Genomic DNA, 230686 nt, shown 5'->3' with positions numbered 1-230686 from the left:
CGACCTCTCCGTGGGCTCCATTCTGGCGGTGTGCGCAATGACCGCAGCGTACGTGATCAAGGGTGATAACTTCACCACCGTAGACCCGAACGCCTGGGGCGGCATGAGCTGGCTGATCGGCCTGGGGATATGTCTGGCCATGGGCACGGCGATTGGCTTCCTGCACGGCCTGGGCGTCACCCGCCTGCGCCTGCCGCCGTTCATCGTCACCCTCGGCGGGATGACCATCTGGCGCGGCCTGACGCTGGTGATTAACGACGGCGCGCCGATCGCCGGTTTCGATCAGGGCTACCGCTGGTGGGGGCGCGGGGAGCTGCTCGGCATCTCCATTCCGATCTGGATCTTTGCCATCGTCGCCGTCGGCGGCTATCTGGCGCTGCACAAAACCCGCTGGGGCCGCTTCGTCTACGCCATCGGTGGCAACCCGGAGGCGGCGCGCCTGGCGGGGGTCAACGTCAAGCGCGTGCTGGTCAGCGTCTACGTGCTGATCGGCTGTCTGGCGGGTCTGGCGGGCTTCATCCTGAGCGCGCGTCTGGGAAGCGCCGAGGCGGTGGCCGGGATCTCCTTTGAACTGCGCGTCATCGCCTCGGTGGTGATCGGCGGTACCTCGCTGATGGGCGGCTACGGGCGCATCGGCGGCACCATTATCGGCTCCATCATAATGGGTATTCTGATTAACGGCCTGGTGCTGATGAACGTCTCGGCCTACTACCAGCAGATTATCACCGGATTAATTATCGTTCTGGCGGTGGCGTTTGACACCTACGCCAAGAGCCGTCGCGGCGCACTGTGAGGATCACGATGAAAGAGGTTCGTATTGGATTAATTGGCACCGGGTATATCGGCAAGGCGCACGCTATCGCCTATGCCCAGGCCCCGACGGTGTTCAACCTGCGTGGCAGGCTGATGCGCGAGATGGTGGCGGAAGTCACGCCGGAGCTGGCGGCAGAGCGCGCGCGGGCGTTTGGCTTCAACCGCTCCACGGGCGACTGGCGGGCGCTGGTGGCCGACCCGGCCATTGACGTGGTGGATATTTGCTCACCTAACCACCTGCATAAGGAGATAGCGCTGGAGGCGATCCGCCACGGCAAGCACGTCTACTCGGAGAAGCCGCTGGCGCTTAACGCCCACGACGCGCGCGAGATGGTCGACGCCGCGAAGCGGGCCGGTGTGAAAACGCTGGTGGGGTTCAACTACATGAAGAACCCGACGGCGCAGCTGGCGAAGGAGATTATTGCCCGCGGCGAGATTGGCGAAGTGATCCACTTCTACGGCACCCACAACGAAGACTATATGGCCGACCCGCGCGTCCCCATTCACTGGCACTGCTTTAAAGAGACCGCCGGGCTGGGCGCACTGGGCGACCTCGCGGCGCATATCGTCAATATGGCCCAATACCTGGTGGGGGATATCGAGCAGGTCTGCGGCGATCTGAAGATCGTGGTCCCTGAACGCCCGGCGAAGGCCGGATCGTCAGAGATGATTGCCGTCGAAAACGAGGACCAGGCCCACGCGATGGTGCGTTTTGCGGGCGGTGCGCAGGGCGTGATTGAAACCTCCCGCGTTGCCTGCGGCCGCAAGATGGGGCTGTCGTACGTCATCACCGGGACGAAAGGCGCCATCAGCTTCACCCAGGAGCGCATGGCGGAGCTGAAGCTTTATCTGCATGACGATCCGGTGAACCGTCAGGGGTTCCGTACGCTGCTCGTCGGCCCGGCGCACCCGGAATACGCCGCGTTCTGCATGGGTGCGGGCCACGGGATTGGCTTTAACGATCAAAAAACGGTGGAGGTGCGCGACCTGGTGGACGGGATTGCCGCCGACGCGCCGATGTGGCCGGACTTCGAAGAGGGCTGGAAGGTGTCGCGCGTGCTGGACGCGATTGCGCTCTCGCACCGGGAAGGCCGCTGGCTGAACGTGAACGACATTGTCTGATGAGGTATCAACGTGGAAAAGCAGTTTGATGTGATATGCATGGGCCGCGTGGCGGTAGACCTCTACAGCCAGCAGATTGGTGCCCGTCTGGAGGACGCGTCGAGCTTCGCCAAATATCTCGGCGGGTCATCGGGTAACGTGGCGTACGGCACCGCGCGTCAGGGTTTACGCTCGTCGATGCTGGCGCGCGTCGGCGATGAACATATGGGCCGCTTCCTACGCGAAGAGCTCAACCAGGTGGGCTGCGATACCAGCCATCTGATTACCGATAAACAACGCCTCACGGCGCTGGTGCTACTCGGCATTAAAGACCGGGACACCTTTCCACTGATTTTTTATCGCGATAACTGCGCGGACATGGCGATTACCGCCAGCGATGTGGACGAAAGCTACATTGCCTCCGCACGTTGTCTTGCCATCACCGGGACTCACCTTTCTCATCCGCAGACTCGCGAGGCGGTGCTGACGGCGCTGGGCTATGCCCGCCGTCACGGCGTGCGCACGGTGCTGGACATCGACTACCGTCCGGTGCTGTGGGGGCTCACCTCCTTAGGCGACGGCGAAACGCGCTTTATCGCCGCCGATAAGGTCACCCGCGAGCTGCAGGAGGTGCTGCACCTCTTCGACGTCATTGTCGGCACCGAAGAGGAGTTTCACATTGCGGGCGGCAGCACGGATACCCTGCAGGCGCTGGGGCAGGTGCGCGCCGTCAGTGACGCAGCGCTGGTCTGCAAACGCGGCGCGCTCGGCTGCTCGGTCTACACCGACGCCATTCCGCCCCGGCTGGACGACGGCCTGACGGTCACCGGCGTGCGCGTGGAGGTGTTGAACGTCCTCGGCGCGGGGGACGCGTTTATGTCCGGCCTGCTGCGCGGCTACCTGAACGACGAGGGCTGGGAGCAGGCGTGCCGCTACGCCAACGCCTGCGGCGCGCTGGTGGTCTCGCGCCACGGCTGCGCCCCGGCGATGCCGAGCAAAATCGAGCTGGATGACTATCTTTCCCGCGCCGCGAACGTGCCGCGCCCGGATCTCGACCCGCGTCTTAACCATCTGCACCGGGTGACCACCCGCCGCCGCGAATGGCCGGAGCTGTGCGTGATGGCCTTCGATCACCGCAGCCAGCTTGAGGATATGGCGATGCAGTGCGGCGCGTCGCTTAAGCGCATTCCGGCGCTGAAGCAGCTGATCCTTCAGGCCAGCCGCGAGGCGGCGAGCCGCGCCGGGCTGGAGGGCAAAGCCGGTCTGCTGTGCGACGGCACCTTTGGTCAGGACGCGCTGAACGCGATCACCGGGGAAGGGTGGTGGATTGGTCGCCCCATCGAGCTGCCGGGCTCCCGGCCGCTGGAGATGGAGCACGGCAACATCGGCACCCAGCTTATCAGCTGGCCGCAGGAGCACGTGGTGAAGTGTCTGGTCTTCTTCCATCCGGAAGATGCCCACGGCCTGCGCCTGGAACAGGAGCAGAAAATTGCCGAGGTGTACCACGCCTGCTGCCGGTCCGGGCACGAGCTGCTGCTGGAGGTGATCCTGCCTGCGACCATGCCGCGCAGCGACGAGCTCTACCTACGCGCCATCTCCCGCTTCTACAACCTGGGCATCTACCCGGACTGGTGGAAGTTGCCGCCGCTTTCCGCCGACGGCTGGACGGCGCTGAGCGAGATTATCGACCGCCGGGACCCGCACTGCCGCGGGGTGGTGATCCTCGGCCTGGACGCCCCGGCAGAACAGCTGCGCGCCGGCTTCAAAGCCGCAGCGGGGCAGCCGCTGGTAAAAGGCTTCGCCGTGGGGCGCACGCTGTTTGGCGATGCCTCCCGCGCGTGGCTGAAGCACGATATTGACGATGCGCAGCTGGTGGCGCGCATTCGGGACAACTACCTGCAGCTTATCGCCTGGTGGCGCGAGCGCGGACACGCATAATGGAGACGACAATGAGTGTGCAATTAGGCATTAACCCGCTGACGTGGACGAACGACGATCTGCCTTCCCTCGGCGCGGAGACGTCGCTGGAGACCTGCCTGAGCGAAGGTAAAGAGGCCGGTTTTGCCGGCTTCGAGCTGGGCAATAAATTCCCGCGCGAAGCGCGCCTGCTCGGCCCCATCCTGCAACGCCACGACCTGCAGCTGGTCTCCGGCTGGTACTCCGGCCGCCTGCTGGAGCGCAGCGTGGAGGAGGAGATCGCCGCCGTGCAGTCCCACCTGACGCTGCTGCGCGAGCTGGGAGCGAAGGTGCTGGTCTTTGCAGAGGTCAGCGGCTGCATTCACGGCGAGCAGCAGACCCCGGTGTATCTGCGCCCGCGCTTCCCGCATGAGCGCTGGAAGGAGTACGGCGAGAAGCTCACCGAATTTGCCTGCTACACCCAGCAGCAGGGGGTGCAGATTGCCTACCATCACCATATGGGCACGGTGATTGAGTCCGCCGAGGACGTGGACAACCTGATGGCCCACACCGGCGACGAGGTTGGACTGCTGCTGGATACCGGCCACCTGACCTTTGCCGGGGCCGATCCGCTGGCGGTAGCGCAGCGCTGGGCGTCGCGCATCAACCACGTTCACTGCAAAGACGTGCGCGCCGACGTGCTGGCGGACGTCAAAAACCGCAAAACCAGCTTCCTCGATGCGGTGCTGAGCGGCGTGTTTACCGTGCCGGGCGACGGCTGCGTCGATTACCCGCCGATTATGCGGCTGCTGAAGGCGCAGGATTATCACGGCTGGCTGGTAGTCGAGGCGGAGCAGGATCCGGCGATTGCCCATCCGCTGACCTACGCCCGTCTGGGGTACAACAACCTGAGCCGCCTGGCGCGCGACGCCGGACTGATTTGAGGAGGGGACATGTCACGTCTGTTATCACGCTGGCAACAGCCGAACACGGAGGGGCGAACCCAGTCCGTTACGCCGGAAAGCGCGGGGTGGGGCTACGTCGGGTTTGAGGCGTATGAGCTGCATGAGGGGCAGACGCTGACGCTGCCCGCCGTCAGCGAAGAGCGCTGTCTGGTGCTGGTCGCCGGGCGCGCCTCTATCACCACTCCTTCCGCGCAGTTTAACGATATCGGCGAGCGGATGAGCCCCTTCGAGCGCATCAAACCGTGGGCGGTGTACGTCACTCCGCAGGAAACGGTGCAGGTGAAGGCGCTGACGAAGCTTGAGCTGGCGGTCTGCGCCGCGCCGGGCAAGGGCACGTATCCGACGCGGCTGATAGCCCCGCAGGACATCGACGCCGAGGCGCGCGGCAAGGGCCACAACCAGCGCTACGTGCACAACATTCTGCCAGAAGACAAACCGGCTGACAGCCTGCTGGTGGTGGAGGTATGGACTAACGAGGGCTGCACCAGCTCGTACCCGAGCCACAAGCACGATACGGATAACTCGCCTCAGGAGACGTATCTGGAGGAGACCTACTACCATCGCCTCAATCCGGAGCAGGGGTTCTGCATGCAGCGGGTCTACACCGACGACAGAACGCTGGATGAGTGTATGGCGGTCTACAATCGCGACGTGGTGATGGTGCCGAAGGGATATCACCCGGTGGCGACGATGGCCGGGTATGACAGTTACTACCTTAACGTGATGGCCGGCCCGGTGCGCAAATGGATGTTTACGTGGGAAAAGGACCACGCGTGGATTAATCGTGATTATCCCGCGGATGGTGGGGGCTGAGACGGCCTTTTTTGTCGGGTGGCGCTGCACTTACCCGACCTACGAAATCGTAGGCCCGTGCAAGCGTAGCGCCGCCGGGCGAATTGTCCTCAGTGCATCCGCCTCGCCTGCTCAATCGTCCGGGCGATGGCCTCCGGTTGGCTTACCATCGACACGTGGCTCGCCGCCACCTCGGCCGTTTTCGCATGGATCGTCTTCGCCATGGCGCGCTCAAGCTCCGGGTTGATCATTCGGTCATTCTTGCTGACCACAAACCAGCTTGGTTTATCATGCCACGCCGCGTGGGTGACCTTTTCACCAAACGCATCGGCCTTAATTGGCCCCTGCGTGGCCGCGATAGCGTTTTGTTCTTCTGGCTTCACATCCGGCGCGAAGTCCTTCCTGACGGCTCCTGTCGGCAGGTATAAATAACCGTCTGCCGTTTTGGTGATGCCCGCGCTGCCCGGCGGTGCAGGGTAGCTTCCTGCCAAATCTGCCGTCGACTGGCCTGAATCCGGCGCGAACGCCGCCACATACACCAGCGATTTCACCCGCGCATCGTTGCCCGCCTCGCTAATCACAGTGCCGCCCCAGGAGTGGCCCACCAGCACCACGTCGCCTTGCGCCCGGGAGATGGCCCGTTTTGTGGCCGCAACGTCGTCCCTGAGAGAGGTGAGCGGGAGCTGGACGGCAATCACCTCATCGTGCTGCTTCTGCAGCAGGGCGATCACCTTATTCCAGCTGCTGCCGTCGGCAAACGCGCCGTGCACCAGCACAACGCTGGTTTTACTCTGTGCAAAGGCGCTGGCGGAAAGGGCCAGCAGGCCCGCCGTCACTACAGACAGTGCTTTCATCTTCAGACTCCTTAAAAATGGTGGACCGCCGCGTGGGGCGGAACGATGAATTCAATGGTTTTGTGATCGAGCGGCTTGTGCGTCGGGTCGGCCAGGATAATCGTTACCTTGTGCTTGCCGGCGGGCAGTCCCACCAGGATCACCGGCTCGCCGCTGGCGTCAGCCCAGTGCCACGGCGCGCCGTCCACCACCACGTGAATGTGTCCGATACGCGGGGTCACCTTGAGCGCCTCGGGGCCGAACACCGGTTCGATGCGCAGGTTTTCGGCCCGGTACTGAATAAACACCGCGCCTTTGCTCAGCGGGCCAGCGAGCGGGGGATCGACGATCAGCCTGGCGGGCGGCTGCGGGTGTTCCAGCGGCGCAACGGCGGCAGGGCCGTTAACGTCGGCGGCGCTGAGGCCGCTCAGGGGGGCAGCGCAGACGGAAGACGTCAGGGCGAGCACAGGAAGTAACAGATGCTTGCGAATCATTTCGGTATCTCCTCGTGGGTAATGTCACGAGAGACAGCAGACCATTTTTATGTATCGCGTCTGTTTGCTTATGCGGGATTTTTGTATCGACGCGTAAGCCTGGTGGGAGAGATACAGTGCGATACATTCTGCCCGGGCACAGCAGGACGTTTGCTGGCATGGTGTCTCCAGGCGCATCCATCGGGTGCGGAAACTAACCGGAGAAAACATGATGAATAGTCAAAAAGTCGCTTTGGTTTTCGGCGGGGCGCGTGGTATTGGCGCGGCTATTGCGGCGCGGCTGGCGAAGGAAGGGTATCGCGTTGCCGTGACGTGGGTATCAGGCCCGGATCGGGCTAATGCGCTTGTCTCATCCATTGCTGATGCGGGCGGGCAGGCGCTGGCAATTAACGCGGATAGCGCGGATGCTGCCGCTATACAGGCTGCGGTTGATACCACAGTTAGACATTACGGCAGGCTGGATGTCGCCGTAGTGAACGCAGGCGTACTGCGGCTGGGGATGCTTGAGGAATACTCGCTGGAAGATCTGGATGCCACGCTGTCGGTGAACGTGCGCGGCGTTTTCCTCTCCATTCAGGCGGCGGTAAAAGGGATGGCGGAAGGCGGAAGAGTGATCACCATTGGCAGCAACACCGCAGTGCGGACCGGGCATGCGGGAAGCAGCGTTTACGCAATGAGTAAAGCCGCGGTGGCTGCGATGGTGCAGAACCTGGCGCTGGATCTGGCACCTAAGCGGATCACTATTAACAATATCCAGCCCGGCCCCATCGCCACGGATATGACGGCCGGAATGGCGGAGCAGATCGTGGCGCATATCCCTTTGCAGCGCATCGGGCAGCCGGACGAGATCGCATCGCTTGCCGCATGGCTTGCTGGCGAGGAGTCCGGATATATGACGGGGGCGAGCCTGACAATTGACGGTGGCTTTGTGCTCTAGTCGCTCAGGGCTGGGAGGCCCTGTTGCTGTTGCGATCTCAACATACTTACGGCCAGGCCCGCGATAATTAACGTCAGGCTCATCGAAAACCACAATGTGCCCGTAATACCCAGCGTTTTATTCAGCCATGCAAAGGCAAACGGAGAAGCTGCGGCCATCAGCTGCCCCGGGATGAGAAGCATTCCTGTACGGCTGGCGTAACGTTCCGCGCTGAACAGCTCCAGCGGCAGGGTCGCTTTGATAATGGTTACCAGCCCGTTAATTGCGCCATAGCCCAGCACAAATCCGGCGGCACACCAGACAAACAGGGTGCTGCTCAGCCCGATGAGAAAACAAAGCGGCATGGCAATGGCAGTAAAAAGCGTAAGTTTTAAAGGGGTTAAGCGTGCTCCCGCCAGTACCTCCATAAAGCGCGCGCCCGTCTGGCCGATCCCCCACAGCATGCCGACCGCGACCGGCAGGCCGAAACTGGCGATAAACTCGGGGAGGTGGGTAGAGGTCCCGCTTGAGACAAAGGTAATGAGCGCAATAAAGGTCGCATACAGCCAGCCGTTACGCCTGTCTTGGGGCGAGACCGGCGCGCTCGCTTTTGGCTTCACCGCAAAGCGCTGACGCGGGAAGTGGCGAAGAAGCAGGGCGCTCAGTAATCCGGACAGGGCGTAGACCTTCAGCGCGTCCTGCCATGCCATCACATTGAGTAAAGCCTCTCCCAGCGGCCAGAAGACGGCGGACGCCAGCCCGCCCATCAGCGTAATACGTGAGATGGTCCCGCGTGCCTGCTGGCCGTACAGGTTAACCAGCGCGGCGAACAGTGCGTCATACAGCGACAGGCGCATCCCGAGGCCGCACAGTAGCCAGGCGCAGTACCAGCCAGACAGCGTCCGGGTATACGCCATACCGGCGCAGCTTGCAGCAATCAGCAGCGTTCCGCCCATCACCACCCTCTGTCCGCCAAAACGTGCCAGCAGACGGGCGACGTAAGGGGAGACCGCCGCCATCACCAGCATCGCCAGCGTCAGGCCGAGGTAAATCTGCGGTGCTGACCAACCCCGATCGGCTGAAATCGCCCGCGCAAAGGTGCCGGGCATATAAAATGAGATCCCCCAGTTGAGGAGTTGATGACATCCGGCAGTGAGGGCAAGGCGACGAGGCAGGGCAGGTGTTTCCATTGTTTTTCATTCCGTTATGCAGTTGTCCTGAGCATAGCGAGCGCGGTATTGTGCTGGCAGGCCTGCAACCTTATGCGCTGTATAAGAGAAACTTTGAATGACGACGCTTAACCTCGGCTATCTCGCGACGTTCCGCCTGGCGATCCAGCGCGGCAGCTTTTCGGCGGCGGCGGATCTGCTGGGCATTTCCCAGCCCGCGGTCAGCCTGCAAATACGCCAGCTGGAGCAGTTTCTGCAAACGCGGCTGGTGGAACGTACCGGACGGGGCATTAAGGCCACGGCGGCCGGAGAGGCATTGCTGGCGCACGGGGAGCGCATTCAGCAGGTCGTGGACGAAACCCTCCTGTCCGTGAGCGCGTTCAGCCACGATGTCAGCGGGACCATTACCCTTGGCACGGGGGCGACGGCCTGCATCCATCTTCTGCCACCCCTGCTGGAACAGCTGCGCCGCGACTATCCGCTCCTGCGGGTGGGCGTAACAACGGGCAACACCCTCGATATCGTCAGGGCCATCGAAGAGAACCGTCTTGATATGGGGCTGGTGACGCTGCCGGTGAGCGGCAGAGCGCTGGACGTTATGCCGGTGATGGACGAGGAGTTTGTTTTTATCGCGGCGCAGGAGCAGCAGGATGCTTTCCGGGAATTAACCCCACAGGCGCTCCATGCTCAGCCGCTGATTGTCTTTGAGTCAGGCAGCAGTACGCGGGCGCTGATTGATGGCTGGTTTGCGGCCAATGGGTTAGCGATCGCGCCGGTGATGCAGCTTGGCAGCATTGAGGCGATTAAGCGTATGGTTCGCGTGGGGCTGGGCTACAGTATCGTTCCGCGAATGGCGGTTGAGCATGACGCTGACCGTGAAGGGCTCTGCGTCATGTCGCTCACGCCCATGCTGCAGCGGCAGCTGGCCATCGTGATGCGGCAGGATAAGATCCTCAGCAAAGGGATTGCCGGGATTATTCGGCTGGTGCAAGACACTGCGGCGGGCTAGCGGTCAGCGGCGTCGACGTTCAGGCTGGACTGCTGTGACTGGGTTTTGTCCTGATGGTGATACCAGGCGCCGATGGAAGAGTAAACGAAGCGGCCAAAGAAAAACAGAAAGCTGATGAGCAGTATGATGCGGGTCATTCGGGTGTTAAAACGGTGTCGTTTGCGCATACGCGTGGCCTGACTCACTCTCTTTTTTCCTGGGCATGCCCTTTTGGGCGACGGGGATATTAAGGCACAGCGGAAAGAGAGGGTCAATTCCGTCATGTGTAAATAACCGTCAACGTATACATTAATTATTGTTATTGAAATTAATAATTGCATTTACCATATTGATAATATGAAGAAAATTATTTCAAAAAAACGCTATGCAAGGCTTATTTGCGTAAAATAGTTTGATTTATGTCAACGGATTCCCGGCCCTGATATTTAAAATCCCTCCTCCATACCGTTCGCCCTGCATGTAGCCGGGCGGCGCCAGGTCAGGTTGGATGCCTGTCTTTATTTTCCCTCTGGAGAAAAAGGGGTTTAACCGGGCATCTATGAACATTTTCGCTTTCCTGAAAAACAATAAACACCGCTGGTGGGCATTGCCGCTTATTTTACCGGTGGTTTTACTTCCCGTACTGAGCGTGGCGAATACGTTCACGCAGCTGGGTGACGGGATAGTGGCACTTTATTATTTACCGCTCTCGTTTTTGCTTTCGCTGATGATGTTTTTTGGTCCTGGAGCTCTTCCCGGGATCGTGTTGTCGCTGTTTATCCGCTATTACCCGTCGGTCGGGATGTTTGAAACCGTCGCCGGCGTGCTCCATTTTATTGTCCCTTTAGTGCTGAGCTGGGGCGGCTACCGGGTGTTTGCGCCCAGACGCAATATGACGGCGTACGGCGACGTACGGCTGATGGCGCAGCGCATCTTCTGGCAGGCCTTCTGTCCCGCGACGCTGTTTCTGGTGCTGTTCCAGTTTGCGGTGTATCTGGGCGTATATGAGAGCCGCCAGAGCCTGGCGGGGCTTAACCCCCTCAATATTCGCACGCTGATCAACTATCAGGCCTTGCTGGTCAGCGGCCTGACGGGCGTGCCGTTAAGTTATCTGCTGATCCGCCTGATTCGTCATCCGCGCTATCTCAAAAGCCTCATCTCGCAGATCCGTACCCAGATAGACAAAAAGGTGACGCTCGCTGAGTTTCTGATTTGGGCCATTGCGCTTGGCGGGCTGCTTTCGCTGCTGCTGCTCCCGATGAATGAAAACAGTTCGATTTTCACCACTAACTACACCCTGTCGCTGCTGATGCCGGTGATGCTCTGGGGCGCGATGCGTTTTGGCTATAAGCTGATTTCGATTATCTGGATCCCGATCCTGCTGGTCTCTATTCGCTATTTTTACCGCTATATCCCTGTGAACCAGGGGTACGACATTCAGCTGGCGATCACCTCTTCCAGCTATCTGGTCTTCTCGTTTGTGGTGATTTACATGTCGATGCTGGCGACCCGGCAGCGAGCGGTGAACAAACGCGCCCGCAGGCTGGCGCTGCTCGACCCGGTCCTGCATATGCCTAACCTGCGGGCGCTCTCGCGCGCTCTGGCGAAAAACCCGTGGTCGGCGCTCTGTTTACTCCGCGTTCCGGAGCTGGAAATCCTGGGCCGTAACTATGGCGTGTTACTGCGTATTCAGTACAAACAGCAGCTGGCGCAATGGATTAATGGCACGCTCCAGCCCAATGAGCAGGTCTATCACCTGACGGGCTGTGACATGGCGGTTCGCCTTAACGCCGAATCGCACCAGCAGCGGATTGAAACCCTGGACGAGCACATCAAGCAGTTTCGCTTTGTCTGGGACGGCATGCCGCTGCAGCCGCAGGTGGGCGTGAGCTATTGCTATGTGCGTTCGCCAGTTAACCACCTCTATCTGGTGCTGGGTGAGCTGGGCGTGGTTGCCGATCTGTCGCTCTCCTCTAACCACCCGGAAAATCTTCAGCAGCGCGGAGCCGTGCATATGCAGCGCAGCCTGAAGGATAAAGTCGCGGTGATGAGTCGCCTGCAGCGTGCGCTGGATAACAACGCATTCACGCTGCTCGTTCAGCCCGTGCGCGGCCTGCGTGGTGATAGCTATCACGAGGTCCTGCTGCGGATGACAGACGCAAACGGACTGTTGATCTCCCCTGAACAATTTCTGCCGATAGCCCAGGAGTTTGGCCTCTCTTCGCGGGTGGATTTGTGGGTGCTGGAGCATACGCTGCGCTTCCTTGCCGCGCATCGCGAACGGCTGCCCGGCCAGCGCTTTGCCATTAATCTGGCCCCTTCAACGGTGTGTCGGGTGCAGTTCCCGCTTGAGGTGAGCCGCCTGCTGGTGAAATATGCCATTGAGCCGTGGCAGCTGATCTTTGAAGTCACGGAGTGCAGCACCTTCTGCAACGCGGAGCAGGGGCTCCACATTCTCCGGCAGCTGCAGAAAATGGGGGTGCGCATTGCGATTGATGATTTCGGCACCGGGTATGCGAGCTACGCGCGGCTGAAAAGCGTGGATGCGGACATTCTCAAAATAGACGGCGACTTCATCCGCAATATCGTCAACAACAGTCTGGATTACCAGATTGTGGCGTCTATCTGCCATCTGGCGCGCATGAAGAAGATGCTGGTGGTGGCGGAATATGTCGAGACCGAAGAGATACGTAGCGCGGTTCACGCGCTAGGTATCGATTATGTGCAGGGCTATCTGATTGGCAGACCGGCACCGCTTGAGTCACTGCTGGAAGCAGAGGCGTCCACCGCGGACGCCTGAGCCGTTACGCGGCGACGTCGGCGCTCTCTTCCTCGATTTTGAGCATCCAGCCGGTGACCGCTTCCCAGTACTGCTGCTCTTTTTCCAGGTCCAGCAGGACCAGGGCGTTCTGGCTAAACCAGTCGTGCGGGAAGCTCAGCGTCCAGTGGTGATCGTCGGTTTTCAGCTTCAGCGTCGGCGGCGTGGTGGTCGCCTGCCGCTGATTATTCAGCAGCACGCCCAGACGCAGAAGCTGAATTAACGGCAGGAACTGCTTTTTCTTAAACAGCGTGAAGCGCGGCAGATCGTCGAGCTTGATGGCTTTGCGGTGATAGCGCACCAGGGTTGCCATCATGGTTTGCTGCTCCTGGTTGAAGCCGGGCAGATCGCTGTTTTGCAGAATATAGGCCGAGTGGCGGTGCATCCCGCTGTGGTTGATGTTCAGCCCCACTTCGTGCAGCATCGCGGCCCATTTCAGCAGAGCGGCAAGCTGCGGGTGCGCGAGCTTGGGATTCTGCTCCTGCCACTGTTCGTACATCTGCACCGTGGTTTCCAGCACGCGCTTCGCCTGCTCGCGGTCGATGTTGTACTGGTTGGCCAGGCTCTGGGCGGTGCGGCTGCGAATATCCTGATGACGGAAGCGGCCTTCCATCTCATACAGCACCCCCTCACGCAGCGCGCCGTCGGAGAGGCGCAGCTCTTTAATCGCCAGCGCGTCGAATACGCCGCAGAGAATAGCCAGACCCGGCACGAAGACTGCCTTACGCTCGTCGGAAAGCCCCGGCAGGCTTAAGGCGTCAAAACTTTTATGCTTCAGCACCTCTTCAGTCAGCAGGGTCAGGCGTTCAGGCGTGATAAAGCCGTCTTTTTCACCCATCGCCAGCAGCACCTCATGCGCCGCCTTGATGGTGCCCGACGCGCCCAGCGCCACGTTCCAGCCCTGAATGCGGTACTGCCAGGCCAGGTTTTCCAGCTTCTGGATCGCAGCCATTTTCGCCCGCTGGAAGTTCTCGCGGGTGATGGTGCCGCCCGGGAAGTACATCTGCGCGAAGCTGACGCAGCCCATACGGCGGCTCTCAACCAGGCGAGGCTCAAAATCTTCGCCGATCACCAGCTCCGTTGAGCCACCGCCGATGTCGATCACCAGCTTGCGGCCTTTTTCCGGCTGGGTGTGTTCAACGCCCATGAAAATCAGACGCGCTTCCTCATTACCGGAGATGATCTCAATCGGGTAGGGGATCACTTTTTCGGCCCGCTTGAGGAACTCCGGCGCGTTCAGCGCCTGGCGCAGAGTGTGGGTGCCCACGATGCACACGCTGGAGGGCGAGAAGCCCTGCAGGCGTTCAGCAAACAGCGACAGGCAGTTCAGGCCGCGCTCCATCGCCTCTTCGCTGAGCATGCTGCGCTCATCAAGCCCATCCGCCAGGTGTACGCGCTGCTTCAGACGACCGATGATCTGCAGCGCGCCATCCACCTCACGGGCGATGACCATGTGAAAACTGTTAGAGCCAAGATCGACCGCGGCGAATTCCTGCGGGCGTGGGGTCTTATCATTTATCGGCATAGGTTAATCGGGTTGCTCGAGTGATTTGATATAGTCGTAAATCGCCAGCTGTGACCGCACTTTACGGCGATTGCCGCGCGGTACGTAGCGGTTACTGAGTTCTTTGTCGATATAGCGCGCTTTTACCGTATCGCTGAACAGGATCTCGATAATGTCGAGGATACGCTGTTTCAGACGCGGATCCAGCAGCGGGGTTGCGACTTCAATTCGATAGTCAATATTGCGCGTCATCCAGTCTGCCGAAGAGAGATAGACCTGTTTATCGCCCGCATTATCGAAAATATAGACCCGATCGTGCTCCAGGTAGCGGTCAACAATGCTGATAACGCGAATATTGTCGCTAATGCCTTCCAGTTCGGGGATAAGCGAGCACATGCCGCGGATCAGCAGGTTAACCGGCACGCCGGAGCTGGACGCTGCATACAGCCTGTCCACCAGTCCTTTGTCGACCAGGTTGTTAAGCTTCAGCGTGATGCCGGACGACAAGCCTTTCTGGGCATTAGCGATCTCTTTATCGATCATATCGTACAGCAGGCGGCGCGAGTTCTGCGGGGAGACCAGCAGATAATCGAAGCTTACCGGGCGGTACGGGTTTTCGATAAAGTTAAAGACCCGGCGCACCTCGTTAGTGATGCGGGCATCTGCGGTTAAGAGCGAGTAGTCGGTATAAATCCGTGCGGTTTTTTCGTTAAAGTTCCCGGTGCCGATGTGGGCATAACGCACCACGTCGTCGCCCTCTTTGCGCGAAATCAGGAACAGCTTGGCGTGAATTTTCAGCCCCGGCGCGGAGAAGATCACGTGCACGCCCGCTTCCGTCAGACGGCGCGCCCAGTGAATGTTTGCCTCTTCGTCGAAGCGCGCCTGCAGCTCAACCACCACGGTCACTTTTTTGCCGTTGTGCGCCGCGTGGATCATCGCGTCGATGATGCGGGAATCTTTTGCCACGCGGTAGATGTTGATTTTGATCGCCAGCACGCTCGGGTCGAAGGAGGCCTGACGCAGCAGCTCCAGCACGTGCTCAAACGTGTGATACGGATAGTAGAGCAGCACGTCGCGCTCGCGAATGGCGTCGAACCCGTTGCGGAACTTATCGAACCACAGATGGCGCAGTCGCGGCAGCGGCTTGTTCACCAGATTGGCTTTGCCGACGTTCGGGAAGCCAATAAAGTCTTTAAAGTTGTGGTAACGGCCACCCGGCACGATGGAGTCATAGCGCGAAATGGTCAGTTTCTCGCGCAGCATCTCCACCATGGCGTCCGGCATATCGCGCTGATAGACAAAGCGCACCGGCTCGGCCGTCAGGCGCTGTTTCAGGCTGGAGGACATTAGCTCCATCAGGCTGGCTTCCATCTCGTGCACCAGGTCATATTCGGCGTCACGGGTCATCTTCATCGAGTAGGCGTTTAAGGCATCGTAATCGAAGAAGCCTTTGAAGATGTCGTCCAGACAGTAGCGCAGGATGTTATCCAGCAGGATCATCGGCTTGCGTCTGCGCGGGGTCTCCGGCGGCAGGTTCACAAAGCGCGGAACCTTATCGGACGGGATCTCCAGCAGGGCGTAACGGATGGATTCACCGCGAATAATTTCCACCGCCAGGTAGGTGTAGTCATCCTTGAGGAACTGTACCAGGTCGGTTTCGCGGTTGATGAGAATCGGGGTAATGTGCTGGCGCAGGTAGTGTTTAAAGTAGTGACGCAGCCAGCTTTGTTGGTTAACGGAAAGCTGACGTTCGTTAATCAGGAAGATTTGATTGCGCGCCATCTCCAGCAGCAGTTCGTTATACAGGCCGTCAAATTCCTGATCGGCTTTCAACACGCGGGACTGGATTTTGCCCAGCAGATGCCGCGAGTGCGAGTTTAAGCCCTGTTCTTCGCTGATGATGATCCGTCTTTTCAGCTCGGCAAAGCGAACCTTGTAGAACTCATCCAGGTTGTTGGAATAAATGCCTAAAAAACGCATGCGTTCGATCAGCGGGTTACTTTTGTCTGCCGCTTCCTGGAGTACACGTTCGTTAAATGCTAACCAGCTTAGCTCTTTCTCGATATATAACTTTTCCTGACCCATTACAGCTCACACTCCAGTTCAATCACAGGACGTGGTAAATCCGTCTCGTCCTTATTATGGCGAGCATTTCCACGATATGTCCAACAGTGCCAGAAAAGTATGACAGTTATTTTTTTTGTTGGGGATTTTAGCGGGTTGGGGGAGGGAATATCGGGTAATGCAATGTACAGGTCGGGTAAGCGCAGCAGCGCCACCCGACATAACAGACTACTCTTCCGCCGCATAGCCCTGCGGGGGTAACTTCACGCCGTCCAGCCATGCCGCGCCGTCGCGCATCTCCAGACGCCCGTCGACAAACCAGCTCACCACCAGCGGGTAAATGGCATGTTCCTGGGCCTGCACGCGCTCGGTCACGTCTTCTTCGCTGTCGCCGTCAAAGACCGGGACTTTCGCCTGCAGGATAACCGGGCCGCCGTCCAGCTCGTCGGTGACGAAATGGACAGAAGTGCCGTGCTCCTCGTCGCCGTTTTCCAGCACCTGACGATGGGTGTGCAGGCCGGGATATTTTGGCAGCAGGGAAGGGTGAATATTCAGCAGACGACCGGCGAAGTGTTCGACGAAGGCCGGGCTCAGAATACGCATATAGCCCGCCAGCACGACCACGTCTGGCGCGTAGGCATCAATCTCATGCACCAGCTCGCGGTCAAAGGCTTCACGCCCGGCGAACTGGCTGGCTTCCAGCGCGTGCGCAGGAATGTTCGCTTCCCGCGCGCGCTCAAGGCCGAACGCGTCGGCCTTGTTGCTGAAAACTGCCCGAATGGTGCCATTGATTTTCTTCTGTTTGCAGGCGTCTATGATTGCCTGCAAATTGCTTCCGTTGCCGGAAATGAGCACCACGATGTTTTTCATTCAATGACCACACGCTGTTCGGAATCGGAGGCTTTAATCGTACCGATTTTCCACGCGTTTTCACCTTTCTCTGTCAGCAGCTTAACCGCTTTATCCGCTTCGCTTGCCGGCAGGGCGATAACCATGCCCACACCGCAGTTAAAGGTGCGGTACATTTCGTGAGAGCTCACGTTGCCTGCGGTCTGCAGCCAGTTAAAGACGGCCGGCCACTGCCATGAGGATTCGTCGATCACCGCCTGGGTGTTGTCCGGCAGGACGCGCGGGATGTTTTCCCAGAAGCCGCCGCCGGTCAGGTGAGCGATAGCGTGCACGTCAACGTTCTCGATAAGCTCGAGCACGTTCTTCACGTAGATGCGGGTTGGGGCCAGCAGGTGGTCAGCCAGCGGTTTGCCGTCCAGCTCGGTGGTCAGCGGGTCGCAGCCGCTCACTTCGAGGATTTTACGTACCAGAGAGTAACCGTTAGAGTGCGGGCCGCTGGAGGCCAGCGCGATCAGCACATCGCCATCGGCCACTTTGCTGCCGTCGATAATTTCTGATTTTTCTACTACGCCGACGCAGAAGCCCGCGACGTCATAATCTTCGCCGTGGTACATGCCCGGCATTTCAGCGGTTTCACCGCCTACCAGCGCACAGCCGGACTGCAGACAGCCTTCGGCGATACCGTTAATGACGCTGGCTGCGGTATCCACATCCAGTTTGCCGGTCGCGTAGTAATCGAGGAAGAACAGCGGCTCTGCGCCCTGAACCACCAGGTCGTTCACACACATCGCGACCAGATCGATACCGATCGTGTCGTGACGTTTTAAATCCATCGCCAGGCGCAGCTTGGTGCCTACACCGTCAGTACCCGAGACCAGAACAGGTTCACGATATTTTTGCGGCAGCGCGCACAGTGCGCCGAATCCACCCAGACCACCCATCACTTCCGGGCGGCGGGTTTTCTTCACCACACCTTTGATTCGGTCAACCAGCGCATTACCTGCGTCAATATCAACACCGGCATCTTTGTAGCTGAGAGAAGTTTTGTTGGTCACGGCTTAAATCCCCACGCGATTGCATAGCTAGTAAGAAAAATCGGCGCAATTCTAACAGTCCAGGCAAACGTTTGCGAGCCTATTCTGGACGTGAGGATCTTTTTTTCTGCATAGCCTGTAAATGCAGCCAAACTTGACTCCGTTCACGAAAATGAAACCGGTTTCGGAGAACTGCTTGCAACGGATATCCCCTTTGCACATCATCGAAATGAAACCGGTTTCTGTAATTGTTTTTGCAGAAAATAACGCAGAATGAGGGAAAGCGAATGTCAGGATTTAAAGCAGATTTTCTGTGGGGTGGGGCCGTGGCGGCACACCAGCTTGAGGGCGGCTGGAAAGAGGGCGGCAAGGGCGTAAGCGTGGCCGACGTGATGACCGCGGGCGCGCACGGCGTGCCGCGTGAAATCACCAACGGCGTTCTGGAGGGGAAAAACTACCCTAACCATGAGGCCATCGATTTCTACCACCGCTATAAAGAAGACATCAAAGTCTTTGCCGAGATGGGGTTCAAATGCTTCCGTACCTCCATCGCCTGGACGCGCATCTTCCCGAAAGGCGACGAGCTTGAGCCGAACGAGGAGGGCCTGAAATTCTATGACGATCTGTTCGACGAATGCCTGAAGTACGGCATTGAACCGGTTATTACGCTTTCCCACTTTGAGATGCCTTTCCACCTGGTCACAGAATACGGCGGCTGGCGCAACCGTAAGCTGATTGACTTCTTTGTCCGCTTTGCGAAGGTCGTTTTCGAGCGCTACCAGCATAAAGTGAAGTACTGGATGACCTTTAACGAGATCAACAACCAGGCCAACTTCCACGAAGACTTTGCGCCGTTCACCAACTCCGGGCTGAAATATGCGCCGGGTGAAGACCGCGAGCCGGTGATGTTCCAGGCCGCGCACTACGAGCTGGTGGCCAGCGCCCTGGCGGTGAAGGCGGGGCGCGAGATTAACCCGTCGCTGCAGATCGGCTGCATGATTGCCATGTGTCCCATCTATCCGCTGACCTGCGCGCCGGACGACATGATGATGGCGATGAACGCCATGCACCGCCGCTACTGGTTCACCGACGTGCACGTGCGCGGCAAGTATCCTCAGCATCTGCTCAACTACTTTGAACGTCGCGGCTTCGCGCTGGATATCACCCAAGAGGACAAAGCGGCGCTGACGCAGGGCTGCGTTGATTACATTGGCTTCAGCTACTATATGTCCTTCGCCACCAAGGCAACGGCGGATAACCCGCAGTTGGACTACGACGAGAGCAAGAGCCTGGTCTCCAACCCTTACGTGCAGAAATCCGACTGGGGCTGGCAGATTGACCCGGTGGGATTGCGCTACTCCCTGAACTGGTTCTGGGATCACTACCAGCTCCCGCTGTTTATCGTTGAGAACGGCTTTGGTGCAATCGACGTGCAGGAGAGCGACGGCACGGTGAACGACCAGTACCGCATTGATTACCTGGCCGCCCACATCCGCGAGATGAAAAAAGCGGTGGTAGAGGACGGCGTGGATCTGATGGGCTACACCCCGTGGGGCTGTATTGACCTGGTGTCTGCCGGTACGGGCGAAATGAAAAAACGCTACGGCTTTATCTTTGTGGATAAAGATAATGAAGGTAACGGCACGCTGAACCGCAGTAAGAAGAAATCGTTCGACTGGTATAAGCAGGTGATCGCGAGCAACGGCGATAACCTGTAATTGTCGGGTGGCGCTAACGCTTACCCGACCTACAATACACGTAGGCCCGCGTAAGCGTAGCGCCACCGGGCAGAACCTCGCACTTAAGCCGGAGACCTGTCTCCGGTTTTTTGTCTTTGCTTGATCCCTGTCAAGCAACATGGGTATGGCGCAATCCGAAAAAAGCGGTATAATCCCGCGATTTTTTTGCGGATGCCACCTCAGAGGAGAAAGAGAATGAAGATTGTGGAAGTGAAACACCCACTCGTTAAACACAAGTTGGGCCTGATGCGTGAGCATGACATCAGCACGAAGCGTTTTCGCGAACTGGCTTCTGAAGTGGGCAGCCTGCTGACCTACGAAGCGACCTCTGATCTGGAAACAGAAAAAGTGACCATCGAAGGCTGGAACGGCCCGGTGCAGGTTGAGCAGATCAAAGGTAAGAAAATTACCGTCGTGCCTATCCTGCGTGCCGGTCTTGGTATGATGGAAGGCGTACTGGAGCACGTCCCAAGCGCGCGCATCAGCGTGGTCGGTATCTACCGTAACGAAGAGACGCTGGAGCCGGTACCTTATTTCCAGAAGCTGGTCTCTAACATCGACGAGCGTATGGCGCTGGTGGTTGACCCAATGCTGGCGACCGGCGGTTCAATGATCGCCACCATCGACCTGCTGAAAAAAGCGGGCTGCAGCAGCATTAAGGTGCTGGTTCTGGTGGCTGCACCGGAAGGGATCGCGGCGCTGGAAAAAGCGCACCCGGACGTTGAGCTGTATACCGCCTCTATCGACCAGGGGCTGAACGAGCACGGGTACATCATCCCGGGGCTCGGCGATGCCGGCGATAAGATCTTTGGTACGAAATAATCGAATAACGATAAATAAGCCGACTTTGATAGTCGGCTTTTTTTTGAATAAAACACCAACAACGATACTACACAGAGGAAAACACTATGACGCGCCGTGCTATCGGGGTGAGTGAAAGACCGCCGCTTTTACAGACTATCCCGCTTAGTTTGCAGCACCTGTTCGCCATGTTTGGCGCAACCGTGCTGGTGCCAATCCTGTTTCACATTAACCCGGCTACCGTACTGCTGTTCAACGGCGTCGGTACGCTGCTGTACCTCTTTATCTGTAAAGGCAAAATCCCGGCGTATCTCGGGTCGAGCTTTGCTTTTATCTCGCCGGTATTATTGTTGCTGCCGCTGGGTTATGAGGTCGCGCTGGGCGGCTTTATCATGTGCGGCGTGCTGTTCTGCATCGTTTCCTTCATCGTGAAGAAAGCGGGTACCGGCTGGCTGGACGTGATGTTCCCGCCTGCGGCGATGGGCGCTATCGTTGCGGTCATCGGTCTGGAACTGGCGGGCGTGGCGGCGAACATGGCCGGCCTGCTGCCTGCGGACGGCCAGTCGCCGGATTCCAAAACCATCATTATCTCGCTGGTAACCCTGGGCGTGACGGTGTTTGGCTCCGTGCTGTTCCGCGGCTTTATGGCGATTATCCCGATCCTGATCGGCGTGCTGGCGGGCTATGCGCTCTCCTTCGTCATGGGCGTGGTGGATACCACCCCGATTGCTCAGGCACCCTGGTTCGCGCTGCCAACCATCTACACCCCGCGCTTTGAATGGTTTGCTATTTTCACCATTCTGCCTGCCGCGCTGGTGGTGATTGCCGAGCACGTTGGCCACCTGGTGGTGACGGCGAACATCATTAAGCGCGACCTGATCCGCGACCCGGGGCTGCACCGCTCCATGTTTGCCAACGGTTTCTCGACTATCATCTCCGGATTCTTCGGTTCCACGCCAAACACCACCTACGGCGAAAACATCGGCGTGATGGCGATTACCCGCGTCTACAGCACCTGGGTTATCGGCGGCGCGGCGATCATCGCCATTCTGCTCTCCTGCGTGGGCAAGCTGGCGGCAGCGATCCAAATTATCCCGGTTCCGGTGATGGGCGGCGTTTCCCTGCTGCTGTACGGGGTGATCGGCGCGTCCGGTATTCGCGTGCTGATTGAATCCAAAGTGGATTACAGCAAAGCGCAAAACCTGATCCTGACCTCCGTCATCCTGATCATCGGCGTGAGCGGTGCGAAGGTGCATATTGGCGCGGCCGAGCTGAAGGGCATGGCGCTGGCGACCATCGTCGGTGTGGGCCTGAGCCTGATTTTCAAGCTGATCTCGGTGATCCGCCCGGAAGAGGTGGTGCTGGACGCTGACGAAAGCGAAAAAGCGCCACATTGATCCTTTAACCGGGTGGACGATCCGCCCGGTTCTCTCCCGGCTGGTTCCGTGTTAAACTCATCGCCGATTTTATGTAAGATCTCTGGTTGAGGTATTTCTGAACGGACCGGCACAGCTCTCTCTGCCACTTTATCTCCCTGACGACGAAACTTTCGCGAGTTTCTGGCCGGGTGATAACCCCTCTTTACTGGCTGCACTGCAAAACGTGCTGCGCCAGGATCACAGCGGATACATTTATATCTGGTCACGCGAAGGCGCGGGGCGCAGCCACCTGCTGCATGCCGCCTGCGCGGAGCTTTCGGCGCGCGGTGACGCGGTAGGCTACGTGCCGCTGGATAAACGTACCTGGTTCGTGCCTGAGGTGCTGGAGGGAATGGAACATCTCTCGCTGGTCTGCATCGATAATATCGAATGCGTGGCGGGGGACGAGCCGTGGGAAATGGCGATTTTCAACCTCTACAACCGCATTCTGGAGTCGGGAAAAACCCGGCTGCTGATCACCGGCGATCGACCGCCGCGACAGCTCAATCTTGGGCTGCCGGATCTGGCGTCTCGTCTGGATTGGGGGCAAATCTACAAGCTCCAGCCGCTGTCGGATGAAGATAAGCTTCAGGCGTTACAGCTGCGCGCAAAGCAGCGCGGCTTTGAGCTGCCGGAAGACGTGGGCCGTTTCCTGCTCAAGCGTCTGGACCGCGAAATGCGCACCCTGTTTGATACGCTCGATCAGCTCGATCGCGCCTCGATTACCGCCCAGCGCAAGCTGACCATTCCGTTTGTGAAAGATATTCTCAAGCTGTAGTTATGCCGGGTGGCGGCTACGCCTTACCCGGCCTACATATGGCACCCGTAGGCCCGCGCCACCGGGCTAAAGATCCCCCAGCAAGTGCTCCACCAAAAGTGGAATCGGTCTTCCCGACGCCACGCTCCTGCCATTCTCGCGCCACAGCGCCGTGCCGCTGATGTCCAGATGCGCCCACGGGATCGTCGGCGGGCAGAAATGGTGCAGCAGCCACGCCGCCGAGGCGCTGATCGCCGCGTTGTTGGTCGGGGTGTTGCACAGATCGGCGATGGCGCTGTCGGTCTGCTTTTTCAGCCGCGCATCTAAAGGCAGGGACCACACTTCGTCGCCGCTCTGCTTACCCGCCCGCGTCAGCGCGGCGCGCAGCGCTTCATCCTGCGTCATTAGCCCGCTCAGCTCATACCCCAGCGCCTTCACCACCGCACCGGTTAAGGTTGCCATATCAATGATATAGCGCGCCTGCGGATGGCGCTGGCTGGCCCAGGCGATGGTGTCGGCCAGCACCAGTCGGCCTTCGGCATCGGTGTTGTTGATTTCAACGGTAGTGCCGTTGCAGGCGGTCGCCACCGTGCCGGGCTGCATGGCGTCCGGGCCTATGGCGTTTTCCGCCAGCGCCAGTACGCCCATGATGCGCACGGGCAGCGCCAGCTCTGCGGCGGTCAGCATCAGCCCCAGCACGTTGGCCGCGCCGCACATGTCGTATTTCATCGTGTACATGCCCGCGCCTTCCTTCAGCCACAGGCCGCCGGTATCGAAGGTGATGCCTTTACCCACGTAGCAGCGCACCGGGCCGTCAGACACGCCGTCGTAATGAATCGCCAGCAGACGCGGTGGACAGGTCGCCCCTTTGCCGACGGCGTTAAGCAGCCCCAGCCCCTGCTCAACGATTTGCTTTTCATCCAACACTTCACAGCGCAGGGTGGGGAAGGTAGCGCAGAGTTTTTGCGCCTCTTCGACGACAAACTGCGGCGTGCAGCGGTCGGACGGGATATCCGCCAGGCGTCGCGCCGCGACCATACCGTGGGCGATAGCCTGCTGCTGGCGGAAAATAACCGCCAGTCGGTCCTGCTGTTCTGGTAAACAGAGCGCGGTGATGCGCTGAAGACGGACCTCGTCACTGGTTTTCTTCAACTGCAAATCGCTTAGCCTGTGCGCCTGATTAAAGAGAAAGCGCAGAACCTGCGCCAGGACGACGTCGTCGATATTTGTTACGTCCAGCACGATGTCTGCGCTGACGGGAGAGGCAATCAGCGGTCGCAGGGCGGCAAGCAGGCTTTCAGTAAGTGCGTCATACCAGAGCGCGTCCGGCAGCAGAGTGATGCGGGCAAACGGCGCGCAGCCAAAGCGGGTGTCAGCTATGCTGGCAGAATTGCGCATTTCCGCGACAAGCGCCGTTTCGGGCAAGTGCGTACAGGAGGTGGAGGCAATCAAATGGCATTGCGGAGCCGCGTCAGAAAGCGCGGTGATAAACTGATATTCAATCATCATGACTCCTCAATCGGCGCACGGATCCGCGCGGCATAGGCCTGCATCCACTCATCGTCTACCGCGTGATAGTGCGTTTTCTCCCGCAGGCGCTCGGTACGATAAACGGTGAGAGGCTGACGGGCCGTCGCCACCACGAACGAGAAGGTTTTGATGTTGGTGGCGGCACCAAATTCGCCCCTGTTATTCATGCATACCACGGAGAGATCGCCCGCGCGGCCGAAGCGCGACATCAGCTTGTCCTCCAGCTCGAACACCACTGAATCTGCCGCCTGCTGGGGAGACATCCCTTGCGCCATGCGGCGGACGATTTCGTAGCTGGTGCAGCCTTTCATCAGATCTTCACCGACGCCCGTGGCGGTGGCCGCGCCGGTTTCGCTGTCGCAGTAGAACCCAGAGCCGATAATCGGCGAATCCCCAATGCGGCCGCGTTTTTTCATAAACAGGCCGCTGGTGGAAGTGGCGACGCTCATCGAGCCCTGTTTATCGAGGCCGATAATGCCGACGGTGTCGTGCCCGTCGTACGGGCTCAAGCCTTTATCCAGCGTCTCGCGGCAGCGCTTACGGTAGTGCTGCATGGCCCGGTCGGTGAGCATGGTTTTGTCGGCAAAGCCCTGGCTTAGCGCCCATTCCCGTGCGCCCTGGCCGACCAGCAGGCTGTTGTAGCGCTGGCGGCTGAGCGCGTGCGCCACGCGCACCGGGTTGGCGATATCCACCAGATTCCCCACGGCACCGAATGCCAGCGTGTCGCCGTCCATGTAGGCCGCGTCCAGCTCGACCTCGCCGTTTTCGGTAGGCAGCCCGCCGTAGCCGACGGATTTATAAAACGGAAAGTCTTCGACGGCGGCGACGGCATCAACCACCGCCGGCGCGACCGGTTTTCCCGCCGCCAGCGCAGACGCGGATTCCGTCACGCCTTCAAGCGCCATTCGCCAGGTGGCGATAATTCCCCACATGCTTTACTCCTGTTTTGCAAGGGTGGTGTCGGTGTGCGTAACGGTGGCAATTTCCGCCGCGCGGTACTGTTTGTCCACGATACGCATGAAAGGAAGGTACAGCATGGCGCCAATCAGCAGGTTAATCAGCTGCATCACGCTGCCGCTCAGGTGTCCTGTGACGATAAAGCCGCTGATCACCGGCGGCAGCGTCCAGGGAATAAACACCCCGGTGGTGACGGCGACCGCGCCAACCTTCATCGCCGCATACTGCACGGTAACCAGCACCAGCGGTACCAGGTTGAACGGGATGAGCATGATCGGGTTCATGATCACCGGCAGGCCAAACAGAATCGGTTCGTTGATGTTAAACACCGAAGCCCCGGCGCCGAGGCGCGCCACTTCGCGCATGTTTTTGCTGCGGGCGAAAATCAGCATCGCTATCACCAGCGACAGCGTGGCACCCGCGCCGCCCATCCAGATCATGTCAAAAAACTGCTCGGTGATGATGTGCGGCGGCGTTGCCCCGGCCTGAATGGCAGTGATGTTGTCGGTCTGGTTCTCCATCCACAGCGGGCGAATAATGCCGTTTATCATCGAGCCGGAGTTAATGCCCACGGACCACAGAATGGTGATGCTGAAGACGGTCATCAGCGCGCCAAAGTATGAGGTGCCGTAGTGGCGTACCGGCGTGGTAACGACTTCATAAATAAACTGATGAATCGTGTGGTAGTGGGTGTTTTCGAAGACGATGCGGATACCCAGCACCAGAATCATCACCAGCAGGGCGGGGATCAGCGCCGCGAACGACTCCTGCACCGCAGGCGGTACGCCGTCGGGCATTTTTATGACCAGATTTTTGCGCTTCAGCCAGCAGAACAGCTCCGTCCACAGCAGGGAACCGATCATCGCCACGAACAGACCTTTGCTGCCAATCCACTCCACCGGAATGACGGTGATACCGCCGTTTACTGCCACCTTGATAAACGGCGTCAGGATCAGAAACGCGACCAGCGCCAGAATGCCGCAGGAGATGCGGTCCTCGCCATAATGTTCGGCCAGGCGGTAGGCCACGAGGAAGCTGATAAACAGCGACATGGTGGAGAAGACCGCGTTGAACGGGATTTCAATAATGGCGCTCCAGCTCTCACCAAAGGCCTGAGACATAAACTGCTGATAGGCTTGATTCGGGAACGACGAGATCACCAGCAGAATAGAGCCAACGATGATAAACGGCATGAATGACACGTAGGCGCCGCGAATGGCCCCGAGATGACGTTGCTGGGCCGTTTTGGCCGCCAGCGGCATCAGTTTTGCTTCAAGAAATCCCAGAACATTGTTCATTGTGAACTCCGTACAAGATTGAGGGGTGTTGTTTATGTTATGTCTGTGGATTATCAGTGAAGCACGGCGAGCGAAAGGTGAAATCGGTCACAAAGCAACCGCCTTTGTAATATAAATCTCACATGATTAGTTAATGGAGTTGTTGCGATGGAAATTAAGCTACACGCCAACGCCACCACCACGCCGCGTATCCGCCGCTATCTACAGCAGTCAGATAAAAGCGACAGAGAGCTGGCCGTTGAGCTGGGGATCTCGGTCACGACCGTCAGGCGCTGGCGCAACCGAGATCGGGTTTCGGATAATCACACCACGCCAAAAGTGATACACAAAGCGCTGAGACAGGAGCAGGTTGCGCTGGTCAATGCCCTGCGCGATATCTCAGGGGCGCCGCTGGATGAACTGCTGAAGATGGTTAACGACGTGCTGGGGATCCCCGTTTCAAGGGCAACGCTCAATCGCTATCTCAAACCGGCACCCGCGAAACATAAGGGGAGTTCACTGCAGGGGAAAAAAGCGCTGAAGGCCGGCATCCTGCCGCATACGCTGATGCTGCATCATCTGCCTTTGTCGCTGCATATGGACGATGGGGGAGAACAGCATCTGCTCTGGGCGCGTGAACCGGTAAGCGGCTGGTGCTATGCCCGGCTCTACGCAGGTCTTTCGCCCCGGTTGCTTACTACCTGGACGCAGGCGCTGCTGGAGGCCTGTCCCGCTGATATACAATCTATTGAGACTTTTGGCTTTGAGCCGACACAGCCTGTAAAAGATGTGGCTGTAAAAACGCATCCCCAAAAACAAAATGCGCTTCAGGTGGCAGTGCCATTACGCGATATTATTCCGCGCGTGAATGATGAACCTGCCGGAGAGGTATTAATCGCGCTGTGCGAGTTTTATAACCGGGGCAAAACGCAGAAAAAGCTGGGAGAAAGTACGCCGCAGGCGTTTCTGGAAGCGCTGCGGCGTAAGGACTAGAGGATGTCGAGCACATCTTCCGGCGGGCGGCCAATGCGCGCCTTGCCGTTCGCCACCACAATCGGACGCTCAATCAGCTTTGGATTGTCGACCATCGCCTGTACCTGCTCAGCCTCGGTAAGACGGCTGTCATCCAGATTAAGCGATTTATACAGATCCTCTTTCTGACGCATCAGTTCGCGCGCGCTGCCCATCCCCAGCATGTGCAGCAGTTCGCGGATTGTCTGCGCGTCCGGCGGCGTCTCCAGATACAGCACCACCTCCGGGTCGATGCCGTTAGACTTCAGCAGGCTGAGCGTGTCGCGGCTCTTGGAGCAGCGAGGGTTATGGTAAATTTTTACCGCGTCTGTCATGACTTCTCCTTTATTACATCTTCTCGTACGGCTTAAAGCGCTGTTGCAGGCCGCGCAGCTGGTCGATGCGCGCGTCGTAGCGGGCCTGCTGCAGGCTGCCGAGCTTCACCTGCGAGCTGGCGCTGCTGAGCAGGGAAATCGCCTGATCGAGGCGACCCGCCAGGGCCAGCCCTTCAGCACGCGCCGCCAGCTCCTGATCGCGGTTACCCAACTGACCCTGGGCTTGGGCGAGCAGCTCCCAGCCGTTCTGGTCGTCTTTATTGTTAAAGGTATAGCGGTTCAGAATGGTCACGGCCTGCGCAGGCTGACCGCCCTGTAAGTAAGCGTTCGCCAGGTTAAGCTGCAGCACCGGGTTGGTCCGTACGTCTTTCGCCCCTTTCAGGCGGTTAATCGCATCGGTGGCTTTCTTCTGTCCCAGATCGATATCCGTCGAGAGATCGAGATACCACGGGTTATTGGGGTCGGCTGCCAGCAGCGGCTGCAGCGCTTTACGCGCCTCGTCATATTTGCTGGCTTCCATCGCCTGCAGCGCCTGACCATACTGCGCGGCATTTTTTTCCCGCACGTTGCCTTTCGCCAGGGTATCCAGCAGATCGCTGGTGAGCTGGTTACGCCCGGAGTTGTACATGCCGAGCGTTCTTACCTTAGCCATGTAGAAGTCCTGCGACGACTGCACGACCACCGGGCGCATCTGGTTGGCACGGTTGCGCGCATCCGATAAACGGCTTTCCGGTAACGGGTGGGTAAGCAAAATTTCCGGTGGACGGGATGAATAACGCGCCTGGTCGAGCAGTTTTTCCAGGAAGCTCGGCATCGCCTGCGGGTCAAAGCCGGAGCGCTGTAAAACCTGGATGCCGATGCGGTCTGCCTCCTGCTCGTTTTGCTGGGTGAAGCTGATCATCCCCTGGCGCGTTCCCGCCAGCGTACCGGTCAGGGCCGCCATCCCGGCCTGTGGGCTGGCCATCGCAAGCAGAATAGAGCCCAGTGCGCCCACCCAGGTGAGCGGGGCGTTACGCTTCTGGTCTTCCATCGCACGCGCCAGGTGGCGCTGGGTGACGTGCGAAATTTCGTGCGCCATCACCGAGGCCAGCTGGCTTTCGTTGTCAGAGTAACGGAATAACGCCGAATGCAGCACCACGTTACCGCCAAAGAAGGCGAAGGCGTTGATTTCGTCGTTATTGATTAAATAGAAGTGGAAGGGGGTTTTTACCGAGTCGGCGTGCGAAACCAGACGCATCCCCAGCCCGTTAATGTACTGCACCAGCAAAGGGTCGTTGATCAGCGGGGCGCTACCGCGCAGCTGGCGCACATAGTAATCACCCATCTGCATCTCTTGCCCGATAGAGAGCGTGCTTCCTGCCGTGGTGCCCATGTCCGGCAATGAATCGGACGAGTCAGCGAAAGCGGGCAACACCTGACCGACCGTCACTGCGGCAATCAGTGTTGCAACCAGTGTTTTTCTCAACTGCCTGAACATAACCACTGTCCTGTATGTTGGAGGTGCTAATTTGACCGATGAACCGGCATATCGTTCATCTCTGCTGCCCTGCGAGTGTAGCCGTGTTACCGCATGAAGAAAATCCCATTCATCAGGCTTTTGCGGATTGTGACAGGGATACAAAAAGCGAAAGTCTTTTTTGTGACAATTAGATACAATTCATCGTCTCACTCCCGCCAATCGATTCAGGGAAGGGTTGTATGCTCGAAATGTTAATGCAGTGGTATCGGCGTCGGTTCAGTGACCCGGAAGCCATTGCTTTGCTGGTTATTCTGGTTGCCGGGTTCGGTATTCTGTTCTTCTTCAGCGGTCTTCTCGCCCCCCTGCTGGTGGCGATTGTGCTGGCGTACCTGCTGGAGTGGCCAACAGCGCGCCTGGAACATATCGGCTGTTCACGCCGCTGGGCAACGAGTATCGTGCTGGTGCTGTTTGTCGGCATTCTTATGTTGATGGCATTCGTGGTGATGCCGGTTGCCTGGCAGCAGGGGATCTACCTGATCCGCGATATGCCCGGCATGTTGAATAAACTCTCTGATTTCGCCGCCACGCTGCCGCGTCGTTATCCCGCGCTGATGGACGCCGGGATTATTGATGCGATGGCCGAAAACATGCGCGCCCGCATCATGACGATGGGCGACTCGGTGGTGAAATACTCTCTGGCCTCGCTGGTGGGGCTGCTGACGCTGGCAGTTTACCTTGTGCTTGTGCCGTTAATGGTGTTCTTCCTGGTCAAAGACAAAGAGCAAATGCTTAACGCAGTCCGCCGCGTGCTGCCGCGCAATCGCGGTCTGGCCGGGCAGGTCTGGGAAGAGATGAACCAGCAGATCACCAACTACATTCGCGGCAAGGTGCTGGAGATGATAGTGGTCGGGGTCGCGACCTGGATTGGCTTCCTGATCTTTGGCCTGAACTACTCGCTGCTGCTGGCGGTGCTGGTCGGATTTTCGGTTTTGATCCCCTACATCGGCGCGTTTGTGGTGACCATTCCGGTGGTGGGCGTTGCGCTGTTCCAGTTTGGCCTGGGCACGGAGTTCTGGAGCTGCTTTGCGGTATACCTCATCATTCAGGCGCTGGACGGTAACCTGCTGGTGCCGGTGCTGTTCTCCGAGGCGGTGAACCTGCATCCGCTGGTGATTATCTTATCCGTGGTGATTTTCGGCGGGCTGTGGGGGTTCTGGGGCGTGTTCTTTGCTATTCCGCTGGCGACGCTGATTAAAGCGGTGGTGCATGCGTGGCCGGATGTGCCGGCGATGGAAGAGAAGTAGTTTTTGTGCGGGCTGATGCCCTCACCCCGGCCCTCTCCCACGGGGAGAGGGGGAAAACACTCAAAACGGCAACCTGAGTTGTAATGCCGATCAGTTAAGGATCGGTTGACCGATCCAGTGGCTGTGTAAGAATCCGGAAATGCTCACCCGTTTCCGGATTTTTTTATGCACATTGGACAGGCTCTTGATCTGGTATCCCGTTACGATTCTCTGCGTAACCCTCTGACTTCTCTGGGCGACTGTCTTGACCCGGAACTGATTTCCCGCTGCCTTGAAAAATCCGGCACCGTCACGTTACGCAAACGGCGCCTTCCTCTGGAAATGATGGTCTGGTGCATTATCGGTATGGCCCTTGAGCGCAAGGAGCCGCTTCATCAGATAGTTAACCGGCTGGATATCATGTTACCCGGCAATCGTCCGTTCGTTGCCCCCAGCGCCGTGATCCAGGCCCGTCAGCGGCTGGGAAGCGAAGCCGTCCGCCGCGTGTTCACGCAAACAGCGCAGCTCTGGCATAACGCCACGCCGCATCCGCACTGGTGCGGCCTGACCCTGCTGGCCATCGATGGTGTGTTCTGGCGAACACCGGACACGCCGGAAAACGACAGCGCCTTTCCCCGCCAGACGCATGGCGGAAACCCGGCACTCTACCCGCAGGTAAAAATGGTCTGCCAGATGGAGCTGACCAGCCATCTGTTGACGGCAGCGGCCTTCGGCACGATGAAAAACAGTGAAAATGAGCTCGCGGAGCAACTGATAGAGCAGACCGGCGATAACACCCTGACGTTAATGGATAAAGGCTATTACTCGCTGGGGTTGCTGAATGCGTGGAGCCAGGCGGGAGAACACCGTCACTGGATGCTCCCTCTCAGAAAGGGAGCACAGTATGAAGAGGTCAGAAAGCTGGGTAAAGGCGACTATCTGGTGAAGCTGAAAACCAGCCCACAGGCACGAAAAAAATGGCCGGGTCTGGGAGATGAGATGACAGCCCGCCTGCTGACCGTGACGCGCAAAGGGAAAGTCAGCCATCTGCTGACGTCGATGACGGACGCCATGCGCTATCCCGGAGGAGAAATGGCAGACCTGTACAGCCATCGCTGGGAAATAGAGCTGGGGTACAGGGAGATAAAACAAACGATGCAACTGAGCAGGCTGACGCTGAGAAGTAAAAAGCCGGAGCTTGTGGAGCAGGAGTTATGGGGCGTGTTACTGGCGTATAATCTGGTGCGATATCAGATGATTAAAATGGCGGGCCATCTGAAAGGATACTGGCCGAATCAGCTGAGCTTCTCAGAATCATGCGGCATGGTCATGAGAATGCTGATGACGCTGCAGGGCGCTTCACCAGGGCGTATCCCGGAGCTGATGCGTGATCTTGAAAGCATGGCGCAACTGGTAAAGTTGCCGACAAGAAGGGAAAGGGCCTTCCCGAGGGTGGTAAAGGAAAGGCCCTGGAGATACCCCACAGCCCCGAAAAAAAGCCAGTCAGTTGCTTAACTGACTGGCATTACAACCTGAGTTGCCGTTTTGCTGTTTATCAGGCGCTTGCTTTCAGCCAGTTCAACACCACGTCGTGGTGGTTGCTGGTTTTGAAGTCGTCAAATACATGTTCAACTTTACCGTCAGCGTCAATCAGGAAGCTGATGCGGTGAATGCCGTCGTAGGTTTTACCCATAAAGGTCTTTTCACCCCAGACGCCGAACTGCTCGCATACCTGGTGGTCTTCGTCGGAAAGCAGCGTGAAGTTCAGCAGCTCCTTTTCCGCAAATCGTGACAGCTTTTCTGGTTTATCCGTGCTGATTCCCAGCACTTCCACGCCGACTTTCTTCAACTCGTCCATGTTGTCGCGTAAGCCGCAGGCCTGTACGGTGCAGCCGGGGGTCATGGCTTTCGGGTAGAAATAGACCAGAACACGCTGTCCCTGGAAGTCGGTCAAATTTACTTGCTCGCCGTCTTGATCCGGTAAGCTAAATTTCGGTGCGATGTCACCGGCTTTCAGTGGATTCATTACTCAACTCCATCCTGTTCGTGCTGCGAATAATTGACGACGCTTATACTGCCCTGCGCGTTTAATTCTGTACAGAGGGCTTTGAACGCTTGCTCGATATTTGACGCATCCTGTGAGGCAGGGCTGTGAGCGGTAATTTGAATAAACAGCGTGGGAACGGCGCTCTCGTCGCCCGGCTGCGTGCGGGAGACGAGCTCGGCAATGTTCATCTGATGGCTGTCGAACAGCGCGGTAAAGCGCTCAATCAGATGTGGAGAATCAGGGACTTCAACCTGCACCCAGACGGTCGCAGGCATGGCCGGACGCGGGCGCGCGGTAGTGCGCTTCATGACGATCAGCAAATCCAACTCCGCGCCTTTCAGCGGCAGGGTGGATTCAATAAGGGTAATGGCATTCCATGTTCCGGACAGCAGCATGATAAACGTGAACTCTTCGCCGAGCATCGCAAGGCGGCTGTCTTCGATATTACAGCCGCAGCTGCTCACGTGACGGGTGATGGTGTTCACGATACCCGGCCTGTCGGCACCCAGCGCAGTGATAACCAGGTAATGTTGTGATGAGGTTGTCAAACCTGTTCTTCCTTTGCATGGTTAAGTCTTCCTAAGGAAAGCATAAAAAAAACGTGCATACAACCGCCAGAGGGCCTCAGGTCGCTTGCTTTTATTACAGTTCCAAACGTACCATTGAGACTCTTGTTCGCACAGAGGATGGCTCATGTTCACGGGAAGTATTGTCGCGCTTGTTACACCGATGGATGAAAAAGGTAATGTCTGCCGGTCCAGCATGAAGAAGCTGATTGATTACCATGTCGCCAATGGAACCTCGGCGATCGTTTCGGTAGGGACTACCGGTGAATCTGCAACGCTGAGCCACGAAGAGCACGGCGATGTGGTTATGCTGACCCTGGAACTGGCTGACGGACGTATTCCGGTCATTGCGGGGACAGGCGCTAATGCAACCGCAGAAGCGATCAGCCTGACCAAACGTTTTAACGACAGCGGCATCGTGGGCTGTCTGACGGTAACCCCTTACTACAACCGTCCTACTCAGGAAGGTTTGTTCCAGCACTTCAAAGCCATCGCTGAACATACTGACTTGCCACAAATTCTGTATAATGTGCCGTCCCGTACCGGTTGCGATATGCTGCCGGAAACCGTTGGTCGTCTCTCGGAAGTAAAAAATATTATCGGTATTAAAGAGGCGACAGGGAACTTAAGCCGCGTTCATCAGATCAAAGAGCTGGTTTCAGACGACTTTATCCTGTTGAGTGGTGATGATGCGACCTCGCTGGACTTTATGCAGCTCGGTGGCCATGGCGTGATCTCCGTAACGGCAAACGTTGCGGCGCGCGATATGGCTGAAATGTGCAAACTGGCCGCAGCCGGTCACTATGATGAAGCGCGCGTCATTAATCAGCGTCTGATGCCGCTGCACAATAAATTATTTGTCGAACCCAATCCGATCCCAGTGAAATGGGCGTGTAAGGAGTTGGGGCTTGTAGCATCCGATACGCTGCGTTTGCCTATGACACCGATTACCGACCAAGGTCGCGATATCGTCAGGGCAGCGCTGAAGCATGCCGGTTTGCTGTAAAGTTTAGGGAGATTTGATGGCTTATTCAGTACAGAAGTCGCGCCTGGCGAAGGTTGCGAGTGTTTCGCTTGTTATGCTGCTCGCTGCCTGTAGTTCAGACTCGCGCTACAAGCGCCAGGTGAGCGGTGATGAATCCTATCTGGATGCGACCCCGCTTGCTGAACTTCATGCACCGGCTGGTATGATCCTGCCGATTCAAAACGGCGATTATAATATCCCCGTGACCAACGGCAGTGGTCTGGTCGGTAAAGCGCTTGATATTCGTCCGCCAGCTCAGCCTCTGGCGCTGGTGAGCGGTGCGCGTACCCAGTTTACCGGTGATACGGCCTCTCTGCTGGTTGAAAGCGCGCGCGGAAGCAATCTGTGGCCACAGGTGGTCAGCGTTATTCAGGCGAAGAACTACACCATTGATAAACGTGATGACGCCAGCCAGACGTTAACCACCGACTGGATCGAGTGGAACCGTCTTGATGAAGATCAGCAGTACCGTGGACGCTATCAGGTCTCCGTGAAACCACAGGGTTACCAGCAGGCTGTTAACGTTAAGCTGTTGAACCTGGAGCAGGCGGGTAAACCGGTTGCGGATGCCGCCTCTATGCAGCGTTACAGCACTGAAATGCTGAACGTGATTGCCGCAGGTCTGGATAAGACCGCTACCGATGCCGCCAACGCCGCGCAGAACCGTAACGGCGTCACTTACGACGTTCAGAGCGGCGCGGATGATACCGGCCTGCCAATGCTGGTGGTGCGTGCACCGTTTAACCAGACCTGGCAGCGTCTGCCGGCGACGTTGGAAAAAGTGGGCATGAAAGTGACCGACAGCACCCGTTCAACCGGTAGCATGACGGCGACCTATAAGCCGCTGTCCGACAGCGCGTGGCAGGAGCTGGGCGCCAAAGATCCTCAGCTTGCTTCCGGTGACTACAAGATTCAGGTAGGCGACCTTGATAACCGCAGCAGTCTGCAGTTTATCGATCCAAAAGGTCACACGCTGACCCAGGCGCAGAACGATGCGCTGGTTGCTGTGTTCCAGGCTGCATTCAGCAAATAAATACGAGGGCGGGTTAATCCCGCCCTTTTTATTTTCGTGCTACGCAAACGTGTGCGTGGCATAATATACCCGGTTTTGAACACAAATTATCACACCAGGAGTAATGAAGATGCAGAAGCAAGCTGAGTTGTATCGTGGCAAAGCGAAGACCGTATACAGCACGGAGAACCCGGATCTGTTGGTGCTCGAGTTCCGCAATGATACGTCAGCAGGGGATGGCGCACGCATTGAGCAGTTCGATCGTAAAGGCATGGTGAACAACAAGTTCAACCACTTCATTATGACCAAACTGGCCGAAGCGGGTATCCCAACCCAGATGGAAGCGTTGCTGTCCGATACGGAATGTCTGGTGAAAAAACTGGATATGGTTCCGGTTGAGTGCGTGATTCGTAACCGTGCGGCAGGCTCCCTGGTGAAGCGTCTGGGCATTGAAGAAGGTATCGAACTGAATCCACCGCTGTTCGACCTGTTCCTGAAAAACGATGCCATGCACGATCCGATGGTCAACGAATCCTACTGCGAAACCTTCGGCTGGGTGAGCAAAGAGAACCTGGCGCGCATGCAGGAACTGACCTACAAAGCCAACGACGTGCTGAAAAAGCTGTTTGATGACGCGGGCCTGATCCTCGTCGACTTCAAGCTGGAGTTTGGTCTGTTCAAAGGTGAAGTGGTGCTGGGTGATGAGTTCTCCCCGGACGGCAGCCGCCTGTGGGATAAAGAAACCCTGGATAAAATGGACAAAGACCGTTTCCGTCAGAGCCTGGGTGGCCTGATTGAAGCGTACGAAGCGGTTGCTCACCGTTTAGGCGTTAAGCTCGACTAAGTCCCTCTGTTGCCAAAGGATGTTCGCATCCTTTGGCGTCTTACCTTTGTTTCCTATGGTAATCTTGCCGTTAACCGCCTACGATCATAGCTATTATTAATGGAATAGTTCGAGGTGGTTATGCGCTGGCAAGGGCGTCGTGAAAGTGACAATGTAGAAGACAGACGCGGTGATGGCGGCGGCGGTCCTTCAATGGGCGGGCCCGGCTTCCGCTTACCCAGCGGCAAGGGCGGTATCATCCTGCTGATTGTGGTGCTGGTCGCGGGCTATTACGGCGTCGATCTCACCGGTCTGATGACCGGTCAACCGCTGCAACAGCAGCAACAATCTCCGCGCTCCATCAGCCCGAATGAAGATGAAGCGGCCAAATTTACCTCCGTTATTCTCGCCACAACTGAAGACACATGGAGTCAGCAGTTTGAGAAGATGGGGCGCACCTATCAGCAGCCGAAGCTGGTGATGTACCGGGGCGCAACCCGCACCGGATGCGGTACCGGGCAATCTGTGATGGGGCCGTTCTACTGCCCGGCAGACGGCACCGTTTATATCGATCTCTCTTTTTACGATGACATGAAACGCAAGCTTGGCGCTGACGGTGATTTTGCCCAGGGCTACGTTATCGCGCATGAAGTCGGCCATCACGTGCAAAAGCTGCTGGGGATTGAGCCCAAAGTGCGCCAGCTTCAGCAGAATGCGTCTCAGGCTGAAGTGAACCGCCTTTCCGTCAAAATGGAACTGCAGGCGGACTGTTTTGCGGGCGTCTGGGGCCACAGCATGCAGCAGCAGGGCGTGCTGGAATCCGGCGATCTAGAAGAGGCATTAAATGCGGCTGAGGCTATCGGCGACGACCGTTTACAGCAGCAGAGCCAGGGTCATGTCGTGCCGGACAGCTTCACTCACGGTACGTCGCAGCAGCGCTACAGCTGGTTCAAGCGCGGCTTTGACAGCGGCGATCCGGCCCAGTGTAATACCTTCGGCAAAGCCATGTGATGGTGTCGTTTGAACATCTGACGCGCGAGCTTGAGCGTACCGGGCACCGCCGTCTGGTGGTGCTCACGGGTGATGAACAGTGGACGTTCAGCCAGGCGGCTGGCCTGCGTGATGCCTTGCCGGGAGACTGGCTGTGGCTGGATGACAATCCCTCTAAAGCCGTTAGCGGACTGCTGGGACGCGAATACCTTCACGCCGTTTTTGACGCGCGTGCCGGGTTTGACGTTTCAGCCTTTGCCGCGCTCAGCGGGACGCTGCGCGCCGGTAGCCTGCTGGTGCTGCTGGTGCCCCCGCTCTCAGAGTGGGCCGACAGGCCCGACGGCGATTCCGTACGCTGGAGCGACAGCGCGGAGCCAATCGCCACCCCGCATTTCGTTCACCATTTTTGCCGGACGCTTGCCGCCGATGCGGATGCCATCGTCTGGCAACAGCATCGTCCTCTCTCTCTTCCCGCTGCGCCGGATCTTCCCGCCTGGCAGCCTGCCAGCGGCGAGCCGCAGCGCGAGCAGGCGGAGATCCTCGACGCGCTTCTGGCCATGCCTTCGGGCGTCGCTGCCGTGACGGCACCGCGCGGACGCGGAAAGTCAGCCCTGGCGGGGATGCTGCTCAACGGCATCCACGGAAATGCAGTGGTGACGGCACCGGCAAAAGGGGCAACGGATGTTATTGCGCGCTTCGCCGGCGAGCGTTTTCACTTTATGGCCCCGGATGCGCTGCTGGCCTCCGCGACAGAAGCCGACTGGCTGATTGTTGATGAAGCCGCCGCCATCCCTGGCCCGCTGCTGGACAAGCTGGTGGCGCGTTTTCCCCGCGTACTGCTGACCACCACGGTCCAGGGTTATGAAGGCACGGGCAGGGGGTTTCTGCTCAAGTTCTGCGCCCGGTTCAGCGGGCTGCGGCGCTATACCTTATCCACCCCCATTCGCTGGGCAGCCGGGTGTCCGCTTGAGCGGATAGTGGGGAATACGCTGCTGTTTGACGATGCACTTATTGACCGCAAGCCGGAAGGTGACGTGCGTTTACGAACGCTGGAGCCGCGGATGTGGGAGAGCGACCCGGCACGCGTGGCAAGCGTGTATGAACTGCTGTGTGCCGCGCACTACCGGACGTCTCCGCTCGATTTACGTCGGATGATGGACGCACCCGGCCAGCACTTTGCGGTTGCACACGCGGGTGTGGATATCGCTGGCGCGCTCTGGCTGGTGGAAGAGGGGGGATTGCCTCCTGAGCTGAGCCGCGCGGTGTGGGCGGGCTTTCGTCGTCCACGCGGGAACCTTGTGGCGCAGTCGCTGGCGGCGCACGGCGGATCGCCACTCGCGGCGACGCTGAAGGGGCGACGGATTAGCCGCATTGCGGTACATCCCCACCGTCAACGGGAAGGCATTGGCGAGCGGCTTATTCGCAGCGCCAGCGGTGAAGATTATCTCTCGGTCAGTTTTGGCTATACCGACGAGCTGTGGCGTTTCTGGCAGCAGTGCGGCTTTGTGCTGGTGCGAATGGGCAGCCATCGGGAAGCCAGCAGCGGGTGCTACACGGCGATGGCCATACTGCCGCAGAGCGAGGCCGGGCACCGGCTGTGCGCTCAGGAACATCAGCGCTTGTGTCGCGATATGCGCGTCCTGTCGGCCCGGAACGGCGAAAAGATCCCGGTAAGCGATGCCTGGGAAGCTACCCTTAATAGTGACGATTGGCTGGAGCTGGCGGGGTTTGCCTTTGCGCACCGGGCGTTTTCAACCTCGGTTGCCGCGCTGACGCGGCTGGTGTTAACCACAGACATGCCGCTCCCGGCTCTGCGCGGGAAAATCGAGGGAAAGACGGACGAGACGGGGCGAAAAGCGTTGCTGGCTAAGCTGCGGAGTGAAGCTGCGCAAGCGCTTGAGAGTCTTGACTATTCCCGCTGCCAGCGGTTGAAAGCAGACATTTTGCAATGGCAATTTTTTCAATGACTTCTTCAGTAAAGTGGCATGGTCATTACCCCGCAGAGGCGTAAAATCCTGCTCATCAATTAAGGAGACCGCCATGAAACACGACCATTTTGTTGTTCAAAGCCCTGACAAACCGGCTAAACAGTTACTGCTCCTGTTTCATGGTGTGGGCGATAATGCCGTTAACATGGGGCAGATTGGCCGCTGGTTTGCCCCCGTTTTCCCGGAAGCGCTAATTGTCAGCATCGGCGGCGTGGAGCCGTGCGGCCCGAACGGACGGCAGTGGTTCCCGGTTCAGGGCGTGACGGAAGAGAACCGTCAGGCACGCATTGATGCCATTATGCCCACGTTTATCGACATCGTACGCTACTGGCAGCAGCAGAGCGGCGTAGGCGCTGACGCAACGGCGCTGATTGGTTTCTCTCAGGGGTCAATCATGTCGCTGGAAAGCGTAAAAGCGCAGCCCGGTCTGGCTTCACGCGTGATCGCGTTTAACGGGCGCTACGCGACGCTACCGACCAGCGCGACCACGCAGACCACTATCCATCTTATTCACGGCGGCGAAGACCGGGTGATTGAGCTTTCGCATGCGGTGGCAGCCCAGGAAGCGCTGGTGCGCGAAGGCGGGGATGTGACGCTGGATATTGTTGACGGTCTGGGCCACGCGATTGACGACCGCAGTATGCAGTTTGCGCTCGACCATCTGCGTTATACCGTGCCGAAACACTATTTTGATGAAGCGCTCAGCGGCGGCAAGCCGAATGATGATGATATTGTTGAATTTATATAAACATTTATCCCCTTACCCTAACCCTCTCCCCTAAGGGGAGAGGGAACATGGCCCCCCTCGCCCCTCTGGGGAGAGGGGCCGGGGGTGAGGGGATTACTTCTTCTGGTCTTTCTTCGGCCAGTCGTCGTCATCGTCCCACTTGTCGTTAAAATCCCGGTGCGGCGGAAGATCCGGTTTGTTGGCGAGAAATTTTTTGTGGTCAACGCGCTTAAGGTCTTTAATCACGTTAAGCAGTACGCCTACCAGAAACACCAGAACCAGAATCCACCAGTACTTTGCAAGCCAATCCATTCGCTATTCCTCTCTGAGCGTTCGTCAGGCGACGAGTTGCTCCATAATACGTTGATACATGCGGGCCAGCAGTTGTAAATCGGCAGCGTTCACACACTCGTTGATTTTGTGAATCGTCGCGTTAACCGGACCCAGTTCGACAACCTGTGCACCCATGCGGGCGATAAAGCGTCCGTCTGAGGTGCCGCCCGTCGTCAGCAGCTGCGGCTTAATTTCATTATAGTGCTCGATGGCGTTCACTACCGCATCCACCAGCTTGCCGCGCTGCGTCAGGAACGGCTGGCCGGAAAGCCACCAGTCGACGGTGTAGCGCAGGTTGTATTTTTCCAGCAGAGCGACAACGCGGGCTTTGATCGTCTCGTCGGTCAGTTCGGTGCTGAAGCGGAAGTTGAACTGGACGAAGAAGTCCCCCGGGATCACGTTGTTGCTGCCGGTCCCGGCCTTAACGTTAGCAATCTGCATGCTGGTCGGCGGGAAGAACTCGTTGCCTTTATCCCACTCGATGCCCACCAGTTCGTTCAGCATTGGCGCGGCGCGGTGGACCGGGTTATCGGCCAGATGTGGATAAGCCACGTGCCCCTGAACGCCGTGAATGGTCAGGTTACAGGTCAGCGAGCCGCGGCGACCGTTTTTGACGACATCACCCACCACTTCGGTACTGGATGGCTCGCCGACCAGACAGTAGTCGAGACGCTCGTTACGCGCCATCAGCGCCTCAACGACCTTTACGGTACCGTTATGGGCGCTGGCTTCTTCATCGGAGGTGATCAAAAACGCGAGACGGTTTTTGTGGTTCGGATGCTGAGCCACAAAGCGCTCTGCCGCCACCACCATCGCCGCCAGCGAGCCTTTCATGTCCGCCGCACCGCGACCGAAGAGCATGCCATCGCGGATGGTTGGCTCAAACGGCGGGTTAATCCAGCGATCTGCGTCACCCGCGGGAACGACGTCAGTGTGCCCGGCAAAGGCCAGCGTTTCGCCCTGGCCACGCCACGCCCAGAAGTTCTGGGTATCGCCAAAATCCATGCGCTCAACGGTAAAACCGATGGCACGCAGGCGCTCAATCATTAATGCCTGACAACCTGCGTCGTCCGGGCTAAGGGAAGGACGGCGAATAAGCTGTTGAGTCAGCTCAATGACCGGGCATGACATACACTACACCTCAACGAAAAAGTCAGAATAAAGGGTTTCACTGAAACCCAGCAGCATAGGCTGACCTGGCTTGCAGAGCAATGGGCGTTTGATAATTGCTGGCATATCGAGCATCAGCTTTGCCGCGCTGTCGGCATCAACGATGCTGGCGCGCACGGATTCGTCCAGCTTACGCCAGGTGGTGCCGCGGGTGTTCAGCAGCGCTTCCCATCCCAGTTCGTTAATGGCGGTATGCAGAAATTGTGCATCAAGCCCGTCGGCACGGTAATCGTGGAAGCGGTACTCCACGTGGTTTGCTTCCAGCCAGCGGCGCGCTTTTTTGATGGTGTCGCAATTTTTAATGCCGTACATCACAACCATGTTGAATCCTTTTGCTCTTATGGCGATTAAATGTTCAATAAATTCGAAGATATATCCTTAAGTGGAATATAACACATTCAGGAATTGTCTGGATTTACGCTTCATCTTAATTCAACTCACACTTGTACGCTGAATATTCTTTCACCCTTTAAGCATAGATGTCCATAGGGTTTAAATTCCCCATAAACTCAGCGAGTAAAATAGAACTCACCCGTTCGTAGGGTTATTTCAAAATATTGCTGCCCATCACACAAAATTTAAGGTTCTCCGTTCATATTTATCATAAATCCCCGGCAGTGGCGGGGTACAATCGCAGCGATTGGTTAAATAGTCTTCACAATGATGATACGTTTTCGTAGAATGCGCATAATAATAAGAGAGGTTGTTATGATTGAACGTGAACTGGGGAACTGGAAAGATTTTATCGAAGGCATGCTTCGTAAATGACATTCAGTAAGAATTGCAAGAGCACTAAAATAAGTAAAATAACCATAGTGTGAATTAATCACACAATAAAAAGGCGGCCGATAAAGCCGCCTTTTTTATGGCTGCGGGTTATTCCTGTCGCTCCCGGAGCGGGAAGCGACGACGCACCAGCACAAAGAACAGCGGAACAAAATAAATCGCCAGGATGGTGGCCGAAATCATCCCCCCCATGACGCCGGTACCCACCGCATGCTGGCTGCTTGAGCCTGCACCCGTGCTGGTTGCCATCGGCAGTACGCCAAAAATAAACGCCAGCGAGGTCATCAGGATCGGACGCAAGCGCTGACGGCAGGCGTGCAGCGTGGCGGCCATCAGCTCGTGGCCTTTAGCATTCATCTCGTTGGCAAATTCTACGATCAGAATGGCGTTTTTCGCCGATAAGCCGATCACCGTGAGTAGCCCCACCTGGAAGTAAACGTCGTTCTCCAGGCCGCGCATCCAGGTCGCCAGCAGTGCACCGATAACCCCAAGCGGCACCACCAGCATGACCGAGAACGGAACCGACCAGCTCTCATACAGCGCGGCAAGGCAGAGGAAGACCACCAGCAGAGAAAGCGCATAAAGCGCGGGCGCCTGTGCCCCGGAGAGGCGCTCCTGGTAAGACATGGCCGTCCATTCCAGACCAAAACCAGCGGGCAGCTGCTGCACCAGTTTTTCCATGGTGTCCATGGCGGTACCGGTGCTGACGCCCGGCGCGGCTTCCCCGACGATTTCAACTGCCGAATAGCCGTTGTAGCGCTCCAGGCGCGGCGAACCGCTCTCCCAGCGCGACGTGGCAAAGGCGGAGAAGGGTACCATCCCGCCAGAATTATTACGTACAAACCAGCGGTTAATGTCATCCGGCAACATGCGGAAAGGCGCGGCTGCCTGGACATACACTTTTTTCACGCGGCCGCGATCCATAAAGTCATTTACGTAGCTTGAGCCCCACGCGGTTTGCAGGGTGTCGTTGATATCGTCGATCGAGACGCCCAGCGCCTGCGCCTTACGCTGGTCTATATCCACCTGAAGCTGCGGGCTGTCGTCAAGACCGTTGTGACGAACGCGGGTCAGGCCGGGATCTTTCCCTGCAAGTTCTAACAGCTTGTCGCGCGCAGCCATCAGCGCCGAGTGGCCCGCGCCGGCGTGATCCTGCAGCTCCATATCAAACCCGGCGGAACTGCCCAGGCCGCTGATCGCGGGCGGACTGCTGGCAAAAACGCGTGCCTCTTTAATGCCCGCAAAAGCTTTGGTTGCCCGTTCAATGATGGCGAACGAGGTTCCCGTTCTGGCGTCGCGTTCGTCCCAGTCTTTCAGGCGGACAAACATGCGGGCGACGTTCTGCCCATTCCCGCCCGGGCCGGAGCCGACGGTAGAGAAGACCGAGACAACGTTATCTTTCTCTTTGGTGAAGAAGTACTGCTCAACGTTCTGAACCACCTTCAACGTCTGCTGTTGCGTTGAGCCGCTCGGGAGCTGCACCGAGGTGATGAACATCCCCCGGTCCTCCTGAGGCAGGAACGAGGTGGGAAGATGCAGAAACAGCCACACCATGCCGCCCAGCAGCACAACGTAAATCATCATCCAGCGCAGGCTGCGGTGCAGCACTTTACCGACGGCAGATTCATACCGCTCGGCATTGCGGTTGAACATACGGTTAAACCAGCCGAAGAACCCTTTCTGTCCGTGATGTTCCCCTTTGTGCAGCGGCTTAAGGAGGGTGGCACAGAGCGCGGGGGTGAGGATCAGCGCCACCAGCACGGAGAGCACCATCGCCGAGACGATGGTAATTGAGAACTGACGGTAAATCGCCCCGGTTGTACCGCCAAAGAAGGCCATCGGGATAAAGACCGCCGACAGCACCATCGCGATACCGACTAACGCCCCCTGAATTTGCCCCATGGATTTGCGTGTGGCCTGACGCGGGGAAAGCCCCTCTTCGCTCATGATGCGCTCGACGTTTTCCACGACCACGATGGCATCGTCCACCAGCAGGCCAATCGCCAGCACCATGGCAAACATCGTCAGGGTGTTGATGCTGTAGCCGAACGCGTAGAGCACCGCAAAAGTACCCAGCAGCACTACCGGGACGGCAATGGTGGGGATCAGCGTGGCGCGGAAGTTTTGCAGGAACAGGTACATGACCAGGAACACCAGCGCAATCGCTTCCAGCAGGGTTTTCACCACATCCTCAATCGAGGCTTTAACGAAGGAGGTGGTTTCATAGGCGACTTTGTACTCCAGCCCGTGCGGGAAATACTGCGACAGCTCATCCAGACGGTCCAGCACCAGCTTCGCCGTCGCCATTTCGTTCGCGCCGGAGGCCAGCTTGATCCCAAGACCGGAGGCCGGATTGCCGTTAAAGCGGCTCAGGTAATCGTATTTCTCCGCACCCATTTCCACCTTAGCGACATCGCCCAGGCGCACCTCTGAACCGTCCTGATTCACGCGAAGGGTGATGTTGCGGAACTGGTCCGGCGTCTGAAGCAGGGATTGTGAATTGATGGTGGCATTCAGGGCCTGTTTATCAACCGAAGGCGTGCCTCCCAGCTGCCCCACGGCAATTTGGGCGTTCTGGGCTTTGATGGCGTCCGTCACGTCGGTTGCGGTCATCTGATAGCTGTTCAGCTTGTTAGGATCGAGCCAGATACGCATTGAGTACTGTGAACCGTAGGCGTCGATATCCCCTACGCCGTTAATACGGCTGAGCGGGTCCTGAATATTACTGGCGACGTAGTCCGCAATGTCCTGTTTATCCATTGAGCCATCGGTGGAGACAAACGCGATAGTCAGAATGTTGGTATCACCGGTTTTACGCACGGTAACCCCCTGGTTTTGCACCGCCTGGGGCAGCTTACGCATGGCCGACTGCAGCTGGTTTTGTACCTGCTGCACCGCTTCGTCCGGGTCGGTGCCCGCCTCAAAGCTCAGGGTGACCGTGGCCTGTCCCGTGGCGCTGCTTTGGGAGGACATGTACATCAGATTATCCAGACCCGTCATGTTCTGCTCGATAACCTGCGTCACGGTGTTTTCCAGCGTTTGTGCGGAAGCGCCGGGATAGTTGGCGGTGACACGCACGTTAGGCGGTGCCAGATCGGGATATTGCTCAACGGGAAGAGAAGTAATCGCCAGGACGCCTGTCAGACACAACAGGATGGCAAGCACCCAGGCAAAAATGGGGCGATCGATGAAAAAATTCGCCATGGAAAAGTGACCTCGTTTTGCTGCACGTCATTATTGTTTATTGCCCGCATCACTTTAGCGGCAAGGCCCAGGCCAAACGTGGAGAAATAAAGGAGATAATGTAAATTATCATGCGCTTTTCCCGGCGCTTCCCCCTTTACCGTTATTTACCTGTTAACGGCGCGGGTGCGGGGAACGTCACGCTGACCTGCGTGCCGCCGTTTTGCGGCTGCGAGAAGTGCAGCATTCCGCCGAGCCGTTGCGCGCGTTCTCGCATAATGTTCAGCCCGTAGTGTCCCGGCGGTTCGCTGGCCTCGCCAATTCCGATGCCGTTGTCACGAATGCTGACGTTGTGCGTGCCGTCCACGGCGGTTACGCAGCTGACGGTGATCTCGCTGGCCTGCGCGTGCTTAATCGCATTCAGGACGGCCTCCCGCACGATCTGCAGCAAATGCACCTGCTTCTGCGCGTCAAGCGCCAGCGAGGAGAGGCGGCAGTCGAGGTACAGCTTCGCCTGCGTTTGGCTCTGCAGGGCATCGAGGGACTCCTGAAGCGCCGCGGGTAAATTCGCATGGTTTAGCGTCAGGCGGAAGGTGGTCAGCAGCTCGCGCAGCTGCTGCCAGGCGTTGTTCAGTTCGCGGGAGAAGTCGGTGATGATGGTCTGCGCGGGGGCATTTTCCGCCGGCACGGCGTGTTTAAGCAGCGTGAGCTGGATCCGCAGATAGGAGAGTACCTGCGCCAGCGAGTCATGCAGCTCGCGGGCGATGGTGGCGCGCTCCTCCATCAGCAGCAGCTGCTGGTAGTGTTTCTGCGCCTGGTTAAAGTACAGCCCGCGCCCGAGCATGGTCGCGACACTTCTCATCAGCGGAAGAGGAACGCTGCCCGTCTCGCTTTGCCAGCGCAGCTCGCCGTAAAGGGTGTCCTGCATCAGCACCGGCAGGGTTTGCAGAGAAATGCCGCTCACCTCTGTCCCTTCACACAGCCGCCAGTCGTCGCTGGTGCGTAGCTCCAGGTAATTCATCTGCGTGTATTCATGGACAATCTGTAAAATATGCCGGAAGCACAGGCTGTCAATCTGTCCGGTATTCAGCGCCTGAGAGCATTTGAACAGCATGTCGAGCTGCTGGTGGGCTTCATGCAAATGCCGCGTCTTTTCCGCGACGGAGGCTTCGAGCGACCGATAGAGAGTATGTAGCTCGCCCGACATATGGTTGAAGGCGCGGGAAAGCTGGCCCAGCTCGTTGGGCAGCGCGGTGTCCGGCGCCGGGGTGGTAAATTCCCCTCGCTCAATCCGTTCACTGGCGGCTACCAGGTTGTTCAGTGGCAACACCACCTGGCGGCGGATGCGCCGCAGGGTAAACAGCGTCAGCAGCAGGATCCCGAGCGCGCCAGCCAGAGAGAGAAGGGTCACCGTCTGGATTTTATTTTCGGTGTAGTGCTGGAGGGCGAGAACAAAGGCATCAATGCGGCCGACAAAATCCTCAATGTTAGCGTCATACCATGCGCTGTCGCCGCGGGCGATGTGCTTATCTATTTCCCGCCAGGCCACATGAAGCTGCTGATAGCGCGCCTTGACGTTTTCCGGGACGTACCAGCGGTTCAGCTTCTCCAGGGAAGGCGCGCTTAACGTCTGCTGCCAGTTCTCAAGATGCGCCTTAAGGGAGGGGCTGTTGCGCTGCATCTCGTAGCCGAGGCGGTAGCTCTGCATGCGCAGCGAACCCGCAATGTTAATGGCTTCGGCGTCACGCTGGCTGCTGGCAAGCGTCAGCAGCGCGACGGTGCTGGTCAGCACGGACAGGGCAATGATCGAAAAGAAAGCCCAGGCAAGGCTTCCGGAAACGGGGCGTTTAACGGTCACGGAACGGATCTCTGAATAAAATGGCTCTGCCACAGGTTACGGGCAGTTGTACATTGCCTGATAACGCGGTAGTGAGCAAATAGCTTATTCATACTAAAAATAAGGTTATTGATCCAAAAGCCGCTTTGGGGATTAACATGAAATCTGACGAGAAGAGACGCGCCGTCTTAACCGACGGGCGACAAAGCGGGCTTCACGGCGTAGTATAAACAGACTCATTTTGCCGTGGAGCCCGTATGTCCCTGAACATTACCGTTATCAAAGACAAAATCCTCTCTGAAAATTACTTTGTCCTGCGGAATATCACTTACGATTTAACCCGTAAGAACGGTGACGTGATTCGCCACAAACGCGAAGTCTACGACCGGGGCAATGGCGCAACCATTCTGCTGTATAACCGTGAAAAGCAAAGCGTGGTGCTGATTCGCCAGTTTCGGGTCGCGACCTGGGTCAACGGCAACGCGGACGGGCGTCTGATTGAAACCTGCGCCGGCCTGCTTGATGACGATGAGCCGGAAGTCTGCATCCGCAAGGAGGCCGTCGAGGAGACCGGTTTTGAAGTGGGCGCGGTGCAAAAAGTCTTTGAGCTTTTCATGTCACCTGGCGGCGTGACCGAGCTGGTCCATTTCTTCATTGCGGAGTACACCGATGCCCAGCGCACGCATCGCGGTGGCGGCGTGGAGGATGAAGATATTGAAGTGCTGGAAATGCCTTTCGCTCAGGCCGTTGAGATGGTGAAAAGCGGCGAGATCCGCGATGGTAAAGCGGTGATCCTGTTGCAATATCTGCAAACCAGCGGGTTAATGAACCCCAAACCGATGTCGCAATAGCCTGCATTTCAGATAAATCTATCCGATAAATCCGATTGAGCCCGCCCGCCCTGGGCACGAAGATACGCCCCAGATTGACCTTTTCGTTTCCGGGGCTGTGCCATTCATGCGCTACTGCGTTTTGCTTCTCTTCTTTTTCTGCGTGCTACCCGTGCCTCTGGTGTGGGCGGCACCTGCGCAGCAGTCTTTCTCAGACTGGCAGGTCACCTGCAATAACCAGAATTTTTGTGTTGCCCGGAATACGGGGGAACATCGCGGTCTGGTTATGACGCTGAGCCGTAGCGCCGGCGCGAAAACGGACGCCAGCCTGCGCATCGATCTCGGCGGGCTTTCGGCCCCGCCGGTAAAAGAGCCGGACATCGCCCCGCGCCTTCTGCTCGACAACGTTCCGCTAAAACTCAATTCACAGCACTGGCAGTTAACGCCCTGGCATCTCAAGACCGACGATACGGGTACCCTCAACGCGTTTCTGAAAACTATTCAGGAAGGGCAGGCGCTGACCCTGCGCGGGGGGAAGCAGACGATTTCGCTGGTCGGGCTGAAGGCGGCGCTGCTGTTTATTGACGCCCAGCAGAAGCGCGTTGGCAGCGAAACGGCATGGATTAAAAAAGGGGATAGCCCGCCTCTGAGCGTGCCTCCTGCACCAGCATTAAAAAAGGTGGCCGTGGTGAACCCGACGCCGACGCCGCTGACGCATAGCGAGCTGAACGATCTGCTGGATTATGGAACCTGGCGGATGAACAACAGCCAGTGCTCGCTGGATCCTAACCGCCGTGAAGTACGCGTCACCGCATTAACCGACGACAAAGCGCTGTTAATCGTCAGCTGTGAGGCAGGAGCCTATAACACGGTCGATCTGGCGTGGCTGGTATCACGTAAAAAACCGTTCACTGCCCGCAGCGTCAGGTTACGTCTGCCGTTTACCCCCTCCAGCCAGAGCAGCGACATGGAGCTGATGAACGCCAGCTTTGATGAAAAAACGCGCGAGCTGACGACGCTGGCGCTGGGACGCGGTATCGGGGACTGCGGGATCCAGACGCGCTGGCGTTTTGACGGCCAGCGCTTCCGCCTGGTGCGCTATGCGGAAGAGCCAAGCTGCGATAACTGGAATGGGCCAGACGCCTGGCCCACGCTGTGGATCACACGCTAGTTTTACCGGGTGGCGACTTACAAAACCTCGAACCGCAGGCCGGGTAAGCGACAGCGCCACCCGGCAACGAAGAACGCACTACAGCACGCTCAGCGCCTTCTCCACCACGTTCTCAACGGTAAAGCCGAAGTACGGGAAGAGCTTGTCGGCAGGTGCCGATTCACCGTAACCCCGCATGCCAACAATCGCTCCTTTTAGCCCCACGTACTTATACCAGTAGTCGGCAATACCCGCTTCCACCGCCACGCGTGCCGCTACGTTGGACGGCAGCACCGATTCCCGATACGCCTCATCCTGGGCGTCAAAGATATCCGTTGAAGGCAGGGACACCACGCGCACCGCGTGGCCTTCGGCGGTCAGTTTCTCCGCTGCTTTCACCGTAATTTCCACCTCGGAACCGGTGGCAATCAGGATCACGTCCGGCTTGCCGCCGCTGTCTTTCAGGATGTACCCGCCACGGGCGATGTTTTTAACCTGCTCCGGGGTGCGCTCGATCTGCGCCAGGTTCTGGCGCGACAGGATCAGCGCTGTAGGCCCGTTGTGGCGCTCAACCGCCAGCTTCCAGCCCACCGCCGCTTCCACCTGGTCGCACGGACGCCAGGTACTGAAGTTTGGCGTTAAGCGCAGGCTCGCCAGCTGTTCCACCGCCTGGTGCGTCGGGCCATCTTCCCCCAGGCCGATGGAGTCGTGGGTGTAGACCATGATCTGCCGGGCCTTCATCAGCGCCGCCATGCGCGCCGCGTTTCGGGCGTACTCGACGAACATCAGGAAGGTGGCGGTGTAGGGCACGAAGCCGCCGTGATGGGCGATGCCGTTTGCAATCGCGGTCATGCCAAACTCGCGCACGCCGTAGTGGATGTAGTTCCCGGCAATATCCTCTTTCAGCGATTTCGAGCCGGACCAGATGGTCAGGTTACTTGGTGCAAGATCCGCCGAGCCGCCGAGCAGCTCAGGCAGGATTGGGCCAATGGCGTTGAGGGTATTTTGCGACGCCTTACGGGTGGCGATTTTCGCCGGGTTGGACTGCAGATTTTCAATCAGCGCCTGGGTTTTATCGTCCCAGTCCTCCGGCAAGCCGCCGCTCATGCGGCGGGAAAACTCTGCCGCCAGCTCCGGGTGCGCTTTTTTGTAGGCGGCAAATTTTTCGTTCCACGCCTGCTGGGCTTTTTCACCCGCTTCGCGGGCATCCCAGGCTCTGTAGATCTCTTTCGGGATCTCAAATGGCGGATACTTCCAGCCCAGCTTCTGGCGGGTTAAGGCCACTTCCTCTTCGCCCAGCGCCGCGCCGTGCGCCTCTTCCTTGCCCGCTTTGTTCGGCGAGCCGAAGCCGATGGTGGTGCGACAGATAATCAGGGACGGTTTGTCCTTCACGCTCTGCGCTTCCTGAATCGCTTTTTTCACCGCCTCAGGATCGTGGCCGTCGATCTCATGCACCACGTGCCAGTGATAGGCCTCAAAGCGTTTCGCCGTGTCGTCGGTAAACCAGCCCTCGGTTTCCCCGTCGATGGAGATGCCGTTGTGGTCGTAGAAGCCAATCAGCTTCCCGAGCCCCAGCGTGCCCGCCAGCGAGCAGACCTCGTGGGAGATCCCCTCCATCAGGCAGCCGTCACCCATAAAGACATACGTGTAGTGGTCGACAATCTGATGGTCCGGCTGGTTAAACTGCGCCGCCAGCGTGCGCTCGGCAATCGCAAGACCGACGGCATTCGCCAGACCCTGACCCAGCGGGCCGGTGGTGGTTTCCACGCCCGGGGTATAGCCGATCTCCGGATGGCCCGGCGTTTTAGAGTGCAGCTGGCGGAAGTTTTTCAGCTCTTCCAGCGGCAGATCGTAGCCGGAAAGGTGCAGCAGGCTGTAGAGCAGCATCGAGGCGTGGCCGTTGGAGAGAATAAAACGGTCGCGGTCGTACCAGGTTGGGTCTGTGGGGTTGTGCTTCAGAAAGTCGTTCCACAGCACTTCGGCAATATCGGCCATCCCCATCGGGGCGCCAGGGTGGCCGGAATTGGCTTTTTGTACGGCATCCATGCTGAGGGCGCGAATGGCGTTGGCAAGCTCTTTACGGGACATAGTTCACTCCGTGGCAAGGTTAAAGTTTGGCGGCGAGAAGATCTTCAAGTTTGCGCTGGTCGACGGCGAACTGGCGGATGCCGTCAGCCAGTTTTTCCACGGCCATAGGGTCCTGATTGTGCTCCCAGCGGAACTCCGCTTCGGTCATGGCTTTCGGTTTTGGCAGTACGGTAGAGGTCGGCACCAGTTTGCGGATCACCGTTTCGTCGCTCTCCTGCAGCTTTTTCAGCAAATCGGGGGAGATGGTCAGACGGTCACAGCCTGCGAGCGCGAGGATCTGCTCGGTGCGGCGGAAGCTGGCGCCCATCACGATGGTTTCGTAGCGGTGCTGCTTGTAATAATCGTAGATATTACGCACCGACTTCACGCCAGGGTCTTCCTCAACCACGTACGGATCCATCGGCTGTTTCGCCTGATACCAGTCGTAGATGCGCCCGACAAACGGCGAGATCAGAAACACGCCCGCTTCAGCACAGGCGCGCGCCTGGGCAAACGAGAACAGCAGCGTCAGGTTGCAGTGGATCCCCTCTTTTTCCAGAACCTCCGCCGCGCGAATGCCTTCCCATGTGGACGCGAGCTTGATCAGAATGCGCGACTTATCGATCCCCTGTTCCTGGTAGAGTTCCACCAGGCGGCGCGCTTTGTGAATACTCTTTTCCTGATCGAATGAGAGGCGGGCATCCACTTCGGTCGACACGCGCCCCGGAATGCTTTTCAGAATTTCCGCACCAAAATTAACCGCCAGCTTGTCGCTGGCTTCAGCAACCTGCTGTTCCTGCGTTTTCCCGCGCTGTTTACCGTAGGCAATCGCGTCATCAATCAGATGGTTAAAGTGGGCAAGCCCTGCCGCTTTCAGAAGCAGCGAAGGGTTGGTGGTCGCGTCCTCCGGCTGATAGTGGCGAATCGACTCGATATCGCCGCTGTCTGCAACCACGGTGGTGAATTGTTTGATGCCGTCTAGCTGGTTCATAAATCATTACTCCTTGGAAATAAAAGAGTTAGATGAGTGCGTTAGTTCACACTTCTGAGAAAATCATGATGGACTTAACAAAAAAGCATAGCAGACGGGGCAGGCATTGCTTTTGAGACGGGTAACATGGCTGTTATAAATTGATAACAATTTTTAATGTGTGATGGTGAGAGTTTGGCAGCCTTCAAAGTTTATGCGCTGTCCTGAGGCGATACTAGGCGGCACACCAGGGTGTGCATCAGGATCGCTTACGTCACCCTTTTGATCGATACGTGAAAGGAAAAATAAGATGGATGAGCAGTTGAAACAGAGTGCCCTCGATTTTCACGAGTTCCCTGTCCCCGGTAAAATTCAGGTTTCCCCAACCAAGCCGCTGGCGACGCAGCGCGATCTGGCGCTGGCCTACTCGCCGGGCGTGGCGGCACCGTGTCTGGAAATCGAAAAAGACCCGCTTGCGGCCTACAAATACACCGCGCGCGGTAACCTTGTCGCCGTTATCTCTAACGGGACGGCGGTGCTGGGCCTGGGCAACATTGGTGCACTGGCCGGTAAACCGGTGATGGAAGGGAAGGGCGTACTGTTCAAGAAATTTGCCGGTATCGACGTGTTCGATATCGAAGTGGACGAACTCGATCCCGATAAATTCATCAACGTGGTAGCCGCGCTGGAGCCGACCTTCGGCGGGATCAACCTGGAAGACATCAAAGCGCCGGAATGTTTCTATATCGAGCAGAAGCTGCGCGAGCGTATGAACATTCCCGTGTTCCATGACGACCAGCACGGGACCGCGATTATCAGCACCGCCGCCATTCTGAACGGCCTGCGCGTGGTCGAGAAAAATCTCTCCGATGTGCGCATGGTGGTTTCTGGCGCAGGCGCCGCGGCCATCGCCTGTATGAACCTGCTGGTGGCGCTGGGCATGCAGAAACACAACATTGTGGTCTGCGACTCCAAGGGCGTTATCTACAAAGACCGTGAGCCGAACATGGCGGAAACCAAGGCGGCGTACGCGGTAGAAGACGACGGCAAGCGCACGCTTGAGGACGTGATCGACGGCGCGGATATCTTCCTCGGTTGCTCCGGTCCGAAAGTGCTGACCCAGGAGATGGTGAAGAAGATGGCGCGTGCGCCAATGATCCTGGCCCTGGCGAACCCTGAGCCGGAAATCCTGCCGCCGCTGGCGAAAGCGGTGCGTGAAGACGCCATTATCTGTACCGGCCGTTCGGACTACCCGAACCAGGTCAACAACGTGCTCTGCTTCCCGTTCATCTTCCGCGGCGCGCTGGACGTTGGCGCGACGGCGATCAATGAAGAGATGAAGCTTGCCGCCGTTCACGCCATCGCCGAGCTGGCCCACGCCGAGCAGAGCGAAGTGGTCGCCTCCGCGTACGGGGATCAGGATCTAAGCTTTGGCCCGGACTACATCATTCCAAAACCGTTCGACCCGCGTTTGATTGTCAAAATTGCGCCAGCCGTTGCCAAAGCGGCGATGGACTCCGGCGTGGCAACGCGTCCGATTCAGGATTTCGACGCTTACGTCGATAAGCTCACCGAGTTTGTCTATAAAACCAACCTGTTCATGAAGCCGATCTTCTCTCAGGCCCGCGCAGACGCGAAGCGCGTGGTGCTGGCGGAAGGTGAAGAGGCGCGCGTGCTGCACGCTACCCAGGAGCTGATCACCTTAGGGCTGGCGAAGCCGATCCTGATCGGTCGTCCGAGCGTGATCGAGATGCGGATCCAGAAGCTGGGCCTGCAGATTAAGCCGGGCGTGGACTTCGAGATCGTGAACAACGAATCCGATCCGCGCTTCAAAGAGTACTGGAGCGAATACTACGCGATCATGAAGCGCCGGGGGATCACCCAGGAGCAGGCGCAGAAAGCCGTTATCAGCAACACGACGGTGATCGGCGCGATCATGGTCCATCGCGGCGAGGCGGATGCGCTGATCTGCGGCACCATCGGCGATTACCACGAGCACTTTAGCGTGGTGCAGGAGATCTTCGGCTATCGCGACGGCGTCCACACCGCCGGGGCGATGAACGCGCTGCTGCTGCCGAGCGGCAACACCTTTATTGCTGATACCTACGTTAACGACGATCCGTCCCCGGACGAGCTGGCGGAGATCACCGTGATGGCGGCGGAAACGGTGCGTCGCTTTGGTATCGAGCCGAAGGTAGCGCTGCTGTCGCACTCTAACTTCGGTTCGTCCAAATCGGCGGCGGCGTGCAAAATGCGCCAGACGCTGGAGCTGGTGCGCGAGCGCGCGCCGGAGCTGATGATTGACGGGGAGATGCACGGCGATGCCGCGCTGGTGGAAAGCATTCGTAACGAACGTATGCCGGACAGCCCGCTTAAGGGGTCGGCGAACATACTGATTATGCCGAACGTGGAAGCGGCGCGTATCAGCTACAACCTGCTGCGTGTCTCCAGCTCTGAAGGGGTGACCGTAGGACCGGTGCTGATGGGCGTGGCGAAACCGGTGCATGTGTTAACGCCGATTGCCTCCGTGCGCCGCATCGTGAACATGGTGGCGCTGGCTGTGGTTGAGGCGCAGACGCAGCCGCTGTAAGCCTTGTGAGTCGGGTGGCGCGTTCGCTTACCCGACCTACAGGTTGAGTAGGCCGGATAAGCGCAGCGCCATCCGGCAGTTAAACCCAGTCGCGTACTTTAAGGAACTCACACAAGGCAGCCTCCGGGCTGCCTTCTTTTGGCTCGTAGCAGTACTCCCAGCGCACCAGCGGCGGCATCGACATCAGAATCGACTCCGTGCGTCCGCCGGTCTGCAGGCCGAACAGCGTCCCGCGATCCCACACCAGGTTGAACTCCACGTAGCGCCCGCGGCGGTAAAGCTGGAATTCACGCTCGCGCACGCCGTAGTCGGTGTTTTTACGGCGTTCGACGATGGGCATATAGGCATCGGTAAAGCCTTCGCCCACCGCGCGCATAAAGCTGAACGCGGTGTCAAAATCAGGCACGTTGAGATCGTCAAAGAACAGCCCGCCAATGCCGCGCTGCTCATCGCGGTGCTTCAGGTAAAAGTAGTCGTCGCACCACTTTTTAAATTTCGGGTAGACGTCTTCGCCAAACGGCAGGCAAAGATCCCGCGCGGTGGTGTGCCAGTGCACGGCGTCCTCTTCGAAGCCGTAGTAGGGCGTGAGGTCGAAACCGCCGCCAAACCACCAGACCGGATCGGCCCCTGGCTTCTCCGCAATGAAAAAACGCACGTTAGCGTGGCTGGTGGGCACAAACGGGTTATGCGGATGCACCACCAGCGAAACGCCCATCGCTTCGAAGCTGCGGCCCGCCAGCTCAGGGCGATGCGCGGTAGCGGAGGCGGGCATGGCGTCGCCGTGAACGTGGGAGAAATTTACGCCCGCCTGTTCAAAAATACCGCCGTTTCGCAGCACGCGGCTGCGCCCGCCGCCGCCGGCTTCGCGCTGCCAGCTATCTTCCTGAAATTCACCGCCGTCTGCGGCGGCCAGTTTCTGGCAGATCGCATCCTGCAGCTGCAGCAGGAAGGTTTTTACCAGTTGAGCATTGGGTTTCATCAACGTTTCCTGGAGTGCGCTTTTTGGTTATCGAACCAGTTGAAGTAACTGATAATGCCGGAGGCGATGGCGTTGGCGATCTTCTGGCGAAACGCCGTGGTGCCGAGCAGTCGTTCTTCTTCCGGGTTGGTAATAAAGGACGTTTCCACCAGCACGGACGGGATGGACGGTGACTTCAGCACCACAAACGCCGCCTGTTCGGTGCTTTTACTGTGCAGGCGGTGCACCGGCTTAATCCGTTTGAGAATATGCGAGCCGAGCGTTAGGCTGTTTTTGATGGTGTCCGTTTGCACGAGATCGAACAACACCTGCTGCAACAGATGATCTTTGTCAGTGGCCTTCTTACCAGCCACTTCATCCGCCCGGTTTTCACGATCGGAAAGGTACTTCGCCATGGCGCTACTGGCGCCACGGTTGGAGAGGGCAAATACCGACGCGCCCGCGGCGGAAGGGTTGGTAAAGCCGTCCGCGTGAATGGACATAAACAGATCCGCACCGTGCTGGTGGGCGATCTCGACGCGGTCGTACAGCGGAATGAACGTGTCGCCCGTGCGCGTCAGGCGGGCGTCAATGCCGTTGCTGCGTAAAATCGATCGCACATTTTTTGCAATCGCCAGCACGACGTGTTTTTCTTTCGAACCGTTTTTGCCAATGGCACCGGTATCAATCCCGCCGTGGCCCGGATCGAGCATCACCAGACGCTTTGCGCCCGGCTTTTTGGTTTTTGGCTTACTGTGTCCGTTACTGGTTTTGAGCGTGCTCTCGTCTTTTGCCTGAGCCTGCTTTGCGATGCCCGTTAACGTTAAGGCCGCCAGCCCCGCTTTGAGAACCTGACGACGCGATGTGAGTGCTTTTAATGGTTTGAATGTGCTCATGCGGCCTGAATACTAAAAAAAGGGGTCCTGGTGTTATATCGTATCGTGTTTCCCGTTACGACAGTCCTTATTGAGAATTGTTTTACTTTTCATTTCAATACGTGACAAAGTGACATTATGCCAAATTTTGGCGAGATTTTCCCCGGTTATTGGCTAAACGCCCCGTTCACGCCATAATCACTGTTTTTAAACCCGAAAAGGCGGTTAATACCATGGAGATACGCGTTTTTCGCCAGGAAGATTTCGAAGAGGTGATCACCCTTTGGGAGCGCTGCGATCTGCTGCGTCCGTGGAACGATCCGGAAATGGATATCGAACGTAAGCTGAATCACGACGTTAGCCTGTTCCTGGTCGCGGAAGTGAACGGCGAGGTCGTCGGTACCGTGATGGGCGGCTACGATGGCCATCGCGGCTCGGCCTATTATCTGGGCGTCCACCCGGAATACCGGGCGCGCGGCATCGCCAACGCGCTGCTTAATCGGCTTGAGAAGAAGCTGATCGCCCGCGGCTGTCCGAAAATTCAGATCATGGTGCGGGAAGATAACGACGTGGTGCTGGGCATGTATGAACGTCTGGGCTATGAGCACGCTGACGTGCTGAGCTTAGGTAAGCGTCTAATCGAAGATGAAGAGTACTGAGATCCACCCGGCTGACTTTGATGCACAGGGCCGCGTCAGGCTGCCGTTTTTATTCTGGTGCGTTTTGCTCCTGCAGGCCCGCACCTGGGTGCTGTTTGTGATGGCCGGCGCCTCGCGCGGGCAGGGCGATACGCTGCTGAATCTCTTTTATCCCGATCACGATGCTTTCTGGCTCGGCTTACTGCCGGGCGTACCGGCGGTGGTGGCTTTTTTATGCAGCGGTCGGCGGCACGTAATCCCGCGTCTGTGGCGCGCCCTTCGCTGGCTGCTGATCCTCGCCCAGATCGCGCTGCTGTTCTGGCAACCCGTGCTCTGGTGGTTGGGTGAACCGCTTTCGGGTATTGGCATCGCGCTGGTGGTGGCGGATATCGTGGCGCTGCTGTGGCTGCTGACGAATCCCCGATTACGCGCCTGTTTTACGCAAGAGTCAGATTAGCGCGGCACTTTTTGCCGATGCCGCACTCCAACAAGCGTTGATTTAATTAGAAAGGACGTTTCAATGAAATCGCTGCGTTTACTTTTATGCGCTCTCCCGCTGGCGTTGACCGGCTGTTCCACGCTCTCTTCTATTAACTGGTCCGCCGCGTATCCGTGGAACTGGTTTGGCTCTTCCATCGAAGTCACCGAGCAGGGCGTAGGAAAAATCACCGCGTCGACCGCGCTCAATCAGGACGCTATTCAGGATGCCCTGAGCAGCGACTACCGCCTGCGTAGCGGGATGAAAACCGAGAATGGCAACATTGTGCGTTACTTTGAAGCGCTGAAGGGTGACAAGCTGGCGCTGGTAATTAACGGTGATAAAGGGACGGTGAACCGCATTGCGGTGCTGGACGATGCTATCCCGACCGCCAGCGGCGTAAAGGTCGGCACCCCGTTTAGCGATCTTTATAAACAGGCCTTTGGCAACTGCAGCAGCGCCCCTTCAGACGATGGCGTTGCGGTGGAATGTAAGGCGGAAGGCAGCCAGCACATCAGCTATGTCTTCACCGGAACCTGGAGCGGCCCGGAAGGATTGATGCCGTCTGACGACACGCTGAAGAGCTGGAAAGTGAGCAAAATAGTCTGGAAGCAGTAATTTGCGCCTGAACAAACCGCCTCGCTGAAATCCGGGTATAATAGCCGCCATCAATGCCACGCTGACGTGGCATCTTTATTTCAGGAGGAGCGATGTCTCAGGTTCAGAGTGGCATTTTGCCAGAACATTGCCGCGCGGCGATTTGGATTGAAGCCAATGTAAAAGGGGACGTGGATGCCCTGCGTGCGGCCAGTAAAGCGTTTGTGGACAAGCTGGCGACCTTCCAGGCCAAATTCCCCGACGCCCACCTCGGTGCCGTTGTTGCCTTCGGCAATAACGTCTGGCGTCAGCTGAGCGGCGGCGAAGGGGCGGAAGAGCTGAAAGACTTTATCCCTTACGGCAAAGGTCTGGCACCAGCTACCCAGTATGACGTGCTGATCCACATTCTCTCCCTGCGTCATGACGTGAACTTCTCCGTTGCGCAGGCGGCGGTCGCGGCCTTTGGCGACAGTATTGAGGTGCAGGAAGAGGTTCACGGCTTCCGCTGGGTGGAGGAGCGCGATCTGAGCGGCTTCGTTGACGGCACCGAAAACCCGGCCGGTGAAGAGGTTCGTCGCGACGTGGCGGTGATTAAAGACGGCGTAGACGCGGGCGGCAGCTATGTGTTCGTCCAGCGCTGGGAGCACAACCTCAAGCAGCTTAACCGCATGAGCGTGCACGACCAGGAGATGATGATTGGTCGTACTAAAGAAGCCAACGAAGAGATTGACGGCGACGAGCGTCCGGTGACCTCTCACCTGAGCCGCGTTGACCTCAAAGAGGACGGTAAAGGGCTGAAGATTGTTCGCCAGAGCCTGCCGTACGGCACCGCAAGCGGCACGCACGGCCTCTACTTCTGCGCCTACTGCGCGCGCCTGCACAACATTGAGCAGCAACTGCTGAGCATGTTCGGTGATACCGACGGCAAGCGCGACGCCATGCTGCGCTTCACCAAACCGGTGACCGGCGGCTACTACTTTGCGCCGTCCGTTGAGCGACTGCTGGCGCTGTAACACCCCTCACCCTGACCCTCTCCCCACAGGGGAGAGGGGATTATTGCCTTATTCCCTTTTCTGCTTGTAAATCACCAAACGGTATATAAAACCGTTACTCCTTTCATCCCCGTTATAAATATTATGACTATAAGATAGTCATCACATTTATAAGGGTGCGCAATGGCCGTTACTGTACTGAAAAAAGGAACTCTGGCGCTGGCAGGTATACTGCTGGTGGCCCAGGCGCAGGCGACCGAGCTGCTGAACAGCTCGTATGACGTTTCCCGCGAGCTGTTTGCCGCCCTTAACCCACCGTTTGAGCAGCAGTGGGCGAAAGACAATAACGGCGATAAGCTGACCGTCAAGCAGTCCCACGCCGGCTCGTCCAAGCAGGCGCTGGCGATTTTGCAGGGGCTGAAAGCGGACGTCGTGACCTATAACCAGGTGACTGACGTGCAGATCCTGCACGACAAGGGCAAGCTGCTCCCGGCTGACTGGCAGAGCCGCCTGCCGAACAACAGCTCGCCGTTCTACTCCACCATGGGCTTCCTGGTGCGTAAGGGTAATCCAAAAAACATCCACGACTGGAGCGACCTGGTGCGTTCCGACGTGAAGCTGATTTTCCCGAACCCAAAAACCTCCGGTAACGCACGCTACACCTATTTAGCTGCGTGGGGCGCGGCGGACAAGGCTGACGGCAACGACAAAGCCAAAACCGAGCAGTTCATGACCCAGTTCCTGAAAAACGTCGAAGTGTTCGATACCGGCGGCCGCGGTGCGACCACCACCTTCGCCGAACGCGGTCTGGGTGACGTGCTGATCAGCTTTGAATCCGAAGTGAACAACATTCGCAAGCAGTACGAAGCGCAGGGCTTCGAGGTGGTTATCCCGAAAACCAACATCCTGGCCGAGTTCCCGGTAGCGTGGGTGGATAAAAACGTGCAGGCGAACGGCACCGAGAAAGCGGCAAAAGCCTATCTCAACTACCTGTACAGCCCGCAGGCGCAGACCATCATTACCGATTACTACTACCGCGTGAACAACCCGGACGTCATGAACAAACTGAAAGACAAATTCCCGCAGACCGCGCTGTTCCGCGTGGAAGATCATTTCGGCTCCTGGCCTGAGGTGATGAAAACGCACTTTGCCAGCGGTGGTGAGTTAGACAAATTGCTGGCGGCGGGGCGTAAGTAATGTTTGCAGTCTCGACAAAACGCGTGCTGCCGGGCTTTACCTTAAGCCTGGGGACCAGCCTGCTGTTCGTCTGCCTGATCCTGCTGTTGCCGCTCAGCGCGCTGGTGATGCAGCTTGCTCAGATGAGCTGGGCGCAGTACTGGGAGGTCATCACCAACCCGCAGGTGGTGGCGGCCTATAAGGTGACGCTGCTGTCGGCGTTTGTCGCCTCCATTTTTAACGGCGTGTTTGGCCTGCTGATGGCGTGGATCTTAACCCGCTATCGCTTCCCGGGCCGCACGCTGCTTGATGCACTGATGGATCTGCCGTTTGCGCTGCCGACGGCGGTCGCGGGCTTAACCCTCGCGTCGCTCTTCTCCGTGAACGGACTGTACGGCGAGTGGCTGGCGAAGTTTGATATCAAAGTGACCTATACCTGGCTTGGGATCGCGGTGGCGATGGCCTTTACCAGCATCCCGTTTGTGGTCCGTACCGTGCAGCCGGTGCTGGAAGAGCTGGGTCCGGAATATGAAGAAGCGGCTGAAACGCTGGGCGCCACGCGCTGGCAGAGCTTCCGTAAAGTGGTTCTGCCGGAGCTTTCTCCGGCGCTGATGGCGGGCGTCGCGCTGTCGTTTACCCGCAGCCTGGGTGAGTTCGGCGCGGTGATTTTTATCGCCGGGAACATCGCCTGGAAAACGGAAGTTACTTCGCTGATGATTTTCATCCGTCTGCAGGAGTTTGATTACCCGGCGGCGAGCGCGATTGCCTCGGTGATCCTGGCGGCCTCGCTGCTGCTGCTGTACTCGATTAACACTCTGCAAAGTCGCTTTGGTCGACGTGTGGTAGGTCACTGATGGCGGAAGTTACGCAATTGAAGCGATACGATGCGCCCCGCATCAACTGGGGTAAATGGTTTCTGATTGGCGTGGGCGTGCTGGTGTCTGCCCTCATTCTCGTCGTCCCGACGGTTTATATCTTCGTTCAGGCGTTCAGCAAGGGCCTGATGCCCGCGCTGGAGAACCTGGCGGACCCGGATATGCTGCATGCCATCTGGCTGACGGTGCTGATTGCGTTGATCACGGTACCGGTGAACCTGGTATTCGGTACCCTGCTGGCCTGGCTGGTGACGCGCTTTAACTTCCCAGGACGTCAGATGCTGCTGACGCTGCTGGATATTCCCTTTGCCGTGTCGCCGGTGGTGGCGGGTCTGGTGTACCTGCTCTTTTACGGCTCCAACGGTCCGCTGGGCGGCTGGCTGGATGCGCATAACCTGCAGATCATGTTCGCCTGGCCGGGCATGGTGCTGGTGACCATCTTCGTGACCTGTCCGTTTGTGGTGCGTGAGCTGGTGCCGGTGATGTTAAGCCAGGGCAGCAACGAAGATGAAGCAGCGGTGCTGCTGGGCGCGTCAGGCTGGCAGATGTTCCGTCGCGTCACGCTGCCGAACATTCGCTGGGCGCTGCTTTACGGCGTGGTGCTGACCAACGCCCGCGCGATCGGTGAGTTCGGTGCCGTTTCCGTTGTTTCCGGCTCCATCCGTGGTGAGACCCTGTCGCTGCCGCTCCAGATTGAACTGCTGCAGCAGGACTACAACACCATCGGCTCGTTTACTGCCGCAGCGTTGCTGACGCTGATGGCCATTTTGACCCTGTTTTTGAAGAGTGTGGTGCAGTGGCGTTTAGAAAATCAGGAAAAACGTCAGCATCAGGAGGGAAATCATGAGCATTGAGATTGCCAATATTAAGAAGTCTTTTGGTCGCACCCAGGTGCTGAATGATATCTCGCTGGATATCCCTTCCGGACAAATGGTAGCGCTGCTGGGGCCGTCTGGCTCGGGCAAAACCACGCTGCTGCGTATTATCGCCGGGCTTGAGCATCAGACCAGCGGGCATATCCGCTTCCACGGCACCGACGTGAGCCGCCTGCACGCCCGCGATCGTAAAGTGGGCTTTGTGTTTCAGCACTACGCTCTCTTCCGCCACATGACCGTGTTCGACAACATCGCCTTTGGCCTGACCGTGTTGCCGCGTCGCGAGCGCCCGGATGCGGCAACCATTAAAGCGAAAGTGACCAAACTGCTGGAGATGGTGCAGCTGGCTCACCTGGCGGACCGTTTCCCGGCCCAGCTTTCCGGTGGGCAGAAACAGCGCGTGGCGCTGGCGCGCGCGCTTGCCGTTGAGCCTCAAATTTTGCTGTTGGATGAGCCGTTTGGCGCGCTGGATGCGCAGGTGCGTAAAGAGCTGCGCCGCTGGCTGCGCCAGCTGCATGAAGAGCTGAAGTTCACCAGCGTCTTCGTGACCCACGACCAGGAAGAGGCGATGGAAGTTGCGGACCGCGTGGTGGTCATGAGCCAGGGCAACATTGAGCAGGTTGACGAGCCGGAGCAGCTCTGGCGCGAGCCGGCGACCCGCTTCGTGCTGGAGTTTATGGGCGAGGTAAACCGTCTGCAGGGCACCATTCGCGGTGGGCAGTTCCACGTCGGCGCGCACCGCTGGCCGCTGGGCTACACCTCCGCGCATCAGGGGCCGGTCGATCTGTTCCTGCGCCCATGGGAGGTGGACGTCAGCCGCCGAACCAGCCTGGATTCACCGCTGCCGGTTCAGGTGCTGGAAGCTAGCCCTAAAGGTCACTACACCCAATTGGTGGTACAGCCGCTGGGCTGGTATACCGAGCCGCTGACCGTGGTTATGCGCGACGATGTGCCGCCGCACCGGGGAGAGCGCCTGTTTGTCGGGCTGCAGCATGCCCGGATTTATCACGGTAACGAGCGGATTGAGACGCGCGAGGATATTGCTCTGGCGGAGTCAGCCTGATAGGTTAGGATTACGTAGTTTTGCCGGGTGGCGCTGCGCTTACCCGGCCTACAATATGACGTCTGTAGGCCCGGTAAGCGAAGCGCCACCGGGCTTTTTATTGGACAGCGATCATGAAAACATTAGAAAACACCATCGGCAACACGCCTCTGGTCAAGCTTCAGCGTATGGGGCCAGACAACGGCAGTGAAATCTGGGTCAAACTCGAAGGCAATAACCCGGCGGGGTCGGTAAAAGACCGCGCGGCGCTGTCGATGATTGTCCAGGCCGAAAAACGCGGTGAAATTAAGCCCGGCGACGTGCTGATTGAAGCCACCAGCGGCAACACCGGCATCGCCCTGGCGATGATTGCGGCGCTGAAAGGCTACCGCATGAAGCTGCTGATGCCGGACAACATGAGCCAGGAGCGCCGCGCCGCGATGCGTGCCTACGGGGCCGAGCTGATTCTGGTGACCAAAGAGCAGGGGATGGAAGGCGCGCGCGACTTAGCGTTAGAAATGGCCGGGCGCGGCGAAGGTAAGCTGCTCGACCAGTTCAACAACCCGGACAACCCGTACGCGCACTACACCACTACCGGGCCGGAAATTTGGCAGCAAACCGACGGACGCATCACCCATTTTGTCTCCAGCATGGGCACCACCGGCACCATTACCGGCGTGTCGCGTTTTCTGCGCGAGCAGGCGAAAGCTGTCACCATCGTTGGCCTGCAGCCGGAAGAGGGGAGCAGCATTCCGGGCATTCGCCGCTGGCCTGCGGAGTATATGCCCGGCATCTTTAATGCGCAGCTTGTGGACCAGGTGCTGGATCTTCACCAGCGCGAGGCGGAAAATACCATGCGTGAGCTGGCCGTGCGCGAAGGTATCTTCTGCGGCGTTAGCTCGGGCGGCGCGGTAGCGGGTGCGATTCGGGTAGCACAGGCAAACCCGGGTGCCGTAGTGGTGGCGATTATTTGCGATCGCGGCGATCGCTATCTGTCTACCGGCGTCTTTGGTGAAGAAAGTTATTCGCAGGGGGCGGGGATTTAAGCATCATGGAGATGATTCTATTCCGGGATAATACCCGGGCGCAGCAAACCGACATTGTCGCCGTGCAGTCGCAGGTGGTTTACGGCAGCGTGGGGAACAGCATTGCGGTTCCGAATATTCGTACCCACAGGCTGAACGTTACCGCCGTGCCGACGGTACTGTTCAGCAACACGCCGCACTATGACACGTTTTATGGTGGAGTGATCCCCGACGAGTGGTTCAGCGGCTACCTGAAGGCGCTGGAAGAGCGAGAGATCCTGCGCGAGCTTAAGGCGGTCACCACCGGCTATATGGGCAGTTCCAGCCAGATCGTACTGCTGGCGCAGTGGCTGAAGGCGGTCAAAGCGCAGCATCCTGACCTGCTGGTGCTGGTCGATCCGGTTATCGGCGATATCGACAGCGGGATGTACGTGAAGCCGGATATCCCGCAAGCGTATCGGGAGCACCTGCTGCCACTGGCGCAGGGGATCACGCCAAACGTCTATGAGCTCGAAGTGTTGAGCGGCAAACCGTGCCGTACGCCGGAAAGCGCCATCGCGGCGGCGCAGGGACTGCTCTCTGACAGCCTGAAATGGGTGGCGATCACAAGCGCGCCGGTCGCAGACGACCCGGAAAACATCCATGTGGTGCTGGTGACGAATGAAGGCGTGACCGTCAGCGCGCACCCGCGCGTAGAAACCGATCTGAAAGGGACGGGCGACCTGTTCTGTTCAGAGTTGGTGAGCGGCATTGTAGAGGGGAAAACCGTTGCCGATGCCATTCGCATGGCCGGCGATCGGGTGACTGACGTGATGCTTTATACCCAGTCGAAAGGCTATGACGAGCTTATCCTCCCTGCATAAACAAAAATGGCGCCCGAAGGCGCCATTTTTCTGTGCGGCAAGAATTACTTCTTGATGCGGATAACCGGGGTTTCACCCACGGTGACGCTGCCAGACAGTTTGATCAGTTCTTTGATTTCGTCCATGTTGGAGATAACAACCGGCGTCAGGGTAGACTTGGCTTTTTCTTCCAGCAGTGGCAGATCGAATTCAATCACCGGGTCGCCAACTTTAACACGCTGGCCTTCTTCCGCGATACGTTTGAAGCCTTCGCCTTTCAGTTCAACGGTGTCGATACCGAAGTGAACGAACAGTTCGATACCGCTATCTGATTCGATAGAGAACGCATGGTTGGTTTCAAAAATTTTACCGATGGTGCCGTCAACTGGAGCAACCATTTTGTTGCCAGTTGGTTTGATAGCAATGCCATCACCAACGATTTTCTCAGCAAACACTACATCCGGCACGTCTTCGATGTTGACGATCTCGCCGGAGAGCGGAGCAACAATCTCAATAGTTCCGGAGTCTTTCTTATCATCAGAAACCAGAGATTTCAGTTTATCGAACAAACCCATGATCTTCTCCTAAGCAGTAATTTGGGCCGCATCTCGTGGATTAGCAGATTGTTTTTTCTTCAATGAACTTGTTAACCAGCGTCATTAACTCGTCCGTTGTCGGTTGAGCAAGAGCCTGCTCTGCTAACACCTTCGCATCTTCGAAGTTCGTGTTACGGATAATCTTCTTAATGCGCGGGATGGAAATGGCGCTCATAGAGAATTCGTCCAGACCCATACCCAGCAACAGAAGTGTAGCACGTTCGTCGCCTGCAAGCTCACCACACATGCCAGTCCATTTACCTTCTGCATGAGAAGCATCAATAACTTGCTTGATCAAGTTCAGTACGGACGGTGACATTGGCTGGTAGAGATGTGAAATCATATCATTACCACGGTCAACTGCCAGGGTGTACTGCGTTAAATCATTGGTGCCGATACTAAAGAAATCAACTTCTTTGGCTAAATGACGCGCAATAGTCGCCGCAGCAGGTGTTTCCACCATCACGCCGATCTCAATTGACTCGTCAAACGCTTTACCTTCGTCACGCAGTTCCTGTTTGTAGATTTCGATCTCTTTCTTCAGTGCACGCACTTCTTCAACAGAGATGATCATCGGGAACATGATGCGCAGTTTACCGAAAGCGGAGGCACGCAGGATTGCGCGAACCTGGTCACGCAGGATCTCTTTACGATCCATCGCGATACGAATCGCACGCCAGCCCAGGAATGGGTTCTCTTCTTTCGGGAAGTTCATGTACGGCAGCTCTTTGTCGCCACCGATGTCCATGGTACGGACGATAACCGCCTGAGAGCCACACGCTTCAGCCACGGCTTTATAAGCAGCAAACTGCTCTTCTTCCGTTGGCAGCGCGTCGCGGTCCATGAACAGGAATTCTGTACGATAGAGACCTACGCCTTCCGCACCGTTGCGCTCAGCGCCATCAACGTCGCGGACGGTACCGATGTTTGCGCACACTTCTACCTGATGGCCGTCCAGGGTGATGGCTGGCAGGTCTTTCAGCTTAGCGAGTTCCGCTTTTTCAGTCGCAACCTGCTCCTGAACCGCGCGCAGTTTTTCGATCTCTTCGTTAGTTGGGTTGACGTAAACCAGATTGTTTACGGCATCCAGAATCAGATAATCGCCGTTTTTCACCTGAGAGGTGACGCTACCGGTACCCACGATGGCAGGCAGTTCCAGGGAGCGCGCCATGATAGAGGTGTGGGAGGTACGGCCACCCGCGTCGGTGATGAAACCGAGGACCTTTTTCAGGTTCAGCTGTGCGGTTTCAGACGGGGTGAGGTCAGCGGCAACCAGGATCACTTCATCCTGAATCGCGCTCAGGTCGATGATGGCCAGGCCCAGGATGTTGCGCAGCAGGCGCTTACCGATGTCACGTACGTCAGCCGCACGCTCTTTCAGGTATTCATCATCCAGTTCTTCCAGGGCAGTTGCCTGACCTTCGATAACTTCATGCGCAGCCGCGTCGGCCGTCATGCCTTTATCTTTAATCAGGGCTATGATTTCCTGCTCCAGCTCCTCATCTTCGAGCAGCATGATGTGCCCTTCGAAGATGGCTTCTTTTTCTTCACCGAAAGTTTCGCCAGCTTTAGTTTTGATTGCTTCCAGTTGCGCAGATGCCTTGGCACGACCGCTCAGAAAACGTTCAACTTCCTGATCAACCTTGTCGGCAGAAATTTTTTTCCGGTCGATGACGATCTCGTCTTCTTTCAGCAGCAGTGCTTTGCCGAAAGCGATACCCGGGGATGCTAAAATGCCTGAAATCATAACCCTACCTTACTTGTGACTGATATTTAAAAGAACCCGGAAACTTACTCGAGCTCAGCCATCAGTTTTACCAGATGCTCAACTGCTTTCTGCTCGTCTTCACCTTCAGCAGAGATGGTGACAACGGTGCCCTGAGTCAGGCCCAGAGTCTGCAGTTTAAACAGGCTTTTTGCGCTGGCGCTTTTGCCGTTGGAAGTCACAGTGATTTCAGAAGTGAAGCCTTTCGCTTCTTTAACAAACTGAGCAGCAGGGCGGGTGTGCAGACCGTTCGGAGCGGTAATGGTAACTTCTTGCTGGAACATTGTATTTCCCCAACTTATAGGTTTAGTGTTGTGGAACTAAAGTCTAGCCTGGCGACTGAACTTTAGCCTGTATTGTTAGCGCTGACGTTTCGATCGTCATTAAACATTATGCAGCGAAAGCAAGACTTGAACCAAATCATAAAATCGATTCAGCAAGGCTATTTCGTTCACTGATTAATTTCACGCATCAAAATAATTGCTGGTTTAAATACCAGACCCTACGGGGTGAAGCAATGCCAGGAGGGGCAAAAGTTTGAAGCAGGCCACAAAAAAGCACCTGAAAAGGTGCTTTTTTACGCGTTATTAACATGCTGGCACTACTGTTGCAGCTCTTTTTCGGTAAACAGATCGGCAAACAGTGCGGTGCTCAAGTAACGCTCACCCGAGGATGGAAGGATAACCACAATATTCTTATTGGTAAAGGCTTCATCTTCCTGAAGTTTGAGCGCCGCCGCAACGGCCGCACCGGAAGAGATACCCGCCAGAATGCCTTCTTCATCCATCAGGCGACGCGCGGTAGAGATGGCTTCTTCGTTAGTGATGGTGACGACTTTATCGATCAGCTTCAGATCCAGGTTGCCCGGAATGAAGCCTGCGCCAATGCCCTGGATTTTATGCGGGCCTGGCTTGAGCTCTTCACCCGCCAGTGCCTGGGTGATAACCGGTGAGTCGGTTGGCTCAACGGCAACGGTGATCAGGTCTTTTTTACCCTTTGTGCCTTTAATATAGCGAGACACGCCGGTCAGCGTTCCGCCGGTACCCACGCCGGAGATAAATACATCAACCTGGCCGTCGGTATCTTCCCAGATTTCCGGGCCGGTGGTCTTCTCGTGAATTTCCGGGTTAGCCGGGTTGCTGAACTGCTGCAGCAGCAGGTATTTCGCCGGATCGCTGGCCACAATCTCTTCCGCTTTCTGAATGGCACCCTTCATGCCCTTCGCGCCTTCGGTCAGGACCAGGTTCGCGCCCAGCGCTTTGAGCAGCTTGCGACGTTCAATGCTCATGGTTTCCGGCATGGTCAGCGTCAGCTTGTAGCCACGCGCGGCGGCAACATAGGCCAGAGCGATACCGGTGTTACCGCTGGTCGGTTCCACCAGCTCAACGCCAGGCTTCAGCACGCCACGTTTTTCAGCATCCCAAATCATGTTTGCACCGATACGGCATTTTACGCTGAAGCTCGGGTTGCGTGATTCGACCTTCGCCAGAATGCGTCCATTACCGATACGGTTCAGTCGAACCAGGGGCGTATGACCGATAGTCAGCGAGTTGTCTTCATAAATCTTACTCATGGCCTGTCCTTAACTGTATGAAATTGGGATACCGACCCAGCATACCTGCTAAGCAGGTAGGGGGAAGTAAGGAATTCGCATATCTATATACTGCAAGGAAATAATGGGGATCAGTATGGAATAAGGGGCGGCATAAGCCACCCCTGCTTTACACATTTTTGCATTAATTCCATAACGCGTGCTTAGCACGGTAGCAGTCCACCCACATCGCCGTCGCGCCGCAAACCGCAACCGGCATGATGAACAGGTTAAGGAAGGGAATCATGGTGAACAGGCTGGTCAGCGCGCCGAACTGCATATTGGCGACCTTCCGGGTGCGCAGGGTAGTGCGCATCGCTTTAAACGGCACCTTGTGGTTATCAAACGGATAGTCGCAGTACTGGATGGCGAGCATCCAGGCGCTGAACAGGAACCACAGCACCGGCGCAACCGTCTGGCCAATGCCGGGGACAAAGTAGAGGGCAAGCAGCACAACCGCGCGGGGGAGGTACCAGGCAAATTTCTGCCACTCGCGCTTCATAATGCGCGGGATATCTTTCACGATCCCCAGTACGCCCGTGTCCGGCGGCGTCGCGCCGGTAAGCCGCGCCTCCAGCTGTTCCGCCAGCAGGCCGTTAAACGGCGCGGCTATCCAGTTCGCAATCGTTGAGAAGAAATAGCCGAACACCAGCAGCACAGAGATGACCGCCACCGGCCAGAGCAGATAGTTCAGCCACTGCAGCCAGTCCGGTACGTAGCTCATCAGCGACGGGATCCAGCTTTCGAGCTTTGTGAACAGCCACCAGAACGCGCCGCCCATCAGAATAATGTTGATCAGCAGCGGCAGAATGACGAAGCGTCGGATACCCGGCAGTGAAACCAGTTTCCAGCCCTGTGAAAAATACCAGACGCCGCTGCGCGGGGGAGAAGACGATGTTGAAACCATAACCAGGCTGTACTCCTTTTTTCACAACCAGTGGAATTGCCCGCCTATATTATCCACTTGCGGACCAATGACCAGTTCGGAAATGTTCGAAAAACCAGCAAAAAGCACGATTTACTTCATCTTTATGCTGTGAATGCTCTGCACACACTTGCACTTGACGTAAACGGCAAATACTCTTAGTGAGTAAATGTTTGCCGTGGTGGCAAGGTGTTAGAACAACAGAGAATATAATGATGCAGGATTTGCGTCTGATATTAATCATTGTTGGCGCGATCGCCATAATCGCTTTACTGGTACATGGTTTCTGGACCAGCCGTAAAGAGCGTTCCTCGATGTTTCGCGATCGCCCACTGAAGCGCATGAAGTCCAGTCGTGACGACGATGACACTGAAGATGACATCGACGGCAGCGACGACGACGGCGTGGGTGAAGTTCGTGTTCATCGGGTCAATACTGCGCCCGGCGCGGCTCATGGGGAGCATGAAGCCCCCCGCGCTCCGCAGCACCAGTATCAACCGCCGTATGCCTCTGCCCAGCCGCGTCAGCCAGCGCCGCAGCCGGTGGAAGAACCTGTGCGTCAGGCGCCGCAAGCGCCTGTGCAACAGCAGCCCGCTGCGCCACAGCCGGTTCAAAACCAGCCGGTGCAGCAGCCCGTCCAGCAGCAGCCCGCTCAGCCGGTACAACAGCCGCAGCAGCCTGTTCATGTGCAGCCTGCGCCGCAGCCCGCTCCGGCTCCGCACGTTGAGCCAGAGCCGGTCGTCGAGCCAGAACCGGTTGTCGAAAAGCCACAGCGCAAAGAAGCGGTGATCATCATGAACGTGGCCGCGCATCACGGCAGCCATCTCAACGGTGACGTTCTGCTTAACAGTATTCAACAGGCAGGCTTCAAGTTTGGCGATATGAACATTTTCCATCGCCATCTGAGCCCAGACGGAAGCGGCCCGGCGCTGTTCAGCCTGGCTAACATGGTTAACCCTGGCACCTTCGATCCGGAAATGACCGGTGATTTCGTGACCCCGGGCGTCACTATCTTTATGCAGGTGCCGTCCTACGGCGACGAGTTGCAAAACTTTAAGCTGATGCTGCAGTCCGCTCAGCATATTGCTGATGAAGTGGGTGGTGTGGTGCTCGACGATCAGCGTCGAATGATGACCCCGCAGAAGCTGCGCGAGTATCAGGACCGCATCCGCGAAGTTAAGGAAGCCAACGCGTAATCGTCGCGTTTACGTCAACTCCTCCTCAACCCCCGCCTGTCGGGGGTTTTTTCTCATTGATGGTGCGATATGGACTCAATCGAACAACAACTCACTGAACTGCGAACCACGCTTCGCCATCATGAATATCTCTATCATGTTATGGACGCTCCGGAAGTACCGGATGCGGAGTACGACCGGCTGATGCGCGAGCTGCGCGAGCTGGAGGCGCAGCATCCGGAGCTGATTACGCCGGATTCTCCCACACAGCGCGTCGGTGCTGAGCCGCTGGGGGCTTTCAGCCAGGTGCGTCATGAAGTGCCAATGCTGTCACTGGATAACGTCTTCGATGAAGAGAGCTTCCTCGCGTTTAACAAGCGCGTGCAGGATCGCCTGAAAAGCAGCGATTCCCTCACCTGGTGCTGCGAGCTGAAGCTTGACGGCCTGGCGGTCAGCCTTCTCTATGAAAACGGCGTGCTGGAGCGCGCCGCCACGCGTGGCGACGGTACGACGGGTGAAGACATCACCACCAACGTGCGTACCATCCGCGCGATCCCGCTGAAATTACAGGGTGACAACATTCCTGCACGTCTGGAAGTGCGTGGGGAAGTATTCCTGCCTCAGGCGGGCTTCGAAAAAATCAATGAAGAAGCGCGTCGCACCGGCGGGAAAGTGTTTGCTAACCCGCGTAACGCGGCGGCAGGCTCTCTGCGCCAGCTTGACCCACGCATCACCGCGAAGCGACCGCTTACTTTCTTCTGCTACGGTGTGGGTATTCTGGAGGGAGGTGAGCTGCCGGATACGCACCTCGGGCGTCTGCTGCAGTTTAAAGCCTGGGGCCTGCCGGTGAGCAACCGCGTTCAGCTCTGCGATTCGCCGGAAGCGGTACTGGCGTTCTACCACAAAGTGGAAGAGGACCGCCCGACGCTCGGTTTTGATATTGATGGCGTTGTCATCAAGGTGAATTCGCTGGCGCTGCAGGAGCAGTTGGGCTTTGTGGCGCGCGCGCCGCGCTGGGCGGTGGCGTTTAAATTCCCTGCCCAGGAGCAGATGACCTTCGTTCGCGACGTAGAGTTCCAGGTGGGCCGTACGGGCGCGATTACTCCAGTCGCACGACTGGAGCCGGTGCAGGTCGCGGGCGTGCTGGTGAGTAATGCTACGCTGCATAACGCCGATGAAATCGAACGCCTGGGCCTGCGCATTGGTGACAAAGTGGTGATTCGCCGCGCGGGGGATGTTATCCCGCAGGTGGTCAACGTCGTAGAGTCAGAACGTCCTGACGATACGCGCGAGGTCGTCTTCCCGACCCACTGCCCGGTATGCGGCTCTGACGTTGAGCGTGTGGAAGGCGAAGCGGTGGCCCGCTGTACGGGCGGCCTGATCTGTGGCGCGCAGCGTAAAGAGTCCCTGAAGCACTTCGTCTCCCGTCGGGCGATGGACGTCGACGGCATGGGCGACAAGATTATCGATCAGCTGGTTGAGAAAGAGTATGTCCATACGCCAGCGGACCTCTTCAGGCTGACGGCGGGCAAACTGACCGGCCTGGATCGCATGGGGCCGAAGTCAGCCCAGAACGTGGTTAACGCGCTGGAAGCGGCGAAAGAGACGACCTTCGCCCGTTTCCTTTACGCGCTGGGCATTCGTGAAGTTGGCGAAGCGACGGCGGCAGGTTTAGCCGCGTACTTTGGTACGCTGGAGGCGCTGGAAAAGGCAAGCATCGACGAGTTGCAGAAAGTGCCGGACGTTGGCATCGTCGTCGCCACGCACGTCTTTAACTTCTTTGCCGAAGAGAGCAACCGCGAGGTCATCGGCCAGTTGCTGGAAGAGGGCATTAAATGGCCCGCGCCAGTGGTGGTCAATGCCGAAGAAATTGATAGTCCATTTGCCGGTAAAACCGTGGTGCTAACCGGTAGCCTGAGTCAGCTTTCTCGCGATGATGCGAAAGCGCGTCTGGTGGCGCTGGGGGCCAAAGTGGCGGGCAGTGTGTCGAAGAAAACCGACCTGGTGATCGCCGGTGAAGCGGCGGGTTCGAAGCTGGCGAAAGCCCAGGAGCTCGGCATTGCGGTGATCGACGAAGCGGAAATGATGCGTCTGTTAGGAGAGTAACGTGGAGAAAGAGCAGCTCGTTGAGATTGCCAATACGGAGATGCCGTTCGGTAAATACAAGGGCCGCAGGCTGATTGATTTGCCGGAGGAGTATCTGCTGTGGTTTGCCCGCAAGGATGAATTTCCTGTAGGGCGATTGGGCGAGCTGATGGCTATCACGCTACTGATTAAAACCGAGGGGCTGACCCAGCTGGTTCAGCCCCTGAAACGTCCTTAAGCCTTCGCGGCGCGGGTCTCCTCCTGCGCCAGTTTTTCTGTCTGGCGCTTGTAGCGACGCGCCAGCACCGCACAGACCATCAGCTGGATCTGGTGGAAAATCATCAGCGGCAGCACCATCATTCCGATCACCGAGGTGGGGAACAGAATGTTCGCCATCGGGATACCGTTCGCCAGGCTCTTTTTCGAACCGCAGAACACAATCGTAATTTCATCCGCTTTGTTGAAGCCGCACCTGCGTGCCACAAAGACGTTTACCGCAATAACAATCGCCAGCAGAACGAGGCTGACCACCACGATAAACAGCAGCGAGCCGGCGCCCACCTTGTGCCAGATGCCATTTACCACCGCTTCGCTAAAGGCGGAGTAAACCACCAGCAGAATCGAGGTCTGGTCGGTTTTTGAAATCCATTTTTTATGCTTCGCCACAAACGCGCCGGTCCACGGTCGGGAAAGATGCCCCAGCACAAACGGCAACAGCAGCTGCAGGCAGATTTTGCCGACCTGCTCCAGGTTACCTTCCGCACCGTGCATGTTCATCAGCAGGCCCACCAGCAGCGGGGAGACGAAAATCCCTAACAGGCTGGAGGCGGATGCCGAGCAGACCGCGGCCGCAACGTTCCCTCCGGCAAGAGAGGTAAAGGCAATGGCGGACTGCACGGTAGCCGGGAGAATACAGAGATACAGGAAACCGGTGTAGAGCGCCGGGTCGACGTTAACCGGTGCCCACCATGCAAACAGCACCCCAAGGATCGGGAACAAAATGAACGTGCTGCACATCACCCAGAGGTGCAGTCGCCAGTGGCTACCGCCAGCGATAATTGCTTCGCGGGAGAGTTTTGCGCCGTGCATAAAGAACAGCAGCGCGATAGCGGCCGTCGTTAGTCCCTCAAAAAACGGCACAAAACCGCCGCGAGCGGGGAAGAACGAGGCCAGTAAAACGGTGGCCACCAGGGTGAGCGTAAACGGATCAAGAATACGAAATAGTTTCATAATGACTCCTGAAAACAGATGTCGCTATTGTGCTTTTTTCCATTTGAGAAATAAAATTGATTTATTGCATCCATTCATGAATTAAATAGATGAATTATTCCCTGCGTCAGCTTCGCATTTTCGTTACCGTCGCCCACGCCCGCAGCTTCAGTCGGGCAGGGGAGATGATTGGCCTGAGCCAGTCGGCGGTCAGCCACAGCGTGAAAGAGCTGGAAAATCAGACCGGCGTTAGGTTGCTTGATCGCACCACGCGCGAAGTGGTGTTAACCGAAGCAGGGCAGCAGCTGGCCCTGCGCCTTGAACGGCTGCTGGATGAGCTGAACAGCACGCTCAGAGACGTGGGGAGGCTGGGGCAGCAGCTGTCGGGCACCGTGCGGGTTGCGGCCAGCCAGACGATATCCGCGCATCTTATCCCGCAGTGTATTGCCGAGGGAAGCCACCGCTATCCGGACATTGATTTTGTCCTGCATGACCGGCCGCAGCAGTGGGTGCTGGAGAGCATCCGTCAGGGAGATGTGGATTTTGGTATTGTTATCGATCCCGGTCAGGTGAGCGATCTGGCGTGCGAAAGCGTACTTTCTGAGCCCTTTTTGCTGCTCTGCCGTGACGACGACCCGCTGGCAACGTTGCCGGAGGTCAGCTGGCAGTACCTGACGGGCGCGAACCTGGTTTTACAGGATTATGCCTCGGGCAGCCGCCCGCTGATTGATTCCGCGCTGGTGAATCAGGGCGTTAAGGCAACGATCGTACAGGAGATTGGTCACCCGGCGACGCTGTTTCCGATGGTGGAAGCCGGCATTGGCATCAGCGTGTTGCCCGCCCTGGCGCTTCCCCTGCCGCAGGGAAGCCGCCTGGCCGTCAAGCGATTAACGCCGGTTGTCGAGCGAAAGCTGATGCTGGTGCGGCGAAAAAATCGTTCACTCTCGGGGGCGGCGCAGGCTATCTGGGAAGTGGTGCGTATCCAGGCACAACGATTAACCGAAGCCCGCATACGCGACCCACTGTTTAACGCATCAGACGATTAGATGTAGATATCAATCTGATGATTGTCTGACGGGCTGTTCACCCCTTCCACTTTGCCCAGCTTTTGATCCTGCTTCTTCTGAGCTTCTTCGGCCTGCTGGCGCTGCAGCGCCGCGAGCTGCGCCTGCAGCACTTTGATCTGGGTCTGAATCAGTTCCTGCTGCTTCTTCTTCTCATCCGTACTGCCGGGGCTGTTTGCCAGCTCTTTTAACTGCTGTGTCAGCTTTTTGATCTTGTCGGTAATGCGGCTGATTTGCGCCGCGATATCGTTACTGCCGGAAGCGCCGCTCCCGCCGCTGCTGGTTTGAATGGGTTGGGTTGAAGCCTGAATGGTCGTCATACTTTTTCCTCGCGCTATAAAACAGAGGTATCGGCACCGATGGGATTAGCTTGAGCAAAACTGCCATATCTGGCAGGGGGTTGCATTAATACACAATCAGTATTGATGGTGCGATAAAAGTGTATTGGAGATGACCTGCAGGCTGCGGATATAAGACATAAGTCATGCGATCCCTGCTATCGCGATCTTAATCCTCAAGGAGCCTCTATGACCCTCTCGAATAACCCGTGGTACTGTGCTGACATCATTCGCACCGCTAAGCCAAACTTCACCCCTCGCGTGGCGTTTATTCTCGGCTCCGGCCTGGGCGCGCTCGCCGACCAGATAGACGACGCCGTTTCCCTGAGCTACGAAAAGCTGCCTGGCTTCCCGGTGAGCACCGTGCACGGACATGCCGGCGAGCTGGTGCTTGGGCATCTGGCCGGGGTGCCTGTCGCCTGCATGAAGGGGCGAGGGCACTTCTATGAAGGCCGAGGAATGACCGTCATGACCGATGCGATCCGCACCTTTAAGCTGCTGGGGTGCGAGCTACTGTTTAGCACCAATGCGGCGGGCTCACTACGCCCGGAGGTTCAGCCAGGAAGTCTGGTTGCCCTGAGCGACCATATCAACACCATGCCGGGCACGCCGATGGTGGGGCTGAACGATGAGCGCTTTGGCGATCGTTTCTTCTCTCTGGCCAATGCTTACGACGCGGATTACCGTGCCGTTCTGCAAACCGTGGCAGCGAAAGAAGGCTTCCCGCTGCACGAAGGAGTGTTTGTCTCTTATCCCGGCCCGAACTTCGAGACGGCGGCCGAGATCCGCATGATGCAGATTATCGGCGGCGATGTGGTGGGGATGTCCGTGGTGCCTGAAGTGATTTCCGCACGCCATTGCGGCCTGAAGGTGGTGGCCGTTTCTGCTATTACCAATCTCGCCGAAGGTCTGGGAGAGGTAAAACTCTCGCATGAGCAAACCCTTGCTGCCGCCGAGCTCTCCCGCCAGAACTTTATCAATCTTATCTGCGGTTTTCTTCGCCATATTGCCTGAATAAAACAATAAAGTGGCCCGCCAGGGCCACACTGCGATAAGGAATGGGTTATGAACATCACGACTCGCTTAAAGATGATGTCCTTTATGCAATATTTTATCTGGGGGAGCTGGCTGGTTACCCTCGGCGCTTACATGATTAATACCCTACACTTTACCGGCTCTGACGTGGGCATGGTGTACAGCTCCAAAGGACTTGCCGCGATCGTTATGCCTTCGCTGGTGGGGATTATTGCCGACAAGTGGCTGCGGGCAGACCGCGCATACGTCATTTGCCACTTCGTCTGCGCCGTCGCGCTCTGCTATGCCGCGCAGGTCAATGAGCCAGGGCTGATGTTCTGGGTCATGCTGGTGAATGCGATGGCCTTCATGCCCACGATTGCGCTGTCGAACACCATTTCCTACTCCTGTCTTGAACAGGCAGGGCTGGATACGGTGAGCCATTTTCCGCGAGTGCGGGTGTATGGCACCGTGGGCTTTATAACGGCGATGTGGGCCATAAGCCTCATGGGCGCGGAGTTAAGCAACATACAGCTCTATATTGCGGCTGGTGCGTCTCTGCTGCTGGCACTCTATTCTCTGACCCTGCCGGCCATTCCGGTTGTGAAGTCGAAAACGTCTCCGTCTCTGGCAAGCAAGCTGGGCCTCAATGCGTTTATCCTGTTTAAACAGCCCCGCATGGCGGTGTTCTTTTTATTTGCCATGCTGCTCGGCGCCGTGCTGCAGATAACCAACACGTTTGGCAGCCCCTTCCTGCATGATTTTGCGCGTAATCCGGCGTATGCAGATAGCTTTATCGTCAAATATCCGTCCATTCTGCTCTCCGTTTCGCAAATGTCAGAGGTATTCTTCATCCTGACCATTCCGTACTTCCTCGGACGATTTGGCATTAAAGCCGTCATGCTGATGAGCATGGTGGCCTGGATGCTGCGGTTTGGCCTGTTTGCCTTTGGCGATCCGTCCGCAACGGGCTTTGCGCTGCTCATGCTCTCAATGATTGTCTACGGCTGTGCGTTCGACTTCTTCAACATTTCCGGCTCGGTGTTTGTTGAACAGGAGGTCAGCGCCGATATCCGCGCCAGCGCGCAAGGGTTGTTTATGACGACCGTTAACGGTATCGGGGCGTATTTCGGTTCGGTATTGAGTGGTGCGGCGGTTGATTATTTCTCGGTTGAAGGAGTGAAGGACTGGCAGACGATCTGGCTGGTGTTTGCGGCCTATGCTCTGGTGCTCGCGGTGGTCTTTTACTTCAGCTTTAACTATCGCCACGCCAGTAAAAACAGCGAGATGCGCACAGTTGCGCACTAAATTTTCCCTCCGGACGCTGAAAGGCTTTAAGGTAGGCGCATAAGTGTTATCGCCAGGATATGTTTTGATGGAACGCGTCTATCGAACCGATCTCAAGCTGCTGCGCTATTTTCTGGCCGTGGCGGAGGAACTACATTTTGGACGGGCTGCGGCCCGTCTCAACATGTCCCAGCCGCCGTTAAGCCTGCACATTAAAGAGCTGGAAAGTCAGCTGGGCACGTTACTGTTTATTCGCCACTCGCGGAGCGTCGCGTTGACGCATGCCGGTAAAGTGCTGATGGAAGAGTCACGCCGGCTGCTCGCCAGCGCAAACCAGGCTCTGGCTCGCGTCGAGCAAATTGGCCGGGGGGAAGCAGGGCGCATCGAGCTGGGGATTGTCGGAACCGCCATGTGGAGTGAGGTGCGCACGGTGATGCGCGCTTTCCTGAAAGAGCATCCGAACGTTGATGTCGTTTTTCGCGAAAAATCGCCGGTAATGCAGATGGCGCTGCTTGAGCGCCGGGAGCTGGATGTCGGGATCTGGCGAATGGCAACGGAACCTACCGCGGGTTTTACCAGCCTGCGGTTGCGTGAAGCGGCTTTTCTGGTGGCGATGCCGGAAGATCACCGCCTGGTCAGCGAATCATCCGTTGCGCTTACAGAATTGCAGGATGAGTATTTTGTCACGATGCCTTCAGCACATTCTGACTGGGCATTTTTACATCGCGTTTGCCAGCAAGCCGGGTTTTCGCCGATGATCGTGCGTGAAGCCGTTGAGCCGCAAACGGTACTGGCGATGATCAGCATGGGAATGGGGATTACGCTTACTGCCGACAGCTACGCGCAAATGCAGTGGCCGGGCGTGGTATTCCGCCCGTTACGGGAGCGTATACCGGCAGATTTGTATGTAGTGTATGACGAGAAGCAGGCGACGCCTGCGGTGAAGACGTTAATTGCGGCGTTGAAGATGTAAAGTGCAGATAGCAAAAAAGCGCCTTTAGGGCGCTTTTTTACATTGGTGGGTCGTGCAGGATTCGAACCTGCGACCAATTGATTAAAAGTCAACTGCTCTACCAACTGAGCTAACGACCCGAAATGGTGGGCGATGACGGGCTCGAACCGCCGACCCCCTCCGTGTAAAGGAGATGCTCTACCAACTGAGCTAATCGCCCATTTCGGAACTGCTGCGATAAGGTGAGAATGGTGGGCGATGACGGGCTCGAACCGCCGACCCCCTCCGTGTAAAGGAGATGCTCTACCAACTGAGCTAATCGCCCAATCTCAATTCTTATCTACACTGCGAGTCTACCGAAGTAGATGGTGGGTGATGACGGGCTCGAACCGCCGACCCCCTCCGTGTAAAGGAGATGCTCTACCAACTGAGCTAATCACCCCCGCTGTGTGGAGTCGCATTATAGGGAGAGTTGAAAATGAGTCAACGCATTTTCTAAAGTTTTTATTCGTTCGTCGTAAAATTAAACAAAACGATCGCAAAACGGGCGGTGGCGCATGATTTCTAAACAAAAACAGTAAACTCCGCCACGATAAAGGGATCGACATTGAGGAATCCCCCCACAGTGATAGAATATTGCCCATCGTTTTTTCCCCGGGATTTGCCGATTGCCGGCATCTTTATAACGTAAGGCCATTTCATGAAAATCAAAACTCGCTTCGCGCCGAGCCCGACAGGCTATCTGCACGTCGGTGGTGCTCGTACTGCTCTCTACTCCTGGCTTTTTGCACGCCACAACAAAGGTGAGTTCGTGCTGCGTATAGAAGACACCGATCTTGAGCGCTCCACGCCGGAAGCAATTGAAGCCATTATGGATGGGATGAACTGGCTGAACCTGGAGTGGGATGAAGGCCCGTATTTCCAGACTAAACGTTTTGACCGCTATAACGCTGTTATTGATGAGATGCTGGTCGCGGGCACGGCGTATAAATGCTACTGCTCCAAAGAGCGTCTGGATGCGCTGCGCGAAGAGCAGATGGCGAACGGTGAAAAACCGCGTTATGACGGCCGCTGCCGCCACGACCATAGCGAGCATGCTGCTGATGAACCGTGCGTGGTGCGTTTTGCTAACCCGCAGGATGGCTCGGTGATTTTCGACGACCAGATCCGTGGCCCGATCGAATTCAGCAACCAGGAGCTGGACGATCTGATCATTCGTCGCACCGACGGTTCTCCAACCTATAACTTCTGCGTAGTGGTTGATGACTGGGATATGGAAATTACCCACGTTGTCCGTGGTGAAGACCATATCAACAATACCCCACGCCAGATCAACATCCTGAAAGCGCTGAATGCGCCTGTGCCTGTCTATGCGCACGTCTCTATGATCAACGGCGACGATGGTAAAAAACTGTCTAAACGTCACGGTGCGGTCAGCGTCATGCAGTATCGCGACGACGGTTATCTGCCGGAAGCGCTGCTGAACTATCTGGTGCGCCTGGGCTGGGCCCACGGTGACCAGGAGATCTTCAGCCGTGAAGAGATGATCGAACTGTTCTCTCTGAGCTCTGTGAGCAAATCAGCGAGCGCATTTAATACCGACAAGCTGCTGTGGCTGAACCACCACTACATCAATACCATGCCGCCGGAATATGTGGCGACGTATCTGCAGTGGCACATTGAGCAGGCAAATATTGATACCCGCACCGGCCCTGAGCTGGCGGACCTGGTGAAACTGCTCGGCGAGCGCTGCAAAACGCTGAAAGAAATTGCCGAAAGCTGCCGCTACTTCTATGAAGAGTTTGACGAGTTCGACGCGGACGCCGCGAAGAAGCACCTCCGCCCGGTAGCTCGTCAGCCGCTGGAAGTGGTGCGTGACAAGCTGGCTGCGCTCACCGAGTGGACCGCTGAGAATGTGCATCACGCCATTCAGGCGACCGCAGACGAGCTGGAAGTTGGCATGGGCAAAGTCGGTATGCCGCTACGCGTCGCGGTGACCGGTGCGGGCCAGTCTCCAGCGCTGGACGTGACTGTCCATGCCATCGGGAAATCACGCAGCGTGGCGCGCATCAACAAGGCGCTGGATTTTATTGCAGAACGTGAAAATCAGCAGTAATAAAGTCTTATAAGAAAAAACGGCAGGGTATCCTGCCGTTTTTTTTGCCTTTCATTCAGCAATACCCAGACGAGCAAGAAAACCGCGTATGCCTTCGCGCTTCAGTAAGGTATCCAGACGCTTTTGCTCAAGCTCAGTCATACTCTCCAGCGTTTCAATAATGCCCGGACGCAGATTTGAAGTATGTTCACCGTAAGAGGAGGTCACCTCAGCCAGATGATAAACCGCCTGACGGTTACGGATAGCCGGGAGGCTCATAATATGTTCCTTCACGCGCGCATCAACGTGAATGAGCCGCGCCCGACCGCCTTTTACGCCATTGAGCCCTTCGGTTTTCCACCCCTGCTGGCGTATCCAGCGATTTACCGTTTGTCTGGCAACTCCCAAATTCTCCGCCAGCTCTTCTGTGGTCATTTTGCTACGTAGTCTTTTCATATTAATTCTGGTCGCGAATCCCTAAACGTTGCAACAAACCGGTAATCCCTTCCCGCAATAGCAGCGATGTCATCTGCTTCTGCTCTTCCGGCGTCATTTCATTGGCCAGCGTCAGGAGTAGGGTATGAAGCGAACCGTCAGTGCTGATGCCGTCAGGCATAGCGGATGCTTCCGTTGCCCTGCGTGCGCTGCGGATAAAGTCACGCACTTTTTCGTTCACATGCACCAGTCGCGCTTTACCCCCCTGGACGCCGGGCTTAGGTGACGTTATCCAACCCTCTTTACGTACCCATTTATTGATGGTCTGTCGGCTATAGCCAGTGAGGAGGGCTAACTCTTCCGGCGTCATTCGTTCCTTGATCATGCAATTTCCTGAATATTCGTAGGGTTAATTAATGGCTCATTTTATAGCACCGTTTTACATGAAAACGTGACAGGCTTAACTCATGACTGCGAGCAGGCTCGCAAAGTGATTCATTTGCATGATTTTTCGGCGATTGAATAGCTGGAATTGATTTTGCCGTTGACACTCCGCGGCGGAATTCATATTATGCCGCCCGTCAACATGACAGCTTTACGATGGGGCTATAGCTCAGCTGGGAGAGCGCCTGCATGGCATGCAGGAGGTCAGCGGTTCGATCCCGCTTAGCTCCACCAAACTCTGAACCCAACAGAGTGCGGTTAGTAAAGTCACATGTGGGGCTATAGCTCAGCTGGGAGAGCGCTTGCATGGCATGCAAGAGGTCAGCGGTTCGATCCCGCTTAGCTCCACCAAAATTTTAAACCCTCGTCAAAAGACGAGGGTTTTTTTTATCTGTTTGTAAAACCCCTCACCGCTTTTTGTTATCAAAAAGAAGGTATTCCTGTACCTGACCTCAATCGACATCAATAAACCAGTCTATAAATAGACTTCAACTTGATTCGTGCAATTAATAAACCTATTATCCATCCGGTCAATAAAATGAACGGATAATAATGTCATCATCTTAATGAATAGAAAAACGTACAATAATGTAAAGATATTTATAATTGCCCTGACAATATGTCTGATTGCGGTACCTTTTTCCCGTTACCTCTCTCCCCGCGCAATGGTAAATGGTCACGATGTTTATTTAGCGTGGCTCCCCCTGAGCGTAATGCTGGCGGTAATACTGTTATTTGGTCGCCGGGCCGTTCTTCCCATTTTGTTAGGTTTTAGTGTCACTAATTTATTTTACGTTAATTTAGTGCCGCTACAATATTCAGTATTACTGTTTTGTCAGACCTTTTCGCTGTTCGCGGCATGTGGCCTTCTGCGCCTCATGCTGGGCAGGCGCTGGCGCTTCTGCATCCCGAACAAGCATGTCGGGTTACGTATATTCTGGCTCGGTTTTATCGTTCCCGTCGGCATTAAGCTGTCGATGTATTTAGCTGGCTATTTCTTTGATTTCCCGGTAACTATCTCCACCTTCTTCGGCGAAGGAACGGTAATTTATAACGTCGTGGATATTCAAAGCCTGATTTGCGCGGCGCTGATTTTTACCATGATGTTCTATTACCCGCTAAGAATGATAATTAATCCCCGCTATGCCATAACCTTCTGGCGGCGAAGCGTGAAGCCCGTGTTTTTCCACAAGAATTCATTATATATATTTGTCTGGCTGATGCTTTTAGGCTTCGTCCTGGCCGTTTTATGTGGGCCTTTTGAATCACCTGTTATTGCGGGCTATTTAATGCCGCTGATTTTTATTCTTTTTACCTTAGCGATAAGCCGCCTGACCTACGCGCTTATCTCACTGCTGTGGGCTGCTTCAGCGCTTCTGCTGTTGACCTACAACTATAACTTCCTGAACGGGGTGGAAACAGGCCATTCGCTCTCCTTTATTCTGTCCGTGCTGATCTCTTTTGCCATCTGCTTGCTTTACATGTCGCGGATTTACCAGCGCAGCGAGTGGCTGAAGCGGGGGTGGCAGGGCAGGGCGCTCACCGATCCGCTAACCGGTTTACCCAATATTCGTGCCCTGGAAGAGCATCTTGAGATGCATCCGGAGGCCAAGGTTTGCATGTTGCGCATGGATAACCTGGAATTTTTGAGCCGCCACTACGGGATCCTCATGCGGGTCCATTGCAAACGAACGATCGCCACGTCGCTGCAGCCGCTTCTGCAAAAGAATGAGATGCTCTTCCAGTTACCCGGAAGCGAGCTGGTGGTGGTATTGCTGGGGCCGGAAATTGCAGAGCGTCTCCAGCATATGGTTGATCGGCTGAACAGCCGTAAGATTTTCTGGAACAACACCGGGCTGGATATTGAGTTTGGTGCATCCTGGGGGATGGTAGAAAACGGTGAAAATTTGCATCACACGCTGGGGCAACTGAGCTGGCTGGCCGAGCAATCTTGCGCAGGGCACAACGTGCTTGCGCTGACGAATAGCCTGGAGGCAGCATCGGGACAAACAACGGAGCGTGTTCTGATGTTAGCGCGTATTAAGCATGCTCTGGAGACAGATCGGTTCCATTTATACGTGCAGCCGATTCAGAAGGCAGACGGTAGCGGCTACTATGAAATTCTGACGCGCATGGAGAGTGAAGGGGAGATCATCACCCCGGATCGCTTTATTCCGTTGGTTGCCCAGTTCAACCTCAGCCACCGGTTTGATATGTGCGTTATGGAAAAATTACTGCAGTGGCTGCGCGATCACCCTGCGACGCAGGCTGGCGCCCGTTTCTCCGTCAATCTGATGCCGCTCACGCTGATGCAACAGGAGGTGGCGACCGAGATTTGTACGCTGTTTGAGCGCTACGGCGTTGCGCCTCAGACCGTGGTGATTGAGATCACTGAAGAGCAGGCCTTCTCAAATTCCGGCTGCAGCATCAGCAATATTCAACAACTGCGGGATTATGGTTTCCGGATTGCCATTGATGATTTTGGCACCGGTTATGCCAACTACGAGCGTCTCAGACGTCTGCAGGCAGATATCATTAAAATTGACGGCTGCTTTGTTAAAGATATTTGCACTGATGATATGGATGCGATGATCGTCCAGTCGATGTGTAATCTGGCGAAAACGAAATCGCTGTGCATTGTTGCGGAATATGTAGAAACACCGGCGCAGCGGGAGATGCTGCTTCGCTTCGGCGTGGATTATCTGCAGGGCTATCTGATAGGCAAACCCAAACCGCTGAAAGAATTGCGGGCATAAAAAAACCGGGAGCCAGACTCCCGGTTTTTGTTTTAACAGTAAACGTTACAGTACCAGTGCTGCGATAGAAGCAGACAGAACGCTCACCAGGGTGGAGCCGTAAACCAGTTTCAGGCCAAAGCGAGAAACTACGTTACCTTGTTCTTCATTCAGGCCTTTAATCGCACCGGCGATAATGCCGATGGACGAGAAGTTGGCGAAGGAGACCAGGAATACGGACAGAATACCCACCGCACGTGGAGAGAGCGTGCCGGCAATTTTCTGCAGATCCATCATCGCAACGAATTCGTTTGAAACCAGCTTGGTCGCCATGATACTGCCCACCTGCAGCGCTTCGTGAGCCGGAACACCCATCACCCAGGCAAATGGATAGAAGATGTAGCCCAGAATGCCCTGGAAGGAGATACCCAGCACCGCAGCGAACAGGGCGTTCAGTGCAGCAATCAGCGCAATGAAGCCGATCAGCATGGCGGCAACGATAATCGCCACTTTGAAACCGGCCAGAATGTACTCACCCAGCATTTCGAAGAAGCTCTGACCTTCATGCAGGTTAGACATCTGAATGTTCTCTTCGCTGGCGTCAACACGGTACGGGTTGATCAGCGACAGAACGATAAAGGTGCTGAACATGTTCAGAACCAGCGCTGCAACAACATATTTTGGCTCCAGCATGGTCATATACGCGCCCACGATAGACATGGAAACGGTAGACATTGCGGTTGCCGCCATGGTGTACATGCGGTTACGGGACATTTTGCCGAGGATATCTTTATACGCGATGAAGTTCTCAGACTGACCGAGGATCAGGGAGCTTACGGCGTTGAAAGATTCCAGCTTACCCATGCCGTTCACTTTGGATAACAGGAAACCAATTCCTCGAATAACGAACGGCAGAACGCGGATGTGCTGCAGAATACCGATGAGCGCGGAGATGAAGACGATTGGGCACAGTACCTTCAGGAAGAAGAACGCCAGACCTTCGTCGTTCATTTTACCGAAGACAAAGTTTGTCCCTTCGTTGGCGAATCCGAGCAGTTTTTCGAACATTTCGGAGAAGCCTTTCACGAAGCCGAGGCCTACGTTGGAGTTCAGGAAGAACCACGCAAGTAAAACTTCAATGACCAGCAGTTGGACAACATAACGAATACGAATTTTTTTGCGGTCTGTGCTGACCAGCAATGCGAGTGCAGTAACGACAACAAGTGCCAGGACAAAATGAAGGACGCGGTCCATATTTGCTCCAAATATGAGGCAGGTTTAATTTTCGTGCACATTCTATGTAACAAGCGAAAAGAAAACGAGATCAAGGACACACTATAGTTACATCCTGTGACGAGTCTCAAAAATAGTGATCCACAATACATTTTTGTTATGTTAGGTAAATGAGTGAAAAGTTAAGTTTGTGTGCTACGCTTCACAAATGACTGCGCATTTTCACATTCTGTGATGTCGCACCACCTGCCCATCTATCGTTCTTAGCTATCAGAGAAATCATTTCAAACCATTCAAATGATCTTGATAATCATTCTCATTTTGATAGCATTAAACATAGCAAAGGCTATATTTCCAGAGGCAGATAATGACAAACAGTCGCGTAGAGGGTAGCAGTGGCAGAGCAGCGCGCAAGTTGCGGTTCGCATTAATGGGGCCTGCGTTCATTGCTGCCATCGGCTATATCGATCCGGGTAATTTTGCGACCAATATTCAGGCCGGGGCCAGCTTCGGCTATAAGCTGCTGTGGGTGGTCGTCTGGGCTAACCTGATGGCGATGCTGATCCAGATGCTCTCTGCAAAGCTGGGGATTGCCACGGGTAAAAACCTGGCGGAGCAAATCCGCGACCACTATCCGCGTCCAGCGGTCTGGCTCTACTGGGTTCAGGCAGAAATCATCGCCATGGCAACCGACCTCGCTGAGTTTATCGGCGCGGCGATCGGCTTTAAGCTAATTCTGGGTGTGTCACTGTTACAAGGGGCGGTACTGACCGGGATTGCTACGTTCCTGATCCTGATGCTGCAGCGTCGAGGGCAAAAGCCGCTGGAGAAGGTCATTGGTGGTCTGCTGCTGTTTGTCGCTGCGGCGTACATCGTTGAGCTGATTTTCTCACAGCCGAACCTGGCGCAGCTCGCGAAAGGCATGGTGATCCCAGGCCTGCCCACCTCGGAAGCGGTGTTCCTGGCCGCCGGGGTGTTGGGGGCGACCATCATGCCGCATGTCATTTATTTACACTCCTCGCTGACCCAACATCTTCATGGTGGGACGCGCAAAGAGCGTTATTCGGCAACCAAATGGGATGTGGCAATCGCCATGACCATCGCGGGTTTTGTGAATCTGGCGATGATGGCCACCGCCGCCGCCGCTTTCCACTTTAACGGCCATACCGGTATTGCCGATCTCGATCAGGCCTATCTCACGCTGGAGCCGTTACTGAGCCATGCTGCTGCAACGATATTTGGTCTGAGCCTGGTCGCTGCCGGCCTCTCTTCCACGGTGGTAGGTACGCTGGCAGGGCAGGTGGTGATGCAGGGTTTTGTGCGCTTCCATATTCCACTATGGGTGCGTCGTTTTGTCACCATGCTGCCGTCATTTGTTGTGATTCTGATGGGGCTCGATCCAACGCGAATTCTGGTGATGAGCCAGGTGCTGCTGAGCTTTGGTATTGCGCTGGCGCTGGTGCCGCTGCTGATTTTCACCAGCAATAAAACGTTGATGGGCGATTTGGTTAACACGACGCTGGTGAAACGAACCGGTTGGGCGATTGTGGTGGTAGTCGTAGCGCTAAACTTATGGCTGTTGATTGGCACAGCGCTGGGGCTATAAAAGAAAAAGGAGCCGGGAGGCTCCTTTTTGCATTAATGACGACCGTGGCCGTGACCACCGTGTCCTTTTCCGCCGTGACCCCAGCCGCCGCGGCGGTCGTCACGATCGTTCCAGCCTTCGCGGTAGCCGCGTTCATAGGCGTTATTTTTATACCAGCCGCGATGCAGGCCGTTATCATGCCTGCGCCAGCGGTCACCACGCCATTCATAATGACGGTTCCAGTAGTCACGGTCGCGCCAGTAGCCACCGTCCCAGTATCTGCCGTAGTCGTCACGATCGCCAATTTGTAATTTTACTGATGGCAACAGGGTGATTTCGCCCGCAGTGGCGATGAGCGGGGCTGAAGCCAGTAATACCGCTGCAAGAATCAGTGACCTGAACATACTCTTTCTCCTTCACGATCGGGGCCTTCGTGGGGCCTGTTAACGCAATATTACGAGTTGGTAAAGCCTCGTTTCATCGCCTCAACTCCGAATTGCTGAGGGAGAGCACTTTTTGCTAAAAGTGGTTTTATTTTGAGCTGTTCAGGATTTCGTTAATACGCGTCAGCTCTTCTGCGGAAAAATGGCGGTTTTTCAGCATGCCCACGGCGTCATCGATCTGAGCCGCTTTACTTGCCCCAATCAGCACCGAGGTCACTTCCTCATGGCGTAACACCCAGGCCAGCGCCATCTGGGAGAGTTTCTGGCCGCGGCTTTCCGCCAGGGCGTTTAGCTTGCGTACCTTCTCCAGCTTCTCTTCGGTGATCTGATCCGGGTTAAGGAATTGACTGCCGCTTGCCGCACGGGAATCGGCGGGAATACCGTTAAGATACCGGTTGGTCAACTGTCCGCCTGCCAGCGGCGAGAAGGGAATACAGCCGACCCCTTTTTCCTGCAGAACATCCAGCAAACCCTGTTCCGGCGCACGTTCGAACATCGAGTATTTCGGCTGGTGAATCAGGCAGGGCGTGCCCAGATCGTTCAGGATATCAATCGCTCTACGCGCCAGTTCGGCGGGGTAGTTGGATAACCCGACATACAGAGCTTTGCCCTGGCGCACCAGATGGTCAAGCGCTTTCATGGTTTCCTGCAACGGCGTTTCAGGATCGGGACGGTGATGATAGAAGATATCGACATACTCCAGCCCCATGCGCTTCAGGCTTTGATCCAGGCTTGCCAGCAGATATTTGCGCGATCCCCAGTCGCCGTAAGGGCCGTCCCACATGGTATATCCCGCTTTCGTGGAGACGATTAGCTCGTCGCGCCAGGGCAGGAAATCCTCCTGCAAAATACGGCCGAAATTACGCTCGGCGGACCCCGGCGGGGGACCATAGTTATTGGCAAGGTCGAAATGCGTAATACCCACATCGAATGCGCGCTGTAAAAGTTGACGGCTGTTTTCGAGAAGCGTGGCGTCACCAAAATTGTGCCACAGCCCGAGCGAGACGGCAGGGAACCTGAGCCCGCTACGCCCGCAGCGGCGATACTCCATTGTCTGGTAACGACTTTTGTCCGGCTGATAACCCATTTTTATGACCCCTCGCGCTGCAGAGAAAAAGTAGTGTATACGTTTACATTAACGTGAAAAAAAGCAGCATAGCGCAGCCTTTTTTGTAAAGCATTCTTTCCATACCCTTCTTACCGCCAATTCTGGACAGCCATCACGCTTATTTAATACTCAAGGTGAGGTCAACATCAGAAGGATACCTGTTTATGCGTACCCCGTACTGCGTCGCCGATTACCTGCTGGACCGTCTTACAGATTGTGGAGCCGATCATCTGTTTGGCGTGCCGGGCGACTATAACCTGCAGTTTCTCGACCACGTGATAGACAGCCCGGATATCTGCTGGGTGGGCTGTGCCAACGAATTAAACGCCTCTTATGCCGCTGACGGATATGCCCGCTGTAAGGGCTTCGCGGCGCTGCTGACGACGTTTGGCGTAGGAGAGTTAAGTGCCATGAACGGCATTGCGGGCAGCTATGCCGAGCACGTTCCGGTACTGCATATCGTTGGGGCGCCGGGCACGGCTTCTCAGCAAAGAGGCGAGCTGCTGCACCATACGCTGGGCGATGGTGAGTTCCGTCATTTTTACCATATGAGCGAACCGATCACCGTTGCACAGGCGATCCTGACTGAACAAAACGCCTGTTATGAAATTGACCGGGTACTGACGACCATGCTCCGGGAACGTCGCCCCGGCTATCTGATGTTACCTGCCGATGTGGCAAAAAAAGCCGCCACGCCGCCTGTAAACGCTCTCACGCTTCGGCATGCCCATGCCGATAGCGCCTGCCTGAAAGCGTTCCGGGATGCCGCGGAGAATAAACTGGCTGCCAGCAAACGTACCGCGCTGTTAGCGGATTTCCTTGTTCTGCGCCATGGGCTGAAGCATGCGCTACAGAAGTGGGTGAAGGACGTACCGATGGCACACGCCACCATGCTGATGGGCAAAGGCATATTCGACGAACGTCACGCCGGCTTTTACGGCACTTACAGCGGTTCGGCAAGCGCCGGCCCGGTAAAAGAGGCGATAGAGGGGGCGGACACGGTGCTGTGCATCGGCACGCGATTTACCGATACCCTGACGGCTGGCTTCACCCATCAGTTAACCCCGTCGCAAACGATAGAGGTTCAGCCTCATGCTTCACGCGTCGGTGATATCTGGTTTACCGGCATCCCAATGCTTCAGGCAATTGAAACGCTGGTGGAGCTGTGCAAACAGCATGTTCACGAGAAGCCAGCTCCCTTGTCCCATAGCGCGATGAACTTCCCTCAACCGGAGGGATCGCTTACCCAGGAGAATTTCTGGAAAACGCTGCAAACGTTTATTCGCCCGGGAGATATCATCCTTGCCGATCAGGGGACCTCGGCCTTCGGCGCGATTGACCTGCGTTTGCCTGCCGATGTGAATTTTATCGTCCAGCCGCTGTGGGGCTCGATCGGCTACACCCTTGCCGCGGCGTTCGGCGCGCAAACGGCTTGCCCGAACCGGCGCGTGATTGTGCTGACGGGTGATGGCGCGGCGCAGCTGACCATTCAGGAGCTCGGGTCAATGTTGCGTGATAAACAGCACCCCATCATTCTGGTGCTCAACAACGAAGGGTACACGGTTGAAAGGGCAATTCACGGGCCGGAACAGCGTTACAACGACATTGCGCTATGGAACTGGACGCAAATCCCGCAGGCCCTGAGCCTCGATCCTCAGGCTCAGTGCTGGCGGGTCAGTGAAGCGGAGCAACTGGCGGACGTTCTGGAGAAAGTGGCGCACCACGAGCGGCTCTCGCTGATTGAGGTGATGCTACCAAAAGCGGACATCCCGCCGCTGCTGGGAGCGATTACCAAAGCGCTGGAAGCGCGCAATAGCGCCTGATTACTTGTCGTTTCGCCAGGCCATCATCATCGGTTTGCCCGCCAGCAGGAGCCAGGCGGGCAACATCACGATGCAGAGCAGCGGGAAAAGCGTTGAATCCGGCACCACGACCGCCGCCATAAACAGGCTTAGCCACGCATCACGCGTCACCACCAGTACCAGCCCCAGAATAGAGCAGGAGACGGTAATCGCCGCTGGAACCGCATCGACATGCTCGTGCAGCATCAGCCCCAGTGCCACACCGACAAACACCGCCGGGAAGATGCGTCCACCGCGGAAACCGCAGGCTGCAGCGACGACCAGCGCCGCCAGCTTGATGACGGCAAACAGCAGGTAATCGGAAACGCTAAATACCTGGCTGAAGGCGAGCTGCTGCATCTCATCCAGACCTTTGAACAGCGTCACCGTCCCGCCAATCGAGCCTAATATTCCGAGGATTAATCCCCCTGTACCCAGAATCAGCACCGGATGTTTGAGCTTATGCACCAGCCGGTGCAGGCGCGGAAGACACCATACCGCCACCATCCCCAGCGCGATGGCTATTGCGACGACGATGGCGCCGCTGAAAATATCCGCTATCTGCATCTCTCCGTAGTGGGGCAGAGAGAGGGAAAAATGGGGATGGAAAAACAGGCTGGTCGTCAGCGCGCCGGCGGCTGCAGCCATCAGCGGAGCAAAAAGTTTATCCCAGAGTGGGGCATCATCATTGCTGGTGAGCGTCTGTGAAAAAATCAGAGCGGCAGCAACAGGCGTGCCGAAAAGCGCTCCGATGGTGCCAGCGGAGGCGAGGATGGTCCAGTCCAGCGCGCCGACGCGCGGTAGAATGCGTGAGCCAAGGTAAACCGCCAGACCTATATTCACCGCCATAATAGGATGCTCGGGGCCCAGACTGACGCCGCCCGCCAGGCCCACGATCAACGCGACGATCAGCCCCGGCAGTGCAGAGGGCTGAATCGGAGCGCCAATCAGCGGTTCCAGCGCCGGGTCCGGTCCGGCATGACCGGGACTGAAACGGATCACCAGGCCCACCGCAATGCCGGTTAACGTCAGCATTACAATGATCCACGCCGAAGAATCAGCGGTGACCCCCAGCTTTGCCGGAAGCGCCGTCCATAACAGGGTTTGCAGCACCGACGCGACTTTCATCACGACAATAAGTACCAGGCTTGAGGCCACGCCGATGATCAGCGCAGGAATGGCCAGCAACAGCATGGTTCTGGCTCGCGGGTGGAGCATGATGATTTCCTTGTACAAAAGGTATTACGTTACTTTGCACATTAAGCCTTCTGGCAATAGTGCAAAAGGTGCTGAAACGGTAAAGTTATTCTGTGACGAAGATCGATAATCCACGGGCATTCACCTTCCGGTCGTTGTTGTTATCACGCCTTGAATTTACAGTGTCCCAAAGATTTATTCTGACTTTAGCGGAGCAGTAGAAGAATGACAAAGTATGCTTTGGTAGGCGATGTGGGCGGCACGAACGCGCGTCTCGCATTATGCGATGTAAGTAGCGGTGAAATTTCCCGGGCGAAAACCTACTCAGGGCTGGATTACCCAAGCCTTGAGGCCGTTGTTCGCGTCTATCTGGAAGAGCATCAGGCGAGCGTCGAAGACGGTTGCATCGCCATTGCCTGCCCGATAACCGACGACTGGGTCGCAATGACCAACCATACCTGGGCCTTCTCCATCGCAGAGATGAAAAAAAACCTCGGGTTTGCGCATCTGGAAATCATCAATGACTTCACCGCGGTGTCCATGGCGATCCCGATGCTAAAGCCGGAGCACCTGATCCAGTTTGGCGGTGCTGAGCCGGTCGAGGGCAAGCCGATTGCGGTTTACGGTGCCGGTACCGGCCTGGGCGTGTCGCACCTGGTGCATGTTGCTCAGCGCTGGGTGAGCCTGCCGGGTGAAGGCGGCCACGTAGACTTTGCGCCAAACAGCGAAGAAGAGGGCATTATCCTCGAAGAGTTACGCGCGGAGATCGGCCACGTTTCCGCCGAGCGCGTCCTTTCAGGGCCGGGGCTGGTGAACCTGTACCGGGCGATTGTGAAATCGGATGGTCGTCTGCCGGAAAATCTGCAGCCGAAGGACGTCACCGAACGCGCGCTGGCGGACAGCTGCATTGACTGCCGCCGCGCTCTGTCGCTGTTCTGCGTGATCATGGGACGTTTCGGCGGCAACCTGGCGCTGACGCTGGGCACTTTCGGCGGGGTCTATATTGCGGGCGGGATTGTGCCGCGCTTCCTCGACTTCTTTAAAGCCTCCGGCTTCCGCGGCGGGTTTGAAGATAAAGGGCGTTTCAGAAGCTACGTGCAGGACATTCCTGTTTATCTCATCGTGCATGATAACCCAGGCCTGCTGGGTTCGGGTGCCCATCTGCGTCAGGTTCTCGGTCAAATCCTCTGACGCATCATTACCCTCTCCTGCGGGAGAGGGTTCTTTTGTTACAGGTGCATCAGCTGGCGGAACTCTTTCACTTTGCTGCGGCTCACCGGCACCTGAAAATCCAGATCTTTGAGACGCAAAATATAGGTGTTGTTAAACCACGGTTCGATCTCGCGGATCTTGTTTAAATTGACGCAGAACGAACGGTGGCAGCGGAAAAAGTGGGCCGCTGGCAGCTTGCTGCAAAACTCGGTGATGTTCATCGCCATGACATACGATTCCCGCCGCGTATAGACAAACGTCATCTTTTCGTGCGCTTCGGCGTAGTAGATATCGTTGACCGGGGTCACGATGATGCGCTCATCTTTGACCAGATTAATGGTGTCGTTTTCGCGTACCGCGGGGCTGGCGCTGGCGGGGGCGGTCTGCTGCTGCCATGCGGCCTCCAGCTTTTGCAGCATGCTGACAATCCGCGACTCCTGGTAAGGTTTCAGAATATAGTCAAACGCCTCCAGCTCGAAAGCTTCTACGGCGTGCTCTTTCCAGGCGGTAACGAACACAATAAACGGCTTATGGGCAAACTGATTGATGTTTTGCGCCAGCAGTACGCCATCCAGCGAGGGAATATTGATATCGAGAAAAATCGCGTCGACCCGGTTGTGCTGCAAAAACTTCAGCACGTCCAGACCGTCATCAAACGTACCCACAATCTCCATCTGGCTGTGGGTTTTGATAAGCCAGCTGAGCTCCTGTTGAGCCAGGAATTCATCTTCTACGATGATAACTTTCATATTACTCGCCCTGAGGTAACAGTGATGTCGCCGCATGAACAGGGGAGCGTTCATTCGGGACGTAAAAAGCGATTTCAGTGCCTGGTTCAAGACGGTGAATATGCAGCCCGTCGCCGTAGAGAAGCTTGACCCTGTGGTGTACGTTCAATAGCCCGATTTTATTCCCTGGCATTTCGTTAGACTCCACGCGCTCAATGACTTTTGGGTCAATCCCGTGGCCGGTATCGCGTACGGCAATACGCACCCGGTTTCCGCTTTCAGTGATGCTGATGGTGACCACCCCTTTGCCTTTACAGGGCTGAATACCGTGAACAATCGCGTTTTCGACCAGCGGCTGGATCAGCAGGCTCGGGATCACGCAGTTGACCTCTTCATCAATATCAAAAATCACCGTGAGCTTGTCGCCGAAGCGCGCCTGCTCAATCGCAATGTAGTCTTTGATCTGATACAGCTCTTTTTTGATGTCGATCTGCTCGTCATCTTTTAGTTCGATGTTGTAGCGCAGATAGCGCGACAGGTTAAAAATCAGCTGGCGCGCGGTGTCCGGATTCAAACGAATGGAAGAGGAGATGGCATTCAGCGCGTTAAACAGGAAATGGGGATTAATTTTGCTCTGAAGCGCGCGCAGCTCTGCCTTATTTGCCATCTCGCGCAGCTGTTCTGCCCGGGAGACCTCAAGCTGGGTAGAAATAATCTGCGACAGGCCAATGGCCATCTCCTGCAGCGTGGAGGTGATCTGATGCGCGTGGCAGTAATAAATTTTCAGCGTGCCCGTCACAACGCCTTTCTCCCACAGCGGGATCACCAGCATCGAGTGAATCTCCGGCGTTCGGTGAGCTTCATCATTGTTTTTAATAATGATTTTGCCGTAGTTAATCGCCTGTCTGGTGGTCGGACTAATGGTGTCATCGCTGTCGCGATAGTTGTGTTCCCCAACGCCAACGTAGGCCAGCACGTGGTCGATATTGGTGATGGCGACGGCGTCAGCGTGAATGTCGTGGCGGATAATCTCGCAGACCTGGCGCAGCGACTCCGCGTTAACGTGACGAAAGAGCGGCAGCGTTTTGTTGGCGATGTCCAGCGCCAGCTTGGCCTGACGGGCGGCGCTGGCCTCTTTCTCCCCTTCAACGCTCTGCACCAGCAGCACGATAAAACCGATGCAGACGCTGCCCAGGATCATGGGAATACCGATTTTTGAAACGATATCCAGCCCCAGCGCGGTGGTGGGGGCCCAGACGACGACCAGAATCATGGTCAGCGTTTCGCAGACCATGCCCGCGACGATCCCGGCGCGCCAGCGCTGTTTTTTCGGGATCTTGCGGCTTATCCAGCCCGATAGCACCCCGGCGATAATGCTGGTGATAAAGCACGGCACTGCCGTTACGCCACCGATATCAATCAGGTAGCGATGGGTCCCGGCAATCACGCCGGTGATGATACCCACCCACGGGCCAAACAAAATTCCGCCGGACATGACGGCGATAATGCGCACGTTAACCAGCGAACCCTCTACCGGCACCCCGGACCAGGTGCTGAACAGGGCGAACAGCGAAAAGATGGCGGTTACGGCCAACAGCTCTTTCGGCGAGTGTGCGGATTTATGCAACAGCTCGCGAAACAGGCGAATGCGAATAAGGAAGAACAGGCAAATCAGCATTAATGCCGCACGGTCAAAAACCGCCAGCAGCATAGTGAATATCTCGTGCACGGAGCAGACCTGGGAAAACGGGAAAAAACCATGATAAAAAACCTGAGGCGTATTGACCAGCTATCCGTCGGGTTTATCAAATGAGGAAAAACCATAATTTACAAAGGGGATTGCCTGGTAAGGATTGATGCGACCCGATTTGTTCTCAGCGCCATATCGGCAGGTAACTGTTTTGATATCATTGTGTTAAATAACGGCTAACAGAAAGCCGATATCAGAACCATGCTTTCAATTTCAGGCGTTGCCGTGTTCCGGTTTTCACGCGCGCGCTTTTTTTTCATTTCCCCCTCGACAGCATGATTTTTTTCAGGTTATTTTCTAAGCACGCCACATCGGTGGCAGCGTCGCTCGGACGGTCCGGGCGCTAACGTTAATCTGAGGAATCTATGGCTGAATTCAGTCCTGAACGCCGTTTTACGCGTATCGATCGTCTCCCCCCTTATGTTTTCAATATCACTGCTGAACTGAAGATGGCTGCGCGTCGGCGCGGCGAAGATATTATCGATTTCAGCATGGGTAACCCTGACGGCCCAACGCCGCCACATATCGTTGAAAAGCTTTGCACGGTTGCCCAGCGCCCGGATACGCACGGCTACTCAACCTCTCGCGGTATTCCCAGGTTACGTCGCGCGATCTCGCGCTGGTATCAGGATCGCTATCAGGTTGATATTGATCCTGAAAGTGAAGCGATTGTCACCATCGGCTCGAAAGAGGGGCTGGCACACCTGATGCTGGCCACGCTGGATCATGGCGATACGGTGTTGGTGCCTAATCCAAGCTATCCGATCCATATCTACGGCGCGGTGATTGCCGGGGCGCAGGTCCGCTCCGTGCCGCTGGTGGAAGGTGTCGATTTCTTTAACGAGCTGGAACGTGCCATTCGCGAAAGCTATCCGAAACCTAAAATGATGATCCTGGGTTTCCCGTCGAACCCAACGGCCCAGTGCGTGGAGCTCGATTTCTTCGAGAAAGTTGTCGCGCTGGCCAAGCGTTATGACGTGCTGGTGGTTCACGATTTAGCCTACGCTGACATCGTCTATGACGGCTGGAAAGCCCCGTCGATTATGCAGGTTCCGGGCGCGCGTGATGTGGCGGTAGAGTTCTTTACCCTGTCGAAAAGCTACAACATGGCGGGCTGGCGTATTGGCTTTATGGTGGGTAACAAAACGCTGGTAAGTGCACTGGCGCGAATCAAGAGTTACCACGATTACGGTACCTTCACGCCGCTGCAGGTTGCCGCTATTGCCGCTCTGGAGGGCGATCAGCAGTGCGTTCACGACATTGCTGCTCAGTATAAACGTCGCCGCGACGTACTCGTAAAAGGGTTACATGAGGCCGGCTGGATGGTGGAGATGCCGAAAGCGTCCATGTACGTCTGGGCGAAAATTCCTGAACCGTACGCGGCGATGGGATCGCTGGAGTTTGCTAAAAAACTACTGCAGGATGCGAAGGTGTGTGTGTCACCGGGCATTGGCTTTGGTGATTACGGCGACACCCATGTGCGATTTGCCCTGATTGAAAACAGCGACCGTATTCGTCAGGCGGTGAGGGGCATCAAAAGTATGTTCCGGGCCGACGGTCTTCTCACCTCAAAGAGCGTCGCAGAACACCCCGCATCGTCATGACATAAAAAAACAGGAGCCAAATGGCTCCTGTTTTTTTGACTGCATGTTCTTCACTAGATCATCAGGGCAAAGGTTCCGGCCCAGACTAAAACGATCACCGAAATGCCCATAAAGAAATATTTCACGTTTCATCGCTCCGCGTATCTTGTGGTACGCACTTAAAAACAGAGTCCAACTGATTATAGAGAGCTGAAATCCGGCCAAATCAGAAATGAGAATTTTCCCGTTATGCCGCCGACTCCAGCTCAGAATTCTGTGCTTTCCTGTAGCCAGACGGCGCTAATGTACGCCTAAAAATGAGGGGTGGCAAGAGGGATTTTTTTAAATAATTTCCGTCACTTACGAGTGTCGTGGAACGGCGACAGTTTGATTTCACGACGCAATAAATTCACTTTGGGCGACGCTATGAAAGGCGGTTTAGCCGTGGGATGACAGGTGATTGAAAAGGTTAGTTTCTTAGCGAAACTAACCTTACTGGAAGGCTTAAATATAGAGCGAGGCTTCGCCGAGAGGGCGCGTTTTGAAACGGCGATGCATCCAGAGGTACTGCTCAGGCGCGCGCATAATTTCTGTTTCGATGACCTTATTGATAAACGCTGCCGCTTCACACTCGTTTTCCGGATAGTTAGCCATTTCTGGGGAGATGTGCAGACGGTAGCCTGACTTATCCGCTTTTCTCACCATTGTCACGGTCAGCATGGAGGCACCTGACAAACGCGAAATGACAAAAGTACCGTTGGTCGTCGCCACGTCTTTTACGGCAAAGAAGGGAGCAAAGCTGCTACCTTTACGTCCGTAATCCTGATCGGGTGCAAACCAGACGGCTTCACCTTTCTTCAGAGCACCAACCATACCGCGCAGGTTATTACGGCTGATCATCGCTTTGTTGGAGCGCATACGTCCGCGCGTTTGCACCCACTCCATCAGCGCACTGTTGTGCGGTCTGTAGGTTGCCATCATGGGCTGACAAAGCCCCATCACGCGGCCGCCCAGCTCCAGCGACATAAAGTGAACGCCAACGACCATCACGCCGCGTTTTTGCATCTGCGCGCGTTTAAGGTTATCCAGTCCTTCCACGTCAAACCACTTGCGCACGCGCTCATCCGGCCAGAACCAGGCCATGCCGGTTTCAAGCAACGCCATGCCGATAGACTTGAAGTTTTCAGCGATGAGTTTCTCCCGCTCTTCAGCATTGTACTGAGGGAAGCAAAGCTCAAGATTTTTACGCGCGATGGATTCGCGACGCTTCAGGAAATAGCGGGAGGCGCTACCCAGTTTAGACCCCAGCAAACGCAGCGCAGGGTAGGGGAGCTGAACCAGCAGCCAGAGAACGCCAAGACCAAACCATGTAAACCAGTAACGCGGGTGTAAAAACGCACGTTGAAATTTGGATTGAGACAAAATAGTAAAACCTATATGAAGCCTGTAAAGGTAGCGCAGAGTTTGCGATACGACGTGCCAATAAGACCGTTCTTCAAGGTGATGGTTGCAGGCTTTACCGAACTTTACGGCGTTGCCTGGCCACTGCTGATTTGGGCGGGCGGCGTAATGTAGCACCGTTATACGTTATGTGCTATTACTCGTTTTTGATTAAAAAAGCGACAGTCAGGGAGGTGCTTGATTTTACAGTTTTTATATTCTCTGCTGTGAAAGCGTCAGTCTGCATGTGTTGGCGATGGAAACATCTCAAAATGGGGGGCTGAATGAATAAAAAGCGTCGCGGGTTAAGTTGTGGCAGGTCACTTAGTTAAGAAAATTATTTAACACTCCAGGTAAATTAATAAGAAAATTCCCTGCGAAATTTCTTAGGTGTTATTCATGCAATCAATAAAATCGTGTATTTACATTATTTCTTAACGTCTTCATTTTATCGAGGCACAATAACGTTTGCCTGTGTGTTTATTGTTTTTGACTTCATTGTTATGATGCAGGTCAAGACAGGGCGTTTTTATGAGAGTTTATCTGCCTGCGATCGTTTATTCGATATGAATATTCGTTTTATAGTCCAGAAGTAGCGTCTTTTTCTGAGTTGACCAGCCATTTCGCAATAATATTTTAGTGGAAAATTCTTAAGAAATTTCTTGATTCGGATAAATGATCTGTGCATTTGATTTTGCGCCGATCATTATTCTATTATTGCGCATCAAGAACGATACCGTGAAGTTTTCATAGCAAAACAAAGAGGGACGATGAGATGGCTGACAGTTTTCAGAATGAGGTGCCTAAGGCACGTATTAACCTGAAGCTTGACCTGCATACTGGCGGAGCAAGTAAGAAAATGGAATTACCCTTGAAATTGCTTGTTACGGGTGATTTCAGCAACGGGCAGGAATCTGCGTCAATATCCGAGCGTGAAAAAGTTAATATTAACAAAAATAATTTTGACAGTGTCCTTTCCGAATATTCCCCAAAAGTTAATCTGACCGTTAAAAATACGCTCTCTGACGATGGTGGTGAAGACAACATTCAGCTGACTTTCCAGAGCATGAAAGATTTTACGCCGGAGCAGGTTGCTGCCCAGATACCGCAGTTGAAGGCGATGCTGGCGATGCGCAACTTGCTTCGCGATCTGAAGGCCAACCTGTTGGATAACCAGACTTTCCGAAAAGAGCTGGAAAAAATCGTTCTTGACCAGTCGCTTAGCGCTGAGTTGCGAAATGAGCTATCAGCTCTGGCACCAAAAAAACCTTAACCATCAAGCTGTTTTAACGGATTAATCAAGGAATGCTCATGTCTGTACAAAATAATATTGCTGACGGTGAAAGCGTGGTGCTGGAACGTCCTGTTGCGGGTGGGGTTTACGCTTCCCTGTTTGAGAAAATCAATCTGAGTCCTGTCTCTGAGCTGAGCGCGTTGGATATCTGGCAAGATGCCCAGGCGATGTCAGATGCGACCGCGGATGAGCGTCTGACTGCAGGTATGCAGGTCTTTCTGGAATGTCTGACCAAAGCAGGCTCGAAGGTCGAAAAACTGGATAAGAGCCTGATTGATCATCATATCGCTGAGCTCGATTATCAGATCAGCCGCCAGCTGGACGCTGTCATGCACCATGATGAGTTTCAGGCGGTTGAAAGCCTGTGGCGCGGTGTGAAGTCGCTGGTGGATAAAACCGATTTTCGCCAGAACGTGAAAATTGAGTTGCTGAGTATGTCTAAAGAAGACCTGCGTCAGGACTTTGAAGACTGTCCAGAAGTCATTCAGAGTGGTCTGTATAAACATACCTACATCGACGAATATGACACCCCGGGCGGCGAGCCCATTGCGGCACTGATTTCCGCTTACGAGTTCGACGCTTCAGCGCAGGATGTCGCTCTCCTGCGCAACATTTCCAAGGTCTCTGCTGCGGCACATATGCCGTTTATCGGCTCGGCAGGCCCGAAATTCTTCCTCAAGGAGTCCATGGAAGACGTCGCGGCGATTAAAGATATTGGTAACTATTTTGACCGCGCGGAGTACATCAAGTGGAAATCGTTCCGCGATACTGACGATGCCCGCTACATCGGCCTGGTGATGCCGCGCGTACTAGGACGCTTACCGTATGGTCCGGATACCGTTCCGGTTCGCAGCTTCAATTATGTCGAAGAGGTCAAAGGTCCGGATCACGACAAATATCTGTGGACCAACGCATCGTTTGCCTTCGCGTCCAACATGGTACGCAGCTTTATCAATAATGGCTGGTGCGTACAGATTCGTGGGCCACAGGCTGGCGGTGCGGTTCAGGACCTGCCGATCCATCTGTACGATCTCGGTACCGGCAATCAGGTGAAAATCCCAAGCGAGGTGATGATCCCGGAAACCCGTGAATTCGAATTCGCGAATCTGGGCTTCATTCCTTTGTCCTACTACAAAAACCGCGACTACGCCTGCTTCTTCTCGGCTAACTCCACGCAGAAACCGGCACTGTATGACACCGCAGATGCAACGGCGAACAGCCGCATCAACGCCCGTCTTCCGTACATCTTCCTGCTGTCGCGTATCGCTCACTACCTGAAGCTGATTCAGCGTGAAAACATCGGTACTACCAAGGATCGCCGACTGCTGGAGCTGGAGCTGAATACCTGGGTCCGCAGCCTGGTGACCGAAATGACCGACCCGGGCGACGAACTGCAGGCGTCTCATCCACTGCGTGATGCGAAAGTGGTGGTGGAAGATATTGAGGACAACCCAGGCTTCTTCCGCGTGAAATTGTACGCTATTCCGCACTTCCAGGTAGAAGGCATGGACGTGAACCTGTCGCTGGTTTCCCAGATGCCGAAAGCGAAATCGTAAAAACGGGCAGGAAGCCGATGAAAACGGAACAACCGTTATGGGGCAGAGGCATAATGGTCTCTCCCCAGCACTTTCAGCAACAGGCCGCGTATGCGGCCTGGTCTGCCGAATGTATTGCCCGGCTGGGGCTTACCTCGCCGTGGGGGGTCATTGACGCCACTTTCGAACCGGAATCTCTCAGGCTTGGACGTCTGCAGGCCCGTCATCTGCATGTCCGTTTTCAGGACGGTACGCTGATTGATACAGACAATGCTGATGCTTTGCCGCCGGTGCTGTCGCTTGAAAGCGAATCGCAGGCGGTGACGGTCGTGCTGGCTCTTCCGCTGCTGCGGGCAAACGGCGGCAACTGCCTGAAATCCGATGAAGTGGCCGAGCGCCCGGTGAGATATCGCCAGCGCTGGCGGGATGTGCGCAATACTTTTGGGGAAGATACCCGCCAGATTGCGGTGATGCAGCCGGAACTGACTTTGCGTTTTGCCCACCAGAACAACAGTGATTACCTGACCTGTCCGATCGCCCGACTGCAGCAAGACTCGCAGGGCATATGGCAACTCGATGAGACGTTTCTCCCCCCGCTGTTGACCCTGCAGGGCAGCCGCTGGCTGGTTACCCAGCTTGAACAATTGATGACCCAGCTGCGGGCGCGCCTGAGCCGTCTGATGGCAATGCGGCGTGAAAGCAATGAGCGTATGGCGGACTTTGCCGTGGCAGATGTATCGCTGTTCTGGCTGCTCAACGCGCTAAACAGCGCTGAGCCCGTGCTTGGCCAGTTCCAGCGTAACCCGCAAAGTCCGCCGGAACGTCTGTATCCGGAACTTTCTCGCCTGGCGGGGAGCCTGCTGACCTTCTCTCTGGAGCATCAGGTGAACGCCATACCGGTCTGGCATCATGAGCAACTGAACGCGGTGTTTCCGCCGCTGTTTGATTTGCTTGGCGATTTGCTTGAGGCCAGCCTGCCGTCCCGCGTGGTGTCTTTGGCACTTGATTATGATCCGCGACTGCACTTCTGGCAGGCTCGGCTGCATGATCCACGACTGCGCGAAGGGGCTGATTACTATCTTTCTGTGCGTTCACCGATCCCGGTGGCGCAACTGCAGGAACAGTTTCCGCGCCAGTGTAAGGTGGGCAGTCCTGACCATGTGCGTGGGATCGTCAACTCTTCCCGCGTGGGCGTGCCGTTGACGCCGCTGCGCCATGTGCCAGCCGCCATTCCACTGCGCCTGGAAAATCAGTATTTCAGTCTCGATCTCTCCCATCCTCTTGCAGCGGACATGCTCCAGAGTGGGACATGCATGTTTTACGTCCCGGGCATGCTTGGCGAGCCAGAACTTGAACTCTTCGCGGTGCTGAGAACATGAGTGAGCGTAAACGCGGCACCGCCGTGTCTGTTGATATTGATGCTTTGCTGCAGAACACCTGGCTTCAGGTCATTAGCCTCCGCCATGGCCCGCAGTTTCAGGAAGGTGAAGGTCGGCTCTTATGGGAACGCTGTATCGCTGATGTGGAGCGAGTTCAGCGTGAACTGAAAGCGAGCGAGCTGGATGAGACCAGCTGTGAGCATATCCTCACTGCACAATGTGCATTGCTTGATGAGGCGGTCAAAGGTCGCGGTGTGGAGGATGATGCCTGTGTTCAGTGGTATGACATACCGCTGCAGGGGCATTTTCTCGGCACGATGGATGCCGGTGACACCCTGTGTGACAGGATGCGCGATGTGCTGCGTGATCCAGCACCGGACAATGCCGTACTGACCTGCTTCCAGCGGGTAATGATGCTCGGTTTTCTGGGCAATTTTCGTGCGCTAAACGACCCGGAACGCCAGAAGCTGGTCAGCGCACTCAGTGAACATGTTACGCCGTTCAGCTGCCCACAAAATCACCCTGTGCTGGCAGAGAGCCGTGCCGGGCGAGGAATGGGGGGATGGCTGGGATCATGGCCCGTGCGTATTGCCCTGTGCGTGGTTGTTCTCGCCGCGCTCTGGTGGGGGCTGGATCGCTGGCTCGATCAGATGCTGCTGTCCCTGTTGCCGGGAGCCATAAAATGAGTCCTGCACAACAGCGTGGACTGGCATTGTGGGCTGCCCTGCTGAGTGCTGCGGTCTGTCTTGGTTTCCTGCCGGTATCCCGGCTGGTTTCAGTGCTCGTTCTAATGGCAATGTTCGGGCTTATCATCGCGTTCTGGTATATCGCCAGACCTCGTGCTGAGCACAACGCCACCCTGCATCTGGATGACCTTCCGGAAGCCACTTACCGTCAACCCGTGGTGCTGGTCTGTGGCGATCTGCCGCTGGCATGTATGCAACAGTCACCGGTACTGACCGTCACGCAGGGATGCTGGATCCGCGTTGAGGGCCATCAGGATCTGGAACAGGTTGCCCGTCAGGTACTGCAGCAGCGCCCGGACTGGGGGCGTCAGCTGTCGGTGATGGTCTGTGTCTGCCCGCAAAAGCATGCTGACAGCGAGGGGCTTACCAGCCGACTGCTGGCTTTGCGCTGGCAAATTAGCCAATTACGCAAAGAAATCGGACATTCTGTACCACTGATTCTGAATGGTCAGATTGGTAGTGAGATGTCGGCTGACATGCTCTGGCAGGCCGCTCTTCCGGGTGAAGGAAGGACCGTCTGGCGTGAGTCGAACGCGCCTTGTTCTATCGCAGCGTGGGTCAATACCGGCGGTGCGCCTGCGATGCAGCAGCAGGTGCTGATGAACAGCCTGACGAGCTGGTTCCATCAGCATGTCCAGGCGGTATTTATGGACGAAAACCCTGATGTTCCTGCCATCGCACCTGCAGCGGTGCTGTGGGGAATGGGGCCAATTCTTGCAGGAAGCCTCGCCTCATCGGCCTGGACGGCGTGGTTGTCGCGCCATACCGCTTTGCAGCAGGTGAGCGGCTGGCAGCCGGTAGGGACGGACAGCACGGTTTTCTCACCCTTCCCGGATTTCATCCTGCCGCTGCTGCCGGAGGGACGCGGGCTCACGCCACGAGCCCGCACCTGGCGCTGTGCCCTTGGTCTTTTCACCCTGGCGGCCATCGCCGCGCTGCTCAGCAGTGGCTGGAACAATCGCCAGTTGCTGCATCGCGTGGGCTTCGATATTGCCCGTTACGACAGCCTCTCCATGGATGACTACGGTCCGAAGGCTCGCGCCGTTGCGGTCCTCCGCGAGGATGCGGCGCTGCTGGATGACTATGCACGTAACGGCGTACCTACCCGGCTGGGGCTGGGGCTTTATCAGGGGGAACGTTTACGGATGCCGGTACTGGACGCGATCCGCTCGTATGTGCCGCCACCTCCGCCACCCAAACCGCAGCCGAAGCCCAAACCAGTACCGAAAATTGTGCGCCTCGACAGCATGTCATTGTTCGATTCCGGCAAGTTCGTGCTGAAAGCGGGCTCCACCAAAATGCTGGTGAATTCACTGGTAGGTATTAAAGCAAAACCGGGCTGGCTGATTGTCGTGTCCGGCCATACCGATAACACCGGCAATCCGCAGCTAAACCAGACGCTATCTCTGAAACGTGCCGAGGCGGTACGCAACTGGATGCGTGACACCGGCGACGTGCCGGAAAGCTGTTTTGCGGTGCAGGGCTATGGTGAAAGTCGCCCTGTCGCAACCAATGACACTCCGGAAGGCCGTGCGCTCAACCGTCGTGTCGAAATCAGTCTGGTACCGCAGGCGAACGCCTGTCAGATACCCGGCAAACACCCGGCGCCATCGCAGGATGATGGCGCATCACAATTAAATGGAGAGTAATTCCATGGCAATTCCTGTTTATCTTTGGCTGAAAGACGACGGCGGCGCGGACATCAAAGGGTCTGTAGACGTTCAGGACCGCGAAGGCAGCATCGAAGTGGTCGCACAGGAGCATAACCTGTACATCCCAACCGATAACAACACCGGCAAGCTGACCGGCACGCGTATCCACACGCCGTTCCTGTTCACTAAAGAAATCGATTCCTCCAGCCCGTATCTGTACAAGGCGGTGACCACCGGTCAGACCCTGAAATCTGCTGAATTCAAGTGGTACAAAATCAACGATGCGGGCCAGGAAGTGGAGTATTTCAACACCAAACTGGAAAACGTGAAGGTGGTGAAAGTGAATCCTGAAATGTATGACATCAAGGATCCTTCCAAAGAGAAGCACAACCACCTTGAACGCATTGAACTGCGTTACGAAAAAATCACCTGGACCTACAAAGACGGCAACATCATTCATTCCGATTCCTGGAACGAACGCGCCACGGCGTAATCCTGATGCGGGCAGGTTTTCCTGTCCGCAGTTTTTTGCTGAGTGCCTGAGATGCGGGTATTCAGCAAAGAAAAAACAATCTGCCTGCCTGACCTTATGCGCTTTGGTGAACAGCGAAGGGCGGTAGCGTGTCCAGGAACCGACAAAGAGAGAATCTCATGGAAAATCCAGCCATCCTGTTACGTCGTCTGAACCCTTACTGTGCCCGAGCGATGGAAGGTGCAGCTTCGCTCTGCCAGACCCGCGCGCATGCCGAAATTCTGCCGGAGCACTGGCTGCTGAAGCTGCTGGAGCAGGGCGAAGGTGACCTGACGGTGCTGGCGCGTCGCTACGAATGGGATATGGACAGCATCTGGCAGGATTTGCTCGGCTGGCTCGATAAACAGCCTCGTTCTGTTCGCCACCGGCCTCAGTTGTCTGACGACATTCAGGCTCTGATGCAGCAGGCCTGGCTACACGCATCACTCAACGAAGAGGAGCAGATTCGCAGCGTCCATCTGCTGATGGCCCTGGTGGAAAAACCGAAGCTGGCACGCTGTAACGGCCTTTGGCCGTTGTTAACGCTTGGTCAGAGCCAGCTGGAGCGCCTGCGGCCTTTGCTGGATGCGCAATCGGATGAGCGTCTGGAAATACAGCATGAAGCTGAACTGGCGCAGAGCCTCGGTGGCGAGGTGGAGTTTGTCGGGCGTCCGGCTGGAGTGGAAATGAAAGAGGGAGAACTGAGCCCTGCGCTACAGAACGCGCTGGACAAATTCACCCTTGATGTCACCGCAAAGGCAAAGGAAGGGAAGATCGATCCGGTGTTCGGCCGCGATACGGAAATCCGCCAGATGGTCGATATCCTCTCCCGTCGCCGCAAAAATAACCCGATCCTGGTCGGTGAGCCGGGCGTGGGGAAAACCGCACTGGTTGAAGGACTGGCGTTGCGTATCGCCGAGGGTAATGTACCGGAATCCCTCAAAACGGTCAGTTTACGTACCCTTGACCTGGGCCTGCTGCAGGCGGGGGCGGGCGTGAAAGGCGAGTTCGAACAGCGGCTGAAAAACGTCATTGATGCGGTGCAGCAGTCACCGTCCCCGGTTCTGCTGTTTATCGACGAAGCCCACACCATCATCGGCGCCGGCAACCAGGCGGGAGGCGCTGATGCGGCCAACCTGCTGAAACCGGCGCTGGCGCGCGGCGAACTGCGTACCATTGCGGCCACCACCTGGTCTGAATACAAACAATACTTCGAGCGCGACGCCGCGCTGGAGCGCCGTTTCCAGATGATAAAAGTGGATGAACCAGACGATGACGCCGCCTGCCTGATGCTCCGTGGTCTTAAATCCCGCTACGCCGAACACCACAATGTGCATATCACCGACGATGCGGTTCGTGCGGCAGTTACCCTTTCACGCCGCTATCTGACCGGACGCCAGCTTCCTGATAAAGCGGTCGATATGCTGGACACCGCCGCCGCCCGCGTCCGTATGGGTCTCGACACCTTACCGGAACAGCTAACCCGCCTTCGCGCGAGTATCTCTGCGCTCGATATGGAGAAGCAGGCGCTGCTCGAAGATATCGCCATTGGCAATCAGTGTCATGCCGGGCGCCTGAGCGAAATTGAGCAGGAAGAGGTGCGCCAGAGAGTGACGCTCGACGAACTGGAAACCCAGTACGGTCAGGAATTGAAGCTGACCGGACAGTTGCTCGAAAGCCGTAAGGATATCTCACGTCAGAGCGAAACTCAGCAGCTGCATCGGGAGCTTAACGAGATGCAGCACAGCAACCCGCTGCTCTCCCTGGATGTGGACGTGCGCACCGTTGCCAACGTGATTGCTGACTGGACAGGCGTGCCGTTGTCATCACTGATGAAGGATGAACAGACCGAGCTGCTGGCCCTCGAAAATGAAATCGGTAAGCGTGTGGTTGGGCAGGATGTGGCGCTCGAAGCCATTGCTCAGCGTCTGCGTGCGGCAAAAACCGGCCTCACGTCCGAGAACGGCCCGCAGGGCGTATTCCTGCTGGTGGGGCCGAGCGGGGTGGGTAAAACCGAAACCGCGCTGGCGCTGGCCGATGTCATGTATGGCGGTGAGAAGTCGCTTATTACCATCAACCTCTCCGAGTACCAGGAGCCGCACACGGTTTCCCAACTGAAGGGCTCGCCGCCGGGCTACGTGGGCTACGGCCAGGGCGGTATCCTCACCGAAGCGGTGCGCAAACGTCCGTACAGCGTGGTGCTGCTTGATGAGGTGGAAAAAGCGCACCGCGACGTGATGAACCTGTTTTATCAGGTATTTGACCGGGGCTTTATGCGCGACGGCGAAGGGCGTGAGATTGACTTTCGCAACACCGTCATCCTGATGACATCTAACCTCGGCAGCGACCATTTGATGCAGCTGCTGGATGAAAACCCGGTAGCCACCGAAGCAGACCTGCACGAACTGCTGCGTCCGATCCTGCGCGATCATTTTCAGCCCGCGTTGCTCGCCCGCTTCCAGACGGTGATTTACCGTCCGCTGGCTGAAGCTGCCATGCGTACCATCGTGGAAATGAAACTGTCACAGGTCAGCAAGCGCTTGCATCGTCACTACGGCCTGGCCACGCAGATTGATGAGAGCCTGTATGACGCCCTGACCTCAGCCTGCCTGCTTCCGGACACCGGCGCACGCAACGTCGATAGCCTGCTGAATCAACAGATTCTGCCGGTGCTGAGCCAGCAGCTGCTGAGCTGCATGGCCGCAAAACAGAAGCCGCACTCGTTACGCCTTGGCTGGGAAGATGAAGAAGGGATCGGCCTTGAGTTTGACTGGAATCAGGGAGGCAACGCATGAGTACTAACCCCCCGCTCAGATACAGCCACAACCATCACCTGCTCGTGGTAAAGGGGTGTGATGCTGAACCCGACGTGCTGGCCTTTTCAGGCGACGAAGCCCTGAGCAGACCGTTCAGCTACCGTATTGAGTTCACCAGCCGCGACCACGGCATCAGCAAAGAGATGATGCTGATGAAGCCCGGCTCGTTGACGCTGCAGGCCCCGGTTGACCAGGGTTACGGCATCAAAATCCAGCAGCCGCTGCGGGTGATTCAGGGAATGGTGACCGGTTTTGAACGCCTTGGCACCTCAAAAGATGAAACGCTTTACGCCCTGACGCTCCGGCCGCGCCTGGCGCTGCTCGACCGTTCGCACCAGAATGCGATTTACCAGGATATGTCGGTCCCGCAAATCGTGGAAAAAATCCTGCGCGAGCGTCACGGCATGCGCGGCCAGGATTTTCTGTTCTCGCTCACGAAAGAGTACCCGCGCCGCGAGCAGGTGATGCAGTACGGCGAGAATGACCTGCACTTCATTACCCGCCTGCTGAGTGAGGTCGGCATCTGGTTCCGCTTCACCACCGACACGCGGCTGAACATCGACGTGGTGGAGTTCTACGACGGTCAGCAGGGGTACGAGAAAGGCCTGACCCTGCCGTCGGTGCCGCCGTCAGGCCAGCATTCGCAGGGTGTGGACTCGGTGTGGGGGATGGAATGTCATCACAGCGTGGTGCAGAAGCAGGTCAGCACCCGGGACTACAACTACCGTCAGGCCACGGAGGATATGAATACGCTGGTTGACGTCACCCGGGGCGACGCGACCACGTACGGGGAAGCGTACCACTATGCCGACAATTATCTGACGCCGGGCAGCGCGTATGAGCGTCATCCGGCGCCCGAGTCCGGTGCGTTTTATGCCCGCATCCGGCATGAGCGCTACCTGAACGGCCAGACGCAGACCCGGGCCTTCACCAGTAGCCCGGCGCTCTGTCCGGGAATGCTGCTGAAAGTCACTGGCGGGTATGAAGTGGCGGAGGTGTTTGCGCATGGCGTGGTCATCACGGCGATGCAGACCCACGCGCGGCGGGATGAAGATTTTAGCCTTCGTTTTGACGGCATTCCGGACAGCCCGGATTTCAGCTTCCGCCCCGAGCCGGGGGCTCGCCCGGTGATGGCCGGGACGCTGCCGGCCCGCGTCACCAGTACCACCGAAAATGACACCTACGGCCATATTGATAAGGACGGCCGCTACCGCGTCAGCATGCTGTTCGACCGGGACAGCTGGGAGACGGGGTTCGAGAGCCTGTGGGTCCGCCAGTCACGCCCCTATGCCGGGGACACCTATGGCCTGCACCTGCCGCTGCTGGCGGGCATCGAGGTGGCGATTGGCTTTGAGGGCGGCAACCCAGACCGGCCGTACATCTCAGGCGTGCTGCACGATTCGGCCCATGGCGACCACGTCACCATCCGCAACTACAAACGCAACGTCCTGCGCACGCCGGCGAACAACAAAATCCGCCTCGATGACGAGCGCGGGAAAGAGCATATCAAGGTCAGCACGGAGTACGGCGGCAAGAGCCAGCTGAATCTGGGTCACCTGGTCGACAGCGAAAAACAGCAGCGCGGTGAGGGGTTTGAGCTCAGGACGGACAGTTGGGGCGCCATCCGTGCGCAGAAAGGGATCTTTATCAGTACTGATGGGCAGACAAAGGCGCAGGGGCAGATGCTGGACATGCAGCCAGCCATTAGTCTGCTTAAAGGGGCGCTGAATCAGGTAACTGGATGGGGAACTATTACGCAGACTCACCACAATATTACGCCTGACCCTGAGCCATTAAAAGTATTGGTTTCAGGTGCCAGTGAGTGTAAAGAGCCTGCGCTGCTGCTGTCTTCACCGAAAGGTATTGCCGCCGTTACGCCGGAAACAGCCCTGATGTACAGCGGGAAAGGGTTGTACCTGCAGAGCCTGGGGGAAGTCAATATTACCGCAGCACAGTGTTATTCGGTGAACGCGAGCCAGGCAGTCTCACTGCTGGCCCAACAGGAAGGAATGCGGCTGGTATCCGCCAAAGGTTCACTGGAGATTGAGTCACATAGTGATGCGCTATCGCTGACTTCCCTGAAAGATGTCACCGTTCAGTCAACACAGGGACACCTGCAGTTGACGGCTAAAAATGGTATTACTCTGGGCTGTGGCGGGGCTTATATTCGTCTTACGCCACAGGGAGAGGTGCATATTCACGGGCCGGGATTAATCAGTCTTAAAGGCCTGCACGATTTGCAGGGGCCCGCCAGCGAGGATTTTCCTCTGCCAGAACTGCCAGCATCAGTATGCAAAGAGTGCCTTAAAAAAGCTCAGCAACTGGCGCAGGGTTTTGTACCCAGGGAGGCATAAATGACTGTGCAATGGATTGAAGAAGTCGCTGTTACCTGCCGGACTTCCGGAACTGATTATCTTGATATTATCGTTGATCAGGCTGGGCTGGATTTCAGCGTTATTCCGGCGCTGAATGCACTGTCGGTGGAGTGGCAGTCTCTTTATCACGGGCTTCCGGAAGCGTTTATCGTCGATGATGCTCCGCTGGTTGCACGCATTAGCCTTGATGACCTCCAGCAATTGCAGTGGCTGAAGGACATGAGTCAGCAGGTTGCCGTTCAGGCTCCGTTGCTGCTGTTGTGTTCACATTGGTCTTTTTCTGCGCTGACTGGCTGGCTCATACAGTGCATGGATATTCTGCAGGAGGGACGGAGCGGAATTTTACGGTTTTACGATACGCGGATTTTCCCTGTGCTTTTTACACACGTTCTCAGTGAGGAACAGCAAAAGTCTTTGTTGCGCCCTGTGCTGTTCTGGGCATGGCAGGATATGGATGGTAATGCCAGAGGTATAAAAGGTAGCGGTACGCCCCAGATCCGCGACGAAAAACCTAACAAAATCGACCTCAGCGATCGCCAGCTTGAGCATCTGATGTGTGTATGTGATGTCGTGACCCTTCTGTCGCACCGTGCGCCGCCAGCGGGCAGGTATGCATCACAACAAGTACTTTTTTCTGATTGTTACCAGGGCATGGTGGAGGCAACCAACCAAGGCATTATTCTGGATGAAGCACGCGAGGCCTGGGTCATGAAAAAGTGGCTTCCCTTACAAGTAAGGGACTGATGGTGAAAAGAAATCGTTTTATCCCCGTCACATACTCCCTTTGTAGATGTTTTTCATACAAGGAAAGCCAGATGAAACATCCATTCTTAAGCCCGCTACTGGCGGGCCTGCTGCTGTTAACCGGTTGCTCTCAGCCTGCCGCTCAGGCCGGAGGCGGTGGTGGTGGCACCATTGACGCCATCAACCACACCAAATGGGCGATAAACCACTTCAGCGTGGATAACCAGTCGGGTATCGACATTATTGGCCCGTTTCAGGGGGGCGGTGGCGGCTGCTGCTACAGCGTGCCCGCCCGCTGGACGCCGGGTATGACGGTGCGTATTGACTGGGAAACAGGGGTGGGGGATATGGATGGATTTCCCGGTTATCAGGACCGAGCAAAATATCTAGCATGGGCTAAGAAAATGAGAGCTCAGAATCGTCAGCACAGCAAAACCGTCCCGGTTCCCGACTATAACGGCCAGGATGTCTGCGGCATCACGGTGCACTTTCTGCCCTGTGATGACGTGAAGGTGACGACCAGTTGCTACACCTACGGCAGTCCGTCCTACCCGATAAAAGAGCCCATCAGGATGAAGGAGCCCAAAGTATGTCCGAAATAACGGAAACCGATTTAGCCCGGGTGCCGCCGCCATTTTCTCTTTAGTCCCGCCTCTGTAAGGAAAGCCAGATGAAACATCCATTCTTAAGCCCGCTGCTGGCGGGCCTGCTGCTGTTAACCGGGTGCTCTCAGCCTGCTGCCCAGGCCGGAGGCGGTGGTGGTGGCACCATTAAAGCCATCAACCACACCAAATGGGCAATTAACCACTTCAGCGTGGATAACCAGTCGGGTATTGACATTATTGGCCCGTTCCAGGGAGGCGGTGGTGGCTGCTGCTACAGCGTGCCCGCCCGGTGGACGCCGGGTATGACGGTGCGTATTGACTGGGAAAGTGGGGAGGCATCCACTGAAGGCTTTCCTGGATTTGCCGATTCAAAAAAATATAGGGAGTGGAGGGACAAAATGAAAGAGAACGATAGGCAGCACAGCAAAACCGTCCCGGTTCCCGACTATAACGGCCAGGATGTCTGCGGTATCACCGTGCATTTTTTGCCCTGTGATGACGTGAAGGTGACGACCAGTTGCTGGTCACCTAGAAATGCCAATTACCCGATAAAAGAGCCCATCAGGATGAAGGAGCCCAAAGTATGTCCGAAATAACGGAAACCGATTTAGCCTGGGTGCCGCCGTTTTCTCTTTAGTCCCGCCTCTGTAAGGAAAGTCAGATGAAACGTTCACTGTTAAGCCCGCTGCTGGCGGGCCTGCTGCTGTTAACCGGTTGCTCCCAGCCTGCTGCTCAGGCCGGGGGCGGTGGTGGTGGCACCATTAAAGCCATCAACCACACCAAATGGGCGATTAACCACTTCAGCGTGGATAACCAGTCGGGGATCGACATTATTGGCCCGTTCCAGGGGGGAGGTGGCGGCTGCTGCTACAGCGTACCTGCCCGCTGGACGCCGGGCATGACGGTGCGTATTGACTGGGAAAGTGGGGAGGGAGGCTCAAAAGGCTTTCCCGGGTTTGCTGATACAGAAAAATATCTTGCCTGGGAAAAAAAAATGAAGGCCCAGAACCGTCAGCACAGCAAAACCGTCCCGGTTCCCGACTATAACGGCCAGGATGTCTGCGGTATTACCGTGCACTTTTTGCCCTGTGATGACGTGAAGGTGACGACCAGTTGCTGGTCACCTAGAAATGCCAATTACCCGATAAAAGAGCCCATCAGGATGAAGGAGCCCAAAGTATGTCCGAGATAAAGGAAACCGATTTAGCCTGGGTGCCGCCGCCGTTCCCGGCCCAGGGACGCCTGCCAACGCAGGCGCTGCAGGTCGGGCAGAGCTGCCATCAGCAGAACAGCGCCGAGCGGCTCTACCGCCAGGAATTGTGTCTGGCGGCCGGACGACGCGTGGAGCCGCCGTGCTGCAAGACGCTGCATATCAGCCTGTTTTTCGACGGTACGGGGAATAACCTGAACAATGACCTGCTGCTGTCTGACCCGAAGCATCCGACCAATATCGCGCGGTTGTTTCGTGCCACTATTGGAACCGGTACGGCTGGCGGGGTACCGACTGACGGGCAGGCAACACTGTTAGATGGTGCAGAAGACGGTGATGGGAAATATTTTAAGTTCTACATGCCCGGTGTGGGCACCCCGTTCCCTGAAGTGAACGACCCGGACTATTCAACCATGGGACTGGTGGGCGCAACTAAGGGGGAAGAGCGTATTAACTGGGCGCTGCTGCGCATTATTGATGTACTGAAATTTTCCGCTACTGAAAAATGGTTAACCACCGCAGAGAGCCGACAGTCCATTAGCAAAATGGGCACCAGCTGGAACCGGCTGTGGTTTGGCGGCAGTCACAACCGTTATGAAGAGTTCAGTCGTTTACTCAATGAGTTAGCCCCGCAACTGAAACCGCTGCTCACGCAACCGGAGCCGGGTAAGCCTAAGGTGTTAGGCATCAAACTGTATGTTTACGGGTTTTCCCGCGGTGCTGCCGCTGCGCGTACGTTTGTACGCTGGCTGAGCGAGCTGCTTCCCCCTCCAAAGGCTGAGGGCGACAAACCCCCGCAGTGCCTGCAGATTGGCGAGATGCAGTTACCCATCAGCGTGGAGTTTCTCGGGCTGCTGGATACCGTAGCTTCCGTCGGGGTGGCGCACGTGGTGCCGATTGCTGAGGGGCATATGTCCTGGGCGGATGACACGATGGAGCTGCCGGACGATAAAACCTATGGCGGTCTGATAAAAAAATGCGTGCATCTGGTGTCTGGACATGAGCAGCGTCTCTGCTTCCCACTGGATTCGGTGCGTCGGGGTAACGGCAAATACCCGCCCTATGCCACAGAGGTGGTTTACCCGGGGATGCACTCGGATTTAGGGGGCGGTTATCCGCCGGGGGATCAGGGGAAGGCGAATGGTGAGCATGATGGATTGTTACTATCTCAGATTATTTTACAGGATCTATATTCCTCTGCTTTCGAGATTGGAGCCCCTTTAAAAGTACCACAGGATGTATTACCAGAATCATCTACAGATAATTGGCGAATCATGCCTATTGATGTGATTTCTCAATTTTTAGTTTCTGATGTGCTTATCAAACGCTTCAACGCCTGGCGCGAACTCACCCTGAATCTGACCACGCCAGAAAAAATCACGCCCGAAGAGGCCTCCCAATACCAACCACCGCGTGCCAGCGGCAGTCTGGAAACCGTCGTTGAAAACCAGATTGCGTGGATCACCGCCTGGCGTATCGAACGCTATGCCAGAGGTTCGATGCTGAAAACGCCATTCTACCAGCGCGCCACGAATACCGAAGCGCTGCCTGCCGCGCGCAAGGCGGCAGAAGAAGCACGGGATGAGAAACAGCAAGAGGTGCTTAAAACGCGTCAGGACCAGATAGCAAAACAGTCAGCCGACAAGATGGATGAGCTTGTGCTCTGGCCGGGCATCAAGGATTTTGACCCGGATATGGCGCAGACCCAGCTGTTTGAAGCGGCGAAGGAGTTCGGTAAGGATTACCACGACGGCTACCGTATCCCGGAGAACCTGGCGCAGGCGGTGCTGGATACCGTGCTGCAGCCGATGATTTTCGTTCTCAATACCGATGATGAACCCCAGGAATACCGGCGAATAAAGGCTGACGGAGACGCGCGGGTGGCCATCCTTTTCCCTGCCGCCGGTGAGGCCAGTAATGCGGAACAGCCTGCAGGGCTGGTCAGGGCGTTATTCGACGACCAGGTGCACGACTCGCGTGCCTGGTTTATGCACGCTGCGCTGGGTACGCGCGAGATGTGGGGCGGCTACTTCCGCTACCGGATGATTTATTTCAGCGACAAATGTAATAAGTCCCTGTCACCGTTGGTGGTCGCCGGGGATCTTATCGGGTTTGCCACCCTGACCACGGGTGTTGTGCTGAGCTTCAAACAAAAGAGCCTGACCGGAAAGCTGGCGGGGCTGGCCGCGACAGGCGCTGTACGATCGCTGCAGGTTGAGGTGTTGGACAGGATAACTCGTGAACCCGTGCCGGAACTGCCGGGCGGGGAACAGCTGCGGGCATTTACCCGGGAGCCGGGCGTGGTGGTTACACAGCGAAAAGCGCTGGTGGCTGAACAACAGCTGGCGCGGGCGCAGGCAGCGATCCCGGCCAGCTGGCTTGAGGATGTCCTGACGGTGACTGGATAAAGCTGAGTAAGGAGGGCCGATGAGTAAAGTCATCCGCAAAGGAGATAGTCTGCGGGAATATGGTGGCAAGGTATTAGGAGGGCACTACCAGTGTTTTGGTCAGGGATTTGCCTGTAAGGGAGATCCGGTTCGCTGTAACAAACACGGCATGACGACCATCGCGGAAGGTAGCACATTGACCATGGTTGATGGACAGCCCGTTGCGCTGCATGGTCACCACTGTGCCTGCGGCTGTACGCTGGTCAGCTCGTTTCCTGACTGCGGTATTGAACAGTGAGGCCCGTTCCTGATTATCCGGCGTACAAAACGGCGTGTCCGCCAGGTACCGCAAGGTGGCTGTCGGCCACGGCTCTGCTGGTGTTGATCGGCGGCGGTGCTGGCGGACTGCTGCCCTCTGCCGAGGGTAAAAGCTCGCTGGTAGCTACCGGTATTCTGGTGGCATTGCTGCTGTCGGGCACTGGCTGGCTTGTGCGGCTTCTGTACTACCGCGTCAGCGTGCATAACGCCGCTTTCTACTATCAGCTGGTGGCATATGAACAGCAGCAGTGGTGGGCGGCGCACCGACAGCCGCTCTGGTTAAAAGAAGGGCTGTTGCTGGGGCCTGCAGGTACGCGCTCAGTTGACTGGCTGCGAGTGCTTAACCGTGAACAACGCCCTCCGGAGGAAAAAAAAGAAGGCGGTGGCAGTGCACTGAGACTGCCACAAATTTCAGTTATGGATCCCACCGTTCGTGAAAAGCGGCTGGCGGAACTGCTGGTTATTGAGTGGCAAAAGCAGCGTGGTGAAAAAATACTTACTCCACCGCTGCGTTGCTACTGGCAGGGGGCCGACATCACCTGGCAGGCATTTCGCGCACAGATGGCGCTCGCTTTCCCGGATATTGCACTGCCAGCCCGGCCTGAGCCCTGGCAAGGGGAAGCCAGCCTGGCTGAAATTGCGGGCGAGCTTGCCGGAGCCAAACCTGATGACACGATACTGATCGGCGGGTGTCAGGTCATTGCGGCGCAGTCAGGCACAGAACGTCCCGCCGGAGAATCTGCGGCACTGTGGCTGGCCGGACTTAATGGCCCGGTACAACTGACGCGTGGTGAAACGTTTTCACCAGAACAAGGCGACATATTGCTCACCGTGTTCGCCCGTGCACTGGAACAGAGCGAGTTGGATGAGCCACCGGAGGCCTGTACGCTGTTTTCCCGACCCGGCCTTGAGGTGCTGGCGAATAATGGATGGGATGTCAGCCAGCATCTGCAGGACGCCAACTGGGGGGAAATTGGCGATATGGAAACTCTGATTGTTTTATCCCTGGCGGCAATCTATGCCGCGCACCACCAACAACCGTGCGGCTGGATTGCACGCGACCCGATGAACACTCTCGCAACTGGAATAGTAAAACCTGATGGACAACGTCAATAAGCCTGCTGCCATTTCTGTGGCAGCCACGGCAACTGTCTGTATTGCTGTGACCACTTTACTGGTACTACTGGGCGGAGTGGCATGGTGGCTGTGGGCGACCGAACGGTCAACGGAATGGGACACGCTGCGTCCGCTTATTGTCTCTGGCTTTATTGTCTGGGGAGTTGCGCTCAGCATGCTGGTACTGGGGTTTATGGCCTTCCGGTTATTGATTAAGGATAAGGTTAGCCCGTCGTCATCCCGCAAACGTGCGTCTGCAAAGGTTACGGGCCACGAAGTGACTTACCGACTGCTGAAGACACACCTCCGATCGCGCTATAACCTCTTCTGGCGCTACAAGATTCGCCTGTTGTTGATTACCGGTGATGACGCCGCGATTGAACAGCTTGTTCCAGGCCTGCAACAGCAGCAGTGGCTTGAAGGCAACCGTACCGTACTGATTTACGGCGGAAGCCTGGCCTCTGAGCCTGACCGAGAGAAATACACCGCGCTGCGTAAACTGCGCCGCGGGCGCCCGCTGGACGGGATTGTTCGCGTATTGCCGCAGTCACTTACTCTGACCCCACAAATCAGCGATAACGATTTACGCGGTCTGGAAAAAATCAGCGAACTGCTGCGTTATTCCGCGCCGGTCTGGTTATGGCAACTGCGTGACAGTAAATGGTCGCAGGCTAAGCGCATTGAACAGCCGGTCGGGGCCAGTTTCCCGCTGGGAGCCAAAGCCGACGACATTACCCGCCAGCTTGAACTGATGCTGCCGACCCTGCGGACGCAGGGGGTGAGTCAGGTCGCAGAAAACAACCGCCACGATTTTCTGCTGCGTCTGGGCCAGCATCTCAAAGACGGCGGTATTGCCCGCTGGGTTCAGCAACTGATGCCATGGCTCTCCGACGCTCAGCAACGCGTTCCGCTGCGTGGCCTGATGTTCAGCCTGCCGGAGAATAAAACTGCCGATACCACAGCGAGGGCAGCCAGTGCGGCATCTGCCGACGCGCAGAAATATGTTCCGGAGTCACAACGCCATGCTCTGGCTTTGCCGGAGACATGGCAGGGTATCGTTGACGACTGCACTCGCGTTCGTGGCCGCCGTGTCGGCATGGCATGGGAACGGACGCTCGCCTGGACGCTGTCGGCCATCATCGGTCTTTGGGGGGCGGGGCTGTTGGTCTCGTTTATGCTGAACTATGGACAAATTACCTCTGTAGCAGGAAAAGCCCGCAATCTGGTTGAACATCCTTCCGTATCCGACTATCAACTGACGGCACTTCATGACCTGCGAAATGACGCCGGCCGCATGTTGCACAATATTCAGGAGGGCACGCCCTGGTATCAGCGCTTCGGCCTCGACCATAATCAGCAGCTGCTCACTGCAATGCTGCCCTGGTACGGCGTGGCGAACAACCGGCTAATACGCGACCCGGCAAATGCTGCCCTGGCGCAAAAGCTAACAGCCCTGGTCAATTCAGCGCCAAACAGCGACCAGCGGGCCCAGCTGGCGAAACCGGGCTATGACCAGCTGAAAGCCTGGCTAATGATGGCCCGTCCGGATAAAGCCGACGGTGCATTTTACGCGCAAGCGATGAAAACCGTACAGCCGACGCGTATGGGGATCTCCACCAGTCTGTGGCAAAGCCTGTCGCCGGATTTATGGGCCTTCTACATCTCTGAACTGCCAAAGCAGCCACAGTGGAAAATCACCCCTGAGGCGCAGCTGGTCAGCCAGAGCCGTCAGGTGCTATTGCAGCAGATTGGCCGCCGCAACGCAGAAAGCACGCTGTATGAAAACATGCTCAAATCCGTACGCCGTAACTTTGCCGATGTGTCTCTGGAGGACATGACCAGCGGTACCGATGCCCGTCGCCTGTTCACCACCGAGGAAGTGGTGCCGGGCATGTTCACCCGTCAGGCATGGGAAGGGGGGATTCAGCAGGCCATTGAGAAGGCGGCAACGTCGCGCAAGGATGAAATCGACTGGGTGCTGAGTGAATCCCGCAAAGCCGTATCGGCGGACCTCTCCCCGGAGGCGCTCAAAGCGCGCCTGACAGAGCGTTATTTCACTGACTTTGCCGGCAGCTGGCTGAGCTTCCTTAACAGCCTGCGCTGGAACCCGGCAAACAATATTGCGGACGTTACCGACCAGCTGACGCTGATGAGCGATGTCCGCCAGTCTCCGCTGATTGCCCTGATGAACACCCTCGCCTGGCAGGGGCAGGCCGGTGAGCAAAGCGAAGGCCTTTCAGACTCAATCATCAAATCGGCTAAAGACCTCGTAGGCGGAAAAGACAAACCCGCGATTGACCAGTCAGCGTCAGGCCCACAGGGACCACTGGATGAAACCTTCGGCCCGCTGCTTCAGCTTCTGGGTAAAAACAACGGCAGTAACGTCATGTCGGCTGACAACTCTCTGAGCCTGCAGACCTATCTGACTCGTATCACCCGCGTGCGTCTGCGCCTGCAGCAGGTGGCCAGCGCCTCAGACCCGCAGGAGATGATGCAGACCCTGGCGCAAACCGTTTTCCAGGGCAAAAGCGTGGACCTGACCGACACCCAGCAGTACGGCAGCCTCATTTCGGCAAGCCTTGGCGAAGAGTGGAGCGGATTTGGCAGCACGATGTTTGTGCAGCCGTTGACCCAGGCCTGGGAGACCGTGCTCCAGCCGTCGGCAGCAAGTCTGAATGACAAATGGAGTCGCTCAGTTGTGGCTAACTGGCACACGGCATTTGACGGGCGCTTCCCGTTCGCCGCGAGCAAGAGCGATGCCTCCTTGCCAATGCTGGCCGAATTTATACGTAAGGACAGCGGGCGTATTGAACGCTTCCTGACGACTGAACTCAGCGGTGTGTTGCACAAAGAGGGCAGTCAGTGGGTACCGGATAAGGTTAACAGCCAGGGGCTGAACTTTAACCCAACGTTCCTGCGGGCGATTAATCAACTGAGCGAGCTGTCAGACATTCTGTTTACCGATGGCAGTCAGGGTATTAGTTTCGAGCTGCAGGCACGCCCGGCACCGCAGGTAGTGGAAACTCAGTTGTCCATTGATGGGCAAAAGCTGCACTACTTTAACCAGATGGCCGACTGGCAGTCCTTCCGCTGGCCGGGAGACACTTACAAACCAGGGACAATGCTGACCTGGACCACGGTCAACGCTGGTGCGCGTCTGTTTGGGGATTACAGCGGGACGTGGGGCTTTATTCGCTGGCTGGATCAGGGCAAGCGGCAGCAGCTTGACCGTAGTCAGTGGATGGTGAGTTTCACCGCCTCCGATGGCCGCACCCTGCAGTGGGTAATGCGCTCACAGCTGGGCAGCGGGCCGCTGGCATTACTGGCACTGCACGGCTTCACGCTGCCGGATCAGATCTTCAGTGTCGACAGCGCGGCCACGGCTCAGGCGCTGATGGTCAACACGGAAAACAGTGACATGGACGGAATTGAATAATGAGCAGTCTGCAGAATCTGGTTGCCGCCTGTCAGGCGGACGAAACACAATTGCGAAAGCAGGCGCAGGCCCGCGCGGAATGCTGGCAGCCCTGGCTTGCCCCGGTCAGCGATACCAGTCCTGCTGGAGAAGATCCGGGATATGACGATGATTTCCAGCGTATCAGAGAGGAGGTGAATAAACTCTCAGGAATTGATACCGGGCTGATTTGTACGCTTGCCGAAAAGCTGCTGACTACCACCGCCAAAGATATCCGTGTTGCCACCTATTATTGCTGGGCGCGATTGCACCAGGATGGAGAAACCGGCTTTGCCGAAGGGCTTGAACTGCTTGTGGGGTTGCTGCAGCGCTATGGAACGAAGCTTCATCCGCAGCGCGAGCGAAGCCGTAAACCTGCGCTTGAGTGGCTGGCAGGCTCTCGTCTGCTCGATAGCCTCTCCCTCTGGCCGGAAGTGGCGTGCAGCGATGCTCAGCGCACTGCGGGGGCGCTGCTGCTCATCTGCGACAGTCTGGAGACAGAGCCGGAAACGTCGCGGCCGGAACTGAATGCGCTGTACAGCGCGCTGGAATCCCGCCTGATGAAGGCCGGTGGCGTGGATGCTTTGGTTCCTCAGAATGCCAGTAACACGTCTCAGCCCCAGGCCTCATCCCACGCGACAGAACATGATGTGCCTGTCCTGAGCCGCATTTCGTCCGGTCAGGATTTATTGACTCAGGCCCGTACCCTGGCAGGGTATTTGCGTGAACAACCGGATGGATGGCTTCCCGCACACCGGCTAATGAAAAGCCTGCGACATGACACGCTGAGTGCTATTCCAGCGCCGGATGCCGAAGGGAAAACGCGCATCGAGCCGCCGCGGGCTGACCAGCGGGCCATGCTCAAACGCCTGTACCTGCAGCAGAGTTGGCTGGAGATACTGGAGCACGCGGACAGTACCTTCTCGCGCGGCGCCAACCACCTCTGGCTGGATTTGCAGTGGTATATCCATCAGGCCCTGATGAAGTTGGGCCAGGAAGTGCTGGCCGATATCATCATCGCCGACCTGAAAGGGCTGCTGCGTCGCCTCACCGGGCTTGAAACGCTGGCCTTTAATGACGGAACGCCGTTTGCCGATGAGGTCACGCTGAACTGGATAAATCAGAGCGTGCTGGACGATGTGTCGGGCTGGCGTGATGAGAGAGTCAGTACTGCCAGTGGGACGGACAACGATATTCTGGCCCTTGAGCCGGAAGCGCTTGAGAGAGCGGACACGGAAGGGCTGGATGCCGCACTTCACTGGCTGCAGACCCGCCCGGGCACTGACACTACAAAAGACAAATGGCTGCTGCGCCTGCTGATGGCTCGCGTGGCAGAGCAGAAGGGCAAAAATGAACTGGCCCTGCATCTGCTTGGGGAACTCGATGGTGCTGCACAGTCCATCACCCTCACGCAGTGGACCCCAGCGCTGCTGTTTGAAGTCAAATCGCGCCGTCTTCGACTGCTGCGCATGAAAGCCACCCGCAGCGAAACCGATAAGTCACGGCTTCAGCCTGAGATGGAACAACTTCTGGCTGGCCTGATTGCGCTCGATCCGGCAAGCAGTGCGGTGCTTTGCGGGTAAAACACCTGGCCTACCTTTAAAATTCATATATTCAGGTTTTTATGGACGATTTAACCCTGCGTTATTTTGACGCTGAAATGCGCTACCTGCTTGAAGCCGGAGAAGAATTTGCCCGCGCTCACCCCGAGCAGGCGGCAATGCTCAATCTTGATAAAGCCGGCGCGCGCGACCCGTACGTGGAACGCCTTTTTGAAGGCTTTGCCTTCATGATGGGGCGGCTTCGCGAAAAGCTCGATGACGACCTGCCTGAACTGACAGAAGGGCTGGTCAGCCTGCTGTGGCCGCATTACCTGCGCACCATCCCGTCGATGTCGGTGGTGGAGTTCACACCCGACTGGCGTGAGATGAAAGAGCAGATGCGCATCGTCAAAGGTTTCGAAGTGAACTCGCGGCCGATCGGTGAGAAGGGCACGCGCTGCCGGTACACCACAACTAAAGAGATCACCCTTCTGCCGCTGTCGCTGGAGCACGCCCGCCTGTCGACTGACCCGAACGGGCGTTCGGTCATCAGCCTGAGGTTTAACTGCAGCCATCTTGCCGACTGGAGTCGTGTCGATCTCAGCCAGATCCCGCTCTACTTCAACGCTGATGCACCGCTGGCCTGCGCCATGCACGAAGCCTTTACCATGAACACTGCGTGCCTCTGGCTGCGGATGCCCGGGGACGTGGACAGAAGACCGCTCGACGGGTATTTCAGCGCGCTGGGATTTGGCGATGATGACGACCTGTGGCCGAAGGGCAGCAGCAGCTTTAGCGGCTATCAACTGCTGCTGGAGTACTTTACCTTCCGCGAGAAATTCATGTTCACCGGCCTGCGTGGTCTGGAGAGCGTCGTCTTCCCGGCTGAGCTTCCCTGGTTTGAAATTGACGTGGTGCTGGCGGAGCGCTGGGAGCATGATTTCAGCTTCACCGAAAAGCATCTTCGGCTGAACTGCGTGCCCGTGATCAATCTGTTCCCACTCGAATCCGATCCGCTGACGCTAAATTCATTGCAGACTGAATACCTGCTGCGGCCGATGCGCGTGCAGGATGGTCATACCGAGATTTACGCGGTCGATTCGGTGATGTCATCCAGCCAGCATACCTACGTGCCGTTCTCGAGCTTCCGCCATAAAGGTGGAATGATGCGCCATGAAGCGCCGGAATATTATTATCACACCCGCGTGCGGCGCGGTCCGTCAGGGCTACACAATACCTGGCTTATCCTGGGTGGCGAAGCCTTTGACAACCACACCGTCCCGGAAGATGAAAGTCTGTCCCTGACGCTCACCGGCACCAACGGCCAGCTACCGCGACGGGCGCTGCAAAGTACCGTGCTCGATACGGTGATGAAAACCACCTCGGCCAGCATCGTCGTGCGCAACCTGTGCGCGCCAACGCTGCCCTGTTATCCACCGGCACAGGATCGTTTCCACTGGCGCGTGCTGAGCCATCTCGGCAGCGGGTTTCTGTCGATGATGGATAATGCCGACGTGCTGCGGGGTACCCTGGCGCTGTACGAGTGGACGGACAGTGAGATGAACCGCCGTCGCCTGGAAGCCATCATCGACGTGAAGCACGGTGAAACCGAACGATTTGAGCAGGGCTACCTGGTCCGCGGCGTCCAGATTGAAGTGACGCTGGACAGCCACGGTTTTGCCGGACGCGGCGACATCTGCCTGTTCGGCGAGATGCTGAGCCGCTTCTTCGCGCTCTACACTGACATCTACCTGTTTAACCGCCTGATTATTATCCTGCAACCGACCGGAGAGCGCCTGGAATGGCAAGAGAAACACAACCGCCGCATTCCCGGCTGACGCCACGGCTGGAGGCCGATCTTCACCGCATTAACTTTTACCGTTTATGTCAGCTGCTGGAGAAGCGTAATCCTGGAAGGCCGCTGATGGGCTCAACCAGTCATCCCGCCGATGACCCGGTACGTTTTGCGCCGCATCCGGGGATGGGGTTTCCGGTCAGCGAACTGAAGTCCGTTGAATATGACGAAGACAATGGCGGTAAGCCTCCGGTTATCCGCACAACCTTTATGGGCATGTACGGCGTCGACTCACCCTTACCGACGGCCTATCTCGATGACATCACCCAGCGCCGGGAAGGGCATGAGGCGCTGCAGGGCTTTCTGGATATTTTCAGCCATCGCATCCTGACGCAGTTTTACCGCATCTGGCGTAAATACTCCTACCCGGCCACGTTTGAGCCCGGCGGAACCGACAGCATTTCACAGTCGTTATTGGGTCTGGTGGGGCTGGGAATACCGGGTACGGCAAATCATATTGCCACGCCAGTGTCGCGTTTTCTGGCACTGCTGGGAGTGCTGCAGCAGCCGGGCAAAACCCAGGAAGGGATGCAGGCACTGGTGAGTCTGCTGGCTCCCGATACATCCGTGCAGGTGAGTCCGTATTGTCTCCGATCTGTAGAGATCGACAGGCCGCTGGGTTTTTACGGTGACGAAGATTTTCTGCTGGATGGTAATACGCCGCTGGGTGACGAAGCGATGGATGCCGGTAGCCAACTGCTGGTTGCTCTCGCAACGGATAATGAACGGGAAGCGCAGGGCTGGAAGCCGGATGGCCAGTTGTACCAGGATTTTCTGGTTATGCTGCGGGTGTATCTGGGCTGGCGGTTCAAGGCCAGAATCACCCTGACCACTTCAGTCCGACTGCTGGCCGTACCACCGCTGGGTGAAAACCCTTTCTGGCTGGGAATGAACGGCGTGCTGGGCGCCGAAGATAATAGCCATCCTGATGATATTCCTGAAACCTTTACGACAGAGCTGGGCTATTACAGCGGGCTGGAGCCCGCGAAACCACAACAAGGAAACCGACGTGTTACGTACAAGTTTAACTAAGACCACGCGCTGGTTGATGCCTCTGATGGCGCTCGCTCTGACAGGTTGCGGCGTGATGCAGAGCGTCACCGACGGTACTAAATCGGCGTTTAATTCTGTGTTCTATAAAAAAATTAAAATCCTGCACCTGGATTTCACCGCGCGTGAGGCGCTGAACACCGACTCTCGCGAAAATAACTCGCTTTCTGAGCCTGTCGTGGTCCGGGTTTACCAGCTCAAAGACCGCAAAATCTTTGATAAGACGGTTTACCAGCAGCTGCTGGAGGTCGATGCCAGCATTCTGAAAGACGACATGCTGGCCAGTCGTAATGTCGTGGTGAAACCGGGCGGTGATGCAAGCCTTGATATGCCGATGGAAGAAGAGGCGCAGTTTGTCGCGGTAGTGGGGCTGTTCCGCCATCCGGACATGACCAACGACACCTGGAAGCTGGTTATCAAGCGCAGCGATCTGGATCCGGATAAACCGCGCATTCTGGAAGCCGGCGAGAACCATCTGACGCTGCAACCGCTTAAGGATGACTGATGCCCCAGGGACATAACACGCCTTCGCTGTATGAGATGCTGACCGGAAATTTTACCGGCGGCCTCGATCTGCATCAGGTCACTGAAGAAAATCAGGTCATCCTCTCGGTGCTGGATAACATGCAGCGCGTTCTTAACTGTCGCGCCGGCACGCTGGCGCATCTGCCCGACTACGGGTTGCCTGATATGACGAAAATCCTGCAGGGTATGCCGGGAACGGCTCATGAACTCATGAGCACCCTCTCGACTGTCCTGCTTAAATATGAACCCCGACTGAAAAAAATAGACGTGGTTCTGCTGGAGCAGAGCGTACCCGGCGAACTGCGCTATGCCATTGACGCTGAGCTCAAAGGGATTGGGCTGGTGCGCTACGGCACCGAGTTTATGCCCGAAGGGCGGGTTCTGTTGCGGCATCTCAGGCAACAGCAGTATCTCGACACGTCAACCCGTATATAAGGTCAGAAAACACCATGTCATTAAAATCACGGTTCCTGAAGGAGCTGCACTCCCGGCAACCCGCTCTGGTTTCTCCTGGCAGTAAGAGTCAGATTGATATTGCAGAGTTTCGCCTGCGAATGGCGCAGCTTCAGACGCAGATGGATGAGTGGCTGACGGGGACCGGACTCAACGTAGAGCCACTGACTATATCCGTTCCGGACCTGCTGGTGGAGGGCGGGGCTTTTGATATTTCCGGTATCGTTCTGCGTTATGACAGTCGGGCGGTAAAGTTTATGCCGATTTTTCTGTATGGACAGGGCGTGGCTGGCTGTGTCGAAATAACATTCTGTTCCGGGGAAAAGGTTATTTCTCAAGGTCGCCTGTTCATGCGGGTGGGGAGTGTGAGTGACTGGACCTTTACTTTCCCTGATACGCCATCCCGGTCAGGACAATTATTCGATGAAGGTGTTTTTTTTGGCCTGATTTTAGCGCTGTTGTCATAGCGATAACATTCATTCCTTTTATTCGTCATTGCATTTTTAATCGCAAAATAGCCTTACACCTCAACTGACGAAATTAACCAATACGGATATGCAGGCTCTCCAGGATGACCACACATATAACGTTAAAAACCGGCGGCGACCCGCGTACGCTGCCAGATTACGCCGCCCTCCGCGATGAAATCAGCAAGCTGACGCATCCTGCTCGCCCGGATGTGAACTGGCAATATGTCGAAAAACTCTGCCTCTCTCTGTTTGAACAGAACGGCGTGGAGTTGCAGACTGCGGCCTGGTACACCCTTGCCCGTACTCACCTGTCTGGATTAGCTGGCCTGAACGAAGGGCTGGCAATTCTGGAGGCCCTGATTAGCCACCAGTGGGACTTTTTCTGGCCGAAAGCACTACACGCGCGTCTGGAAATCCTTAATGGTCTGAGCCAGCGCCTGCAGCAGCGCATGCGTATGCTTCCATTCAACAACAGCCATCTTAGTGAGCTTTATAGTGCTGAAGCGTTGCTTATCAGCCTGAGCGCAGTGCTCCAGCGCCTTGAGCTCAAACACCTTAGCCAGTTCGATACGTTACGAACGTTGATACGTTCAAGTGCTGAACGGCTGGAAAGCAGTAATGACGCATCAGATTTGAATGCGATGATAATGCCCGGTCGCGAATTCCCTCAGGAGAGGGCAGAACCGATTGACGAAGTGAAATGGGTCTACGTTGTGCAGCAGGAAAATCAGCCGGATAAAGAGGAGCGTCCGACAGCGCACGGGTCTGTCAGAGCATGGAAACCCTTTGTCGCCGGGATGTGTTCTATGCTGGTGGTTAGCCTCGCCGTGGCGTGGGGTGGGGGCTTTCTGTCGAGACCCGATCCATTAACGGCTCAGGTCGTCGCTTCTCTCGCACCATTACCTGAAGCGCTAACGCCTGTTCAGCAAGACGCATTAACGCAGCGAGGCACTTTACCGTCCACGTTTATCTCAGATACGCAGCAGCAGCTTGCAAGACTGGATAAACTGCCTCCTGACTGGAATATTTCCTACAGCCTGCAGCTGTTAGAGCAGCTCCAGACATTGCGGCCTGAAGAGGCTAAGGCGCTGATAATACAGTGGCAAAAAAAGTTTAACGCGACGGCGTTGCCGGTAGACGCAATGAACAGCTGGCATCAGGGGATGATGACGCTTCAGCAACTGAGTGATCGGCTGAGTAGTCTGGATGAGCAAAAGGGAAAATATATAACCGTAAGTGAGCTTAAATCTGTGGTTTTTTCAACTATGCAGTCATTTAACCATGCGATACCGGCTGAAGAGCAACTCAGGCGCCTGTCGCAGTATCCTGCAGGAAATGCGCTCCCTGAAGCTGAAAAGACCCAGCTTGAGCTGCATCTAAAGCAACTGGCAGCGCGTTATGCTCAAATAAAGCAGGGTGCTTCTGCTCAATGAGTTTTTGCAGCGAACGGGCTAATTTGGGCGAAAAACAGAGGAAGGTCAAAGTGTCCCCTGCAGGAATCGAACCTGCAACTAGCCCTTAGGAGGGGCTCGTTATATCCATTTAACTAAGGGGACGAGGCGGCACGAGTATACCGTTATTTACACTTTGCGTTAAGCGCATTGCCGCCTGACTGCTCAAAGAGTCACCATTCAGGTTGATTTTTTTGCCGCTTTATCCTTATTTGCCTGCGCCTTAAGTTCTGCTTTGCGTTTATTAGACATGTCGTTACGTATTTGGGCATGACTTAACAGCGCGAAGATAAACGTTCCGCCGCAGATATTCCCTGCCAGCGTCGGAAGGGCGAACGGCCAGAAAAAATCGCTCCAGTGAAGCGTGCCGTTAAAGACCAGATAGAGTATTTCAACGGTACCGACCACGATATGCGTGGTATCCGCCAGCGCAATCAGCCAGGTCATCAGTATGATCACCACAATTTTAGCGCTGCCGGCTGAAGGAAACATCCATACCATCGTGGCGATAATCCACCCGGAGATGATGGCATTAGAGAACATTTCGACCGGCGTGTTTTTCATGACATCCATACCGATCTTCACAAACGCGTCCCGGGTGGGTTCATCAAAAATCGGCATATATTCGAACGCCCAGGCCGCAATACCCGTGCCGATGATATTTCCCAGCAGAACCACGCTCCAGAGCCGCATCAGTAAACCAAAATTACCGAGGGTAGGGTTTTGCATCACCGGCAGAACGGCGGTTACGGTGTTCTCAGTAAATAATTGCTGGCGAGCCATGATGACGATAATAAAGCCGAAGGTATAGCCGAGGTTCTCCAGTAAAAATCCGCCGGGTACGCCCTCCAGCTGCACATGAAATATCCCTTTCGCGAGCAGCGAGGCGCCCATTGACAGTCCCGCAGCGATGGCTGACCAGAACAGGGCCATCGCGTCACGCTCCATCTCCTTTTCGCCATCCTGGCGGATATGCTCGTGGATGGCCATCGCGCGGGAAGGGAGGCGATCTTCATCAATTTCTATCTTCTCACCGCGCGCTTTCTCCTCGCTTTCAATTTCATGTTCCTCATTACTCTCGCCAATTTTTTCTTCGCCCACGTCTTTCATATCTGCTCCCGGAGGTTGATCTTTCTTTTAAGCGTAGCGGCTTTTGTCGGGATGCCTGTGGGGATGCTCTTAAATTGGCGGGAATGACAACAAAGGTGATACATCTCGTTCAAAGACATTATAAAATTGCCAGCGAAACGAATTCCAAAAGTCAGGCTATGCTGAGATCAGAGTCACGGTGATTACTGCCCGTAATTGAACTCATAGACATCGGTAAACGTGCTGTTACAATCACTTGCACATTTTCAGACGGAGCGCCAGATGCTCCGTTACGGATGGCAATCAACGATAGCCATACTGAACAGGGAGATATTTATGAAACTTCGGCTGTCGGCGCTTGCGCTGGGCGCGACGATGCTCGTGGGCTGCGCCAGCTCCGGGGAGCAAACGGGACGCTCCGATCCTCTCGAAGGATTTAACCGTTCTATGTATAGCTTCAACTACAACGTGCTGGACCCGTATGTGGTTCGCCCGGTGGCAGTAGCATGGCGCGATTACGTTCCACAGCCCGCGCGTAACGGGTTAAGCAATTTTACCAGTAACCTGGAAGAGCCTGCGGTGATGGTCAACTATTTCCTGCAGGGCGATCCGTATCAGGGGATGGTGCACTTTACGCGCTTCTTCCTGAACTCCCTGCTGGGGATGGGCGGTTTTATCGATGTCGCAGGTATGGCAAACCCGAAACTGCAGCGTGAACAGCCGCACCGTTTCGGCAGTACGCTGGGGCATTATGGCGTCGGTTACGGCCCTTACGTTCATCTGCCGTTCTATGGCAGCTTCACCGTGCGTGATGATGGCGGCGATATGGTCGATACGCTGTATCCGGTCCTGTCGTGGCTGACCTGGCCGCTGTCGATTGGTAAATGGACGGTGGAGGGGATTGAAACCCGCGCGCAACTGCTCGATTCAGACGGCCTGCTGCGCCAGTCTTCCGATCCGTACATTATGGTGCGTGAAGCGTACTTCCAGAATCATGACTTTATCGCCAACGGCGGCAAGCTGAAGCCGGAAGATAATCCAAACGCGAAGGCTATTGAAAACGAACTCAAAGATATTGATTCGGAATAAATAAAAAAGGTGAGCAACGCTCTAATGCCAGTCAGTTAAGCAACTGACTGGCTTTTTTTCGGGGCTGTGGGGTATCTCCAGGGCCTTTCCTTTACCACCCTCGGGAAGGCCCTTTCCCTTCTTGTCGGCAACTTTACCAGTTGCGCCATGCTTTCAAGATCACGCATCAGCTCCGGGATACGCCCTGGTGAAGCGCCCTGCAGCGTCATCAGCATTCTCATGACCATGCCGCATGATTCTGAGAAGCTCAGCTGATTCGGCCAGTATCCTTTCAGATGGCCCGCCATTTTAATCATCTGATATCGCACCAGATTATACGCCAGTAACACGCCCCATAACTCCTGCTCCACAAGCTCCGGCTTTTTACTTCTCAGCGTCAGCCTGCTCAGTTGCATCGTTTGTTTTATCTCCCTGTACCCCAGCTCTATTTCCCAGCGATGGCTGTACAGGTCTGCCATTTCTCCTCCGGGATAGCGCATGGCGTCCGTCATCGACGTCAGCAGATGGCTGACTTTCCCTTTGCGCGTCACGGTCAGCAGGCGGGCTGTCATCTCATCTCCCAGACCCGGCCATTTTTTTCGTGCCTGTGGGCTGGTTTTCAGCTTCACCAGATAGTCGCCTTTACCCAGCTTTCTGACCTCTTCATACTGTGCTCCCTTTCTGAGAGGGAGCATCCAGTGACGGTGTTCTCCCGCCTGGCTCCACGCATTCAGCAACCCCAGCGAGTAATAGCCTTTATCCATTAACGTCAGGGTGTTATCGCCGGTCTGCTCTATCAGTTGCTCCGCGAGCTCATTTTCACTGTTTTTCATCGTGCCGAAGGCCGCTGCCGTCAACAGATGGCTGGTCAGCTCCATCTGGCAGACCATTTTTACCTGCGGGTAGAGTGCCGGGTTTCCGCCATGCGTCTGGCGGGGAAAGGCGCTGTCGTTTTCCGGCGTGTCCGGTGTTCGCCAGAACACACCATCGATGGCCAGCAGGGTCAGGCCGCACCAGTGCGGATGCGGCGTGGCGTTATGCCAGAGCTGCGCTGTTTGCGTGAACACGCGGCGGACGGCTTCGCTTCCCAGCCGCTGACGGGCCTGGATCACGGCGCTGGGGGCAACGAACGGACGATTGCCGGGTAACATGATATCCAGCCGGTTAACTATCTGATGAAGCGGCTCCTTGCGCTCAAGGGCCATACCGACAATGCACCAGACCATCATTTCCAGAGGAAGGCGCCGTTTGCGTAACGTGACGGTGCCGGATTCTTCAAGGCAGCGGGAAATCAGTTCCGGGTCAAGACAGTCGCCCAGAGAAGTCAGAGGGTTACGCAAAGAATCGTAACGGGATACCAGATCAAGAGCCTGTCCAATGTGCATAAAAAAATCCGGAAACGGGTAAACATTTCCGGATTCTTACACAGCCACTGGATCGGTCAACCGATCCTTAACTGATCGGCATTAGAGCAACGCTCACCTTTTTTGATCCCTGCGCGATTAGAACGCGTAGTTGAAGTTAGTACCGAACAGCCAGGCTTTACCTTCAGAGGTAAATTCGTACGGACCTTCCTTGAAGGTCACTTTCTGACCATGCATATAAGACACGCCCGCATCGACAGAAGCATTTTCGTTGAACGCGTAGGTTGCGCCAGCACTCACCCAGAAGCGGTCCTGATCCGGAATGGAGATGGAGCGCTTATCAGCCGGTACCGGGCTATCATCGAATGCGATACCGGTACGGAACGTCCAGTTGTCATCCATATAATAGGTTGTACCCAACGCAATACGATAGGCGTCGTGGAAACTCTCGTCCTTATAGAACAGCGTTTGACCGTTGGTGCCGGTCGCTTTCAGCTCCTGGAACTGGCTCCAGCTGGTATAGGCCAGGCTATAGTGAATAGCCCACTGCGGCGCAACGCGGTTGTAACCGGAGACTTCCCACATTTCTGGCAGATGCAGTGACAGTGAACCAGGGACAGTTTGACCGGAAGTCCCCCACGGGATGGTGGTACCCGCGCCAGGAACCAGGCTGTTGACTGGCGCCAGGATGCCGCTCTTGTAATCGCCGTCGAAGTCAATTTTCACTTCGGAACGATAGGTCAGGCCCCAACGGTTGTTTTTGTCCAGCTCGTACAGAATACCGGCGTTCCAGCCATAGCCCCACTCATCGCCTTTCAGGCTGGCAATTTTGTTGCTGTTTTTCGGCAGGCGAGCCGTCTGTTCTCCGGAGTAACGCTCAATTTTTGCATCGGCGTAGACGGCATCAAAGCCCAGACCGAAGCTCCAGCTGTCGTTCAGACGATAAGCACCGCTCAGGTTCAGGTTCAGCGTTGTCAGGTCTGTTTTACCGCCGTATTCGCCTGCCGGGTAGTTGTTGTTGAACTCGGTAGCAAGGCCATAGTTAGACGTGACGGATGCGCCCCAGCCAAATTGTTCATTGATTGGTGCAACGAAGTGCAGGTTAGGGACCCACGCCGTTGGCGCAATGTTATCTGCTTTCAGGCTCGCACCAGAAGGTGACGTGCCGGAAATGTTGACATCAGGATCGATATACACCGCACCAGCAGAGAAGGTCGGGCGATCGAACATCATGATTAATGCAGGGTTACGGCTTGCGTTACCAGCATCATCAGCGATTGCACCTTCCCCTGAATACGCACGGCCAAGGCCAGAGGAAGAAAATTCGTTTAGCTGAAAGCCCGCTGACCAGGCGGAAGTAGAGACGATTGCCACTGCGACTGCCAGCGCAGTCTTGTTGAACAGGGTTTTCTGGCTCATGACCATAACCTCATTGAGTTATTTTTATTCAATAATTGTTACATACCGTAACAGGAGCGCGAAGTGTAGGGTCTGAGGTATGACAGACAAATCAGACCAGTGGCCAGAGTATAGGTCCGACCAGCCGGAATGTTGCAAGTTTGTTTATTAATATTTTCAAACATGTTTCTTGAAACGAGATCTGGTTGGCAAAATTGTGACCATCGCGGCTCACCCAAAAGGGTGGTTTTTGTTTTAGATCATTTTTTAGTGTGATATCGGTCACTTATCCGATTTTGCGCCATTAACGGCTGGAGAGAGCCAGCGCTGGGGCGTAAAATATCAGCATCGTGTTTATCTCGCGCGCTGCGCGAATACAGAGGAAATTGAGCTATGAGTAAATGCAGTGCTGATGAAACCCCGGTTTGCTGCTGTATGGATGTTGGCACCATCATGGACAACTCCGATTGCACCGCGTCTTACAGCCGTGTGTTCAACAACCGCGCCGAAGCCGAAGAAACGCTGGCCGCGCTAAGCAAGCGCGCGCGTGATGTGGAGTCCGATCCGTGTGAAATCAAATCTACCTTCACTGAAGTGGAAGGCGGCGTGAAGCTGGATATCGACTTTGTGTTTGCCTGCGAAGCTGAAACGCTGATTTTCCAGTTAGGCCTGCGTTAATTCCTGCGATCTGGTGCCCTCTCCCACGGGAGAGGGAGCAAACACTAAAAACGGTAACCTGTGGGTTACCGTTTTGCTTTTTCCCTGGGGGCATTTTCTTTTTCTTCTCTGTGTTTTAGCTCGCATTTTTATGCTTCCCTGATTGGCTGAATGTAAAAAAATGGTTAAGACTGTTATCAGGTCAGACCACTTTATATTCATGTAAAATTTTTCACAGGGGAAGGTTATGAGTCAGGCATTACCGCTAATCACCCGACAGGGTGACCGCATTGCCATTGTCAGCGGACTGCGTACGCCCTTTGCGCGTCAGGCGACGGCGTTTCACGGTATTCCTGCTGTCGAACTGGGGAAAATGGTAGTGGGGGAGATGCTGGCTCGCAGCGAAATCCCGCCTGAGGTCATCGAACAGCTGGTCTTCGGCCAGGTCGTACAGATGCCTGAAGCCCCCAACATTGCGCGGGAAATTGTTCTCGGTACCGGCATGAATGTTCACACCGACGCCTACAGCGTCAGCCGCGCGTGCGCGACCAGCTTCCAGGCGGTAGCAAACGTGGCGGAAAGCCTGATGGCGGGCACTATTCGCGCCGGGATCGCAGGTGGCGCCGATTCTTCCTCCGTACTGCCGATTGGCGTCAGTAAAAAACTGGCCCGCATTCTGGTGGATGCCAATAAAGCCCGCACCACCGGTGCGAAGCTCAAACTCTTCTCGCGTTTACGCCTGCGCGACCTTATGCCCGTGCCACCTGCCGTAGCGGAGTACTCCACCGGCCTGCGAATGGGCGATACCGCCGAGCAGATGGCCAAAACCTACGGTATCACCCGCGAGCAGCAGGATGCCCTGGCGCATCGCTCGCATCAGCTGGCAGCGAAAGCCTGGTCGGAAGGCAAGCTCACCGATGAGGTGATGACCGCCTATATTCCGCCCTACCGTGAACCGCTCGCGGAAGATAACAATATTCGCGGCACCTCGACGCTGGCGGATTACGCCAAACTGCGCCCGGCGTTTGACCGCAAGCACGGCACCGTGACGGCGGCCAACAGTACGCCGCTCACCGATGGGGCCGCCGCCGTTATCCTGATGACGGAATCCCGCGCGAAGGAGCTTGGCATTACCCCCCTGGGCTATTTGCGCAGCTATGCCTTCACCGCCATTGATGTCTGGCAGGACATGCTGCTGGGTCCGGCCTGGTCCACGCCGCTGGCGCTGGATCGCGCGGGGCTGACGCTGGGAGATTTAACCCTGATTGATATGCACGAAGCCTTTGCCGCGCAAACTCTGGCAAACGTCCAGCTGCTGGCAAGCGAGCGTTTCGCGCGCGACGTGCTGGGCCGCGCCCATGCCACTGGCGAAGTGGAGCAGAGCAAATTCAACGTGTTGGGGGGCTCGATTGCCTATGGCCATCCGTTCGCAGCCACGGGCGCACGTATGATCACCCAAACATTACACGAGCTACGACGCCGCGGCGGCGGGTTTGGCCTCGTTACCGCCTGCGCGGCGGGCGGCCTTGGCGCAGCAATGGTTCTGGAGGCTGAATAATGGATATGACATCTGCATTTAACCTGACGGTTCGCCTCGATAACGTGGCTGTTATCACTATTGATGTGCCTGATGAAAAGATGAATACCCTGAAAGCCGAATTTGGTGTTCAGGTGCGCGGGATGTTAAAGCAGATCCGCGACAACAAAGCCGTCCGTGGCCTGGTCTTTATCTCTGCCAAGCCGGATAACTTTATTGCCGGCGCCGATATCAACATGATCGCCCGAGCGAAAAGCGCCCAGGAAGCAGAAGACCTGGCGCGTCAGGGCCAGCAGGTAATGGCCGAGATCCACGCGCTGCCGATCCCGGTTATTGCCGCGATCCACGGTGCCTGTCTGGGCGGTGGGCTGGAGCTGGCATTGGCCTGCCACAGCCGCATTTGCACTGACGATCCGAAAACTGTTTTAGGGTTGCCAGAAGTGCAGTTAGGCCTCTTACCGGGCTCCGGCGGCACGCAGCGTTTGCCTCGCCTGGTGGGGGTCAGCACCGCCCTGGAGATGATTTTAACCGGCAAGCAGCTGCGCGCGCGTCAGGCGCTGAAATCCGGTCTGGTCGATGACGTGGTGCCGCACTCCATTTTACTGGAGGCCGCCGTTGAGCTTGCGCTGAAAGGGCGGCAGGCAAAGCGTCCTCTCTCCGTACGCGAGCGCGTGCTGGCAGGGCCACTGGGGCGTGCGCTCCTGTTCAACATGGTGGGCAAAAAGACTGAACAAAAAACCAAAGGCAACTATCCGGCGGCAAAGCGGATCCTGGAAGTGATCGAAACCGGGCTGTCGCAGGGAAGCAGTAGCGGCTATGCCGCTGAAGCCAAAGCCTTTGGCGAGCTGGCGATGACGCCACAGTCACAGGCATTGCGCAGCATCTTCTTCGCCAGTACCGAGGTGAAAAAAGATCCCGGCAGCGAGGCAGAGCCTGCTCCACTGCGTGCTATTGGCGTGCTGGGCGGTGGGCTGATGGGCGGCGGCATCGCGTTTGTTACCGCCAGCAAAGGCAAATTGCCCGTGCGCATCAAAGACATCAATGCGAAGGGCATCAACCATGCGCTGCAGTACAGCTGGCAGAACCTTGATCAGAAGGTCAAACGCCGCCATATCAAGGCAAGCGAGCGTGATAAAACCCTGGCGACGATCTCCGGCACGACGGATTACAGCGGTTTTGCGCACCGGGACCTGGTAATTGAAGCCGTATTTGAAGACCTGGCGCTTAAGCAGCAGATGGTGGCTGACGTTGAGCAACACTGCGCGCCGCACACCATTTTCGCCTCAAACACCTCGTCTTTACCGATTGGCGATATCGCGGCGAAAGCTGCTCGGCCGGAGCAGGTGATTGGGCTGCACTTTTTCAGTCCTGTAGAAAAAATGCCTCTGGTGGAGGTGATCCCGCACGCCACGACCAGCCCGCGAACCATCGCCACCGTGGTGAAGCTGGCGAAAAAGCAGGGCAAAACCCCGATTGTGGTCGCGGACAAGGCCGGCTTCTACGTCAACCGTATTCTGGCACCGTATATTAACGAAGCGATGCGGCTGCTGACGGAAGGGGAGAAAATCGAGCACGTCGACGAGGCGCTGGTAAAGTTTGGTTTCCCCGTTGGCCCAATCCAACTTTTGGATGAGGTGGGAATAGACACCGGCACTAAAATTATACCTGTGCTGGAAGCCGCATACGGCGATCGTTTTACCCCGCCTGCAAACATTGTTTCTGCAATTTTGAAGGACGATCGCAAAGGCAGAAAAAATGAACGCGGTTTCTATCTTTACGGCGCGAAAGGGCGTAAAAGCAAGAAACAGGTCGACCCTTCGGTTTATGGGCTTATTTCGGTCACCGGTCAGGGAAAACTGTCTGCCGTTCAGTGCGCTGAACGTTGCGTCATGATGATGCTCAATGAAGCGGCGCGCTGCTTTGGTGAACAGGTGGTCAAGAGCGCGCGCGATGGCGACATCGGCGCGGTATTTGGTATTGGTTTCCCGCCGTTCCTTGGCGGTCCGTTCCGCTACATGGATACTCTCGGCGCGGGTGAAGTGGTTGCCATTCTGCAACGTCTGGCCTCGCAATACGGTCCGCGGTTTACACCGTGTGACGAATTATTGCAGATGGCGGAGCGCGGCCAGACATTCTGGCCTGCAAGGGAAACTGATTTCGTAAACTGAAGTCAAAGAAGGGTAAATCCTGAGGTGAACGAACCTGTTCTGGCGATTTTGTAAACAGAGATTGACTATACTTACGCCATTGAGGTAAAAAACAGCGTTTCATTCACCGAATGGATCAGGCACAATGCCCGGCCATCGGGTTTTCTACCTCAGAGCATTAATCGCGGGTAGTTAACGCCGGTGATTCTGGTTAACAAAAGCGGTGCAATATGCAAGTTTTTATCATGCGTCACGGCGACGCGGCACTCGATGCCGCCAGTGACTCAGTACGTCCTTTAACCGTCTGTGGCTGCGACGAATCCCGTCAGATGGCTACATGGCTTAAAGGTCAAAAAGTGGACATTGAACGCGTTCTGGTGAGTCCGTTCCTGCGGGCAGAACAGACGCTGGACGTGGTGGGGGAGTGTATGAACCTGCCATCCAGTGTGGATGTTTTACCCGAACTGACGCCATGCGGTGATGTCGGCCTTGTCAGCGCTTATCTTCAGGCGCTGTGCAACGAAGGTGTCGCTTCCGCACTGGTCATTTCCCACCTGCCGCTGGTCGGCTATCTGGTATCTGAGCTGTGCCCGGGCGAAACGCCGCCAATGTTCACCACTTCCGCCATTGCCAACGTCACCCTCGACGAAACCGGCAAAGGGGTCTTCAACTGGCAAATGAGTCCGTGCAACCTGAAGATGGCAAAAGCGATCTGACGTGACGTGTGACAGGGCGGGGTACTACGTGTTTCCCGCCCTTCTGTCAGGGTAACTCTGGCGGCTGCCACTCCTCAACTTCAATCAAGACCAGCAATGCGGCATTTCCGCCGTACTCTTTCGGTGCCTGATGAAACGCCATCACGTGTGGGTGCTGAGCCAGCCACAGCGGCGTCTGTTGCTTCAGAATATGTTTACCGTGGCCGTGCATCACGCAAGCGCAAAAAACGTGTTCGCGGCGACAGGCGGCAATCAACGCGCCCAACTCCTGTTTCGCCTGCATCTGCGTTAAACCGTGCAGATCGAGAAACAGCTCCGGCGAATAATCTCCCCGGCGTAACTTTTTCAGCTCAAAATGGCTGACGTCTTCGCGCACGTACTTCACAGCCCCTTGCGTATTGAGCAGCGGCTGAAATTCATCTGAAAAATAGTGGCTGTTATCCGCCTGCTCCTGCAGCAGCCGTTTGACCGGTACTTCGCTGATTTTTTTACGCTGCGGGCGGTGGACAATCGTGTCCTGCGCGATTTTACGCGTCCCGGTCATCAGCTGGCGGAAGAGAGCCTGATCCTCCTCGCTGAGCGATGTTTTCTTTTTCATTCGTCATTCTCATCTCGTATTTCCGATAGTGTACCCGACTAAACGCATTTTTTAACCTCAAGCGGTACGCGTCATTGCTGATTTATCGCCGTCTTCATGGCAAACTAGCCGCCGAAAATTATGCGAGCATGCCCTGGAGGAAAGAGTGGATAAAATATTTGTCGATGAAGCTGTAAACGAGCTGCATACCATACAGGACATGTTGCGCTGGTCGGTTAGCCGCTTCAGCGCCGCTAATATCTGGTACGGTCACGGTACCGACAACCCGTGGGACGAGGCCGTTCAGCTGGTGCTGCCGTCTCTTTACCTGCCGCTGGACATTCCGGAAGACATGCGCACCGCGCGCCTGACCTCCAGCGAAAAACACCGCATCGTTGAGCGCGTGATCCGCCGCGTAAACGAGCGCATTCCGGTCGCCTACCTGACCAACAAAGCCTGGTTCTGCGGCCACGAGTTTTACGTCGATGAACGCGTGCTGGTACCGCGTTCGCCGATTGGTGAGCTGATCAACAACCACTTTGACGGCCTGATCGGCCATCAGCCTCAGCACATTCTCGATATGTGCACCGGCAGCGGCTGTATCGCGATTGCCTGCGCCTACGCCTTCCCGGAAGCTGAAGTGGATGCCGTCGATATCTCCACCGACGCGCTGGCCGTGACCGAACACAACATCGAAGAGCACGGCCTGATCCATCACGTCACGCCAATCCGCTCTGACCTGTTCCGCGACCTGCCGACCCTGCAGTACGATCTGATCGTCACTAACCCGCCTTACGTCGATGCGGAAGACATGTCCGATCTGCCGAACGAATATCGTCACGAGCCGGAGCTGGGTCTGGCGTCAGGCTCTGACGGCCTGAAGCTGACCCGCCGTATTCTGGCCTGCGCGCCGGATTACCTGACCGATGACGGCGTTCTGATTTGTGAAGTGGGCAACAGCATGGTACATCTGATAGAGCAGTACCCGGATGTGCCGTTCACCTGGCTTGAGTTCGACAACGGCGGTGACGGCGTCTTTATGCTGACCAAAGCGCAGCTGCTCGACGCGCGCGAACACTTCAGCATTTATAAAGATTAATCCCGCGGGCTTCGGCCCGTTTCACAACGCTCAAACACAAACAACAACATCGGAGCCGTGATGGCAGGAAACAGTATTGGACAGTTATTCCGCGTGACCACCTTTGGCGAGTCGCACGGGCTGGCGCTGGGCTGTATCGTTGATGGCGTACCGCCAGACATCGAACTGACCGAAGCCGATTTACAGCACGACCTTGACCGCCGTCGTCCGGGCACCTCTCGCTACACCACGCAGCGTCGCGAGCCGGACCAGGTCAAAATTCTCTCTGGCGTCTTTGAAGGCCGCACCACCGGGACCAGCATCGGTCTGCTGATTGAAAACACCGATCAGCGTTCTCAGGACTACGGCGCGATTAAAGACGTCTTCCGTCCGGGCCACGCCGACTACACCTACGAACAAAAGTACGGCTTCCGCGACTATCGCGGTGGCGGACGCTCTTCCGCGCGTGAAACCGCGATGCGCGTGGCGGCAGGGGCGATTGCCAAAAAATACCTGCAGCAGAAATTTGGCATCGTTATCCGCGGCTGTCTGACCCAGATGGGCGACATTCCACTGGCGATCAAAGACTGGGATCAGGTCGAGCAGAATCCGTTCTTCTGCGCCGATGCAGACAAGCTTGAAGCGCTGGACGAACTGATGCGCGGCCTTAAAAAAGAGGGGGACTCCATCGGTGCGAAAGTCACCGTGGTGGCTGACGGCGTTCCGGCGGGCTGGGGCGAGCCGGTATTTGACCGTCTCGACGCTGACATCGCCCACGCGCTGATGAGCATCAACGCGGTGAAGGGCGTTGAGATTGGCGACGGCTTCGACGTGGTGGCGCTTCGCGGCAGCCAGAACCGCGACGAAATCACGAAGGCGGGCTTCCAGAGCAACCATGCGGGCGGCATTCTCGGCGGGATCAGCAGCGGGCAGCAGATTATTGCCAACATCGCGCTGAAGCCGACCTCCAGCATCACCGTGCCGGGCCACACGATTAACCGCTCAGGCGAAGAAGTTGAGATGATCACCAAAGGACGTCACGATCCGTGCGTGGGGATCCGCGCGGTGCCGATCGCGGAAGCGATGCTGGCGATCGTGCTGATGGATCACTTCCTGCGCCAGCGCGCGCAAAATGCGGACGTGACGACCACCATTCCACGCTGGTAAACATGAAAAAAACCGCAATTGCTCTGCTGGCGCTGCTCGCCAGTGGAGCCAGTCTGGCCGCCACGCCGTGGCAAAAAATCACCCATCCGGTGGCGGGAAGCGCGCAGTCCATCGGCGCCTTCTCTAACGGCTGTATCGTGGGCGCGCAGGAGCTGCCGCTGCAATCGGATACGTATCAGGTGATGCGTACCGATCAGCGTCGTTACTTCGGCCACCCTGACCTGGTGCTGTTCATTCAGCGACTGGGGAACCAGGTGCATAACCTGGGGCTGGGGACGATGCTGATTGGCGACATGGGGATGCCTGCCGGTGGCCGTTTTAACGGTGGGCACGCCAGCCACCAGACCGGACTGGATGTCGATATCTTCCTGCAGCTGCCGAAAACGCGCTGGACGTCTGCGCAACTGCTGAAACCGCAGGCGCTGGATCTGGTGTCGGGCGACGGCAAACGGGTCGTTGCTTCCCGATGGTCACCGGAGATTTCCAGCATGATCAAGCTGGCGGCAGAAGATAACGACGTTACACGGATTTTCGTCAACCCTGCCATCAAGCAGCAGCTCTGTCTGGATGCCGGAACCGATCGCGACTGGCTGCGCAAAGTGCGCCCGTGGTTCCAGCATCGTGCGCATATGCACGTTCGTCTGCGCTGCCCGGCGAACAGCCTGGAATGTGAAGATCAGCCCTTACCTCCGCCAGGCGATGGCTGTGGTGCGGAACTGCAAAGCTGGTTTGAGCCAGCAAAACCTGGAACCTCTAAGCCTGAGAAGAAGACACCGCCTCCGTTGCCGCCTTCCTGCCAGGCGCTACTGGATGAGCATGTACTTTAATGGATAATTTCGTCGATCTGTTTATGGTGTCACCGCTGCTGCTGGTGGTGCTGTTCTTCGTGGCCATGCTGGCCGGTTTTATCGATGCGCTCGCGGGCGGCGGCGGGCTGTTAACCGTGCCCGCGCTGCTGGCGGCAGGCATGAGCCCGGCACAGGCGCTTGCCACCAACAAGCTTCAGGCCTGCGGCGGCTCGCTCTCCGCGTCGCTCTATTTTATCCGCCGTAAGGTGGTGAGCCTGGCCGATCAGAAGCTCAATATCCTGATGACCTTTATCGGCTCCACGTCGGGCGCGCTGCTGGTGCAGCACGTGCAGTCCGATATTTTGCGCCAGATCCTGCCGGTTCTGGTTATCTGCATTGGCCTGTATTTCTTACTGATGCCGAAGCTCGGTGAAGAAGACAGGCAGCGTCGTCTGCACGGCCTGCCGTTTGCGCTGATTGCCGGTGGCTGCGTCGGTTTTTACGACGGTTTCTTTGGCCCGGGTGCCGGTTCATTTTACGCGCTGGCTTTCGTGACGCTGGCCGGGTTTAACCTCGCCAAATCTACCGCTCACGCCAAGGTGCTTAACGCGACCTCAAACGTCGGCGGTCTGCTGCTGTTTATCATCGGCGGCAAGGTTATCTGGGCAACCGGCTTTGTGATGATGGCAGGGCAGTTTTTGGGCGCGCGCGCGGGCTCGCGCCTGGTATTAAGCAAAGGGCAAAAGCTGATCCGCCCGATGATTGTTATCGTTTCGGCAGTGATGAGCGCCAAACTTCTTTATGACAGCCATGGACAGGAGATCCTCACCTGGTTGGGGATGCACTAATGAACAGTACGCATAAATACGAACAGCTGATTGAGATCTTTAACGGCTGTTTTGCTGATGATTTTAATACCCGTCTGATTAAAGGCGACGACGAACCGATCTATCTTCCTGCTGATGCAGAGGTTCCGTATAACCGCATCGTCTTTGCCCACGGCTTTTACGCCAGCGGCTTGCACGAGATTTCGCACTGGTGCATCGCGGGGAAAGCGCGTCGCGAGCTGGTGGACTTCGGTTACTGGTACTGCCCGGACGGGCGCGATGCTGCGACACAGGGCCAGTTTGAAGACGTGGAAGTGAAGCCGCAGGCGCTGGAATGGCTGTTCTGCGTGGCGGCAGGCTTCCCGTTCAACGTGAGCTGTGACAATCTCGAAGGCGACTTCGAGCCAGACCGTATCGTCTTCCAGCGCCGCGTTCACGCGCAGGTGATGGAGTATCTTGAGAAAGGCATCCCGGAGCGTCCGGCACGCCTCATCGAGGCCTTACAGAATTATTACCACACGCCGGTTATCACGGCGGAATGCTTCCCTTGGCCGGAAGATCTTTAACAGAGGAAAGAAGATGATCGCAGAATTTGAATCACGCATTCTGGCGTTAATTGATGACATGGTGGAACACGCCAGTGACGATGAGCTGTTCGCCAGCGGTTATCTGCGTGGTCACCTGACGCTGGCGGTAGCTGAGCTGGAAGCGGGTGACGATCACTCTGCCGACGCCGTTCACGCTGAAGTCACTCGCAGCCTGGAAAAAGCCATTCTCGCCGGGGAGCTCTCTCCGCGCGACCAGTCTCTGGTGCTGGGCATGTGGGACAATTTGTTCCAGCAGGCTAAACGCTAAGCCGCCGCCTGCTCTTCCCTCTCCCCTTGGGGAGAGGGTCAGGGTGAGGGGATTCGACCGCACCCTACTTAACCTTCTTCCCCTTCAGCAGTTTCCGTACCCACAGTCGATTTGGGTTGAGTCCCGCAAGCGTGATTCTGTCCAGCGGAACCGGCTCATCGCTCATTTGCGCGGCTAACACTTCAGCCAGCAGCGGTGCGGAACATAGCCCGCGAGACCCTAATCCACCCAGCATATACAGCTCCGGATAAACCGGCGCGCTTACCGCTTTATCCCGGTTATCAGCAAGATCCTGATAGGCCTCAAGCGTAGCGTCGTAGTCCGGCACGTTTCCCGTCATCGGCAAATGATCGCGTGTGGCACAGCGCACGCCGCAGCGCGCTTCACCCTCGCTGACGTCAACCTCCTTCGCCCACGCTGCATCCGGGAAGCAGTCAATCAGGCGCTGACGGTTTTGCTGCTGATCCTCGTCGCTGTAGCGCATATCCGTTTCGCCACGATGATAGCTGGCGCCGATGCAGTGATGACCATTAGACGGATTTTGCGGCGTCAGATAGCCGTCATAGCACAGTACCTGACGAAGCTTGCTCAGTTCGGGCGCGGTCGGGATATGGCTCACCTGGCCGCCGACCGGATAGACCGGCAACGTCTCCGTCTGGATAAACTGGCTAATGTGGTGCCCGTTTGCCAGCACTACGCTGGCATGCTGTGCCTCTTTGCCATCAGCAAAACGCAGATTCCAGTGTTCTCTTCGGCTAAGCGATTCAACCTTATGAGCATAATGCACCATCATCCCGCGTGACTGCGCAAGGGTCATTGCCGCCGCGGTCAGTTCAGCCGGGCACAGCCAGCCGCCGAGCGGATACTGAATGCCGCCACAGCCGGTGACCACGCCAGCGGCGTCCCCCACCTCTTGCGCACTGACCGCGCGGGCAATCTCCTCCGGCAGACCCAGCGACAGCATCTGTGCGATTTTTTGCTGGCTCTTCTCATCCCAGCCGAGCTGCGTCACGCCGCACCAGTCATGGTCAAATGCTACCGGCAGCGCGTCGTACAGGCGACGGGCGAAGGTAAAGGCCGCGGGGAAAAACTGGAACAGGGCCGGGTCGTGCGCGCTTAAAAGCGGGTAGAGTGCCCCCTGGCGGTTACCGGACGCGCCGCTGGCCGGCGCCTCGTCAGCACAGTAGAGCGTCACCTGCCAGCCCCGATGCAGCAGCGCGAGAGAGAGCAGGGCGCTGGCGATCCCTCCGCCAACGATCGCCACTTCGCGCGATGCGCTGGCGCTGCGCGCAAACCAGGGCGCCTGAGCGGGAATGTCCAGCGTCTGGTCCATCCTGCCGACCAGCATGTCGCGCTTGCGGCCAAAGCCTTTGGTCTTCTGCATGGTAAAGCCCGCTTCCTGCAGCCCGCGGCGGACAAAACCTGCCGAGGTGAAGGTGGCGAGCGTTGCGCCAGGACGCGCCAGCCGCGCCATCGCGCTAAACAGATGCTGGCCCCACATGTCCGGGTTCTTGGCGGGCGCAAAGCCGTCCAGGAACCACGCGTCCACCGTCTGATTCATCGAGTCGTCGAGCGTATCGGTCAGGTCGTTAATGTCGCCCAGCCATAAATCCAGCGTCACCCGTCCGCCGTCCAGAATCAGACGGTGGCAGCCGCCAATATGAGGTGGCCACTGCGCCTGAAGCTGCTCCGCCCAGGCTGCAAGCTCCGGCCAGCGCTGGTGGGCGAGCCGCAGATCGTGCGCGGTGAGCGGGAATTTTTCGAAACTGATGAAATGTAATCTTTGTAGCGTAGCCTCAGGGTGCGCAGCGTGAAACTGGTCAAACGCCTGCCAGAGGGTTAAAAAATTCAGCCCGGTGCCGAATCCGCTTTCCGCGACCACAAACAGGCTCCGTGGGTGCACCGGGAAGCGGGTGCTGAGCTGGTTTCCGTCGAGGAAAACATAGCGCGTTTCTTCGAGTCCGTTATCATTAGAAAAATAGACGTCATCAAAATCTCGGGAAACAGGTGTACCCTCAGCGTTAAATTCGAGGTTGGCGGGTTGTATAGCGTTTTGTTTCACGTAAGTTACTCGTCTGACAGGCAGTGGCACGATCTTAACGATGTGAGTCCATCGGTGCAAATTTCCGCAGAAAATGTCTGATCGGACTTGTTCGGCGTACAAGTGTACGCTATTGTGCGACTCGAAACTTTTTATAGTGCGACTTACAGAGGTATTGAATGAAACGTGCAGTGATTACTGGCCTGGGCATTGTTTCCAGCATCGGTAATAACCAGCAGGAAGTCCTGGCATCTCTGCGTGAAGGACGCTCCGGGATCACTTTCTCTGAAGAGTTTAAAGATTCAGGTATGCGTAGCCACGTATGGGGTAACGTCAAACTGGACACCACCGGTTTGATTGACCGTAAAGTGGTTCGTTTCATGAACGATGCCTCTATTTATGCTTATCTCTCCATGCAGGAAGCGATCAAAGATTCTGGCCTGAGTGAAGAGGTTTATCAGAACAACCCGCGCGTGGGCCTGATTGCTGGTTCCGGCGGCTCATCAAAAGCGCAGGTATTCGGTGCTGACGCTATGCGCAGCCCGCGTGGTCTGAAAGCGGTAGGTCCGTATGTGGTGACTAAAGCCATGGGTTCTGCGGTTTCCGCGTGCCTGGCGACCCCGTTCAAAATCCACGGTGTGAACTACTCCATCAGCTCCGCGTGTGCGACTTCCGCGCACTGTATCGGTAATGCTGTTGAGCAGATCCAACTGGGTAAACAGGACATCGTATTTGCCGGCGGTGGCGAAGAGCTGGGCTGGGAAATGGCCTGTGAGTTCGACGCGATGGGCGCACTGTCCACTAAGTACAACGAGACCCCAGACAAAGCCTCCCGTACCTATGACGCGCACCGTGACGGTTTCGTCATCGCGGGCGGCGGCGGTATGGTTGTGGTTGAAGAGCTGGAGCATGCCCTGGCGCGCGGCGCGCACATCTACGCTGAGATCGTGGGCTATGGAGCGACGTCCGACGGCGCCGACATGGTTGCTCCGTCCGGCGAAGGCGCGGTGCGCTGCATGAAGATGGCGATGCACGGCGTTGATACCCCTATCGACTACCTGAACTCCCACGGTACCTCTACTCCGGTAGGCGACGTGAAAGAGCTGGGTGCAATCCGTGAAGTGTTCGGCGACAACAGCCCGGCTATCTCTGCAACCAAAGCTATGACCGGTCACTCTCTGGGGGCGGCTGGCGTGCAGGAAGCGATCTACTCTCTGCTGATGCTGGAAAACGGCTTTATCGCCCCAAGCATCAATATCGACGAGATGGACGAGCAGGCGGCTGGCCTGAACATCGTGACCAAACCAACGGAAGCGACGCTGACTACCGTCATGTCCAACAGCTTCGGTTTCGGCGGCACCAACGCCACGCTGGTTATGCGCAAGCTGAAAGCATAAGCGTTTGAATGTATAATAGAAGGGAGCCGGAAGGCTCCCTTTTTTTATGCCTGAACACGGAGTTATGCATGAAGGCTGTTACCCCCGAGAAGGGCACTCCTTCCGGGAACCTTTCTCTTTTCCGTATCGCCTTTGCGGTATTTCTGACCTATATGACCGTTGGCCTGCCGCTGCCGGTGATCCCGCTGTTCGTTCATCAGGAACTCGGCTATGGCAACACCATGGTCGGCATTGCTGTGGGCATTCAGTTTTTAGCCACGGTATTAACCCGCGGCTACGCAGGACGGCTGGCGGATCAGCACGGTGCAAAACGCTCGGCGTTGCAGGGGATGTTCGCCTGCGGGCTGGCGGGCGGCGCGTGGCTGCTGGCCGCTCTCCTGCCGGTCGATGCCGCGTATAAATTTGCGCTGCTGGTGGCGGGGCGCTTAATCCTTGGCTTCGGTGAAAGCCAACTGCTGACCGGGACACTGACCTGGGGCATGGGGCTGGTGGGGCCTGCGCGCTCCGGCAAAGTGATGTCCTGGAACGGGATGGCGATTTATGGCGCACTGGCTGCAGGCGCGCCGCTGGGTTTGCTGATCCACAGCCAGTTTGGTTTTGCGGTACTGGCAGCAACCACCATGGTATTACCGCTGCTGGCGTGGGTTTTTAACGGTTCGGTACGCAAGGTGCCCGCCCATAAAGGCGAACGTCCTTCGCTGTGGAGTGTAGTGGGGCAAATCTGGCAGCCAGGGTTCGGGCTGGCGCTTCAGGGAGTAGGCTTCGCGGTGATTGGTACCTTCGTTTCCCTCTATTTTATGAGCCGCGGCTGGGCGATGGCGGGCTTTACGCTGACTGCCTTTGGCGGCGCGTTTGTCCTGATGCGCGTCCTGTTCGGCTGGATGCCGGATCGCTTTGGCGGAGTGAAGGTGGCGGTGGCGTCGCTGGTGATTGAAACCATTGGGCTGGTGCTGCTCTGGCAGGCGCCGGTCGCCTCCGTTGCGCTGCTTGGTGCCGCGCTCACCGGCTGCGGCTGTTCGCTGATATTCCCGGCGCTGGGCGTTGAGGTGGTGAAGCGCGTGGCGCCGCAGGTACGCGGTACGGCGCTGGGCGGCTACGCGGCGTTTCAGGATATCTCATACGGGGTAACCGGGCCGCTGGCCGGGCTGTTAGCCACCTCGTTTGGCTACCCGTCCGTCTTCCTGGCTGGCGCAGTTTCTGCGGTGGTGGGGATCGCGGTGACGCTGGTGGCGTTTCGCAGAAATTAACTGTTGTCGCCGGGTGGCGGCTGCGCCTTACCCGGCCTACGGTTCGAGCCGTTGTAGGCCCGGTAAGCGTAGCGCCACCGGGCAAATCCTCAGGCAACCAGCCAGAAAATCGCCAGCGCAATCAATAATGCAATAAACATTAATCCCGGACGGGCAGAGAGCGTTCTGAACGTCTCCACAACGGGGGCAAACAGCGGGCTGTAGATCGGCTGAACGTTTCTTACCTCCAGCACGCCGCCTTCCCGCTCGGCGCGGCGAACGAAGATTTGATTGAGCAGATCCTGCACCTGCGCGGTGGTCAGCACCGTTTGCGGCGTGGCCTGCCAGTTCTGCTGGGCGTAATCCCGAATCACCTCGAACTCGTGCGGCTCCAGCGGCTGTTTAAGCGCCGCCTGAACGGTATGCAGGGTTGGGGCACTCTGGGTGCTGAGCGTCTGGCGCGCCTGAAGCCAGGTCACCAGATGGGTAAACTGCCTGGCCGGTATCAGCTCACCCGCCTTCACGCCGGACAGTTCAAGCATGGATTGCCAGATAAGCTTCGTCGACTCGCCGGTAGCGGCAGCCAGTTTGGTTACCATCTGGTTCAGCGTATTGTGCTCGGCAGGCTGCAGCGGGCGCTCGGTTGACGGGCGCACCTGAGGCTGCGGAATAGACAACTGATTGTTCTGCAACAGCGTCAGCACGGTTTTAAGCTGGTCTGGCGTAAGCTGGCTCAGGGCGGTCTGGCCATACTGCTGACGGATAAAGTCACTGACAGCCTGACGATTATTTCCCTGGCCCAGCAGCTCGGTCAGCTGTGTGACAATCTGACGCGTGGTGTGGTTTTGCTGCGCGGTCGTAATACGCTGGTTGAGATTTTGCTCAGCGGCAGGGAAATGACGCGACTGCAGCGGTGCGTCGTTCCTCACGCCTAAGTCATGCTTTACCCCGGCCCAGACTTCCGCATTTTGTTGTGAAGTCAGCGCAATCAGGCGCGTGATCAGTCGCTCCAGCACGGTGCGCTGTTGCGTGGATAGCGGCTGTTCACCGGCAACGTTTGGCGTGACAGGGCCTTCACCCGGAGGGCGTGGCGGCGTACCTGAAATGGGCTGCATCGTCAAAAATCCTTAAAGTCAAAACTCAGCGTAAACCAGGTATACGTATATGCCTGGCGGCCAGATTATGGCACACTTGGCAGGTTTTCTTCCTCTCAAACAGGTACTCAGACGTGAAAATCCTCGTTGATGAAAATATGCCTTACGCCCGCGAGCTGTTTAGCCGTCTCGGCGACGTTAAGGCTGTCCCCGGTCGCCCAATCCCGGTCAACGAACTGGATGACGCAGACGCGCTGATGGTGCGCTCGGTGACTAAAGTAAATGAGGCGTTGCTTGCCGGTAAAGCGATCAAGTTTGTCGGAACCGCAACGGCAGGGACCGATCATGTGGACGATCGATGGTTGAAGCAGGCGGGAATCGGTTTTTCCGCCGCGCCGGGCTGTAACGCCATTGCCGTCGTGGAATACGTTTTCTCCTCACTGCTGATGCTCGCCGAGCGCGACGGTTTTGCGTTGAAAGACCGCACCGTGGGGATTGTCGGCGTGGGTAACGTCGGCGGGCGCCTGCAAAAGCGCCTTGAAGCGTTAGGGATCCGCACGCTGCTGTGCGATCCGCCGCGTAAAGACAACGGCGACGACGAGGATTTCCGCGCGCTGGATGAGCTGGTAGAGCAGTGCGATGTGCTGACGTTCCACACGCCGCTGTTTAAAGAGGGGCCGTATAAGTCCCTGCACCTGGCTGATGAGGCGCTGATTCGTCGCCTGAAGGCTGGCACAATTCTGATAAATGCCTGCCGTGGCCCGGTGGTGGATAATGCCGCGCTGCTGAAATGTCTGGATGAAGGGCAAGACCTCAGCGTGGTGCTGGACGTCTGGGAGCCGGAGCCGGATCTCAACGTTGAACTGCTGAATAAAGTTGACGTAGCCACTGCGCATATCGCGGGATATACGCTTGAAGGCAAAGCGCGCGGCACGACGCAGGTGTTTGAAGCCTATAGCGCCTTTATTGGTCATCCGCAGCAGGTAGCGCTGGATACCTTACTCCCCGCGCCTGAATTTGGCCGCATTACGCTGCACGGTCCCCTCGATCAGGCAACGCTGAAAAGGCTGGTGCATTTAGTGTATGATGTGCGCCGCGATGACGCGCTGCTGCGTAAGGTGGCGGGGATCCCGGGTGAATTTGACAAGCTGCGCAAGAACTACGTTGAGCGCCGCGAGTGGTCTTCCCTGTATGTGATGTGCGACGACGCAACGGCTGCGGCGCTGCTCAAGAAACTGGGTTTTAACGCCGTTCATCACCCGGCGCATTAATGTCTTCTTAATGCTCCCTGTCGGATACGCCGACAGGGACGCTTTTTTATTTCTGGAGTAAACCACCATGTCTGAAGGCTGGAACATTGCCATTTTAGGTGCCACGGGTGCCGTGGGTGAAGCCCTGCTCGAAACCCTTGCTGAGCGTCAGTTCCCGGTGGGAGAAATTTATGCTCTGGCGCGCACCGACAGCGCGGGCGAGCATCTGCGTTTTGGCGGTAAATCCGTCATGGTTCAGGACGCGGCAGAGTTTGACTGGACTCAGGCGCAGCTGGCGTTTTTTGCCGCGGGGGCTGAGGCGACGGCGTCTTACATCGAAGATGCGACCAATTCGGGCTGTCTGGCGATCGACCTGAGCGGTCTCTTCTCCCTGGAGCCGGACGTGCCGCTGGTGGTCCCGGACGTCAACCCCTTTGTGCTGGCTGACTACCGTAACCGCAATATCATCGCGGTCCCGAACAGTCTGACCAGCCAGCTGCTGACCGCGCTGAAGCCGCTGATTGACGACGGCGGCCTGTCGCGTATCACTGTGACCAGCCTGTTGTCCGCCTCGGCAAATGGCAAAAAGGCCGTCGACGCGCTGGCAGGGCAAAGCGCGAAGCTGCTGAACGGCATCCCGATTGACGAAGACGATTTCTTCGGTCGCCAGCTGGCGTTCAACATGCTGCCGCTGCTGCCGGATCGTGAAGGTTCCGTGCGCGAAGAGCGCCGTCTCGTCGACGAAGCGCGCAAGATTCTGCAGGACGAGGGGCTGATGATTTCCGCCAGCGTCGTGCAGTCGCCGGTCTTCTACGGCCACGCGCAGATGGTTGGTTTTGAAGCGCTGCGCCCGCTCGCGGCAGAAGAAGCGCGCGATGCGTTTAGCCGCGGTGAAGACATTGTCCTTTCCGAAGAGAGCGAGTTCCCGACGCAGGTGGGCGACGCTACCGGCAGCGCGCATCTCTCCGTTGGCTGCGTGCGTAACGACTACGGTATGCCGGAGCAGGTTCAGTTCTGGTCCGTTGCGGACAACGTTCGCTTCGGCGGCGCGCTGATGGCGGTCAAGATCGCCGAGAAGCTGGTGCAGGAGTATCTGTACTGATGTCAGACGTGGAACAAAAGCCGGTTCATAAAATTGCCCTCGGTATTGAGTACGACGGCAGTAAATACTATGGCTGGCAGCGTCAGAATGAGGTGCGCAGCGTCCAGGAAAAGCTGGAGAAAGCGCTCTCACAGGTGGCAAACGAGCCGATAAACGTCCTGTGCGCGGGACGTACGGACGCGGGTGTTCACGGTACGGGGCAGGTGGTTCACTTTGAAACCACCGCCGTGCGTAAGGATGCCGCCTGGACGCTGGGTGTAAATGCGAATTTGCCTGGTGACATCGCGGTGCGTTGGGTGAAAGCTGTGCCGGATGATTTTCATGCGCGCTTCAGCGCGACGGCGCGTCGCTATCGCTATGTCATCTACAACCAGCGTCTGCGCCCGGCGGTGTTAAGCCAGGGCGTGACGCATTTTTATGAACCGCTCGATGCAGAACGCATGCATCGCGCGGCGCAGTGTCTGATTGGTGAAAATGACTTTACGTCGTTTCGTGCGGTGCAGTGTCAGTCCCGCACGCCGTGGCGTAACGTCATGCACATTAACGTCAGTCGTTTTGGCGCGTATGTGGTGGTGGATATCAAAGCCAATGCCTTTGTACATCATATGGTGCGGAATATTGTAGGCAGCCTGATGGAAGTGGGTGCCGGACACCAGCCGGAGAGCTGGATTGCAGACCTGCTGGCAGCGAAGGACAGAACGCTTGCGGCAGCCACGGCGAAAGCGGAAGGACTGTATCTGGTCTCGGTAGACTATCCGGATCGGTTTGACCTGCCAAAACCGCCAATGGGCCCGCTGTTTTTAGCGGACTAAACAAAGGTGCAATTAAGGCTTAGACAATATGGACGTAATACGTTTTCTGATTGATTTCATTCTGCATATTGATGTTCACCTGGCGGAGCTGGTGGCGCAGTACGGCGTCTGGGTTTACGCCATTCTGTTCCTCATTCTGTTCTGTGAAACCGGGCTGGTCGTTACGCCGTTCCTGCCTGGCGACTCGCTGCTGTTTGTAGCCGGCGCGTTATCGGCGTTGCCCACCAATGATTTGAACGTGCATCTGATGGTGGTATTGATGGTGATCGCCGCGATTGTCGGGGATGCTGTCAACTATACGATTGGCAGGGTGTTCGGTGAGCGCTTGTTCAGCAATCCTGATTCGAAAATTTTCCGCCGCAGCTATTTAGACAAGACCCATGCCTTCTATGAACGTCATGGTGGAAAAACCATTATCCTTGCGCGTTTTGTGCCTATTGTGCGCACATTTGCACCGTTTGTGGCGGGAATGGGGCATATGTCCTATCGTCATTTTGCAATGTATAACGTCGCAGGCGCGCTGCTGTGGGTGCTACTGTTTACCTATGCAGGGTACCTGTTTGGCGATTTGCCGGTAGTTCAGGAAAACCTTAAGTTACTGATTGTAGCGATTATTGTGCTTTCCGTTCTGCCGGGCGTTATCGAAATCATTCGTCACAAACGTGCGGCGGCAAAACAAGCGAAGTAAATGCACACTGGCGGTTCGACCACTTTTTTATCCAAAGTTTCGGGCTGTTATGTTTTAATGTGCAACATTCATGGTCTGTTGGAGGCAAAAATGGCATTATTCGCCTCTTATAGCAAAACTGGCATACGACCAGGTTCAGGCAGAAAGGTTATCAATGAGCTGGATTGAACGAATTAAAAGCAACATTACCCCGACGCGCAAAGCGAGCATTCCTGAAGGGGTATGGACGAAGTGTGATAGCTGCGGCCAGGTTCTGTATCGTGCAGAACTGGAGCGCAATCTTGAGGTGTGTCCGAAGTGCGACCACCATATGCGTATGTCGGCGCGCAACCGCCTGCATAGCCTGCTGGACGAAGGTTCTCTGGTAGAACTGGGCAGTGAACTGGAGCCAAAAGATGTGCTCAAGTTCCGCGATTCCAAAAAATACAAAGATCGTCTGGCCTCTGCACAGAAAGAGACCGGCGAGAAAGACGCGCTGATCGTCATGAAAGGCACTCTGCATGAGATGCCGGTTGTTGCCGCTGCGTTTGAGTTCTCCTTTATGGGCGGCTCTATGGGCTCCGTGGTGGGCGCGCGCTTTGTGCGTGCCGTTGAGCAGGCGCTGGAAGACAACTGTCCGCTGATCTGCTTCTCTGCCTCTGGCGGTGCACGTATGCAGGAAGCGCTGATGTCCTTGATGCAGATGGCGAAAACCTCTGCAGCGCTGGCGAAAATGCAGGAGCGCGGTCTGCCGTACATCTCCGTGCTGACTGACCCAACCATGGGTGGCGTCTCTGCAAGCTTCGCGATGCTGGGCGACCTGAACATCGCTGAGCCAAAAGCACTGATCGGCTTTGCCGGTCCTCGCGTCATCGAGCAGACCGTTCGTGAAAAGCTGCCGCCTGGCTTCCAGCGCAGTGAGTTCCTCATTGAGAAAGGCGCTATCGACATGATCGTCCGCCGCCCTGAAATGCGCCTGAAACTGGCCAGCATTCTGGCGAAGCTGATGAATCTGCCAGCGCCGAACCCGGATGAGCCGCGCGAAGGCGTGGTGGTACCGGATCAGGAACCCGAGGCCTGATAACTGAAAAGGGCAGGGCCAGATGGCGCTGCCCTTTTGCTTTATAACCTGTTAATGACAACCGGGCATTATGGAAAATAAAAGCATTCCCCAAGCCACGTCGCCCCTGGCCGCGTGGCTTTCTTATCTGGAAAACCTGCACAGTAAAACCATCGATATGGGGCTTGATCGCGTAAGTCAGGTTGCCGCGCGTCTCGACGTGCTGAAACCGGCGCCTTTCGTGTTTACCGTAGCCGGCACTAACGGTAAAGGCACCACCTGCCGCACGCTGGAATCTGTTCTGATGGCGGCGGGTTACAAAGTTGGCGTCTACAGCTCCCCGCATCTGGTGCGTTACACCGAGCGCGTTCGCGTGCAAAACAGCGAGCTGGCGGAATCTGCCCATACGGCGTCGTTCGCGGCTATCGAAGCGGCGCGCGGGGAAACCTCATTAACTTATTTCGAATACGGTACCCTGTCGGCGCTGTGGCTGTTTAAACAGGCGCAGCTGGACGTGGTAATTCTGGAAGTTGGCCTGGGCGGGCGTCTGGATGCAACCAATATGGTGGATGCGGACGTGGCGGTGGTCACCAGCATCGCGCTGGATCACACTGACTGGCTGGGCCCGGACCGTGAAAGCATTGGCCGCGAAAAGGCCGGTATATTCCGCGCAAATAAGCCCGCCGTGGTCGGCGAGCCGGACATGCCGCACACCATCGCTGATGTAGCAAACGAGAAGGGCGCACGGCTCCTGCGCCGCGGCGTTGACTGGCAGTATGAGGTACAGGACAACGGCTGGCGCTTCAGCGATGCACAGGGTGCGCTGGACAACCTGCCGCTGCCGCAGGTACCACAGCCGAACGCGGCCACCGCGCTGGCGGCACTGCGCGCCAGCGGATTAGCGGTCAGCGAGCAGGCTATCCGCGACGGTATTCAGAGCGCAATTCTGCCGGGGCGTTTCCAGATCGTCAGCGAGTCACCGCGTCTGATCCTGGACGTGGCGCACAACCCGCATGCGGCGGCGTATCTCGCAGGACGTCTCAAATCGTTACCAAAAACCGGGCGCGTGCTGGCGGTTATCGGTATGCTTCATGATAAAGATATCGGCGGGACGCTGGCCTGCATGGAGAGTGTGGTCGATAGCTGGTATTGTGCTCCTCTGGAGGGGCCGCGCGGCGCGACCGCTGAGCAGCTGATGGAACATCTCGGCAAAGGCGCAATCTACAGTAGCGTGGCGCAGGCCTGGCATGCCGCGATGGCGGAGGCTAAACCAGAAGATACCGTGCTGGTGTGTGGCTCTTTCCACACAGTGGCACATGTCATGGAAGTGATGGACGCGGGGAGAACCGGTGGCGAGTAAGTTTCAGAACCGTTTAACAGGAACCATTGTGCTGGTCGCGCTCGGGGTAATTATTCTTCCCGGGCTGCTCGACGGGCAGAAAAAACATTATCAGGACGAGTTTGCAGCCATTCCGCTGGTGCCGAAGCCGGGCGATCGTGATGAACCGGATATGCTGCCTGCGGCGACGCAGGCGCTGCCTGCTCAGCCGCCTGAAGGGGCGGCGGAAGAAGTCCGCGCGGGCGATGCCGCTGCACCGTCACTCGATCCGTCGCGTCTGGCGGCGAATAACAACATCGAGATCGATCCGGTACCGGTAGAGAAGCCTAAGCCTGTTGAAAAACCGAAGCCGGTAGAGAAACCGCAGCCGAAGCCACAGCAACAGCCACAGCGGGATAAAGCGGCAGAGCAGCTGGCTGCAGCGTCTGAAACTCCACCTCCGGCGAAGCAAGACGCGGCCCCGACCGGCAAAGCCTACGTTGTGCAGCTGGGGGCGCTGAAAAACGCCGATAAAGTCAACGAGGTTGTCGGTAAACTGCGCAGCGCGGGATATCGCGTTTACACTTCACCTTCCACGCCGGTGCAGGGTAAAATTACCCGTATTCTCGTGGGGCCGGAAGCGTCGAAAGACAAGCTGAAGGGGTCGCTCGGCGAGCTGAAGCAGATCTCCGGGCTGAGCGGTGTGGTGATGAGCTACAGCGCGAACTGATAAGATCTACCCCTCACCTCGGCCCTCTCCCCAAAGGGGAGAGGGTGAAAGTCGCATCGAGCGCGTTTGTATCATACTGCATCGTACCGTCCCCTCTCCCCTTTGGGGAGAGGGTTAGGGTGAGGGGCGTTGAACATTTTTTCAGCGCCTTTTTTATTTACGCGCGGGAAGGAAATCCCTACGCAAACGTTTTCTTTTTCTGTTAGAATTCGCCCCGAACTGGATGACAGGGCGTTTAATCGTGGGACACATATGGTCTGGATTGATTACGCCATCATTGCGGTGATTGGTTTTTCCTGTCTGGTTAGCCTGATCCGTGGCTTTGTTCGTGAAGCGTTATCGCTGGTAACCTGGGGTTGTGCTTTCTTTGTTGCCAGTCATTACTACACTTACCTGTCTGTCTGGTTCACGGGCTTTGAAGATGAACTGGTCCGAAATGGAATCGCCATCGCGGTGCTGTTTATCGCGACGCTGATTGTCGGCGCTATCGTGAATTATGTGATAGGTCAGCTGGTCGAGAAAACCGGTCTGTCAGGAACGGACAGGGTACTCGGCATCTGTTTCGGGGCGTTGCGAGGCGTGCTGATTGTGGCCGCGATCCTGTTCTTCCTGGATACCTTCACCGGGTTCTCCAAAAGTGAAGACTGGCAGAAATCGCAGCTCATTCCAGAATTCAGCTTCATCATCAGATGGTTCTTTGACTATCTGCAAAGCTCGTCGAGTTTTTTGCCCAGGGCATAAACCCTGAGATGTGGCTTAACGAGGAAAAGACGAATGTGCGGTATTGTCGGTATCGCCGGTTTCATGCCGGTAAACCAGTCGATTTATGACGCGTTAACGGTGCTTCAGCACCGTGGGCAGGATGCTGCGGGTATCATCACCATTGATGCAAACAACTGCTTCCGTTTACGTAAGGCGAATGGCCTGGTAAACGATGTGTTTGAAGCCCGCCATATGCAGCGTCTGCAAGGTAATATGGGGATCGGTCACGTTCGTTATCCTACTGCTGGCAGTTCCAGCGCCTCTGAGGCACAGCCTTTCTACGTCAACTCACCGTATGGCATCACGCTTGCCCATAACGGCAACCTGACCAACGCCCATGAGCTGCGTAAGAAGCTGTTCGAAGAGAAACGTCGCCACATTAACACCACCTCTGATTCAGAAATCCTGCTCAATGTGTTCGCCAGCGAGCTGGATAACTTCCGTCATTACCCGCTGGAAGCAGACAATATCTTCGCTGCCATTGCTGCGACCAACCGCCAGATCCGCGGTGCGTACGCCTGCGTGGCGATGATCATCGGTCACGGTATGGTTGCCTTCCGCGATCCAAACGGCATTCGTCCGCTGGTGCTGGGCAAGCGCGACCTTGGCGATGGCCGTACCGAATATATGGTTGCCTCTGAGAGCGTGGCGCTGGATACCCTGGGCTTTGAGTTCCTGCGTGACGTTGCGCCGGGCGAAGCGGTGTATATCACCGAGAAGGGCCAGCTGTTTACCCGCCAGTGTGCTGACAACCCGGTCAGCAACCCGTGCCTGTTTGAATACGTCTATTTCGCCCGTCCGGATTCGTTCATCGACAAAATCTCCGTATACAGCGCGCGCGTTAACATGGGCACGAAACTCGGCGAGAAGATTGCCCGCGAGTGGGACGATCTCGACATCGACGTGGTTATTCCTATCCCGGAAACCTCCTGCGATATCGCCCTGGAAATTGCCCGCATTCTGGAAAAGCCATACCGTCAGGGCTTCGTGAAGAACCGCTACGTTGGCCGCACCTTTATCATGCCGGGCCAGCATCTGCGCCGTAAGTCCGTGCGCCGTAAGCTGAACGCCAACCGCGCGGAATTCCGCGACAAGAACGTTCTGCTGGTGGATGACTCCATCGTTCGCGGCACCACCTCTGAGCAGATTATCGAGATGGCGCGCGAAGCGGGTGCGAAGAAAGTCTACCTGGCATCTGCCGCGCCGGAAATTCGCTTCCCGAACGTGTATGGCATCGATATGCCAACTGCCAACGAGCTGATTGCTCACGGTCGCGAAGTGGACGAAATTCGCCAGATCATCGGTGCCGACGGCCTGATTTTCCAGGATCTGAACGATCTCATCGACGCGGTGCGCGCCGAGAACCCGGAAATTCAGCAGTTCGAATGCTCCGTGTTTAACGGCGTCTACGTGACGAAAGACGTTGACCAGCAATACCTTGACTATCTTGATTCGCTGCGCAATGACGATGCGAAAGCCGTTCAGCTGCAAAACGATCTCGAAAGCTTAGAGATGCACAACGAAGGTTGATCTCTTCGCAGGTGAGGGCGCGTGCCCTCACTTGCAACTCCCCGCAAAATCCTGCACAGTCAGCCCAGAAATCAGCAAGGGCGAAATCATGAAACGACTCATTATTGGCATCAGCGGTGCCAGCGGCGCGATTTACGGCGTACGCCTGCTACAGGTTTTGCGTAACGTGGCAGAAGTGGAAACGCATCTGGTGATGAGCCAGGCGGCGCGACAAACCCTCTCCCTTGAAACGGATCTTTCCCTGCGCGATGTCCAGGCACTGGCAGACGTGGTTCACGATGCCCGCGATATCGCCGCCAGCATCTCCTCAGGCTCGTTTAAAACCGCCGGCATGGTTATCCTGCCCTGCTCAATTAAAACGCTCTCCGGGATTGTGAACAGCTATACCGACACCCTGGTGACGCGCGCGGCGGACGTGGTGCTGAAGGAGCGTCGCCCGTTGGTGCTCTGCGTGCGGGAAACGCCGCTGCATCTGGGCCATCTGCGCTTAATGACCCAGGCCGCCGAGCTGGGCGCGGTAATCATGCCGCCGGTACCGGCGTTCTATCACCGACCACAGTCGCTGGACGATGTGATTAATCAGACCATCAATCGCGTGCTGGATCAGTTTGACATCGACCTGCCCGAAGATCTCTTCACCCGCTGGCAGGGAGCCTGATTCTGTGCACAAATGCTGTGCATGAAAAGAGACGTTGCCCTGTTTCAGGGCAATTATGCAACGGCGATCATATCCTCGACATTTAATTCGCTTTTTCCCTTTTTCTCTTTCCGGTTCGTTCGGCAGACCTGCTATCTTTCACCATTAAGGCAATATCGCAACGTTTTATTAACATATTTAACGTCGAAGTTTTGACCAGACGGCAATGTGGCATAAGACCTGCAAGAGAAGCCTGCAACACAACACACAACACAATACATAATAAAATCACGGTACTTGAGGGTAAATGTATGAAGAAGACGGTTCTGGCTCTGTCTTTGCTGGTGGGGTTAAGTGCAGCAGCAGGTAGCTACGCAGCGCTTCCACAGACGGTTCGTATCGGTACAGACGCAACCTACGCGCCATTCTCTTCCAAGGATGCGAAGGGCGATTTCGTGGGGTTTGACATCGATCTGGGAAATGAAATGTGCAAACGTATGGAAGTGAAATGCACATGGGTGGGCAGCGACTTCGACGCGTTAATCCCGTCGCTGAAGGCAAAGAAAATCGACGCCATTATCTCTTCTCTCTCCATCACCGAAAAGCGTCAGCAGGAGATCGCGTTCTCTGACAAGCTCTACGCTGCGGATTCGCGTCTGATTGCCGCGAAAGGTTCCCCGATTCAACCGACCATCGACTCGCTGAAAGGCAAGCACGTTGGCGTACTCCAGGGATCGACCCAGGAAGGTTACGCCAATGCCAACTGGCGCGAGAAGGGCGTCGACGTGGTGGCTTACCAGAACCAGGATCTGATCTACTCTGACCTGGCGGCGGGCCGTCTGGATGCCGCGTTCCAGGATGAAGTCGCCGCGAGCGAAGGGTTCCTGAAGCAGTCGGCAGGTAAAGACTACGCCTTTGCGGGCCCGTCCGTGAAAGACAAAAAATACTTTGGTGACGGCACCGGCATTGGCCTGCGCAAGGACGATAAAGAGCTTAAAGCCGCCTTTGACAAAGCGTTTGCCGAGCTGCGCAAAGACGGTACCTACGACAAACTGGCGAAGAAATACTTCGACTTCAACGTCTACGGTGACTAACGCATCACGGTGATGCACTGATGTGGTGCATCGCGGGTGAGGATGATTCAATATGGTGCAGTCTGTGCACCATATTGGGTCGCTGTGTGCATACTTAAGCATTAATAATGCAAAAAATCCCGCCAGAAAGGCATTATTCTTTGCCTGACAGCGGGGATTAATGGCACATTAACCCCACCCCGTCGTCGTAAAAAAACCGTATGTAGACAGTTTGTTGAGGACAAATATGAAAAAACTCGTGTTGTCACTATCCCTCGTGCTGGCCTTTTCCAGCGCCACCGCGGCATTCGCAGCCATTCCGCAGAAAATCCGTATTGGTACTGATCCAACCTATGCGCCGTTTGAATCGAAGAATTCAAAGGGTGAACTGGTGGGTTTTGACATCGATTTGGCCAATGAGCTGTGCAAACGCATCAAAGCGCAGTGTACTTATGTAGAAAACCCGCTGGATGCGCTGATCCCTTCCCTGAAAGCCAAAAAAATCGACGTGATTATGTCCTCGCTTTCCATTACCGAGAAACGCCAGCAGGAGATTGCCTTCACCGACAAGCTCTATGCGGCCGATTCACGTCTGGTGGTGGCAAAGTCTTCAGACATTCAACCGACCCTCGAGTCGCTGAAGGGGAAACGCGTGGGCGTGCTGCAGGGCACCACGCAGGAAACCTACGGTAACGAACACTGGGCGCCGAAGGGGATTGAAATCGTCTCCTATCAGGGCCAGGAAAATATTTACGCAGACCTGACGGCAGGCCGTATTGATGCGGCATTCCAGGATGAAGTCGCGGCAAGCGAAGGCTTCCTGAAAACGCCGGTGGGTAAAGATTACAAGTTCGGCGGCCCGTCCATTAAGGATGTGAAGTTGTTTGGTGTAGGCACCGGAATGGGCCTGCGCAAAGAAGACAACGAGCTGCGTGAAGCGCTGAACAAAGCGTTTGCGGAAATGCGCGCTGACGGTACCTATGACAAGCTGGCGAAAAAGTACTTCGATTTCAATGTGTACGGCGGCTAATCGCTCCGTCAAATAACGTGCGGCCCCTCCCGCTGCGGGAGGGGATAAGACACGGTTTACCACTCACGATACGACAGGGCTCGCGGTATGCTGTACGGATTTTCTGGCGTTATTTTACAGGGCGCGCTTGTCACCCTTGAGCTGGCTATCAGCTCCGTGGTGCTGGCGGTGCTGATAGGACTGGCGGGCGCAGGGGCGAAGCTTTCGGCTAACAAACCGCTGGCGCTCATTTTCGAAGGTTATACCACGCTCATTCGCGGCGTACCCGATCTGGTGCTGATGCTGCTTATCTTTTACGGTCTGCAGATTGCGCTGAACAGCGTGACGGATGCGATGGGGATGGGACAAATTGATATCGACCCGATGGTGGCCGGTATTATTACCCTCGGTTTTATCTACGGTGCCTACTTCACGGAAACCTTCCGTGGCGCTTACATGGCGGTCCCAAGAGGACACATTGAAGCGGCAACCGCATTTGGTTTTACCTCTTCACAAACGTTTCGCCGGATCATGTTTCCGGCCATGATGCGCTATGCGCTGCCGGGCATCGGCAACAACTGGCAGGTTATTCTCAAAGCGACGGCGCTGGTCTCGCTGCTCGGTCTGGAAGACGTTGTTAAAGCGACTCAGCTGGCGGGCAAGAGCACCTGGGAGCCGTTCTACTTTGCGGTAGTCTGCGGCGTGATCTATCTGGTCTTTACGACCGTCTCCAATGGTGTGCTGCTTCTGCTCGAACGTCGCTACTCCGTGGGTGTGAAGAGGGCTGACCTGTGATTGAGATTATTCAGGAATACTGGAAATCCCTGCTGTGGACGGATGGCTACCGCTTTACCGGCGTGGCGATTACGCTCTGGCTGCTGATTTCTTCCGTGGTGATGGGCGGCATTCTGGCTGTGTTTCTCGCCATCGGCCGCGTGTCGAACAACAAGTTTATCCAGTTCCCGATCTGGCTGTTTACCTATGTGTTTCGCGGCACGCCGCTGTACGTGCAGCTGCTGGTGTTCTATTCGGGGATGTATACGCTTGAGATCGTAAAAGGCACGGAAATGCTGAACGCGTTCTTCCGCAGTGGCCTGAACTGTACGGTGCTGGCGCTAACGCTCAACACCTGCGCCTATACCACCGAGATTTTCGCCGGGGCCATTCGTTCCGTGCCGCACGGTGAGATCGAGGCGGCGCGCGCGTACGGCTTCTCCTCCGTGAAGCTTTACCGCTGTATTATTCTGCCTTCGGCGCTGCGTATCGCGCTTCCGGCGTACAGCAACGAAGTGATTTTGATGCTGCACTCCACCGCGCTCGCCTTTACCGCGACGGTGCCGGATCTGCTCAAAATCGCGCGCGATATCAACTCCGCGACCTATCAGCCGTTTACCGCGTTTGGCATTGCGGCGGTGCTCTATTTAATTATCTCTTATGTTCTGATTAGCCTGTTCCGTAAGGCTGAAAAACGCTGGTTGCAGCATATAAAACCTTCTTCGACGCACTGAGAAAGATGATGGCTGAGAACAAATTAAACGTTATTGATTTGCACAAACGCTACGGCGAACATGAAGTGCTGAAAGGGGTGTCGCTGCAGGCGAATGCGGGCGACGTGATCAGTATCATCGGCTCATCCGGCTCGGGTAAAAGTACCTTCCTGCGCTGCATTAACTTCCTCGAAAAGCCGAGCGAAGGTTCGATTGTGGTGAGCGGGCAGACTATTAACCTGGTCCGTGACAAAGACGGCCAGCTGAAGGTGGCGGATAAGAATCAGCTGCGCCTGCTGCGCACGCGCCTGACGATGGTGTTCCAGCATTTCAACCTCTGGAGCCACATGACGGTGCTGGAGAATGTGATGGAAGCACCGGTTCAGGTCCTGGGCTTGAGCAAGCAGGAAGCCCGGGAGCGTGCGGTGAAATACCTGGCGAAAGTGGGTATCGACGAGCGCCAGCAGATGAAGTACCCGGTGCACCTCTCCGGCGGCCAGCAGCAGCGTGTCTCTATCGCCCGCGCGCTGGCGATGGAACCGGAGGTGCTGCTGTTCGACGAACCGACCTCCGCGCTGGACCCGGAACTCGTCGGCGAAGTGCTGCGCATCATGCAGAAGCTGGCCGAAGAGGGCAAAACGATGGTGGTGGTGACGCACGAGATGGGCTTCGCCCGTAACGTCTCGAACCACGTGATTTTCCTGCATCAGGGGAAAATTGAAGAGCAGGGCCACCCGGACGAAGTGCTGGCGAACCCGCAAAGCCCGCGGTTGCAGCAGTTCCTGAAGGGATCGTTGAAGTAATCTTTCGCCTTTCTCCCTCTCCCTTTGGGAGAGGGCCGGGGTGAGGGCCTCAGGCTGCACCACATTCCAGCCGATACACCCAGTCGTCATAACGCACGCCGTCAATCTCATACGCCTTTTCCAGCACCTGCGTGCGCACAAAACCGGCTTTCTCCAGCACCCGCACGGATCCGCTGTTATCCGCCAGCACGTACGCGTTAATCGCTCTCACGCCGGTCTGGTTAAACGCATAGTCACACACCGCGCGCAGCGCCTCACTGGCGATACCTTTTCCCTGCGCCGCAGGCACAACCGTGTAGCCGATGTCCGCCTCTGCACGATTCTCCTGACTGATTTGCAGGCCGATATCCCCCAGCGGCGTATCTTCATTCAGAAAGCGGACCACGAAGACATGCTCCGCCATCAGGCGTGCGGCAAACACGCGTCGGGTCTCTTTTTCGGGAGCAATCGCGGCCATATAGCGCATGATGTCGCGGTTTTCGCGCAGCGAGCGGAAGAACGCCCAGTCTGAGGGTTCGAAAGGGGTGAGGTGAAGCCGGGGAGTGGTGATGGTTGCCATTGTTACGCCATTTCATCGGAACATGGCGTATCACTGTAACATATTCACCGCACCACATCCCCCAGCGCCTCTTCTAAATCATACCAGCGAAACGCAAACCCGGCCGCCTCCAGCCTTTTCGGCAGCGCGCGCTGGCCGCCCAACACCAGCACGGACGCTTCGCCCATCATCAGGCGAATCGCCGTCGCAGGTACGCGTAAAATCGCCGGGCGGTGCAGGGCATGCCCCAGCGCATGGGCAAACTGTTCATTGCGTACCGGATACGGCGCAACCATATTAAACGGCCCGCGCAGATCGTTATCCAGCAGCCAGATAATGCCGTTCACCATATCGTCGATATGGATCCAGGCCAGGTACTGACGGCCGTTGCCGATCGGCCCGCCGAGCCCCAGCCTAAAGGGCGGAAGCATTTTACCCAGAATGCCGCCTTTCGGCGCAAGCACCACACCGGTACGCAGCAGGCAGACGCGGGTCTTATCGCTCTGCGCCGCGCAGGCGATGCGCTCCCACTGGGCGCAGAGTTTATGGGTAAACTCGTTGTGGGGCGGCTCCTCTTCGGTTACCACCACTTCACCAAGATCGCCGTAATAGCCCGTCGCAGAACCTGAAATCAGCACCGACGGCGGCGTGTGGCTGTTGCGAATCAGCTCAACCAGCTTTTCGGTAATATTCCAGCGGCTGCTGCACAACCGCTGTTTCTGCTCTTCGGTCCAGCGCTTATCAGCGATGGGTTCGCCTGCAAGGTTGATGACGGCGTCAAAACCGTCCAGATTCTGCCGATCGGCCAGCCCTTTCCAGATATCGACCCCTGCTCCCAGCACCTGACGCGCTTTTTCCGGGCTGCGCGTCACCACGGTGACATCATGATGCAGCGCCTGCAGGCGGGCAATGAGATGGCGACCAATCAGGCCTGTACCGCCAGTCAGCAAAATCTTCATACAACCTCCAGGTTTACCCCTGGCGTCGCCAGCTTAACGTCATGGAGACGGAGTCGGCATAGCGCAGGGCGTGAAGTTTATCGATCTCTACTTCAGCATAAGTGACCCAGTCATGGTCGCGTGCGATATCGAGCACATCCTGAGTTAATTTCTCCAGCAGCGAGAAGCGGTTGTTTTCCACGTACTGAATGATGTTTTTGGTTATCGTGCGATAGTTCAGCGCGTCGTTGATGTCTTCGCTGGCCCGCGCTTTGTCTGCCGGGTAGTGGATAACCACATTAATAACAATATCCTGACGGTTGGCAATCTCTTCCTCTTTGATACCAATGAACGTGCGCAAGCGTAAATTTTTTATCCGAATAATAGCGTCTGGCTGTGACATTGCAGGTCATCTCCGTGTCAGTATTTCCGCCCATAATACATGAGAGCCTCGCAGGCACCCAGCTTCCTACAAGGTTAAATTTGCTGGATTTTTTGCATCGCGCGTTCGGTGGCCGGGCGGGTCCGGATACGCTCAAACCAGTTATTCACCGCCGGGTAAGACGCTAAGTCAATTCGGTGTTTATCATGCGTATTTACCCACGGCCAGCAGGCAATATCGGCAATGCTGTAATGGTCGCCCCCGAGCCACGGCGTTTTCTCCAGCCGCTGGTTCAGAACGCCGTAAAGACGCTGGGTTTCAACCTGATATCGCTCGATGGCGTAAGGAATGGTCTGCGGCGCGAAGGCGGTGAAGTGGTGGTTCTGCCCCAGCATCGGCCCAAAGCCGCTTGACTGCCAGAAAAGCCACTGCAGAGTGTGGTGACGCTCGCGCAATTCACCGCTCAGCAGCTTGCCGGTTTTCTCCGCCAGATAAAGCAAAATTTCGCCGGATTCAAACAGGCTCAGCGGCCTGCCTCCGTCCGCTGGCTGGCTATCAATAATGGCCGGAATTTTATTGTTCGGCGAGATAGCCAAAAACACAGGGTTGAACTGTTCGCCTTTGCTGATATCCACGCGAATGATCCTGTAATCCAGTTCGGCTTCTTCGAGAAAGAGGGTGATCTTATGGCCGTTTGGAGTAGGGGCGTAATAAAGGTCAATCATTTTCAACTCCTGTCAGTCGAATAGTAGTGCCATGACAAATGAGTATAGGTGGTGGTTGTAAATCGTGAGTTTTCATCAAGTGACAGAGACGCAAAGAGATTATATGTTGAGTAAAAACCGATCAGCCGATGAGGATGTTATGAACCAGCCCGTAATTACGTTGTGGTCCGATGCAAATTTCTTTTCTCCCTACGTCATGAGCGTATACGTTTCGCTGGCCGAAAAGGGACTCTCCTTTACGCTGAAGACCGTCGATCTCGACGGTGGTGAACATCTCAAACCCCAGTGGCAGGGTTACGACCTGACGCGACGCGTGCCGGTGCTGGAGATCGATGGCTTTGCGCTGAGCGAATCGTCGGCAATTGATGAATATCTGGAAGATCGTTTTGCGCCGCCTGAGTGGGAGCGCATCTATCCTCACGATCTGCAAAAGCGCGCCCGCGCGCGGCAGATCCAGGCGTGGCTGCGTAGCGACCTGGTGCCGATTCGCGTCGAACGCTCCACGGATGTCGTGTTTGCCGGTGTGAAAAAGCCGGCGCTCAGCGCAGAAGGCGTCGACAGCGCGCAAAAGCTGATTGAAACCGCCACCTCGCTGCTCGCTCACGGTAATCCGAACCTGTTCGGTGAATGGTGCATTGCCGATACCGATCTGGCGCTGATGCTGAACCGTTTGATTCTCAACGGCGATGAGGTGCCTCAACTGCTGGTGGATTATGCGGCGTTCCAGTGGCAGCGGGCCTCCGTACAGCGCTATGTGGCACTCTCCGCTAAGCGCGCGGGCTGATAAGCCCTGACGCTTCAGGTATGATAAGGGCAGTTTTTTTACCTGGGAGTGACGGATGAAACTGATGTTTGCGTCGGATATCCATGGATCGCTGCCCGCGACCGAGCGAGTGCTTTCTCTGTTTTCGCAAAGCGGGGCGCAATGGCTGGTGATTCTGGGGGATGTGTTAAATCATGGGCCACGCAATGCGCTGCCGGAAGGCTATGCCCCTGCGCAGGTGGCGGAGAAGCTCAACTCCTTTGCCTCGCGCATTATCGCCGTGCGCGGCAACTGCGACAGCGAAGTGGACCAGATGCTGCTCCATTTTCCTCTTACCGCGCCGTGGCAACAGGTGCTGCAGGAAAACTGTCGGCTGTTCCTGACGCATGGGCATCTTTTTAGCCCGGACAATCTCCCTGCGCTCGCGGCTGGCGATGTCCTGGTTTACGGTCATACTCATATTCCGGTTGCTGAAAAACGCGGTGAGATCTATCACTTTAACCCGGGGTCGGTCAGCATCCCGAAAGGCGGATATGCTGCGAGTTATGGCATGCTGGATGGAAATACCCTGAGCGTTATCGCACTTAATGATCAGCAAGTTATTGCGCAGGTAGCGATTAATCCGTAAGTTACACCACAACTGCAAACGCGCCGAAAGAGCGCTTAGACGAGAAGGTTTCCCGATGGTGGAGCAGAATCATTTGGCAAGTACTGAATGGGTTGACATTGTCAGCGAAGAAAATGAAGTGATCGCACAGGCGAGCCGCGAACAAATGCGTGCAGAGCGCCTGCGTCACCGCGCAACGTACATCGTTGTGCATGACGGCATGGGCAAAATTCTGGTCCAGCGCCGCACGGACACTAAAGATTTTCTTCCGGGTATGCTGGATGCCACCGCGGGTGGCGTCGTGCAGGCCGATGAAGTGCTGCTGGATTCCGCGCGTCGTGAAGCGGAAGAAGAGTTAGGCATCGCCGGGGTGCCGTTTGCCGAGCACGGTCAGTTCTATTTCGAAGACGAGCATTGCCGCGTCTGGGGCGGACTGTTTAGCTGTGTGTCCCACGGGCCTTTCGCCCTGCAGGAAGAGGAAGTAAGCGAAGTCTGCTGGATGACGCCGGAAGAGATTACTGCCCGCTGCGACGAGTTCACGCCAGATTCATTAAAGGCGCTGGCGCTGTGGATGACCCGCAACGCCAAAAACGAATCCGCTAAGCCGGAAAACAAAGCGGAAAAAGAGGAAGAAGCTGAGTAAGCCTTAACAGCTTTCCCGCAGGCACAGGCTGGACGCGATGGGTTTTTGGTCGCGCCAGTCTCCGTCATTCAGACGTTCCAGTAGCGCTTTTCCTGCCTCAATCCCAATCTTACGATGCGGTACCGCCATCGTCGTCAGCGGCGGCTGGCAAACGCGGCTCACGTCGCTATCACCAAAGCCCACGACTGCCAGATCGTCCGGGACTTTAATGCGTCGACGCTGACACTCATACAGCGCGCCACAGGCCAGCTCGTCTGATACGCACACCAGCGCATCCAGTTCCGGCCACGCCAGCAGGAACTCTGGCAGCTGTGCCGCGCCGGTCGAGAAGCTCGGCGGCATCGCCGCGTTAATCACCCGGTTCGGCGACAGATGATGGCGCAGCATCGCCTTGTACCAGCCCTGCAAATGCTGCTGGAAAATCCACTGCTCCTGGTTGGCGCACAGCAGGCCAATATTTTGGTAGCCGCGCCTGATCACCATTTCCGTCAGCTCAAACATGGCCGCCACGTTATCGATCCCGATATTCATATCGATCGGATCGGCGCGCATAGCACCCATCTCCATCACCGGAATCGACGAATTTTTCAGCCAGTGGCGAACGGTGTCGGTGTGCTCGACGCTGAGTAAAATCGCGGCGGCGATATTCGACGCCAGCAGCGTTTCGAGCAGTTTCTCTTCCTGTTCAAGACGATGCTGGGACTCAGCCAGCATGATCTGGTATCCGGCCGGCTGCAGCACCTGCTGCAGCCCGGCAAACATCTCTGAACAACCGGCTTCGGAAAGGTTGGGAACAACCATCGCAATCGTCCATGACGACGCCGATGCCAGTGCGCTGGCGGCGAGATTGGGCATATAGCCCAGTTCCTGCACCGCAGCTTCAATTTTTTCACGCAGTTTATCGGAAACCTGTTCAGGCGTGCGGAGTGCACGGGAGACGGTCATCGTGCCGACTCCGGCAAGCTGTGCGACATCAGCGAGCGTGACTTTTCCGGTACTGCGCCGTTTTCGGGTTAAAGACATACACCTTCCTGCTGACCAGACGCGTTCTTTTTCCTTCATTTCAGGTGACAGGCAGTATACGCCTTAAATCCCTTTTTTTGCTGTGATTTCACACGATGATGACAATTTGATAGCGCTATCACACTTCTGCATGTTAGTTATTGGTAGCGCTATCTTTGTGATCGCGATCGCAGTCAATGATTGATGGGTTGAATAAAGTTTGCCCATCTTTAGCGTTTAGCGGGAGGGAAAAATGCTCAAAAAGTGGATATATGATACAACCATTACGCTGCAGGATAGCGTTGAAAGCTGGCCGCAGGCGCTGGAGATGTGCGCGAAACCGCTGCTGGATCTGCAGGTGATTGCACCGGAATACGTGACGGCAATCATTCAGCAGCACCATACGTTAGGACCCTATTATGTGCTGGCACCAGGGCTGGCCATGCCGCATGCGCGGCCGGAGGAGGGCGCCAAAGGACTGGGCTTGTCATTACTAAAACTAAAACAGGGCGTCTCTTTTGGTGCCGGAGAGTTTGACCCTGTCGATCTGATTATTATGCTCGCGGCACCGGATAAACATAGCCATATTGAAATGATATCCGCACTCGCAGAACTATTTTCCAGCGACGAGGATATGGAGAAATTACATCAGGCGAATACCCTGGAGGATATTAAAACCATTATTGACCGCTTCTGATTTAATTCTTTAATCCGATTCTTCCCAACATTACGCGCCAGCGTGATGGGGCGTGCTCTACTCAAAATAAGGGGACAACAATGAAAATCATGGCTATTTGCGGTTCTGGCCTGGGCAGCAGTTTTATGGTCGAAATGAACATTAAAAAGGTGCTCAAAAAGCTGGACATTGACGCCGAGGTTGAACACTCCGATCTCTCCTCCGCCACGCCGGGCGCGGCGGACCTGTTCGTGATGGCGAAAGACATTGCGGCAAGCGCCAGCGTGCCGGAAAGCCAGCTGGTAGTGATCAACAACATCATTGATATCAACGAACTCGAAGCGCAGCTGCGCGCCTGGTTCGACAGACAATAACCCTGATAAGGCGAGGTGGATATGTTTATCCTTGAAACGCTGAATTTCGTTGTCGATATTTTAAAAGTCCCTTCGGTGCTGGTGGGGTTAATTGCGTTAATTGGTCTTGTTGCGCAGAAAAAATCTTTTTCAGATGTCGTAAAAGGCACAATTAAAACGATTCTCGGCTTTATTGTGCTGGGCGGCGGCGCCACGGTGCTGGTGGGGTCGCTAAATCCCTTAGGCGGCATGTTTGAGCACGCCTTTAATATCCAGGGCATTATTCCTAACAATGAAGCGATAGTGTCGATAGCCCTGGAAAAATACGGTGCCTCGACCGCGCTGATCATGACCTTCGGCATGGTGGCGAATATTGTCGTCGCGCGCTTTACCCGTCTGAAGTACATATTTCTGACCGGGCACCACACGTTTTATATGGCGTGCATGATTGGCGTGATCCTCACCGTGGCGGGCTTTGAGGGCGTGGGGCTGGTGTTTACCGGCTCACTGATCCTCGGCCTGATTATGGCGTTCTTCCCGGCCATTGCGCAGCGCTATATGAAGCGTATTACCGGCAATGATGAGATTGCATTTGGCCATTTCGGTACGCTGGGCTACGTGCTGTCCGGCTGGATTGGCAGCAAAGTCGGCAAAGGCTCCCGCTCCACCGAAGAGATGAACCTGCCGAAGAACCTGAGCTTCCTGCGCGACTCTTCGATCTCCATCTCCCTGACCATGATGATTATCTACCTGATCATGGCGGTGAGCGCCGGACGCGAGTATGTCGAGTCGACCTTCAGCGGCGGTCAGAACTACCTGGTATACGCCATCATCATGGCGATCACCTTCGCGGCGGGCGTGTTCATCATCCTGCAGGGTGTGCGCCTGATTCTGGCAGAAATCGTCCCGGCCTTTACCGGCTTCTCGGAAAAACTGGTCCCGAACGCGCGTCCCGCGCTGGACTGCCCGGTGGTCTATCCCTATGCGCCAAACGCGGTGCTGATTGGCTTCCTGTTCAGCTTCCTGGGGGGGATTGTGGGGTTAATCATCTGCGGCCAGTTCAACTGGGTGCTGATCCTGCCGGGCGTGGTGCCGCACTTCTTCACCGGCGCGACGGCGGGCGTGTTCGGTAACGCCACGGGCGGACGCCGCGGGGCAATGATAGGCGCTTTCGCCAACGGCCTGCTGATCACCTTCCTGCCGGTTCTGCTGCTGCCGGTACTGGGCGCGATTGGCTTTGCTAACACCACCTTCTCGGATGCCGATTTCGGCGCGGTCGGCATTGTGCTGGGTAACCTGGCGCGCTTCCTGTCGCCGCTCGCCATCACCGGGCTGGTTGTGGCGCTGTTCGCACTGCTGGTGGCGTACAACGTCTTCGCGAAAAATAAACCTGCTGGCGGTAACGCGCAGGAAAACACCGGAGCCAAATCATGAATGAGAACGAGATAACTGAACTGGCGCGCCAGATCCGCCTTGAGACGCTGAAATCGCTGACGCAGCTGGGCTTTGGGCACTACGGCGGCAGCATGTCGGTGGTCGAAACCCTGGCCGTGCTGTACGGCGCGGTGATGAAGATCGACCCGGCGGATCCGGACTGGCCGGAGCGCGACTATTTTGTGCTGTCGAAGGGCCATGCGGGCCCGGCGCTCTACAGCACCCTGGCGATTAAGGGCTACTTCCCGATGGAGGAGCTGAGCACCCTGAACCAGAACGGCACGCGTCTGCCAAGCCATCCGGACCGCCTGAAAACGCGCGGCGTGGACGCCACCACCGGCTCGCTCGGGCAGGGGATCTCCATCGCTGGCGGCATGGCGCTGTCGCACAAGCTCGCGGGGCGGCCGAATCGGGTCTTCTGCATCGTCGGTGACGGCGAGCTGAACGAGGGTCAGTGCTGGGAAGCCTTCCAGTTTATCGCCCACCATCGCCTCAACAACCTGACGGTGTTCGTCGACTGGAACAAACAGCAGCTCGACGGCGAGCTGGACGAGATCATCAGCGCGTTCGACCTGGAAGGGAAGTTCCGCGCCTTTGGCTTTGACGTAGTAACGGTGAAGGGGGATGACGTCCCGGCGCTGCTGGAGGTGACCTCAAGGGTACCGGAGGCCGATGCACGTCCGCGGGTGGTGATCCTCGACAGCATCAAAGGGCAGGGGGTGCCGTACCTGGAACAGCTCAGCAACTCGCACCACCTGCGGTTGACCGCGGAGAGCAAAGCGGCCCTCAACGAGACGATTCGCCAACTGGAGGCTTCACATGATTAAGGTTGCACCGGCAGGACAGAAAGACGCCGTTGAGATGCGTAAGGTCTACGCGGGCTTCGTAGCAAAGCAGATTGAGGCCGGCAGCGAGATTATCGCCCTGGAAGCGGATCTGATGAGCTCAATGGCGATGGACGGCGTAGCGCGCGATTATCCGCAGCACGTGATTAACTGCGGCATTATGGAGGCCAACGTTATTGGCACCGCGGCGGGGCTGTCGCTCACCGGGCGTAAGCCGTTCGTTCATACCTTCACCGCGTTTGCCAGCCGCCGCTGCTTCGACCAGCTGTTTATGTCCCTGGACTACCAGCGTAACAACGTGAAGGTGATTGCTTCAGACGCGGGCGTGACGGCCTGCCACAACGGCGGGACGCACATGTCGTTCGAAGATATGGGCATCGTGCGCGGTCTGGCGCATTCGGTGGTGCTGGAGGTCACAGACGCGGTGATGTTCGAGGACGTGCTGCGTCAGCTTATCGACCTCGAAGGCTTTTACTGGGTGCGCACTATCCGCAAGCAGGCGCCGAGCGTCTATGCGCCGGGCTCGACCTTTACCATTGGCAAAGGCAACGTGCTGCGCGAAGGCTGCGATATCACGCTGATTGCCAACGGCATCATGGTGGCGGAGGCGCTGGAGGCGGCGCGCCAGCTAGAGCAGGAGGGGGTCAGCGCGGCGGTCATCGACATGTTTACCCTGAAGCCTATCGACCGAATGTTGGTGAAAAACTACGCCGAGAAAACCGGGCGCATCGTCACCTGCGAAAACCACAGCATTCACAACGGCCTCGGATCCGCGGTGGCGGAAGTGCTGGTGGAAACCTGCCCGGTGCCGATGCGTCGGGTGGGCGTTAAGGAGCGCTACGGTCAGGTTGGGACGCAGGATTTCCTGCAGAAGGAATATGGTCTTACTGCGCATGACATTGTGTCGGCGGCGAGAGAGCTGCTTTAAATAAAAAAGGCGACCGGTTATGTGGTCGCCTTTTTTGCCGGATGGCGCTTCGCTTATCCGGCCTACAAAACCATAGGCCCGGTAAGCGCTAGCGCCACCGGGCTTTTTAACTACTGCTGCTGCGAAGACTGGATCGCCGTCAGCGCGATGGTGTAGACGATATCGTCAACCAGAGCACCGCGGGACAGGTCGTTCACAGGCTTGCGCATACCCTGCAGCATTGGCCCGATGGAGATCAGGTCTGCTGAACGCTGTACCGCTTTGTAGGTGGTGTTACCGGTGTTCAGATCCGGGAAGATGAACACGGTCGCGCGACCTGCAACCGGCGAGTTCGGCGCTTTGGATTTCGCAACGTCAGCCATTACTGCGGCGTCGTACTGCAGCGGGCCGTCGATCATCAGATCAGGACGTTTTTCCTGCGCAATGCGGGTCGCTTCACGCACTTTCTCTACGTCGCTACCTGCACCAGAGGTGCCGGTGGAGTAGGAGAGCATCGCTACGCGCGGCTCGATACCGAAAGCGGTCGCGGAGTCTGCGGACTGGATAGCGATCTCAGCCAGCTGTTCTGCGGTAGGATCCGGGTTAATTGCGCAGTCGCCGTAAACGTAAACCTGTTCAGGCAGCAGCATGAAGAACACGGAAGAGACCAGAGAGCTGCCCGGTGCCGTTTTGATTAGCTGCAGCGGTGGGCGGATAGTATTCGCGGTGGTGTGAACCGCACCGGAAACCAGACCGTCAACTTCGTCCTGCTCCAGCATCAGCGTGCCCAGCACCACGTTGTCTTCCAGCTGCTCGCGCGCAACGGCTTCGGTCATGCCTTTGCTCTTACGCAGCTCAACCAGACGGGCAACGTAGCTTTCGCGAACCACTTCAGGGTCAACGATTTCGATGCCAGTGCCCAGCTCAACGCCCTGAGACGCCGCTACGCGGTTGATCTCATCCGGGTTGCCCAGCAGCACGCAGGTCGCGATGCCGCGCTCTGCACAGATGGCAGCCGCTTTAACGGTACGTGGTTCGTCGCCTTCTGGCAGCACAACGCGTTTGCCCGCTTTACGCGCCAGCTCGGTCAGCTGGTAACGGAAGGCAGGTGGAGACAGGCGACGGCTGCGCTCAGAGGTGGCAGTCAGGGATTCGATCCAGTCTGCGTTGATGTAGCCAGCAACGTATTCCTGAACTTTCTCGATACGCTCGTGGTCATCAACCGGCACTTCAAGGTTGAAGCTCTGCAGGCTCAGGGAGGTCTGCCAGGTGTTGGTGTTCACCATGAAGACCGGCAGGCCAGTGGCGAACGCGCGTTCGCAAAGCTTGCTCACGCGTGGGTCCATCTCGTAGGCACCGGTCAGCAGGATGGCGCCAATTTCCACGCCGTTCATCGCCGCCAGACACGCTGCAACCAGCACGTCAGGACGGTCAGCGGAGGTCACCAGCAGGGAGCCTGCGCGGAAGTGTTCCAGCATGTGCGGAATGCTGCGCGCACAGAAGGTCACGGACTTCACGCGGCGTGTGTTGATATCGCCTTCGTTAACGATGGTAGCGTTCAGGTGACGCGCCATATCGATTGCACGGGTGGCAATCAGATCGAAGCTCCATGGCACCGCGCCCAGAACCGGAAGCGGGCTGGATTCCTGCAGCTTAGCCGGGTCAACTTTGATGACTTTCGCTTTGGAAGAGTCGTCGAAGATTTCAGACAGGTCAGGGCGAGTACGGCCCTGCTCATCCACTGGCGCGTTCAGTTTGTTGACGATCACGCCGGTGATGTTGGTGTTTTTCGCACCGCCGAAGCTGCTGCGCGTCAGTTCGATACGCTCGTTCAGCTGTTCCGGGGTGTCAGTGCCCTGAGACATTACGAAAACGATCTCTGCGTTCAGGGTTTTCGCGATTTCAAAGTTCAGAGACTGGGCAAACTGGTGTTTGCGGGTAGGAACCAGACCTTCTACCAGCACCACTTCTGCGTCTTGCGCGTTAGCGTGGTAGTTAGCGATGATCTCTTCCATCAGCACGTCTTTCTGGTTGCTGGAGAGCAGAGACTCGACGTGGCTCATCTTCAGCGGTTCAGCCGCTGGCAGATTGGAGTTTTTGCGAACGATGGTGGTCGTCTGGTCTGGCGCATCGCCACCGGCACGCGGCTGGGCGATTGGCTTAAAGACGCTCAGACGAACGCCTTTGCGTTCCATAGCACGGATCACGCCAAGGCTGACGCTGGTCAGGCCGACGCTGGTTCCGGTAGGGATCAGCATAATAGTACGGGACACGGTTTATCCTCTTTCGTTACCGCCGATATTGGGCGGGTTACAAAACAGCACCGCCAGCATTGCTGGCGGTGTGGAATCAGGCAGTCAGGCGATGCGCGTCTTGCGCGATGACCAGCTCTTCGTTAGTTGGAATAACGATTGCCGGACGGGTGCCTTCTTTGTTGATGAAACCAGACTTGCCGAAGCGAGCAGCCAGGTTACGCTCGTGATCAACGTCGAAGCCCAGAACGCCCAGTTTGCCCAGGGACAGTTCACGAACCATTGCCGCGTTCTCACCGATACCGCCGGTGAAGATCACCGCGTCCAGACGACCGTCCATCAGTGCAGTGTAAGAGCCGATGTACTTCGCCAGACGGTGGCAGTAAACGTCCATTGCACGTTTAGCGTCAGCTTTCTCAGCGTAGTTGTCTTCAACATAGCGGCAGTCGCTGGTGACTTCGGTCAGACCCAGCAGGCCAGACTCTTTGGTCAGCATTTTGTTGATATCGTCAACGCTCATGCCCAGGGTGTCGTGCAGGTGGAAGATGATCGCCGGGTCGATGTCACCGGAACGGGTACCCATCACCAGACCTTCCAGCGGGGTCAGACCCATGGAGGTATCAACACATTTACCGTTGCGGATAGCAGAAACAGAACCACCGTTGCCCAGGTGGCAGGTGATGATGTTCACTTCTTCAACAGGTTTGTTCAGGATTTTTGCGGCTTCCTGAGTCACATAGAAGTGGCTGGTGCCGTGCGCGCCGTAGCGACGTACGCCGTGCTCTTTGTACAGGCTGTACGGCAGGGCATAGAGGTAAGACTCTTCCGGCATGGTCTGATGGAACGCGGTGTCAAACACGGCCACGTTTTTGTCTTTCAGATTCGGGAAGGACTTCAGCGCTTCAGCGATACCAATCAGGTGCGCCGGGTTGTGCAGCGGAGCAAAAGAGGCAGAGTCTTTGATGCCCTGGATAACAGAGTCGTCGATCACGACGGAGCTGGTGTATTTTTCGCCGCCATGGACGATACGGTGACCAATCGCAGTCAGCTGAGCAGACAGTTCTGGTTTTTGTGCCAGAATAGTGTTAACGATAAAGTTCAGCGCTTCACTGTGAGCGGCGCCTGCACCTAAAGCCGCTTCTTGTTTGCTGCCGTCCATCTTCCACTTGATACGTGCTTCAGGCAGATGGAAACATTCGGCCAAACCAGAGAGGTACTCGTCACCGTTGAGCGCATCGATGATGGCGAATTTCAGTGAGGAGCTACCGCAGTTCAGAACCAGTACTAACTTACTCGACATGGAAGTACCTATTATTGATACGTGGCTAAAAAAACGTCAGTGAGTCTAACAGCGTAACGCATGATGACTCAGACATTTATGATTAACATCATGGCAAACGAACATTCTGGCATGATGAAAGAAATAACTATGATTTTATGCCATTTTGCACAATTTTCAGCCAATGGCATAATATGCGATAATTTGACGAGTTAATGCTTCTCGTCTACGGCCCTATCAGGCTGGCACAGGATACCCGATACGGGGTAGCGATGACAAAATATTTTGAACGTTGTCATAGCCTGTTGTGGTTTTGCACAAAAATTTTAATTTTTATATGTGAAGTTGAGGTACAGCCATGTCGACACCCGAAATCCCGTCCGTGAACTTTTTCAGTCTGTTTCGTCGGGGACAGCATTACGCAAAGACGTGGCCAATGGAAAAGCGCCTTGCGCCAATGTTTATTGAGAATCGCACCATCCGCGCTACGCGCTATGCGATTCGCTTTATGCCTCCGGTTGCCATCTTTACCCTGTGCTGGCAAATCGCCCTCGGTGGACAGCTTGGCCCTGCCGTCGCGACGGCGCTCTTCGCGTTAAGCCTGCCGATGCAGGGGCTGTGGTGGTTAGGTAAACGCTCCATCACGCCGCTTCCGCCTTCTATTTTACACTGGTTTTATGAAGTGCGTGGAAAACTGGAGGAGGCCGGGCAGGCGCTGGCCCCGGTTGAAGGCAAGCCGGATTACCAGGCGCTGGCGGACACGTTAAAGCGTGCTTTTAAGCAGTTGGATAAAACATTCCTCGATGACTTGTGATTGATCATCGAAACGACTAACAAAAGAAGGCACAGTAACAAACCGTTACCGTGTCTTTTTTTTACAGTGCAATGCGCTACAGGAGTCGAAAGATGGAAATGACCCATGCTCAACGTCTGATTTTGTCTAACCAGTACAAGATGATGACTATGCTTGATCCCGATAACGCTGCGCGCTACAGCCGCCTGCAGACCATCGTCGAACGAGGGTTCGGTTTGCAAATGCGTGAACTGGACCGCGAATTTGGCGAGCTGAAAGAAGAAACCTGCCGCGTCGTGATCGACATTATGGAGATGTACCACGCCCTGCATGTGTCCTGGACGAATCTCAAAGACCAGCAGTCCATTGACGAACGCCGCGTCACCTTCTTAGGCTTTGATGCAGCGACGGAAGCGCGCTATCTGAGCTACGTGCGCTTTATGGTGAACACCGAAGGGCGTTACACCCACTTTGATGCGGGTACGCACGGTTTCAACGCCCAGACCCCTATGTGGGATAAATACCAGCGTATGCTGAGCGCGTGGCACGCCTGCCCGCGCCAGTACCATTTAAGCAGCAACGAAATTCAACAAATTATTAATGCCTGACGGAGGTGCGTGTGCAGTGTAAAGGTTTTCTGTTTGATTTGGACGGTACGCTGGTGGATTCGCTGCCGGTTGTGGAGCGCTCGTGGTGCCACTGGGCCGACCGGCACGGCATCGATCATCAGGACGTGCTGAATTTTATCCATGGCAAACAGGCCATTACCTCTTTGCGGCACTTCTTAGCGGGGCGTTCTGAGGAGGAGATCCAGGCGGAGTTCAAATACCTGGAGCAGATTGAGGCCACCGATACCGAGGGCATTACCGCGCTGCCCGGGGCGCGCGAACTGCTTGAGCATCTGAATGAAGCGCATATCCCGTGGGCGATTGTTACCTCCGGCTCTGTTCCGGTCGCTCATGCCCGCCATAAGGCGGCTGGCTTACCGAAGCCAGAGGTGTTCATTACGGCAGAGCGCGTCAAACGCGGCAAGCCGGAGCCGGATGCGTTTCTGCTTGGTGCAGAAATGCTGGGCTTCGCGCCTGCAGAGTGCGTGGTGGTGGAAGATGCGGCCGCTGGCGTGCTGGCCGGGCTGAACGCCGGTAGCCGCGTCATTGCCGTAAACGTTCCGGCGGGGTCCCCACGCCTGGACGAGGCTGACTTTGTGATTAATTCCCTGACGGCGCTGGCGGTGTCAAAAGCACCCGATGGAGTTGTAACCGTCTCGCTAAAAATGTAATCCCATGATATAGCCCCACGCTGCTGGGGCTTTTTTATGGCAGAATTTCTCATCTTCAACTGACAAGGATAGGTTGTGAACGGTGAACTGATCTGGGTTCTGAGCCTGCTTTTAATCGCCATTATTCTCTTCGCCACAGGCAAGGTGCGCATGGATGCCGTTGCCCTGTTTGTCATTGTCGCGTTTGTGCTGAGCGGCACGCTCACGCTACCGGAAGCCTTCTCCGGGTTCAGCGACCCCAACGTTATCCTGATTGCCGCCCTGTTTATCATCGGCGACGGCCTTGTGCGCACCGGCGTGGCAACCATCATGGGCGCGTGGCTGGTCAAGGTGGCCGGCAGCAGTGAAACCAAAATGCTGATCTATCTGATGCTGACGGTCGCCGGTCTGGGGGCATTTATGAGCTCAACGGGCGTGGTCGCCATTTTTATCCCGGTGGTGCTGAGCGTCTCCATGCGGATGCAGAGCTCGCCGTCGCGCCTGATGATGCCCCTGAGCTTTGCCGGTTTGATCAGCGGTATGATGACGCTGGTGGCGACGCCGCCGAACCTGGTCGTCAACAGCGAGCTGCTTCGGGAAGGATTTCAGGGCTTCAGCTTTTTCAGCGTCACCCCGCTTGGGCTGGTGATTCTGGCGATGGGCGTGATCTATATGCTGCTGACCCGTTTTGCCCTGAAAGGCGACAAACAGGATAAGAACAAAGAGGGGTGGAAGCGACGTACCTTCCGCGATCTGATCAGGGAGTACCGTCTCTCCGGGCGGGCGCGGCGTCTGGCCATTCGCCCCGGCTCGCCGATGGTTGGCCAGCGGCTCGACGACCTTAAGTTGCGCGAGCGTTATGGCGCGAACGTAATTGGCGTAGAGCGCTGGCGCCGTTTTCGCCGGGTGATCGTCAACGTTAACGGGGTGTCGGAATTTCGGGCGCGAGACGTTCTGCTGATCGATATGTCTACCGCGGAGGTGGATCTGCGTGAGTTTTGCAGCGAACAGCTGCTGGAGCCGATGGTGCTGCGCGGCGAGTATTTTTCCGATCAGGCGCTGGATGTGGGCATGGCCGAAGTGTCGCTGATACCGGAATCGGAACTGTTGGGTAAAACCGTGCGTGAAATGGGGTTCCGTACCCGCTATGGCTTGAACGTCGTGGGGCTGAAGCGTGATGGCGTGGCGATGGAGGGGGCCGTCGTCGATGAGCCGATCCTGCTGGGCGATATCTTTCTCGTCGTCGGCAACTGGAAGCTGATAAGCCAGCTCGGACAAAAAGGACGTGATTTTGTGGTGCTCAACATGCCGGTCGAAGAGAGCGATGCGTCACCGGCGCACAGCCAGGCACCGCATGCGATTTTCTGTCTGGTGCTGATGGTGGCGCTGATGCTGACCGATGAAATCCCTAATCCGGTCGCGGCCATTATCGCCTGCCTGCTGATGGGGAAATTCCGCTGTATTGACGCCGAAAGCGCGTATAAAGCCATTCACTGGCCGAGCATTATTCTTATCGTTGGGATGATGCCTTTTGCCCTCGCACTGCAAAAAACCGGCGGGGTGGATCTGATCGTAAAAGGCTTGATGGACGTGGGCGGTGGGTATGGTCCGTACATGATGATGGTCTGTCTGTTTGTCATGTGCGCCACGATCGGGTTGTTTATCTCCAACACCGCGACGGCGGTGCTGATGGCGCCTATTGCGCTGGCGATGGCGAAATCCATGGGCGTGTCGCCGTATCCGTTTGCGATGATGGTCGCGATGGCGGCGTCCGCGGCGTTTATGACGCCGGTTTCTTCGCCGGTTAACACGCTGGTGCTGGGGCCGGGGAATTATAAGTTCAGCGATTTCGTGAAGCTGGGCGTGCCGTTCACCGTACTGGTGATGGTGGTGTGCGTGGTGTTAATTCCGGTTTTATTCCCGTTCTGAGAACATCGCCGGGTGGCGGCTGCGCCTTACCTGGCCTACATGACGCGTAGGCCCTGCAAGCACAGCGCCGCTGGGCAAATAGTTAAAGCGGTGAATCCTGGCTAATCTCGTCCAGCGACAGATGGAAGCTCGGTACAAATACCTGCATGAAATAGTCCATCTCTTCGCTGCGGCGGGATTCCAGCGTTTTTTCCAGACGCGTTTTAGCCAGTAAAAACTCATTATTGCCCGCAGACAGCTCTTCCAGACACTTCAGATAGGCGCACAGCGCGTCGGCCTGCTTGACCAGCGACTTTTCCTCTTCCGAATACTGATGCTCGTCGATGAGCGGTTCAAAGATATCGCGCAGCTCTTCGGGCACCATCTCGATAAGCTTATGCTGGGCAATCTTCTCGATAGCCTTATATTCCTGTGCAATCTGCGAGTTGAAATATTTCACTGGCGTAGGCAGGTCGCCGGTCAGCACCTCTGATGCGTCGTGGTACATCGCCAGCAGAGCGATGCGCTCGGCATTCACCTGCCCGTTAAATTTGCGGTTCTTAATGGCAGCCAGCGCATGAGCGACCATAGCAACCTGCAGGCTGTGCTCAGACACGTTCTCTGTACGTACGTTGCGCATTAGCGGCCAGCGGTTGATCAGTTTCAGGCGGGAGAGGTGGGCAAAGAAATGGCTCTGACTCATAGGTTACCTTTTGTCTTCACTGCGACAGGACTTCATTGTGCGGGGAGGGGAGGGAAGATGCAAATCAGGCTACCGAAGTAGCCTGATTTTAAGATTACTGATGGTACCCAGAGAGGAATCGCCCGAAGCGGCTGATGGCCATTTCGAGATCGTCTTCGCGCGGCAAGGTTACGATACGCACGTGGTCCGGCCACGGCCAGTTAAACGCCGTCCCCTGAACCAGCAGCACTTTTTCCTGCAGCAGGAAATCGAGCACCATTTTCTGATCGTCATGAATATTGAAGCGCTTCGCGTCGATTTTAGGGAACATATACAGCGCCCCGTTCGGCTTCACGCAGGAGACGCCCGGAATATCGTTGATCAGTTCCCATGCGCGGTTACGCTGTTCGTACAGGCGACCGCCAGGGACAATAAACTCGCTGATGCTCTGGTATCCGCCCAGCGCCGTCTGGATCGCGTGCTGCGCAGGCACGTTAGCGCAAAGACGCATCGACGCCAGCATCTCAAGCCCTTCAATATAGCCTTTAGCGTGTTTTTTCGGGCCGTTCAGCACCATCCAGCCCTGACGGAAACCGGCCACGCGGTAGGTTTTAGACAGGCCGTTGAAGGTGACGGTCAGCAGGTCCGGGGCCAGCGCGGCGATAGAGTGGTGTTGTGCCGCGTCATAGAGGATCTTGTCGTAGATTTCGTCAGCGAAGATGATCAGGTTGTGCTGGCGGGCGATCTCCACGATCTCCATCAGCAGCTCTTTTGAATAGACCGCACCCGTTGGGTTGTTCGGGTTGATGATCACAATCCCACGCGTGCGAGGCGTGATTTTCGCGCGAATGTCATCCAGATCCGGGAACCAGTCAGAAGATTCGTCGCAAAGATAATGTACCGCTTTACCGCTGGAGAGTGATACGGCAGCCGTCCATAGCGGGTAGTCCGGCGCGGGAACCAGCATTTCGTCGCCGCTGTTCAGCAGCGCCTGCATGGCCTGAACGATCAGTTCGGAGACGCCGTTGCCAATGTAAATATCTTCGACGGTAACGTCACGCATACCGCGCGCCTGGTAGTGCTGCATAATGGCTTTACGTGCCGAGTAAAGTCCCTTTGAATCGCAATAGCCTTGTGCCGTAGGCAGGTTGCGGATCACATCAACCAGAATCTCATCCGGCGCGTCAAAACCAAATGGCGCGGGGTTACCAATGTTGAGCTTCAGAACCTTATTGCCTTCTTCTTCAAGGCGTTTTGCCTCTTTCAGAACCGGGCCACGGATGTCATAACAGACGTTATCTAGCTTGCTGGATTTTTCGATAGGGGACATGAACCTTTAACCTTTTCGCTATTATTGCCACTCCCTGCCGTGGAAGTCAGCACGGAATAATGTACTCCCCCCTCGCTCCGTTTTGAAGGGTGTACAGGAGAAGATTTTGTGCACGATGCGAATTTCTGATGAATCTATTTGGCTGGTCGTTGACGATTTTGCGGACTTAACGTATTGATCTGGTCGCTGTTTAAGGTTAATTATGCTGTATAATTCTATTAATTATGTATATTGTTCTGATGTAAAATAAATGGCGCTCAGGAAGGAGACAGAAGTCACGCTAAGTGACTTTTCGTAAAACCTGAGTGTTGGAAAAATCTTGCAGTAATAGCCCGAAGCGGCTAAAAGTTAATCATGTGAAATTAATGTTAAGTGTTATTAATGAATGGCTTTAATCAAAATTAAAATTTATTTATTATTAGCGAACAAAATGCAACTTTAGTTAATTTTAATAAAATTAGTTGAGAAGCTTAACAAACCTCCTTAATCCTGAATATTGCAATAAGACTTATAAATAAAGTGGATTTGGGTTAAGATGTCTTTAAGGAAAGCAGAAGAAAGATGCACAAGCTTTGTATATCTCAAACTGGCTTTCTGATTTAATTGATTGTTATTGTTGGAGTTATCTCTGGCTGGAATGTGTCAAACATCTCCTGCTACGTTGACAGCGCTGCGATAAAGATGGCAGAAAAAGTGTTACGCCTTTAATGTAATTTACATAAACCTGCGAACATCTAAATATCCTGAACGTTTAAGAGAATAAAAATAACGTCATGAAACGTGCTTTCTGACTGTTGATATAAAGCAGCACAATAACTATCTGTCAGGCAGTCTGCCGGGCCGGGATGCGAGGGAAAACCTTCAGAAGGAATTGCTTAACTGTTACACACAGCTTCAACCCGGGCAGCTCCGCACGAGCAACCTGAAAGTGAATAGATATGATAAATGCAAATCGTCCGATAATGAATCTCGACCTCGATCTGCTGAGAACGTTTGTTGCGGTCGCCGATCTCAACACTTTTGCAGCAGCTGCTGCCGCCGTCTGCCGAACTCAGTCCGCCGTTAGCCAGCAAATGCAGCGGCTGGAGCAACTGGTTGGGAAAGAGCTTTTTGCCCGTCACGGGCGTAATAAGCTCTTAACGGAACACGGTATTCAGCTACTGGGTTATGCCAGGAAAATTCTTCGCTTTAATGATGAAGCATGTATGTCATTAATGTTTAGCAACCTTCAGGGGGTGTTAACTTTAGGGGCATCTGATGAGTCAGCGGATACTATTTTGCCGTTTCTTCTCAATCGAATTAGCTCGGTTTATCCGAAGCTTGCGCTGGATGTTAGCGTAAAACGTAATGCCTTTATGGTTGAGATGTTAAATGAGAATAAGGTCGACCTGGTGGTCACGACGCATCGTCCCGGGCAGTTTGATTGTCTGACGTTGCGCACATCGCCAACGCACTGGTATTGCGCGGCTGAATATGTGCTGCAAAAAGGGGAGCCGGTACCGCTGGTTTTACTGGACGATCCGAGTCCCTTCCGCGATATGGTGCTAACGGCGTTAAATGAAGCCAACATTCCGTGGCGTCTGGCCTATGTGGCATCTACATTGCCCGCGGTGCGTGCCGCGGTGAAAGCCGGTCTTGGCGTCACGGCCCGTCCGGTGGAGATGATGAGCCCCGATCTGCGCGTTCTCGGTAAATCAGATGGGCTCCCTGCGCTGCCGGATACCGAGTACCTGCTTTGCCATAACGCGGCCAGTCACAACGAGTTGGCAAAGGTGGTGTTTGAGGCGATGCAAAACTACCACAACCCGTGGCAGTTTGAGCATGTTACCTCCGAAGGGGGGGATGATTCCCTGATCGTAGAAGGTGACTTTGAGTGATCAAAAGCTCAAAATTCTGGTAACAAATTGTAAGTGTAAAAAAAAGCCACTCGTGTCGTTTTCGCACGCAGTGGCTTTTTTTTGACAATATTATCCCCATTCGTCACCAGGTTTTCATAAAGAGATCATACATATCAAAGAGGTAAATGCTTCCGCTTAAATATTGTTCGTTTTGCGTTCTAACTTCGTCCATAGTCCCTCAATGTTAAAAAAGCAGCAAATATGTTGCCGGTTTTTTGGTTGAATTAACAAAAGCGTGTCTCAGATCAAGAAAATACTCCTATTTGGGGGGAGGAATCGTTGGCAAATCCTGTCAAAATAGGAGGGTTATTTTTTTTACTTCCAAAACGGACACGATTCAACAACACACATTTGACGAAAAGTCCGGTAACCACCAGGGTTAAAGGGCACCAAATGTTAATGAGAATCGCTCGATGTAATTTAATGTGAAGAAACCTTTGTTAAAGTTGACAATAGGTTATAGAAAGGAGTAAAAAACCCCATCATTTTGCTGTCTACGTCTCATTTCAGACAGTTAGTGTAAGGTTATTTGTTCCTCCCCATGAATCGATGTGATGCCCATCTGCCAGCAAGAGCAGTGTCGTTGGTATCACTTTTGATGAGTAAGCAATGAGTATGTCAACATCCACAGAAGTCATCGCTCATCACTGGGCATTCGCAATCTTTCTTATTGTAGCCATTGGCCTGTGCTGCCTGATGTTAGTCGGCGGCTGGTTCCTGGGCGGTCGCGCCCGTGCAAGGCACAAAAACACACCTTTCGAATCAGGTATTGATTCAGTAGGTTCCGCTCGCTTACGCCTGTCTGCCAAGTTCTATCTGGTAGCGATGTTCTTCGTCATCTTCGACGTGGAAGCGCTCTACCTGTTCGCATGGTCGACCTCCATTCGCGAAAGTGGTTGGGTGGGCTTTGTCGAGGCCGCAATTTTCATTTTAGTGTTACTGGCCGGTCTGGTTTATCTGGTGCGTATTGGCGCGCTTGACTGGACGCCTGCGCGTTCACGTCGTGAACACATCAACCCGGAAAACAGTATCTCTAATCGTCAGCAGTAACAGCGAGGCAATAAGATGGATTATACGCTCACCCGCATAGATCCTAACGGTGAGAATGACCGTTACCCCCTGCAAAAACAGGAGATCGTAACCGACCCCCTGGAGCAAGAAGTCAATAAAAGCGTGTACATGGGCAAACTCGAACATGCCATGCACGATATGGTCAACTGGGGTCGTAAGAACTCTATCTGGCCATACAACTTTGGTCTTTCTTGCTGCTACGTTGAAATGGTGACGTCATTCACTGCGGTGCATGACGTTGCGCGTTTTGGGGCCGAGGTACTGCGTGCTTCCCCGCGTCAGGCTGACCTGATGGTGGTAGCCGGTACCTGCTTTACCAAGATGGCACCTGTTATTCAGCGTCTGTATGACCAGATGCTGGAGCCAAAATGGGTTATTTCCATGGGCGCATGTGCAAACTCTGGCGGTATGTACGACATTTATTCCGTCGTGCAGGGCGTTGATAAGTTCATTCCGGTGGATGTTTACATTCCGGGCTGTCCGCCGCGTCCAGAAGCCTACATGCAGGCGCTGATGCTGCTGCAGGAGTCTATCGGTAAAGAACGTCGCCCGCTTTCATGGGTTGTTGGCGATCAGGGTGTCTATCGCGCGAACATGCAGTCTGAGCGCGAGCGTAAACGTGGTGAACGTATTGCCGTCACCAACCTGCGTACGCCTGACGAAATTTAATTTGCGCCTGTAGGCCTGGAGAAAACCTTCGCATATCACTACTCAAATAGCGCGAAGCCAGGCTTAACAGTCACCACGGACCATTTGCAATGGTGAACAATATGACCGACTTAACCGCGCAAGAAGCCGCCTGGCAGACCCGGGATCATCTTGATGACCCCGTCATTGGCGAACTGCGCAACCGTTTTGGGCCGGATGCCTTTACCGTTCAGGCGACCCGCACCGGGGTACCCGTTGTTTGGGTGAAGCGTGAGCAATTGCTGGAAGTTGTCGATTTCCTCAAGAAATTGCCAAAACCTTACGTCATGCTGTTTGACTTACACGGCATGGACGAACGTCTGCGTACGCACCGCCAGGGTCTCCCTGCTGCGGATTTTTCCGTTTTCTACCACCTGATCTCAATAGACCGCAACACGGATATCATGCTCAAGGTGGCATTGTCTGAAAACGACATGCATCTGCCGACGATCACCAAACTTTTCCCGAACGCCAACTGGTACGAGCGTGAAACCTGGGAAATGTTCGGCATGACCTTCGACGGCCACCCGCATCTGACGCGCATCATGATGCCGCAGACCTGGACCGGCCACCCGCTGCGTAAAGACTACCCGGCACGTGCAACCGAATTCGATCCGTTTGAGCTGACCAAAGCCAAGCAGGATCTGGAGATGGAAGCACTGACCTTCAAGCCGGAAGACTGGGGCATGAAGCGCGGTACCGAAAACGAGGACTTCATGTTCCTCAACCTCGGTCCAAACCACCCGTCTGCGCACGGTGCGTTCCGTATTATTCTTCAGCTTGATGGCGAAGAGATTGTCGACTGCGTGCCTGACATCGGCTATCACCACCGCGGTGCTGAGAAGATGGGCGAGCGTCAGTCCTGGCACAGCTACATTCCGTATACCGACCGTATCGAGTACCTCGGCGGCTGCGTAAACGAGATGCCATACGTGCTGGCCGTTGAGAAACTGGCAGGCATCACCGTACCGGATCGCGTTAACGTGATTCGCGTGATGTTGTCAGAACTGTTCCGCATCAACAGCCACCTGCTGTACATCTCCACCTTCATTCAGGACGTCGGCGCGATGACTCCGGTCTTCTTTGCCTTTACCGATCGTCAGAAAATCTACGATCTGGTGGAAGCGATTACCGGTTTCCGTATGCACCCGGCCTGGTTCCGTATCGGCGGCGTGGCACACGATCTGCCGCGCGGCTGGGACCGCCTGCTGCGTGAATTCCTCGACTGGATGCCAAAACGTCTGGCCTCCTACGAGAAAGCCGCGCTGCGCAACACCATCCTGAAAGGCCGTTCCCAGGGCGTTGCTGCTTACGGCGCGAAAGAAGCGCTGGAGTGGGGTACCACAGGTGCTGGCCTGCGCGCGACCGGTATTGATTTCGACGTGCGTAAAGCCCGTCCTTACTCTGGTTACGAAAACTTCGACTTTGAAGTCCCGGTTGGCGGCGGCGTTTCCGACTGCTACACCCGCGTGATGCTGAAAGTGGAAGAGCTGCGCCAGAGTCTGCGCATCCTTGAGCAGTGCCTCAACAACATGCCGGAAGGCCCGTTCAAGGCGGATCACCCGCTGACGACGCCGCCACCGAAAGAGCGCACGCTGCAGCATATCGAAACCCTGATCACCCACTTCCTGCAGGTTTCCTGGGGTCCGGTCATGCCGGCGCAAGAATCCTTCCAGATGATTGAAGCGACCAAGGGTATTAACAGTTACTACCTGACCAGTGACGGCAGCACCATGAGCTACCGTACCCGCGTGCGTACGCCGAGCTTTGCGCACCTGCAGCAGATCCCGTCCGCCATCCGCGGCAGTCTGGTCTCCGACCTGATTGTGTATCTGGGTAGTATCGATTTTGTTATGTCAGATGTGGACCGCTAATTATGCACGAGAATCAACAACCACAAACCGAGGCTTTTGAGCTGAGTGAAGCAGAGCGTGCCGCCATTGAGCACGAGATGCACCACTACGAAGACCCGCGTGCGGCGTCCATTGAAGCGCTGAAAATCGTACAGAAACAGCGTGGTTGGGTGCCGGATGGGGCGATCTATGCGATCGCTAAAGTGCTGGGTATTCCGGCAAGCGACGTAGAAGGCGTAGCCACGTTCTACAGCCAGATCTTCCGTCAGCCGGTTGGCCGCCATGTGATCCGCTACTGTGACAGCGTTGTCTGCCACATCACCGGTTATCAGGGCATTCAGGCTGCGATTGAGAAGAAGCTCAATATCAAGCCGGGCCAGACCACGTTCGATGGACGCTTTACTCTGCTGCCAACCTGCTGCCTGGGTAACTGCGACAAGGGGCCGACCATGATGATTGATGAGGACACTCACAGCCATCTGACGCCGGAAGCGATTCCTGACCTGCTGGAGCAGTACAAATGAAAACTGTAATTCGTACTGCTGAGACGCATCCGCTGACCTGGCGTCTGCGCGATGACAAACAGCCGGTATGGCTCGACGAATACCAGAGCAAAAACGGCTATGCCGGCGCGCGTAAAGCCCTTGGCGGCATGGCGCCGGACGACATCGTTAACGCGGTAAAAGATTCCGGCCTGAAAGGCCGCGGCGGCGCGGGTTTCTCCACTGGCCTGAAGTGGAGCCTGATGCCAAAAGACGAATCCATGAACATCCGTTACCTGCTGTGTAACGCCGATGAAATGGAGCCGGGCACCTATAAAGACCGCCTGCTGATGGAGCAGCTGCCGCACCTGCTGGTGGAAGGCATGCTGATCTCCGCGTTCGCGCTGAAAGCGTACCGTGGCTACATCTTCCTGCGCGGTGAGTACATCGAAGCGGCAGAAAACCTGCGTCGCGCGATTGCCGAAGCGACAGAGGCGGGTCTGCTGGGTAAAAACATCCTGGGTACCGGCTTTGACTTCGAACTGTTCGTGCACACCGGTGCCGGGCGTTATATCTGCGGTGAAGAAACCGCGCTGATTAACTCCCTCGAAGGCCGCCGCGCGAATCCGCGTTCCAAGCCACCGTTCCCGGCAAGCTCCGGCGTGTGGGGTAAACCGACCTGCGTCAACAACGTCGAAACCCTGTGTAACGTTCCGGCGATCCTCGCGAACGGCGTGGAGTGGTATCAGGGCATCTCCTCAAGCAAGGATGCCGGTACCAAGCTGATGGGTTTCTCCGGTCGCGTGAAGAATCCTGGCGTCTGGGAACTGCCGTTCGGTACCACCGCACGCGAAATTCTTGAAGACTACGCCGGCGGCATGCGCGATGGCCTGAAATTTAAAGCCTGGCAGCCGGGTGGGGCAGGGACAGACTTCCTGACCGAAGCCCACCTTGACCTGCCGATGGAATTCGAAAGCATTGGTAAAGCGGGCAGCCGTCTGGGTACGGCGCTGGCGATGGCCGTCGACCACGAGATCGGCATGGTCTCGCTGGTGCGTAACCTGGAAGAGTTCTTTGCCCGCGAGTCCTGCGGCTGGTGTACACCGTGCCGTGACGGTCTGCCGTGGAGCGTGAAGATCCTGCGCGCCATTGAGCGTGGCGAAGGCCAGCCGGGCGATATCGAGACGCTTGAGCAACTGTGTCGATTCTTAGGGCCAGGTAAAACCTTCTGCGCCCACGCACCGGGTGCCGTCGAGCCGCTGCAGAGCGCGATTAAATATTTCCGCGACGAATTCGAAGCAGGCATTAAGCAGCCGTTCAGCAATACCCATTCAATTAATGGTATTCAGCCGAACCTGCTGAAAGCGCGCTGGTAAAAACAGAATTTTGATTAACGCTCGGTTTCGGCCGAGCCAACTGGAAGCATGCTAATGGCTACGATTCATGTAGACGGCAAAGAATACGAAGTCAACGGGGCGGACAACCTGCTGGAAGCTTGTCTGTCTCTTGGCCTCGATATTCCGTACTTTTGCTGGCATCCGGCGCTGGGCAGCGTCGGTGCTTGCCGCCAGTGTGCGGTGAAGCAATATCAAAACGCGGAAGACACGCGTGGTCGCCTGGTGATGTCCTGTATGACGCCAGCCACCGAAGGCACCTTTATTTCGATTGATGACGAAGAAGCCAAACAGTTCCGCGAAAGCGTGGTGGAGTGGTTGATGACCAACCACCCGCACGACTGTCCGGTTTGTGAAGAGGGCGGTAACTGCCACCTTCAGGATATGACCGTGATGACCGGTCACAGCTTCCGTCGCTATCGCTTTACCAAGCGTACCCACCGTAACCAGGACCTTGGGCCGTTCATCTCTCACGAAATGAACCGCTGCATCGCCTGCTACCGCTGCGTGCGTTACTACAAAGACTATGCAGACGGTCAGGATCTGGGCGTGTATGGCGCACATGACAACGTCTACTTCGGTCGTCCTGAAGACGGTACGCTGGAGAGCGAATTCTCTGGTAACCTGGTAGAAATCTGCCCGACCGGCGTATTCACGGATAAAACCCACTCCGAGCGTTACAACCGTAAATGGGACATGCAGTTTGCGCCAAGCATCTGCCAGCAGTGTTCCCTCGGCTGTAACACCAGCCCGGGTGAGCGTTACGGCGAGCTGCGTCGTATCGAAAACCGCTACAACGGTACCGTTAACCACTATTTCCTGTGCGACCGCGGTCGTTTCGGCTATGGCTATGTGAATCTAAAAGACCGTCCGCGTCAGCCGGTTCAGCGCCGTGGCGACGATTTCATCACTCTGAACGCCGAGCAGGCGATGCAGGGCGCGGCAGATATTCTGCGCCAGTCGAAGAAAGTGATCGGTATCGGCTCTCCGCGCGCCAGCATCGAAAGCAACTTCGCGCTGCGTGAGCTGGTTGGGGCAGAAAACTTCTATACCGGCATCGCCCAGGGCGAGCAGGAACGTCTGCAGCTGGTACTGAAAGTGCTGCGTGAAGGTGGTATCCATACCCCTGCGCTGCGCGAAATCGAATCTTATGATGCGGTTCTGGTGCTGGGTGAAGACCTGACGCAGACCGGCGCACGCGCGGCTCTGGCGGTTCGTCAGGCGGTGAAGGGCAAAGCGCGTGAAATGGCAGCGGCGCAGAAAGTGGCCGACTGGCAGATTGCGGCAATCCTCAACATTGGCCAGCGCGCGAAGCATCCTCTGTTTGTGACCAACGTCGACAGCACCCGTCTGGACGATATCGCCGCGTGGACCTACTGCGCGCCGGTTGAAGATCAGGCGCGTCTTGGCTTTGCCATTGCCCACGCGCTGGACAGCAACTCCCCAGCCGTTGAGCTGGATCGCGACCTGCAAAACAAGGTCGACGTGATTGTTCAGGCCCTGGCGGGTGCGAAGAAACCGCTGATTATTTCCGGTACCAACGCCGGCAGCGCGGAGATCGTTCAGGCGGCAGCAAACGTTGCCAAAGCCCTGAAAGGCCGCGGTGCGGACGTTGGCGTGACCATGATTGCCCGTGCGGTGAACAGCATCGGTCTGGGTATGATTGGCGGTGGTTCGCTGGAAGAAGCATTAAGCGAACTGGAGTCCGGTTCCGCTGACGCCGTTGTGGTGCTGGAAAACGACCTGCATCGTCATGCGTCTGCCGCTCGCGTTGACGCCGCGCTCTCCAAAGCGCCGCTGGTAATGGTGATTGACCATCAGCGCACCGCGATCATGGACAAAGCACACCTGGTGCTCTCTGCGGCAAGCTTCGCAGAAAGCGACGGTACGGTTATCAACAACGAAGGCCGCGCCCAGCGTTTCTTCCAGGTTTATGACCCGGCGTACTACGACAGCAACACTGTGATGCTGGAAAGCTGGCGCTGGCTGCACTCCCTGCACAGCACCGTGCAGAGCCGTGAAGTGGACTGGACGCAGCTCGACCACGTTATCGACGCGGTAGTCGAAAAACTGCCTCAGCTGGCAGGCATTAAAGATGCCGCGCCTGAAGCAAGCTTCCGCATTCGTGGCCAGAAACTGGCGCGTGAACCGCACCGCTACAGCGGCCGTACCGCGATGCGCGCCAACATCAGCGTGCACGAACCGCGCCAGCCGCAGGATAAAGACACCATGTTCGCCTTCTCCATGGAAGGGAACAACCAGCCGTCTGCGCCGCGTTCGCAAATCCCGTTCGCATGGGCTCCGGGCTGGAACTCCCCGCAGGCATGGAACAAGTTCCAGGCTGAAGTGGGTGGCTCCCTGCGCCACGGCGATCCGGGCGTGCGTCTGATTGAAGCCTCCGAAACCGGTCTGGATTTCTTCACGACCGTACCGGCGAGCTTCCAGGCTCAGGATGGTCAGTGGCGTATTGCGCCGTACTACCATCTGTTCGGTAGCGACGAGCTGTCCCAGCGTTCACCGGTCTTCCAGACCCGTATGCCGCAGCCTTACATCAAGCTCAACCCGGCGGATGCCGCGAAGCTTGGCGTTAACGCGGGCGCGAACATCGCCTTTAGCTATGACGGCCAGACAATCAGCCTGCCGCTGATTATCTCCGAAGGTCTGACAGCAGGGCAGGTGGGTCTGCCGATGGGTATGCCTGGCATCGCGCCGGTTCTGGCGGGCGCGCGTCTTGATAATCTGCAGGAGGCAAAAGCATGAGTTGGTTAACGCCGGATCTTATCGACATCCTGCTGAGCATTCTGAAAGCGATTGTTATCCTGCTGGTGGTGGTCACCTGCGGTGCGTTCATGAGCTTTGGTGAACGTCGTCTGCTCGGTCTGTTCCAGAACCGTTACGGACCGAACCGCGTGGGTTGGGGTGGTTCACTCCAGCTGGTCGCGGACATGATCAAGATGTTCTTTAAAGAGGACTGGATCCCACGCTTCTCGGACCGCGTGATCTTTACTCTGGCTCCGATGATCGCCTTCACCTCGCTGCTGCTGGCGTTTGCTATCGTTCCGGTCAGTCCGACCTGGGTGGTTGCTGACCTGAACATCGGCATTCTGTTCTTCCTGATGATGGCAGGCCTCGCGGTTTACGCGGTGCTGTTCGCAGGCTGGTCCAGTAACAACAAATACTCGCTGCTGGGTGCGATGCGTGCTTCCGCGCAGACGCTGAGCTACGAAGTGTTCCTGGGGCTCTCCCTGATGGGCGTGGTGGCGCAGGCCGGTTCATTCAACATGACCGACATCGTCAATAACCAGGCCGACATCTGGAACGTTATCCCGCAGTTCTTTGGGTTTATTACCTTTGCTATCGCGGGCGTGGCCGTGTGTCACCGTCACCCGTTTGACCAGCCAGAAGCCGAACAGGAACTGGCCGACGGTTACCACATCGAATATTCCGGTATGAAGTTCGGTCTGTTCTTCGTGGGCGAGTACATCGGTATCGTCACCATTTCCGCGTTGATGGTAACGCTGTTCTTTGGTGGCTGGCATGGCCCGTTCTTACCGCCGTTCATCTGGTTCGCGCTGAAAACCGCGTTCTTCATGATGATGTTCATTTTGATTCGCGCAGCGTTACCGCGTCCGCGTTATGACCAGGTAATGTCCTTCGGCTGGAAAGTGTGCCTGCCGCTGACGCTCGTCAACTTGTTGGTAACGGCAGCTGTCATTCTCTGGCAGCAGCCATAAGGGGCTATAGACCATGACCTTAAAAGAATTACTGGTAGGCTTCGGTACCCAGGTACGCAGTATCTGGATGATCGGCCTGCACGCGTTTGCCAAACGCGAAACCCGGATGTACCCGGAAGAGCCGGTATATCTGCCGCCGCGCTACCGTGGCCGTATCGTGCTGACGCGCGACCCGGACGGTTCCGAGCGCTGCGTTGCCTGTAACCTGTGTGCGGTAGCGTGTCCGGTCGGCTGTATCTCTCTGCAGAAAGCAGAGACGGTAGACGGCCGCTGGTATCCTGAGTTCTTCCGCATCAACTTCTCACGCTGCATCTTCTGCGGTCTGTGTGAAGAAGCGTGCCCAACCACGGCGATTCAGCTGACTCCGGACTTTGAGCTGGGTGAGTACAAGCGTCAGGACCTGGTGTACGAGAAAGAGGATCTGCTGATTTCCGGTCCGGGCAAATACCCGGAATATAACTTCTACCGGATGGCGGGTATGGCAATCGACGGCAAAGATAAGGGCGAAGCAGAGAACGAAGCTAAGCCTATCGACGTCAAGAGCCTGTTACCGTAAGGAGAGGGCAATGGAATTCGCTTTTTATATCTGTGGCCTTATCGCCATCCTGGCCACGCTGCGAGTGATTACGCACACCAATCCGGTGCATGCGCTGCTGTACTTAATCATCTCGCTGCTGGCCATTTCCGGGGTGTTCTTCGCGCTGGGCGCGCACTTTGCCGGTGCGCTGGAAATCATCGTCTACGCCGGGGCCATCATGGTGCTGTTCGTATTCGTGGTGATGATGCTGAACCTGGGCGGCTCTGAAATTGAGCAGGAACGTCAGTGGTTAAAACCGCAGGTGTGGATTGGCCCGGCAATTTTGTCGGCCATCATGCTGGTGGTGATCGTTTACGCCATTCTGGGTGTTAACGATCAGGGCATCGACGGCACGCCGATTGGTGCGAAAGAGGTGGGTATCACGCTCTTTGGCCCATACGTTCTGGCGGTGGAACTGGCCTCAATGCTGTTGCTGGCAGGCCTGGTTGTAGCTTTCCACGTTGGCCGCGAAGAGCGTGCTGGCGAGGTGCTGAGCAACCGCACTGACGACCGCGCGAAAAGAAAAACGGAGGAGCGCGCATGATCCCCTTAACACATGGACTGATCCTCGCTGCGATTTTATTCGTTCTGGGTCTGACCGGTCTGGTTATCCGCCGCAATCTGCTGTTTATGCTGATCGGTCTGGAAATCATGATTAACGCCTCCGCGCTGGCCTTCGTGGTCGCCGGAAGCTACTGGGGCCAGACCGATGGTCAGGTGATGTACATTCTCGCTATCAGCCTCGCGGCTGCCGAAGCGAGTATTGGCCTGGCGCTGTTGCTGCAGCTCCATCGTCGCCGCCAGAATCTGAACATCGATTCAGTAAGTGAGTTGCGTGGATGAACATGCTTGCCTTAACCATTATTTTTCCGCTGATTGGCTTCGTGCTGCTGGCGTTTTCTCGCGGCCGCTGGTCCGAGAATCTGTCTGCAACCGTCGGCATGGGCTCTGTTGGCCTGGCCGCGCTGGTCACAGCGTATGCGGGTATCGACTTCTTTAACAACGGGCGTCAGCCTTTCAGCGTGCCGCTGTGGACGTGGATGTCGGTCGGTGATTTCAACATCGGTTTCAACCTGGTGTTGGACGGCCTCTCGCTGACCATGCTCTCCGTGGTCACCGGCGTTGGCTTCCTGATCCACATGTTTGCCTCCTGGTACATGCGCGGTGAAGAGGGATACTCCCGCTTCTTCGCCTACACCAACCTGTTTATCGCCAGCATGGTCGTTCTGGTGTTGGCCGATAACCTGCTGCTGATGTATCTGGGCTGGGAAGGCGTGGGTCTGTGTTCTTACCTGCTGATCGGTTTCTACTATACCGATCCGAAGAATGGCGCAGCGGCCATGAAAGCGTTCGTCGTGACCCGCGTGGGTGACGTCTTCCTCGCGTTCGCGTTGTTCATTCTCTACAACGAACTGGGCACGCTGAACTTCCGCGAAATGGTGGAACTGGCGCCGGCGCACTTCGAAGCAGGCAACAACATGCTGTGGTGGGCAACGCTGATGCTGCTGGGTGGTGCCGTGGGTAAATCCGCACAGCTGCCGTTGCAGACCTGGCTGGCCGACGCGATGGCGGGTCCAACCCCTGTCTCCGCGCTGATCCACGCCGCGACCATGGTAACTGCCGGTGTTTATCTGATTGCGCGTACCCATGGCCTGTTCCTGATGACCCCGGAAATTCTGCATCTGGTGGGTATTGTCGGTGCAGTTACGCTGGTGCTGGCGGGCTTTGCTGCGCTGGTGCAGACCGACATCAAGCGTGTTCTCGCATACTCCACCATGAGCCAGATTGGTTACATGTTCCTGGCGCTGGGCGTTCAGGCGTGGGACGCGGCCATTTTCCACCTGATGACGCACGCGTTCTTTAAAGCGCTGCTGTTCCTCTCGTCCGGTTCCGTCATCCTGGCCTGCCATCACGAACAGAACATCTTCAAGATGGGCGGACTGCGTAAGTCCATCCCGCTGGTGTATGTTTGCTTCCTGGTGGGCGGCGCGGCGCTGGCGGCACTGCCGCTGATCACCGCGGGCTTCTTCAGTAAGGACGAAATCCTTGCGGGCGCCATGGCGAATGGTCATATCAATCTGATGGTTGCGGGTCTGGTCGGTGCGTTTATGACCTCCCTGTATACCTTCCGTATGATTTTCATCGTATTCCACGGTAAAGAACAAATTCACGCTCACGCAGGTAAGGGGATCACTCACCACCTGCCGCTGATTGTGCTGCTGGTACTCTCCACCTTCGTTGGCGCGATGATTGTGCCTCCGCTGCAGGGCGTACTGCCAGACACTACCGAGCTTGAGCACGGTCGCGTTCTGACGCTTGAAATCACCTCCGGTGTGGTCGCTATCGCGGGCATCCTGATCGCTGCATGGCTGTGGCTGGGTAAACGCACGCTGGTCACTGCCGTTGCCAACAGCGCGCCGGGCCGTCTGCTGGGTACCTGGTGGTACAACGCGTGGGGCTTCGACTGGCTGTACGACATGATCTTCGTTAAGCCGTTCCTGGGCATTGCGTGGCTGCTGAAGCGCGACCCGCTGAACAGCCTGATGAATATCCCGGCGATCCTCTCGCGCTTTGCAGGTAAAGGCCTGCTGTACAGCGAGAACGGTTACCTGCGCTGGTATGTGGCGTCCATGAGCATCGGTGCGGTTGTCGTGCTGGCGCTGCTGATGGTGTTGCGTTGATCGTTAAGTGAATTTTATTCGAATTCGTTGAAAATCAGGCCCCTGCTGGGGGCCTTAAAAAGGAATGTAAATCGCCATGTTACTACCCTGGCTAATATTAATTCCCTTCATCGGCGGCTTCCTGTGCTGGCAGACTGAACGCTTTGGCGTGAAGATGCCGCGCTGGATCGCGCTGATCACCATGGGATTGACGCTCGCGCTTGGCCTGCAACTGTGGTTGCAGGGCGGTTACTCACTGACCCAGTCTGCGGGCATTCCGCAGTGGCAGTCTGAGTTTATCCTGCCGTGGATCCCGCGTTTCGGTATCACCATCCACCTGGCGATTGACGGTCTGTCGCTGCTGATGGTAGTGCTGACTGGTCTGCTCGGCGTTCTGGCGGTACTCTGCTCCTGGCGAGAAATCGAAAAATACCAGGGCTTCTTCCACCTGAACCTGATGTGGATCCTGGGCGGCGTGATCGGCGTGTTCCTTGCCATCGACATGTTCCTGTTCTTCTTCTTCTGGGAGATGATGCTGGTGCCGATGTACTTCCTGATCGCGCTGTGGGGCCACAAGGCGTCCGACGGTAAAACGCGTATCACGGCGGCAACCAAATTCTTCATCTATACCCAGGCGAGTGGTCTGGTGATGCTGATTGCGATTCTGGCGCTGGTGTTTGTTCACCACAACGCGACCGGCACCTGGACCTTCAACTACGAAGATCTGCTGAAGACGCCAATGTCCCACGGCGTTGAATACCTGCTGATGCTGGGCTTCTTCATCGCCTTCGCGGTGAAAATGCCGGTGGTTCCGCTGCACGGCTGGCTGCCAGACGCGCACTCTCAGGCACCAACGGCGGGTTCTGTTGACCTGGCGGGCATCTTGCTGAAAACGGCGGCCTACGGTCTGCTGCGCTTCGCACTGCCGCTGTTCCCGAATGCTTCCGCAGAGTTCGCGCCAATCGCCATGTGGCTGGGCGTAATCGGAATCTTCTACGGCGCGTGGATGGCCTTCACGCAGTACGACATCAAGCGTCTGATTGCCTACACCTCCGTTTCCCACATGGGCTTCGTGCTGATTGCTATCTACACCGGCAGCCAACTAGCGTACCAGGGCGCGGTGATCCAGATGATTGCGCACGGTCTGTCCGCAGCCGGCCTCTTCATCCTGTGCGGCCAGTTGTACGAACGTCTGCATACCCGCGACATGCGCATGATGGGCGGTCTGTGGAGCAAAATTAAGTGGCTGCCAGCGCTGTCCATGTTCTTCGCGGTGGCTACCCTGGGGATGCCGGGTACCGGTAACTTCGTCGGCGAATTTATGATTCTGTTCGGCAGCTTCAAAGTGGTACCGGTGATTACCGTGATCTCCACCTTTGGTCTGGTGTTCGCTTCCGTGTACTCGCTGGCGATGCTGCACCGCGCTTACTTCGGTAAAGCGAAGAGCGAAATTGCTGCTCAAGAACTGCCGGGGATGTCGCTGCGCGAGCTGTTCATCATCCTGCTGCTGGTCGTACTGCTGGTGCTGCTGGGCTTCTTCCCGCAGCCGATTCTGGATACCTCGCACAGCGCGATGGGTAACATCCAGCAGTGGTTTGTTAATTCTGCTTCTACTACAAGGCCGTAATTCGCCATGACAATAACTCCACAACAACTGATCGCGCTGCTACCGCTGCTGATCGTCGGATTGACGGTGGTGGTTGTGATGCTCTCCATTGCGTGGCGACGCAATCACTTCCTGAATGCCACGCTGTCGGTCATCGGACTGAACGCCGCGTTAGTCTCTCTCTGGTTTGTTGGCCAGGGTGGGGCGATGGACGTCACCCCGCTGATGCGCGTTGACGGCTATGCCATGCTTTACACCGGTCTGGTGCTGCTGGCGAGCCTGGCGACCTGTACCTTTGCGTACCCGTGGCTTGAAGGCTACAACGACAACAAAGAAGAGTTTTACCTGCTGGTTCTGATTGCCGCGCTGGGCGGCATTCTGCTGGCGAATGCCAACCACCTGGCCGCGCTGTTCCTCGGTATTGAGCTGATCTCTCTGCCGCTGTTCGGCCTGATTGGTTACGCCTTCCGCCAGAAGCGTTCTCTGGAAGCGAGCATCAAGTACACCATTCTGTCTGCTGCTGCGTCCTCGTTCCTGCTGTTTGGTATCGCGCTGCTGTACGCACAGTCCGGTAACCTCTCCTTCATGGCGCTCGGCAAGAGCCTCGGTGATGGCATGCTGCATGAGCCGCTGCTGCTGGCGGGTCTGGGTATGATGATCGTTGGCCTCGGCTTCAAGCTCTCTCTGGTTCCGTTCCACCTGTGGACGCCAGACGTCTACCAGGGCGCTCCGGCGCCGGTGTCGACCTTCCTGGCGACGGCGAGCAAAATCGCTATCTTCGGTGTGGTCATGCGTCTGTTCCTGTACGCGCCGGTCGGTGACAGCGAAGCGGTTCGCGTGGTGCTGGGCATTATCGCGTTCGTCTCCATCATCTTCGGTAACCTGATGGCGCTGAGCCAGACCAACATCAAGCGTCTGCTGGGCTACTCGTCCATCTCTCATCTGGGCTACCTGCTGGTGGCGCTGATTGCGCTGCAGAGCGGTGAGATGTCAATGGAAGCCGTGGGCGTGTATCTGGCAGGTTACCTGTTCAGCAGCCTCGGCGCCTTCGGCGTGGTGAGCCTGATGTCCAGCCCGTACCGTGGCCCGGATGCCGATTCACTGTTCTCCTACCGTGGTCTGTTCTGGCACCGTCCGATCCTGTCCGCGGTGATGACAGTGATGATGCTCTCTCTGGCGGGTATCCCAATGACGCTGGGCTTTATCGGTAAGTTCTACGTGCTGGCCGTTGGTGTGCAGGCACACCTGTGGTGGCTGACTGCGGGCGTGGTGATTGGCTCCGCGATTGGCCTCTACTACTACCTGCGCGTGGCGGTGAGCCTGTATCTGAGTGCGCCTCAGCAGCTCAACCGTGATGCGCCATCCAACTGGCAGTACAGCGCCGGGGGTATCGTGGTACTCATCTCCGCGCTGCTGGTGCTGATCTTCGGTATCTATCCGCAGCCGCTGATTGATATTGTGCAGCGAGCGATGCCATTAATGTAAAAACAAAAAACCCGCCTCGGCGGGTTTTTTATGGTTTGCGCCCTCTCCCTGTGGGAGAGGGATGGGGTGAGGGCACCAGCCCGCACAGGACTTAAGCCAGCTGTTTCCTGCTAATCAACGGCCCGTCAATCTTCTTCATCGAGCGGTCCAGCACCTCTTCAATCACCGACGACAGCTCGTTCAGCTCAAACTTCGCCACATACCCGTCCGCCTTCACCTTGCGAATATGATCTTCGTTAGCGTTGCCGGAAAGGGACGAGTGGATCACCACCGGAATATCCTTCAGGACCGGGTCGGTTTTGATTTTGCGCGTCAGCGTAAATCCGTCCATCTCCGGCATTTCGAGGTCGGTCAGCACCAGGGCGATCTTGTCTGTGATCGGCACACCCTCAGCCTGCGCCTGAGCGGCCAGCACACCAATTTTCTCCCACGCGTCTTTACCGGTGATGTGCAACTGCGCCGGGATCTCCATCGCCTGCAGACCTTTCTCCAGCATCGAACGCGCTACTTTGGAATCTTCCGCCACAATGGCGACCGAACCCGGTTTGATGTTGAATTTGGTAGTCTTGAGATTGGTCGCGTGCAGATCGTGATTGGCCGGGGTGATGTCATACAGGATCTGCTCAACGTCAAGCACCATCGCCAGATCGTTGGTATCCGTTTTCTCATCGAGGCAGGCAATGCTGGTGATATAGCGGCCGCTGACGGCGGTTTCCGCCGCGTGCACCTGCTTCCAGTCCAGACGCATGATGTTCTCAACTGATTCCACGGCAAAGGCCTGCACGCTGCGAGCGTATTCGGTGATCAGCAGGATGTTCAGCCCGGTGGTGGGCTTACAGCCCGCCACGGCGGCCAGGTCGATCACCGGGATCACCTGATCGCGTATATTCACCATCCCCATCAGCGGTGATTTCATCCCGGCGGGTTTTGTGAATTCCGGCATCGGCACAATTTCACGCAGCTTAAAAACGTTAATGCCAAACAGCTCGGATTTATTTTCGTTCAGAGAGGTGCCAAGACGGAACAGCAACAGTTCAAAACGGTTCGACAGGGTGAGATTCGCCCTGTCATCAATATCTTTCTGGAAATTATCCATTCTACCCTCGAGAGAAATGCTGACCTTTTAATCGTTATCGGCATTCTGAGAGAAAAATGAAGGGCTAAACGCTGACCTTAGCGAAATCTTCGGCCAGCTCGCACGCCGGGAACACCGCCAGGCACTCTGCCAGCAGGCTTGCGCACCCCCGCGCGTCGTAGCGGGAGCTAACATGAGTGACGATCAGTCTCCCTACACCCGCATCACGGGCAAGCTGCGCCGCCTGACGCGTTGAGCTGTGGCCGCGGCCGTTGGCTTTCTCTTCCATCGCCGTCTCCAGCGTGGCTTCGTGCACCATCACGTCCACGTCCTGGGCAAGCGTGAGCGCCGTCGGGCAGGGGGCCGTATCGCCAAAAATCGCCAGTTTTTTGCCTGGTTGCGGTGCGGAGAGATAATCCTGGCCGTTGATGACGCGTCCGTCCTCCAGCGTGACGGTCTCGCCCTGTTTGAGTCGCTGGAACAGCGGCCCGGGTTTTACGCCGTCGGCCATCAGCGCGGCGGCATCAAGCGCGCCGGGTTTGTCATGCGCTTCAACACGGTAGCCATAGCATTCCACAGGATGATTGAGCGGTTGAGCACTAACCCGATAATCTCCGTCATCGAATACCAGGCCTTCCGTAATCTCAACCACCTCCAGCGGATAATCGGTCCACGACCCGCTCAGGCGCAGCGTGGTTTCAACAAATTCACGAATACCCGCAGGTCCGTAAATCGTCAGCGGGTTGGCGTTACCGGCCATAGAGCGGCTGCACAGCAGGCCGGGAAGGCCAAACAGATGGTCGCCATGAAGATGAGTAATAAAAATTTTGTCCAGCTTGCCGGGGTGATACGAGGTATGTAACAGCTGATGCTGCGTCCCCTCACCGCAGTCAAACAGCCACAGCCCGCCGCGGGTGGGATGCTTAAGATCCAGCAGAATTGCCGTCACGTTTCGTGAGCGGGTTGGCACGCCAGCGGACGTACCCAGAAAAATCAGTTCCATAACGCAATCAGCCCTTTGCCGAACGGGGAGGGGTTTAGTATAACGTGATGAACCCCAGGAAGGAGAAAGAGATGATCCAGTGGCAAGATTTACATCATAGTGAGCTCACCGTTCATTCGCTCTATGCGCTGCTTAAACTGCGCTGCGAAGTGTTTGTGGTTGAACAGACCTGCCCGTATCAGGACATCGACGGCGATGACCTCGTTGGCGAAAACCGCCATATCCTTGGCTGGAAGGATGACGAGCTGGTGGCGTATGCGAGGATTCTGAAAAGCGAGGACGATGTCGAGCCCGTCGCGATAGGTCGGGTTATCGTCAGCGGTAACGCGCGCGGTGAAAAGCTGGGCTATCTGCTGATGGAAAAAACGCTGGAGGCATGCCAAAAACAGTGGCCGGACAAGGCGTTATACCTGGGCGCGCAGGCACACCTGCAATCCTTCTACGGTCATTTCGGTTTTATGCCGGTCACCGACATCTACGACGAAGACGGTATTCCGCACATCGGCATGGCGCGCGAAGCGAAACAGGCGTAATGGCGCGTCGTTGTCTATAGTTAGCGGACTGGTGTACTAACATGGAGAAAAATATGTCATTTCAATCCTGGGATACCCGTATCGACGACGACCTGACCTTACTGAGCGAAACGCTGGAAGAGGTGTTACGTTCCTCAGGCGACCCTGCCGATCAGAAATATATCGAGCTGAAAGCCCGTGCAGAGCAGGCGCTCCACGACGTTAAAAACCGCGTCAGCCATGCGTCTGATACGTATTACTACCGCGCCAAAAAAGCGGTTTATCGTGCCGATGACTACGTCCATGAAAAACCGTGGCAGGGCATTGGGGTGGGGGCAGCCGTAGGGCTAGTGCTGGGGCTGCTGCTGGCCCGTCGTTAAGGCGCTTAACCACTCCCTATACGTGGGTACTGATATTTCTTATGGTACCCCGTATAATATGAGGTTTTAACAGGGAGAGGTTCGCGTGAATTCGATTTTCCTCGCGCTGGAGCACCTGCGTACCCAGCTTGCGCAAGCGTTACCTGCAACATCCGGCCTGCGTCAATTCGACGTCTCTTTCCCGTTAAACGATGCCTTCGATCCCCTCGCCTGGCTGGGCGAGCAGCAGTGCTATCCGCAGTTTTACTGGCAACAGCGTAACGGCGATGAAGAGCTGGCCGCGCTGGGAGCGGTTACCCAATTCTCCTCTCTGGCGTTAGCCTCGCAGTTTTTGCGCGCACAACACGCGCCTGAAGATACCCGTATCTGCGGCCTGAACGCGTTTAACCCGGAGCAGGGCAGCCTCTTTTTACCGCGTCTGCTGTGGCGTCGTACCGCTGGCCACGCCACGTTGCGCCTGCAGCTGTGGAGCGACAGCTCGCTTGAGGACGATGCCGACACCGCGCGGGCGTTCTTACAGCAACTCCTTCCCGCAAAACCCATCCGTCCGCTCTCCGTGCAGGTTGAGCGCGAAACCCATCATCCGGAAAAACCGCAATGGCTTAGCCTTATCGGCAAAGCGACAGAGACGATTGCACGCGGTGATTTCGAAAAGGTGGTTCTCGCCCGCGCAACCGATTTGCAGTGTAAACAGCGCGTTAACCCCGTCGCGCTGATGGCCGCCAGCCGCGCCCTGAATTTAAACTGCTATCATTTTTGCATGATATTCGACGCCAGCAATGCGTTTCTCGGCTCCACGCCAGAGCGTCTCTGGCGGCGACGCGGCAAGCTGCTGCGCACCGAAGCACTGGCGGGCACCGTTGCCAGCCATACTGACGATAAGCAGGCGCAGCGTCTCGGCGAGTGGCTGCTGAATGACGATAAAAACCAGCGCGAAAATATGCTGGTGGTGGAGGATATATGCCAGCGTCTTCAGCACCACACGCAGACGCTGGAGGTGTTGCCGGCTCAGGTCGTCCGCCTGCGCAAAGTGCAGCACTTACGCCGCTGTATCTGGACCGAGCTTAAGCAGGCCGACGATGAGTTGTGCCTGCACGTGCTCCAGCCGACGGCGGCGGTAGCCGGGCTACCGCGACAGCCTGCTCGTGAGTTTATACAGCACGTAGAACCCTTTAACCGCGAGTGGTACGCCGGTTCAGCCGGGTATTTATCCCCCGAGCAAAGCGAGTTCTGCGTGGCGCTGCGCTCGGCGCGCGTCCGGGAAGACGCCCTGCGGCTCTACGCCGGCGCCGGCATTGTCAGCGGGTCTGACCCGGAGCAGGAGTGGCAGGAGATCGAAAACAAAGCCGCCGGATTGCGCTCTCTGCTCCTAAGGGATTAATACAGATTCGCGCAATCCCGATTCATATCAAAATTCCAATTTTTTCTATTATTTATACTGTGTCGCATTCTTGATACCGGACAATCTCATGTCAGTAAGTTCTTTTAACCGACGCTGGGCGGCGGTGATCCTTGAAGCCCTGACGCGCCATGGCGTCAGGCACGTGTGTATTGCACCGGGTTCTCGTTCAACGCCGCTGACGCTGGCAGCCTCTGAAAACCGGGCGTTGATTCACCACACCCATTTTGACGAACGCGGCCTTGGCCATCTCGCGCTCGGGCTGGCGAAGGTTAGCAAAGAACCCGTGGCGGTGATCGTCACCTCCGGTACCGCCGTGGCGAACCTCTATCCGGCACTGATTGAAGCCGGGTTAACCGGTGAAAAGCTGATCCTGCTGACGGCCGACCGCCCGCCTGAGCTAATCGACTGTGGCGCCAATCAGGCCATACGCCAGCCGGGACTTTTTTCTTCGCATCCCTCACAGACGGTTTCGTTACCGCGTCCTACCCAGGATATTCCGGCAAGCTGGCTGGTCTCCACCGTCGATCACGCCATGGCAACATTGCGCAGCGGGGCGCTGCATATCAATTGCCCGTTTGCCGAACCGCTTTACGGGGAGCTGGACGATACCGGTATTGACTGGCAGCAGTCACTCGGCGACTGGTGGCAGAGTGAAAAGCCGTGGCTGCGCGAGCAGACGCATCTTGAGAGCGCGAAGCAGCGCGACTGGTTCTTCTGGCGGCAGAAGCGCGGCGTGGTTATCGCCGGGCGCATGAGCGCCGCCGAAGGCAGGCGGGTCGCCGAATGGGCGCAAACCCTTGGCTGGCCGCTGATTGGCGACGTGCTTTCCCAGACCGGTCAGCCGCTGCCGTGCGCCGATCTCTGGCTGGGTAACGCGAAAGCGGTTACTGAGCTTTCACAGGCGCAGATTGTGGTCCAGATCGGCGCAAGCCTTACCGGCAAACGTCTGCTGCAGTGGCAGGCGACCTGCACGCCTGAAGAGTACTGGGTGGTGGACGCGCTGGAAGGGCGGCTCGACCCGGCGCACCATCGCGGCCGTCGTCTGGTGAGCGAAATTGACAGCTGGCTGGAACTGCACCCGGCGGAAAAACGTCAGCCCTGGGCGGTGGCGATCCCGGAGCTGTCGCGTCAGGCGTGGGAAATCACCAAAGCGCGCTGTGAGGCATTCAGCGAAGCCGGGCTGGCGCACCGTATTCGCCAGTGCCTGCCTGAACAGGGCCAGCTGTTTGTCGGCAACAGCCTCGTCGTGCGGCTGATTGACGCCTTTTCGAAGCTGCCGGCGGGCTATCCGGTATACAGCAACCGTGGCGCCAGCGGCATCGACGGGCTGATCTCGACGGCGGCAGGCGTGCAGCGCGCCAGCGCGAAATCGACGCTGGCGATCGTGGGCGATCTTTCCGCGCTCTACGATCTCAACGCGCTGGCGCTGCTGCGTCAGGCATCCGCACCGTTTGTGCTGATTGTAGTCAATAATAACGGCGGGCAGATCTTCTCCCTGTTACCGACGCCCCAGAGCGAGCGCGAGCGTTTCTATCTGATGCCGCAGAACGTGCAGTTTGAACACGCCGCGGCGATGTTTAGCCTGAAATACCATCGTCCGGAAAGCTGGGAACAGCTGGATGCGGCGTTAAGCACCGCCTGGAAGCAGCCGGGCGCGACGCTGATTGAGCTGGTGGTGAACGAGGCCGACGGCGCGCAGACCCTGCAAAGCCTGCTGGCGCAGGTGAGCCAGCTGTGATCCTCTCGGGCGTGCAACAGGCCGGAAAACCTGGCTATCCCTGGCTGGTCTTTTTGCACGGTTTTTCCGGCGACTGCCGCGAGTGGCAGAATGTCGGGAAGACGCTCAGCGAGTATCCCCGGCTCTATCTTGACCTGCCGGGCCACGGTGAGTCAGGGGAGATAACCGTGACGGGGTTCGACGAGATGAGTCATTTGCTCACCCGAACCTTTCTTAGTTACAACATACTAAACTTCTGGCTGGTGGGGTACTCCCTCGGTGGCCGCATTGCGATGTTTCATGCCTGTCAGCAGCCGAAGGGGCTGCATGGGGTGATTGTTGAAGGTGGGCATCCGGGCCTGCAGGATCAGAACGAGCGCACTGCGCGGCGGTTATCCGACCATCGCTGGGCAACGCGTTTTCGCACCGAACCGCTGGAAACGGTTTTTACCGACTGGTATCAACAGCCCGTGTTTGCCTCCCTCACAGACGACCAGCGCAAGGCGCTTGTTACCCTGCGCAGCCAGAACAACGGCGCGACGCTGGCGAAGATGCTCGACGCAACATCGCTGGCCGTGCAGCCCGATTTGCGTGCCGCGATTAGCGTATGCAATTTCCCTTTTGACTATCTCTATGGTGAACGGGATAAGAAGTTCGCGGCCCTGGCCGCTGAGCTGGACGCCGTTCGTCATGTGATTCCCAACGCCGGACACAACGCCCACCGGGAAAACCCCGACGCGGTTGCCGCGAGTCTGGCTCAGATACTGCGTCTTCGAATAAAGGACACTCTATGATCTATCCTGATGAAAACATGCTTTACGCCCCGGTTGAATGGCAGGACTGCTCCGAAGGCTACACCGACATTCGTTACCACAAATCCACCGACGGCATTGCCAAAATCACCATCAACCGTCCGCAGGTGCGTAACGCCTTCCGTCCGCTGACCGTCAAAGAGATGATTCAGGCCCTGGCGGATGCCCGCTACGACGACAGCATCGGCGTGATTGTGCTGACCGGCGAAGGTGAGAAAGCCTTCTGCTCCGGTGGCGATCAGAAAGTGCGTGGCGACTACGGCGGATATCAGGACGATGCGGGTACGCACCACCTGAACGTGCTCGATTTCCAGCGCCAGATCCGCACCTGTCCGAAACCGGTGGTGGCGATGGTGGCGGGCTACTCCATCGGCGGCGGCCACGTGCTGCACATGATGTGCGACCTGACTATCGCCGCGGAAAACGCCATCTTCGGCCAGACCGGCCCGAAAGTGGGCTCTTTCGACGGCGGCTGGGGCGCGTCCTATATGGCGCGCATCGTCGGGCAGAAAAAAGCCCGCGAAATCTGGTTCCTGTGCCGTCAGTACAACGCTCAGGAAGCGCTGGATATGGGCCTGGTCAATACCGTGGTGCCGATTGCCGATCTCGAAAAAGAGACCGTGCGCTGGTGCCGCGAAATGCTGCAAAACAGCCCGATGGCGCTGCGCTGCCTGAAGGCCGCGCTCAACGCCGACTGTGACGGTCAGGCGGGCCTGCAGGAGCTGGCGGGCAACGCCACCATGCTGTTCTACATGACCGAAGAGGGTCAGGAAGGACGCAACGCGTTTAACGAAAAACGCCAGCCGGACTTCAGCAAATACAAACGGAACCCGTAATGCGTCGCGCGCAGGTTTATCGCTGGCAGATACCGATGGACGCGGGCGTGGTGCTGCGTGAACGGCGGTTAAAAACCCGTGACGGCTTCTTCGTTCATCTGCAGCAGGACGAGCGGGAAGGCTGGGGCGAGATTTCGCCTCTGCCGGGCTTTAGCCTGGAGTCGCTGGATGACGCGCAGGCTGCGCTGTTGGCGTGGGCAAAGGCGTGGCGTGATGGCACAAACCTGGCGTTGCCGGACGCGCCTTCCGCAGCGTTTGGTATCAGCTGTGCGCTGGCGGAGCTGGACGGCAGCCTGCCGAAAGAGGCTAATTACCGCGCGGCACCGCTCTGCACGGGAGATCCGGACGAGCTTTTCGCGCAGCTCTCCGCCATGCCGGGAGAGAAAGTGGCGAAAATTAAAGTCGGTCTCTACGAAGCGGTGCGCGACGGAATGGTCGCTAACCTGCTGCTGGAAGCAATCCCCGATCTGCACCTGCGTCTGGATGCCAACCGCGCCTGGACGCCGCTTAAGGCGCAGCAGTTCGCGAAGTACGTCAACCCGGCGTACCGCAGCCGCATTGCCTTCCTCGAAGAACCGTGCAAAACCCGCGATGATTCGCGCGCCTTTGCCCGCGACACGGGGATTGCTATCGCCTGGGATGAAAGCCTGCGCGAGGACGATTTTGAATTTGTCGCCGAGCCCGGCGTCAGCGCGGTGGTGATTAAGCCAACGTTGACCGGCAGCCTGGCGAAGGTGCGCGAGCAGGTCGCGGCGGCGCACGCGCTGGGGCTGACGGCGGTGATCAGCTCGTCGATTGAGTCCAGCCTTGGGCTGAGTCAGCTGGCGCGCATTGCCGCCTGGCTAACGCCGGACACGGTTCCTGGCCTCGACACGCTTAATCTGATGCAGGCGCAGCTTATCCGCACGTGGCCGGACAGCGCGCTGCCGTGCCTCGACGCAGAGGCGCTGGAGCCGTTGCTATGAGCTTTACCGACTGGCCCTGGCGGCACTGGTGCGCGCGTTTTGCCGATAAACCGGCCCTGAGGCTGAATGACGAAGCGCTCTCCTGGCGCCAGTTGTGCGCGCGCGTCGACCGCCTTGCGGCAGGCTTTCATCAGCAGGGGGTGGAGGAGGGCGACGGCGTACTGTTGCTGGCCTATAACCACCCGCAAACGCTGCTGGCATGGCTGGCGCTGCTGCAGTGCGGGGCGCGTATTCTTCCCGTTAATCCGCAGCTGCCGCGTCCGCTGCTTGACGTGCTGATCCCGCAGATGACGCTGCGCTTTGCGCTGGTGCTGGACGGCCGCTACGACGGTCTTCATGCCCTGAGCATGCGCGAGCCAGCGGATACGTACTGCGCTGCGTGGCAACCGACGCGGCTGGCCTCCATGACGCTGACTTCCGGATCCACCGGGCTGCCGAAGGCGGCGGTGCATACCTGCGACGCCCATCTTACCAGCGCTCGCGGCGTGCTGTCGCTGATGCCTTACGGAGATAACGACGACTGGCTGCTTTCGCTGCCGCTGTTTCACGTTTCCGGCCAGGGGATTTTATGGCGCTGGCTTCAGGCCGGTGCGCGCTTAACCGTGCGCGAGAAGCAGCCGCTGGAGCAGGCGCTGCGCGGCTGCACCCACGCCTCGCTGGTGCCGACCCAGCTCTGGCGTCTGCTGAATAGCGAAAGCCACATCGCATTGAAAGCGGTTTTGCTTGGCGGGGCGGCCATTCCCGTGACGCTAACCCAAAAGGCCCGGGAGCAGGGGATTCGGACGTACTGCGGCTACGGCCTGACCGAGTTTGCCTCTACCGTTTGCGCAAAAGAGGCTGACGGCGATCCGGATGTGGGCTGTGTGCTGCCGGGCAGAGAGGTGCAGGTCGTTAACGGTGAAGTCTGGATCAAAGCGCAAAGCATGGCTTCCGGCTACTGGCGGGACGGCGCGCTAATTCCGCTGACCAACGCGCAGGGCTGGTTCGCCACCCGCGATCGCGGGGAATGGCATGGCGACCGTCTGACGATTTTAGGCCGAATGGACAACCTCTTTTTCAGCGGAGGAGAGGGGATCCAGCCGGAATCGCTGGAGCGCGTTATCGCCGCGCACCCGCAGATTAACCAGGTGTTTATCGTCCCGCTGGATGACGCCGAGTTTGGACAGCGCCCGGTAGCGGTGGTGGAGTGCGAGCCGGGAACGGATATCACCCGTCTCCCGGCCTGGGTACAGGGCAGGCTGGCACGCTTTGAGCAGCCTGTTCACTGGCTGGCGCTGCCGGCTGAGCTAAAAAATGGCGGGATTAAGATCTCCCGCCAGGCGTTAAAACAGTGGGTGAATGCCCAGCTGTCCGTGTAGTTAGCCGATATCCGGCTCCGGTTTGCGCTGGCGACGACGCAGCAGGCGCAACACCGGCGGCACCACAATCACCATTACTGCCAGCGCTAACAGAACCTTCGCGACGCTGCTGTCCCACAGTATCGACACATTGCCGTTGCTGATGGACAGGGCACGGCGCAGGTTCTGCTCCAGCATCTCACCCAGCACAAAGCCCAAAATCAGTGGTGACATCGGGAAGTGCATTTTTCGCAAGATGTAGCCGAACACGCCCAGGACCACCATCAGCACCAGGTCAAACGTGGTGCTGTGAACCGCGTACACCCCCACCGCAGAGACGGCGGCAATGGCGGGCACCAGGAACCACAGGGGAATGGTCAGCATGCGGGTGAACAGCCCAATCAGTGGGATATTCATCACCAGCAGCATCACGTTAGCGATCAGCAGTGCGGCAATCAGCCCCCAGACAATATCGGGCTGCTCGGTAAACATCGCCGGGCCGGGCGTGATGTTGTAGAGCGTCAGCGCGCCCATCATCACCGCCGTGGTGCCGGAACCCGGCACGCCCAGGGTCAGCATCGGGATAAACGAGCCGCAGGCCGAGGCGTTATTAGCCGCCTCAGGCGCGGCGACGCCGCGAATATCACCTTTACCAAAGCTGTCGCTGTTGCCGCTGAGCTTCTTCTCGGTCATGTAGGTGATGGCACTGGCGATAGTGGCCCCGGCGCCCGGCAGGATGCCGACGAAGAAGCCAATCACCGACGAGCGCAGCGTGGCGCCGATGCACTGCGCGCCCTCTTTAGCGCTAAAGAGCATCCGGCCGGTTTTGCGCACCAGCGTCTGCCCGCTGCTGGTATGTTCCAGCATCAGTAAGATCTCAGACACAGAGAACAGGCCGATCACGACCACGATGAACTGCACGCCGTCGGACAGGTGAACGCTGTCGAAGGTAAAGCGATAAACCCCGGTGTTAGCATCCACGCCGACGGTGGCTAACCCTAAGCCAATCAGCGCGGACAAAAACGACTTCAGCGGATTTTGCGCCATCATGCTGCCGAGGCAGGCAATGGCGAACACCATGAGGGCAAAATATTCTGCCGGACCAAACGCCAGCGACCACTGGGCCAGCGCAGGCGCAAACAGAATGATGCCGCCAATGGCAATCATTGAGCCAAAGAATGAACTGACCGCAGAGATGGAGAGCGCCACGCCGCCGCGTCCCTGCCGCGCCATCGGGTAGCCGTCCAGCGCGGTCATGATCGCCGCCGCATCCCCCGGAACGTTAAGCAGGATTGACGAAATGCGTCCGCCATATTCACAGCCGATATAGACCGTTGCCAGCAGGATCAGCGCCGACTCCGCAGGCAGATGCAGGGCAAACGCCAGCGGGAGTAAAATCGCCACGCCGTTGATCGGCCCAAGGCCCGGCAGCAGGCCGACAATCGTCCCCACGAAACAGCCTATCAGGGCGATCACCAGGTTTTCCGGGGTCATCGCCACGGCGAACCCCTGCGAGAGGTAAATCCAGGTATCCATAGCGTGCTCCGTTAATTAAGCCAGGCGCCGAGCGGTAACGTCACGTCCAGCAGGCGGTCAAAGGCGTACCACAGTAAAATCCCCATCACCACGCCAGAGATCCCCGCAGCGGGGAGAGTGGCGTTAAACAGCATGCCGATGACCATCGTCAGGATAGCGGTTGCCACCGGGAAGCCGAGCCACTCAAAGCCCCAGGCATACATCAGCAGCACGATCACCATCACCAGCAGACGCTGCAGAATGCGACGCGGCGGCCACTCGACGGTATCCGGGTGGCGAAGCAGCAGCGCCACCGAGCAGAGCAGCATCAGGCCGACGATGCCCATCGGGAAGGGGCGGGGCCCCACGGGTTCATAGCTGTACTCGCTGTGGATCTGCCAGGCGACAAACATCCCGCCAACGCAGAGCAGCAGCCATATCCCGGCAAAAATACGATCGCTCATAGCGCCTCCGCTTATTTCGCCAGGCCAAAGGCTTTCGCCTGCTCGCGGTAGTCATTCACCTGTTTTTTCACGTACTCATCAAGCGGCTTACCGGTCAGGTTAAACTCAAACAGCCCGCGCAGATCACGCTGTTTCTTAAACTCTTCGGTCTGCTGAAGTTTGTTGAACGCGTCGACCCACCACTGGTACTCGGCATCGGTCACTTTTGGCCCGACGAAGAACCCGCGGATGATTGGCCAGACCAGGTTATAACCCTGCTCTTTGGCGGTCGGGACGTTCGCCAGCTGCCCCGGCAGTCGGTTTTCTGAGAAGACCGCCAGCACGCGGATTTTATCCCCGCTCAGGTACGGCACCATCTCGCTGAGATCGCCGGAAACGGCCTGAACGTGGTTGCCCATCAGCGCCGTGACCGGTTCGCCGCCGCCTTCAAAGGCCACGTAGCGCATCTTGTGCGGGTCAACCTTTGCCTGCTGGGCGAGAAGGGCCGCTTTCATCCAGTCCTGGCTCCCGATAGACGCCCCTGCGCCAATCACCACGCTGTTCGGATCTTTTTCCATAGCGGTCAGCAGATCTTTCAGGGATTTCCACGGGGAATCGGCACGTACGGCAATCATCCCGTAGTCGGTGCCGACGGTCGCCAGCCAGCGCACGTCGTCCACGCCGTAGCGGCCAAACTTGCCCTGCGACAGGTTCAGCAGCGAGCCGCCGGAGAAGGCCACCACCGTTCCCGCTTCTGCGGGTCGTTGTGCGACGATGGCGTTATAGGCCACCGCGCCCACGCCGCCGGGCATGTAGGTGACGCGCATCGGTTTCTCGATGGCCTTCGTCTCCAGCAGGCTGACCTGAATCAGTTTGCAGGTGAGATCGAAGCCGCCGCCCGGCTTGGCCGGGGCGATACATTCGGTACGGGACGGAGCGTCCTGGGCCTGAACGACAGAGGTACTCAACAGCAATACGCTTGCAGCAAGGGTAGAAAGTAATTGTTTTTTCATCGTTTATCCTCACGCCGGGGTACGGGTATGGGTCTTTTTTCTGATTATGTGAACCACCTTGTAGCGGTTCCGTTGCGTGATTGTTAAAACAATAACCTTTCATTTCCCTTTCAATGGGGCACCAACTTTACAGGATGTGACATGCGTCTCTTACTGGCAGAAGATAATCGTGAGCTGGCTCACTGGCTGGAGAAAGCGCTGGTGCAGGAAGGCTTTGCCGTGGACTGCGTCTCCGACGGGCGCGCCGCCGACCATCTGCTGCAGGGTGAAAATTACGCGGTTGCTATTCTGGACATCGGCATGCCCGGTTTTGACGGTCTCGAAGTGGTCCATCGCCTCAGAAAACGGGGGCAGACGCTGCCGGTGCTGTTTCTTACCGCCCGCAGCAACGTGGCGGATCGGGTGAAGGGACTGAACGCTGGCGCAGACGACTATCTGCCAAAACCGTTTGAGCTGGAGGAGCTTGACGCACGTCTGCGCGCCCTGTTGCGCCGAAGCGAGGGGCGGACGCAGGAGCGCCAGCGCCTTGGGGAGCTGGAGTATGACGACGAGGGCTTTTTCCTGCTGCGCGATGAACCGCTTTCCCTGACGCCGCGGGAGCTCTCCCTGCTGAAGGTGCTGATGCACCGCCGGACCCGTCCGGTTTCACGGCAGCAGCTTTTCGACCAGGTGTTCAGCCTGAACGACGACGTCAGCCCTGAAAGCATCGATCTTTATATTCACCGGCTGCGTAAGAAGCTGACCGGCAGCGGCGTGCGGATCACCACCCTGCGGGGGCTTGGGTACGTGCTGGAGTGCGGCGATGAGGTGGGTTAAGCCGCAGTCGCTCTACCTGCAGCTGCTGCTTTTCCTTGGCCTGCCGCTGCTGCTGCTGTGGGGATTGTCGGCCTTTAACAGCTACGTCAGCGCGCTGCAGGCGGCCACGCAGGCTTACGACCGCACGCTGTTATCTTCTGCCCGCACCATCTCAGAGCGGCTGGAGGTGCACAACGGCAGGCTGGCGGTGGACGTGCCCTGGGTGGTGCTCGACAGCTTTGAGCTCAACATGAACGACCGGCTCTACTATAAGGTGGTCGACCCCGACGGCCGGGTGATCTCCGGCTATGACGATCTGCCGAAGATGCCGCCTGCGACGTCGCGCACCACCCTCTACCCGGCGCTGGCGTGGTTTTACCACACTGAATATCGCGGCCAGGCGATTCGGGTGGCGCGTCTGCTGCAGCCCGTAAATGAAGATAATATTTTTGGCATGGCGGAGATTTACGTCGCGGAGACGCTCCAGTCCCGCCGCTATCTTGCCAGCCAGCTGCTCTTTTCATCCTGGGTCTCGCAGGGGCTGCTGGTGCTGCTGACGCTGGTGCTGACCGCGTGGCTGCTGCGCCGCGTGCTGCGCCCAATGCGCCAGCTTTCGTCTCTGATGGTGCGGCGCGAACCGGGCCTGCTCGCGCCCCTGCCGGAGCTGCTGCCCTGGTCGGAGACCCGGCTGCTGATTGTTGCCTTTAACCGCTATATCGACAGGTTGCGCGGCGTGCTTTCGCGGCAGGAACGCTTTAACGCGGATGCGTCGCACCAGCTCAAAACCCCGCTGGCGGTGCTTAAAACGCAGGTCTCCGTCGCCCTCACTCGCCAGGATCCTGCTCTGTGGCAGGAGAGCCTGCGGGCAATGAATGCCACCCTGGACGACACTATCGTGCTCACCGAGCGGCTGTTGCAGCTTTCAGCGGTGAAGGGCAAAGAGCAGGGGGAGCGTCAGTTTACGCCCGTGGATCTGGTTCAGGTGGTGCAGAACTGCTGCTTCTCCCGGCTGGCACAGGCGCGGAGCAAGGCGATCGATTTAGGGTATGACGGTGTACAGCAGCCGGTGATGATCGAAGGCGATGACGTTCTGCTGGGTGAGCTGTGCGCCAACCTGCTGGAGAACGCGATTAAATATACGCCTGCTGGCGGGACCGTGACCGTTTTCCTGCACGTGGGCGGCGGTGCCGTTGAGCTGAGCGTTGAGGACAGCGGACCCGGCATCGAAGAGGATCAGATCTACCAGGCGATGCTGCCGTTCCACCGGCTGGACAACGTCGGGGACGCCTCTGGTTCCGGGATTGGACTGGCGCTGGCGGGGGACATCGCCCGGCTTCACCGCAGCCATTTGCAGCTGACCCGCAGCGGAACGCTGGGCGGCCTGTGCGTCAAAATGCGCTTTCTGCTGCTTACGTAAAAAAGCCGCAGGTTTCAAATCGTTACAATCTTCCTGTCCGCCGCACGCAGAGTGCTTGATCCCCGGGAGACTCAGGTTAAAATCTCGCGGTTTTGGGACTTCTCTATAATAATTATGCGGGATCGCGACAATGAAAAAAGTGGCATTACTGGGCCTCGGCCTGATGGTTGTATCTGCGGCGGCTAACGCCATTAGTGTTAATGGTTCGGCGGGTCAGGACTATACCCACCTCGGTTTTGGCATGGGTACTGAAACCTCCGGTCTGGCGATGACCGGCGGCTGGACCCACAACGACGACGACGGCGATGCGGCCAGCCTCGGCCTCGGTCTGAACATTCCTCTTGGCCCATTCCTGGCCACCGTGGGTGGTAAAGGTATCTATACCAACCCGAACGACGGTGATGAAGGGTATGCGGCGGCTGTGGGCGGCGGCCTGCAGTGGAAAATTGGCGACAGCTTTGGCCTGTTTGGTGAGTACTACTACTCTCCGGACTCTCTCTCCAGCGGCATCGACAGCTATGAAGAAGCCAACGCCGGCGCGCGCTGGACCATCATGCGTCCGATTACCCTCGAAGCGGGTTATCGTTATCTGAACCTGGCCGGTAAAGACGGTAACCGCGATAACGCGCTGGCTGATGGCCCGTATGTGGGCGTGAGCGCAGGCTTCTAATCGTTCCGGCGCGGCGTTCCGTCGCGCCAGTTTCTCTCATCTCCCTCCCACGTTTGCGCTATAGTGTTTTGACCAAATAAGCGGGAGAACACAATGATTAACGTGGAGATGTTATCCACCGGCGACGAAGTGCTGCATGGACAGATTATCGATACCAATGCTGCCTGGCTTGCCGATCTTTTCTTTGAGCAAGGATTACCGTTAACGCGCCGCAATACCGTGGGCGACAATCTTGAGTCGCTGGTCGCTATTCTGCGCGAGCGCAGCGAACAGTGCGACGTGCTGATCGTGAACGGCGGGCTTGGCCCCACCGGTGACGATCTCAGCGCGCTGGCCGCCGCGACCGCAAAAGGCGAAGGGCTGGTGCTGCACGAGGCGTGGCTTTCGCAGATGGAGCGCTTCTTCTCCGAACGTGGCCGCGTCATGGCCCCCAGCAACCGCAAACAGGCTGAAATTCCCGCCAGCGCCGAGCTGGTTGATAACCCGGTCGGTACCGCATGCGGGTTCGCCATGCAGCTGAACCGCTGCCTGATGTTCTTCACGCCGGGCGTACCTTCCGAATTTAAGGTGATGGTCGAACAGCAGATCCTGCCGCGCCTTCGCGCTCGTTTTACCCTGCCAGAACCTCCTCTGTGCCTGCGCCTGACGACCTTTGGCCGCTCGGAAAGCGATCTGGCCCAGAGCCTCGATCTCCTCCCGTTGCCGCCGGGCGTGTCCATGGGCTATCGCTCCTCTATGCCGATCATTGAACTCAAATTAACAGGACCCGCTGCGCAGAAAGAGGCGATGCTGGCCCTGTGGCCCGAGGTGCAGCGCGTGGCGGGCGAAAGCCTGATTTTTGAAGGGACGGAAGGGTTACCCGTTCAGATTGCAAAACATCTCCAGACTCGCCAGCTCAGCGTGACCCTAAGCGAGCAGTTCACCGGTGGCCTGCTGGCGCTGCAGCTGTCGCGCGTCAACGCGCCGCTGCTCGCCAGCGAAGTGGTGCCGTTCCAGCAGGAGACCCTGGCGCAAACCGCCCGCTGGGCTTCCGAGAGAAGGGTGAAGCATTTTGCCGGTCTGGCGCTGTTTGTCGGCGGGCTGGATGAGGAATACCTCAACTTCGCGCTGGCGACGCCGGAAGGCACCTGGGCGCTGCGGGTGAAAATGAGCATCACCCGCCACAGCCTGGCGGTGCGTCAGGAGGTGTGCGCCATGATGGCGCTGAACATGCTGCGCCGCTGGCTCAACGGCAAAGAGGTTGCCAGCGAGCACGGCTGGATTAACGTTGTCGAGTCTTTGTTCGTTGAGTAACGCCTGTGCCGGGGCCTTTCGCCCCGGCTACGTTCAGCCCAGCGCTTTCGCCAGCAGGCTAATCGGATGTTCGCAGCGCTTGCTGGTGGACATCTCAATTTGCCATTTACAGGTTTCGCAGTCCGTCACCACGATATCCGCGCCGCTCTCTTCAATCTGGCGGAACAGCGGGGCGCCAATCGCCTGCGAGGTTTCGTAGTTTTCACGCTTAAAGCCGTAGGTTCCCGCGATGCCGCAGCAGCGCGAATCCAGCACCGTCAGCTCCAGGCCCGGAATAAGCCGCAGCAGCTCAAGCGTATAGAGCGACCAGCCCATTTTCTCCATATGACACGGCGTGTGATAGACCACTTTCAGTGGCAATGTCCCCAGCGGCAACGTCTGCCCGCCGTCCAGCTTGCGCCACAGGAAGCGCGTCGCCAGCTCGATGTGCTCGCGGAGTCCGGCGTTATCCACGTCCAGCAGGTGCGGATACTCATCGCGCAGGGTGAAGGTACAGGTGGACGAGGTCGCCAACACCGGCATGCCTTTGTCGACGATGGCTTCACGCAGGGAGGTGACATTGCTTTTGGCCTGCTTGCGCGCTTTATCGGTGAACCCGTTGGCAATCAGCGGGACGCCGCAGCACTTCTCCTTGCTGAGGAGCTGTACGCCGGTTCCCATGGCGTTAAGCACCTTCAGCAGGTCTTTACCCAGCTGCGGGTGGTTGTAATTCACATAGCAGCCGTGGAAAAAAGCCACCTGGTCGGCGTACTGCGCCTGTTCCGCCGCAACGGATTTGTACCAGCGGCGGAAGGTGCCGTGAGAATATTTCGGCAGGCTTCGGTGATGGTCAATCCTGAGCGTGGCATCCAGCAACTGGCGCACCGGTTTGAGCGATGTTGCGGCATTCACCAGCGGGGCAAAAGGCGTTGAGACGCTGCCCATCAGATCGGTATGGCTCAGAATGGCATCGCGAAGCGACGGCTTTTGCGTGCTGTAGCGCGCCCGAGCGCGCTGGATGATATCGCCGATTTTCACGTCCGACGGGCAGGCCACTTCGCAGCGTTTACAGTTGATGCAGTATTTCAGTGCCTCGTCGTACAGCTTGCCGTCCTTCAGGCGCAGGCGTTCACCGTCCGGCCCGGCCTGCTTTGGTCCAGGGTAGCGCGGATTCACGCCGCTGACCGGGCAGACGGTGGTACACACCGTGCATTTAATGCAGCTTTCAAAACGGGTGTCGTTCATTGTTCAGCCTCCACGCGCTGGCGAATCTGCCCGGCCACATACAGCGCCGTGACGGCGCAGACCCCGCCACCGCATCCCTGAGCGATGGGATCGTACCCGCCCAGCAGCGAGCCGATGGCAAAGAGATTGCTGACGGGCTTACCGGAAAGCTGCGGGTGCAGCCGGTTATCGACAATCACGCCAAACTGCTGCCAGGGCTGTGGCGTGAAGAAATCACTCTGATACCAGTCCGCGCGGGAGGCGCTCTGCCGGACATCCAGCCCCATGATGGCTTCCCGGATGCCCTCCCGGCTGCTCAGCAGCCCGTTGCTGAAGAAGCTGCCGCTCGCCAGCACCGTATAGCGGGCACGAAGGGGGATATCATCGTGGTTGCGCGTCCAGATTTCGCTCACCGCACCGTCGGTCAGGGTGATTTTTTTCACCTCGTCACCCGCCATCCACACGCCGCCCTGCGCCACAAACTGGCGCTGAAGCTGGGTGTGCAGGCGAATGCCGGGTACGGAAGGGGGCAGCGTGGGCAGCAGGCCGAGCGTGCAGGGCAGACGATCGGAAAGCCAGCGCCACAGGCGGTTGTCGTTTAAACCAAAGCAGGCGGGCATTAACAGGGCATCGCAGGTTTCGCCGAGCGGTTTGAGCGCGTCATACAGCAGCGGCCATTTGTCCTCGTTATCCAGAAAACGGGCGATATTCACCGCGCGAAACTCGCTCGGGTTGTCGCGCAGGACATCAAGCTCGGGCAGCTCTATTTCTGCCGTGTCGGCATTAACGCCCTGGCGACAGAGCGATGCCGCCGCGAGATGGGGCTGAAAATCCAGAAAACCGCTAATACCCACCACCCGCACTCGTCCCGCGCTGACGGGGGCAACGGGAACCTCCTCCGGGCTGAGCCACGCGGAGCGCAGGGTGCCGAGCGGCGTAACGCGCAGATGGTTTTGCCTGGCGCTCCCCTTCAGACGCGCGCCGCTGTCCGCCAGCAGCGCTTCGGCTTCCAGCGCCAGGCGGTCAATATGCTGCGCGCCAATCAGGTGATAGGGGTGCTCCGGTGGCAGCTTATCGCGGTACGCTTCGTCCAGCAGATCCAGCGAGCCCGACGAGAAGTGCAGGGCGCTCTGGCCGCGGGTGATAATGGCGCAGCGCAGCCCCTGCTTCGTGAGTTTGATGCCGCAAAGCAAGCCTGCCAGCCCGCCGCCGACAATCACGGTATCAAATTTCATCGTGTTGCTCCTTCTCCAGGCCGCAAAGCCCCTGATAGACCCAGCGGGTAAATTCGCTTTCGCGCAGGGCATCCCCCCAGGCGACGGGCTGAATGCCTTTCCAGCGTTCGTTCAAAAATGCGCTGAGCTGATCGAGCGACTGGGTGGCGGTGGTGGTATGAAAACGCTGCAGCAGCCCGGCCGCACGGCAGGCGCACAGCTCGCCCTGGCAGGTGCCCATTCCGACGCGGGTGCGGCGGCGGAGATCGAGCAGGCTGTTGACCGTCAGGTTCTCTACCGCGTACTGCACTTCGCCTGCGGTAACGGCTTCGCACTCGCACACCAGGCTGCGGCTCAATCTTCCTTCACCGAGCCACTGTGGCGTTCTGTCGCCGTGGCGGTAGATGGCCGAACCGCGCAGCGGCGCCGGCAGGGAGATGATTTTTTGCAGCGTTTTTTCGGTAGACTGGCGCGATCCCGGTAGAGGCTGTTCTGCCGTGACGCACGGCTCGGTATTGCCGAGCTTGCGGCAGACGGCATTGGTTGCCCACTCCGCCATCAGGCGGTAGGTCATGAGCTTGCCGCCTGTGATGGTGATAAATCCGTCCATGCCGTCGCGCTCGGCGTGATCGAGCAGCACGATCCCCCGGCTGACGTTCCGTCCGCTTGGATCGTTGTCGCTGGCGACAAGGGGACGCACGCCCGCGTAGGCGCGGAGAATACGCGTCTGCGCCATCACCGGGGCCAGTTTTTCTCCTTCGCGCAGCAGGATGTCGACCTCTTCGGCGGTCACGCGGTTGTAGTCAATTTCGCTGTAGTCGACGTGGGTTGAGGTGGTACCGATTAACGAAATGGTGTCGCCCGGGACGAGGATATCGGCGTCGGACGGTTTGCGGCAGCGGTTGATGACGTGGTTATTGATGCGGTGGTCGAGGATCAGCAGCGAGCCTTTCGCCGGGAACATGCGCACCGACAGGTCGGCATACTCCGCAATGCGCTGGCCCCAGATCCCCGCCGCGTTGACCACCACGGCGGCATACAGCTCGCTGTGCTCGTTGTACTGCGTATCAAACACCCGCACGCCGCAGATGCGATGCCCCTCGCGAATAAGCCCGGTCACTTTATGTCCGGTCAGAATGTGCGCGCCATGCTCGCGGGCATCCAGCATGTTGGCGGCGGTCAGGCGGAACGGATCGACGGTGCCGTCAGGCACTTTCACCGCGCCGATAAGTGTCGGGTTCACCGATGGCTCCAGCCGCCGCGCCAGCGCCGGGTCGACGGCCTCGGCCTGAATACCCGCTGCAGTGCAGGCGGTTATAAAGATTGACTGAAAGGCGAGGTCATCTTCGGGAAGCGTAATAAAGAGGCCGTCGGTCGGCTCAATGCAGTGGCGGGCGATGCGCTTGAGGATCTGGTTTTCAGCGATACATTCGCGCGCGGATTCACCGTCGGTAACCGCATACCGCGCGCCGCTGTGCAGCAGGCCGTGGTTTCGCCCCGTGGCACCGGTGGCAATATCGTGGCGCTCCAGAAGCGTGACGCTTAAGCCGCGAAGTGCGCAGTCGCGTGCGATGCCGGCGCCGGTTGCGCCACCGCCAATGATAATCACATCGCTGTAGCGTGGATCGTGAATTGTCATTGCCTTTCCTCTATGTTCGTTTTTTAGCATTTAGCCACATAGATCGTGTGGTTTGTTTGATTTCGAACATAAACGCGCGAAATTCGAAACTGAAACGTGATTTCATGCGCTTTTTTGCGCATTCTGTCATATTTCTGTAACAATCTGTGCGTTGATTCACAGTAACAAACCGCATGTTTTTTTAACATCCCCGCCTCTGTAACCGGGCACGAGATGCCTGGTCATTTTTTGAAAGGCCACGGAGGCTGTTATGCTCAGTATCTTCAAACCTGCGCCACACCGGGCGCGTCTGCCAGAGGCAGAAATTGATCCGCTATACCGTCGTCTGCGTTGGCAAATTTTCCTGGGGATCTTCTTCGGGTACGCGGCGTACTACCTTGTACGTAAAAACTTTGCGCTCGCCATGCCGTATCTGGTGGAGCAGGGCTTTTCACGCGGCGATCTGGGATTCGCGCTGTCGGGGATCTCTATCGCCTACGGTTTTTCTAAATTCATCATGGGTTCCGTGTCGGATCGCTCGAATCCGCGCGTGTTCCTGCCCGCCGGTCTGATCCTGGCGGCAGCGGTCATGCTGTTCATGGGCTTTGTGCCGTGGGCGACGTCCAGCATTGCCATTATGTTTGTCCTGCTGTTCATCTGCGGCTGGTTCCAGGGGATGGGGTGGCCGCCGTGCGGGCGTACCATGGTCCACTGGTGGTCGCAGAAGGAGCGCGGCGGTATTGTATCGGTGTGGAACTGCGCGCATAACGTCGGGGGCGGGCTTCCACCTCTGCTGTTCCTGCTGGGGATGGCCTGGTTCAACGACTGGCACGCCGCGCTTTATATGCCTGCCTTTGGCGCCATTCTGGTGGCGATTATTGCCTTCGCCCTGATGCGCGATACGCCGCAGTCCTGCGGGCTACCGCCGATTGAAGAGTACAAAAACGACTATCCGGACGATTACAGCGAGAAGCACGAAGAAGAGCTGACCGCAAAACAGATCTTCATGAAGTACGTGCTGCCGAACAAGCTGCTGTGGTACATCGCGGTAGCGAACGTGTTTGTTTACCTGCTGCGCTACGGCATTCTGGACTGGTCTCCGACCTATCTGAAAGAGGTGAAGCACTTCGCGCTGGATAAATCCTCCTGGGCCTACTTCCTTTATGAATATGCCGGGATCCCGGGCACGCTGATTTGCGGCTGGATGTCGGACAAAGTGTTTAAAGGCAACCGCGGCGCGACGGGCGTGTTCTTTATGACCCTCGTGACCATCGCCACCGTGGTGTACTGGCTTAACCCACCGGGTAATCCGGGCGTGGATATGGCCTGTATGATCGTTATCGGCTTCCTGATTTACGGTCCGGTGATGCTGATCGGCCTGCACGCGCTTGAGCTGGCGCCGAAAAAAGCGGCGGGCACGGCGGCAGGTTTTACCGGTCTGTTTGGTTATCTGGGTGGCTCGGTCGCGGCGAGCGCCATTGTGGGCTATACCGTTGACTTCTTCGGCTGGGACGGCGGCTTTATGGTGATGATCGGCGGTAGCGTGCTGGCGGTTCTGCTGCTGGTTATTGTGATGATCGGCGAGAAACGTCACCACGCGGAAGTGCTGGCGCGTCGTCAATAAGGAGCATTGCGATGAAATTAACTCAACTAGCAACCGGTCTGCTGCTGGCAGGCCTGATGACAGGCTCTGCGCTGGCGGCGGATAAAATCGTTATTGCTCACCGCGGTGCCAGCGGCTATCTGCCGGAGCATACGCTGCCGGCGAAAGCGATGGCCTACGCGCAGGGCGCGGATTACCTGGAGCAGGATCTGGTGATGACCAAGGACGACCAGCTGGTCGTCCTGCATGACCACTATCTTGACCGCGTGACGGACGTGGCGGAGCGTTTCCCGGACCGCGCCCGCAAGGATGGCCGTTTCTACGCCATCGATTTCACCCTGGCAGAGATCCGCTCCCTGAAGTTTACCGAAGGCTTCGAGATTGAAAACGGCAAGAAGGTGCAGGTCTACCCGGGACGTTTCCCGATGGGCAAATCCGACTTCCGAATCCATACCTTCCAGGAAGAGATTGAATTTGTTCAGGGGCTGAACCACTCCACCGGTAAAAATATCGGCATCTACCCGGAAATCAAAGCGCCGTGGTTCCATCATCAGGAAGGAAAAGACATTGCCGCGAAGACGCTGGAGGTGCTGAAACAGTACGGCTACACCAGCAAGAAGGACAAAGTTTACCTGCAATGTTTTGACGCCGCCGAGCTGAAGCGCATCAAAACCGAGCTGGAGCCGAAGATGGGGATGGATCTCAATCTGGTACAGCTGATTGCCTATACCGACTGGAACGAAACCCAGGAGAAGCAGCCGGACGGGAAGTGGGTGAACTACAGCTACGACTGGATGTTCAAGCCGGGCGCAATGAAGCAGATTGCCCAGTACGCCGATGGCATCGGTCCGGATTACCATATGCTGGTGGCGGAAGGCTCAACGCCGGGCCACGTGAAGCTGACGGCGATGGTGAAAGAGGCGCACGCCAGCAAGATGCAGGTGCATCCGTACACGGTGCGTGCAGACCAGCTGCCGCCGTACGCCACGGATGTGAATCAGCTCTATGAGCTGTTGTATAAGCAGGCGGACGTGGACGGACTGTTTACGGATTTCCCGGATAAAGCGGTTGAATTCATTCACCGGAAGTAGGTTTTGTAGGTCGGGTAAGGCGAAAGCCGCCACCCGACAATCAGGCTCTGCGGCCTGATGCCCTCACCCTAACCCTCTCCCACAGGGCTGAGGGATCCCCACAAAATAATGTTTGCATGGACGACCCCCTCTCCCTTGAGGGAGAGGGCTGGGGTGAGGGGGAACATACGGCTCCGGTGGTCATTCCGTTCACTTTACGTTCATTGCTACTCTGTAACGACAATACCTGTGAACGTGCCAGGGCGGCTCAATCGCCACCGCCCTGGCGACCCGGGCTCCCGGCGGTAAATCGCCGCTTCGCGGTACCCTCAGCTTATTCCTTCAGGCTATCGGGTCGGGCATGAGCCTGCATCCCTGCAGGCCACGCCCTCTCGGCGCATCCCTGCGCCTCGCCCCGGCCTTACGGAAACGCTTCGGCGATTTACAGCCGGACCAGGGCGTCGCTGAAAGCCTTTAGTCGTTCTGAAACAACGTTATTGCTTCTGCTTATAAATTACTGGGGATTTCTCAGCCCACAGGGAGAGGGGATAAGGACAACATCACATCTCGATCTCAATATCGCCTTTTGCCCGGCAGCAGCAGGGCAAAATTTCTCCTTCACTGATAAAGGCCAGCGGCTCGGTCAGCCAGTCCACCTGGCCTGCGACCAGACGGCAGCGGCAGGAACCGCAATAGCCTTCACGACACTGGTACTCTACCTCCACCTGATGCGCTTCAAGCGCCACCAGCAGGGAAGGATGCTCTTCCTGGCACAGCACTTCGGTGCCAGAAAGGCTCAGCGTTACGCGGCTCATCAGAGCTGGAAATCACTCAGGTCGTCGGTGTTGACTTCAGAATCAATCTGACCGACCAGATAAGAGCTCACTTCCACTTCCTGCGGAGCGACTTGCACGTTATCGGACACCAGCCAGGTGTTGATCCACGGGATAGGGTTAGAGCGCGTCTGGAACGGCAGATCCAGCCCAACCGCCTGCATGCGGATGTTGGTGATGTACTCAACGTACTGGCACAGGATGTCTTTGTTCAGGCCAATCATGGAGCCGTCGCGGAACAGGTAGTCTGCCCACTCTTTCTCCTGCTGGGCCGCCAGCACGAACAGGTCATAGCACTCCTGCTTGCACTCTTCGGCGATTTCCGCCATCTCCGGGTCGTCCGTACCGCTGCGCAGCAGGTTCAGCATGTGCTGGGTGCCGGTCAGGTGCAGGGCTTCATCACGGGCAATGAGACGGATGATTTTGGCGTTGCCTTCCATCAGCTTGCGCTCGGCAAAGGCGAAGGAGCAGGCGAAGCTCACGTAGAAGCGGATCGCTTCCAGCGCGTTGACGCTCATCAGGCACAGGTACAGCTGCTTTTTCAGCGCGCGCAGGTTCACGGTAATGGTTTTACCGTTCACGCTGTGGGTGCCTTCACCCAGCAGATGCCAGTAGCTGGTCATCTCGATCAGTTCGTCGTAGTAGTGGGCAATGCCTTCCGCGCGCTTCTGGATCTGCTCGTTGGTGACGATATCGTCAAACACCACCGCCGGATCGTTCACGATGTTGCGGATGATGTGGGTGTAAGAGCGGGAGTGGATCGTCTCGGAAAACGCCCAGGTTTCCACCCAGGTTTCCAGCTCGGGAATGGAGATCAGCGGCAGCAGCGCCACGTTCGGGCTACGACCCTGAATGGAGTCCAGCAGCGTCTGGTACTTCAGGTTGCTGATGAAGATATGCTTTTCGTGATCCGGCAGCGACTGGTAATCAATACGGTCGCGGGAAACGTCCACTTCTTCCGGACGCCAGAAGAAGGAGAGTTGCTTTTCAATCAGCTTTTCGAAGATGTCATATTTTTGCTGATCGTAGCGTGCCACGTTGACCGGCTGGCCGAAGAACATCGGCTCTTTGAGCTGGTCGTTTTTCGTCTGTGAAAAGGTGGTATATGCCATGAGTGTGTCCTGTCTTACGAAATAAAGGCGGGGATATCCCCGCCCTTCATTAGATCTTACATGCGCCGCTTTCGCAGCCATCGTCCTGAATTGACGGTACCAGGTCATCCTGGGCGTCTTCTGCACCGTCACGGGTGTTGTGATAGTACAGGGTTTTCACGCCGAATTTATAGGCGGTCAACAGGTCTTTCAACAGCTGCTGCATCGGCACCTTACCGGACGGGAAGCGCGTCGGGTCGTAGTTGGTGTTGGCAGAGATCGACTGGTCGATAAACTTCTGCATGATACCCACCAGCTGCAGGTAGCCGTCGTTGTTTGGCATCTCCCACAGCAGCTCGTAGTTGTTGCCCAGCGTTTCGTAATCCGGCACCACCTGACGCAGCACGCCGTCTTTCGACGCTTTAATGCTGACGTGACCGCGCGGCGGCTCAATACCGTTGGTGGCGTTGGAGATCTGCGAAGAGGTCTCGGACGGCATCAGGGCAGAGAGCGTGGAGTTACGCAGGCCGTGCGTTTTGATGGATTCGCGCAGGCCTTCCCAGTCGAGGTGCAGCGGCTCGCTGACAATCGCATCCAGGTCTTTCTTGTAGGTGTCGATCGGCAGAATACCTTTTGCGTAGGTGGTTTCGTTGAACCACGGGCACGCGCCTTGCTCTTTCGCCAGCTCGTTAGAGGCTTTCATCAGGTAGTACTGAATCGCTTCGAACGTCTGGTGCGTCAGGTTGTTGGCGCTGCCGTCGGAGTAACGCTTGCCGTTTTTCGCCAGCCAGTAGGCGAAGTTGATCACGCCGATACCCAGGGTACGACGACCCATCGCACCGCGTTTAGCGGCCGGGATTGGGTAATCCTGGTAGTCCAGCAGGGCATCCAGCGCGCGAACCGCCAGCACGGCCAGCTCTTCCAGCTCGTCCAGGCTGTTAATCGCGCCCAGGTTGAACGCGGACAGCGTACACAGGGCGATTTCGCCATTTTCGTCGTTCACGTCTTCCAGCGGTTTGGTCGGCAGGGCGATCTCCAGGCACAGGTTAGACTGGCGCACTGGCGCTACCACCGGATCAAACGGGCTGTGGGTGTTGCAGTGGTCAACGTTCTGGATGTAGATACGGCCGGTAGAGGCACGTTCCTGCATCATCAGGGAGAACAGGTCTACCGCCTTCAGGCGCTGTTTGCGGATGCTGTCGTCTTTTTCATATTTGGTGTACAGACGCTCGAACTCGTCCTGATCGGCGAAGAACGCATCGTACAGGCCCGGGACGTCGGACGGGCTGAACAGGGTGATGTCTTCGCCTTTCAGCAGGCGGGTGTACATCAGCTTGTTGATCTGCACGCCGTAGTCCATGTGACGCACGCGGTTGCCTTCCACGCCGCGGTTGTTTTTCAGTACCAGCAGGCTTTCCACTTCCAGATGCCACATTGGGTAGAACAGGGTTGCTGCTCCGCCGCGCACGCCGCCCTGAGAGCAGGATTTTACTGCCGTCTGGAAGTGCTTGTAGAACGGGATACAGCCGGTGTGGAACGCTTCACCGCCGCGAATCGGGCTGCCCAGCGCGCGGATGCGACCGGCGTTGATGCCGATACCGGCACGCTGGGAGACGTATTTCACGATGGCGCTGGAGGTGGCGTTGATGGAATCCAGGCTGTCACCACACTCGATCAGCACGCAGGAGCTGAACTGACGGGTAGGGGTGCGCACGCCAGACATGATTGGCGTTGGCAGAGAAATCTTGAACGTGGATACCGCATCGTAGAAACGCTTCACGTAGTCCAGACGGGTCTCACGCGGGTAGTTTGAGAACAGGCAGGCGGCTACCAGAATATAGAGGAACTGGGCGCTTTCGTAGATCTCGCCGGTCACACGGTTCTGAACCAGGTATTTGCCTTCGAGCTGCTTCACCGCCGCGTAGGAGAAGTTCATGTCGCGCCAGTGATCGATAAACCCGTTCATCTGCTCGAACTCTTCTTCCGTATAGTCTTCCAGCAGATGCGTGTCGTATTTGCCCAGCTCGACCATTTTCACCACGTGATCGTAAAGCTTCGGCGGCTCGAACTGGCCGTAAGCTTTTTTACGCAGGTGGAAAATCGCCAGACGTGCAGCGAGGTACTGATAATCCGGCGCTTCGCGGGAGATGAGGTCTGCCGCTGCTTTAATGATCGTTTCGTGGATATCAGACGTTTTAATGCCGTCGTAGAACTGAATGTGGGAACGCAGTTCAACCTGGGATATAGATACGTTGTTCAGTCCTTCTGCTGCCCAGTCGAGAACTCGATGGATTTTGTCCAGATTGATACGCTCGGTAGTACCGTCGCGCTTTGTCACCAGCAGACTCTGATTCATGTGGGTTTTACCTGTCCGTGAAATAAAAAATATCCCCCGCTTATCCACAGATCCGTCTTGTGACTAACTCTGTGGATAAATACTACATATAGGGGGTTTGCGATAAGAAAAACGCTATATGGTGAATATTCTAGTATCGAATCTTTTCAGCACAAGGGTTGATTTTGACGTTAAATTGAGGTTGTGAAAGGGTAAAAAAGCGTAAGTCCTCGTACCGTAAGGCCTGGAAGACATGTCAATAATTAAGAAAAAAAATTCAAAATTTGATCGAGTGCTGATTTCTTCAACGGGAGGTCAGAATTGCGCAACATGATGTCGCGCAATCTTTATAAGAATAACGAATGACGTTAGTCGTTTTTGGCGGTTGTGTGCAACATATAGTTAACATCCACGCCCGGTGCGAGCTTGAATTTATCGGTCAGCGGATTGTAGTGCAGGCCGGTGATGTGCTGCTCTTTGAGCCACGTCTGGTCAACCCAGCTTAACAGCTCGGCCGGCTTGATGAATTTCTTCACGTCGTGCGTGCCTTTCGGCACCATGCGCAGCACATACTCCGCGCCGACAACGGCCATCAGCCAGGCTTTGCCGTTGCGGTTGATGGTCGAGAAAAAGACCTGGCCGCCCGGTTTCACCAGTTTTGCACAGGCGTTTACCACGGACTGCGGATCCGGAACGTGCTCCAGCATCTCCATGCAGGTCACCACATCGTACTGGTGGGCATGTTTGGCCGCGTGCGCTTCCACAGTTTCCTGCACATATTCCACCTGTATACCGGACTCCAGCGCATGAAGACGGGCAACCTGCAGCGGCTCAAAGCCCATGTCCAGGCCGGTGACGGTGGCCCCTTCGCGCGCCATGCTCTCCGCCAGGATGCCGCCGCCGCAGCCGACGTCGAGCACTTTCTTACCGAACAGACCGCCGGAACGCTCCGCGATATAGCCCAGACGCAGCGGGTTAATGCGATGCAGCGGTTTGAACTCACCTTCGAGATCCCACCAGCGGGACGCCACCGCTTCAAATTTGGCAATCTCTTCGTGGTCAACGTTTTGTGCCACCGGGGATTTTTCGGCATTCATGGGCGCTTTTACTCCTTATTTAGCAAGACAAGGGAGTATATCAGGCAATCCCTGTGAATAAAGCGTATAGGTTTACCTGTATCACCGCGGCTGTGTTATAATTTGCGACCTTTGAATCCGGGATACAGTAGAGGGATAGCGGTTAGATGAGCGACCTTGCGAGAGAAATTACACCGGTTAACATCGAGGAAGAGCTGAAGAGCTCCTATCTGGACTATGCGATGTCGGTCATTGTTGGCCGTGCGCTGCCGGACGTCCGCGATGGCCTGAAGCCGGTACACCGTCGCGTACTATACGCCATGAACGTATTGGGCAATGACTGGAATAAAGCCTACAAAAAATCTGCCCGTGTCGTTGGTGACGTAATCGGTAAATACCATCCTCATGGTGATTCCGCGGTGTACGACACTATCGTCCGTATGGCGCAGCCATTCTCGCTGCGTTACATGCTGGTAGATGGTCAGGGTAACTTTGGTTCTATCGACGGCGACTCCGCCGCGGCAATGCGTTATACGGAAATCCGTCTGGCGAAGATTGCCCATGAGCTGATGGCCGACCTGGAAAAAGAGACGGTTGATTTCGTTGATAACTACGACGGCACGGAAAAAATTCCTGACGTTATGCCAACGAAGATCCCTAACCTGCTGGTGAACGGCTCGTCCGGTATCGCCGTCGGTATGGCAACCAACATTCCGCCACACAACATCACGGAAGTGATCAACGGCTGCCTGGCCTATATCGACGATGAAGACATCAGCATTGAAGGGCTGATGGAACACATCCCGGGCCCGGACTTCCCGACGGCGGCGATCATTAACGGTCG

209 protein-coding genes and 7 tRNA genes (2 of these 216 only partly in view) are annotated in these 230686 nt (G+C 56.8%); 143 read left to right on the top strand and 73 right to left on the bottom strand.

All coding sequences use genetic code 11. From position 1 onward, the window contains the following. The 5 genes in view from AC4ICF_RS17060 to iolB are tightly spaced (at most 12 nt apart) and all read left to right on the top strand, a layout consistent with a single transcriptional unit that may run on beyond the window. Nucleotides 1–793: the 3' portion of an ABC transporter permease gene (locus AC4ICF_RS17060; protein WP_013098254.1), read on the top strand. The gene continues 236 nt to the left of window position 1, outside the view; the window shows 793 of its 1029 coding nt (coding positions 237–1029); the start codon falls outside the window, past its left edge; it ends in the stop codon at nt 791–793. An 8-nt stretch (nt 794–801) separates the two neighbouring features. Next, a complete protein-coding gene (locus AC4ICF_RS17055) occupies nt 802–1935 on the top strand; it encodes a Gfo/Idh/MocA family protein (RefSeq protein WP_316380655.1) in 1134 nt (377 codons plus the stop codon). Between the two features lie 12 nt (nt 1936–1947). Next, complete coding sequence (locus AC4ICF_RS17050; protein ID WP_316380654.1) at nt 1948–3852, top strand: bifunctional 5-dehydro-2-deoxygluconokinase/5-dehydro-2-deoxyphosphogluconate aldolase; 1905 nt, start codon at nt 1948–1950, stop codon at nt 3850–3852. 11 nt (nt 3853–3863) lie between these two features. Continuing rightward, nucleotides 3864–4754, top strand: a complete 891-nt coding sequence (gene iolE / locus AC4ICF_RS17045) for a myo-inosose-2 dehydratase (protein ID WP_316380653.1) — start codon at nt 3864–3866, stop codon at nt 4752–4754. Nucleotides 4755–4763: 9 nt separating this feature from the next. Then, a complete protein-coding gene (gene iolB, locus AC4ICF_RS17040; protein ID WP_316380652.1) occupies nt 4764–5588 on the top strand; it encodes a 5-deoxy-glucuronate isomerase in 825 nt (274 codons plus the stop codon). Nucleotides 5589–5677: 89 nt separating this feature from the next. Here iolB and AC4ICF_RS17035 read toward each other — a convergent pair whose 3' ends face one another. Beyond that, complete coding sequence (locus tag AC4ICF_RS17035) at nt 5678–6421, bottom strand: alpha/beta fold hydrolase (protein WP_316380651.1); 744 nt, start codon at nt 6419–6421, stop codon at nt 5678–5680. 11 nt (nt 6422–6432) lie between these two features. Beyond that, nucleotides 6433–6894: a DUF6130 family protein gene (locus AC4ICF_RS17030; RefSeq protein WP_316380650.1), complete on the bottom strand. Its 462-nt coding sequence runs from the start codon at nt 6892–6894 to the stop codon at nt 6433–6435. A gap of 211 nt (nt 6895–7105) precedes the next feature. Here AC4ICF_RS17030 and AC4ICF_RS17025 point away from each other — a divergent pair, with 211 nt between their 5' ends. Continuing rightward, nucleotides 7106–7831: an SDR family oxidoreductase gene (locus AC4ICF_RS17025; protein ID WP_316380681.1), complete on the top strand. Its 726-nt coding sequence runs from the start codon at nt 7106–7108 to the stop codon at nt 7829–7831. Here the strand turns inward: AC4ICF_RS17025 and AC4ICF_RS17020 are convergent. Beyond that, a complete protein-coding gene (locus AC4ICF_RS17020; protein ID WP_316380649.1) occupies nt 7828–9000 on the bottom strand; it encodes an MFS transporter in 1173 nt (390 codons plus the stop codon). The two genes, AC4ICF_RS17025 and AC4ICF_RS17020, sit on opposite strands and share 4 nt — an antisense overlap. Before the next feature lie 97 nt (nt 9001–9097). Here AC4ICF_RS17020 and AC4ICF_RS17015 point away from each other — a divergent pair, with 97 nt between their 5' ends. Continuing rightward, nucleotides 9098–9988, top strand: coding sequence for a LysR family transcriptional regulator (locus tag AC4ICF_RS17015; RefSeq protein ID WP_316380648.1), 891 nt, complete (start codon nt 9098–9100; stop codon nt 9986–9988). Here the strand turns inward: AC4ICF_RS17015 and AC4ICF_RS17010 are convergent. After that, the gene (locus tag AC4ICF_RS17010) at nt 9985–10155 is read right to left on the bottom strand and encodes a YfgG family protein (RefSeq protein WP_162874990.1); all 171 of its coding nucleotides are present in this window, start codon (nt 10153–10155) and stop codon (nt 9985–9987) included. The genes AC4ICF_RS17015 and AC4ICF_RS17010 overlap by 4 nt on opposite strands. A gap of 371 nt (nt 10156–10526) precedes the next feature. On the opposite strand from AC4ICF_RS17010, the gene AC4ICF_RS17005 reads away from it, so the two are divergent. Further along, nucleotides 10527–12767 carry an EAL domain-containing protein gene (locus AC4ICF_RS17005; RefSeq protein ID WP_316380647.1) on the top strand — a complete coding sequence of 747 codons (2241 nt, stop codon included), beginning with the start codon at nt 10527–10529 and terminating at the stop codon, nt 12765–12767. 4 nt (nt 12768–12771) lie between these two features. Here AC4ICF_RS17005 and ppx read toward each other — a convergent pair whose 3' ends face one another. From ppx to purM, 4 genes are all read right to left on the bottom strand, one after another. After that, nucleotides 12772–14310, bottom strand: a complete 1539-nt coding sequence (ppx, locus tag AC4ICF_RS17000; RefSeq protein ID WP_116343195.1) for an exopolyphosphatase — start codon at nt 14308–14310, stop codon at nt 12772–12774. Nucleotides 14311–14313: 3 nt separating this feature from the next. Then, entirely contained in the window at nt 14314–16374 is a 2061-nt protein-coding gene (gene ppk1, locus AC4ICF_RS16995) for a polyphosphate kinase 1 (RefSeq protein ID WP_163330562.1), read from the bottom strand. A 207-nt stretch (nt 16375–16581) separates the two neighbouring features. Further along, nucleotides 16582–17223, bottom strand: a complete 642-nt coding sequence (gene purN / locus AC4ICF_RS16990; protein ID WP_116343191.1) for a phosphoribosylglycinamide formyltransferase — start codon at nt 17221–17223, stop codon at nt 16582–16584. Continuing rightward, nucleotides 17220–18257, bottom strand: coding sequence for a phosphoribosylformylglycinamidine cyclo-ligase (purM, locus tag AC4ICF_RS16985; RefSeq protein WP_008501643.1), 1038 nt, complete (start codon nt 18255–18257; stop codon nt 17220–17222). The genes purN and purM overlap by 4 nt, the downstream gene beginning before the upstream one ends. A gap of 266 nt (nt 18258–18523) precedes the next feature. On the opposite strand from purM, the gene AC4ICF_RS16980 reads away from it, so the two are divergent. The 4 genes from AC4ICF_RS16980 (at nt 18524) to AC4ICF_RS16965 (ending at nt 22972) form a co-directional block, all read left to right on the top strand. Continuing rightward, nucleotides 18524–19954 (top strand): 6-phospho-beta-glucosidase, encoded by a 1431-nt coding sequence (locus AC4ICF_RS16980; RefSeq protein ID WP_316380646.1) that lies wholly within the window; start codon nt 18524–18526, stop codon nt 19952–19954. A gap of 216 nt (nt 19955–20170) precedes the next feature. Further along, nucleotides 20171–20797: a uracil phosphoribosyltransferase gene (gene upp, locus AC4ICF_RS16975; RefSeq protein ID WP_008501641.1), complete on the top strand. Its 627-nt coding sequence runs from the start codon at nt 20171–20173 to the stop codon at nt 20795–20797. A gap of 86 nt (nt 20798–20883) precedes the next feature. Continuing rightward, nucleotides 20884–22173 carry a uracil permease gene (gene uraA, locus AC4ICF_RS16970; protein ID WP_316380645.1) on the top strand — a complete coding sequence of 430 codons (1290 nt, stop codon included), beginning with the start codon at nt 20884–20886 and terminating at the stop codon, nt 22171–22173. Between the two features lie 97 nt (nt 22174–22270). Further along, a complete protein-coding gene (locus tag AC4ICF_RS16965) occupies nt 22271–22972 on the top strand; it encodes a DnaA inactivator Hda (protein WP_211438414.1) in 702 nt (233 codons plus the stop codon). Between the two features lie 66 nt (nt 22973–23038). Here the strand turns inward: AC4ICF_RS16965 and AC4ICF_RS16960 are convergent, their stop codons facing one another. From AC4ICF_RS16960 to celB, 3 genes are read right to left on the bottom strand one after another with little or no spacing between them, the layout of a single operon-like run. Further along, nucleotides 23039–24457: a leucyl aminopeptidase family protein gene (locus tag AC4ICF_RS16960; protein WP_316380680.1), complete on the bottom strand. Its 1419-nt coding sequence runs from the start codon at nt 24455–24457 to the stop codon at nt 23039–23041. Continuing rightward, complete coding sequence (locus tag AC4ICF_RS16955) at nt 24457–25413, bottom strand: glycosylasparaginase (protein ID WP_116343183.1); 957 nt, start codon at nt 25411–25413, stop codon at nt 24457–24459. Before AC4ICF_RS16955 ends, AC4ICF_RS16960 begins: the two co-directional genes overlap by 1 nt. A 3-nt stretch (nt 25414–25416) precedes the next feature. After that, nucleotides 25417–26736: a PTS cellobiose transporter subunit IIC gene (gene celB / locus AC4ICF_RS16950; protein WP_316380644.1), complete on the bottom strand. Its 1320-nt coding sequence runs from the start codon at nt 26734–26736 to the stop codon at nt 25417–25419. Nucleotides 26737–26883: 147 nt separating this feature from the next. Between celB and AC4ICF_RS16945 the strand changes: the two genes are divergently transcribed. Beyond that, nucleotides 26884–27708 carry an XRE family transcriptional regulator gene (locus AC4ICF_RS16945; RefSeq protein ID WP_302220460.1) on the top strand — a complete coding sequence of 275 codons (825 nt, stop codon included), beginning with the start codon at nt 26884–26886 and terminating at the stop codon, nt 27706–27708. Here AC4ICF_RS16945 and arsC read toward each other — a convergent pair. Further along, nucleotides 27705–28061: an arsenate reductase (glutaredoxin) gene (arsC, locus tag AC4ICF_RS16940; RefSeq protein ID WP_316380643.1), complete on the bottom strand. Its 357-nt coding sequence runs from the start codon at nt 28059–28061 to the stop codon at nt 27705–27707. The genes AC4ICF_RS16945 and arsC overlap by 4 nt on opposite strands. Nucleotides 28062–28074: 13 nt before the next feature. Further along, a complete protein-coding gene (gene bepA / locus AC4ICF_RS16935) occupies nt 28075–29538 on the bottom strand; it encodes a beta-barrel assembly-enhancing protease (RefSeq protein WP_192983602.1) in 1464 nt (487 codons plus the stop codon). A 221-nt stretch (nt 29539–29759) separates the two neighbouring features. Between bepA and AC4ICF_RS16930 the strand changes: the two genes are divergently transcribed. Then, a complete protein-coding gene (locus AC4ICF_RS16930) occupies nt 29760–30824 on the top strand; it encodes an AI-2E family transporter (RefSeq protein ID WP_116343175.1) in 1065 nt (354 codons plus the stop codon). A gap of 165 nt (nt 30825–30989) precedes the next feature. After that, nucleotides 30990–32318 carry an IS4 family transposase gene (locus AC4ICF_RS16925; RefSeq protein WP_491466092.1) on the top strand — a complete coding sequence of 443 codons (1329 nt, stop codon included), beginning with the start codon at nt 30990–30992 and terminating at the stop codon, nt 32316–32318. Nucleotides 32319–32358: 40 nt separating this feature from the next. Here the strand turns inward: AC4ICF_RS16925 and bcp are convergent, their stop codons facing one another. Both bcp and AC4ICF_RS16915 read right to left on the bottom strand, forming a co-directional pair. Then, nucleotides 32359–32829 (bottom strand): thioredoxin-dependent thiol peroxidase, encoded by a 471-nt coding sequence (gene bcp, locus AC4ICF_RS16920; protein WP_032659360.1) that lies wholly within the window; start codon nt 32827–32829, stop codon nt 32359–32361. Next, nucleotides 32829–33398, bottom strand: coding sequence for a glycine cleavage system transcriptional repressor (locus tag AC4ICF_RS16915; RefSeq protein ID WP_028016134.1), 570 nt, complete (start codon nt 33396–33398; stop codon nt 32829–32831). The genes bcp and AC4ICF_RS16915 overlap by 1 nt, the downstream gene beginning before the upstream one ends. A gap of 145 nt (nt 33399–33543) precedes the next feature. On the opposite strand from AC4ICF_RS16915, the gene dapA reads away from it, so the two are divergent. From dapA to ypfH, 6 genes are all read left to right on the top strand, one after another. Further along, nucleotides 33544–34422, top strand: a complete 879-nt coding sequence (gene dapA / locus AC4ICF_RS16910) for a 4-hydroxy-tetrahydrodipicolinate synthase (protein WP_316380603.1) — start codon at nt 33544–33546, stop codon at nt 34420–34422. A gap of 16 nt (nt 34423–34438) precedes the next feature. After that, a complete protein-coding gene (bamC, locus tag AC4ICF_RS16905) occupies nt 34439–35473 on the top strand; it encodes an outer membrane protein assembly factor BamC (RefSeq protein ID WP_028014020.1) in 1035 nt (344 codons plus the stop codon). 109 nt (nt 35474–35582) lie between these two features. Continuing rightward, a complete protein-coding gene (purC, locus tag AC4ICF_RS16900) occupies nt 35583–36296 on the top strand; it encodes a phosphoribosylaminoimidazolesuccinocarboxamide synthase (RefSeq protein WP_023332985.1) in 714 nt (237 codons plus the stop codon). 120 nt (nt 36297–36416) lie between these two features. Then, entirely contained in the window at nt 36417–37286 is an 870-nt protein-coding gene (gene ypfJ / locus AC4ICF_RS16895; RefSeq protein WP_116343173.1) for a KPN_02809 family neutral zinc metallopeptidase, read from the top strand. After that, complete coding sequence (locus AC4ICF_RS16890; protein WP_316380607.1) at nt 37286–39232, top strand: tRNA(Met) cytidine acetyltransferase TmcA; 1947 nt, start codon at nt 37286–37288, stop codon at nt 39230–39232. The genes ypfJ and AC4ICF_RS16890 overlap by 1 nt, the downstream gene beginning before the upstream one ends. Before the next feature lie 73 nt (nt 39233–39305). Then, on the top strand, nt 39306–40001 hold the full coding sequence (gene ypfH, locus AC4ICF_RS16885) for an esterase (protein WP_316380602.1): 696 nt from the start codon (nt 39306–39308) through the stop codon (nt 39999–40001). Between the two features lie 93 nt (nt 40002–40094). Here ypfH and AC4ICF_RS16880 read toward each other — a convergent pair whose 3' ends face one another. From AC4ICF_RS16880 to AC4ICF_RS16870, 3 genes are read right to left on the bottom strand one after another with little or no spacing between them, the layout of a single operon-like run. Next, the gene (locus AC4ICF_RS16880) at nt 40095–40292 is read right to left on the bottom strand and encodes a YpfN family protein (protein ID WP_013098222.1); all 198 of its coding nucleotides are present in this window, start codon (nt 40290–40292) and stop codon (nt 40095–40097) included. Nucleotides 40293–40316: 24 nt separating this feature from the next. After that, nucleotides 40317–41444, bottom strand: coding sequence for a succinyl-diaminopimelate desuccinylase (gene dapE, locus AC4ICF_RS16875; protein WP_028014016.1), 1128 nt, complete (start codon nt 41442–41444; stop codon nt 40317–40319). 3 nt (nt 41445–41447) lie between these two features. Next, complete coding sequence (locus AC4ICF_RS16870) at nt 41448–41804, bottom strand: ArsC family reductase (RefSeq protein WP_163330554.1); 357 nt, start codon at nt 41802–41804, stop codon at nt 41448–41450. 387 nt (nt 41805–42191) lie between these two features. On the opposite strand from AC4ICF_RS16870, the gene ypfM reads away from it, so the two are divergent. Next, nucleotides 42192–42251, top strand: a complete 60-nt coding sequence (gene ypfM / locus AC4ICF_RS16865) for a protein YpfM (RefSeq protein ID WP_015572204.1) — start codon at nt 42192–42194, stop codon at nt 42249–42251. Nucleotides 42252–42359: 108 nt separating this feature from the next. Here ypfM and acrD read toward each other — a convergent pair whose 3' ends face one another. Next, on the bottom strand, nt 42360–45473 hold the full coding sequence (acrD, locus tag AC4ICF_RS16860) for a multidrug efflux RND transporter permease AcrD (RefSeq protein ID WP_166711935.1): 3114 nt from the start codon (nt 45471–45473) through the stop codon (nt 42360–42362). Nucleotides 45474–45615: 142 nt separating this feature from the next. Then, a complete protein-coding gene (gene narQ, locus AC4ICF_RS16855; RefSeq protein ID WP_316380601.1) occupies nt 45616–47310 on the bottom strand; it encodes a nitrate/nitrite two-component system sensor histidine kinase NarQ in 1695 nt (564 codons plus the stop codon). Nucleotides 47311–47546: 236 nt separating this feature from the next. On the opposite strand from narQ, the gene nudK reads away from it, so the two are divergent. Both nudK and AC4ICF_RS16845 read left to right on the top strand, forming a co-directional pair. Further along, nucleotides 47547–48140 carry a GDP-mannose pyrophosphatase NudK gene (gene nudK / locus AC4ICF_RS16850; protein ID WP_116343163.1) on the top strand — a complete coding sequence of 198 codons (594 nt, stop codon included), beginning with the start codon at nt 47547–47549 and terminating at the stop codon, nt 48138–48140. 106 nt (nt 48141–48246) lie between these two features. Next, nucleotides 48247–49290: a DUF1176 domain-containing protein gene (locus AC4ICF_RS16845; protein ID WP_316380600.1), complete on the top strand. Its 1044-nt coding sequence runs from the start codon at nt 48247–48249 to the stop codon at nt 49288–49290. Between the two features lie 78 nt (nt 49291–49368). Here AC4ICF_RS16845 and tkt read toward each other — a convergent pair whose 3' ends face one another. Together tkt and tal are read right to left on the bottom strand one after the other, a co-directional pair. Then, a complete protein-coding gene (tkt, locus tag AC4ICF_RS16840; protein ID WP_116343159.1) occupies nt 49369–51357 on the bottom strand; it encodes a transketolase in 1989 nt (662 codons plus the stop codon). Nucleotides 51358–51376: 19 nt separating this feature from the next. Then, on the bottom strand, nt 51377–52327 hold the full coding sequence (tal, locus tag AC4ICF_RS16835) for a transaldolase (protein ID WP_316380599.1): 951 nt from the start codon (nt 52325–52327) through the stop codon (nt 51377–51379). A 289-nt stretch (nt 52328–52616) separates the two neighbouring features. Here tal and maeB point away from each other — a divergent pair, with 289 nt between their 5' ends. Next, nucleotides 52617–54896, top strand: a complete 2280-nt coding sequence (gene maeB, locus AC4ICF_RS16830) for an NADP-dependent oxaloacetate-decarboxylating malate dehydrogenase (protein ID WP_116343155.1) — start codon at nt 52617–52619, stop codon at nt 54894–54896. A gap of 79 nt (nt 54897–54975) precedes the next feature. On the opposite strand, the gene hemF is transcribed toward maeB, so the two are convergent. Further along, entirely contained in the window at nt 54976–55875 is a 900-nt protein-coding gene (hemF, locus tag AC4ICF_RS16825) for an oxygen-dependent coproporphyrinogen oxidase (RefSeq protein ID WP_316380598.1), read from the bottom strand. After that, on the bottom strand, nt 55875–56750 hold the full coding sequence (amiA, locus tag AC4ICF_RS16820) for an N-acetylmuramoyl-L-alanine amidase AmiA (protein ID WP_116343151.1): 876 nt from the start codon (nt 56748–56750) through the stop codon (nt 55875–55877). The genes hemF and amiA overlap by 1 nt, the downstream gene beginning before the upstream one ends. Before the next feature lie 212 nt (nt 56751–56962). Here amiA and AC4ICF_RS16815 point away from each other — a divergent pair, with 212 nt between their 5' ends. The 10 genes from AC4ICF_RS16815 to pdxK all read left to right on the top strand — a co-directional run bounded on the left by AC4ICF_RS16815 (nt 56963) and on the right by pdxK (nt 65290). Then, entirely contained in the window at nt 56963–57388 is a 426-nt protein-coding gene (locus AC4ICF_RS16815) for a GNAT family acetyltransferase (protein WP_116343149.1), read from the top strand. Next, entirely contained in the window at nt 57375–57824 is a 450-nt protein-coding gene (locus AC4ICF_RS16810) for a DUF2919 domain-containing protein (protein ID WP_192983612.1), read from the top strand. The genes AC4ICF_RS16815 and AC4ICF_RS16810 overlap by 14 nt, the downstream gene beginning before the upstream one ends. Before the next feature lie 63 nt (nt 57825–57887). Beyond that, nucleotides 57888–58463, top strand: a complete 576-nt coding sequence (locus AC4ICF_RS16805; RefSeq protein WP_192983615.1) for an RpoE-regulated lipoprotein — start codon at nt 57888–57890, stop codon at nt 58461–58463. Between the two features lie 92 nt (nt 58464–58555). Continuing rightward, on the top strand, nt 58556–59455 hold the full coding sequence (locus AC4ICF_RS16800) for a Dyp-type peroxidase (protein ID WP_116343143.1): 900 nt from the start codon (nt 58556–58558) through the stop codon (nt 59453–59455). Between the two features lie 162 nt (nt 59456–59617). Then, the gene (locus tag AC4ICF_RS16795) at nt 59618–60631 is read left to right on the top strand and encodes a sulfate ABC transporter substrate-binding protein (protein ID WP_316380597.1); all 1014 of its coding nucleotides are present in this window, start codon (nt 59618–59620) and stop codon (nt 60629–60631) included. Further along, a complete protein-coding gene (cysT, locus tag AC4ICF_RS16790) occupies nt 60631–61464 on the top strand; it encodes a sulfate/thiosulfate ABC transporter permease CysT (protein ID WP_061097449.1) in 834 nt (277 codons plus the stop codon). The genes AC4ICF_RS16795 and cysT overlap by 1 nt, the downstream gene beginning before the upstream one ends. Further along, on the top strand, nt 61464–62339 hold the full coding sequence (gene cysW / locus AC4ICF_RS16785) for a sulfate/thiosulfate ABC transporter permease CysW (RefSeq protein ID WP_116343139.1): 876 nt from the start codon (nt 61464–61466) through the stop codon (nt 62337–62339). The genes cysT and cysW overlap by 1 nt, the downstream gene beginning before the upstream one ends. Next, nucleotides 62329–63423 carry a sulfate/thiosulfate ABC transporter ATP-binding protein CysA gene (gene cysA, locus AC4ICF_RS16780; RefSeq protein WP_023615695.1) on the top strand — a complete coding sequence of 365 codons (1095 nt, stop codon included), beginning with the start codon at nt 62329–62331 and terminating at the stop codon, nt 63421–63423. The genes cysW and cysA overlap by 11 nt, the downstream gene beginning before the upstream one ends. Nucleotides 63424–63536: 113 nt before the next feature. Then, nucleotides 63537–64448 carry a cysteine synthase CysM gene (cysM, locus tag AC4ICF_RS16775; protein WP_316380596.1) on the top strand — a complete coding sequence of 304 codons (912 nt, stop codon included), beginning with the start codon at nt 63537–63539 and terminating at the stop codon, nt 64446–64448. A gap of 5 nt (nt 64449–64453) precedes the next feature. Beyond that, the gene (gene pdxK, locus AC4ICF_RS16770) at nt 64454–65290 is read left to right on the top strand and encodes a pyridoxine/pyridoxal/pyridoxamine kinase (protein ID WP_316380595.1); all 837 of its coding nucleotides are present in this window, start codon (nt 64454–64456) and stop codon (nt 65288–65290) included. Between the two features lie 44 nt (nt 65291–65334). On the opposite strand, the gene crr is transcribed toward pdxK, so the two are convergent. From crr to cysZ, 5 genes are all read right to left on the bottom strand, one after another. After that, nucleotides 65335–65844 carry a PTS glucose transporter subunit IIA gene (crr, locus tag AC4ICF_RS16765; RefSeq protein ID WP_003861316.1) on the bottom strand — a complete coding sequence of 170 codons (510 nt, stop codon included), beginning with the start codon at nt 65842–65844 and terminating at the stop codon, nt 65335–65337. A 40-nt stretch (nt 65845–65884) separates the two neighbouring features. Next, nucleotides 65885–67612: a phosphoenolpyruvate-protein phosphotransferase PtsI gene (gene ptsI, locus AC4ICF_RS16760; RefSeq protein WP_116343133.1), complete on the bottom strand. Its 1728-nt coding sequence runs from the start codon at nt 67610–67612 to the stop codon at nt 65885–65887. A gap of 44 nt (nt 67613–67656) precedes the next feature. Next, complete coding sequence (gene ptsH / locus AC4ICF_RS16755) at nt 67657–67914, bottom strand: phosphocarrier protein Hpr (protein ID WP_000487600.1); 258 nt, start codon at nt 67912–67914, stop codon at nt 67657–67659. Between the two features lie 317 nt (nt 67915–68231). Then, nucleotides 68232–69203 carry a cysteine synthase A gene (gene cysK, locus AC4ICF_RS16750; protein ID WP_014884739.1) on the bottom strand — a complete coding sequence of 324 codons (972 nt, stop codon included), beginning with the start codon at nt 69201–69203 and terminating at the stop codon, nt 68232–68234. A 163-nt stretch (nt 69204–69366) separates the two neighbouring features. Continuing rightward, entirely contained in the window at nt 69367–70128 is a 762-nt protein-coding gene (cysZ, locus tag AC4ICF_RS16745; RefSeq protein WP_316380594.1) for a sulfate transporter CysZ, read from the bottom strand. A gap of 230 nt (nt 70129–70358) precedes the next feature. Here cysZ and zipA point away from each other — a divergent pair, with 230 nt between their 5' ends. The 3 genes from zipA to AC4ICF_RS16730 all read left to right on the top strand — a co-directional run bounded on the left by zipA (nt 70359) and on the right by AC4ICF_RS16730 (nt 73644). After that, entirely contained in the window at nt 70359–71342 is a 984-nt protein-coding gene (gene zipA / locus AC4ICF_RS16740) for a cell division protein ZipA (RefSeq protein ID WP_316380593.1), read from the top strand. A gap of 69 nt (nt 71343–71411) precedes the next feature. Then, entirely contained in the window at nt 71412–73427 is a 2016-nt protein-coding gene (gene ligA, locus AC4ICF_RS16735; protein WP_316380592.1) for an NAD-dependent DNA ligase LigA, read from the top strand. 1 nt (nt 73428) lies between these two features. Next, a complete protein-coding gene (locus tag AC4ICF_RS16730) occupies nt 73429–73644 on the top strand; it encodes a DUF3820 family protein (RefSeq protein ID WP_094944600.1) in 216 nt (71 codons plus the stop codon). Here AC4ICF_RS16730 and AC4ICF_RS16725 read toward each other — a convergent pair. Further along, a complete protein-coding gene (locus tag AC4ICF_RS16725; RefSeq protein ID WP_316380591.1) occupies nt 73641–74636 on the bottom strand; it encodes a bile acid:sodium symporter family protein in 996 nt (331 codons plus the stop codon). The genes AC4ICF_RS16730 and AC4ICF_RS16725 overlap by 4 nt on opposite strands. Nucleotides 74637–74725: 89 nt before the next feature. Between AC4ICF_RS16725 and AC4ICF_RS16720 the strand changes: the two genes are divergently transcribed. Continuing rightward, nucleotides 74726–75661, top strand: coding sequence for a LysR family transcriptional regulator (locus AC4ICF_RS16720; RefSeq protein ID WP_316380590.1), 936 nt, complete (start codon nt 74726–74728; stop codon nt 75659–75661). On the opposite strand, the gene AC4ICF_RS16715 is transcribed toward AC4ICF_RS16720, so the two are convergent. Beyond that, nucleotides 75658–75999: a FlxA-like family protein gene (locus AC4ICF_RS16715; protein WP_163330543.1), complete on the bottom strand. Its 342-nt coding sequence runs from the start codon at nt 75997–75999 to the stop codon at nt 75658–75660. The two genes, AC4ICF_RS16720 and AC4ICF_RS16715, sit on opposite strands and share 4 nt — an antisense overlap. A 207-nt stretch (nt 76000–76206) precedes the next feature. On the opposite strand from AC4ICF_RS16715, the gene xapA reads away from it, so the two are divergent. From xapA to AC4ICF_RS16700, 3 genes are all read left to right on the top strand, one after another. After that, nucleotides 76207–77031: a xanthosine phosphorylase gene (xapA, locus tag AC4ICF_RS16710; RefSeq protein WP_163330542.1), complete on the top strand. Its 825-nt coding sequence runs from the start codon at nt 76207–76209 to the stop codon at nt 77029–77031. A gap of 51 nt (nt 77032–77082) precedes the next feature. Beyond that, a complete protein-coding gene (locus AC4ICF_RS16705; RefSeq protein ID WP_316380589.1) occupies nt 77083–78339 on the top strand; it encodes a nucleoside permease in 1257 nt (418 codons plus the stop codon). A gap of 67 nt (nt 78340–78406) precedes the next feature. Further along, nucleotides 78407–79291 (top strand): LysR family transcriptional regulator, encoded by an 885-nt coding sequence (locus AC4ICF_RS16700; RefSeq protein WP_491466111.1) that lies wholly within the window; start codon nt 78407–78409, stop codon nt 79289–79291. 43 nt (nt 79292–79334) lie between these two features. On the opposite strand, the gene AC4ICF_RS16695 is transcribed toward AC4ICF_RS16700, so the two are convergent. From AC4ICF_RS16695 to AC4ICF_RS16680, 4 genes are all read right to left on the bottom strand, one after another. After that, nucleotides 79335–79410: transfer RNA gene (locus AC4ICF_RS16695), tRNA-Lys, on the bottom strand. A 4-nt stretch (nt 79411–79414) separates the two neighbouring features. Next, nucleotides 79415–79490 (bottom strand) — tRNA-Val (locus AC4ICF_RS16690). A gap of 29 nt (nt 79491–79519) precedes the next feature. Beyond that, nucleotides 79520–79595: transfer RNA gene (locus AC4ICF_RS16685), tRNA-Val, on the bottom strand. Between the two features lie 41 nt (nt 79596–79636). Then, nucleotides 79637–79712: transfer RNA gene (locus tag AC4ICF_RS16680), tRNA-Val, on the bottom strand. 258 nt (nt 79713–79970) lie between these two features. Between AC4ICF_RS16680 and gltX the strand changes: the two genes are divergently transcribed. After that, nucleotides 79971–81386, top strand: coding sequence for a glutamate--tRNA ligase (gene gltX / locus AC4ICF_RS16675; RefSeq protein WP_116338437.1), 1416 nt, complete (start codon nt 79971–79973; stop codon nt 81384–81386). Between the two features lie 51 nt (nt 81387–81437). On the opposite strand, the gene AC4ICF_RS16670 is transcribed toward gltX, so the two are convergent. Both AC4ICF_RS16670 and AC4ICF_RS16665 read right to left on the bottom strand, forming a co-directional pair. Continuing rightward, on the bottom strand, nt 81438–81821 hold the full coding sequence (locus AC4ICF_RS16670) for a YfeC-like transcriptional regulator (protein ID WP_233002531.1): 384 nt from the start codon (nt 81819–81821) through the stop codon (nt 81438–81440). A 1-nt stretch (nt 81822) separates the two neighbouring features. Next, nucleotides 81823–82185 (bottom strand): YfeC-like transcriptional regulator, encoded by a 363-nt coding sequence (locus AC4ICF_RS16665; RefSeq protein WP_233002532.1) that lies wholly within the window; start codon nt 82183–82185, stop codon nt 81823–81825. 217 nt (nt 82186–82402) lie between these two features. On the opposite strand from AC4ICF_RS16665, the gene AC4ICF_RS16660 reads away from it, so the two are divergent. From AC4ICF_RS16660 to AC4ICF_RS16650, 3 genes are all read left to right on the top strand, one after another. Continuing rightward, nucleotides 82403–82478 (top strand) — tRNA-Ala (locus AC4ICF_RS16660). A gap of 41 nt (nt 82479–82519) precedes the next feature. Beyond that, nucleotides 82520–82595 (top strand) — tRNA-Ala (locus AC4ICF_RS16655). A 215-nt stretch (nt 82596–82810) separates the two neighbouring features. Next, nucleotides 82811–85000: a sensor domain-containing phosphodiesterase gene (locus AC4ICF_RS16650; protein WP_316380588.1), complete on the top strand. Its 2190-nt coding sequence runs from the start codon at nt 82811–82813 to the stop codon at nt 84998–85000. 45 nt (nt 85001–85045) lie between these two features. Here AC4ICF_RS16650 and AC4ICF_RS16645 read toward each other — a convergent pair whose 3' ends face one another. Beyond that, the gene (locus AC4ICF_RS16645; protein ID WP_116338443.1) at nt 85046–86233 is read right to left on the bottom strand and encodes a NupC/NupG family nucleoside CNT transporter; all 1188 of its coding nucleotides are present in this window, start codon (nt 86231–86233) and stop codon (nt 85046–85048) included. Nucleotides 86234–86579: 346 nt separating this feature from the next. Here AC4ICF_RS16645 and AC4ICF_RS16640 point away from each other — a divergent pair, with 346 nt between their 5' ends. Further along, nucleotides 86580–87818 carry an Nramp family divalent metal transporter gene (locus AC4ICF_RS16640; RefSeq protein WP_116338445.1) on the top strand — a complete coding sequence of 413 codons (1239 nt, stop codon included), beginning with the start codon at nt 86580–86582 and terminating at the stop codon, nt 87816–87818. Between the two features lie 32 nt (nt 87819–87850). Here the strand turns inward: AC4ICF_RS16640 and AC4ICF_RS16635 are convergent, their stop codons facing one another. Together AC4ICF_RS16635 and mgrA are read right to left on the bottom strand one after the other, a co-directional pair. Beyond that, nucleotides 87851–88201: a DUF2502 domain-containing protein gene (locus AC4ICF_RS16635; RefSeq protein ID WP_116338447.1), complete on the bottom strand. Its 351-nt coding sequence runs from the start codon at nt 88199–88201 to the stop codon at nt 87851–87853. A 127-nt stretch (nt 88202–88328) separates the two neighbouring features. After that, nucleotides 88329–89327, bottom strand: coding sequence for an L-glyceraldehyde 3-phosphate reductase (gene mgrA / locus AC4ICF_RS16630; protein ID WP_316380587.1), 999 nt, complete (start codon nt 89325–89327; stop codon nt 88329–88331). 185 nt (nt 89328–89512) lie between these two features. Between mgrA and ipdC the strand changes: the two genes are divergently transcribed. Continuing rightward, nucleotides 89513–91171 carry an indolepyruvate decarboxylase gene (gene ipdC, locus AC4ICF_RS16625; protein ID WP_163330973.1) on the top strand — a complete coding sequence of 553 codons (1659 nt, stop codon included), beginning with the start codon at nt 89513–89515 and terminating at the stop codon, nt 91169–91171. On the opposite strand, the gene AC4ICF_RS16620 is transcribed toward ipdC, so the two are convergent. Beyond that, complete coding sequence (locus AC4ICF_RS16620) at nt 91172–92407, bottom strand: ion channel protein (RefSeq protein ID WP_116338453.1); 1236 nt, start codon at nt 92405–92407, stop codon at nt 91172–91174. Nucleotides 92408–92611: 204 nt separating this feature from the next. On the opposite strand from AC4ICF_RS16620, the gene glk reads away from it, so the two are divergent. After that, nucleotides 92612–93577, top strand: coding sequence for a glucokinase (gene glk / locus AC4ICF_RS16615; protein ID WP_316380586.1), 966 nt, complete (start codon nt 92612–92614; stop codon nt 93575–93577). A 38-nt stretch (nt 93578–93615) separates the two neighbouring features. On the opposite strand, the gene AC4ICF_RS16610 is transcribed toward glk, so the two are convergent. Beyond that, nucleotides 93616–94347, bottom strand: coding sequence for a LytR/AlgR family response regulator transcription factor (locus AC4ICF_RS16610; RefSeq protein ID WP_116338457.1), 732 nt, complete (start codon nt 94345–94347; stop codon nt 93616–93618). A gap of 1 nt (nt 94348) precedes the next feature. Then, on the bottom strand, nt 94349–96055 hold the full coding sequence (locus tag AC4ICF_RS16605) for a sensor histidine kinase (RefSeq protein WP_116338459.1): 1707 nt from the start codon (nt 96053–96055) through the stop codon (nt 94349–94351). Between the two features lie 386 nt (nt 96056–96441). Between AC4ICF_RS16605 and alaC the strand changes: the two genes are divergently transcribed. Beyond that, entirely contained in the window at nt 96442–97680 is a 1239-nt protein-coding gene (alaC, locus tag AC4ICF_RS16600; RefSeq protein WP_163330971.1) for an alanine transaminase, read from the top strand. Nucleotides 97681–97733: 53 nt separating this feature from the next. On the opposite strand, the gene ypdK is transcribed toward alaC, so the two are convergent. Both ypdK and lpxP read right to left on the bottom strand, forming a co-directional pair. Further along, nucleotides 97734–97805, bottom strand: coding sequence for a membrane protein YpdK (gene ypdK / locus AC4ICF_RS16595; protein WP_099458937.1), 72 nt, complete (start codon nt 97803–97805; stop codon nt 97734–97736). 358 nt (nt 97806–98163) lie between these two features. Continuing rightward, entirely contained in the window at nt 98164–99084 is a 921-nt protein-coding gene (gene lpxP / locus AC4ICF_RS16590; RefSeq protein WP_163330978.1) for a kdo(2)-lipid IV(A) palmitoleoyltransferase, read from the bottom strand. Between the two features lie 12 nt (nt 99085–99096). Between lpxP and AC4ICF_RS16585 the strand changes: the two genes are divergently transcribed. From AC4ICF_RS16585 to AC4ICF_RS16470, 24 genes are all read left to right on the top strand, one after another. After that, nucleotides 99097–99234 carry a hypothetical protein gene (locus AC4ICF_RS16585; RefSeq protein ID WP_159427010.1) on the top strand — a complete coding sequence of 46 codons (138 nt, stop codon included), beginning with the start codon at nt 99097–99099 and terminating at the stop codon, nt 99232–99234. Between the two features lie 640 nt (nt 99235–99874). Further along, nucleotides 99875–100372: a type VI secretion system contractile sheath small subunit gene (gene tssB, locus AC4ICF_RS16580; RefSeq protein WP_116338463.1), complete on the top strand. Its 498-nt coding sequence runs from the start codon at nt 99875–99877 to the stop codon at nt 100370–100372. Between the two features lie 32 nt (nt 100373–100404). Then, nucleotides 100405–101949 (top strand): type VI secretion system contractile sheath large subunit, encoded by a 1545-nt coding sequence (gene tssC / locus AC4ICF_RS16575; protein ID WP_302219038.1) that lies wholly within the window; start codon nt 100405–100407, stop codon nt 101947–101949. 17 nt (nt 101950–101966) lie between these two features. Further along, nucleotides 101967–103307, top strand: coding sequence for a type VI secretion system baseplate subunit TssK (tssK, locus tag AC4ICF_RS16570; RefSeq protein WP_491466110.1), 1341 nt, complete (start codon nt 101967–101969; stop codon nt 103305–103307). Beyond that, nucleotides 103304–103993, top strand: a complete 690-nt coding sequence (gene tssL, locus AC4ICF_RS16565) for a type VI secretion system protein TssL, short form (RefSeq protein ID WP_316380584.1) — start codon at nt 103304–103306, stop codon at nt 103991–103993. Before tssK ends, tssL begins: the two co-directional genes overlap by 4 nt. Continuing rightward, nucleotides 103990–105702, top strand: a complete 1713-nt coding sequence (locus AC4ICF_RS16560; protein WP_316380583.1) for an OmpA family protein — start codon at nt 103990–103992, stop codon at nt 105700–105702. Before tssL ends, AC4ICF_RS16560 begins: the two co-directional genes overlap by 4 nt. 4 nt (nt 105703–105706) lie before the next feature. Further along, nucleotides 105707–106198: a type VI secretion system effector Hcp gene (hcp, locus tag AC4ICF_RS16555; protein ID WP_024558534.1), complete on the top strand. Its 492-nt coding sequence runs from the start codon at nt 105707–105709 to the stop codon at nt 106196–106198. 158 nt (nt 106199–106356) lie between these two features. Continuing rightward, nucleotides 106357–109011, top strand: coding sequence for a type VI secretion system ATPase TssH (tssH, locus tag AC4ICF_RS16550; protein WP_316380582.1), 2655 nt, complete (start codon nt 106357–106359; stop codon nt 109009–109011). After that, nucleotides 109008–111386 carry a type VI secretion system Vgr family protein gene (locus tag AC4ICF_RS16545; protein ID WP_316380581.1) on the top strand — a complete coding sequence of 793 codons (2379 nt, stop codon included), beginning with the start codon at nt 109008–109010 and terminating at the stop codon, nt 111384–111386. Before tssH ends, AC4ICF_RS16545 begins: the two co-directional genes overlap by 4 nt. Beyond that, entirely contained in the window at nt 111387–112151 is a 765-nt protein-coding gene (tla1, locus tag AC4ICF_RS16540; protein ID WP_316380580.1) for a toxin Tle1 chaperone Tla1, read from the top strand. A 71-nt stretch (nt 112152–112222) separates the two neighbouring features. Beyond that, complete coding sequence (gene tli1 / locus AC4ICF_RS16535; protein WP_316380579.1) at nt 112223–112753, top strand: T6SS immunity phospholipase A1-binding lipoprotein Tli1-KP; 531 nt, start codon at nt 112223–112225, stop codon at nt 112751–112753. A 68-nt stretch (nt 112754–112821) separates the two neighbouring features. Then, complete coding sequence (tli1, locus tag AC4ICF_RS16530) at nt 112822–113352, top strand: T6SS immunity phospholipase A1-binding lipoprotein Tli1-KP (RefSeq protein ID WP_316380578.1); 531 nt, start codon at nt 112822–112824, stop codon at nt 113350–113352. A gap of 65 nt (nt 113353–113417) precedes the next feature. Continuing rightward, the gene (gene tli1, locus AC4ICF_RS16525; protein ID WP_316380577.1) at nt 113418–113948 is read left to right on the top strand and encodes a T6SS immunity phospholipase A1-binding lipoprotein Tli1-KP; all 531 of its coding nucleotides are present in this window, start codon (nt 113418–113420) and stop codon (nt 113946–113948) included. Then, nucleotides 113936–116374 (top strand): T6SS phospholipase effector Tle1-like catalytic domain-containing protein, encoded by a 2439-nt coding sequence (locus tag AC4ICF_RS16520; RefSeq protein ID WP_316380576.1) that lies wholly within the window; start codon nt 113936–113938, stop codon nt 116372–116374. Before tli1 (AC4ICF_RS16525) ends, AC4ICF_RS16520 begins: the two co-directional genes overlap by 13 nt. Before the next feature lie 19 nt (nt 116375–116393). Next, the gene (locus AC4ICF_RS16515; protein WP_316380575.1) at nt 116394–116651 is read left to right on the top strand and encodes a PAAR domain-containing protein; all 258 of its coding nucleotides are present in this window, start codon (nt 116394–116396) and stop codon (nt 116649–116651) included. Continuing rightward, nucleotides 116648–117787, top strand: coding sequence for a hypothetical protein (locus tag AC4ICF_RS16510; protein WP_316380574.1), 1140 nt, complete (start codon nt 116648–116650; stop codon nt 117785–117787). The genes AC4ICF_RS16515 and AC4ICF_RS16510 overlap by 4 nt, the downstream gene beginning before the upstream one ends. Then, nucleotides 117771–121223, top strand: a complete 3453-nt coding sequence (locus AC4ICF_RS16505) for an ImcF-related family protein (RefSeq protein WP_316380573.1) — start codon at nt 117771–117773, stop codon at nt 121221–121223. Before AC4ICF_RS16510 ends, AC4ICF_RS16505 begins: the two co-directional genes overlap by 17 nt. Then, nucleotides 121223–122824, top strand: coding sequence for a type VI secretion system protein TssA (gene tssA / locus AC4ICF_RS16500; protein ID WP_316380572.1), 1602 nt, complete (start codon nt 121223–121225; stop codon nt 122822–122824). The genes AC4ICF_RS16505 and tssA overlap by 1 nt, the downstream gene beginning before the upstream one ends. 41 nt (nt 122825–122865) lie before the next feature. Then, nucleotides 122866–124620 carry a type VI secretion system baseplate subunit TssF gene (gene tssF, locus AC4ICF_RS16495; protein WP_316380571.1) on the top strand — a complete coding sequence of 585 codons (1755 nt, stop codon included), beginning with the start codon at nt 122866–122868 and terminating at the stop codon, nt 124618–124620. Beyond that, nucleotides 124584–125669, top strand: a complete 1086-nt coding sequence (gene tssG, locus AC4ICF_RS16490; RefSeq protein WP_316380570.1) for a type VI secretion system baseplate subunit TssG — start codon at nt 124584–124586, stop codon at nt 125667–125669. The genes tssF and tssG overlap by 37 nt, the downstream gene beginning before the upstream one ends. After that, nucleotides 125647–126192, top strand: coding sequence for a type VI secretion system lipoprotein TssJ (tssJ, locus tag AC4ICF_RS16485; RefSeq protein WP_316380569.1), 546 nt, complete (start codon nt 125647–125649; stop codon nt 126190–126192). Before tssG ends, tssJ begins: the two co-directional genes overlap by 23 nt. Then, nucleotides 126192–126647, top strand: a complete 456-nt coding sequence (gene tssE, locus AC4ICF_RS16480; RefSeq protein ID WP_316380568.1) for a type VI secretion system baseplate subunit TssE — start codon at nt 126192–126194, stop codon at nt 126645–126647. The genes tssJ and tssE overlap by 1 nt, the downstream gene beginning before the upstream one ends. 14 nt (nt 126648–126661) lie before the next feature. Beyond that, nucleotides 126662–127132 (top strand): hypothetical protein, encoded by a 471-nt coding sequence (locus AC4ICF_RS16475; RefSeq protein WP_316380567.1) that lies wholly within the window; start codon nt 126662–126664, stop codon nt 127130–127132. 104 nt (nt 127133–127236) lie between these two features. Beyond that, nucleotides 127237–128568 carry a VasL domain-containing protein gene (locus tag AC4ICF_RS16470; protein WP_316380566.1) on the top strand — a complete coding sequence of 444 codons (1332 nt, stop codon included), beginning with the start codon at nt 127237–127239 and terminating at the stop codon, nt 128566–128568. 51 nt (nt 128569–128619) lie between these two features. On the opposite strand, the gene AC4ICF_RS16465 is transcribed toward AC4ICF_RS16470, so the two are convergent. Continuing rightward, a tRNA-Arg gene (locus AC4ICF_RS16465) sits at nt 128620–128691 on the bottom strand. Nucleotides 128692–128766: 75 nt separating this feature from the next. Beyond that, nucleotides 128767–129696: a formate/nitrite transporter family protein gene (locus AC4ICF_RS16460; RefSeq protein WP_116338496.1), complete on the bottom strand. Its 930-nt coding sequence runs from the start codon at nt 129694–129696 to the stop codon at nt 128767–128769. Between the two features lie 315 nt (nt 129697–130011). Here AC4ICF_RS16460 and mlaA point away from each other — a divergent pair, with 315 nt between their 5' ends. Further along, the gene (gene mlaA, locus AC4ICF_RS16455; RefSeq protein WP_061097503.1) at nt 130012–130764 is read left to right on the top strand and encodes a phospholipid-binding lipoprotein MlaA; all 753 of its coding nucleotides are present in this window, start codon (nt 130012–130014) and stop codon (nt 130762–130764) included. Between the two features lie 35 nt (nt 130765–130799). On the opposite strand, the gene AC4ICF_RS16450 is transcribed toward mlaA, so the two are convergent. Both AC4ICF_RS16450 and fadL read right to left on the bottom strand, forming a co-directional pair. Continuing rightward, nucleotides 130800–132128: an IS4 family transposase gene (locus tag AC4ICF_RS16450; protein WP_479984861.1), complete on the bottom strand. Its 1329-nt coding sequence runs from the start codon at nt 132126–132128 to the stop codon at nt 130800–130802. 117 nt (nt 132129–132245) lie between these two features. Continuing rightward, entirely contained in the window at nt 132246–133526 is a 1281-nt protein-coding gene (fadL, locus tag AC4ICF_RS16445) for a long-chain fatty acid transporter FadL (RefSeq protein WP_116338498.1), read from the bottom strand. 372 nt (nt 133527–133898) lie between these two features. Here fadL and AC4ICF_RS16440 point away from each other — a divergent pair, with 372 nt between their 5' ends. The 4 genes from AC4ICF_RS16440 to sixA all read left to right on the top strand — a co-directional run bounded on the left by AC4ICF_RS16440 (nt 133899) and on the right by sixA (nt 138562). Continuing rightward, nucleotides 133899–134183, top strand: coding sequence for a YfcZ/YiiS family protein (locus AC4ICF_RS16440; protein WP_316379316.1), 285 nt, complete (start codon nt 133899–133901; stop codon nt 134181–134183). A gap of 226 nt (nt 134184–134409) precedes the next feature. Then, nucleotides 134410–135720 (top strand): acetyl-CoA C-acyltransferase FadI, encoded by a 1311-nt coding sequence (gene fadI / locus AC4ICF_RS16435; protein ID WP_316379317.1) that lies wholly within the window; start codon nt 134410–134412, stop codon nt 135718–135720. Beyond that, nucleotides 135720–137867: a fatty acid oxidation complex subunit alpha FadJ gene (gene fadJ / locus AC4ICF_RS16430; protein WP_316379318.1), complete on the top strand. Its 2148-nt coding sequence runs from the start codon at nt 135720–135722 to the stop codon at nt 137865–137867. Before fadI ends, fadJ begins: the two co-directional genes overlap by 1 nt. A gap of 209 nt (nt 137868–138076) precedes the next feature. Continuing rightward, on the top strand, nt 138077–138562 hold the full coding sequence (gene sixA, locus AC4ICF_RS16425) for a phosphohistidine phosphatase SixA (RefSeq protein ID WP_003861375.1): 486 nt from the start codon (nt 138077–138079) through the stop codon (nt 138560–138562). A 46-nt stretch (nt 138563–138608) separates the two neighbouring features. Here sixA and smrB read toward each other — a convergent pair whose 3' ends face one another. Continuing rightward, on the bottom strand, nt 138609–139160 hold the full coding sequence (gene smrB, locus AC4ICF_RS16420) for an endonuclease SmrB (RefSeq protein ID WP_316379319.1): 552 nt from the start codon (nt 139158–139160) through the stop codon (nt 138609–138611). A 145-nt stretch (nt 139161–139305) separates the two neighbouring features. On the opposite strand from smrB, the gene prmB reads away from it, so the two are divergent. The 6 genes from prmB to AC4ICF_RS16390 are packed head-to-tail and all read left to right on the top strand — an operon-like array spanning nt 139306 to nt 143854. After that, nucleotides 139306–140238 (top strand): 50S ribosomal protein L3 N(5)-glutamine methyltransferase, encoded by a 933-nt coding sequence (gene prmB / locus AC4ICF_RS16415; RefSeq protein WP_039023972.1) that lies wholly within the window; start codon nt 139306–139308, stop codon nt 140236–140238. 60 nt (nt 140239–140298) lie between these two features. After that, complete coding sequence (gene aroC / locus AC4ICF_RS16410; protein WP_491466109.1) at nt 140299–141384, top strand: chorismate synthase; 1086 nt, start codon at nt 140299–140301, stop codon at nt 141382–141384. A 2-nt stretch (nt 141385–141386) separates the two neighbouring features. Next, nucleotides 141387–142211, top strand: a complete 825-nt coding sequence (mepA, locus tag AC4ICF_RS16405; protein WP_166711890.1) for a penicillin-insensitive murein endopeptidase — start codon at nt 141387–141389, stop codon at nt 142209–142211. Then, nucleotides 142211–143020: a sulfite exporter TauE/SafE family protein gene (locus tag AC4ICF_RS16400; RefSeq protein WP_008502609.1), complete on the top strand. Its 810-nt coding sequence runs from the start codon at nt 142211–142213 to the stop codon at nt 143018–143020. Before mepA ends, AC4ICF_RS16400 begins: the two co-directional genes overlap by 1 nt. Next, complete coding sequence (locus AC4ICF_RS16395) at nt 143020–143565, top strand: elongation factor P hydroxylase (RefSeq protein WP_192983222.1); 546 nt, start codon at nt 143020–143022, stop codon at nt 143563–143565. The genes AC4ICF_RS16400 and AC4ICF_RS16395 overlap by 1 nt, the downstream gene beginning before the upstream one ends. A 13-nt stretch (nt 143566–143578) precedes the next feature. Then, complete coding sequence (locus tag AC4ICF_RS16390; RefSeq protein WP_028013966.1) at nt 143579–143854, top strand: YfcL family protein; 276 nt, start codon at nt 143579–143581, stop codon at nt 143852–143854. Nucleotides 143855–143918: 64 nt separating this feature from the next. Here AC4ICF_RS16390 and mnmC read toward each other — a convergent pair whose 3' ends face one another. Next, nucleotides 143919–145916 (bottom strand): bifunctional tRNA (5-methylaminomethyl-2-thiouridine)(34)-methyltransferase MnmC2/FAD-dependent 5-carboxymethylaminomethyl-2-thiouridine(34) oxidoreductase MnmC1, encoded by a 1998-nt coding sequence (gene mnmC / locus AC4ICF_RS16385; protein WP_316379321.1) that lies wholly within the window; start codon nt 145914–145916, stop codon nt 143919–143921. A gap of 158 nt (nt 145917–146074) precedes the next feature. On the opposite strand from mnmC, the gene fabB reads away from it, so the two are divergent. After that, entirely contained in the window at nt 146075–147292 is a 1218-nt protein-coding gene (fabB, locus tag AC4ICF_RS16380; protein ID WP_023336433.1) for a beta-ketoacyl-ACP synthase I, read from the top strand. A 68-nt stretch (nt 147293–147360) separates the two neighbouring features. Then, on the top strand, nt 147361–148539 hold the full coding sequence (locus AC4ICF_RS16375; protein WP_316379322.1) for an MFS transporter: 1179 nt from the start codon (nt 147361–147363) through the stop codon (nt 148537–148539). An 89-nt stretch (nt 148540–148628) separates the two neighbouring features. Here the strand turns inward: AC4ICF_RS16375 and flk are convergent, their stop codons facing one another. Next, nucleotides 148629–149633 carry a flagella biosynthesis regulator Flk gene (gene flk / locus AC4ICF_RS16370; protein ID WP_316379323.1) on the bottom strand — a complete coding sequence of 335 codons (1005 nt, stop codon included), beginning with the start codon at nt 149631–149633 and terminating at the stop codon, nt 148629–148631. A 113-nt stretch (nt 149634–149746) separates the two neighbouring features. Between flk and pdxB the strand changes: the two genes are divergently transcribed. The 15 genes from pdxB to hisP all read left to right on the top strand — a co-directional run bounded on the left by pdxB (nt 149747) and on the right by hisP (nt 163852). Then, complete coding sequence (pdxB, locus tag AC4ICF_RS16365) at nt 149747–150883, top strand: 4-phosphoerythronate dehydrogenase PdxB (RefSeq protein ID WP_192983218.1); 1137 nt, start codon at nt 149747–149749, stop codon at nt 150881–150883. 67 nt (nt 150884–150950) lie between these two features. Next, nucleotides 150951–151964, top strand: a complete 1014-nt coding sequence (locus AC4ICF_RS16360) for an aspartate-semialdehyde dehydrogenase (RefSeq protein WP_491466108.1) — start codon at nt 150951–150953, stop codon at nt 151962–151964. Further along, the gene (gene truA, locus AC4ICF_RS16355) at nt 151964–152776 is read left to right on the top strand and encodes a tRNA pseudouridine(38-40) synthase TruA (RefSeq protein ID WP_008502600.1); all 813 of its coding nucleotides are present in this window, start codon (nt 151964–151966) and stop codon (nt 152774–152776) included. The genes AC4ICF_RS16360 and truA overlap by 1 nt, the downstream gene beginning before the upstream one ends. 28 nt (nt 152777–152804) lie before the next feature. Beyond that, nucleotides 152805–153464, top strand: coding sequence for a DedA family protein (locus AC4ICF_RS16350; RefSeq protein WP_116338522.1), 660 nt, complete (start codon nt 152805–152807; stop codon nt 153462–153464). A 154-nt stretch (nt 153465–153618) separates the two neighbouring features. Further along, the gene (accD, locus tag AC4ICF_RS16345) at nt 153619–154524 is read left to right on the top strand and encodes an acetyl-CoA carboxylase, carboxyltransferase subunit beta (RefSeq protein WP_003861408.1); all 906 of its coding nucleotides are present in this window, start codon (nt 153619–153621) and stop codon (nt 154522–154524) included. 70 nt (nt 154525–154594) lie between these two features. Next, complete coding sequence (gene folC, locus AC4ICF_RS16340) at nt 154595–155863, top strand: bifunctional tetrahydrofolate synthase/dihydrofolate synthase (protein WP_116338524.1); 1269 nt, start codon at nt 154595–154597, stop codon at nt 155861–155863. Continuing rightward, complete coding sequence (dedD, locus tag AC4ICF_RS16335; protein ID WP_163330278.1) at nt 155853–156551, top strand: cell division protein DedD; 699 nt, start codon at nt 155853–155855, stop codon at nt 156549–156551. The genes folC and dedD overlap by 11 nt, the downstream gene beginning before the upstream one ends. 252 nt (nt 156552–156803) lie before the next feature. Beyond that, nucleotides 156804–157292, top strand: a complete 489-nt coding sequence (cvpA, locus tag AC4ICF_RS16330) for a colicin V production protein (protein ID WP_000262116.1) — start codon at nt 156804–156806, stop codon at nt 157290–157292. Between the two features lie 33 nt (nt 157293–157325). Next, nucleotides 157326–158843, top strand: coding sequence for an amidophosphoribosyltransferase (gene purF / locus AC4ICF_RS16325; protein ID WP_116338528.1), 1518 nt, complete (start codon nt 157326–157328; stop codon nt 158841–158843). 88 nt (nt 158844–158931) lie between these two features. Then, nucleotides 158932–159501, top strand: a complete 570-nt coding sequence (locus AC4ICF_RS16320; RefSeq protein ID WP_116338529.1) for a UbiX family flavin prenyltransferase — start codon at nt 158932–158934, stop codon at nt 159499–159501. Between the two features lie 290 nt (nt 159502–159791). Beyond that, nucleotides 159792–160574, top strand: a complete 783-nt coding sequence (gene argT / locus AC4ICF_RS16315) for a lysine/arginine/ornithine ABC transporter substrate-binding protein ArgT (protein WP_116338531.1) — start codon at nt 159792–159794, stop codon at nt 160572–160574. Nucleotides 160575–160800: 226 nt separating this feature from the next. Further along, nucleotides 160801–161583: a histidine ABC transporter substrate-binding protein HisJ gene (hisJ, locus tag AC4ICF_RS16310; protein WP_008502592.1), complete on the top strand. Its 783-nt coding sequence runs from the start codon at nt 160801–160803 to the stop codon at nt 161581–161583. Between the two features lie 87 nt (nt 161584–161670). Continuing rightward, nucleotides 161671–162357 (top strand): histidine ABC transporter permease HisQ, encoded by a 687-nt coding sequence (locus AC4ICF_RS16305; RefSeq protein WP_048961437.1) that lies wholly within the window; start codon nt 161671–161673, stop codon nt 162355–162357. Further along, a complete protein-coding gene (locus tag AC4ICF_RS16300) occupies nt 162354–163070 on the top strand; it encodes an ABC transporter permease (RefSeq protein WP_028013953.1) in 717 nt (238 codons plus the stop codon). Before AC4ICF_RS16305 ends, AC4ICF_RS16300 begins: the two co-directional genes overlap by 4 nt. An 8-nt stretch (nt 163071–163078) precedes the next feature. Next, nucleotides 163079–163852 carry a histidine ABC transporter ATP-binding protein HisP gene (gene hisP / locus AC4ICF_RS16295; protein WP_116338533.1) on the top strand — a complete coding sequence of 258 codons (774 nt, stop codon included), beginning with the start codon at nt 163079–163081 and terminating at the stop codon, nt 163850–163852. Between the two features lie 49 nt (nt 163853–163901). Here hisP and AC4ICF_RS16290 read toward each other — a convergent pair whose 3' ends face one another. From AC4ICF_RS16290 to yfcG, 4 genes are all read right to left on the bottom strand, one after another. Next, nucleotides 163902–164411 carry a GNAT family N-acetyltransferase gene (locus tag AC4ICF_RS16290; protein ID WP_316379325.1) on the bottom strand — a complete coding sequence of 170 codons (510 nt, stop codon included), beginning with the start codon at nt 164409–164411 and terminating at the stop codon, nt 163902–163904. A gap of 44 nt (nt 164412–164455) precedes the next feature. Next, a complete protein-coding gene (locus AC4ICF_RS16285; RefSeq protein ID WP_116338538.1) occupies nt 164456–165349 on the bottom strand; it encodes a TIGR01777 family oxidoreductase in 894 nt (297 codons plus the stop codon). 13 nt (nt 165350–165362) lie between these two features. Continuing rightward, nucleotides 165363–165731 (bottom strand): dihydroneopterin triphosphate 2'-epimerase, encoded by a 369-nt coding sequence (gene folX / locus AC4ICF_RS16280; RefSeq protein ID WP_116338540.1) that lies wholly within the window; start codon nt 165729–165731, stop codon nt 165363–165365. Nucleotides 165732–165805: 74 nt separating this feature from the next. After that, nucleotides 165806–166435, bottom strand: coding sequence for a GSH-dependent disulfide bond oxidoreductase (yfcG, locus tag AC4ICF_RS16275; protein ID WP_116338542.1), 630 nt, complete (start codon nt 166433–166435; stop codon nt 165806–165808). Between the two features lie 139 nt (nt 166436–166574). Between yfcG and yfcF the strand changes: the two genes are divergently transcribed. The 3 genes from yfcF to yfcD are packed head-to-tail and all read left to right on the top strand — an operon-like array spanning nt 166575 to nt 168448. Continuing rightward, on the top strand, nt 166575–167219 hold the full coding sequence (gene yfcF, locus AC4ICF_RS16270; RefSeq protein WP_116338544.1) for a glutathione transferase: 645 nt from the start codon (nt 166575–166577) through the stop codon (nt 167217–167219). Between the two features lie 55 nt (nt 167220–167274). Next, the gene (yfcE, locus tag AC4ICF_RS16265; RefSeq protein ID WP_316379326.1) at nt 167275–167826 is read left to right on the top strand and encodes a phosphodiesterase; all 552 of its coding nucleotides are present in this window, start codon (nt 167275–167277) and stop codon (nt 167824–167826) included. 55 nt (nt 167827–167881) lie between these two features. Next, nucleotides 167882–168448 carry an NUDIX hydrolase YfcD gene (yfcD, locus tag AC4ICF_RS16260; protein WP_006811396.1) on the top strand — a complete coding sequence of 189 codons (567 nt, stop codon included), beginning with the start codon at nt 167882–167884 and terminating at the stop codon, nt 168446–168448. A gap of 3 nt (nt 168449–168451) precedes the next feature. On the opposite strand, the gene AC4ICF_RS16255 is transcribed toward yfcD, so the two are convergent. Next, nucleotides 168452–169471, bottom strand: coding sequence for a LacI family DNA-binding transcriptional regulator (locus tag AC4ICF_RS16255; RefSeq protein ID WP_316379328.1), 1020 nt, complete (start codon nt 169469–169471; stop codon nt 168452–168454). 232 nt (nt 169472–169703) lie between these two features. On the opposite strand from AC4ICF_RS16255, the gene AC4ICF_RS16250 reads away from it, so the two are divergent. The 5 genes from AC4ICF_RS16250 to AC4ICF_RS16230 all read left to right on the top strand — a co-directional run bounded on the left by AC4ICF_RS16250 (nt 169704) and on the right by AC4ICF_RS16230 (nt 173686). Then, nucleotides 169704–170147: a PTS sugar transporter subunit IIA gene (locus AC4ICF_RS16250; protein ID WP_316379329.1), complete on the top strand. Its 444-nt coding sequence runs from the start codon at nt 169704–169706 to the stop codon at nt 170145–170147. A gap of 80 nt (nt 170148–170227) precedes the next feature. Beyond that, the gene (locus tag AC4ICF_RS16245; protein ID WP_116338550.1) at nt 170228–170500 is read left to right on the top strand and encodes a PTS sugar transporter subunit IIB; all 273 of its coding nucleotides are present in this window, start codon (nt 170228–170230) and stop codon (nt 170498–170500) included. 21 nt (nt 170501–170521) lie between these two features. Then, entirely contained in the window at nt 170522–171913 is a 1392-nt protein-coding gene (locus AC4ICF_RS16240) for a PTS ascorbate transporter subunit IIC (RefSeq protein ID WP_491466107.1), read from the top strand. Further along, the gene (locus AC4ICF_RS16235) at nt 171910–172740 is read left to right on the top strand and encodes a transketolase (RefSeq protein ID WP_316379331.1); all 831 of its coding nucleotides are present in this window, start codon (nt 171910–171912) and stop codon (nt 172738–172740) included. The genes AC4ICF_RS16240 and AC4ICF_RS16235 overlap by 4 nt, the downstream gene beginning before the upstream one ends. Further along, nucleotides 172733–173686 (top strand): transketolase family protein, encoded by a 954-nt coding sequence (locus tag AC4ICF_RS16230; protein WP_316379332.1) that lies wholly within the window; start codon nt 172733–172735, stop codon nt 173684–173686. The genes AC4ICF_RS16235 and AC4ICF_RS16230 overlap by 8 nt, the downstream gene beginning before the upstream one ends. A gap of 110 nt (nt 173687–173796) precedes the next feature. Here AC4ICF_RS16230 and pta read toward each other — a convergent pair whose 3' ends face one another. Both pta and ackA read right to left on the bottom strand, forming a co-directional pair. Next, nucleotides 173797–175938, bottom strand: a complete 2142-nt coding sequence (gene pta / locus AC4ICF_RS16225; RefSeq protein ID WP_116338558.1) for a phosphate acetyltransferase — start codon at nt 175936–175938, stop codon at nt 173797–173799. A 76-nt stretch (nt 175939–176014) separates the two neighbouring features. Further along, nucleotides 176015–177217, bottom strand: coding sequence for an acetate kinase (gene ackA, locus AC4ICF_RS16220; RefSeq protein ID WP_116338560.1), 1203 nt, complete (start codon nt 177215–177217; stop codon nt 176015–176017). Between the two features lie 337 nt (nt 177218–177554). Here ackA and yfbV point away from each other — a divergent pair, with 337 nt between their 5' ends. The 4 genes from yfbV to AC4ICF_RS16200 all read left to right on the top strand — a co-directional run bounded on the left by yfbV (nt 177555) and on the right by AC4ICF_RS16200 (nt 181176). Next, entirely contained in the window at nt 177555–178010 is a 456-nt protein-coding gene (gene yfbV, locus AC4ICF_RS16215) for a terminus macrodomain insulation protein YfbV (protein ID WP_061097539.1), read from the top strand. 92 nt (nt 178011–178102) lie between these two features. Continuing rightward, nucleotides 178103–178597: a YfbU family protein gene (locus tag AC4ICF_RS16210; RefSeq protein WP_163330273.1), complete on the top strand. Its 495-nt coding sequence runs from the start codon at nt 178103–178105 to the stop codon at nt 178595–178597. 11 nt (nt 178598–178608) lie between these two features. Beyond that, entirely contained in the window at nt 178609–179268 is a 660-nt protein-coding gene (locus AC4ICF_RS16205; RefSeq protein ID WP_316379333.1) for a sugar phosphatase, read from the top strand. 75 nt (nt 179269–179343) lie between these two features. Further along, nucleotides 179344–181176, top strand: a complete 1833-nt coding sequence (locus tag AC4ICF_RS16200) for an SLC13 family permease (RefSeq protein WP_116338566.1) — start codon at nt 179344–179346, stop codon at nt 181174–181176. Between the two features lie 82 nt (nt 181177–181258). Here the strand turns inward: AC4ICF_RS16200 and yfbR are convergent, their stop codons facing one another. Then, nucleotides 181259–181858 (bottom strand): 5'-deoxynucleotidase, encoded by a 600-nt coding sequence (yfbR, locus tag AC4ICF_RS16195; RefSeq protein WP_316379334.1) that lies wholly within the window; start codon nt 181856–181858, stop codon nt 181259–181261. Between the two features lie 94 nt (nt 181859–181952). Further along, the gene (alaA, locus tag AC4ICF_RS16190; protein WP_111962578.1) at nt 181953–183167 is read right to left on the bottom strand and encodes an alanine transaminase AlaA; all 1215 of its coding nucleotides are present in this window, start codon (nt 183165–183167) and stop codon (nt 181953–181955) included. 938 nt (nt 183168–184105) lie between these two features. On the opposite strand from alaA, the gene lrhA reads away from it, so the two are divergent. The 14 genes from lrhA (at nt 184106) to nuoN (ending at nt 200614) form a co-directional block, all read left to right on the top strand. Next, nucleotides 184106–185044, top strand: coding sequence for a transcriptional regulator LrhA (lrhA, locus tag AC4ICF_RS16185; RefSeq protein ID WP_116338570.1), 939 nt, complete (start codon nt 184106–184108; stop codon nt 185042–185044). Nucleotides 185045–185674: 630 nt separating this feature from the next. Next, the gene (gene nuoA / locus AC4ICF_RS16180; protein WP_014171000.1) at nt 185675–186115 is read left to right on the top strand and encodes an NADH-quinone oxidoreductase subunit NuoA; all 441 of its coding nucleotides are present in this window, start codon (nt 185675–185677) and stop codon (nt 186113–186115) included. Nucleotides 186116–186130: 15 nt separating this feature from the next. After that, a complete protein-coding gene (nuoB, locus tag AC4ICF_RS16175; protein ID WP_003861482.1) occupies nt 186131–186805 on the top strand; it encodes an NADH-quinone oxidoreductase subunit NuoB in 675 nt (224 codons plus the stop codon). A gap of 89 nt (nt 186806–186894) precedes the next feature. Beyond that, nucleotides 186895–188697 (top strand): NADH-quinone oxidoreductase subunit C/D, encoded by a 1803-nt coding sequence (gene nuoC, locus AC4ICF_RS16170; protein WP_028013933.1) that lies wholly within the window; start codon nt 186895–186897, stop codon nt 188695–188697. 2 nt (nt 188698–188699) lie between these two features. Then, nucleotides 188700–189200, top strand: a complete 501-nt coding sequence (gene nuoE / locus AC4ICF_RS16165; protein WP_008500208.1) for an NADH-quinone oxidoreductase subunit NuoE — start codon at nt 188700–188702, stop codon at nt 189198–189200. Further along, nucleotides 189197–190534: an NADH-quinone oxidoreductase subunit NuoF gene (gene nuoF, locus AC4ICF_RS16160; RefSeq protein ID WP_006811381.1), complete on the top strand. Its 1338-nt coding sequence runs from the start codon at nt 189197–189199 to the stop codon at nt 190532–190534. Before nuoE ends, nuoF begins: the two co-directional genes overlap by 4 nt. Nucleotides 190535–190588: 54 nt before the next feature. Then, nucleotides 190589–193312, top strand: a complete 2724-nt coding sequence (nuoG, locus tag AC4ICF_RS16155) for an NADH-quinone oxidoreductase subunit NuoG (protein WP_163330272.1) — start codon at nt 190589–190591, stop codon at nt 193310–193312. Further along, nucleotides 193309–194286, top strand: coding sequence for an NADH-quinone oxidoreductase subunit NuoH (gene nuoH / locus AC4ICF_RS16150; protein WP_008500211.1), 978 nt, complete (start codon nt 193309–193311; stop codon nt 194284–194286). Before nuoG ends, nuoH begins: the two co-directional genes overlap by 4 nt. A gap of 13 nt (nt 194287–194299) precedes the next feature. Beyond that, a complete protein-coding gene (nuoI, locus tag AC4ICF_RS16145; protein WP_003861491.1) occupies nt 194300–194842 on the top strand; it encodes an NADH-quinone oxidoreductase subunit NuoI in 543 nt (180 codons plus the stop codon). 10 nt (nt 194843–194852) lie between these two features. Continuing rightward, complete coding sequence (gene nuoJ, locus AC4ICF_RS16140) at nt 194853–195407, top strand: NADH-quinone oxidoreductase subunit J (RefSeq protein WP_008500212.1); 555 nt, start codon at nt 194853–194855, stop codon at nt 195405–195407. Further along, nucleotides 195404–195706, top strand: a complete 303-nt coding sequence (nuoK, locus tag AC4ICF_RS16135; protein ID WP_003861496.1) for an NADH-quinone oxidoreductase subunit NuoK — start codon at nt 195404–195406, stop codon at nt 195704–195706. Before nuoJ ends, nuoK begins: the two co-directional genes overlap by 4 nt. Further along, on the top strand, nt 195703–197544 hold the full coding sequence (nuoL, locus tag AC4ICF_RS16130) for an NADH-quinone oxidoreductase subunit L (protein ID WP_061097545.1): 1842 nt from the start codon (nt 195703–195705) through the stop codon (nt 197542–197544). The genes nuoK and nuoL overlap by 4 nt, the downstream gene beginning before the upstream one ends. A gap of 76 nt (nt 197545–197620) precedes the next feature. Then, nucleotides 197621–199150 carry an NADH-quinone oxidoreductase subunit M gene (gene nuoM / locus AC4ICF_RS16125; protein ID WP_023312532.1) on the top strand — a complete coding sequence of 510 codons (1530 nt, stop codon included), beginning with the start codon at nt 197621–197623 and terminating at the stop codon, nt 199148–199150. Nucleotides 199151–199156: 6 nt separating this feature from the next. Next, entirely contained in the window at nt 199157–200614 is a 1458-nt protein-coding gene (gene nuoN / locus AC4ICF_RS16120; RefSeq protein WP_061097547.1) for an NADH-quinone oxidoreductase subunit NuoN, read from the top strand. 91 nt (nt 200615–200705) lie between these two features. Here the strand turns inward: nuoN and AC4ICF_RS16115 are convergent, their stop codons facing one another. After that, nucleotides 200706–201710, bottom strand: coding sequence for a chemotaxis protein (locus AC4ICF_RS16115; RefSeq protein ID WP_116338576.1), 1005 nt, complete (start codon nt 201708–201710; stop codon nt 200706–200708). Nucleotides 201711–201774: 64 nt separating this feature from the next. Then, nucleotides 201775–202692: a ribonuclease Z gene (gene rnz / locus AC4ICF_RS16110; protein WP_116338578.1), complete on the bottom strand. Its 918-nt coding sequence runs from the start codon at nt 202690–202692 to the stop codon at nt 201775–201777. 71 nt (nt 202693–202763) lie between these two features. On the opposite strand from rnz, the gene AC4ICF_RS16105 reads away from it, so the two are divergent. From AC4ICF_RS16105 to menE, 8 genes are all read left to right on the top strand, one after another. Continuing rightward, nucleotides 202764–203225: a GNAT family N-acetyltransferase gene (locus AC4ICF_RS16105; protein WP_316379336.1), complete on the top strand. Its 462-nt coding sequence runs from the start codon at nt 202764–202766 to the stop codon at nt 203223–203225. A gap of 53 nt (nt 203226–203278) precedes the next feature. Continuing rightward, complete coding sequence (elaB, locus tag AC4ICF_RS16100; protein WP_028013924.1) at nt 203279–203584, top strand: stress response protein ElaB; 306 nt, start codon at nt 203279–203281, stop codon at nt 203582–203584. Between the two features lie 85 nt (nt 203585–203669). Further along, a complete protein-coding gene (gene menF, locus AC4ICF_RS16095; protein WP_316379337.1) occupies nt 203670–204965 on the top strand; it encodes an isochorismate synthase MenF in 1296 nt (431 codons plus the stop codon). 88 nt (nt 204966–205053) lie between these two features. Further along, nucleotides 205054–206724 (top strand): 2-succinyl-5-enolpyruvyl-6-hydroxy-3-cyclohexene-1-carboxylic-acid synthase, encoded by a 1671-nt coding sequence (gene menD / locus AC4ICF_RS16090; protein ID WP_316379338.1) that lies wholly within the window; start codon nt 205054–205056, stop codon nt 206722–206724. Continuing rightward, on the top strand, nt 206721–207497 hold the full coding sequence (menH, locus tag AC4ICF_RS16085; protein WP_316379340.1) for a 2-succinyl-6-hydroxy-2,4-cyclohexadiene-1-carboxylate synthase: 777 nt from the start codon (nt 206721–206723) through the stop codon (nt 207495–207497). Before menD ends, menH begins: the two co-directional genes overlap by 4 nt. After that, a complete protein-coding gene (menB, locus tag AC4ICF_RS16080; RefSeq protein ID WP_316379341.1) occupies nt 207494–208351 on the top strand; it encodes a 1,4-dihydroxy-2-naphthoyl-CoA synthase in 858 nt (285 codons plus the stop codon). The genes menH and menB overlap by 4 nt, the downstream gene beginning before the upstream one ends. Then, a complete protein-coding gene (gene menC / locus AC4ICF_RS16075) occupies nt 208351–209316 on the top strand; it encodes an o-succinylbenzoate synthase (RefSeq protein WP_316379343.1) in 966 nt (321 codons plus the stop codon). The genes menB and menC overlap by 1 nt, the downstream gene beginning before the upstream one ends. Beyond that, entirely contained in the window at nt 209313–210674 is a 1362-nt protein-coding gene (gene menE / locus AC4ICF_RS16070; protein ID WP_316379345.1) for an o-succinylbenzoate--CoA ligase, read from the top strand. The genes menC and menE overlap by 4 nt, the downstream gene beginning before the upstream one ends. Here menE and AC4ICF_RS16065 read toward each other — a convergent pair whose 3' ends face one another. From AC4ICF_RS16065 to AC4ICF_RS16055, 3 genes are read right to left on the bottom strand one after another with little or no spacing between them, the layout of a single operon-like run. Beyond that, nucleotides 210675–212189: a tripartite tricarboxylate transporter permease gene (locus AC4ICF_RS16065; RefSeq protein ID WP_116338595.1), complete on the bottom strand. Its 1515-nt coding sequence runs from the start codon at nt 212187–212189 to the stop codon at nt 210675–210677. Nucleotides 212190–212200: 11 nt separating this feature from the next. Continuing rightward, nucleotides 212201–212632: a tripartite tricarboxylate transporter TctB family protein gene (locus tag AC4ICF_RS16060; RefSeq protein WP_014884622.1), complete on the bottom strand. Its 432-nt coding sequence runs from the start codon at nt 212630–212632 to the stop codon at nt 212201–212203. A gap of 11 nt (nt 212633–212643) precedes the next feature. Next, the gene (locus AC4ICF_RS16055; RefSeq protein ID WP_047363034.1) at nt 212644–213624 is read right to left on the bottom strand and encodes a Bug family tripartite tricarboxylate transporter substrate binding protein; all 981 of its coding nucleotides are present in this window, start codon (nt 213622–213624) and stop codon (nt 212644–212646) included. A 141-nt stretch (nt 213625–213765) separates the two neighbouring features. On the opposite strand from AC4ICF_RS16055, the gene tctD reads away from it, so the two are divergent. The 4 genes from tctD to AC4ICF_RS16035 all read left to right on the top strand — a co-directional run bounded on the left by tctD (nt 213766) and on the right by AC4ICF_RS16035 (nt 217799). Continuing rightward, nucleotides 213766–214440: a transcriptional regulator TctD gene (tctD, locus tag AC4ICF_RS16050; RefSeq protein ID WP_028013915.1), complete on the top strand. Its 675-nt coding sequence runs from the start codon at nt 213766–213768 to the stop codon at nt 214438–214440. Further along, nucleotides 214427–215836: a sensor histidine kinase gene (locus tag AC4ICF_RS16045; protein ID WP_316379348.1), complete on the top strand. Its 1410-nt coding sequence runs from the start codon at nt 214427–214429 to the stop codon at nt 215834–215836. The genes tctD and AC4ICF_RS16045 overlap by 14 nt, the downstream gene beginning before the upstream one ends. A gap of 130 nt (nt 215837–215966) precedes the next feature. Beyond that, nucleotides 215967–216506 carry a YfaZ family outer membrane protein gene (locus tag AC4ICF_RS16040; RefSeq protein WP_116338600.1) on the top strand — a complete coding sequence of 180 codons (540 nt, stop codon included), beginning with the start codon at nt 215967–215969 and terminating at the stop codon, nt 216504–216506. Nucleotides 216507–216599: 93 nt separating this feature from the next. Continuing rightward, nucleotides 216600–217799 carry a nicotinamide mononucleotide deamidase-related protein YfaY gene (locus AC4ICF_RS16035; RefSeq protein ID WP_116338602.1) on the top strand — a complete coding sequence of 400 codons (1200 nt, stop codon included), beginning with the start codon at nt 216600–216602 and terminating at the stop codon, nt 217797–217799. A 33-nt stretch (nt 217800–217832) separates the two neighbouring features. On the opposite strand, the gene glpC is transcribed toward AC4ICF_RS16035, so the two are convergent. Genes glpC through glpA form a run of 3 tightly spaced genes read right to left on the bottom strand, consistent with a single transcriptional unit; the run spans nt 217833 to nt 221855 of the window. Beyond that, nucleotides 217833–219023, bottom strand: a complete 1191-nt coding sequence (gene glpC / locus AC4ICF_RS16030; RefSeq protein WP_192983167.1) for an anaerobic glycerol-3-phosphate dehydrogenase subunit GlpC — start codon at nt 219021–219023, stop codon at nt 217833–217835. Next, nucleotides 219020–220237: a glycerol-3-phosphate dehydrogenase subunit GlpB gene (glpB, locus tag AC4ICF_RS16025; protein ID WP_316379349.1), complete on the bottom strand. Its 1218-nt coding sequence runs from the start codon at nt 220235–220237 to the stop codon at nt 219020–219022. Before glpB ends, glpC begins: the two co-directional genes overlap by 4 nt. Beyond that, nucleotides 220227–221855 carry an anaerobic glycerol-3-phosphate dehydrogenase subunit A gene (gene glpA / locus AC4ICF_RS16020; RefSeq protein ID WP_316379350.1) on the bottom strand — a complete coding sequence of 543 codons (1629 nt, stop codon included), beginning with the start codon at nt 221853–221855 and terminating at the stop codon, nt 220227–220229. Before glpA ends, glpB begins: the two co-directional genes overlap by 11 nt. A 250-nt stretch (nt 221856–222105) precedes the next feature. Between glpA and glpT the strand changes: the two genes are divergently transcribed. Both glpT and glpQ read left to right on the top strand, forming a co-directional pair. Beyond that, on the top strand, nt 222106–223458 hold the full coding sequence (glpT, locus tag AC4ICF_RS16015) for a glycerol-3-phosphate transporter (protein WP_116338610.1): 1353 nt from the start codon (nt 222106–222108) through the stop codon (nt 223456–223458). A gap of 11 nt (nt 223459–223469) precedes the next feature. After that, entirely contained in the window at nt 223470–224528 is a 1059-nt protein-coding gene (gene glpQ / locus AC4ICF_RS16010) for a glycerophosphodiester phosphodiesterase (protein WP_116338612.1), read from the top strand. A 539-nt stretch (nt 224529–225067) separates the two neighbouring features. On the opposite strand, the gene yfaE is transcribed toward glpQ, so the two are convergent. From yfaE to ubiG, 4 genes are all read right to left on the bottom strand, one after another. Next, entirely contained in the window at nt 225068–225322 is a 255-nt protein-coding gene (gene yfaE / locus AC4ICF_RS16005) for a class I ribonucleotide reductase maintenance protein YfaE (RefSeq protein WP_003859419.1), read from the bottom strand. After that, nucleotides 225322–226452 (bottom strand): class Ia ribonucleoside-diphosphate reductase subunit beta, encoded by a 1131-nt coding sequence (gene nrdB / locus AC4ICF_RS16000; RefSeq protein ID WP_045327964.1) that lies wholly within the window; start codon nt 226450–226452, stop codon nt 225322–225324. The genes yfaE and nrdB overlap by 1 nt, the downstream gene beginning before the upstream one ends. 49 nt (nt 226453–226501) lie before the next feature. Then, nucleotides 226502–228787 (bottom strand): class 1a ribonucleoside-diphosphate reductase subunit alpha, encoded by a 2286-nt coding sequence (nrdA, locus tag AC4ICF_RS15995; RefSeq protein WP_163330258.1) that lies wholly within the window; start codon nt 228785–228787, stop codon nt 226502–226504. 347 nt (nt 228788–229134) lie between these two features. Beyond that, on the bottom strand, nt 229135–229863 hold the full coding sequence (gene ubiG, locus AC4ICF_RS15990) for a bifunctional 2-polyprenyl-6-hydroxyphenol methylase/3-demethylubiquinol 3-O-methyltransferase UbiG (protein ID WP_116338616.1): 729 nt from the start codon (nt 229861–229863) through the stop codon (nt 229135–229137). A gap of 146 nt (nt 229864–230009) precedes the next feature. Between ubiG and gyrA the strand changes: the two genes are divergently transcribed. Beyond that, a protein-coding gene (gene gyrA, locus AC4ICF_RS15985; RefSeq protein ID WP_116338618.1) for a DNA topoisomerase (ATP-hydrolyzing) subunit A crosses the window boundary here: on the top strand, nt 230010–230686 show its start. Its footprint extends 1960 nt past the window's final position; the window shows 677 of its 2637 coding nt (coding positions 1–677); it begins with the start codon at nt 230010–230012; its stop codon lies off the right edge, out of view.

Source organism: Enterobacter sp. ECC_219_Taxon_10, from assembly GCF_058354905.1.
This window is presented reverse-complemented; position numbering and strand designations above follow the sequence as displayed.

Coding starts and splice junctions, on each gene's coding strand:
- AC4ICF_RS17030 (WP_316380650.1), bottom strand. CDS start 6,894: ATGATTCGCAAGCATCTGTTACTTCCTGTGCTCGCCCTGACGTCTTCC.
- nudK (WP_116343163.1), top strand. CDS start 47,547: ATGTCCCTGAACATTACCGTTATCAAAGACAAAATCCTCTCTGAAAAT.
- AC4ICF_RS16620 (WP_116338453.1), bottom strand. CDS start 92,407: ATGCTCCACCCGCGAGCCAGAACCATGCTGTTGCTGGCCATTCCTGCG.
- tli1 (WP_316380578.1), top strand. CDS start 112,822: ATGAAACATCCATTCTTAAGCCCGCTGCTGGCGGGCCTGCTGCTGTTA.
- menE (WP_316379345.1), top strand. CDS start 209,313: ATGAGCTTTACCGACTGGCCCTGGCGGCACTGGTGCGCGCGTTTTGCC.
- nrdB (WP_045327964.1), bottom strand. CDS start 226,452: ATGGCATATACCACCTTTTCACAGACGAAAAACGACCAGCTCAAAGAG.
- AC4ICF_RS16045 (WP_316379348.1), top strand. CDS start 214,427: ATGAGGTGGGTTAAGCCGCAGTCGCTCTACCTGCAGCTGCTGCTTTTC.
- AC4ICF_RS16515 (WP_316380575.1), top strand. CDS start 116,394: ATGAGTAAAGTCATCCGCAAAGGAGATAGTCTGCGGGAATATGGTGGC.
- AC4ICF_RS17020 (WP_316380649.1), bottom strand. CDS start 9,000: ATGGAAACACCTGCCCTGCCTCGTCGCCTTGCCCTCACTGCCGGATGT.
- AC4ICF_RS16040 (WP_116338600.1), top strand. CDS start 215,967: ATGAAAAAAGTGGCATTACTGGGCCTCGGCCTGATGGTTGTATCTGCG.
- AC4ICF_RS17010 (WP_162874990.1), bottom strand. CDS start 10,155: ATGCGCAAACGACACCGTTTTAACACCCGAATGACCCGCATCATACTG.
- fadJ (WP_316379318.1), top strand. CDS start 135,720: ATGGATATGACATCTGCATTTAACCTGACGGTTCGCCTCGATAACGTG.
- ackA (WP_116338560.1), bottom strand. CDS start 177,217: ATGTCGAGTAAGTTAGTACTGGTTCTGAACTGCGGTAGCTCCTCACTG.
- ypfH (WP_316380602.1), top strand. CDS start 39,306: ATGAAACACGACCATTTTGTTGTTCAAAGCCCTGACAAACCGGCTAAA.
- tssB (WP_116338463.1), top strand. CDS start 99,875: ATGGCTGACAGTTTTCAGAATGAGGTGCCTAAGGCACGTATTAACCTG.
- nuoG (WP_163330272.1), top strand. CDS start 190,589: ATGGCTACGATTCATGTAGACGGCAAAGAATACGAAGTCAACGGGGCG.
- nuoE (WP_008500208.1), top strand. CDS start 188,700: ATGCACGAGAATCAACAACCACAAACCGAGGCTTTTGAGCTGAGTGAA.
- nuoJ (WP_008500212.1), top strand. CDS start 194,853: ATGGAATTCGCTTTTTATATCTGTGGCCTTATCGCCATCCTGGCCACG.
- nuoI (WP_003861491.1), top strand. CDS start 194,300: ATGACCTTAAAAGAATTACTGGTAGGCTTCGGTACCCAGGTACGCAGT.
- purF (WP_116338528.1), top strand. CDS start 157,326: ATGTGCGGTATTGTCGGTATCGCCGGTTTCATGCCGGTAAACCAGTCG.
- elaB (WP_028013924.1), top strand. CDS start 203,279: ATGTCATTTCAATCCTGGGATACCCGTATCGACGACGACCTGACCTTA.
- AC4ICF_RS16255 (WP_316379328.1), bottom strand. CDS start 169,471: ATGTCTTTAACCCGAAAACGGCGCAGTACCGGAAAAGTCACGCTCGCT.
- yfbV (WP_061097539.1), top strand. CDS start 177,555: ATGTCGACACCCGAAATCCCGTCCGTGAACTTTTTCAGTCTGTTTCGT.
- AC4ICF_RS16665 (WP_233002532.1), bottom strand. CDS start 82,185: ATGATCAAGGAACGAATGACGCCGGAAGAGTTAGCCCTCCTCACTGGC.
- AC4ICF_RS16350 (WP_116338522.1), top strand. CDS start 152,805: ATGGACGTAATACGTTTTCTGATTGATTTCATTCTGCATATTGATGTT.
- zipA (WP_316380593.1), top strand. CDS start 70,359: ATGATGCAGGATTTGCGTCTGATATTAATCATTGTTGGCGCGATCGCC.
- tssK (WP_491466110.1), top strand. CDS start 101,967: ATGAAAACGGAACAACCGTTATGGGGCAGAGGCATAATGGTCTCTCCC.
- xapA (WP_163330542.1), top strand. CDS start 76,207: ATGACCCTCTCGAATAACCCGTGGTACTGTGCTGACATCATTCGCACC.
- AC4ICF_RS16055 (WP_047363034.1), bottom strand. CDS start 213,624: ATGAAAAAACAATTACTTTCTACCCTTGCTGCAAGCGTATTGCTGTTG.
- AC4ICF_RS16460 (WP_116338496.1), bottom strand. CDS start 129,696: ATGAAAGACGTGGGCGAAGAAAAAATTGGCGAGAGTAATGAGGAACAT.
- tkt (WP_116343159.1), bottom strand. CDS start 51,357: ATGTCCCGTAAAGAGCTTGCCAACGCCATTCGCGCCCTCAGCATGGAT.
- accD (WP_003861408.1), top strand. CDS start 153,619: ATGAGCTGGATTGAACGAATTAAAAGCAACATTACCCCGACGCGCAAA.
- upp (WP_008501641.1), top strand. CDS start 20,171: ATGAAGATTGTGGAAGTGAAACACCCACTCGTTAAACACAAGTTGGGC.
- AC4ICF_RS16450 (WP_479984861.1), bottom strand. CDS start 132,128: ATGCACATTGGACAGGCTCTTGATCTGGTATCCCGTTACGATTCTTTG.
- AC4ICF_RS16235 (WP_316379331.1), top strand. CDS start 171,910: ATGAATGAGAACGAGATAACTGAACTGGCGCGCCAGATCCGCCTTGAG.
- iolB (WP_316380652.1), top strand. CDS start 4,764: ATGTCACGTCTGTTATCACGCTGGCAACAGCCGAACACGGAGGGGCGA.
- AC4ICF_RS16210 (WP_163330273.1), top strand. CDS start 178,103: ATGGAAATGACCCATGCTCAACGTCTGATTTTGTCTAACCAGTACAAG.
- ptsH (WP_000487600.1), bottom strand. CDS start 67,914: ATGTTCCAGCAAGAAGTTACCATTACCGCTCCGAACGGTCTGCACACC.
- AC4ICF_RS16035 (WP_116338602.1), top strand. CDS start 216,600: ATGATTAACGTGGAGATGTTATCCACCGGCGACGAAGTGCTGCATGGA.
- AC4ICF_RS16640 (WP_116338445.1), top strand. CDS start 86,580: ATGACAAACAGTCGCGTAGAGGGTAGCAGTGGCAGAGCAGCGCGCAAG.
- AC4ICF_RS16650 (WP_316380588.1), top strand. CDS start 82,811: ATGAATAGAAAAACGTACAATAATGTAAAGATATTTATAATTGCCCTG.
- purC (WP_023332985.1), top strand. CDS start 35,583: ATGCAGAAGCAAGCTGAGTTGTATCGTGGCAAAGCGAAGACCGTATAC.
- yfcE (WP_316379326.1), top strand. CDS start 167,275: ATGAAACTGATGTTTGCGTCGGATATCCATGGATCGCTGCCCGCGACC.
- lrhA (WP_116338570.1), top strand. CDS start 184,106: ATGATAAATGCAAATCGTCCGATAATGAATCTCGACCTCGATCTGCTG.
- tctD (WP_028013915.1), top strand. CDS start 213,766: ATGCGTCTCTTACTGGCAGAAGATAATCGTGAGCTGGCTCACTGGCTG.
- alaA (WP_111962578.1), bottom strand. CDS start 183,167: ATGTCCCCTATCGAAAAATCCAGCAAGCTAGATAACGTCTGTTATGAC.
- AC4ICF_RS16890 (WP_316380607.1), top strand. CDS start 37,286: ATGGTGTCGTTTGAACATCTGACGCGCGAGCTTGAGCGTACCGGGCAC.
- ypfJ (WP_116343173.1), top strand. CDS start 36,417: ATGCGCTGGCAAGGGCGTCGTGAAAGTGACAATGTAGAAGACAGACGC.
- AC4ICF_RS16845 (WP_316380600.1), top strand. CDS start 48,247: ATGCGCTACTGCGTTTTGCTTCTCTTCTTTTTCTGCGTGCTACCCGTG.
- celB (WP_316380644.1), bottom strand. CDS start 26,736: ATGAACAATGTTCTGGGATTTCTTGAAGCAAAACTGATGCCGCTGGCG.
- fadI (WP_316379317.1), top strand. CDS start 134,410: ATGAGTCAGGCATTACCGCTAATCACCCGACAGGGTGACCGCATTGCC.
- AC4ICF_RS16670 (WP_233002531.1), bottom strand. CDS start 81,821: ATGAAAAGACTACGTAGCAAAATGACCACAGAAGAGCTGGCGGAGAAT.
- AC4ICF_RS16870 (WP_163330554.1), bottom strand. CDS start 41,804: ATGGTTGTGATGTACGGCATTAAAAATTGCGACACCATCAAAAAAGCG.
- fadL (WP_116338498.1), bottom strand. CDS start 133,526: ATGAGCCAGAAAACCCTGTTCAACAAGACTGCGCTGGCAGTCGCAGTG.
- hcp (WP_024558534.1), top strand. CDS start 105,707: ATGGCAATTCCTGTTTATCTTTGGCTGAAAGACGACGGCGGCGCGGAC.
- menC (WP_316379343.1), top strand. CDS start 208,351: ATGCGTCGCGCGCAGGTTTATCGCTGGCAGATACCGATGGACGCGGGC.
- AC4ICF_RS16645 (WP_116338443.1), bottom strand. CDS start 86,233: ATGGACCGCGTCCTTCATTTTGTCCTGGCACTTGTTGTCGTTACTGCA.
- cysW (WP_116343139.1), top strand. CDS start 61,464: ATGGCGGAAGTTACGCAATTGAAGCGATACGATGCGCCCCGCATCAAC.
- ppx (WP_116343195.1), bottom strand. CDS start 14,310: ATGCCGATAAATGATAAGACCCCACGCCCGCAGGAATTCGCCGCGGTC.
- tssA (WP_316380572.1), top strand. CDS start 121,223: ATGAGCAGTCTGCAGAATCTGGTTGCCGCCTGTCAGGCGGACGAAACA.
- yfcG (WP_116338542.1), bottom strand. CDS start 166,435: ATGATTGACCTTTATTACGCCCCTACTCCAAACGGCCATAAGATCACC.
- glk (WP_316380586.1), top strand. CDS start 92,612: ATGACAAAGTATGCTTTGGTAGGCGATGTGGGCGGCACGAACGCGCGT.
- argT (WP_116338531.1), top strand. CDS start 159,792: ATGAAGAAGACGGTTCTGGCTCTGTCTTTGCTGGTGGGGTTAAGTGCA.
- truA (WP_008502600.1), top strand. CDS start 151,964: ATGTCAGACGTGGAACAAAAGCCGGTTCATAAAATTGCCCTCGGTATT.
- nuoK (WP_003861496.1), top strand. CDS start 195,404: ATGATCCCCTTAACACATGGACTGATCCTCGCTGCGATTTTATTCGTT.
- nuoB (WP_003861482.1), top strand. CDS start 186,131: ATGGATTATACGCTCACCCGCATAGATCCTAACGGTGAGAATGACCGT.
- AC4ICF_RS16705 (WP_316380589.1), top strand. CDS start 77,083: ATGAACATCACGACTCGCTTAAAGATGATGTCCTTTATGCAATATTTT.
- ligA (WP_316380592.1), top strand. CDS start 71,412: ATGGACTCAATCGAACAACAACTCACTGAACTGCGAACCACGCTTCGC.
- AC4ICF_RS16320 (WP_116338529.1), top strand. CDS start 158,932: ATGAAACGACTCATTATTGGCATCAGCGGTGCCAGCGGCGCGATTTAC.
- glpQ (WP_116338612.1), top strand. CDS start 223,470: ATGAAATTAACTCAACTAGCAACCGGTCTGCTGCTGGCAGGCCTGATG.
- menB (WP_316379341.1), top strand. CDS start 207,494: ATGATCTATCCTGATGAAAACATGCTTTACGCCCCGGTTGAATGGCAG.
- AC4ICF_RS16960 (WP_316380680.1), bottom strand. CDS start 24,457: ATGATTGAATATCAGTTTATCACCGCGCTTTCTGACGCGGCTCCGCAA.
- sixA (WP_003861375.1), top strand. CDS start 138,077: ATGCAAGTTTTTATCATGCGTCACGGCGACGCGGCACTCGATGCCGCC.
- tssE (WP_316380568.1), top strand. CDS start 126,192: ATGCCCCAGGGACATAACACGCCTTCGCTGTATGAGATGCTGACCGGA.
- AC4ICF_RS16545 (WP_316380581.1), top strand. CDS start 109,008: ATGAGTACTAACCCCCCGCTCAGATACAGCCACAACCATCACCTGCTC.
- yfcD (WP_006811396.1), top strand. CDS start 167,882: ATGGTGGAGCAGAATCATTTGGCAAGTACTGAATGGGTTGACATTGTC.
- uraA (WP_316380645.1), top strand. CDS start 20,884: ATGACGCGCCGTGCTATCGGGGTGAGTGAAAGACCGCCGCTTTTACAG.
- menD (WP_316379338.1), top strand. CDS start 205,054: ATGTCAGTAAGTTCTTTTAACCGACGCTGGGCGGCGGTGATCCTTGAA.
- AC4ICF_RS16720 (WP_316380590.1), top strand. CDS start 74,726: ATGAATTATTCCCTGCGTCAGCTTCGCATTTTCGTTACCGTCGCCCAC.
- tli1 (WP_316380579.1), top strand. CDS start 112,223: ATGAAACATCCATTCTTAAGCCCGCTACTGGCGGGCCTGCTGCTGTTA.
- tssL (WP_316380584.1), top strand. CDS start 103,304: ATGAGTGAGCGTAAACGCGGCACCGCCGTGTCTGTTGATATTGATGCT.
- AC4ICF_RS16560 (WP_316380583.1), top strand. CDS start 103,990: ATGAGTCCTGCACAACAGCGTGGACTGGCATTGTGGGCTGCCCTGCTG.
- dapA (WP_316380603.1), top strand. CDS start 33,544: ATGTTCACGGGAAGTATTGTCGCGCTTGTTACACCGATGGATGAAAAA.
- cvpA (WP_000262116.1), top strand. CDS start 156,804: ATGGTCTGGATTGATTACGCCATCATTGCGGTGATTGGTTTTTCCTGT.
- nuoA (WP_014171000.1), top strand. CDS start 185,675: ATGAGTATGTCAACATCCACAGAAGTCATCGCTCATCACTGGGCATTC.
- AC4ICF_RS16065 (WP_116338595.1), bottom strand. CDS start 212,189: ATGGATACCTGGATTTACCTCTCGCAGGGGTTCGCCGTGGCGATGACC.
- AC4ICF_RS16440 (WP_316379316.1), top strand. CDS start 133,899: ATGAGTAAATGCAGTGCTGATGAAACCCCGGTTTGCTGCTGTATGGAT.
- crr (WP_003861316.1), bottom strand. CDS start 65,844: ATGGGTTTGTTCGATAAACTGAAATCTCTGGTTTCTGATGATAAGAAA.
- yfaE (WP_003859419.1), bottom strand. CDS start 225,322: ATGAGCCGCGTAACGCTGAGCCTTTCTGGCACCGAAGTGCTGTGCCAG.
- nuoN (WP_061097547.1), top strand. CDS start 199,157: ATGACAATAACTCCACAACAACTGATCGCGCTGCTACCGCTGCTGATC.
- nuoC (WP_028013933.1), top strand. CDS start 186,895: ATGGTGAACAATATGACCGACTTAACCGCGCAAGAAGCCGCCTGGCAG.
- AC4ICF_RS16105 (WP_316379336.1), top strand. CDS start 202,764: ATGATCCAGTGGCAAGATTTACATCATAGTGAGCTCACCGTTCATTCG.
- tssF (WP_316380571.1), top strand. CDS start 122,866: ATGGACGATTTAACCCTGCGTTATTTTGACGCTGAAATGCGCTACCTG.
- AC4ICF_RS17025 (WP_316380681.1), top strand. CDS start 7,106: ATGAATAGTCAAAAAGTCGCTTTGGTTTTCGGCGGGGCGCGTGGTATT.
- pdxK (WP_316380595.1), top strand. CDS start 64,454: ATGGAGATGATTCTATTCCGGGATAATACCCGGGCGCAGCAAACCGAC.
- AC4ICF_RS16245 (WP_116338550.1), top strand. CDS start 170,228: ATGAAAATCATGGCTATTTGCGGTTCTGGCCTGGGCAGCAGTTTTATG.
- cysT (WP_061097449.1), top strand. CDS start 60,631: ATGTTTGCAGTCTCGACAAAACGCGTGCTGCCGGGCTTTACCTTAAGC.
- AC4ICF_RS17015 (WP_316380648.1), top strand. CDS start 9,098: ATGACGACGCTTAACCTCGGCTATCTCGCGACGTTCCGCCTGGCGATC.
- nuoF (WP_006811381.1), top strand. CDS start 189,197: ATGAAAACTGTAATTCGTACTGCTGAGACGCATCCGCTGACCTGGCGT.
- AC4ICF_RS16060 (WP_014884622.1), bottom strand. CDS start 212,632: ATGAGCGATCGTATTTTTGCCGGGATATGGCTGCTGCTCTGCGTTGGC.
- AC4ICF_RS16520 (WP_316380576.1), top strand. CDS start 113,936: ATGTCCGAGATAAAGGAAACCGATTTAGCCTGGGTGCCGCCGCCGTTC.
- glpT (WP_116338610.1), top strand. CDS start 222,106: ATGCTCAGTATCTTCAAACCTGCGCCACACCGGGCGCGTCTGCCAGAG.
- cysM (WP_316380596.1), top strand. CDS start 63,537: ATGAAAACATTAGAAAACACCATCGGCAACACGCCTCTGGTCAAGCTT.
- yfcF (WP_116338544.1), top strand. CDS start 166,575: ATGAACCAGCCCGTAATTACGTTGTGGTCCGATGCAAATTTCTTTTCT.
- AC4ICF_RS16115 (WP_116338576.1), bottom strand. CDS start 201,710: ATGGATAATTTCCAGAAAGATATTGATGACAGGGCGAATCTCACCCTG.
- AC4ICF_RS16880 (WP_013098222.1), bottom strand. CDS start 40,292: ATGGATTGGCTTGCAAAGTACTGGTGGATTCTGGTTCTGGTGTTTCTG.
- AC4ICF_RS16400 (WP_008502609.1), top strand. CDS start 142,211: ATGGATAATTTCGTCGATCTGTTTATGGTGTCACCGCTGCTGCTGGTG.
- AC4ICF_RS16815 (WP_116343149.1), top strand. CDS start 56,963: ATGGAGATACGCGTTTTTCGCCAGGAAGATTTCGAAGAGGTGATCACC.
- AC4ICF_RS16360 (WP_491466108.1), top strand. CDS start 150,951: ATGTCTGAAGGCTGGAACATTGCCATTTTAGGTGCCACGGGTGCCGTG.
- folX (WP_116338540.1), bottom strand. CDS start 165,731: ATGTCACAGCCAGACGCTATTATTCGGATAAAAAATTTACGCTTGCGC.
- fabB (WP_023336433.1), top strand. CDS start 146,075: ATGAAACGTGCAGTGATTACTGGCCTGGGCATTGTTTCCAGCATCGGT.
- purN (WP_116343191.1), bottom strand. CDS start 17,223: ATGAAAAACATCGTGGTGCTCATTTCCGGCAACGGAAGCAATTTGCAG.
- AC4ICF_RS16390 (WP_028013966.1), top strand. CDS start 143,579: ATGATCGCAGAATTTGAATCACGCATTCTGGCGTTAATTGATGACATG.
- AC4ICF_RS16980 (WP_316380646.1), top strand. CDS start 18,524: ATGTCAGGATTTAAAGCAGATTTTCTGTGGGGTGGGGCCGTGGCGGCA.
- hisJ (WP_008502592.1), top strand. CDS start 160,801: ATGAAAAAACTCGTGTTGTCACTATCCCTCGTGCTGGCCTTTTCCAGC.
- bamC (WP_028014020.1), top strand. CDS start 34,439: ATGGCTTATTCAGTACAGAAGTCGCGCCTGGCGAAGGTTGCGAGTGTT.
- AC4ICF_RS16305 (WP_048961437.1), top strand. CDS start 161,671: ATGCTGTACGGATTTTCTGGCGTTATTTTACAGGGCGCGCTTGTCACC.
- AC4ICF_RS16375 (WP_316379322.1), top strand. CDS start 147,361: ATGAAGGCTGTTACCCCCGAGAAGGGCACTCCTTCCGGGAACCTTTCT.
- AC4ICF_RS16585 (WP_159427010.1), top strand. CDS start 99,097: ATGAAGCCTGTAAAGGTAGCGCAGAGTTTGCGATACGACGTGCCAATA.
- AC4ICF_RS16945 (WP_302220460.1), top strand. CDS start 26,884: ATGGAAATTAAGCTACACGCCAACGCCACCACCACGCCGCGTATCCGC.
- AC4ICF_RS16955 (WP_116343183.1), bottom strand. CDS start 25,413: ATGTGGGGAATTATCGCCACCTGGCGAATGGCGCTTGAAGGCGTGACG.
- AC4ICF_RS16470 (WP_316380566.1), top strand. CDS start 127,237: ATGACCACACATATAACGTTAAAAACCGGCGGCGACCCGCGTACGCTG.
- AC4ICF_RS16610 (WP_116338457.1), bottom strand. CDS start 94,347: ATGAAAGTTATCATCGTAGAAGATGAATTCCTGGCTCAACAGGAGCTC.
- nuoM (WP_023312532.1), top strand. CDS start 197,621: ATGTTACTACCCTGGCTAATATTAATTCCCTTCATCGGCGGCTTCCTG.
- flk (WP_316379323.1), bottom strand. CDS start 149,633: ATGCAGCCCATTTCAGGTACGCCGCCACGCCCTCCGGGTGAAGGCCCT.
- acrD (WP_166711935.1), bottom strand. CDS start 45,473: ATGGCGAATTTTTTCATCGATCGCCCCATTTTTGCCTGGGTGCTTGCC.
- mlaA (WP_061097503.1), top strand. CDS start 130,012: ATGAAACTTCGGCTGTCGGCGCTTGCGCTGGGCGCGACGATGCTCGTG.
- AC4ICF_RS17055 (WP_316380655.1), top strand. CDS start 802: ATGAAAGAGGTTCGTATTGGATTAATTGGCACCGGGTATATCGGCAAG.
- AC4ICF_RS16925 (WP_491466092.1), top strand. CDS start 30,990: ATGCACATTGGACAGGCTCTTGATCTGGTATCCCGTTACGATTCTCTG.
- AC4ICF_RS16810 (WP_192983612.1), top strand. CDS start 57,375: ATGAAGAGTACTGAGATCCACCCGGCTGACTTTGATGCACAGGGCCGC.
- AC4ICF_RS17005 (WP_316380647.1), top strand. CDS start 10,527: ATGAACATTTTCGCTTTCCTGAAAAACAATAAACACCGCTGGTGGGCA.
- AC4ICF_RS16805 (WP_192983615.1), top strand. CDS start 57,888: ATGAAATCGCTGCGTTTACTTTTATGCGCTCTCCCGCTGGCGTTGACC.
- AC4ICF_RS16795 (WP_316380597.1), top strand. CDS start 59,618: ATGGCCGTTACTGTACTGAAAAAAGGAACTCTGGCGCTGGCAGGTATA.
- tli1 (WP_316380577.1), top strand. CDS start 113,418: ATGAAACGTTCACTGTTAAGCCCGCTGCTGGCGGGCCTGCTGCTGTTA.
- AC4ICF_RS16395 (WP_192983222.1), top strand. CDS start 143,020: ATGAACAGTACGCATAAATACGAACAGCTGATTGAGATCTTTAACGGC.
- AC4ICF_RS17035 (WP_316380651.1), bottom strand. CDS start 6,421: ATGAAAGCACTGTCTGTAGTGACGGCGGGCCTGCTGGCCCTTTCCGCC.
- tssC (WP_302219038.1), top strand. CDS start 100,405: ATGCTCATGTCTGTACAAAATAATATTGCTGACGGTGAAAGCGTGGTG.
- AC4ICF_RS16800 (WP_116343143.1), top strand. CDS start 58,556: ATGTCTCAGGTTCAGAGTGGCATTTTGCCAGAACATTGCCGCGCGGCG.
- tal (WP_316380599.1), bottom strand. CDS start 52,327: ATGAACCAGCTAGACGGCATCAAACAATTCACCACCGTGGTTGCAGAC.
- arsC (WP_316380643.1), bottom strand. CDS start 28,061: ATGACAGACGCGGTAAAAATTTACCATAACCCTCGCTGCTCCAAGAGC.
- bcp (WP_032659360.1), bottom strand. CDS start 32,829: ATGAATCCACTGAAAGCCGGTGACATCGCACCGAAATTTAGCTTACCG.
- ptsI (WP_116343133.1), bottom strand. CDS start 67,612: ATGATTTCAGGCATTTTAGCATCCCCGGGTATCGCTTTCGGCAAAGCA.
- ppk1 (WP_163330562.1), bottom strand. CDS start 16,374: ATGGGTCAGGAAAAGTTATATATCGAGAAAGAGCTAAGCTGGTTAGCA.
- cysZ (WP_316380594.1), bottom strand. CDS start 70,128: ATGGTTTCAACATCGTCTTCTCCCCCGCGCAGCGGCGTCTGGTATTTT.
- nrdA (WP_163330258.1), bottom strand. CDS start 228,787: ATGAATCAGAGTCTGCTGGTGACAAAGCGCGACGGTACTACCGAGCGT.
- cysA (WP_023615695.1), top strand. CDS start 62,329: ATGAGCATTGAGATTGCCAATATTAAGAAGTCTTTTGGTCGCACCCAG.
- bepA (WP_192983602.1), bottom strand. CDS start 29,538: ATGTTCAGGCAGTTGAGAAAAACACTGGTTGCAACACTGATTGCCGCA.
- cysK (WP_014884739.1), bottom strand. CDS start 69,203: ATGAGTAAGATTTATGAAGACAACTCGCTGACTATCGGTCATACGCCC.
- AC4ICF_RS16290 (WP_316379325.1), bottom strand. CDS start 164,411: ATGGCAACCATCACCACTCCCCGGCTTCACCTCACCCCTTTCGAACCC.
- tssG (WP_316380570.1), top strand. CDS start 124,584: ATGGCAAGAGAAACACAACCGCCGCATTCCCGGCTGACGCCACGGCTG.
- AC4ICF_RS16635 (WP_116338447.1), bottom strand. CDS start 88,201: ATGTTCAGGTCACTGATTCTTGCAGCGGTATTACTGGCTTCAGCCCCG.
- AC4ICF_RS16715 (WP_163330543.1), bottom strand. CDS start 75,999: ATGACGACCATTCAGGCTTCAACCCAACCCATTCAAACCAGCAGCGGC.
- maeB (WP_116343155.1), top strand. CDS start 52,617: ATGGATGAGCAGTTGAAACAGAGTGCCCTCGATTTTCACGAGTTCCCT.
- AC4ICF_RS16285 (WP_116338538.1), bottom strand. CDS start 165,349: ATGAAGATTTTGCTGACTGGCGGTACAGGCCTGATTGGTCGCCATCTC.
- yfbR (WP_316379334.1), bottom strand. CDS start 181,858: ATGAGTCAGAGCCATTTCTTTGCCCACCTCTCCCGCCTGAAACTGATC.
- rnz (WP_116338578.1), bottom strand. CDS start 202,692: ATGGAACTGATTTTTCTGGGTACGTCCGCTGGCGTGCCAACCCGCTCA.
- glpB (WP_316379349.1), bottom strand. CDS start 220,237: ATGAAATTTGATACCGTGATTGTCGGCGGCGGGCTGGCAGGCTTGCTT.
- ubiG (WP_116338616.1), bottom strand. CDS start 229,863: ATGAATGCCGAAAAATCCCCGGTGGCACAAAACGTTGACCACGAAGAG.
- hisP (WP_116338533.1), top strand. CDS start 163,079: ATGGCTGAGAACAAATTAAACGTTATTGATTTGCACAAACGCTACGGC.
- ipdC (WP_163330973.1), top strand. CDS start 89,513: ATGCGTACCCCGTACTGCGTCGCCGATTACCTGCTGGACCGTCTTACA.
- glpC (WP_192983167.1), bottom strand. CDS start 219,023: ATGAACGACACCCGTTTTGAAAGCTGCATTAAATGCACGGTGTGTACC.
- smrB (WP_316379319.1), bottom strand. CDS start 139,160: ATGAAAAAGAAAACATCGCTCAGCGAGGAGGATCAGGCTCTCTTCCGC.
- glpA (WP_316379350.1), bottom strand. CDS start 221,855: ATGACAATTCACGATCCACGCTACAGCGATGTGATTATCATTGGCGGT.
- iolE (WP_316380653.1), top strand. CDS start 3,864: ATGAGTGTGCAATTAGGCATTAACCCGCTGACGTGGACGAACGACGAT.
- nuoL (WP_061097545.1), top strand. CDS start 195,703: ATGAACATGCTTGCCTTAACCATTATTTTTCCGCTGATTGGCTTCGTG.
- gltX (WP_116338437.1), top strand. CDS start 79,971: ATGAAAATCAAAACTCGCTTCGCGCCGAGCCCGACAGGCTATCTGCAC.
- AC4ICF_RS16725 (WP_316380591.1), bottom strand. CDS start 74,636: ATGAAACTATTTCGTATTCTTGATCCGTTTACGCTCACCCTGGTGGCC.
- AC4ICF_RS16700 (WP_491466111.1), top strand. CDS start 78,407: ATGGAACGCGTCTATCGAACCGATCTCAAGCTGCTGCGCTATTTTCTG.
- AC4ICF_RS16230 (WP_316379332.1), top strand. CDS start 172,733: ATGATTAAGGTTGCACCGGCAGGACAGAAAGACGCCGTTGAGATGCGT.
- AC4ICF_RS16240 (WP_491466107.1), top strand. CDS start 170,522: ATGTTTATCCTTGAAACGCTGAATTTCGTTGTCGATATTTTAAAAGTC.
- folC (WP_116338524.1), top strand. CDS start 154,595: ATGGAAAATAAAAGCATTCCCCAAGCCACGTCGCCCCTGGCCGCGTGG.
- mgrA (WP_316380587.1), bottom strand. CDS start 89,327: ATGGGTTATCAGCCGGACAAAAGTCGTTACCAGACAATGGAGTATCGC.
- dapE (WP_028014016.1), bottom strand. CDS start 41,444: ATGTCATGCCCGGTCATTGAGCTGACTCAACAGCTTATTCGCCGTCCT.
- nuoH (WP_008500211.1), top strand. CDS start 193,309: ATGAGTTGGTTAACGCCGGATCTTATCGACATCCTGCTGAGCATTCTG.
- mepA (WP_166711890.1), top strand. CDS start 141,387: ATGAAAAAAACCGCAATTGCTCTGCTGGCGCTGCTCGCCAGTGGAGCC.
- amiA (WP_116343151.1), bottom strand. CDS start 56,750: ATGAGCACATTCAAACCATTAAAAGCACTCACATCGCGTCGTCAGGTT.
- AC4ICF_RS16475 (WP_316380567.1), top strand. CDS start 126,662: ATGTCATTAAAATCACGGTTCCTGAAGGAGCTGCACTCCCGGCAACCC.
- AC4ICF_RS16250 (WP_316379329.1), top strand. CDS start 169,704: ATGCTCAAAAAGTGGATATATGATACAACCATTACGCTGCAGGATAGC.
- alaC (WP_163330971.1), top strand. CDS start 96,442: ATGGCTGAATTCAGTCCTGAACGCCGTTTTACGCGTATCGATCGTCTC.
- AC4ICF_RS16505 (WP_316380573.1), top strand. CDS start 117,771: ATGGACAACGTCAATAAGCCTGCTGCCATTTCTGTGGCAGCCACGGCA.
- AC4ICF_RS16930 (WP_116343175.1), top strand. CDS start 29,760: ATGCTCGAAATGTTAATGCAGTGGTATCGGCGTCGGTTCAGTGACCCG.
- hemF (WP_316380598.1), bottom strand. CDS start 55,875: ATGAAACCCAATGCTCAACTGGTAAAAACCTTCCTGCTGCAGCTGCAG.
- tla1 (WP_316380580.1), top strand. CDS start 111,387: ATGACTGTGCAATGGATTGAAGAAGTCGCTGTTACCTGCCGGACTTCC.
- tssH (WP_316380582.1), top strand. CDS start 106,357: ATGGAAAATCCAGCCATCCTGTTACGTCGTCTGAACCCTTACTGTGCC.
- aroC (WP_491466109.1), top strand. CDS start 140,299: ATGGCAGGAAACAGTATTGGACAGTTATTCCGCGTGACCACCTTTGGC.